Genomic DNA, 227735 nt, shown 5'->3' on the forward strand with positions numbered 1-227735 from the left:
GGTTGATAGGCCAGATGTGGAAGCCCAGTAATGGGCGAAGCTGACTGGTACTAATAGGCCGAGGGCTTGTCCTCAGTTGCTCGCGTCCACTGTGTAGTTCCCAGACAACGAACGGTTGTGCTGGCTGAACAGTTCCACTAATCAATTGAATAGTGTGCTTGTTCGCTGCCCGTTCAAGACCCCGCTTTGTTGTGGGGTGTCTGAAAGGGTTTCGGTGGTCATAGCATGAGGGAAACGCCCGGTTACATTCCGAACCCGGAAGCTAAGCCTTATAGCGCCGATGGTACTGCAGGGGGGACCCTGTGGGAGAGTAGGACGCCGCCGAACAAATCTTGAGGACCTCTGGTCCCAGCGACTCGCTGGGACCAGAGGTCCTTTTTTGTTTTTCCGAAGCGCGCCGGGTACCTGGCTGCGCGAGAATGACTTGCGGTACCGAAGACAGGAGTCACCATGTCCACCAACTCTCCCGATGAGCGACCGGAGCGCGACCAGCGAAGCCGGGACAGTGGTGACCGCGGCGGCTACCGCGGGGGCCCGCGCCGCGACAACGAGCGTCGTGACGACCGCGGTGGGGGGCAGGGCCGGCGCGACGACAGGAGCGGTGGTGACCGCGGTGGCCGCCCGCCGTTCCGGCGTGATGAGCGCCCCAGTGGTCCGCGCCGTGATGACCGCGGAAGTGGAACCGGTAGCGGTAGCGGTAGTAGTAGCGGCCGTGAGGGGGACCGTCCGGCGTTCCGTCGTGATGAGCGTCCCAGTGGTGGGCCGCGTCGTGATGACAACCGTGCTGGTGGCGGTTTCCGTCGTGATGACAATCGTGGCGGCGGGTTCCGGCGTGATGAGCGCCCTGCCAGTGGGCCGCGTCGTGACGACCGCCCTGCCAGTGGGCCCCGTCGTGACGATCGTCCTGTGAGTGGTCCGCGTCGTGATGACGACCGTGGTGGCAGTGGTTTCCGTCGGGATGATCGGCGTGACAGCGGTGACCGTGGTGGCAGTAGCTTCCGTCGGGATGACAGTCGTCGTGATGACAACCGCGGTGGCGGGTTCCGTCGTGACGAGCGTCCCAGCAGTGCACCGCGTCGCGACGACGACCGTGGTGGTGCCCGTCGTGACGACCGCAGGGACGACCGTCCGGCGTTCCGTCGTGACGAGCGTCCCAGCAGTGCACCGCGTCGTGATGACAACCGAGGCGGCGGGTTCCGTCGTGACGAGCGTCCCGCCAGTGGGCCGCGGCGTGACGACCGTCCTGCCAGTGGGCCGCGTCGTGACGACCGCCCTGCCAGTGGGCCCCGTCGTGACGATCGTCCTGTGAGTGGTCCGCGTCGTGATGACGACCGTGGTGGCAGTGGTTTCCGTCGGGATGATCGGCGTGACAGCGGTGACCGTGGTGGCAGTAGCTTCCGTCGGGATGACAGTCGTCGTGATGACAACCGCGGTGGCGGGTTCCGTCGTGACGAGCGTCCCAGCAGTGCACCGCGTCGCGACGACGACCGTGGCGGTGCCCGTCGTGACGACCGCAGGGACGACCGTCCGGCGTTCCGGCGTGATGAGCGTCCCAGCAGTGCACCGCGTCGTGATGACAACCGAGGCGGTGGATTCCGTGGGCGCGATGACCGGGGAGCCGGCCCGCGTCGCGACGACAGGGGCGGTCGCCCCGGTGGCTTCGGAGGCCGTGACGACCGGCGTGGCGACGACCGGCGCGGTGGTGGAAGTTTCCGTGACGACCGTGACCGGGACCGTGAGCCGATCAAGCGGCTGCCGATCCCCGAGGACGTCACAGGTGACGAGATCGACAAGGACGTACGGCAGGAACTGATGAGCCTCCCGAAGGGGCTTGCGGAGGATGTCGCCAAGAACCTGGTGATGGTCGCCCGGCTCATCGACGAGGACCCTGAGGGGGCGTACGGCTATTCGAAGGTCGCCCTGCGTCTGGCGTCGCGGGTCGCCGCCGTACGGGAGGCGGCCGGTTTCGCCGCGTACGCGAGCCAGAAGTACAGCGAGGCGCTTGCCGAGTTCCGGGCCGCTCGCCGTATGACCGGCGGCGTGGACCTCTGGCCTGTCATGGCGGACTGCGAGCGCGGTCTTGGCCGACCCGAGAAGGCGTTGGACATGGCCGGTGCGCCTGAGGTCCAGAAGCTGGACAAGGCCGGACAGGTCGAGATGCGCCTCGTGGCCGCCGGTGCGCGGCGGGACATCGGGCAGATCGATGCCGCCATCGTGACCCTCCAGGGCCCCGAACTCGCCTCCAACTCCGTGCAGTCCTGGACCGCGCGACTGCGTTACGCCTACGCCGACGCACTGCTCGCCGCCGGTCGGGAGGGTGAGGCGCGCGAGTGGTTCGCCAAGGCCATCGAGTCCGACAAGGACGGCAGCACGGACGCCTCCGACCGGCTCGCCGAGCTGGACGGCGTGGAGTTCCTCGACGCGCTCGTCGAGGATGAGGACGAGACGGAAGCGGACGCAGAGACGGAGACGGAGGCTGTGGCGGAGGTGCAGGCGGCGGCCGTGGTCGAGGTCGAGGTCGACGCAGCGCCTGAGGCCGAGGACGAAGTCGAGGTTCCGGACGGCGAGCAGACGTCCGACGAGGACGGCTCCAAGGGCGCGGCCCAAGGCTGACGCCATGCAAGCGACGTAGAACGAGCGCCGTAGAACGAGCGACGTAGAACAGGCAGCGTAGAAGCGGACGGGCGGGACTCCGGAAGGGGTTCCGCCCGTCCGTGCCTGTCAGCTCGCGAGTGTCCGCAGTACCAGGCCCGAAGCCGGTTTCGGGCCGAACGACGTCGACTTGCGGGGCATCGTGACGCCCTGGCGGGCCAGGTCGCGTACGACCTCCTCGCGGACCGGATGCATCAGGACGGCGGTGCCGCCGTCACGTTCGGCCTTGGCGATCGTGGCCGCCGTGTCGTGGATGTACGCGATGTGCTCGGGCGAGTCCTCCGGGATGCCCCAGACGTGTTCGAGGAGCGTGGCGTGCAGGACCGTGGCGTCCAGGGTGCGCCAGGCCTCGGGGTGGTCACCCGGGATCGTACGGGCGAGGAGGTCCGGGGACGGACGGTCGACGAGGTGGAAGGCGCCGTCGCCGGCAAGGAGGAAGGCGTTTCCGTCCGTGGCCGCGGTGGCCAGGGCTTCCATGGCCTTGGGAAGGGCGACGTCGAGGTGGCGTACGCGGAAGGAGTCCGTGAGAGGCGCCAGTGCTTCGGCGACCGGCAGGCGGTGCAGGAGGCGGTGGATCGCTCGGACGCGGAGCGGGTAGCGCGTGGTGTCGACCAGCAGGACCAGGCCGTAGTCCCAGGGGCTGGGGGAGGGGTGCTCCGCGCGTAGACGCAGATACGTCGCCCAGCGGTGGTGGCCGTCGGCGATGAGGGCCTGGTGGTGGCCGAGGTCTGTCCGGATCTCGGCCAGGTCGTCGGGATCGGTGACCGCCCAGAGGCGGTGGCTGGAGCCATCCTCGGTGGTGGTGGACAGGAGGGGCGGGTGCTGGGCGGTGCGTTCGATGACGGCGGCGGTGCCCACCCGGGAACCGTTGCTGCGGTACGTCAGCAGCAGGGGTTCGAGGTTGGCGGATGTGGCGCGCATCAGGGCCGCGCGGTCCGCGACGACATGTGGCATCACGTCCTCGTGGGGGAGGACGACGCCGTCCGACGGCTCCGACAGGCGCAGGGCGCCGATGATGCCGCGTTGCAGCATGGCCCCGTCGCGCTGTTCGTAGACGTACAGGCCCGGCTCGGCATCGGTGGTGAGGACGCCCTCGGACAGCCAGCGGTGCAGGGTTTCGGCCGCCTGCTCGTTGCGCGCGGTGGGGGTGGTGTCCTGCGGGAGGATCAGCCGGACGATGTTGTGCGGGTCGGCGGATTCCAGGTGGAGCAGACCGTCCGGCCGTACGACGACGTCGTACGGCGGCGAGGTCACGGCGGCCAGACTGCCGACCCGGTCGGGGTCGTAGCGCAGGCCCCGGAAGGGGTTCAGATCAAGGCCCATGCGTGCGGGTACGTGCGTGGGACCTGCATAGTTCATTCAGGCATCGTAAGTGTGTCAGTGGCATGCGCGATGATCGGGGCAAAGGGATCGAATGAGGAGCGATGCGGAATGAGCCAGACCGTCAGGACGCGGCCCGAGGGCAGTGCGCAGGCCCTGAGTGAGGCGTACGACACGGCTCTGCTCGATCTGGACGGAGTGGTGTACGCGGGCGGGAACGCCATCGCGCACGCCGTTGAGTCCCTCGGCACGGCCCACTCGGGCGGGATGCGTCTCGCGTACGTCACGAACAACGCGTTGCGTACGCCGGACGCGGTGGCCGAGCACCTCACGGAGCTGGGGATACCGACCGGAGCCTCCGACGTCATCACCTCGGCGCAGGCCGCGGCCCGGCTCATCAGCGAGCAGGTGCCCGCCGGCGCGCGCGTGCTGGTCATCGGCGGGGAGGGGCTGCGGGTCGCGCTGCGCGAGCGCGGGCTCGAACCGGTGGAGTCGGCGGACGACGATCCTGCGGCGGTCGTACAGGGCTTCGGCGGCCCTGATCTGCCCTGGGGGCGCTTCGCGGAGGCGTCCTACGCCATCGCGCGCGGGGTGCCGTGGTTCGCGTCCAACACCGATCTGACGATCCCCAGCGCACGCGGTATCGCCCCGGGGAACGGCGCGGCGGTGGAGGTCGTACGGATCGCCACGGGCGCCGAGCCGCAGGTGGCGGGCAAGCCGCTGCCCCCGATGCACCGGGAGACGATTCTGCGGACCGGCGCCAAGAGGCCGTTGGTCGTCGGTGACCGGCTGGACACGGACATCGAGGGTGCGTTCAACGGGGAGGTGGACTCGCTGCTGGTGCTGACCGGTGTCACGGACGGCGCGCAGCTGCTCGCCGCCCCTCCGCAGCACCGGCCGACGTATGTCGACGCCGATCTGCGTGGTCTGCTCACCGGGCAGCCGGAGGTCGGCGAGGCGGACGGCGGCTTCCGCTGCGGGGGCTGGACGGCCACGGCCGGGAACGAGCGGCTGGAGCTGGAAGGTGACGGCGAGGCCCTCGACGGACTGCGGGCGCTGTGCGCGGCGGCGTGGACGGCGGCCGGGGACGGGACCTGTGAGCTGGACGGGGGGAAGGCGCTGGCGCGGCTGGGGCTCTGAGCGCGGCCAAGCGCGCGGGGCAGGGGGCAGGGTGACAGGGGGAACAGGGCGCGGGGCACAGGGGGCACAGGGCACAGGGGCTCATCTGCGGTGACACGGGATCGAGCCAACATGGGAGGGTAGGCTAACCTAACCGGGTGTTGGTTGACAGTCCTCCCGAAGAGCGCGCGGAGACCGCCCCCGCGCCCCCAACCCGCCGGGCGATACGTACCTTTGGGCTTCTCGCGTCCGTGGCGCTGCTGGTGCTCGTCGCGCTGGCGAGTATCGCGATCGGCGCGAAGGCGCTGCCGCTGGATCAGGTCTGGCACGGCCTGTTCCACGATTCGGGGACGTACGCGGATGTCGTGGTCAGTGACCGGCTCTCGCGTACCGTCCTCGGGCTGCTGGTCGGCGCCGCGTTGGGGCTCGCGGGCGCCGTCCTCCAGGCTCTCACCCGTAACCCGCTGGCCGACCCCGGGCTGCTCGGGATCAACGCGGGCGCGTCCGCCGCGGTCGTCACCGCCATCACGTTCTTCGGCGTCACGAGTCTGAACGGCTACATCTGGTTCGCCTTCTTCGGGGCGGCCGCGGTGGGCGCCCTTGTCTGGTTCCTCGGCGGTAGCCGGGGGGCGACCCCGGTGCGACTCGCGCTCGCGGGTACGGCGATCAGCGCCGCGCTCTACGGCTATCTGCAAGCCGTGATGATCATGGACGACGCCGCGCTCGGCAAGATGCGGTTCTGGACGGTGGGGTCGCTGGCCTCGGCCACCGACACCACTATCAAGCAGGTGCTGCCGTTCCTGGCGGTCGGCACGATCCTCGCGCTGGCCCTCGCCCGCCCGCTGAACGCCGTGACCATGGGCGACGACACCGCCCGCGCGCTCGGCGCCAACCTGAACCGCACCCGCGCCCTGTCCATGGCCGCCGCGACCGTGCTGTGCGGCGCCGCTACCGCCGCCTGCGGGCCGATCGTGTTCGTCGGTCTGATGGTCCCGCACGTCGTCCGCTCCTTCACCGGGCCCGACCTGCGCTGGATCCTGCCGTACGCGACCGTGCTGTCGCCCGTGCTGTTGCTCGGCGCCGATGTCATCGGCCGGATGATCGTGCGGCCCGCTGAGTTGCAGGTCGGCATCGTCACCGCGGTCCTCGGCGGCCCGGTCTTCATCTATCTCGTACGACGGCGGAGGACGGCGCAGCTGTGACGACCACACGCAAACCGACCACACACGATCCGACCACACACGATCCGACCACACACGATCCGAGCACACACGATCCGGCCACACATGATCCGGCCACACACGATCCGGCGACACGCCATCCGGCTCCGCGCCCCCCGGCCCTCCGCGTCCGGGGCACCCGAGCCGTTCGGACGGGCCGCGGGCTGTCGGTCCGGATCGATGTCCGGGCGTTCACCGTCGTCGTGCTGCTGCTGGCCGCCGCGCTCACCGCGAGCGTCGTGCTGATCGGCACCGGCGACTTCCCGATCTCGGCCCCGGACGTCCTCAAGACGCTGTTCGGCGACGGGACCACGATCCAGGAGTACATCGTCAACGACCTGCGGCTGCCGCGGGTCATCGTCGGTCTGCTGGTGGGGGCCTCGCTCGGGCTCGGCGGGGCGATCTTCCAGTCCATCTCCCGCAATCCGCTGGGCAGTCCGGACGTACTCGGCCTCGGACAGGGCTCCACGGCCGGCGCGCTCATCATGATCGTGCTGTTCTCCGGGAGCGCGAACCAGGTCGCCCTCGGGGCGCTCGCCGGCGGACTCGTGACCGGGCTCGCCATCTATCTGCTCGCATGGAAACGAGGAGTGCACGGTTATCGACTGGTCCTGGTCGGTATCGGTGTCTCCGCGATCGTCACGGGGATCAACGGCTATCTGCTCACCAAGGCCGACATCGTCGACGCGGCCCGCGCCGTGGTCTGGATGACCGGCTCGCTCAACGGCCGTGACTGGACCCAGGTATGGCCGCTGCTCGTCATGTGCGTTGTCCTCGTACCTCTGGTCCTCGGCAACGCGCGCGGGCTGCGCATGATGGAGATGGGCGACGACGTCTCGTACGCGCTCGGAGTGCGGGTCGAGCGGACGCGGCTGCTGCTGATGCTCGCCGCCGTGCTGCTCACCGCGGGCGCCACCGCCGCCGCGGGCCCGGTCGGTTTCGTGGCGCTCACCTCGCCGCAGCTCGCCCGGCGGCTGACCCGCTCGCCGGGCCCGAACCTGGTGCCCTCCATGTGTATGGGCGCGGCCCTGCTGATCGTCGCGGACTGGGCCTCGCAGCGGGCCTTCGGCGCCGATCAGCTGCCCGTGGGCGTGGTGACCGGCGTCCTCGGAGGCGTCTACCTGCTGTGGCTCCTGGTCACCGAGCGGAAGGCGGGCCGGATATGAGCGCCGAGCGGAAGACGGGGCGGCCGCGAAAGGGCGCTGAGCGGAAGGCGGCCCAGCCGGAAATAGGCGCCACAGCCAACGAGAAGATCAAGAGGAGCACCAGCACCGTGAACCGCCTGTCCGCCGAGAACGTCACCCTCGCCTACGACCAGCGCGTCATCACGGAGAAGCTGTCGGTGGAGATACCCGACAACTCCTTCACTGTGATCGTCGGCCCGAACGCCTGCGGCAAGTCGACACTGTTGCGTGCCCTTTCCCGGATGCTCAAGCCCTCCCAGGGGCGGGTACTGCTCGACGGGCAGGTCATCCAGTCCATGCCCGCGAAGAAGGTGGCGAGGACGCTGGGGCTGCTGCCGCAGTCCTCGATCGCGCCGGACGGGATCACGGTCGGCGACCTGGTCGGCCGGGGCCGCTACCCGCACCAGGGGCTGCTGCGGCAGTGGTCCACGGAGGACGAGCGGGTCGTCCAGGAGTCGATGGCCTCGACCGGCGTCGCCGAGCTCGCCGATCGCTATGTCGACGAGTTGTCGGGCGGTCAGCGACAGCGCGTCTGGATCGCGATGGCCCTCGCACAGCAGACACCGCTGCTGCTCCTCGACGAGCCCACGACCTACCTCGACATCCAGCACCAGATCGACGTCCTCGACCTGTGCGCCGAACTCCACGAGGAACAGGGCCGCACCCTGGTCGCCGTGCTCCACGACCTCAACCACGCGGCCCGGTACGCCACCCACCTCATCGCGCTGCGCGAGGGCGAGGTCATCGCCGAGGGAGCGCCCGGCGACATCGTCACGGCCGACCTGGTCGAGGAGGTCTTCGGGCTGCGCTGCCAGGTCATCGAGGACCCGGAGACGGGGACGCCGCTGGTGGTGCCGGCGGCGCGCAAGGCACGTACGGCCGCCTCGGCCACGGCATCGGTCTCGGCCACGGCATCGGTCTCGGTTACAGAAGGGTCCTGAGCCGGAACAGATCGCGCAGGCCCGCCTCCAGTTTCACCCGGCCCGAGCCCCAGGCCTTCGCGAAGTTCAGCTCGCCGTTCACCATCGCGACCAGGTCGTCGCCGCTCATCGTGAGCCGGATCTGGGCCTTCTCGGCGGGCGGGCCCTGAAGTGTGTCCAGCACCTCGATCCGACCGCCCCTGAGACGGCCGACGAAGGTGATGTCCAGGTCGGTGATACGGCAGCTCAGTGAGCGGTCCAGGGCCGCCGCCTCGCGTACGTCCCCGTCGGCGCCCGCCATGTTGTCCGCAAGCTTCTCGAGCGCGCTGCGGCACTCCTCGATCGTCGCCATCGTGATCGACGGTACCGCAGCGCTTCGGGGTAGCGTCGGGGCATGAGCGACTCAGTGCCCCAGACCCCGTCTCCGCAGGGCGAGGTCCCGGAGCCGGAGGTTCCGGCCGATGCCGGCCCCGCGTACGACCTTGCCGCCCCGGCCCCGCTGAACGTGCCCCGCACCCCCACCGGCAACGCGGACGTCGACGACCGGCTCGACCGGCTGGCCGACGCCGACCACCTCGCCACCGAGGGACACGTCGAGGTGTACGAGGATGTACACCGGGGGCTGCGCGACGCGCTCACCGCGCTCGACGCCCGCCCGGGACCCCCGGCGCCCCCGACGCCGTACGACCGCAGGAGCTGAACCGAACGTGGCAGGAGTGGCACGCCGCCGCCTCGACGCCGAACTGGTCCGCCGCAAGCTCGCCCGCTCGCGCGAGCACGCCGGACAGCTGATCGCCGCGGGGAGGGTCAGCGTCGGCAAGACCCTCGCGGTCAAGGCCGCCACCCAGGTGGAGACGGCGGCCGCGATCGTGGTGACCCAGGACGACAGCGACCCCGACTACGTCTCGCGCGGCGGACACAAGCTCGCCGGCGCGCTGGAAGCCTTCGTACCGCAGGGGCTCGAGGTCGAGGGACGGCGGGCGCTGGACGCCGGCGCGTCCACCGGCGGCTTCACCGACGTACTGCTGCGCGCGGGAGCCGCCCATGTGCTCGCCGTCGACGTCGGCTACGGTCAACTTGCTTGGTCTCTGCAGAGCGATGAACGCGTCACCGTCAAGGACCGTACGAACGTACGCGAGTTGACGTTGGACGCGATCGATGGGGAGCCCGTGGATCTTGTTGTCGGGGATCTGTCCTTCATCCCGCTCGGCCTGGTGCTGCCCGCCCTCGCGCGGTGCACGGCGCCGGACGCCGATCTGGTGATGATGGTCAAACCACAGTTCGAAGTGGGGAAGGAACGGCTGGGCAGCGGCGGTGTCGTGCGCAGCCCGGAGTTGAGGGCCGAGGCAGTACGCGGTGTGGCCGCGCGTGCCTGGGGGCTGGGGCTCGGAGTGCAGGGGGTCACGGCCAGTCCGTTGCCCGGTCCTTCGGGCAATGTCGAGTACTTTCTGTGGCTGCGTGCCGGGGCACCCGAACTCGACCCGGCCGACGTTGACCGTGCAGTGGCGGAGGGGCCGCGTTGACACAGACCCGAGCTCGTACTGTTTTCCTGCTTGCCCACACCGGGCGGCCCGCTGCGATCCGCAGCGCCGAACTCGTCGTCCAGGGGCTGTTGCGCTCCGGGATCGGCGTACGGGTGCTGGAGGCGGAGGCGGCCGACCTGCCGCTGCCGTCGGCCGTGGAGCTGGTGAAGGAGGCCACACCGCAGTGCCTCGACGGGTGCGAACTGCTGATCGTGCTCGGCGGTGACGGGACGCTGCTGCGCGGCGCCGAGTTCGCCCGGGCGTCCGGGGTGCCGATGCTCGGCGTCAACCTCGGCCGCGTCGGCTTCCTCGCGGAGGCCGAGCGGGACGACCTCGACAAGGTCGTCGACCGGGTGGTGACCAAGGCGTACGAGGTCGAGGAGCGGATGACCGTCGACGTCGTCGTGCACCAGAACGGCGACATCGTGCACACCGACTGGGCGCTGAACGAGGCCGCCGTGCAGAAGGTGTCCGCCGAGAAACTCCTTGAGGTCGTGCTGGAGATCGACGGGCGGCCCGTGACCGGCTTCGGCTGCGACGGGATCGTCTGCGCCACGCCGACCGGCTCCACGGCGTACGCGTTCTCCGCGGGCGGACCCGTGGTGTGGCCGGAGGTCGAGGCACTGCTGATGGTGCCCATCAGTGCGCATGCGCTGTTCGCGAAGCCGCTGGTGACCTCGCCGGACTCGGTGCTCGCGGTGGAGGTGCTGCCGCACATTCCGCCGGGGGTGCTGTGGTGCGACGGGCGGCGGAAGCTGGAGTTGCCGCCGGGGGCGCGGGTGGAGGTCCGCCGGGGGGCTGTGCCGGTGCGGCTGGCCCGGCTGCATCACGCGTCGTTCACGGACCGGCTGGTGGCGAAGTTCGCTCTGCCGGTTTCCGGGTGGCGCGGGGCGCCGCACTAGTCGTACGACTGCTCGGATGGCCTGCACGGCCTGTACTGCTTTTGTACGGTGACCCACTCCCGCGGGTGACAACGGACCCTTTGTGGGTCCTTGTCACCTGCGCCTTCGCACCTGAGGGGTGGGGGCCGTCGCACATCCGGTCCCTGACCTCGTAAGGTCGGGGGCGTGTTGGAGGAGATGCGGATACGGTCGCTCGGAGTCATCGACGACGCGGTGGTCGAGCTGTCGCCAGGCTTCACCGCCGTGACCGGTGAGACCGGTGCGGGCAAGACGATGGTGGTCACCAGCCTCGGGCTGCTGCTGGGTGGGCGTGCCGACCCGGCCCTGGTACGGATCGGCGCCAAGAACGCGGTCGTGGAGGGGCGGATCACCGTGCCCCCGGGCGGGACCGCGGTGCTGCGGGCCGAGGAGGCCGGAGCCGAACTCGACGACGGGGCGCTGCTGATCAGCCGTACCGTTTCCGCCGAGGGGCGCTCGCGGGCTCACCTGGGCGGGCGTTCCGTGCCCGTGGGGGTGCTCGCCGAGCTCGCCGACGAGCTCGTCGCCGTGCACGGCCAGACCGACCAGCAGGGGCTGCTCAAGCTGTCCCGGCAGCGGCAGGCGCTCGACCGGTACGCGGGGGACGCGGTCGCCGTGCCGCTCGCCAAGTACGCCGGTGCCTACCGGCGGCTGCGCGCGATCTCGGCCGAGCTGGAAGCGATCACCACGCGTGCGCGTGAGCGGGCCCAGGAAGCCGACCTGCTGCGCTTCGGACTCGACGAGATCGCGGGGGTCGAGCCGCGGGAGGGCGAGGACGTGGAGCTGGCCGCCGAGGCCGAGCGGCTCGGCCACGCGGAGGCGCTGGCGTCGGCCGCCACGGTCGCGCACGCGGCGCTCGCGGGCAATCCCGAGGACCCGGAGAGCATCGACGCGGCGACACTCGTCGCGGGGGCGCATCGGGCCCTTGAGGCCGTACGGTCGCACGACTCCTCGCTCGGTGCGCTGTCCGGGCGGATCGGGGAGGTCAACATCCTGCTGCGGGATGTGGCCGGGGAACTGGCCGGGTACGCCGACGATCTCGACGCCGATCCGCTGCGGCTCGCGGCGGTCGAGGAGCGCCGGGCCGCACTGACCCAACTCACCCGGAAGTACGGCGAGGACATCAACGCCGTACTCTCCTGGGCCGAACAGGGCGCCGCGCGGCTCCTCGAACTCGACGGCGACGACGACCGGATCGACGAGCTGACCGCCGAGCGGGACACGTTGCGCGCCGAACTGGGCGGACTTGCCCAGGGGTTGACGGAGGCCCGTACGGAGGCCGCCGAGCGGTTCGCCGCCGCCGTGACCGCCGAGCTGGCCTCGCTCGCCATGCCGCACGCGCGCGTGTCGTTCGAGATCCGGCAGACCGACGACCCCGAAGGCGTCGAACTCGGCGGCCGTACGGTCGCGTACGGGCCCGCGGGCGTCGACGAGGTCGAGCTGCTGCTCGCCCCGCATCCGGGCGCGCCGCCCCGGCCCATCGCCAAGGGCGCGTCCGGCGGTGAGCTCTCGCGCGTGATGCTCGCGGTGGAGGTCGTCTTCGCGGGTACGGATCCGGTGCCGACGTATTTGTTCGACGAGGTCGACGCGGGTGTCGGCGGCAAGGCCGCGGTCGAGATCGGGCGGCGGCTCGCCCGCCTCGCGAAGACCGCGCAGGTCGTGGTCGTGACGCATCTCCCGCAGGTCGCCGCGTTCGCCGACCGGCAGTTGCTCGTCGAGAAGACCAACGACGGGTCCGTGACCCGGTCCGGGGTCAAGGTCCTGGAGGGCGAGGACCGTATCCGTGAGCTGTCCCGGATGCTCGCCGGGCAGGAGCACTCGGAGACCGCCCGAGCACATGCGGAGGAGCTCCTGGCCACCGCCCGAGCGGACGGGTAGCCGCCGGCGGGCGGGGGCGTCTCTCCGCGGCTCCGCGGCATGCCCTTGACCGCTCCGCGGCGTTGCCCTGACCCGCTCCGCGGTGTGGCTTTGGCCCGCTCCGCGGTCCGATCTCCGCCGACCCGCGGCGGTTTCCCCGCCGACCCGCCCCTTCGACCGCTCCGCGGCCCCCGTATCCGGACCGCTCCGCGGCCCTCACTCGTGTGAGTGACTCCAATCCCCAAGTTGGCCGGGGGCGTCGTGATCCGGTTCCGGCGGTGGTGTCTGAACGCTCGGGCGGACTGGCATCCTTGGCGTTGTGTGCGGAGCGCGACGTGCGGTACACGCCCGCTGTACGTTTCTCCGCACGATTCTTCTGTACGTTTCTTCGTGACCGTCCGACGCCGAACCAGGAGCCCCGGCCACGTGAGCCACGTGAGCAGCCACTCACCGCACGGCCAGTCGCCGCTGCGCACCGTGCAGGTGCTCGGCGGTGGGAGTGCGCGCAGTAGTGCGCATGTGCGGTCGCTGACCTCGGGTCTCGTCGCCCGGGGCGTGCGGGTCACCGTGTGCGCCCCCACAGATGCGGATCGCGCCTACGGGTTCACCGGCGTGGGCGCGCGGCATGTTCCCGTGCCGCGCAGCAACGACCCCGCCTCGGTGGCGGCGCTGCGGACGGCCTGCGCGGACGCCGATCTGGTGCACGCGCACGGGCTGCACGCCGCGCTGAGGGCGATGTTGGCGCTGAGCGGGCGGCGTGTCCCGCTCGTCGTCACCTGGCACACCCGTCCGCACGCCGAGGGTGCGCGAGCGCATCTGCTGCACATGCTCGAGCGACGGGTCGCCAGGGCGGCCGCGGTCGTTCTCGGCACGTCCTCCGATCTGGTGGACCGGGCCCGCAGCAGGGGCGCTCGTGACGCGCGGCTTGCCGCCGTCGCGTCCCCGGTGCCGCGCGGTGCCGTCGACAGCGGGGACCCCGACCGGCTGCGGCACAAGGCGCGGGCCGAACTGGGCGCCACCGACCGCCCGTTGCTCATGGCCGTCGGTTCCCTCGACCGGCACCGTGGGTACGGCATCCTGCTGGACGCCGCCCGCGCGTGGCGCGACCTCGATCCCCTGCCGCTGCTCGTGATCGCGGGGGAGGGGCCGCTCCGGACGGTGTTGCAGCGCCGAATCGAGGACGAAGGGCTGCCCGTGCGCCTGGTCGGGCGACGCGACGACATCACGGAGCTCCTTGCAGCGGCCGATCTCGCGCTGCTGCCGAGCAGTTGGGAATCCCGGTCCGTGCTGGCGCAGGAGGCTCTCCACGCGCGCGTGCCGCTCGTCACGACCGCCGTCGGCGGCATCCCCGATCTGGTCGGCGACGCCGCTGAACTCGTCCCGTACGGGGATGCGGAGGCGCTCGCCGGGGCCGTCGTACGCCTTCTTCAGGATCCCGCCCGCCGGGAGTTCCTGAAGGAGAAGGGCGTTCTCCAGGCGGCGACCTGGCCGACCGAGGACGAGACGGTTGCCCAGGTGCTCAGTGTCTACGACGAGTTGACCCAGCCGAGACCTCTTGGCTGAGGCGGCTGCCCGGTCAGGACACATGCCGCCGGGCCCGCAGCGCCAGGCTCAACGCCAGTACGCTCTGCGGGTCGTCCAGGTCGGTGCCGAGCAACTCCCCGATCCGGGCGAGGCGGTTGTAGAGCGTCTGGCGGTTGAGGTGCAGCTCGCGGGCCGTCTCCGCCTTGCGGCCCGCGTGGGCGAGGTACGTCTCCAGGGTCGGGAGAAGCGGCGGCTTGGAGCGGTCGTCGTGGTCGCGGAGGGGGCCGATGGCGCGGTCCACGAAGGCCGCCAGGTCCGGGTGGTCGCGCAGCCGCCACAGGAGCAGGTCGATGTCCAGACGGCGGGCGTCGTACCAGGGACGGTCGCTCAGGCCCTGCGCGGCCGTCGCCGTCTCCGCCGCGTGCCGCAGTCCCGCCGAGGCCGCCGCCCAGCCGCCCGCCACGCCGACGACCACCACCGGCGGCTGCGCGCCGGGCCGCTGCATGCCCGCGCGCTCCACACCCGCCCTGAGCGCCGCCGCGACCCGGTCGGCGACAGCCGGGCGTTCGGACTCCGAGCGCAGGCCCAGCAGGAGCGGGACACGGCCCTCGACAGGTCGTACGCCGAGCAGGACGGGCACTCCGACCGAGGCCAGCTCTTCCGCGACCGCGCGGGCCAGGACCGCCCAGCCGCCGCCGGGGGAGAGGCCGTCGGTGAGCCGCATCACGACCGGCAGGAGCGGGCTGTTGCCGGGCTTGAAGCCGAGCACCCGGGCCTGCGCCGGCGCGTCCTGCGCCTCGATACGGCCCTCGGCGAGGTCGGTGAGGAAGTCGCCGCGGCCGCGCGCCGCGAGCTCCTCCTCCTGGCGGGCCTGCATGAGGACGACGGCCAGGATCCCGGCGGCCCGCTCCGCCGCGAGCCGGTGCACCGGGGCGATCGGGGCGCTGACCGGCAGCATGACCAGCCGGGCCCGTACCGAGCCGGTGCCTGGACCGCCCCCGGGCACGTCCACGAGGGTCGTTCCGGCGGGCGGTTCCTCCTTGTGCTGGCCGCGCATCCCCTCCCACACCTGGAGCGGATCGGTGCCCGCGCCGCCCGACCCGGACCCGGCGGCGTACAGGAGCTGTCCCTCCGGCGTTTCCAGGAACACCGGATTGCCGCTGAAGTCCGCGAGGATCCCGAGGACCTGGGGTACGCCGCCCCCGCCGAGCAGCGCCTCGGTGCACCGTCGGTGCACCTCCTCGGCTCGCTGGAGCAAGGCGTAGTGGCCGTTGACGATCTCGGTGTGGATCTCCTCCGTGACGGCCACGAAGGGCACCTCGCGGTGCAGCTGGACGAGCGGGAGACCGGTGGATCGGGCCGTCTCCACGAGGGCCGCGGGCAGCCGGGTGAAGCGCGGGCCGAGCTCCACCACGAGGGCCGCGATGCCGCGCTCGGCCAGTGTGCGGACGAAGGCGCGCTGGTCGGCGGGGCGGGTGCCGAGGCCGTACCCCGTGGTCAGGAGTAGTTCGCCCCCCTTGAGGAGCGAGGCGATGTTCGGGACCTCGCCCGCGTGCACCCAGCGCACGGTGCGCTGCATCCGGTCGGCCCCCGCGAGGATCTCCGGGAGCCCACCGCGCAGCCCGGGCAGCTCCAGCGCCCGCTGCACGGTGATTCCGGCGCCCTGGGTGTCGTAACGGCTGTCCATGGTCCCGGACGCTACCCGCCGGCACGTTCCGGAACATCTCCGGCCCGTTGCGCGAGCGGGAGTGACCGCCGCGCTCAGCCGGGCACGGGGGCGATGTTGTGGTTGAAGCGGAAGACGTTGTCGGGGTCGTACTCCGCCTTCACCGCGGCCAGGCGGCGGGTGTTCTCGGCGCCGAGGCCGGCCACCACCCGGTCGTCGCCCTCGTCGCCGATGAAGTTGAGGTAGACCGCTCCGGTGCTCCACGGCTGGACCTCGGCGCGGACGCTCTTGACCCAGCGGACGCAGTTCTCGTCGTCGGCCGGATCCTCCCAGACGCCGAAGGGGTGCACGGCCCATGGCGCGTCCCGGTAGGGCACAGGGAACTCGGCGGGGCCCGTGGCGATCGCGCCGCCCAGCGGGAACAGGACGTGCTGGGTGCCCGTGGGTACGGGCATGGCGTTCCCGAGGGCGCAGAAGACGTCCACGAGTTCGTCGGGCAGGCCCGTCAGGTACTCGGCGGACCAGTGGTTCCGCATGCCGGGCGGGTCGTCGAGCATGCACTGGAAGTCGGCGTAGGGGAGGGCGGTGACGATCTCGGCCTCGTGCGGCAGGGCGAGGAGCGGCTGGGCGAGTTTGCGCAGGCCCTCCTCGCCGCCCGCGTACGTCAGGAGCGCGCCGCAGAGCCGCCTGCCGACCAGGTGCTCGGGGATGAACTCCTCGGGCGGGCCGGTCAGGTAGATGATGCCGCCGCTTGCCTCCGGCGGTCCCGTCGCGATGATCTCGCGATAGAGGCGGACCACCTCGGGGCCGCTCTCGGGCAGGTAGAACAGCATGGCGACGGAGAACTCGGGCAGCTCGTGCAGCTTGAGGGTCAGCGCGGTGGCGATACCGAAGTTCCCGCCGCCGCCGTGCAGGGCCCAGAACAGCTCCGGGTTCTCCTCGGCGCCGGCCCGGACCGTGCTGCCGTCCGCGGTCACCAGCTCGACGCCGAGCAGATTGTCGATCGCCAGGCCGAACCGCCGGTCCAGCCAGCCACTGCCACCGCCCAGCACAAAGCCGCCGACACCGGTCGTCGAGACCCGGCCGCCGGTGGTCGCCAGGCCGTACGGCTGGGTGGCACGGTCGAGATGGCTCATGAAGGCGCCGCCCTGGACCCGTACCGACCGGGAACGCGGATGGACCGTCACGTCGTGCATCGGGCGCAGGTCGACGACCAGACCACCGTCGTTCAGGGCCATGCCGGACACGCTGTGGCCGCCGCCGCGCACCGCGATCGGCAGGTCAAGCTCCCGCCCGAAGCGCACGGAACGGACGACATCGGCTTCGCTCGCGCACTGCGCGATCACCGCCGGGCGCCGGTCGATCATCCCGTTGTGGAGCGACCGGGCCTCGTCGTAACCCGGGTCGTCCGGGGCCAGCACCTCACCGGCCAGATCCGCGCGGAACGCGGCGAGAGCCGCGCCCGCTTTGGAGAGGGGAGCCATGGCAACCGCCCCTTTCAGCAGGGGACAGGACTGCCTCTCAGCCTAGGCGGGCACGGCGGATCGGGCGCGTTCAGATGTATTCCGATGTATTCAGATACATTCGGACGTATTCGGGCGTTTCCAGCGAGCGTTGATCGTGTTCAGCCGCCGTACGCTCCCGAAGCGGTCAGCCTGAGTGCCGTGTCGATCAGCGGAACGTGACTGAACGCCTGCGGGAAGTTCCCGACCTGGCGCTTGAGCCTGGGGTCCCACTCCTCGGCCAGCAGGCCCAGGTCGTTGCGGAGCGCGAGCAGCCTCTCGAAGAGCTTGCGGGCCTCGTCGACCCGCCCGATCATCGCTAGGTCGTCCGCCATCCAGAACGAGCAGGCGAGGAAGGCACCTTCGTCGCCCTCCAGGCCGTCCACGCCCGCGTCCTCGCCGCTGGTCGGGTAGCGCAGGATGAAACCGTCCGAGGTCGACAGCTCACGCTGGATGGCCTCGATGGTGCCGATCACCCGCTTGTCGTCCGGCGGAAGGAAGCCCATCTGTGGGATGAGGAGCAGCGAGGCGTCCAGCTCCTTGGAGCCGTACGACTGCGTGAACGTGTTGCGCTCCTTGTCGTAGCCCTTCTCGCACACGTCCCGGTGGATGTCGTCGCGCAGCTCGCGCCACTTCTCCAGCGGGCCGTCCGCGTCACCGGACTCGATGAGCTTGATGGTGCGGTCGACGGCGACCCAGGCCATCACCTTGGAGTGCACGAAGTGGCGGCGCGGGCCGCGGACTTCCCAGATGCCCTCGTCCGGCTGGTCCCAGTGGTCCTCCAGGTAGCGGATCAGCTTGAGCTGGAGGAGCGAGGCGTAGTCGTTGCGGGACAGGCCCGTCATATGGGCGAGGTGCAGGGCTTCGGTGACCTCGCCGTACACGTCGAGCTGGAGCTGACCCGCGGCGCCGTTGCCGACGCGGACGGGCGCCGAATTCTCGTACCCGGGAAGCCAGTGGAGCTCCGCCTCGCCCAACTCCCGTTCGCCTGCGATGCCGTACATGATCTGAAGGTTCTCGGGGTCGCCCGCGACCGCGCGCAGCAGCCATTCGCGCCAGGCGCGGGCCTCTTCGCGGTAGCCGGTGCGCAGCAGCGAGGACAGGGTGATGGCGGCGTCACGCAGCCAGGTGTAGCGGTAGTCCCAGTTGCGTACGCCACCGATCTCCTCCGGGAGCGAGGTCGTGGGCGCGGCGACGATGCCGCCCGTGGGCCCGTACGTCAGGGCCTTGAGCGTGATCAGGGAGCGTACGACGGCCTCGCGGTAGGGGCCGTGGTACGTGCACTGGTCGACCCAGTCGCGCCAGAACTCCTCGGTGGCCTCAAGGGACTCCTCCGGCTCGGGCAGCGCGGGGGGCGCCTTGTGCGAGGGCTCCCACGAGATGGTGAACGCGATCCGGTCACCGGGCGCCACCGTGAAGTCGGCGTACGTGGTCAGCGCCTTGCCGTAGGTCTCGCAGGCGGTGTCGAACCACACGGAGTCGGGACCGGCGACGGCCACCGTCCGTCCCTCGTGCTTGTGCACCCAGGGCACGACACGGCCGTAACTGAAACGCATCCGCAGCGCGGAGCGCATCGGGACCCGGCCCGTGATGCCCTCCACGATCCGGATCAGCTGCGGCGCGCCGTCGCGCGGGGGCATGAAATCGGTCACTCGGACCGTGCCGCGTGGGGTATCCCACTCGGATTCCAGGATCAGCGAGTCGCCGCGGTAGGTGCGCCGCGCCGCCATCGGCGGTTTGGCGTCGGCCGCGTGCGCCGGGCCGAGCCGCCAGAATCCGTGTTCCTCCGTGCCGAGCAGTCCTGCGAAGACGGCGTGGGAGTCGAAGCGGGGCAGGCACAGCCAGTCGACTGTGCCGTCCCTGCAGACCAGTGCGGCTGTCTGCATGTCTCCGATGAGTGCGTAGTCCTCGATGCGCCCGGCCACGTGCAACTCCAGTCGAACGGCTACCTCGCCCCCTGCGGGGCGGTCGCTCTTTGCGGTCAAGGGAACGTTGGTGATGCGTCGCTGCGAAACGTCAATGAGTTCGGTGCGATTGTCGTTGCGGAACGAACTGACGAGCTCTCGTGTTCCGGGATACGGACAGGGATGGTGCCGTGTGTCGGCCGGGCTCGGCAGCGAGTGTCCGAGCAGGATACGACGCACCTGGAAGATCCGCGTGCCGCTCCCGGTAACCCGGCTGGGCCGATCGAGTGAGTGACGTGTGGGGCGCGTGGCGACGTGTGTGCGGAGCGTGGCCGGAAGCGGCCTCTCCGCGTCGCTGATACCCTGGTAGCCCGTGGACCGGTGGGAGAAAAACCCCCGAACCGCAGCGACGGCACCTCCGGAGATCCCCGGACACCACGCCGGTACGCACCCCAGACCGCGACCACGGGAGCCCCCTCTTGGCCATGACGCCCGCTGCTTTTCGAAACAACGCAGCCACGACGACAAAGCACATCTTCGTCACCGGGGGTGTCGCCTCCTCCCTCGGCAAGGGCCTCACGGCCTCCAGTCTGGGTATGTTGCTCAAGGCGCGGGGACTGCGGGTCACGATGCAGAAGCTCGACCCATACCTGAACGTCGACCCGGGCACCATGAACCCGTTCCAGCACGGTGAGGTGTTCGTCACCAACGACGGCGCCGAGACCGACCTGGACATCGGCCACTACGAGCGCTTCCTCGACGTGGACCTGGACGGCTCGGCCAACGTCACCACGGGCCAGGTGTACTCCACGGTCATCGCCAAGGAGCGGCGCGGCGAGTACCTGGGCGACACCGTGCAGGTCATCCCGCACATCACCAACGAGATCAAGCACCGCATCCGCCGGATGGCCACCGACGACGTCGACGTGGTCATCACGGAGGTCGGCGGCACGGTCGGCGACATCGAGTCGCTGCCCTTCCTGGAGACGGTCCGTCAGGTCCGTCACGAGGTCGGCCGCGACAATGTGTTCGTCGTCCACATCTCGCTCCTCCCGTACATCGGCCCCTCCGGGGAGCTGAAGACGAAGCCGACCCAGCACTCGGTTGCGGCGCTGCGCAACATCGGTATCCAGCCGGACGCGATCGTGCTGCGCGCCGACCGCGAGGTGCCCACCGCCATCAAGCGCAAGATCTCGCTGATGTGCGACGTCGACGAGGCGGCCGTGGTCGCGTGCATCGACGCCAAGTCGATCTACGACATCCCGAAGGTCCTGCACACCGAGGGCCTGGACGCGTACGTCGTCCGCAAGCTGGACCTGGCCTTCCGTGACGTGGACTGGACGGCCTGGGACGACCTGCTCGACCGCGTCCACAGTCCGCTCCACGAGATCAAGCTCGGGCTGGTCGGCAAGTACATCGACCTCCCTGACGCCTACCTCTCGGTCACCGAGGCGCTGCGCGCCGGCGGTTTCGCGAACAAGGCCCGCGTGACGATCAAGTGGGTCACCTCGGACGACTGCAAGACCCCGGCGGGCGCCGCCAAGCAGCTCGGCGACGTCGACGCGATCTGTATCCCCGGCGGCTTCGGCGACCGCGGCGTGTCCGGCAAGGTCGGCGCCATCCAGTACGCCCGGGAGAACAGGATCCCGCTGCTCGGCCTCTGTCTCGGCCTCCAGTGCATCGTGATCGAGGCCGCGCGCAACCTGGCCGACATCGCCGACGCCAACTCCACCGAGTTCGACTCCGGCACCGCTCACCCCGTCATCTCCACCATGGCCGAGCAGCTCGACATCGTGGCGGGCGACGGCGACATGGGCGGCACCATGCGGCTGGGCATGTATCCGGCCAAGCTCGCCGAGGGTTCGATCGCGCGCGAGGTGTACGACGGCAAGGAGTACGTCGAGGAGCGCCACCGTCACCGCTACGAGGTGAACAACGCCTACCGCGCCGAACTGGAGAAGAAGGCCGGTCTGCAGTTCTCCGGAACCTCGCCGGACGGCAAGCTCGTCGAGTACGTCGAGTACCCGCGTGACATTCACCCGTACCTGGTCGCGACCCAGGCGCACCCCGAGCTGCGCTCCCGCCCGACCCGCCCGCATCCGCTCTTCGCGGGTCTGATCAAGGCCGCGGTGGGACGTAAGACAGGCAAGACAGCCAAGTAACACAAGGGTTGTACGGTGGCCGGGGTGTGTGCCTTTCGAGGGGTGCACCCCGTTTTCCGTCGCGGGTACCGGTAACGGTTTCCTGTGCGGGGCCGGTTTCTTTTTGCACGTGTGGGAGGACAGGGCATGACCATCAAGGACACCGCCGAGGAGTGGGAGATCAGGGCGAGCGAGATCCCCTTCGTCGGCAACAAGACCTCGGTCCGTACGGACGACGTGGTCATGCCCGACGGATCGGTCGCCCACCGCGACTACCAGGTCCATCCCGGCTCCGTGGCGATCCTCGCCCTCGACGATCAGGGCCGCGTCCTGGTGCTGCGCCAGTACCGCCACCCCGTGCGCCACAAGCTCTGGGAGATCCCGGCCGGACTCCTCGACATCCCCGGCGAGAACCCCCTGGACGCGGCCCAGCGCGAGCTCTACGAAGAGGCGCACATCAAGGCCGAGAACTGGCGTGTCCTCACCGACGTCTACCCCACGCCCGGTGGCTGCGACGAGGCCGTCCGCATCTTCCTGGCCCGCGACCTCTCCGAGGCCGAGGGAGACCGCTTCGAGGTCGAGGACGAAGAGGCCGACATGGAGCTGGCTCGGATCCCCGTCCAGGAGCTCGTACGGGGCGTGCTCGCCGGAGAACTGCACAACAACTGCCTCGCCGTCGGCGTGCTTTCGCTGGTCGCCGCGCAGCACGGCGACGGCCTCGACACACTGCGCCCGGCGGAGGCGCCGTGGCCGGCGCGCCCCTTCGAGGTCTGACGCCCGCCCCTCTGACGCCCTGACACCCGTCCGACGCCCACCCCTCTGGCGTCATGACGTCCGCCTGACACCCGTCTGACCCAGACAGTCCTACGATCGCCTGATCCGATCGGGGGATGTACCCGCCGCGCTCCGCACGGAACGTCGCAGAGCGTGAACTAGGCTCTGAAAACGCCCCGTCCGGAGTCCCGGCGGGTTTGCGCGCGCAGTGGGACGGGAGAGTGGCCCGTGACGGATCAGGCGGTGGACAACGACGGCACGAAAGTGTCGGCAGAGGGGCAGCGCCCGGCTGCCGAGTCCGCTCCTACGGAGAGTCAGTTCCTGGGTCGCACAAGAGAGTTGAAGGAACTCCGGGCCGACATCGAGCGCGCAGGCCTGGACACTCTCTCGGGCCGAAAGTCGCCACGCGCGCGCGTGCTGCTCATCGCCGGCAAGCCCGGCTCGGGCCGCACCGCCCTCGCCGAAGAGCTCGCGGAGCAGGTCGCCGAGAGTTACCCCGACGGCGTGCTGCGCGCCAAACTCACCGAACCGGACGGCACCCCGGTGCCCACCGAGCGCACCGCACGGGAGCTGCTCACCGCCCTGGAGCGGCCCACACCGCCCGGCGCGGACGCCGACGACCTCGGCGAGGCGCTGCGCGAGGCACTCGCCGTCCGCCGCGTCCTGCTCGTGCTGGACGACGCGGCCGACGCCGAACAGGTCGACGCCCTGCTGCCGGACACGCCGGATTGCCTGGTCGTCGCCGTGTCCGGCGGACCGCTGACCGGCATCGCGGATGTCCGCCCCTGCACCCTGGGCGGCCTGGACACCACGTCCGCACTCGAACTGCTCGGCCGCTTCACCGGCGCCGTGCGCATCACCGTCGACCCGTTCTCCGCCGAAAACCTGGTCGAGCTGTGCGCCGGCCAGCCCGCCGCCCTGGTGCTCGCCGGCGGCTGGCTCGCGTCCCGCCCCCAGTCGGCCGTCGCCGACCTCGCCAAACACCTGCGCACCGAGGGTGACGAGGGCTCGCCGCTGTCCCGCATGTTCCGGCTCACCTACGCCTCGCTGCCCAGCGCCGCCGCGCGGATACTGCGGCTGCTCTCGCTCGCCCCGGCCGGTCTGGTCGACCCGCACACCGCGTCCGCGCTCGCCGGCTGCTCGGTGAACGCCGCCCGCACCACCCTGGACGACTTCACCCGCCTCGGCCTCCTGCGGTCCGTACGGTCGCCGCTGCCGCAGTACGAGGTGCCCGGCTGCCTGCAACCGCTGCTGAGCGCCCTCACCGAGACCCACGACCGCCCCGCCGAGCTCCAGCTGGCCCGCGCCCGGATGCTGGAGCGGACCGTACGGCTGCTGGCGTCCTGCCGCGCCATCACCGAGACCGACAGCTCGCCCGCCCGCGAGAAGCTCGCCGGAATGCCCCGCGCCCTGCGCTTCCCGAACCCGCGGGCCGCCGCCGACTGGCTGCGCATCCGGCAGCCCGCACTGCTCGCCTCGGCCCGGCTCGCGGTCGCCGACGGCGAGCTGGACACCCTGGCCCGCCGCCTCATGGCCGCGCTGGTGCGGGCGATGGTCGCGCACATCGGTACGCAGGCCGCCGCTCCCGAGCTGTACGGCATCCACCGGCTCGTCCTGGATGTCGCCGAGCGCCGGAAACTGCCCCGCGAGATGGCCGCGGCCCTGCTGAACCTCGCGGATCTGGACGCGCAGACCGGCCGTACGCCCGAGGCGCTGGCCCGCTACCGGGCCGCGCTCAACGCCGGACGCGAGGCGAACGACCCGTATGCGACCGGTCGCGCGATGGAATCCGTAGGTGGCGCCCACCAGGAGCTCGGGGACTATGACCGGGCCGCCGACTGGTACGGGCGGGCGCTCGCCGAGCGGCTCGCGCGCGACGAGCGCGTGGACGCCGCCCGGCTGTACGGCCGTATCGCCACCGCGCACACCTACGCGGGCCGCTACGGCGAGGCGCTGCGCAACTGGCGGGCCGCCGTCACCGGACACCGCAAGAACGGCGATGTGGCCGCCCAGGCAAGGGCGTTGAGCGAGCTGGCGCGCGTCCAGGAGTACGCCGGGCGGCCCGAGGAGTCGCTGCGCACCTGCCAGGAGGCGGCCGAGTGGGCGCGCCGCGCAGACGACGTACGACTACAGGCCGCGTTGCAGCTCCGGCTGGCCGACACCCTTGACCGGCTCGGCGACCCGGCGGCCGCCCGGCTGCACCGGGGTGCGGCCGAGCGAATGCTGGGTGACGAGCTCCCGGAGAGCGCATCAACCAGGGAACAAGACGCTAACGCCTGCGAAATCCGTAGTACATCCGAAGAAGATTGATGCATTGAAAGGCTAGACAGAGGGAATCCCTTCATTAGACTGGCTCCGCCGCGTCCTTTCGTGGTGTCTCCCGGTGTGCTCCCGTACGTCGGGTATGACATGCAATGCCCCGGCTCGCACCGCCTCGGCATGCACAGCCCCAGAACCCTCTGAGCCAAGGACCGTGATCGACGTGTTGGTCGGCATCCCCCGCGAGGTCAAGAACAACGAGTTCCGGGTGGCCATCACCCCCGCCGGCGTGCACGAGCTGGTGCGCCACGGCCACCAGGTCCTCATCGAGCAGAACGCCGGTCTCGGCTCCTCGATCACGGACGACGAGTTCGTCGCCGCCGGTGCACGGATCCTCGCCACCGCCGACGAGGTCTGGGCCGCCGCCGACCTGCTGCTCAAGGTCAAGGAGCCCATCGCGGAGGAGTACCACCGCCTCCGCAAGGACCAGACGCTCTTCACCTACCTGCACCTGGCCGCCTCCAAGGCGTGCACGGACGCGCTCGTCGAGTCCGGTACCACGGCGATCGCCTACGAGACCGTCGAGCTGCCCGGTCGCGCGCTGCCGCTGCTCGCCCCGATGTCGGAGGTCGCGGGCCGGCTGGCCCCGCAGGTCGGCGCCTACCACCTGATGCGCTCGGTCGGCGGTCGTGGTGTGCTCCCCGGTGGCGTCCCCGGCACCCAGCCCGCGCGGGCCGTTGTCATCGGCGGCGGTGTCTCCGGCTGGAACGCCACGCAGATCGCCGTCGGCATGGGCTTCCACGTCACCCTGCTCGACCGCGACATCAACAAGCTGCGCGAGGCGGACAAGGTCTTCGGCACCAAGGTCCGGGCGATCATGTCCAACTCGTTCGAGCTGGAGAAGGCCGTCCTGGACGCCGATCTCGTCATCGGTGCCGTCCTCATCCCGGGCGCCAAGGCGCCGAAGCTCGTCACCAACGAACTTGTTTCGCGGATGAAGCCGGGAAGTGTTCTTGTCGACATCGCGATCGATCAGGGTGGCTGCTTCGAGGACTCGCGTCCGACCACCCACGCCGAGCCGACCTTCCCGGTCCACAACTCGGTCTTCTACTGCGTCGCCAACATGCCCGGCGCCGTGCCGAACACGTCGACGTACGCGCTCACCAACGCCACGCTTCCGTACATCGTGGAGCTCGCGAACCGCGGCTGGGTCGAGGCGCTGCGCCGTGACGCTGCGCTCGCCAAGGGTCTCAACACCCATGACGGCAAGGTGGTTTACCGCGAGGTCGCCGAGGCGCACGGCCTTGAGCACGTCGAGCTTGAGTCCTTGCTCGGCTAAGTCATCAACGGGTAAAAAGGCGATACGTCAACACGGCTCGTCAACACCGCACACCGGGCCGGACCTTGCCCGACAAGGTCCGGCCCGGTGTGTGTCGGGTCACTTTGTGACACTCGTTCAACTCGCCGCGAAGGTAACTCTTTAGCCGATTCGTACACCGGTGAAACCTGCTGTGCGACGGCCTTACGCCCTTGACAGAGGGGTGTTCGGTTGCCGACACATCGGGTCGGGTCCGGCGGATTGTGTTGCTGCGGACCGGTGACACGCCATAGAGTCGCCAACCGTCGGCATGGTGCCACGCTGACCTATCGAGAAGTTTCCTGGTCACCAAGGAGGTAAGACGACTTGTGAATGAGTCGACATTTACTCCCGGGGGTGGTCAACCAGGAATGCCGACGCGGGGCCAGGGCCCCACGGGGCTCGAGGCTGTCGGCTCCGTCGCTGTCCGCACCTTCGCAGCCCAGAAGAGTCCCCGGATGACTCAGACAGCACACCCGAGCATGGATGGCCATCACGTGAACGCCATGGCCGGCAACGGAAGTGGCGAGAACCGCACCCACTTCGCCGACTTCGACGAACTGCCCGAGGGGCACTTCTACGACCCCGACGCCGAGTACGAGCCCGATCCCGAGTACGCGGCCACGCTCGCGCCCGACGCGGCCCGTCAGCGCCGTGAGCGCGTGGGTCCGACCGGACGTCCGCTGCCGTACTTCCCGATCCCGGGCCCGCTGACCGATCACGGCCCCGCGACCATCGTCGCGATGTGCAACCAGAAGGGCGGCGTCGGCAAGACCACGTCGACCATCAACCTGGGTGCCGCGCTCGCGGAGTACGGACGCCGGGTCCTGCTCGTCGACTTCGACCCGCAGGGCGCGCTCTCGGTCGGTCTCGGCGTCAACCCGATGGAGCTCGACCTCACCGTCTACAACCTGCTCATGGAGCGGGGCATGGCGGCCGACGACGTACTCCTGAAGACAGCGGTCCCGAACATGGACCTGCTGCCCAGCAACATCGACCTGTCCGCCGCCGAGGTGCAGCTGGTGAGCGAGGTCGCACGTGAGTCCTCGCTCCAGCGCGCACTGAAGCCGCTGATGGCCGACTACGACTACATCTTGATCGACTGTCAGCCCTCGCTCGGACTGCTCACCGTCAACGCCCTGACGGCGGCCCACAAGGTGATCGTGCCCCTGGAGTGCGAGTTCTTCGCACTGCGCGGTGTCGCGCTGCTCACCGAGACCATCGAGAAGGTCCAGGAGCGGCTCAACCCCGAGCTGGAGCTCGACGGCATCCTCGCCACGATGTACGACTCCCGCACGGTGCACAGCCGTGAGGTGCTCGCACGCGTGGTCGAGGCGTTCGACGATCACGTCTACCACACGGTCATCGGGCGCACGGTGCGCTTCCCGGAGACCACCGTCGCCGGTGAGCCGATCACCACGTACGCCTCCAACTCCGTCGGTGCCGCCGCTTATCGTCAGCTCGCCAGGGAGGTGCTCGCCCGGTGTCACGCCGAGTGAGTCTGCCGGGGGCCGACGAACTGTTCCGTACCACCGGGGGAATGGCGCTCCAGTCGTCCTCGCCCTCACGCCGGACGAACGGCGAGGCCCGGGTGCCGGGTCCTGCGGGCGAGAGCGACTCGGCTGCCGCCGGGGAGGACGCGCCGCAGTCGGTGCCCGTCCAGGGCGGCGACGGCGAGGGCGACGAACACGTCGCCGCTGATTCCGGCGCGGGGGGCTCCCGCAGCCGGGGTGCCGCTCCGGAGCGCTCCGGGCCAGGTCAGGCGGCGCAGGAAGGTTCTGCCGCCGGGCAGTCGCGCAAGCGCCGGGGCCAGGGGCAGGGGCGTCGGCCCAGCGGGCGGGAGCGGCACGACGAGAAGATCACCGTGTACGTGTCCGCCGAGGAACTCATCGATCTTGAGCACGCCCGCCTCGTGCTCCGCGGTGAGCACGGTCTCGCCGTCGACCGCGGGCGGATCGTCCGCGAGGCGGTCGCCGTCGTGCTCGCCGATCTCGAATCCCGTGGGGACGCGAGCATTCTCGTACGACGGCTTCGTGGGCGCTAGGAGGTAGCCTGCGAGCGCTATGCCCTCGTATGACGCTTCCGTTCCCGCCTCCGGCCCCGGCGCCGGCCGTCGGCGTGTTCTGGGGCGGGGGCCCGGTGCGGCTCCGCCTCCGGGCGAGGAGCCGGGGGTGCCGGCGGCGGAGGTCGAGCCCGAGGCTCCCGTAGAGGCCGCAGTTCCCGCCGTATCCGAGGCTCATGCCGAGCCTGAGCCCGAAGTCTTTGTCGGGCCTGAGCCTGAAGCCCTTGTCGAGCCCGAGCCCGAGACTTCCGCCGGGCCCGAGCCCGAGACTTCCGCCGGGATTGAGGTCCTTGCCGCATCTGCGCCCGAGGCCGTCGCCGAGCCCGATGACGGTGTGTTCAAGGTGCGGCTCGTGAACTTCGAGGGGCCCTTCGACCTGCTGCTTCAGCTGATCTCGAAGCACAAGATGGACGTCACGGAAGTGGCGTTGTCGCGTGTCACCGACGAGTTCATGGCGCACATCAGGGCGATGGGGCCGGACTGGGATCTCGACCAGACGACCGAGTTCCTCGTCGTCGCGGCCACCCTGCTCGATCTCAAGGCGGCGCGGCTGCTGCCGTCGGCCGAGGTCGAGGACGAGGGGGATCTGGCGCTCCTGGAAGCCCGGGACCTGCTCTTCGCGCGGCTCCTTCAGTACCGCGCGTACAAGCAGATCGCTGACATCTTCAACGCCCGCCTGGAGGAGGAGGCCCGTCGCTATCCCCGTACCGTCGGGCTGGAGGACCACCACGCCGAGCTGCTGCCCGAGGTGGTCATCAGCATCGGGGCGGAGGGGTTCGCGAAGCTCGCCGTGAAGGCGATGCAGCCCAGACCCAAGCCGCAGGTGTACGTCGACCACATCCACGCGCCGCTGGTCAGCGTGCAGGAGCAGGCGGGGATCATAGTGGCGCGGCTGAAGGAGCTGGGGGCGGCCAGTTTCCGTGACCTGGTCGACGACACCGACGACACCCTGACCGTCGTGGCCCGCTTCCTCGCCCTGCTGGAGCTGTACCGCGAGAAGGCCGTGTCGCTGGACCAGGACGAGGCCCTCGAGGAGCTGGTCGTGCGCTGGACCGGTGGGGACAGTGACGAGCAGCCGAAGGTGACGGACGAGTTCGACCGGCCGCCCGAGGTGCCCAAGGAGGAGAAGAAGGCGTGAGCGAGGACACCACCGAGATCCCGGCCGGGCCGCGCACCGTCGCCGACCTCGATCTCAAGCCCGCCCTGGAGGCCGTACTCATGGTCGTGGACGAACCCGCGACCGTGGAGCACCTCTCGAAGATCCTGGAGCGGCCGAAGCGGCGGATCGCGGCCGCGCTACGTGAGCTGGCCGACGAGTACACCGTCCAGGGACGCGGCTTCGAGCTGCGGCTCATCGCGGGCGGATGGCGGTTCTACACCCGGCCCGAGTACGCGACAGCCGTCGAACGCTTCGTCCTGGACGGGCAGCAGGCCCGGCTCACCCAGGCCGCCCTGGAGACCCTGGCGGTCGTCGCGTACCGCCAGCCGGTCAGCCGATCCAGGGTCTCGGCGGTCCGCGGAGTGAACTGTGACGGCGTGATGCGCACCCTCCTGCAGCGCGGTCTGGTCGAGGAGGCGGGCACGGAACCCGAAACAGGTGCGATCCTGTACAGGACGACGAACTACTTCCTGGAGCGAATGGGCCTGCGCGGCCTGGACGAGCTCCCGGAGCTCGCGCCCTTCCTCCCAGAGGCGGACGCGATCGAAGCAGAGACGCTGGAAGGGGTCCCGTCGTTCGATCCGGACGCACCGGATGCAGATGCAGACGACACGACGACGACGGAACTTTGATGCGAAGCAGTGGCAGCGGTAGTGGCAGGAACAGCGGGCGCGGCACCCCCCGCGGGACCGGTGGGGGCAGTAACCCGCGCGGGTCCGGTGGAGGCGGCAGCTCCCGCGGGACCGGTGGAGGCGGCAGCTCCCGCGGGGCCAGTGGGGGTGGCAGTCCCCGCGGAGCCGGTGGGGGTGGCAGCTCTCGCGGGACCGGTGGGAGTGGCAGCGCCCGCGGCACCGGTGCGGGCGGCTCCCAGCCGAGGAGCGCGGGAGGGCGCGACGAGCAGCCGAAGCGCGCCGGCAAGCCCCGTCCCGAGGAGCGCCGCTACGACGTAGGCCCCGCCGCGTCCCACGAGGGACCGAAGTCCGGTCGCGGCAACGCGGCCCGCGGCGGCGCCAAGGGCGGTCCCAAGCAGGGCCAGCAGCGCGGCGGCCGTACGGAGCCCGCGCGTTCCCGCGAGTTCGAGACGCGGGCCGAGGAGCGCAACCGGGACCGGTACGCGGGCAAGCCGGAGATCAAGACGCCCAAGACGCACCCCGGGGCGGAGGAGGAGGGCGAGCGCCTGCAGAAGGTGCTCGCGCGCGCGGGCTACGGCTCGCGGCGTGCCTGTGAGGAGCTGGTCGAGCATTCCCGGGTCGAGGTCAACGGCGAGATCGTCGTCGAGCAGGGCATGCGCGTCGACCCGGAGAAGGACGAGATCAAGGTCGACGGGCTGACCGTGGCCACGCAGTCGTACCAGTTCTTCTCGCTGAACAAGCCCTCCGGTGTCGTCTCGACCATGGAGGACACCGAGGGCCGTCAGTGCCTCGGCGACTACGTGACGAACCGCGAGACGCGGCTCTTCCACGTCGGCCGGCTCGACACCGAGACCGAGGGCGTCATCCTGCTCACCAATCACGGTGAACTGGCGCACCGCCTGACCCACCCCAAGTACGGCGTGAAGAAGGTCTACCTCGCGCACATCGTGGGTCCGATCCCGCGCGACCTGGGCAAGCAGCTCAAGAACGGCATCCAGCTGGAGGACGGGTACGCGAAGGCGGACCACTTCCGTGTCGTCGAGCAGACCGGCAAGAACTACATGGTCGAGGTGACCCTGCACGAGGGCCGCAAGCACATCGTGCGCCGCATGCTCGCGGAGGCCGGCTTCCCGGTCGACAAGCTGGTGCGCGTCTCCTTCGGCCCGATCACCCTCGGCGACCAGAAGTCCGGCTGGCTGCGCCGCCTTTCGAACACCGAGGTCGGCATGCTCATGCAGGAGGTCGACCTCTAGGAGTGTCCTGGGGCGCCCGTAGGGGTGCCCGTCGTTTCGGCCGGTTCCGGGATTGCCCCGGGACCGGCCGATGCGTTTTCCGCTCGCCGGCGGTCTGTACCGGTGAGGGAAGGGGGCGCGCGATGGGCGCCACGAGGGAGACGTGTCCGCCGGCCCGGCGGTCGTACGAGGGGTACGCCGGGCCGGGCTGCTTGCACTTGAGTGTCACGCGTACGTGCCTGACGGCCCTGGAGGGCCGTGTGTGCCGTTCGCCGCACTCCGGGCCCGGTGGGCCGGGAGACGCGCCCGAGGAGCCTCTGAGGGCCTCTGAGACGGATGTGTCGACGTGAACTCCGCGGAGCTGCTGGAACGGTCGCTCGCGTACGCGCTGGGCAGCGTCGCCGTCGTGGCGCCGGGGAGCCTGGGGCGGCCCACGCCGTGCGCCCGGTGGGACCTGGGGGAGTTGCTCGGGCACCTCGACGACTCGGTGGACGCGCTCTACGAAGGGGTCGCCGCAGGGCGCGTCGGCCTGTGCCCCTCGCCGTGGGCCGCCGATCCCGTGTGCGCCTTCCGGAGGCGGGCGTGCGCGCTGCTCGGCGCCTGGGCGGTGATGTCCGGCGAGGTGCCGTCGGCCGAGCCTTCGGTGGGAGTGGGGGACCGGTTGCTGGATCTCGGGCTTCTGGCGTCCGTCGGCGCCGTCGAGATCGCCGTACACGGATGGGACGTCGCGCAGGCGTGCGGGCGGCCGCGGCCGATTCCGCCGGCGCTCGCGACCGAACTGCTTCCTGTGGCGCGGTGCTTGGTGGCGGACGGGGACCGGGGTGGGCGTTTCGCCGAAGCGGTGGGCGTGCCGTCGTCCTGGTCCCGGCCCGAGGACCGGTTGCTGGCCTTCCTGGGGCGGCGCCCGAGCCCGCCGCGATTCCTTGCCGGGCCGGGTCTCGCCTGCCTTCCCTGACCTCACCGGAGCAAGGGCGTGGGGCCCTTGTGGTGGGAGCGCCGGTGGCGGTGTCGTCACTGTCCCGACCTGCCGACAAACGCTCGAATCAGCCCACTTGAAGGGTTGTGTGAGCTCGCTCACCTCACTTATAGTCGTAGTGACTATTGGTCGTCCTGACCATAAACAGGGGGTGGGCGGACGTGCTCGCACGGGAAGGTCGAGCGCCTGGCGGCAACACACCCGAGGGCTACGACAAGTACGCGTTCGAGCCCTTCGCCGTCACCGTCGACCTGGCCGTCCTGACGGTCCGTGCGGGCGCCCTCCAGGTGCTGCTCGTCGAGCGCGGGCAGGAGCCCTACCTGGGCCGCTGGGCGCTGCCCGGCGGTTTCGTGCTGCCGCACGAGTCGGCGGAGACGGCGGCGCGGCGCGAACTCGCCGAGGAGACCGGCCTGTCGGACATCTCCGGGCTCCACCTCGAACAGCTGCGGACGTACAGCGAGCCTCGCCGCGACCCCAGGATGCGCGTCGTCTCCGTCGCCTTCGCCGCGCTGCTCGCGGACCCTCCCGAGCCGCACGGCGGCGGTGACGCGGCGCAGGCCCAGTGGCTGCGGTACAACGCGCTCGATCCGCTCGCCTTCGATCACGACCGGATCCTCGCCGACGCCCACGAACGTGTCGGCGCCAAGCTCGAGTACAGCTGTCTCGCCACGTCCTTCTGCCCGCCCGAGTTCACCCTCGGAGAGCTGCAGCAGGTGTACGAGACCGTGTGGGGAACCGTGCTCGACCGGCCCAACTTCCGGCGCAAGGTGCTCGCCACGCCGGGCTTCGTCGACCAGGTCCCGGGTGCCGCGCGCCTCACCGGGGGCCGCGGCAAACCCGCCGCGCTCTACCGCGCGGGCGGCGCCACCACCCTGCACCCGCCCCTGCTGCGTCCCACCCAGGAAGGACGACCCACATGACCACCACGACGCTCGCGAAACGTGCCGCCACCGGATCCCTGCTCGGTCTCGCCCTCGGCGACGCGATGGGGTTCCCGACCGAGTTCAACTCCGTGCCGGCGATCCTCGCCAAGTGCGGTCCCTGGCGCGAGATGGAGCTGCCCAGGCCCGCGATCGTCACGGACGACACCCAGATGACGCTGGCACTGGCGCGCGGCCTGCGGACGGCGATGGACCGCGGCCTGCTCGGCCCGTTGCGGATGGAACGGCCGGTGCGCGAGGAGTTCGTGGACTGGTACCAGTCGCCCGACAACAACCGCGCCCCCGGCCGCACCTGCCTCGTCGCCTGCAACCTCCTGAAGAACGAGAAGCGCCCCTGGCAGGAGGCCAGCCAGATCGGCTCCAAGGGGTGCGGCGCCAACATGCGGGTGGCGCCCGTCGGGCTGGTGCGCGGGCTGAGCGAGGAACAGCGCGCGGGCGCCGCCCAGTTGCAGGCCGCCCTCACCCACGGACACCCCACGGCGCTCGCCGCCGCCGACCTCACCGCGCACGCGATCTGGCTCCTCGCCAATGGAACCGAGCCGTTGGGGCTGGTCGGCCTGCTGCGCTCGTACGCGTACGAGAACCGCCACAACTACCACTCCCGCTGGCTCGGCGACCTGTGGACCCGCGGCCAGGACCCCACGGCGGAGCACTTCATCGGGCGCGGCTGGGACGAGTGCCTGGAGATCCTTGACCATCTCCGGCACGCACTGCGCACGGTCTCGCCCGAGGCCGACCCTTGCCTCGCCACCGGCGGGGGCTGGGTCGCCGAAGAGGCGCTCGCCACCGGCCTGTTGTGCTTCCTGATGTTCGTGGACGAACCCCTCACCGCCCTGCGCCGGGCCGCCTGCACCTCCGGCGACTCCGACTCCATCGCCTGCCTGACCGGTGCCTTCGCGGGGGCGTACCACGGTTCGGACGCGTGGCCGACCTCGTGGGCCGACCGTATCGAGTACCAGGGCGACCTCATGTCGCTGGGAGCGCTCTGGGACGCTTGAGGGATGACCGATCTTCTCGACATCGACCTGAAGGCAGTGGTGTCCGAACAGCCCGACCCGCTGCTGTTCGCCACCGTCTCCGGAGCGCACCTCTACGGATTTCCGTCGCGTGACTCGGACGTCGATCTGCGGGGCGTGCACCTCCTGCCGACGGCCGAACTGGTCGGGCTGCGCGACCCGGACGAGACCCGGTCCCGGATGTGGGAGCAGGACGGGACCGAGATGGACCTGGTTACCCACGACCTCCGCAAGTTCGTACGGCTGATGCTGCGCCGCAACGGCTATGTGCTGGAGCAGCTGCTCTCGCCGCTGGTCGTGCACACCACGGACGCCCACCGGGAACTGGCCGCCCTCGCCCCCGGCGTCCTCACCAGCCATCACGCCCACCACTACCGGGGGTTCGCGACCACGCAGTGGCGGCTCTTCGAGAAGACCGGCGAACTCAAGCCGCTGCTCTACACGTTCCGTGTGCTGCTCACCGGTATCCACCTGATGCGCAGTGGTGAGGTGCAGGCCGATCTGCGCACGCTCATCGGGGAGACCGAGGCCCCCGCCTACCTGCCGGACCTGATCGCCGCGAAGGCGGAGCGGGAGCACGGGACCGCGGACGTACGGCACGCGCGCGTGGAGGCCGATGTCGAGTGGCTGCACGGTCTGCTGGACGAGGCGCAGGGCGTGTCAGCGCTGCCGGACGCTCCGTCCGTGTACGACGCCCTGCACGCGTTCGTCGTGCGGGTCCGGCTGGAGGGCCTTCGGGGGCACGGCGAGGACTGAGGCGCGGCGGGTGCGGATCAGGAAGTCCTCGACGCGTGCCTGGTCGGGCTCGGCGGGGAGCGGGCTGCGGCCGGCCGCCTCGTCGGCCTCCGTCCCCAGCCGGGTCATCCAGGTCTCGAACCGCGGCCAGGAGACCTCGCCCCGCTTCACCGCGAGCAGCGGCTCGCGTTGGTCGCCGACGTCGATCGTCAGCTCGCCGGTGCGCAGCAGGTCACGGGAGCTCATCAGCAGGCGGAGGAGGTGCATGGCGTGCTTCCAGCGCGGGGCGCCGCGCCGGCGTACGTCCGCCTCCAGCTTCTTGCGCTGGCCGAGCGCGTAGCGGGTGAACGTCTCGTGGGCCCGCAGGGACAGGAACGCCTCGCGCAGGGCGAGGAGTTCGCGGCCGGTGTCGTCGGCGTGCTCCACGACTGGGGAGTGCAGGCACTCCAGGATGTTCGGGTTCGCGCGCAGGGCCAGCTCGCAGAAGCGCTCCAGCTCCCAGCTGAACTGCTCCTCCGCCGGGCCCTCGACGTGGGTCGGGGGCTTCTCGAAGCGCCAGAAGAGCGGGGTCGGGGCGAGGAACACGCCCCGGCGGTCCGTGTCGCTCGTGTCCGTGGCCAGGCCGAAGGCGCGCGAACCCATCACGCAGGAGTAGATCGTGTGGTCGCGCACCAGGGCCTCGGAGTCCATGTCCGGAGCGTACGTGCCGACCTCACGCCAGGGTGATCGAATTTCCCTCGACCTTGATCTGCTTCTCGGGCAGCGGCTTTGTCGCCGGGGAGTGGGCCACCGAGCCGTCCTGGATGCTGAACTTGCTGCCGTGGCAGGTGCAGTTGATGGTGCCGTCCGACACATTTGCCACCGGGCACAGCCGGTGGGTGCAGATGTTGGAGAAGGCCTTGAACTGGTCCTTCTCCGGCTGGGTCACCACGACCTGCGCGTCGTTGAAGATCTTGCCGCCGCCGACCGGGATGTCGGTCGTCTTCGCCAGTTCCTGTCCGGCGGAGGCGCCGGCGGACGCCGAGTCGCTGCTGCCGCCGTACTCGCTGCAGCCCGCGACGAGAGCTGCCGCGCCGCTCGTGAGGAGAATAGTGCGCCGCGTCGGTCGATGGGTCATGTTGTCACTCCGAAGGTGCGGAAGAACCAGAGGGCGGACGTCAGCCAGATGACGGTGAGGACGGTGAACACGAGTCCGCCGATGATCGGCAGCAGCCAGCCGGGCAGTCGCTCCGAACGGAGCAGCAGCATCTTGGCACTGAAGGCACCGAAGAAGAAGCAACCCAGGAGAGAGTGCCACAAAACGCGCGATTCGTACGTCTGGTAGCCGAGCGCGTACAGGCAGTGCACCGCGACCGGCACCGCCACCAGAAACGCGATCCGCCCCGACCAGCGGTGCAGCGCCGCCGACCAACCCGGCCCCGGCAGCTTCCCGTACACCATGAACGCCGAGACGACCTGGACGAGCGCGAAGGTGAACGCCACCGTCGCAAGCCAGGACTTCACGGCGCCCGTGCTGCTGAAGCCGGCGAGGTTGAAGGCGGTGCCCGCGGGGTCGTGGACCTTGCCGTAGACGCCGAGACCGACCGCCACCGCCGCGGCGACCAGGGCCGGGACGAGATAGCGGGCCGGGTGCGGACGGCCGTGGGCGGGTGGGGGAGCCGGGAAGCCCCGGGTGGCGGCGTTCGGATCCACGGTCATGAACGGCTCCCTGCGACAGCGGGGGTCGGATGATGGGGACGAGCGGGGGTCAGGGGGTGACGGGCCGGGCGGTGAGCTGCTCGCCGTCGATCGTCACGACGCCGGTCGACGGGTCGATCTCGGGCGCCGGTGAGGGCTTGTCGTCGCGCTTGAGGATGCCGACCTGATCGCCGCCGGGAAGCACGATCCAGCCGCCGTCGACCTTGGCGCCGCGCACGGTGGCCGTCGCCCGGTAGAGCCCGGACGGCTTGACCGCCTTGTCGGCGGTGAAGCCGTACCGCTGCCCGCCCAGGTCGACGGTGCCGCGGATCCGCCTGCCGTCCTGGAGCGTGCCGTTCAGCTCGGCGCCCTGCTTGCCGGTCAGCTTCATGGTGCCGTCGTCCTTGACGGCGCCCTTCAGCCACGACTCCTTGTCGTGGCCGTCGCAGAAGTACGCGATCGCCTTGCCGTCGCGCAGGGAGACCGCGATCGCCGAGGAGTTGTCGTCGGTACGGCCCGCGTAGTCGGCGTTGGGCTGCGCGGTCCTCGACGGTGTCGGCGACGGGGACGGCTTGCTCGCGCTGGGTGCCGGGCTGGGTGTCGCGCTCGGCGAGGCGGTCGCGGCTGGCGCCTCCTCCTGATAGGACGACGCGCTCTTCGTCCCCGTCGTCGCGTTGAGCGACAGCAGGAACAGGCCGAGCGCCAGTCCCGCGAGAAGGGTGACAAGGGGTCCTGGATGCTTCATTCGGGCCATGCGGGCCTCCCCCGAGGCGAGTCTCCCGGCCATGAGAGCGGATCCGCGCCCCGGCGTCCAGAGGCGCACAGGTACGTTCTCACTACAAGTGGCGGAATAGGGCAATTCGAGTGACATTGGCAGAGTTCGAGGCCGGGCGGTGACCTGCACCCGGTCGCATTCCTGAAAGGCGTGACCATGGCAGGTAACGATCTCGGCAGCCTGCTCGGCGGTCTCCTCGGGGGAGGCCAGGGCAGTACGTCCGGTGGTTCCGGCGCGGGCATCCTGGGGGCGCTGCTCCAGTCCCTGGCCGGCGGTTCGAGCACCGGTTCGAGCACCGGTTCGGGCGGCGGCAACCCGCTGGGCGGACTTCTGGAGATGCTCACCAGGTCCGGGCTCACCGCGCAGAAGGACTCCTGGGTCGGCACCGGCGAGAACCAGCCCGTGACCGGCGCGCAGATCCAGCAGGCGCTGCCCGACGAGACGCTCAAGCAGGTCGCCGAACAGGCCGGGGTCACCTCGGACCAGGCCGCGGGGGCGATCGCCCAGACCCTGCCCCGGGCGGTCGACAAGCTGAGTCCGGACGGCGTGCTGCCGGCCGCCTCCCTGGAGGACCTCATCAAGGCGCAGCAGGTCTGACACCTCGCGGTGCGTGCGCGGCCTCCGTCTCGTCAGCCGGGCGCCGCGCACCCGCGCGTTGCGGGCTGACTACGCTGGTGTGACAAGACGTATACGTACATCAGCAAGGAGCATCACCGTGGCGGTACGAGCGGTCCGGGGCGCCGTCCAACTGGAGCGGGACGAGGCCGGTCACATGGACGAGCAGGTCAGCGAGCTGCTCACCGCCGTCCTGGAACGGAACGGCCTCACCACCGATGACCTGATCAGCATCTGGTTCACCGCGACGCCCGATCTGCACAGCGACTTCCCGGCGGCCGCCGCGCGGGGGCTCGGCATCGTCGACGTGCCGCTGATCTGCGCGCAGGAACTGGAGATCGAGGGCGCGATGCCCCGAGTCGTACGAGTCCTCGCGCACATCGAGTCCGACAAGCCCCGCGCCGACATCGCGCACGTCTACCTCGGCGCCGCGGGCGCACTCCGCAAGGACATCGCCCAGTGAGAACCGCCCTCGTCATCGGCACCGGACTGATCGGTACGTCGGCCGCCCTGGCCCTGGTGGCTCGCGGCGTCGTGGTCCACCTCGCCGACCACGACCCGGAGCAGGCCCGTACGGCGGCCGCGCTCGGCGCCGGCACCGACGAGGCGCCGGACGGCCGCGTCGACCTCGCCATCGTGGCCGCGCCGCCCGCACATGTGGCCGTCACCCTCGCGGACGCCATGCGGCGCGGGGTGGCCCGCGGCTACCTCGACGTGGCGAGCGTCAAGGGCGGCCCGCGCCGGGAGCTGGAGGCGCTCGGCCTCGACCTTTCGTCGTACATCGGCTCGCACCCCATGTCGGGCCGTGAGAAGTCGGGGCCGCTGGCCGCCACCGGGGACCTCTTCGAAGGGCGCCCGTGGGTCCTGACGCCCACCCGGGACACGGATACCGAGGTGCTCAACCTCGCCCTCGAACTCGTGTCGTACTGCCGTGCCGTACCCGTCGTCATGGACGCGGACGCGCACGACCGGGCCGTCGCGCTCGTCTCGCACATGCCGCATCTGGTGTCCAGCATGGTCGCCGCGCGCCTGGAGCACGCCGAGGAGGCGGCCGTACGTCTCTGTGGCCAGGGCATCCGTGACGTGACCCGGATCGCCGCCTCCGACCCCGGGATGTGGATCGACATCCTGTCCGCGAACCCGGGCCCGGTCGCCGACCTCCTCGCGGACGTCTCCGCCGACCTCGACGAGACGGTCCAGGCGCTGCGCGCCCTCCAGTCCTCCGACGAGGAGAAGCGCCGCGAGGGCGCCGACGGGATCTCGGACGTCCTGCGGCGCGGGAACGCCGGCCAGGTCCGTGTTCCCGGCAAGCACGGCTCGGCGCCGCGTGCCTACGAGGTCGTGGCCGTCCTCATCGACGACCAGCCAGGACAGCTCGCCCGCATCTTCGCCGATGCCGGGATGGCGGGGGTCAACGTCGAGGACGTACGCATCGAGCATGCGACCGGGCAGCAGGCCGGCCTGGTGCAGCTGATGGTGGAGCCGAAGGCGGCGCCGGTGCTGAGTGCCGCGCTGCGGGAGCGGGGCTGGGCGCTGCGGCAGTAGTGGTTCGCCGCGAGGGCGCGGTGCGCGGGCTCTTCTGCGCCGGCCCAGGAAGGGCCAGTAATACGGGGTCCGTGGAGCCAGTAACCTTGTGCGGGGCGCGATCGCGTCCCGCACAGACCTCCGCCCCGCACCAGGAAGGTGTTCCCACCGTGGAAAACGGCGCCGCCCGGACCGTACCGGCTGTGATTGTCGCGATTGACGGCCCCTCCGGCACGGGCAAGTCGAGCACCTCGAAGGCGGTGGCCTCGCAGCTCGGGCTGAGCTACCTGGACACGGGCGCCCAGTACCGGGCGATCACCTGGTGGATGGTGAGCAACGGGATCGACGTCACCGACCCGAGCGCGATCGCGGCCGCCGCGGGCAAGCCGGAGATCATCTCCGGCACCGACCCGGCCGCTCCGGCCATCACCGTCGACGGGAGCGATGTCGCGGGCCCGATCCGCACGGACGAGGTCACCTCCAAGGTGAGCGCCGTCAGCGCGGTGCCCGAGGTGCGCGCGCGGATCACCGACCTGCAGCGTTCGATCGCGGCAGGCGCGGAGGGCGGGATCGTCGTCGAGGGGCGTGACATCGGGACGACCGTGCTGCCCGACGCCGACCTGAAGATCTTCCTCACCGCGTCCGCGGAGGCGCGTGCCGCCCGGCGCAGCGGTGAGCTGAAGGGCGCCGACATCAACGCCACCCGGGAGGCTCTGGTCAAGCGGGACGCGGCCGACTCCAGCCGTAAGACGTCCCCGCTCGCCAAGGCCGACGACGCGGTCGAGGTGGACACCTCCGACCTCACACTCCAGCAGGTCATCGAGTGCGTCGTCACCCTCGTCGAGGAGAAGCGGGCCGCGAAGTGACCGAAGCACCATCGGTACGGGGTGCCGAGGTCGGGCGCCGTATCGGCGTCGGACTGATGTACGGCCTGTGGAAGCCGCGGGTTCTCGGCGCCTGGAAGGTACCAGCGAGCGGCCCGGTGATCCTGGCCGTGAACCACGCGCACAACATCGACGGACCGATGGTCATGGGCGTGGCGCCCAGGCCCACCCACTTCCTGATCAAGAAGGAAGCGTTCATCGGGCCGCTCGACCCCTTCCTGCTCGCCATCGGCCAGCTGAAGGTGGACCGCTCGGTCGCCGACCGCACGGCGATCACCCAGGCGCTCGGCGTCCTCGACAACGGAGGGGTCCTCGGAATCTTCCCGGAGGGCAGCAGGGGCGAGGGCGACTTCGCCTCGCTGCGGGCCGGGCTCGCGTACTTCGCCGTACGCGGCGGGGCGCCCATCGTCCCGGTGGCGGTACTGGGAAGTTCCGAGCGGAGCAGCCGGCTGACCAAGGGGCTGCCCCCGCTGCGCAGCCGGGTCGACGTCGTCTTCGGCGACCCCTTCGAAGCGGGCGACGGCAGCGGACGGCGTACGCGCAAGGCCCTCGACGAGGCGACCCTGCGCATCCAGAAGCAGCTGACCGCGCACCTGGAGAACGCCAGGCGCCTGACCGGGCGCCGGGAAAATGCCGGGCGCCCCATCGGGCACTAGGCGACACTTGAGTAGTGGATCTCCCGATATACGGGGGGCCACCGATCACCACGATGAACTACGAGGTACGGACTTCATGAACGACCACATCCAGCCCGACGGCTCGGCAGGTTCTGCCGAGCACGAGCACGGGGCGCTTGGCGATGCCGAGTACGCGGAGTTCATGGAGCTCGCCGCGGAAGAGGGCTTCGATGTCGAGGACGTCGAGGGCGCGCTCGGGGAGGCGGGCCACGGTCCGCTGCCCGTGCTCGCCGTCGTCGGCCGTCCCAATGTCGGCAAGTCGACCCTGGTGAACCGGATCATCGGCCGCCGCGAGGCAGTCGTCGAGGACAAGCCCGGCGTCACCCGCGACCGCGTCACCTACGAGGCCGAGTGGGCGGGCCGCCGCTTCAAGCTCGTCGACACCGGCGGCTGGGAGCAGGACGTCCTCGGCATCGACGCCTCCGTGGCCGCGCAGGCCGAGTACGCGATCGACGCGGCCGACGCGGTCGTCTTCGTCGTCGACGCCAAGGTCGGCGCCACGGACACCGATGAGGCGGTCGTACGACTGCTGCGCAAGGCCGGCAAGCCGGTGGTCCTGTGCGCCAACAAGGTCGACGGACTGAGCGGCGAGGCCGACGCCTCGTACCTCTGGGCCCTGGGCCTCGGCGAGCCGCACCCCGTCTCCGCCCTGCACGGCCGTGGCACCGGCGACATGCTGGACGCCGTCCTGGAGGCGCTGCCGGACGCCCCGGCGCAGACCTTCGGCGTTGCGGTCGGCGGTCCCCGCCGCATCGCTCTCATCGGCCGCCCGAACGTCGGCAAGTCCTCGCTGCTGAACAAGGTGGCCAACGAGGACCGCGTGGTCGTCAACGAGGTGGCGGGCACCACCCGTGACCCGGTCGACGAGCTCATCGAACTCGGCGGTATCACCTGGAAGTTCATCGACACGGCGGGCATCCGCAAGCGGGTCCACCTCCAGCAGGGCGCCGACTACTACGCCTCGCTGCGGACGGCCGCGGCGGTGGAGAAGGCCGAAGTCGCCGTCATCCTGATCGACGCCTCCGAGACCATCTCCGTCCAGGACCAGCGCATCGTCACGATGGCCGTCGAGGCCGGGCGGGCGATCGTCCTCGCCTTCAACAAGTGGGACACCCTCGACGAGGAGCGCCGCTACTACCTGGAGCGCGAGATCGAGACCGAGCTCCTCCAGGTCGCGTGGGCGCCGCGGGTGAATGTCTCCGCGCGCACCGGGCGGCACATGGAGAAGCTCGTCCCGGCGATCGAGGCGGCCCTGGAAGGCTGGGAGACCCGCGTCCCGACCGGCCGTCTGAACGCCTTCCTCGGCGAGCTGGTCGCCGCCCACCCGCACCCGGTCCGCGGTGGCAAGCAGCCGCGCATCCTCTTCGGCACGCAGGCGGGCACCAAGCCCCCGCGGTTCGTGCTCTTCGCCTCCGGCTTCATCGAGCACGGCTACCGGCGCTTCATCGAGCGCCGGCTGCGCGAGGAGTTCAGCTTCGAGGGGACGCCGATCCATATCTCGGTGCGGGTGCGCGAGAAGCGCGGCGCCAAGAAGAAGTAGTCATGGAAAAGGGCGGCTCCTCTCTTTGAGGAGCCGCCCTCTTCGCTGTGGTCTCAGAGCCCCGTGTTCTCAGATCCCCCTGCGCGGCGCGGGCGGCAGCGCGGGCGGCAGCGCGGCCGGGACGTGGTGCATTGCGGTGCTGTGCTGTTGCTGCCGTCCGCTCGTGTGCTGCCGCGCGGAGTACGCCCCCGCGCTGTACGAGCTGTAGGCGTTGTGCGGGCTGTAGGAGCCGTACGAACTGAACGAGCTGAACGAGTTCGTGCTCTGCGGGAGGTTCCCGAAGGCCGCGAAGCCCAACTCCTCCTCGCCGTGGCGGTCGCCGGGCAGGGCCCTGAAGGATCTGACCCACTCGGCGTAGAGCGCGTCGTAGATCGGCGTGGCCGATGGGCCGCCCGGGGGGTCCTGGGCCGGTCGCGCGACGGGGACCGGCTGGTAGGGCTGGCGGCGGGGGACGTCGTAGGTGTGCACGTACGTGCCAACGACCCCGGCCCCGCTACGGATGCGGCCAACGCGTGGCTTTCGCAGGTCACCTGGAGGGTGCGGCGCCTGTCCGGGGCACCTGGAGGGGTGCGGCGTCGGTCCCGGTCGCTGGGAGGGTGCGGCTCCTGTCCGTGGTCGCCGGGAGGGTGCGGTGCCTGTCCAGGTCACCTCACCGGGACGGTGCGGCGCCCGTGGCTGGTCGTGCCCGTGCGACGGAGCCGCGTAGGTGTCGCGGCCCCGCGCGCCCCTGTTGGGCGCCGCAGTCTCCCGGCTCAACCCGGCGGCGCGCTCAGGTCCCGGCGAGCGGCAGCGCGCTGGCGACGAGCTTGCCGTTGGCGGCGGCCTTGTCCAGGGCGTCGCGCAGCAGGTCCTCGCGGGGCTGGCGGCCGATCGAGCCGACCGGAGCCGCGAACAGGAGCACCTGCTGGTGCTTGTTGGCGGCCGCGCGCCAGCTGTCGGCGACCTGGAGCGCCTGGTGTGCCTGCCACCAGGCGACGGGCGAGCCCCCGCCGGTGCCCGGCTGGAGCACGGCGTGCAACTGGCCGGCGGCGAGCAGCACGGACCAGCCGTGCAGCACGGGCGGCACCGAGTTCAGCCCGGTCACCGGCATGAAGCCCTGCTCGATGAGGAGGGGCAGGAAGTCGTCGCCGATGTCGGTCGAGCCGGGGCGGACGATGGGCCCGGTCGGTTCGACGACCAGCGCCGGATGCAAGTCACCGTTGATCAGGAGGAGTCCGCTGGTGACACCGAGCACGGCCTGCTCGGGCCCGGCGCCCACCGGCCCGCCCTCGGCGGCGATCGAGCGGACGGCGCCCTGGAGTTGTTCCTCGGTGACCTGGACGACCTGCGAGGGCAGGCAGGTCGCGTGGGCGAAGGCAAGGACGGCGGTCTCGTCGCCGATGAACAGGACGGTGCTGGTGCGCTCCTGTTGCGAATCGCCCTGGGTGCGGCAGGACGTGCAGTCGTAACTGCCCGGGGCGTTCTCTCCGGCGAGCAGCCGGTCGGCTTCTTCGTCGCCGATCTCGGCGCGTACGTCGTCGCTGACGTCGAGCATGCGCGGCACGCTGGCTCCTCGGGATGCGGTGCGTGGCGATGCCGGGTGGCCCCGGCACCTGAATCCGGGGGTCCCCGGCTCATGAAGATGACAACGGGCGATCTGTGGCCGGAGTCACGCCCGGGAGCGAACGGAATCGAACCATCCGAAGCGCAGCGTGAGGTCGCCCGCGGAATCCGTCACTCCGAGCCAACTTGTCGGGGTACTAGGGAAGTTGAGCCGGTGAGCTGGGTCACAGATCACCGGGCCGACAGGTCGACATATCAGGAAATCACCCTATGAAGTGGGTGGCTGAATTTCGCCGATACCATCGGTAACGGTGAACTGGCCTCGAATGACAAGGAGTTGGTTGATATCGGTCGGCCGGCTCCATAGATTCCTCCGCCGTGTGCAACGAGCACCGCTCGGGTACGTCCGCCGGTCGAACCAGCCGGCTCGCAGCACAGCCTCCGGCGGACGGGGCGGAGCGCGACAACCGGCGTCATACGCGCGGGGAATCGCGCCCTGTCCTGGGGGACCCCGGGTCCGTGGAGAGGGATTTGTATGTCCGCATGTGCCGAGAACAACAGCACTCATAAGGTTCGTACGACGCGTACGACCGCGGTCCTCGCAGGGGCGGCCCTGCTCGCCCCGCTCGGACTGCTCGCCACGAGCGGCAGCGCCGCGGCGGCCGACAGCGGAGTGTGGGACCGCATCGCCCAGTGCGAGAGCGGCGGCAACTGGCACATCAACACCGGAAACGGCTACTACGGAGGACTGCAGTTCTCCGCCGGTACCTGGCAGGCCTATGGTGGCGGCGCCTACGCGTCGACCGCCGACAAGGCGTCCAAGGGCGCCCAGATAGCCGTCGCGACCAAGGTCCAGCGTGCGCAGGGGTGGGGCGCTTGGCCCACCTGTTCGGCGCGGGCCGGAGCGTCCGGCAGCGCGCCCGCGTCCTCGGGCGCCGGGTCGTCCGGAGGATCGGCGACCACGAAGTCGGCACCCAAGGCCGCACCTAAGTCCGCACCTAAGTCCGCGCCCAAGGCCGCACCCAAGGCGGCCCCGTCGAAGGCGCCCGAGCGTCCGTCGGGCGATCACGCGAACCGGAGTTCGTCCCGCGGCGACTACACGGTCCGCAGCGGTGACACGCTGAGCGCCATTGCGGCGTCGCACGGGACCACCTGGCGGAAGGTCTACGCCGCCAACAAGGCCGTCATCGGCGGCGATCCCGATCTGATCCTGCCCGGGCAGCGGCTCGACCTCTGAGCCCCTCCCGACGCTCTCTCGTGAGCGCGGGGTCCTGAGCACGAGCTCTTGGGTGTGGGGCCCTGTCCGGCCGGTCCTCCGACCGGGTGGGGCCCCGGCCTGGTCGGGCGCGGCTGGACGGGCGGCCCGGCCGGGCTGCTTAGCGTGGGCCGATGCACCCCCAGTGGCACTCATCGACCATGCCGGGCAAGTCCGTTCGCTACGCGGTCGTGGTCGCCGCCGCGCTGGCCGTCCTGGCACCCTCCAGGGCTGCCGCCGCGCCGCCGCCCCCGCTTCCCGGCCCCCAGGCGGCACGAGTGTCCTACGACTGTGCCAAGGACCAGTGGCCCTGGGGCTGTCTCGCCGAGTGCGAGAGCAGTGGCCGCTGGGACGCGAACACCGGGAACGGCTTCTACGGGGGGCTGCAGTTCTGGCCGTCGACCTGGGAGGGGTTCGGTGGCCTGAAGTACGCCTCGCGCGCCGACCTGGCCAGCCGCGCGGAGCAGATCGAGATCGCCGAGGGGGTGTTGGCCGCCCAGGGGTGGGAGGCCTGGCCCGTCTGTTCCAAGAGGTACGCGCTCCAGGGCCGTATGCATGCGGTGAAGCGCGGCGACACGCTCTCGTCGATCGCCCGCAGGTATCAGGTCAAGGGTGGCTGGCAGGCGCTCTACCAGGCCAACAAGCAGATGGTCGGGCTCCATCCGGACCGGCTGAACGTGGGCACCCTTCTCGTCATCCCGAAGGGTTCGGGCGGCGGCGCCCGGGCCTCGGACCGTGCCCTGTTCGGGCCGTCCCTGGCACCCCTGCCGTTCCCGCCGGCCTCCCTGGTTCCCGTCTCGCCTCGGCCGCCTCTCCGCTGAACACGACCGTGCCGCGGCGTAGTTCATGGACGTACGTCGTCCTGCCCGGCCTCTCGCGCAGGACGGGCGGCAGCCGCTGTTCCGCGACCACCACGCACGCGTCGAGGCCGCCCAGGAGTTCGTACGTGCGTGCCGCGACCGTCGGTGACATGCCCTGCGCGGGCTCGTCGACGAGCACCACGCGCGCGCGTGCCAGCAGGGCGCGGGAGAGGGCGAGCATGCGCTGTTCGCCGCCGGAGAGGGTGCCTGCGCGACGGGGGAGGAGGGGGAGGAGTTGGGGGTAGGCGTCCAGGGCGGGGGCGAAACCGTCCTTGCGGGCGGCCAGTTCGAGGTTCTCGCGGACCGTGAGCGAGCCGAAGACGGCACGGCGCTCGGGGACGAAGCACAGCCCGCGGCGGGCGCGTTCGTAGGCCGGCAGCCGGGTGACGTCCGCGCCGTCCCAGACGACTGTGCCGCCGGACAGGGGTACGGCCCCGGCGAGGCCGCGCAGCGCGGTCGTGCGGCCGGAGCCGTTGCGGCCGAGCAGCACGGTGAGGCCGGGGCCCGGGGCGACGAGGGTCACGCCGTGCAGGGCCTCCAGGGGGCCGTAGCGCACGCGCGCCTGGTGCAGGGCGATGCTCATCCGCCGTACCCCGTATCGAGTACGAGGCCGGCCGGACCGGAGGTGACGATCCGCCCCGCCGCCATGACATGGACCGTGTGGGCCAGGTCGGCGACCAGATCGAGGTCGTGCTCCACGACGAGCAGGGCCATGCCGTCCGCGGCGAGGGCCCGCAACACGCGCGCGAGGGCGGTCACTTCACCGCTGTCGAGCCCGGCGGCCGGCTCGTCGAGCAGCAGCACCCGCGGGCCGCCCGCGAGCGCCCGCGCCAGTTCGACGCGCCTCAGGGTGCCGGTCGGCAGCCCCGCCGCGGGCAGCGCCCGCACCGGCCCTTCGAGCCCGAACAGTCGCAACGCCCGCTCCACGGAACCCGGATCGGCGCTCCGCCCCTGCTCGGCGCCCACCCGAACGTTTTCGGCCACGGTCAACGAGGGGAAAATTGCCAGCTGCTGAAAGGTCCGCGCGATCCCGAGCCGGGTGCGGGCGTGCGCAGCCAGCCGGGTGATGTCTCTCTCCCCGAGCAGCACCTTCCCGCCCGCAGGGCGCAACGTCCCGGCCAGACAGTGGAAGAGGGTGCTCTTCCCCGCGCCGTTGGGGCCCACCACCGCGGTGACCTGGCCGGGCCGGACATCGAGGTCGACTCCGTCGAGGGCGGTGAAACCCCCGTACGTGACGTGCAGTCGGCGGGCGCGGAGGGCTTGCGTGGCCGTGGGCTCCAGCGGGAGGCGCGAACGGCGGGGCACGGCTCGGTCTGCGCCGCGGTCTGCGCTCCGCGATGCCGCAGCCCTTCCCGAGCCCAGTCGGCTCCTGGGCCTGCCTGGATCCTGGGCGGAGGAATGGCTCCGCGATGGTGTGCCGTAGACCGGTCGGCTCGGGCGTTCCGCCGGCTCCGAGACGGCCGCGGCGCCCCGCGGCTGGGCGGTGCTTCCCGGGTGCTCGGCGTCCGGTGTCGTGGTGCTGACGGGGGGCGGTTCGACAGAGGGTGTGTCGGTGGGTGTCGGTGTGGTGTCGGGCGGGCGGCCGGGGTCGGCGGGGCTGTGTTGTGGCGGGTGGGCCGCGCCTCCTGAGTGCTCGGTGTTCGGCGCCTGCGCGCCGGTGCCACGCTGTCCGGTGGTGCCGGGCGGTGCGGTTCCGGCAGGCGTCGGTGTTGTGCGGGGTGGTTGGCCGGGGTTGGTCGGGGCGTGTTGGGGTGGGTGAGCCGGGCTTCGGGGGTGCTCGGCGTTGGGTGCCTTCTCGTCGGCGGCATGTCGTTCGGCGGTGCTGGGTGGCTCAGTTCCGGCAAGGGGTGTGGCGGCACGTCCCGGGGTTGTGTCGGGCGGGTGGCCGGGCTCCGGCAGGGTGTTTTGTCTGCCGTGTCGGTCGGGGGTTTCCGGGGGCCGCTGCTCTGTGTGTCTCGGTCCGGTGGTGAGGGAGCGGTCGGAGTCGGTCGGGCTGCTGCTGCGGCGGCGCTCGCCCACCGCGGGTACTGCCGGGAGCCGTCGGCCAGGTCGCGCCGCCGCCATGGGGGCGGCCCCGGCCGGTAGTGGCCCCCTGGTCATCCTCGGCCGCACCGGCCGCAGTTGGCGTCGTACCCGGGTGCCCAAGGGGGTGAGTGTCGCCCGGCGGCGCAGGTGCAGCCGGGAAGCGGCGGTGTGCAGGGCCTCGTACGGGCCGCCGGGGAAGCGGCCGACGAGGACGGCCAGTACGCCGATCAGGGCTGCCGCCACCCCGCCGCGCGCCCCGGCGTCGAGTCCCACGAGCAGGGCCGCGGCGGCGAGGGCGCCGAGCACGCTGTCGGCGCCGAGGACGACGACCGCAGCGAACCAGAGCAGGCCGCGGACGGGGTCGTACGCCGTCGCGTCGAAGGCGCGCAGGCCCATTCCGAGCATGCCGCCGCCGAGGGCGGCCAGGGCGGCGCCCGCCACGAAGGCGGTCAGTTTCAGGGCCGGGACGCGGACACCCGCCGCCGACGCGCCCGACTCGTGGTCGCGCATCGCTGCCAGGGCCCGGCCCGTGCGGCCCCGGCGCAGCGCGCCGGCCGCCACCAACGCGCAGCCCAGCAGGGCCAGTTCGAGCAGGTAGTACGCGCGATCGCCGTCGAAGCCCGCCGGGCGGCCGAGGGACAGGCCCGAGGTGGCGTACGGCTGGGCGAAGACGAAGCGGCTGACGCCGACGCCCACCGCGAAGGTGGCCAGGGCGAGGGCCAGGCCGTGGCGGCTGATGGCGGGCCAGCCGGTGAGGAGGCCGAGCGGGGCGACCAGGATGACCGCGACCGCCAGCGCGGCCAGTTCCGGCAGTTGGGGCAGGCCGGGGAAGCGGCCCGCCGCGAGCAGGGCCGTGAAGAGGGCGCCGAGACCCGCGTACGCCGCCTGCCCGAGCGAGATCTGGCCGCCGCGGCCCGTGACGACGACCAACGACAGCAGCACCACGCCCAGCGCCGGGACCTGCACCGACGTATGCAGGTCCGAGCCCGCGAAGCCCAGGGGCAGGAGGAAGAGGACGACCGCCACGATCCACGCCCCCGGCGGGGTCGCGACGCGGGCCGTCGCCGTGCGCGGGAGCGCGTCGCGGGTGCCGATGCCGGGGAGGACGAGGGCCGCGATCAGCAGCGCGACCACGAACAGGTTCGCGCCGACCGCCTGGAGCAGGGGTTCCTCCCAGCCGGACGGGTGCAGGCGGGTCAGCTGGCTCTGCGCGACGCCGATGCCGAGTGCCACCACGACCGCCACCGGAAGGCTGCGCATCCGGGCGACCACGGCGACCGCGAGCACCTCCATGACGAGCAGGGGCATGCCGTACGGGTCGAGGCGCACGTACGGGGCGAGGAGTACGCCGGTCAGGCCGGCCGTGAACGAGCCGAACGCCCAGCCCGCCGCGGCCACCCGGTCCGCGTCGATGCCGCCGAGCACGGCGAGGGAGCGGTCGTCGACGACGGCGCGCAGCTCCGTGCCGATACGCGTCCAGCGCGTGACGGCCCCGACGCCCACGGCCAGCGCGACCGCCACCGCCAACTGCCCCCACGGATCCGCCGACACCGGCGTCGGTGCGTCCGCGCGTGCCCCCGTGCCCCACACCAGGGCCGCCCCGCCGACGAGCAGCACGAAGACGCCGATGGACGCGACCAGCGTCTGCGCCGGGTCGCCGCCCAGGACGGACAGCGGGCGGAAGACGAAACGTTCCAGGGCCACGCCGATCGCCGGGGCCACCACCAGCAGCGTCACCGCGGAGGCGAGCCCGAGTGGCCAGCCCCACTCGACCGTGAACTGGCGCAGCAGATACGCGCACGCCATCGCGATGGCACCGTGCGCGAAGTTGAGGACACCGGTCGCCCGGTGGGTGACGATCAGCCCGACCCCGGTCAGGGCGGCGGCGCTGCCGACCGAGAGACCGGCGAGGGTGAGGTCGTACGTCAGTGACGCCATCAGTCGTCCGGATCGGCGGCGGACGGCTCGCAGATCGGGCAGGGCCCCAGTTCTCCGCTCGCCAGGAGCAGCGAGTCCACCGGTACGGCCTGTGCCTTCCCGGCGACCAGCGGGCAGTCGGCGCGGTGCCACAGCGTGCCGCCCGGCACCGTCAGGAGCTCACCGCTGGTGGCGACGGGAACGACGGCCGGCTGCCCGGACTCGTCCATGTCGGCGGGCTCCGCCGCGACCAGGAGGCCGTACAACTCCTCGACGCGCGCCGCCGCCAGCGCGTTCCTGCCGTGGGTGAGGAGCACCGCGCCCGCGATGATCAGTGCGGCGCCGGGCACCGTGCACGACGCCAGAAACGGCAGTTGCCGTTCCGCGTACCGCTCGCCCGAGATGCCGTACCAGCCGATCACGCACAACACCGCTCCCGCGGCGAGCGCGGCCCACCCCGCCCACAGGACGGGGTGCACAGTCCGCAGTCGAGCTGTCCGCATCCGGGGCTCCAACACGTCGTGTGTTTTGGTCCGTTGACTGTCCATGTCAGCCGATGGCTTGCACTATGCCTTCTGCAAGCTGACCCTGAAAGCACCGGGCGCACCTGGCCCGGTCCGACACCCGGTGGTGAGCCAGATGGTTCTCGGGAGCGACCTCAGGCGGGGGAACGGCCGGGGGGTGGCGGCAGCGGCGGTCCTGTTCCTCGCCGCGGCCCTGACGGCGTGCAGCGACGAGAGCGGCGGCGGTGACACCGACCCGCCCACCCCCTCGGTGGAGCGGTCCACCGGCGCGGAGCCCAGCCCCACGGCTCCGGCGGACGCCGCGGCGGCCGAGCAGGCGGTGAAGGAGAACTGGGAGAAGTTCTTCGACCCGGCCGTCGCCCAGAAGGACAAAACGGCCGTTCTGGAGAACGGCGACCAGATGACCCAGGTCCTGGAGGGCTTCAGCGGAGATCAGCGCGGCCAGCAGGTGGCGGCCGTCGTCGAGAAGGTCGAGTTCACCTCGCCGGCCGACGCGAACGTGACGTACTCGCTGACCCTGAAGGGCGCGACCGCGCTGCCGGGCGCCGCCGGAACAGCGGTCGAGCAGGACGGCACCTGGAAGGTGTCCGTGAAGACGCTCTGCGCGCTGGTGCAACTGAGCGGCAATGAGTCGCCGGGCCCGGGCTGCTGAGGCGCTCGCCGCGGGGCTGCTGCTTCTGCTGAGCGCGGCCTGCGGCAGCCGCCTCCCGGAGAGCGACTTCGAGAACCGGTCCACGCCCGCCCCGCAAGGAGGCACCGCACCGATCCGTGTCGGCATCATCACCAGCGCCACCAGTCCCGTCGGCGGCTCCGCCTTCACCGGACCGCGCGACGGGGCGAAGGCCTACTTCGACCGGCTCAACGCGCGCGGCGGCATCGGCGGGCGCCCTGTCGAGGTGCGGCTGTGCGACGACGGGGGCAGCGGGGTCGGCAACAACGAGTGCGTGCACCAACTCGTCGACGAGGACAGGGTCGTCGCCCTCGTCGCCACCACCGCCCTCGACTACGCGGGTGCCCCTCGGGTGTCCCACGCGCGCGTGCCCGACATCGGGGGGCAGCCCATCGGGCCGGCCTACGACACCTATCCCTACCTCTACGGGATCTACGGGAGCCTCGCGCCCCGTGGCGGCACACACGGCTGGGACGGCGAGTTGTACGGCGGGACCGAGGTCTACCGCTACTTCAAGCGTGAGCAAGGTGCCCGCACCGCCGCCGTCGTCTCCTACAACCAGTCCGCGTCGGCCTCCTACGCCGGGCTTGTCACCGCGGGGCTGAAGGCCGAGGGCTACAAGGTCGTCACCGAACAGGTCGACTTCGCGCTTCCCAACTTCCGGGCCGCCGCGGCCGATCTGAAGGAACAGGGCGCCGATCTCGTCTTCGACGCCCTCGACACGCACGGCAACGCGCAGCTGTGCGAGGCCATGGACGCCGTCGGGGCCTCGGTCATCGCCAAGGTCACCAACGTGCAGAACTGGACGTCCGCCGTCGCCTCCGACTACAAGGGCTCCCCGCGGTGTCGCAACGCGCTGTGGGTGACGGGGGCCAGCCGTAACTACGAGGACATTGGACAGGCGGCTGTACGGGAGTTTCGCGACGCTACGGAGGGGCTGGAGGTTCACTCCCAGTGGCAGTTGGAGGGGTGGGCTGCTGCGATGTGGTTCTCGGATGCGGCGGAGTTCTGTGCGTCCTCGGGGGTCACGCGGGCGTGTGTCGACCGGTTCATGAACCGAGGGGAGCCGTACAGCGCCGACGGGCTGTTGGTTCCGGTCGTCTACGAACGGCTGGCCGTGCCGCCCGAGACGCGGAGGACTTGTGTGTCGGTGGCGCGTTGGGAGGACGCACGGGGGTGGGTCTCCCAGGGGGAGATGGACAGCAACTGTTTTGAGGTGCGGCAGTTGGCTTATCGACCTTGAGGGGTGGCGGGGTGGCGGTCGCGGGTGGTGGGTTTTCGCCCCCTCCGCCCCTGCCCGTCCCGTTTCTGGAGGCTGCCGCCCCCAGACCCCCGCTGTCGGCCTGGACGGCCTCGTCCTCAAACGCCGGACAGGCTGAAACGGGGCCGAGGGAACAGTCCTTGCGGACAACAGCTGTCCGCAAGGACTGTCAGACTCAGCCCATGTTGGAGACCTCCGCACGGCTGCTGCGTCTGCTCTCGTTGCTTCAGGCTCATCGGGAATGGTCCGGGGCGGACCTGGCGGACCGGCTCGGTGTCACGCCTCGTACCGTGCGCCGCGACGTGGACCGACTGCGGGAGCTGGGCTATCCCGTCAACGCCAGCCCCGGCACGGGCGGCGGCTATCAGCTCGGCGCGGGGGCGGAGCTGCCGCCGCTGCTCCTCGACGACGAGGAGGCGGTGGCTGTGGCGGTGGGCCTGCGGACGGCCGCGGGGCAGGGCATCGAGGGCATCGGCGAGACCTCCGTACGCGCACTCGCGAAACTGGAGCAGGTGCTGCCGCACCGGCTGCGCCGCCGGGTGAGCGCCCTGAACGCGTTCACCGTACCGATGCTGCGCGGCCCGCAGCCGTCTGCCGTTGCCATCGACCCTGGCGTGCTCACGGAGTTGGCCAACCTCTGCCGGGACGCCGAGCGGCTGCGCTTCGAGTACCGCAGTCATGAGGGTGCCTCCAGCCGCCGTACCGTCGAACCGCACCGTCTGGTGTGCACCGAGCACCGCTGGTACCTGGTCGCCTGGGACGTCGACCGCGACGACTGGCGTACCTTCCGGGTGGACCGCATCACGCCCACGCCGCCGCACGGACCGCGTTTCACACCTCGTCCGCCACCGGCCGAGGATCTGGCGGCGTACGTCTCCAGAGGCGTCTCCACGCGCGTGTACGCCTCGCATGCCGTCGTCAGGCTGCTGGTGCCCATGGAGGAGGCCGCCGAGCGGATCTCGCTCTCCGCCGGGATGCTGGAGGCGGAAGGGAAGAACAGCTGCATCCTGCGGTCCGGGGCCGCGAGCCTCGATGTGATGGTGCTTCACGTGATGATGACGGGCTTCGATTTCGAGGTGCTCGAACCCGCCGAGCTCACCGGGGCGATCAGGACGGCGCGGGACCGGCTGTCCCGGGCCCTTGAGCGGTCCGAGGGGCCCGGGAAACCGCCGGGTACTCGGGATGGTGCAGGTCGAACGGCGGGGACTCGGGGCGAATCCGGGGCGGCGTCGTGAAGTGGTGACTCGGGGGCGGACACGAGGTGGCCCACTCCAGGGAGCGGCCGAAGCCCCGGGGGACGTCGACGTCGACGTTGGCGCCGTACTTGGCGGTCTTCCGGACGCCGTAGAAGAGGCTCGGCAGGAAGGCGCCGTTCGTCGAGAGGGTGTTGAGCGGCGTGTGGGCGAACCAGCCCAAGGCGGCGGGGCCGTCGGGCATCAGGAGCGAGCCGAGGACGATCAGGCCGCCTGCGCGGTGCCCGTCCCCGTCGCTCGCCCCTTCGCGGTCGCGTTCCGGGTCTGCATGAAGCTCATGCCGTGATGCCCGTGCCGCACCTTGATCCGACAGCGGGCGTGCGGGGATTGTGTGCTGGAACCGTGTATTTCCTATGCGGTGTCAGCTCCCTGAGCACTCCCCGGAATCGGAATGGAAAGGCGCCGGCGCACGGCTGATCCGTACATTCCACGGGGCTATTCGAGGCGGCGTCGGGGGAGTCCCGAATTGAGTTCGAAGGTGCGCGAAACGCGTACCGAACCCCTCGTCCGTGTGACGGAGTTCGGCCGAAACGCGTGCCGTGATCCTGTGACAGAAGTGTGACCGGAGAGGGATAAGCGCGGCATGGTGCGGTGCCGGGCTTCCCCGGTGCCGGAGGGCCGCCTAACGTGGCGTTCATGGCACCCATTCCCACCCCTCCCGCAGAGCCCCAGGACAGCACGGAACCCTATGTCGGGCTGGAGGCGAGAAGCGCCGAGCGTCGTGCCCGGGAGCACGGCTGGTCCACGGTGCGCTCGCTGCCGCCCGGCACGATCATCACCATGGAGTACCGCGTGGGGCGGCTCAACTTCGAGGTCAGCCACGGCAGGGTGACCCGCTGCTGGAAAGGCTGACGGGCGCCGTCGGCGGTATGCGCGAAGGCCCCCGGCTCGTCAGGAGCCGGGGGCCTTCGCGGTGCGGGGAGAGGCTTGTGCGTACCGGCCCCGCGGGTTCTGTGTGCTCAGGGCCCCGTCGCGGGGCGGGCCGAGGGGTTCGTGGGCGTGCGTGGCACCCGGTCCGGCTGTGGCGGGCGGCGGCTGCCGACCGGGGTGACCGGGGTGCGCTCGGAGCGTGTCGTGTGCGGGCCGGGTGCCAGGGTGACCGGAGTCCGCGGCGCTCGGGCGCCGGCCGTCTCGTGGGCCGGCATGTCCCCTTCCGCGCTGATGGGCTGCGTGACCATGACGGGTGCGCCCACCGGAGTGGGGGCGGGAGTGTCCGCGGGAACCGGCGCGGTACGGGCGCGACGGGCGCGCCAGCTGTCGCGCAGGGCGAAGATCCAGACCTCCGCGCGGGCAATCAGCGGCTCGAACCAGGGCAGCGCCAGCAGGATCAGCAGACCCGCCGCCCAGCCCAGGACCACATCGCTCAGCCAGTGAGTGCCCAGATAGACGGTGGTCAGACCGACGCCCAGGGAGACCACGGCGGAGACCGCGGACAGCCACCGTCTGGCCCGCGGGGTCGAGGCCAGGTAGGCCAGGATTCCCCAGGTCACGACGGCATTCGCGGTGTGACCCGACGGAAATATATCGCCGCCGAGACCCATCTCGTTCGAGCCGATCGTGGTCGCGTAGTGCGGACCGAGGCGGCCCATGCCGATCTTGGCGGCGCCGACCGTGATGTTCAGCAGCAGCAGTGAGGCGCCCAGCGTGAGCAGGGGGCGCAGGGTGTGCTGCCGCCAGGAGCGCCAGCCCAGCCAGGCGGTGACCATCACCGCTGTGGGGCCGCGCTGGCCGAGTACTACGTAGTAGTCGAGGAACGCATGGATCTCCGGCCATTGCTGATAGGGGCGGAAGAACATGACCTGCCAGTCGAGCCGGACCAGCCATGAGGTGATCACGACGGCCCACACGATGGCCCCGTAGAAGACCAGGGTCGCGGAGAAGAGCACGACCCTGTGCCGGTTCATGACCGGCACATCGATGTGGGCCGGTCGTTCCGGCTCACGGTCCAGCCGGGCGAAGACCCGGTCAAGACGAGTCAGCAATCGTTCGGTACGCACTCAATCGACGTTACAGCGAGTGAGGTGTGTTCCAGGTCGAATCACTCGCTTTGTGATGACGATGTGATGTGGGATTCCTCTCAGGATGATGTCAATTTCCAATGAATCGCTAATCCGCCATGGTCGAACCCTTCAATTCCATTGATCAGGTGTGAGTTCGATTTACTGCTCTTGCATTTCCGTTCACCTGAAGATTGGATGAAATTACCCGCCTGCTCACCCGGCGTCACCGTGTTGATCATGGCGACCCGCGCCGCTCGGCTGCCCGCAGGTCCGGTATATGGGGCAATGTCACGAACGCGACGGCCTGCCTGGATGCCGGGGAGCGTGGCGTACGCCACACCCGGGTGGCAGGAACGTGAGAGGTCCACCACGCGTCATCGGTGAGAACTCGCGTACGCTGACGGCTCACTCGCCTTTGTTGCGTGGGCCGGGATTCCGCTCTCCCAGGCCGCAACCGCAGGGAGTCCCCACCCCGCGGTCCCGCCGAACGCGAGGGAACATCTGGGAGGTAGTACATGTCCGGGACGACTACGGCCGCTGTGCGATGCCGTCGGGAGGCGGGGCCCGGTGCCAACCGCTGGGTCGTCCTGGTCGTCCTCTGTGTGAGCCTGCTTCTTGTCGCCCTCGACGCCACCGTGCTGCATGTCGCGGTGCCCGCCGTCACCGAGGACCTCAAGCCCGGCGGGATAGAGCTCCTCTGGATCGTGGACGTCTACCCGCTCGTCTGCGCCTCGCTCCTCATCCTCTTCGGCACGCTGGGCGACCGCGTCGGCCGCCGCCGGATCCTCCTCCTCGGGTACGCGCTCTTCGGCGTCGCCTCCGGACTCGCGGCCCTCGCCGACAGCGCGCAGGTGCTCATCGGTGCGCGCGCCCTGCTCGGTGTCGGCGGCGCGATGATCATGCCCGCGACGCTGTCCATCCTGCGGCAGGTCTTTCCCGACCGGCGGGAGCGGGCACTCGCGATCGGCATCTGGAGTGCCGTCGCGGCCGTCGGGGCCGCGATCGGGCCGCTCCTCGGCGGATTTCTGCTGGAGCACTTCTGGTGGGGTTCGGTCTTCCTCGTCAACATCCCGCTGATGCTGGTCAGCCTGCCCATCGGGCGACTGCTGCTGCCCGAGTCGAAGGGCGACGGCAGGGGGCCCTGGGATGTCGTCGGCGCGCTCATGGGCGCCGCCGCGCTCTTCGGGCTCGTCCTCGGTGTCAAGCAGCTCGGCGGGGGTGAGTTCACCCCGTTCACGCTGGTGACGCTGCTGGCGGGCGGGGCGCTGATGGTCGCCTTCGTACGACGGCAGCGGCGGCGTGAGCATCCGCTGGTCGATCTGCGGATGTTCTCGCGGCCCGCGTTCACCACGTCCGTCTGCTGCATCGTGCTCGCCATGCTCGCCCTGGTCGGCCTTGAGCTGATCGCCGCCCAGTATCTGCAACTCGTGCTCGGTCTTTCGCCGCTGGAGACCGGGCTGCGGCTGCTGCCGCTCACCGTCGCCGCGATGGCGGCCGGGCTCGGCGGGGCGAAGATCCTGCGGCGGTTCGGGCCGCGCACGATGGTCTGCTCCGGGTTCTGCATCACCGCCGCCGCGGTCATCATGCTCACGCCGATGGGCGGGCACGACAACACCGGGTTGCTGCTCAGCGGATTCATGTTGCTCGGCTTCGGGCTGGAGATGACACTCTTCGGCGCGTACGAGTCGATGCTGAGCGAGGCTCCTCCGGCGCAGGCCGGCGGGGCCGCGGCGATCGGCGAGACCTCGTACCAGCTGGGCGCCGGGATCGGGATCGCGCTCCTGGGGAGTGTGATGAACGCGGCGTACACGCCACGGCTGTCCTCGGTTCCGGGGGTTCCTGCGTCCGATTCCAAGGCGGCGGGGCACTCTCTGGGGGAGGCGTACGAGGTTGCTGCGCGGCTTGGCGGGCATCCTGGTGCGGCTCTGCGCCACGCGGCTCGGGACTCCTTTGTGCACGGGCTGCATGTGACCTTGCTGGTCAGTGCGGGGTTGCTGCTGCTCGGGGCCGCCATGGCGTTGCGGTTGCCGCGGGTCATGGAGTGCGAGGCGCCCGCGGCGGAGATCCCTGCGCCGAGGCAGGTCGCGGAGTCCCGCGTGTCTGTGTAGTTCTCCCGCCCGCGCACCGCCCGTTCAACTTGGTCGAGAGGTGACCGTCTCTCGTGGGGGCGGGTCGCCGTCGGCGGCTGCCGGCTCGCTTGCCACATGGGCACGGCCACATCTACCCGGGTCACCGTTCCCCGGGCCGCTGCCCCCTTGGCCACGGTTCCCCCGGGTCACCGTCCCCCTGGCCACCGTCCCCTGGCCACCGTTCCCCGGGCCGCCTCCCCCGGGTCAACGGACGTAGGCCGCCCGCAAGGGGTCGCCCTCCCCGTACCACTGGACGTGCGGGAGACTGCGTCGTAGCGTCGGGGTCGTATCCGTAACTAGCGGCGCTAGTTTCAGAGTTTCGGAGGCTGTGTCATGTCCGCGTCCTCGAAGTTGCCCCCCTTCGATCCCGCCGATCCCCTGGGTGTCGACGACCTTCTGGACGCGGAGGACCTGGCGATCCGCGACACCGTGCGGGCGTGGGCCGCGGAGCGGGTGCTGCCGTATGTCGCCGAGTGGTACGAGAAGGGGGAGCTGCCCGGGATCCGGGAGCTGGCGCGGGAGTTGGGCGGGATCGGGGCGCTCGGGATGTCGCTCCAGGGGTACGGGTGCGCGGGGGCGAGCGCGGTGCAGTACGGGCTCGCCTGTCTGGAGCTGGAGGCCGCGGACTCCGGGATCCGGTCGCTCGTGTCGGTGCAGGGGTCGCTCGCGATGTACGCCATCCATCGGTTCGGTTCCGAGGAGCAGAAGCAGCGGTGGCTGCCGTCCATGGCCTCCGGTGAGGTCATCGGATGCTTCGGGCTCACCGAGCCCGACCACGGGTCCGACCCGGGCTCCATGCGGACGTACGCCAAGCGCGACGGCGGGGACTGGGTCCTGGGCGGGCGGAAGATGTGGATCACCAACGGGTCCGTCGCCGGGGTCGCCGTGGTGTGGGCGCAGACCGATGAAGGGATCCGTGGCTTCCTCGTGCCCACCGACACGGCCGGGTTCTCCGCCCCCGAGATCAGGCACAAGTGGTCGTTGCGGGCCTCCGTCACCAGTGAGCTGATCCTGGACGACGTACGACTGCCCGCCGATGCCGTGCTGCCGGAGGTCACCGGGCTGAAGGGGCCGCTGGGCTGTCTGTCACACGCGCGGTACGGGATCGTGTGGGGGGCGATGGGCGCAGCGCGGGCCAGTTTCGAGGCGGCCGTCGAATACGCGAAGACGCGCGAGCAGTTCGGGCGGCCCATCGGCGGCTTCCAGCTCACCCAGGCCAAGCTCGCCGACATGGCGGTCGAACTGCACAAGGGAATTCTGCTCGCCCATCACCTGGGGCGGCGCATGGACGCGGGGCGGCTGCGCCCGGAGCAGGTCAGCTTCGGCAAGCTCAACAACGTGCGGGAGGCGATCGAGATCTGCCGGACCGCCCGCACCATTCTCGGGGCCAACGGCATCTCGCTCGAATACCCCGTGATGCGGCACGCCACGAACCTGGAGTCGGTGCTCACCTATGAGGGCACCGTGGAAATGCATCAACTCGTGCTGGGCAAGGCGCTCACCGGACTCGATGCCTTCCGGTAGGAACCCACGACCCCGGAAGAACCCGCAAGGACCCCGGCAAGGCAGGGCCGGTGAGCGGCCCTGCCTCAGCTCTGGTTGAAGAAACCGTCGGCAGGACGGCTCGCGGCCTCGCCGCTGACGATCTCCGTGTTGGCAGGGGTCAGCAGGAAGACGCGGGTGGCGACCCGCTCGATGGTGCCGCGCAGGCCGAAGGTAAGGCCGGCCGCGAAGTCCACCACGCGCTTGGCGTCGGCGGGCTCCATGGACGTGAGGTTGATGATGACCGGGACGCCGTCCCGGAAGAGTTCGCCGATTCCGCGTGCGTCCCGGAAGCTGTCCGGGGTGACCGTGCCGATCCGGCGGCCCTTCTCCTCCGCCGTCTCGGACGCGACCTTCACGCGAGGGTCGGTGACCCAGGCATTGCCGGTCTCCTGGCTCTCGGCGTAGTTGTCGTCGTCGTAGTAACGCTCGTCATCGTTGTCGTCTACGAGGCCAAGCCAGGCACTCGCCTTGCGCACCGATCCCATGGACGCCTCCTCTCACAGCGGTCTGTCTTGCTTTCCGCATCCCCATGGTCGTCCATGATGCGGATGTAGCGCCAAGGGGATAGACGCCGCGCGGGGGTTTCGTGACGGTACTGGTGCACAGCGAATACGTCGAGAGCCCGCGTATCCCAAGGGTCTTGCTGTGTACGGCTGCTGACTGAGAGTGAAATATGATTCTCGACGGCGTTTGGGTGACGGCTGGTGCGTACGGGTGAACGGGGTGGTCGATACGATGCCGCACCTCAACTTCGTACACATCACGGGGGAGTGTCGTGTTCGGGATAGTGCGGCCTTGCAGCCATCGCCTCGGTGAAGGACTCAAGGCCCAGTGGATGGCGCATTTGTGCGGACTGTGTCTCGCGCTGCGCGGGGACCACGGCCAGTTCGCCCGGGTGGTCACGAACTATGACGGGCTGCTGGTATCGGTTCTGACGGAGGCTCAGGCGGAGCGCGCCACAGGATGGCGGCGTACGGCGGGGCCCTGTCCCCTGCGCGGTATGCGGACGGCGTCCGTCGCGCAGGGCGAGGGCGCGCGGCTCGCCGCCGCCGTCTCGCTGGTGCTGGCGGCGGCCAAGGTGCGCGATCACGTGGCGGACGGGGACGGGCTGTTGGCGCGCAGGCCGGTGGCGCTCGCGGCGCGCCGGGTCGCCAGGAGCTGGGGGCGCGCGGGTGCGCGTACCGGCGCGGAGGTCGGATTCGACACCGCTGTGCTGGTCGACGCCGTGGACCGGCAGATCGATGTCGAGGCGCTGGCCGGGCTCGGGACGCCGCTTCTGACGGTCACCGAGCCGACCGAGACCGCGACCGCCGCGGCCTTCGCGCACACCGCCGTCCTCGCCGGGCGCCCGGGCAACGGCGTGCCGCTCGCGGAGGCCGGGCGGCTCTTCGGGCGGCTCGCCCATCTCCTGGATGCCGTGGAGGACAGGGAAACTGACGCCGCGTCGGGCGCCTGGAACCCGCTGACGGCGACCGGTACCTCGCTCGCGGAGGCGCGGCGGCTCGCCGATGACGCGCTGCACGGCATACGGCTGGCGCTGCGCGAGGTCGCTTGGGGGTCCGGGGGCCGCTCCCTCGAAGGGCACGGCACGGACGGCAGGCTGGCGCACATCCTGCTCGTGCACGAGCTGCGGAACTCCGTGGACCGCGCCTTCGGTACGAGCTCGTGCGGACACCGGGTGGACGTATACGGCCCGCCGGCCGGACCGTACGCGCCGCCCGGCGGCCCGGGCGGCTCGCCGCTTCCCCCGGAGCCGCCGCGCCGCGACCGGCGCGGGCTCATCGCAGGCTGTCTGGTGTGGGCGGGGCTGGCCTGTACGTGCCAGATGTGCTGTGGCGAGCACGAGGACCCGTGGAGCCGGGAGCGCAAACAAGGGTTCTGTAGTCAGTGCGACTGTGGCTGCGATGGGTGCGGCGACTGTTGTGAGTGCGGTGACTGCTGCGGCAATTGCTGCGACGGGTGCGACTGCGGGTGTGACTGCGGCTGCTGAGGGACGCCCTCCACCGCCGGAGCCGGCTGGGGGCGGGCGGCCTGTCACCGGCAACGGGTGTCTTCCCGCGCCCCCAACGGGTTCCGTGAAAGGCGACCGCGTCAGTCCTTGATCTCCGGCGGCGAGATCTGCGACTGCTCGATCTCCGAGCCGGTCGTGCCCCACTTCTTGAGGATCTTCTCGTACGTCCCGTCGGCGATGAGCTCGTTCACCGCGGCCTGGAAGGCGGGCGCCAGCTTCGTGCCCTTCTTGAAGGCGAAGCCGACATCGAGGCGGTGGTACTCGTTGAGGAACTTGACGCCCTCCTGGTGGGCGACCGCGTAGCGCAGGCCGTTGATGGTGCTCATCACGATGTCGCTGCGGCCCTGTTGCAGCGAGGACCAGATCGCACCCTGCTCGCTGTAGGTCTGCACCTTGTACGCGTCCTTGCCGGCGTCCGTGCAGACCTTCTTGTTGTCCTCCAGCGTCGCCTCGAAGGTCGTGCCCGCGGTGGTCGCGACGTTCAGGCCGCAGAGCTGCTTCAGGTCGGTGATCTTCGTCAGCTTGCTGTCGTCGCGGGTGGCGAAGCCCTGGCCGTCGTTGACGTAGGTGACGAAGTCGATGGTCCTGCGGCGCTCGTCGGTCACGCCGAAGTTGCCGACGCCGAGGTCGTACTTACCACTGTCGAGGGCCGGCAGGATCGCCTCGAAGCTCGCGGCCTCGTAGTCCAGTTCGATGCCGAGGGTCTTCGCGACCGCCTTCGCGAAGTCGACGTCCTGACCGGCGAGGGTCTTGCCGTCCTCCAGGTAGGAGGTGCCGGGCGGCTGGCCCGAGACGCTGACCGCGATGTTGAGACTGCCGACCCCCGAGGGGAGCAACTTCGCCGCCGCCGCGTCCTTCTTGACGGACGAGACCACGTCGGTCGTCGGGATCCCGTCGCTGTTGGCCGCGGCCTGGGCGTCACTTCCGCCGGAGCCCGTGCCTCCCGAGTCACCGGAGCCGCATGCCGTGAGCAGCAGCGTCGCGGAAGTTATCAGGGCAAAGGGGATGAAATGACGGCGACGCGGTCGCGAGGGCGTACTCATGGCGTGCGGGTCTCCTGAGCAGGCGGAAGGCAGGCAGCGGTGAGGAAAGTGAGCTGTGCGCGAGGGGGGCGCGGGATACGCGTGTGAAGGCGTGGGCAGCGGCGCTCGGACGGCGCCGGAAAACGCAGAAAGCGCCCGTCAGAAAGGGCGCAAGAGGTCAGCTCAACAGGAAGAGGACCACACTCGACCGAAGTCGATGTGGGAGCGCGTGACCAGCCACTGCTGCGAATGCATGGGGCAAGTGGAACAGGCATCCGTTTCCGCGTCAACTGACATGAGACGTACCGCTCACAGTGTGGACACCCTTGACAGGGACGGGAAACGCCCCCGTACTCTCGACGGACGGCCATGCTGAGGGGCTCGGCCGTGGGGCGTCCTAGTGACGCGCTGTGTGGCCTGTCCGGTCCCTGGGGCCGTACGGCCCCGTGTGAAGGCATCACCGTGTTCGACTCGACGCATCACGGAGCCTTCGCATGTCGTCCGACACCCTTACCAAGGTGGCCGCACCGGAAGACGCGGTGCCCTTGCGTATCGTCCCGCAGCGCCGTCTCGGCCAGTGGACCGCCGCCGTTGCCGTCCTGGTCCTGCTCGGACTCGCTCTCAACTCCGTAGTGCGCAACGACGCGTTCCAGTGGGACGTCGTCGGCGACTACTTCACGACCGCCTCGGTGCTGCGCGGACTCTGGCTCACCCTCTGGCTGACCGCGTTCGTCATGGTGCTCGGCTTCGCCCTCGGCACCCTGCTCGCCGCGTTCCGGCTCTCCACCAACCCCGTACTGCGGGCGGTGAGTTGGGGGTACGTCTGGCTGTTCCGGTCGATGCCGATCCTGGTGCAGCTGCTGTTCTGGTTCAACATCGGAGTGCTGTACCCGGAGATCCTCGGGATCAGGACGGTGAACCTGCTCGGCCCGGTCACCGTCGCCATCGTCGGCCTCACCCTGCACGAGGCCGCGTACGCCGCCGAGGTGGTGCGCGGCGGCATCCTCTCCGTCGACCGCGGCCAGATCGAGGCCGCGCAGGCGCTCGGCCTGAGCAGGTGGCGCCGCTGGTGGAAGATCGTGCTGCCGCAGGCGATGCGCTCCATCGTGCCGCCGACCGGGAACATGCTGATCGGCACCCTCAAGGGCACCTCCATCGTCAGCGTCATCGCCGTACAGGACCTGCTCTACTCGGTCCAGCTCGTCTACCACCGCACCTACCAGGTCATGCCCCTGCTGATGGTGGCCACCCTCTGGTACGTCATCGTCACCTCGGTACTCAGCGTCGGCCAGTACTACGTGGAGCGGCACTACGCCCGCGGTTCGGAGCGCACCCGATGAGCGCCGGGCGGCCCTCCCTGGTGATCGTCGGCGCCGGGCCCCGGGGGACCGGTGTCCTGGAGCGGATCGCGGCCAACCTGCCTGAGCTGTACGGGGATTCGGGCACCCGTGGAACGCAGGGCGCGCATGGCCCGGTGGGTTCCGCGGGGTTCGACATTCATCTCGTCGATCCCTATCCGCCGGGCGGCGGACGCATCTGGCGTGAGGAGCAGTCGCCGCTGCTGTGGATGAACTCGCAGGCCCAGGACGTCACGATGTTCACCGACGAGACGGTGGCCATGGACGGGCCGGTGCTCGAAGGCCCCACGCTGCACGAGTGGGCGGTCCTCGACGGGCGGGTCTTCGCGGACCGGCAGCGTCAGGGCACGTATCTGCGCTGGGTGTACGAACGGGCCGTGGCCGCACTGCCGTCGGGCGTCCGGGTCCACCATCACCCGCGCCGAGCCCTGCGTGTCGACGGGCCGCGCGGGGGCCGCCAGCAGGTCTGGCTGGAGGGTCTGACGCGGCCGCTCGACGCCGACCTGGTGGTCCTGGCGCTCGGTCACCTCGACGCCGAACTCGACGACGAGCAGCGGGAATTGGCGGTGTACGCCGAACGCCACGGGCTGGTGCACCTGCCGCCGGACTTCACCGCCGACAGCGACCTGTCCGCGCTGGCGGCGGGCGAACCGGTTCTGGTCCGCGGCTTCGGGCTCGCCTTCGTCGACCTGATGGTGCTGCTGACGGAGGGGCGCGGCGGACGCCACGAGGGCGAGACGTACATCCCGTCCGGACGCGAGCCGATCCTGTACGTCGGCTCCCGGCGCGGGGTTCCCTACCACTCCAAGATCGGTTACGACTGGACGGGTGAACGGCCGCCGCTGCCAAGGTTCTTGGGGCCCGCCGAGATCGACGGGCTGCTCGCACGGCCGGAGGGTTTCGACTTCCGGCGGGATGTCCAGCCGCTGGTCGAGAAGGAGCTGGGGTTCGCGCACTACCACCGGCTGTTCGCGGCGCACCCCGAGCGGACGCGGATGGCCTGGACGGACTTCGAGGAGAAGTACGCGGCCTCGGACGCCGTCGAGGTCCAGGCACTGGTGGCATCCGCGGTGCCCGATCCGGCCGACCGGCTCGACCTCACCGCCCTCGACCATCCGCTCGACGGGGTGCGACACACCTCGTACGAGGAACTCCAGACAGGCCTGCGTGCTTACATCGAAGGGGACTTGACGCGGCGTCACGACCCGTCGAACAGCCCTGACCTGGCCGTCTTCCTCGGACTGCTCTCCGTGTACGGCCAGTTGGTCCGGCTCGGTGACATCGGCCCGTGGTGGCACGGCTTCTTCAGCTATCTCGCGTCGGGGCCGCCCGGGCCCCGGCTGCGGCAGATGCTGGCGCTTTCGCGGGCCGGGATCCTGAGGTTCGTGGGCGCCGACATGACCGTCGTCGCCGAGGACGGCGTCTTCCGGGGCGGCAGTGCCACCGTGCCCGGCGCGACGGTCGAGGCCCGCGCGCTCGTCGAGGCGCGGCTGCCGCACCCCACGGTCGAGCGCACCAGCGACCTGCTGCTGCGCGAGCTGTACGCCGACGGGGCCGCCGCGACTCCCGAGGGACTGCTCGCCGTGGACCCCGCCGACGGCCGGGTCCTGGACCGCTCCGGCACCCCGCACCCCCGGCGCTTCGCACTCGGCCCGCACACCGACGCGCGCGGCTCGGGGGCGTTCACCCGGCCGCGTACCGGAGGGCCGGCCTTCCGGCAGAACGACGCGGCGGCGCGTGCCGTGCTGGCGTTCCTGCGCGCGCTCTCCTGTCGGGCCGCGGCCTGAAGCTCCGGCCCTGACGCGTTTTAGGGCTCTGCCGCTCCACCTGCCCGGCCTTCCGCTCACTTCCCCTCATGCCCCGAGGAACCCTCATGTCCCTGACCAGTGATCCACCCCGCACGAAAACGGCCCCCGAACCCGAGGATCTCGGCGCGCTCAAGGTCGTGCCCGTCCGGCACCCCTGGCGCTGGGTCGCCGTGGTCGCGACCGCCGTGCTGCTCGCGCAGTTCGCGCACGGACTCGCCACCAACGCCGGCTGGGAGTGGGATGTGTTCGCCGAGTACTTCGCGGCGGACGTGGTCCTCAAGGCGGTCTGGGTCACCCTCCAACTGACCTTCTACGGAACGGCGTTGGGCTTCGCGCTGGGGATCGTGCTCGCCTTCATGCGGCTGTCGGCCAGCCCGTTCCTGAAGGCCGTGGCCTTCGCGTACATCTGGGCGTTCCGCTCGATCCCGCTGATCGTGCAGCTGCTCTTCTGGTTCAACCTGGCCTACCTCTACCAGGAGTTGCAGTTCGGCATCCCGTTCGGGCCCGGCTTCTTCTCCTTCCCGACGATGGACCTGGTCGGGGCCATGAGTGCGGCCGTGCTCGGGCTGGCGCTGCACCAGGCGGCGTACGCGGCGGAGATCGTGCGCGGCGGTGTACTGGCCGTGGACAGCGGGCAGTTGGAGGCGGCGGCCGCGCTCGGCATCCCGAGGCTGCGGCAGATCCGGCGGATCGTGCTGCCGCAGGCGATGCGCTCGATCCTGCCGAACGCCGCCAACGAGGTGATCTCCCTCTTCAAGGGGACCTCGATCGTCTCCGTGATGGCGATCGGCGAGCTCTTCTACCAGGTCCAGGTGATCTACGGCCGCAACGGCCGGGTCGTCCCGCTCCTGATGGTCGCCACCGCCTGGTACATCCTCCTGACCACCGCACTCTCCATCCTCCAGTACTACGTCGAACGACACTTCTCGAAGGGGGCCACACGATGAGCGCCACGGTCACGCAGGACGAGGGCACGCAGGACGAGGGCAAGGAGGACGAGGGCAAGCAGGACCGCACGGCACCGATGGTGGACGTCAAGTCCGTGCACAAGAGCTTCGGTTCGCTGGAAGTGCTCAAGGGCGTCGACCTCGAAGTGCGGACCGGGGAGGTCACCGTCATCCTCGGCCCGTCCGGGTCGGGCAAGTCGACGCTGCTGCGCACCATCAACCACCTGGAGAAGGTCGACCAGGGCTGGATCAGCGTCGACGGCACCCTCGTCGGCTACCGGCGCTCCGGCGACAAACTGTACGAACTGCGCGAGCGGGAGATCCTCAAGCAGCGCACCCAGATCGGCTTCGTCTTCCAGAACTTCAACCTCTTCCCGCACCTCACCGTGCTGGACAACATCGTCGAGGCGCCGGTGTCCGCGCTGAAGCGGCCCCGCAGGGACGCCGTGGAGAACGCGCGGAAACTGCTCGACCGGGTGGGGCTCGCCGACAAGGCCGACGCCTACCCGAAGCAGCTGTCCGGCGGTCAGCAGCAGCGGGTCGCCATCGCCCGCGCGCTGGCCCTGGAACCGAAGTTGCTGCTCTTCGACGAGCCGACCTCCGCGCTCGACCCCGAGCTGGTCGGTGAGGTCCTCGACGTCATCAAGGACCTGGCCCACCAGGGCACGACGATGATCGTGGTCACGCACGAGATCGGCTTCGCCCGCGAGGTGGCCGACACCGTCGTCTTCATGGACGACGGCCGCGTCGTCGAGCAGGGCGCCCCCGGCGACGTACTCGACAATCCGCAGCACGAACGGACCCGGGCGTTTCTGTCCAAGGTCCTCTGAAGCCCCGTTTCTTCTGACCTTTCTGAAACGGCCCGTCACATCCCTTAATCCTCACAGGAGTTCGCCCATGCTGTCCCGACGTACCTTCGCAGCCTCCATCGCCGCCCTTGTCGCCGCACCGCTGCTCAGCGCCTGCGGTGGTGACAGTGACGCGGCCACCGGGACGGGCGGCTCGGACACCAAGAAGGTCGGCAACATCAACATCGGCCCCGACCAGAACCGCGTCCGCGGCAAGAAGGTCGACTCGATCGCCGCGCTCGTGCCGGCGGCCATCCGGGAGCGCGGCACGCTGAAGCTCGGCCAGAGTGCCGACGCCTCGCCGCCACTCGGGTTCTACGCGACCGACGACAAAACCAGAATCGGCTCGGAGATCGACATCGCCACGCTGGTCGCGGACACCCTCGGTCTCAAGCTCGACAACGAGGAGGTCTCCTGGGAGAACCTCTTCGTCGGGCTCGACAGCGCCAAGTTCGACGCCGTGTTCTCGAACGTCACCGTCACCGAGGAGCGCAAGGAGAAGTACGACTTCGCGACCTACCGACTCGACAACATCGCGTTCGAGGCGAAGAAGGGCGTCGACTGGACGGTCAAGGAGCCCAAGGACGTCGCGGGCAAGACCATCGCCGTGTCCTCCGGCACCAACCAGGAGAAGATCCTCGTCGACTGGAGCAAGCAGAACGAGGACGCCGGTCTCAAGCCCGTGGACATCAAGTACTACCAGAAGGACACGGACTACTACCTGGCGCTCCAGTCGGGACGCATCGACGCCTATCTCGGCCCGAGCCCGTCCGCCGCGTACCACGTCGCGTCCGCCGGCCAGACCGTGATCGTGGGCACGCTCTCGGGTGCCGGTGACAAGCTCCAGGGCAAGATCGCCGCCACCACGAAGAAGGACAGCGGCGTGGTGGACGCGTACGCCGCCGCCATCGACCACGTGATCGAGAACGGTCAGTACGCCGAGGTGCTCAAGCGCTGGGGGCTGACGAGCGAGGCCGTCGAGAAGTCCGAGATCAACCCTCCGGGTCTGCCGAAGACCGAGTCGTAGTCCACCCGCGGGCGGCGGGATCCGCACAGATCCCGCCGCTCTCCTGGGGGGTGTCGTTCGGATCACCTCGGGTCCGCGACGTCCGGCACGGCACCTCGCCGCGTTGTCGCATCACCCGAGTACGCCCAGTACGCGGGTCATGCGCCGCCTTGCGACGCACGCACCATGCACCGCGTCATGCACCGCGTCATGCACCGCGTCATGCGCCGCGGCCTGATCCGAGGTGATCCGAACGACACCCCCTGGCTCCCCGCTGAAAGGTCCCACTCCATGACCGCACCGAACGGCCGGGGGCTTCTGCACCTGGCCGCCGCCCTCGATCAGCAGGCGGCCTACGACGCCGCCTCCCATGTGGAGCTGGCGCAGCTCGCGGAGCGCGGGGCGCTCGACTTCGTGACGCTCGGCGACACCTTCGCGCGCCCGGGACCCGACGCGCTCGCCGTCCTCGCGCGGGTCGCGCCCGTCACCCGCAGAGTCGGGCTGGTGCCGACCGTGACCACCACACACACCGAGCCCTTCCATGTGCAGGCGGCCGTGGCGACCCTCGACTGGGTCAGCCGTGGCCGGGCCGGCTGGCAGATCGAGGTGTCGACGTCCGAGGGCGAGGCACGGCTGTTCGGCCGCCGGCACGCCGCGCCCGCCGACGCGCTGTGGCGGGAGGCCGGCGAAGTCGCCGACGTGGCCGCCCGGTTGTGGGACAGCTGGCAGGACGACGCCGAGATACGTGACGAGGCGACCGGCCGCTTCGTCGACCGGGACAAGCTGCACCACGTCGACTTCGCGGGCCCGACCTTCTCCGTGAAGGGCCCCTCGATCGTGCCGCGCCCTCCGCAGGGTCACCCGGTCAGGGTCGTCGACGCCACCGAGGGGCACGCCCGGCAGACCGCGGCCCGGTACGCCGACGTGGCGCTCGTCCGGGTCGCGGGCCCGGCGCAGGCCCGTACCGTACGGGCCGAACTGCGGGACGGAGCCGCGCGGTTCGGCCGCGACCCGGACGGCCTGCGCGTTCTCGCCGGGCTCACCGTCGACCTCGGTGACGGCGAGCACGCGGCCGTGCCGGGCCATGGCGGCGGGGGACCCCGGCAGACCGCGCAGGGCCCGCTGTACCGGGGCGGTCCGGTCGATCTCGCCGAGCTGATCACCTCTTGGCACCAGGCCGAGGCCGCCGACGGCTTCCACCTCACGCCCGTCGAACCCCTCCGTGACCTGGAGCGGTTCGTCAACGGCACGGTGGCGCTGCTCCAGCACCGCGGCCTGTTCCGCACCTTCTATCCGGGCAGCACGCTCCGGGAACACCTGGGGCTTGGCCGGCCCGCCAACCAGTACGCCGTGGCAGGGGGAACGTCATGACCGTACGCAAGCAGGTGCACCTCGCCGCCCACTTCCCGGGCGTCAACAACACCACCGTCTGGGCCGATCCCCGGTCGAGGTCCCAGATCGACTTCGCGTCCTTCGAGTACCTCGCACGCACCGCCGAGCGCGGTCTTTTCGACTTCTTCTTCCTCGCGGAGGGGCTGCGGCTGCGTGAGCACCGGGGACGTATCCATGATCTGGACGTGGTGGGACGGCCGGAGTCGATCACCGTACTCAACGCGCTCGCGGCCGTCACCGAGCGGCTCGGGCTCGCTGCCACGGTCAACGCGACCTTCAACGAGCCGTACGAACTCGCCCGCAGGTTCGCCACGTTGGACCACCTGAGCGGCGGCCGGGCCGCCTGGAACGTGGTGACCTCCTCGGACGCCTTCACCGGGGAGAACTTCCGACGCGGCGGCTACCTGAACCGGGCCGACCGCTATGCACGCGCCGCTGAATTCGTCGCCACCGCACGGGAGTTGTGGGACTCCTGGACCCCCGACGGACTGCCCCGTCCCTTTGCGCACCGGGGTCAACACTTCGACATCGCGGGCGAGTTCACCGTGCCGCGCTCCCCGCAGGGGTACCCGGTCGTCATCCAGGCCGGGGACTCGCCGGAGGGCCGCGAGTTCGCCGCGTCCACCGCCGACGTGATCTTCACGAGGCACGGGAGTCTGGAGGCGGGCCGGGAGTTCTACGCCGATGTGAAGGGGCGGCTCGCGAAGTACGGGCGGACGCCCGAGGATCTGAAGATCATGCCCGGGGTCACCGTCGTGCTCGGCGACAGCGCCGCCGAGGCTCAGGAGCGGGCCGCCGGGATCCGCCGCCTACAGGTCTCGCCGCAGAACGCGATCCTCGCGCTGGAGCAGATCTGGGGCGTCGACCTCTCCTCGTACGACCCCGACGGGCCCCTCCCCGACATCGACCCGGAGCCCGGATCGACCCTGGTCCAGGGGCGGGTGAAAGTCGCCGACCCCTTCGCGACCGCCGAGAAGTGGCGGGCCCTGTCGCGCGAGAAGGGGCTGTCCATCCGGCAGACCGTGATCGAGGCGAGCGGCCGGCAGTCCTTCGTCGGCACTCCGGAGGCCGTCGCCGCCGAGCTCGACGAGTTCGTCACGAAGGACGCCGCCGACGGCTTCATCCTCGTACCGCATCTGACACCCGGCGGCCTGGACGACTTCGTGGACCGGGTGGTGCCGCTGCTCCAGGAGCGCGGCGCGTTCCGTACGGAATACACAGGCACGACGCTGCGCTCACACCTCGGGTTGCGGGATCCGGTGTGGAAGGGTTGATCACATGACGACGGACGCATCCGAGGACTGGAAGCACTGGCACGAGCACCGCACCGAGAAGGTGTCCGCGCCCTACGGACCGCTCGCGCTCACGGGCACCCACTGGATCGAGGACTATCCGGAGGGGCAACTTCCGGGCATCCCGGGGCGCTGGGCCGCCGGTGGTGACGCGGTCGTACTGACGGCGACGGCCGAGGACGGTCTCACCCTCGGCGGGGAGCTCTTCACCGGCGAGGTCACACTCGGCGCCGACCTCGGTCCGGCGGACGGGGCCCGCGTCGGGCACGGCGAGCACCGGTTCGTGGTGCTCGTGCGGGAGGGGATCTGGGGCGTACGCGACTTCGACCCCGGCTCACCCGCGCGGGGGGCCTTCAAGGGCATCGAGGCGACCGACCACGACCCGCGCTGGTCGGTGCCGGGGCACTTCACGCCGTACGGCGAGAGTCGCACCGTGCGCGTGGAGAACGCGGACGGGCGAGCGCGCGGTCTGGGGCTCGGCGGGGTGCTCGCATTCACCCTCGACGGACAGGACCTCACGCTCCAGGTCTCGGTGGAGAGCGACGGCTCGCTGTGGGCCGTGTTCGCCGACTCCACAAGCGGGCAGGGCAGTTACCGCTTCCGGTTCCTGCGGCCCGCGGCGCCCGACGCCGAGGGGCGTACGACGGTGGACTTCAACCGGGCCGTGCTCCCGCCGTGCGCCTTCGCGGACCACTTCATCTGCCCGTTCCCGCCGCCCGGGAACACCCTGGATGCGGCGATCGCGGCGGGGGAACGGAACCTGCTCTGAGTTCTCCGGTCCCAGGCCTGCGCGCGCCGACGGTGGTCTTCGTCGGCGCGCGTTCCCGTGGCCGGACGTATCTCTCTGTGAGACGGCTGTGCGCATGGCAGGAACACGCCATTCTCGGCCAGTGGCCCGCTCGCCGGGTTGCCGCGGCCGCCGAGGGTGGCGCTCGCCGGTGGTCACTGCGGTGACATGGTCAATGCCTGTCAACACGCGTAGCTCGGGGGTGTCTTCGATGCAAGATCAACCTACTTGTGTCGTTGGTCAGTTGAACCCTGCATGACCGAAAGGTGCCCTTGCGGACATTGGTCGCGCGGTCGAATACTCCCCCTCAGCGCTTCCCAGGAGCACGGCTTGTCCGGAATCCGGGCAGGGGTGTCCCTGGCTGCGCCTCACGGGCCCCGACCCCACGCGGGCCCCCGACACCCCCCTCGGAGGGACGAACGTGAGGATCAAGCGCACCACCCCCCGCAGCGGTATAGCGAGACGGGTCCGGCTGATCGCCGTCACCACCGGACTCGTGGCCGCAGCTGCTGTCACCATCCCCACCTCCAGCGCGAGCGGCGCGGAGCCCTTCACCGCGTCCGAACTGAAGAGCGCCGGCGCCTCGGTGCTCAAGGCCGATGTTCCCGGCACCGCCTGGGCGGTCGACGCGAAGACCAACAAGGTCGTCGTCACCGTCGACAGCACCGTCTCCGCGACGGAGATCGCGGAGATCAGGGCGACCGCGGGCGACAACGCCGGCGCCCTGCAGATCAAGCACGTCCCCGGCAAGTTCAACAAGCTGATCCAGGGCGGCGACGCCATCTACGCGAGCAGCTGGCGCTGCTCCCTCGGCTTCAACGTCCGCAGCGGCACCACGTACTACTTCCTGACCGCCGGTCACTGCACCGACGGCGCGGGCACCTGGTGGTCGAACTCCACCCACACCACGACGCTCGGCACCACGGCGGGCTCCAGCTTCCCGACCAACGACTACGGCCTGGTGCGCTACACCAACACCACGGTCGCCAAGGCGGGCACCGCGGGTGGCGTGGACATCACCAGCGCGGGCACCCCGGCCGTTGGCGCCACGGTCTACCGCGACGGTTCGACCACCGGCACGCACAGCGGCCGGGTCTCCGCCCTCAACGCGACCGTCAACTACGGTGGCGGCGACGTCGTGTACGGCATGATCCAGACCAACGTCTGCGCCGAGCCCGGCGACTCCGGCGGCTCGCTCTACTCCAGCTCCGGTATCGCCTACGGTCTGACCTCCGGCGGTAGCGGCAACTGCACCTCCGGCGGCACGACGTTCTTCCAGCCCGTCGTGGAGGCCCTGAGCGCCTACGGCGTCAGCGTCTTCTAGGCCGGTACTCACCCCCCACCGGCTGTCGCGCGACCTGGCCTTGCAGCCAGCAGAAGGCGAGCCCCCGCACGTAACTGACGTGCGGGGGCTCGCCCTTGCTCGGGTGACGGAGTTACCGTCGACGTACATGCCTGATGCGCCCACTTCGGACCCTGGGGGCCGTAATGGTGGAGGAGCTGGTGGCGGCGGGAGTCTCCGTCGCGTCCGTGGGGCTGGTCTATGTGATGGCCGGGGCCCGTGTCGTCAAACAGTACGAACGGGGCGTCGTGCTGCGGCTCGGCAGACTGCGCTCGTCGGTGCGCACCCCGGGGTTCACGATGGTCGTGCCCTTCGTGGACAAGCTGCGTAAGGTCAACATGCAGATCGTGACGATGCCGGTGCCCGCGCAGGACGGCATCACGCGGGACAACGTCACGGTCCGGGTGGACGCTGTCATCTACTTCAAGGTGATCGACGCCGCCGACGCCGTCATCCAGGTCGAGGACTACCAGTTCGCGGTCTCGCAGATGGCGCAGACGTCGCTCCGCTCGATCATCGGCAAGAGTGATCTCGACGATCTGCTCTCCAACCGCGAAAAGCTGAACCAGGGCCTGGAGTTGATGATCGACAGCCCGGCGGTCGGCTGGGGTGTGCAGATCGACCGCGTCGAGATCAAGGACGTGTCCCTGCCGGAGACGATGAAGCGCTCGATGGCCCGGCAGGCGGAGGCCGACCGCGAACGCCGCGCCCGGATCATCAACGCCGACGCGGAACTCCAGGCGTCCAAGAAGCTGGCGGAGGCCGCCGAGGTGATGTCCGAACAGCCCGCCGCGCTCCAACTGCGCCTGCTGCAGACGGTGGTGGCCGTCGCCGCCGAGAAGAACTCCACGCTCGTACTGCCCTTCCCGGTGGAACTGCTGCGGTTCCTGGAACGGGCGCAGCCGGGTACGCCGAGTGCGCCACCCGCGGCGGCAGTGCCTCAGCAACCGGTGCAGGAGCAACTCCCGTCCGGCGAGGTCCCGGTGGAATCGGACCCCGAGGGGTCGAAAACCGGACAGGACTAGACCTCACAGACTGCGCAAGGGGTACGCGCACGCAGTGTTTGCACAGGGAACCCAGGTGGAGTGACCACGCACAGTCAAGACACAGGGGGCGTACGCCCCTTGGCGCACGCGAGTCCTGAAGTCGACCTTGTGTGCCCCCGGTAAGTCTCGGAATAGTGGGCATCGAACTATTGGCATGGACGCGGCTTTTTGCTGTACTGCGGCTTCATGTCCGTACACCTTCCGGCCGAAGAGGTCCCCACAACCTCCAGGCCGGTCCCCCACAGGAGGACGTAAGTTGAAGCACCGACGCATATCCAGGCGGCGTGCCGCCATCGCGGGCGCGGGAATCACCGCACTGATCGCCACGGGAGTAACCTTCCAGACTGCGAACGCCAGCGAGACCCCGACGCTGCGGACTTTCTCGATCGAGGCGGCCGGAAAGCTCGCCTCGACCCTCGGCAAGGACCTCGGCACCGACGCGGCGGGAACGTACTACGACGCGAAGACCCGGAGTCTCGTCGTGAACGTCCTCGACGAAAGCGCCGCGCAGACCGTCCAGGCGACCGGCGCCCAGGCGAGAATCGTCGAGAACTCCCTCGCCGAGCTGACGAGCGCCCATACGACGCTCCAGAAGGACGCGACCATCCCCGGCACCTCGTGGGCGACCGACCCGGAGACCAACAAGGTCGTCGTCACCGCGGACGGCACCGTCTCCAAGGCTGAGCTGGCCAAGCTGACCGAGGTCGTCGACGGGCTCGGCTCCACGGCCGAACTCCAGCGCACGAAGGGGGAGTTCAAGCCCTTCGTCGCGGGCGGCGACGCCATCAGCGGCAGTGGCGGACGCTGCTCGCTCGGCTTCAACGTGGTCAAGGACGGCGCGCCGTACTTCATCACGGCCGGCCACTGCACCGAGGCCATCTCCACCTGGTCGGACTCGTCCGGCAACGTGATCGGCCAGAACGCGGGATCCAGCTTCCCGGACAACGACTACGGCCTGGTCAAGTACACCTCCAGCGTCGCCCACCCGAGCGAGGTCGACCTCTACAACGGGTCCGCGCAGGCCATCACCCAGGCGGCCAACCCGACGGTCGGCCAGTCGGTGACCCGCAGTGGTTCGACGACCCAGGTGCACAGCGGCACGGTCACCGGCCTGAACGCCACCGTGAACTACGGCAACGGCGACATCGTCAACGGGCTCATCCAGACCAACGTCTGCGCCGAGCCCGGCGACAGCGGCGGCTCACTCTTCTCGGGCTCCAGCGCGATCGGACTCACCTCCGGCGGAAGCGGTGACTGCACCTCGGGTGGCACGACGTTCTTCCAGCCGGTCACCGAGGCGCTTTCGGCCTTCGGGGCGGCCATCGGCTGACGGCTGCGGTGTGTGTCGGAGCCCCGTTCCCGCTTTTGCGGGGGCGGGGCTCTCGTCCGTGCGGCGTCGCCTTTGTGGGGCGTGAGGGGTGGCGGTCTACGGGGTTGAGGGCGGCGGCCTACGGGGGTGGGGGGTGACGGCCTACGGGGGTGAGGGGTGGTGGCCTACGGGGTGGAGGGTGGCGGCGCCGCCAGCGCTCGGGTTGCCCGCGATCACGACCAGCAGGGTGGCCACGCCGATGCCGACGATCCCGAAGGCGCCCTGTGCGGCGCGCCCATGTGGGAGGTGATGAACAACAGCTGTAGGGCGGTCGCGCCGGGGGCGAGGAGGGTGGCCCGCGGGGTGACGGCGTCCCTCACCTCGGAGCGGAGGCCGGTGTGCTGTGTCAGGTCGCCACGGTCCGTGCGGGGAGCGGTTTCCGCAGGTGAGAGACGGCCGGATGGTAGTCGTACGCATGCGCTACGTAATTGTTACGTGTTCGAAACTTCAGACGGCTCACGCTGCTGTTGGGGTGCTGGTTACATTTGGGGCCCGCGGGGCAGCAACTTCCATGGCGATAGCGGAAGTTGACCTTCCATTAGTTCCCTTCGTCGAGTTCTCGACCAGTTCTCGTCGTCGGTCTCCGCGGGGGAGTCGTACAGCCGATCATCGGGGGAGTGCTGTGCAGAGAATCCAGCTGACCTATTGGTGGAACGGGCATGAGCCCGGTGACGTCGTCGAGTTGGACGACGCGACCGCGCGGGAAGTCCTCGGGGTGATCGCCCTGCCCGCGCCCGAGTCGGATGCCGAGCCGGATGCCGATCCGGCCGCTGCGTCGGATGCCGAGGCGGAGTCCCGGCGATGACCGAGCCGTACATCACCTTCCCGGACGTCGAACAGCTGGTCGTAGATCTCCTGAAGGACCGCAGTGAGCTGGCCGGTGTCCTGGTAGATGTCCAGCCGCCCTCCGGCTTCGACGGCTCGCAGCGCGCGGTACTGGTCTCCCGGGTCGGCGGAGCCTGGGCGGAGGATCCCCGGCTGGACAACCCGCTGGTCGACCTGGAGGTGTACGGCCCGTCCAAGGCCGCGGCGCACACCGTCTCCCTCGTCGCCCGCGCCCTGGTGCTCCAGCTCCGGGGAGCGGTGTACGGCGAGGCGACCGTCGTGGACGTCGTCGAGGAGGACGGCCCGCGCTGGCTGCCCGACTACCGGCACGCAACCGCCAACCGCTATGTCTCGACCACCCGGCTGGTGGTCCGCCCGGCCTGACCGCCGGCTCCGAACGCACTCCCGGCGCGGGGCGCCCGCTCCACCCGGCGCCGCGCGCATCGTCCGCACGCATCCGCAGCACGTCATGTCCCACTCCCACCAAGGAGCAGTGATGGCCGGAACGAACGCCAAGGAGATCAGGGTCGCGGGCAGCGGCCGGGTCCTCATCGCCCCACTCGCCACCGCACCGCCCGCCGACACCAGCGCGGCGTGGGGCGCGGCCTGGAAAGACCTCGGCTACACCAGCACCGACGGGGTCAAGATCACCAAGAAGGACAAGCTGGACCCCGTCGACACCTGGCAGAGCGTCAGCGCGGCGCGGTTCGTCTACTCCGACCGTGACCTCAGCTTCAAGTTCCAGCTCCTTCAACTCAACGAGGACACCATGCCGTTCTTCTTCGGCGGAGGGTCGGTGAAGGAGACGGCGACCGGGTCCGGGCTGTACAAGTACGAGCTGGAGGCCGAGCCGAAGTTCGACGAGCGCATGCTCGGGCTGGAGTTCGTCGACGGGACCGACGTGTCGTACCGCCTGATCGTCGCCCGCGGCCAGGTGACCGAGACGGAGGAGATCTCCCTCGTCCGTACGGCCCCCGTGAAGCTGGGCGTCACGTTCACGGCGCTGGCCACGGTGAACGGCGCCCCGCTCGCGACGTTCCTGATGAAGGACCCGAGCTTCAGCGCGGCCTGAGCGATCCCCCTGCCCGTTCCTTGTGAGGAGCTCTACCCGTCATGGCCCGTTTCAACGTCAACGCCGCTCGCGCCCAGCGCCTCGAAACCGTCGGGAAGGACTGGGAGTTCGAGGTGGACACGGATGTGTTCCGCCTGCCCACCGAGTTCCCGCGCAGCATCGCCAAGCAGATCGCCACGCTGGAGGACAACGACATCGACGGTCTGCTCGCGTTGCTGCTCGGGCCCGAGCAGTTCGAGCGGTTCGGCAAGTACGACGTCAGTGTCCAGGACGTGTCCGCGATCCTGGAGGCGTACGGCAGCGAGACGGGGATGACGCTGGGGGAAGGCTGAGCCTCGGCGCGCTGGTCGACGAGCACGCCGAGGCCCTGGAGGCGGACCTGCTCCGCCACTACGGCGTCGACCTCCTCGACTGGCACCGGGGCCGCCTCTCCTCGCGCCGCCTGCGCGTCCTGATCGAACACCTCCCGGCCGACTCGTCCTTCGCCCGAGCCGTCCACGGCGAACAGGCGGACTGGACGATCACCGACCACCTGCTGGCCTCGGTCGTCGACCAACTGGCGGTCGCCAACTGGATGTTCGCGACGGTCAACCGCGACGAGGACACGGAGCCGGCGCCTTATCCGGAGGCCCTGCCGCGACCGGGCAACGGCAGCAACGGGGGCCCTGAACAAGGGAGTCCGACTGCGGAGCACGGCGCGTCGGCGGCGGCGATCGTGGCCTTCCTGAGCTCGCCCGCATGAAAGGAGGAGAACTTTGCCCCCCTCGGAGCAGACCGGAACCATTCCCCTGTGGCTCTACGACTATGTGACGTCCAAATCCTTCAAGGACGCCGTACGAAAAGTCGTGGACGCCAAGTGGCTTGCCGACAACGTGCCGGTCACCGGTGCGAAGGCCGAAGTCTCCGGAGCGAAGGCCGAAGCCAACGCCGGCGCGCTCAACGTGTTCGGGGTCCAGGCCGAGTACGGCCTGGTCAAGCACGAAGCCGCGGCCATCGATCTGAACAAGATCTTTGAGCGTAAGGCTCAGGAGAGGGTGGACAACGAGCAGGACAGACGGCTTCACGGTCTCACCATGAGAGCCGTGGCCACCCAGGACCTGTTCGGCGCGGTGAAGCGGATCCTGGACACCGCCACGGCCGATATCCGCCGCCTCCAGGCCGACGAGCAGCGGCTGACCAAAAGGGGCACCGCCCTCCAGAACGCGATCGGTGACATCCGCCGAAAGCTGACCGCCGACGATCAACGTCTGCGTACCCAGCTCAGTGCCCTCAGCGCCAGGATCGGCAAGGTCAGCCAGGTCGCCAACGCCGCGGACCAGCGCAGCAAGTCCGTGCGGATCAGGACTCAGGAGGCCCTCAAGCAAGTTGGAGTCCTGGACCGCGCGGTCAGGAAGGGCCTGCAGAAAATCAGCGACTTGGACGAAGAGACCACAAGCACGCGCGGCTCCGTCCATCGCCTGGACAACGCGCTCAAATCCCTCGAACAAACCCTACGTCGATAGCGACCCGCACGACACCGACCCCAACGGCGACACCGACGGAGCCAACCCACCATGCAGACGTCACTCGTATCGGTCACCCGGGCGCTGAACCAGATGAGGTCCGCCGCCACCAACACCGGCGGTGCCGTCACGCGTATGCGTACCGCGGTCACCGGCGCCACCGGCTCGGTCGACCGGCTCAGGACCGCGGCGACTCAGTCGGGCACGGCCACCGGACGGCTGCGGACCTCGGCCACACAGGCGAGCGCCGGCCTCAACCAGATGCGGACCGCAGCGGTCCGGGCCTCCGGTGATGTCCAACGGGCGGGCCAGAGCGCGGCGTCGGGCGGCGGCCTCTTCAACCGGTTCAGTCAGGGACTGCGGACCGCGACCACCGCCCAACGCGGCCTGAACACCGCGATGAAGGCCAACATCATGGGCGCGATCCTCGCCCTCATCATGCCGCTCATCACCAAGCTCATCGACATGGCGATGCAGTCGAAGACCGTGCAGGCCGTCATGCAGGCGGCGTTCAAAATCATCGGCCAGGTGGTGGGCGTGGCCATGAAGGCGGCGTCGGTCGCGATCCGCTGGCTGATCGACTCGGGGAAGAGCGTCGTCAACTGGCTGAAGGCCAACTGGCCATTGCTCGTGGCCATTCTCACCGGCCCGGTGGGCATCGCCGTCATGGCGATCGTGAAGCACTGGGACCGGATCAAGGAGGCGGTCGGATCGGTCCGTAACTGGATCGTCGACAAATGGAACTCCGTTGTCGATTTTCTGCGGAGCGTACCCGGGAAGATCGTGAGCTTCTTCGCCGAACTGCCCGGCAAGCTCAGGAACATGGGCGGTGACATCGTCCAGGGCCTCATCAACGGCATCCGCGACAAGGCTTCCGCCGTCCTCTCCGCCGTCAAGAACTTCATCGTCGACAAGATTCCCGGCCCCATCCGCAGCGCGCTGGGCATCTCCTCGCCCTCGAAGGTGATGATGGGCTTCGGCGGGGACATCGGCGAAGGCCTCGCCCTGGGTATGGAAGGCGCCGGGAACCGGGTGGCGGGCGCCGCCGGGCGGCTCGCCACCGCCACCGCGCGCAGTGCGATCGGCCCCGGCTACAGCCTCGCCGGCACCGCCGCCCGGTCGGGGACCCGTACCGGCGCCGCCGCCGCGTCCGCGCCCGTCACCGTCAACGTCCACCCCCGCCCCGGACAGTCCGAGTACGAGATCGGCCGGATCACCGCCCGCGAACTCGCCTGGGCGGCCAAGCGATGACCGGACAGCAGCTCCAGCAGCCGGTGTTCGAGGTGGACGGCTGGGCCGGGAACACAGTCGACGACTCCGGCGTCGAATGGTGGGTCACCAGCGAGCAGGGCTGGGCGTCCACCCCGCCCGTCCGGCTCACCCTGATCGACCGCCCCGAACGGCACGGCGCGTTCGACGCGCCCTCGTATCGAGGCTCTCGTGTGATCACCCTGGAGGGCACCGCCGTCGCCCCCGAACGGATGGCACGGGAAGCGGCCAAGGACCGGCTGGCCGCCGTACTGGCCGACGGCAGCGCGCTGTTGCCGCTCGTCGTCACCGAACCGCACCGCACCCGCAGGGCGTTGGTCCGGCTCACCGCCGAGACGAAGATCGTCGATCGCAAGTCCGGCTCCTTCGAGTTCTCCCTGACCATGACCGCGCCTGACCCGCTGCGGTACTCGTACGGGCTCAACGCGAGTACCTGCCCGCTGCCCTCCTCCAGCGGCGGTGTCACCTTCCCGCTCTCCTTCCCCCTGAACTTCGGGCCCGGCTCCTCCGGTGGCCGGCTGCTGCTGGAGAACAAGGGCACCGCCCCCACCTGGCCCACCTGGCGGATTGCCGGGCCCTGCGTTCAGCCGGTGATCACCAACACCGCGACCGGCGATGAACTCGCCTTCGAACTCACCCTCCAAGAAGGCGAGTTCCTGCTTATCGACACCGACGCACGCTCGGTGCTGCTCCAGGGAACGGCCTCCCGTCGCTCCACCCTGCGGCCCGGCTCGGACTGGTTCCCTCTCCGACCGGGCGCCACGCCCGTCCTCTTCCGCGCCCGCGACTATGCCCCGGCCGCCCGGCTGACCGCCGAATGGCGCGACGCCTGGCTCTGAGACCGCCCCAGAAAACGGCTACGGAAGGAACGCCCCGCATGGCTGACTTCGAGCGTGACTCCGGATGGCTCTCCGGCAGTGTCGTGGACGCGGAGGACGCCCGCCTCGCCACCGGCGTGCTCGCCGCGGCGTCCGCGAACCCCGGCAACCCGATCGCCGCCCGCACGGGAATCAGACCCGGCCCCGGCAGCCCCGGCAATGTCGAGGCGACCTCGACTCCCTCGCGCAATGTGACGGTACGTCCCTTCCAAGGGGTCATCCAGGGCACTCGTACCACCGCCGCGGGCGCGTATCTGATCACGCTCGCCCAGCAGAAGACCCTCGACGTGCTCACCGCGGCCCCGGCCCACGCGTCCAACCCGCGCATCGCCCTCGTCGTGGCCCAGCAGACGGACCGGCAGTACGGCGACGAGAGCGACGGGATGCTCGTGCGGGTCGTGGCCGGGGAGCCCGCGGTGACGCCGGTGCCGCCCACCGTGACCGGTGACTGGATGCCGCTCGCCGAGATCACTGTCCGGGCGAACGCGGGGTCCGTCACCCCCGCGGACATCAAGGACCTGCGTGCGTACACCGTCGCCGCCGGCGGGGTGCTTCCCCTCCAGGTCCAGGAGTCGTTACCGGCCGACGGTTACTCCGGACAGCGCCTGTACGACCTGGAAACAGGGCTCGACATGGTCCGCAGAGGCACCTCCTGGCGTCCCGCGGCGACCGGTGCGATCGAGTTCTTCGGCCCGGCCGACGCGGGCTGGCCGCAGACCGGTGGCTCGGCGGGTGCCGGCTCGTACACCTTCAACCAGGTGACCGTGCCGACCGCGCCCTACCCCCGGATGCTGCTGATCACGGCGCAGGTGACCGTGCAGACCTCGGGCACCGACGAGCGGTGGGACCACGTGGCGCGCGGACTGGACGGGGTGGTCTCGGCCCTCGCCTGCTTCCACGGCGGCCCCACGAAGATCATCACCAGCGTCGCGAGCGGCCACCGGCTGCTCCTCGCGGCGACACCGCTGGTGGTGACGCAGTCCTTCGGCCGGGGCGGCGGCGTCACCACCGGCACCGCGTCCGTGTTCTCGGCCGCCGCGCACTACACCGGCCTGCGCGTCCTGGCGTTCCCCGTTCTGTGACCCTCCGACCGGAAGAGGCACTTCCATGAGTACGCCCACCCCAGAACGCGACTCCGGCTGGATCTCCGGCGGTGTCGTCGACGCGGAGGACGCCCGGCTCGCCACCGGCGTGCTCGCCGCGCCCGGGGCAAGCCCGGTCCAGGCCCGCAGCGGCATCCGGCCGGCCACCGCCGACCCCGGCAAGGTCCAGCCCACCGCCACCGTGTCCGGCAAGGTCACCGTCAGCCCCTTCCAGGGCGTGATCCAGGGGACCAGGGCCACCGCGACCGGCGCCTACCTCGTCACGCTCGACCAGCAGAAGACCCTCGACGCACTCGGCACGTACCCCGCCGACTCGGCCAACCCGCGCAACGACCTGATCATCGCCCGGCAGCGCGACACGCAGTACGGCGACACCACCACCGCGATGACCGTCGAACTCGTCAAGGGAACCGCCGCCGCCACTCCCACCGACCCCGCGGTGACCGGCGACTACATCCCGCTCGCCCGGCTCAGGATCGCGAAGAACGCCACCTCCGTCGCCGCCACCGACATCGACGACCTGCGTGTCTGGACCACGGCCGCCGGCGGCATCCTGCGGGTCTGGGGCGAGGGCGGCCGGCCCACGTACCCCTACAGCGGCATGTACATCCACCGCTTGGACACCAACCACCTGGAGTGGTACGACAGTTCGGCGAACTGGCGGGCGGTCAACGACGACACCGGCTGGACCACGCTCCCGCTGCTCCCCAACTGGACGGTCTACAACGGCGAGACACCGGCCGTACGGCGGATCGGATCCGTTGTCCACCTGCGCGGTGCCATCCGCACCTCCGTCGCCGTCTCGGTCAACGGCACCTCCATCCTCACCGGCCTCCCTGTCGGCGTCCGCCCGACGATGGGACACCACTGGTACGCCGTGCTGGGCGGGGTGACGCGGGGCCTCGAACTCATGTTCCGCATCGACGGCACCGTAGGAGTGTTCCCCCAGGACACGCCCCTCCCGGCCAACCAGCTGCTCTACCTCAACACCACCTGGCTGGTGGGCTAGTGGCCTCCCGCCCGACCCGCTACACCTACTACACCGCCGACCTCGCCACCGGCGCCATCACCGACGAACTCCCTTTGTACGACACCACGTTCAGCACGGAGCTCAACGAAGCCGGCGAATTCCGCGCCCGGTTGCCCCTCGGCGACCCCCGGGTGACCGTCCACCGCCCCCGCGAACTCACCGAACCCGGACGGGCCGCCCTCTACGTCGAGCGCGACGGCGTGCTCGTCTGGGGCGGGGTGATCTGGACCGCCAAGTACACCTCCGCAGACCAGCACCTGGAGATCGGGGCGGCCGGTTTCCTCTCCTACTTCGACCACCGCCGCGTCCTGCCCGCCGACTTCGATCCGAACGCCACCGACCTGGCCTCCGTCGACGTCTCCTTCACCAACGCCGACCAGTCCGACATCGCCCGCACCCTCGTCGCCGTCGCCCAGGCCCACCCGGGCGGCGACATCCAGGTACGCCCCGAGTCCACGGCCCCCTCCGGCATCACCCGCACCCTCGACTACCCCGGCACCGGCCTCAAGAGCACCGGCGAGGCACTGCGCGAACTGGCCAGCCTGGAGGACGGCCCGGACTTCCTCTTCGACATGGCGTACGGCACCGACGGCCGCCCCGTCCGCAGACTCCGCGTCGGCACACCCCACCTCGGCCAGCAGGGCACCCCGCATGTGTGGGAGTACGGGGCCAACCTCATCGGTTACGCCTGGCCGGTCGACGGCGCCTCCACCGCGAGCCGCGTCTTCGCCCTCGGCGAGCAGGGCGAGACCAGCCAGTTGGTCGCCGTCGCCGAGGACCGCACCACCGGACGCCCTCTCACCGAGACCGAGGTCTCCTACGTCAACCTCACCGACGTCAACCTCCTGCGCTCCCAGGCCCGTTCGGCCCTCGCCGCGGTCTCGGCCCCCGTCGTCCTGCCCGAACTGACCGTGCGCGCCGACCTGGAACCCGTACTCGGCTCCTATCAGGTCGGCGACGACGCCACGGTCGTCATCAAGGACGTGTTCTTCCCGGAGGGCACCCACTTCGACGTACGGATCATCGGGATCGAGGTCACCCCGGGCAGCGACGCGGGGGAGGAGCAGGTCCAGCTGACGGTGACACCCACCACGAACACCCCCTGACCCAGGAGTACACCGTGACCAGGATCAACCGCCCCGACACCCTCCTCACCGAACTCCGGGACATCAAGCGCCGCCTGCACGCCCTGGAGACCGCGCAGCGCACGACGACCACCGCGATCACAGCCCAGGCGATCGCCGCGGAACCGGAAGCCACCGAGACGGACACTCCCGAGCCCGAATAGACCCGAGTCGTCACGCAAAGTAATTTGATTACCGCAATCCGTCACTCACTTCCCAACTGCTCTGCCCCGCCAGGGAGATGGCGGGGCAGCCCTGTTTCGGCCGTTGCCCATCTCGCCAAGCAATCGCCAATGTGTTCGAATCGAGTCGCTGACCGGTGCTGATGAGGTTAGAGTAATCGAACGAACGTACGACGACGATATCGGGCTTCTGGCTGAAAAGGGGCGGAGTGATGGAGGTGCGGCATGGCGGGCTTCGCCCATGTGCACGTCGCGTCCGGTTACTCCGCCCGCTACGGCGCCTCGCACCCCGAGCAGCTCGTCCGACGGGCGGCCGACCGCGGCATGGCGTCCCTCGCACTCACCGACCGGGACACGGTCACCGGCGTCGTCCGCTTCGCGCGTGCCTGCGAGAAGGAGGGGGTCCGGCCGGTCTTCGGCATCGACCTCGCGGCCGAGGCCCTGGCGCCCCCGCCGCCGACCCGGCGCCGACGCACTCCGGCACGCGGCGGCGCGTATGTCGTCGAGCCGCCGCTGCGGTTCGTTCTCCTCGCACAGAACCGGGCGGGCTGGGCACGGCTGTGCCGCATCACCTCGGCCGCCCATGTCGGCGCCGTGTCCGGTACGGCGCCCGTGGTGCCGTGGGAGGCGCTGCGCGAGTACGGCGGCCCCGGTCTGATCGTGCTGCTCGGTCCTCTCTCGGAGCCGGTGCGGGCGCTGTCGGTGGGCCGGGAGGACGTCGCGATGAAGCTGCTGGAGCCGTGGCGGGAGGTCTTCGGGGACGGGGTCCGGTTGGAGATTGCCGCGCAGAAACGTTTCAGCACGGGGCCGGGATCACTCCGCCTGGCCGCCCGCACCCTGGCGCTGGCCGACCGCACCCGCACCACCGCGGTGCTCTCCAACGCCGTCCGCTACGCCGACCCCGACCAGCACCGCCTCGCCGATGTCCTGGACGCGGCGAGGCTGCTGCGGCCGGTCGACCGGCGCCGGCTGGACAGCGGACAGCGCTGGCTCAAGGACGAGCGAGGAATGGAGACCGTCGCGCGCATGATCGTCGAATGCGCCGGAGGGGACATCCCTCGGGCCCGCCGTCTGATGGCGGACACCGCCGCCACGGCGGCCGCCTGCACCCTCGACCCCCGAGCCGACCTCGGCCTCGGCACACCCCACCTCCCGGAACCGTCGCTCTTCGGCGTCGGGCCCGGAGCGGGCGGCACGGCCCGGCTGCTGCGCCGGAGATGCGAAGACGGCCTGGCCCGACGCGGCCTCGACCGCGACCGAGCGGCACTCGACCGGCTGGACGAGGAACTCGACGTGATCTCCCACTGGAACTACGACTCGTACTTCCTCACCGTCGGACAGGTCGTGACCGACATCCGGGCCAAGGGCATCCGGGTCGCGGCCCGCGGTTCGGGCGCCGGTTCGCTGGTCTGCCACGCGTTGGACATCGCCACCGCCAACCCGCTCGACCATCGCCTGCTGTTCGAACGCTTTCTGAGCAAGCGCCGCGAATCGCTGCCGGACATCGACATCGACGTGGAGTCCGCCCGCCGCCTGGAGTGCTACGACACGATCTTCGAGCGGTTCGGGAGGGAGCGAGTGGCGGTCACCGCGATGCCCGAGACCTACCGCGCCCGCCGGGCCCTGCGGGACACCGGCCTGGCCCTCGGCATCGCGCCCGCCGACGTCGACCGGATCGCCAAGAGCTTCCCGCACCTGCGGGCCTCCGACATCAGCAGTGCGCTCGCCGAACTGCCCGAACTGCGGCAGCTGGCGGCCGAAGCAGGCCGCTACGGGCCACTCTGGGAGCTCGCCGAAGGCCTCGACTCGCTGGTCCACGGCATGGCCATGCACCCCTGCGGCGTGGTCATCAGCGACGCGACACTCCTGGACCGGCTGCCGGTGCAGCCCACTCCGCAGGGCGACTACCCGATGGCGATGGCGGCGAAGGAGGAGATCGAGGCGCTGGGCAACATCAAACTCGACGTCCTGGGTGTACGGATGCAGTCCGCGATGGCCCACGCCGTCGCCGAGATCGAACGGACGACCGGCAACCACATCGATCTGGACGACCCCGAGCAGGTGCCGCTCGACGACGTCTTCGCGTTCAAGCTCATCCAGGAGAGCCAGACCCTGGGCCTGTTCCAGCTCGAGTCGCCCGGCCAGCAGGACCTGTTGTCCCGGCTACAGCCCCGCGACCCGCAGGACGTCATCGCCGACATCAGCCTCTTCCGCCCCGGGCCGGTCGCCGGCGGCATGCCCGAGCGGTACATCGCCGCCCGGCACGGCGGCACACCGGACTACGCCCACCAGGACCTCGAACCCGTGCTCGCCGACACCTACGGCGTGACCATCTGGCACGAGCAGATCATCGAGACGCTGCATGTGATGACCGGCTGCGACCGGGCCTTCGCGGAGATCACCCGACGAGCACTCGGTGACAAGGACCAACTGCCCAGGATCAAGGACTGGTTCCACCAGAAGGCACGCGTACGTGGCTACAGCGCGGCCGTCCGGGACGAGGTGTGGAAGACCGTCGAGGCCTTCGGGGCGTACGGCTTCTGCCGCGCCCACGCGGTCGCCTTCGCCGTACCGGCCCTGCAGAGCGCCTGGCTCAAGGCCCACCACCCGGCGTACCTGCTGGCAGGTCTTCTCGAACACGACCCCGGTATGTGGCCCAAGCGCGTCCTGGTCTCCGACGCCCGTCGGCGCGGGGTGCAGATCCTGCCCGTCGACATCAACCACTCCAAGGTGAAGCACACCGTGGAGAAGACCGACGGGGAGCAGTGGGGTGCACGGCTGGCGTTGTCCGCGGTGCACGGCATCAGCGAGGAGGAGTGCGCGCGGATCGAGGAGGGGCAGCCGTACGGATCACTGTCGGACTTCTGGCAGCGGGCCCACCCCAGCCGGCCGGTCGCCGAACGCCTCGCGGAGATCGGCGCGTTGAGCCCTCTCCATGACGGGCGTCTCACGCGCCGTGATCTGCTGCTTCAGATCGCCGAACTCCACCGGGCCTCCCGCACCCGGTCCGCGGGCAAGGGCCAACTGCCCATCGAAGCAGACGCAGTGGGGGGAGCGGAGCCGAGCGGTCTGCCGGAGATGACCGGACGTGACGCCCTGAGCGCAGAGTTGGGCACCCTCGGTATCGACGTCTCCAGGCATCTGATGGAGCATCACCACCGGCTGTTGCGCGAGATCGGCGCGACCGACGCGGCGCACCTGGCCGGGCTGCGCGCCCATCAGCAGGTCCTGGTCGCCGGTGTACGGGCCTCCACGCAGACCCCGCCGATCGCCAGCGGGAAGCGGATCATCTTCGTCACCCTGGAGGACGGTTCAGGGCTGGTCGACCTCGCCTTCTTCGAGGACTCCCACCCGGCCTGCGCGCACACCGTCTTCCACAGCGGTCTGCTCCTTGTCCGCGGCACGGTCCAGGTGCGCGGTACCCGCCGTACCGTCGTCGGCACCATGGCCTGGGACCTGGACGAGATCGCCGCCGCCCGCCGGGACGACGGCCCCGGGGCCGCCCTCGCCCTGCTCGGCGCCGACCGCCCGCACCCGACCCCCGCCCAACCGGCTCCGGGACAGCCGCCGCCCGCCGCCCCCGCCCAGCCGCGGCGCACCCTGCCCAACGGCACCACCGGCGCCCGCCTGCACCCGTACGCCGATCTCCAGCCCGCCGGTACCCGCTCGGCCGACCTGAAGAAGTTCGGCCATCGCAGCCCCGGGAGCGCGGGATGACCACACGTCAGCGGCATATCGCCCACCTTCATCTGCACACCGCGCTGATCGAGGATCAGTACGATGACATAATCGAACTGATGTCTGGTGTCACGCCCCATGTGCAGGCCATCCCGCCCAACGCCCTTCAGCTGGACCTGACTTCGGCGCTCAGATACTTCGACCTGTCCCCCTACGACATGGTCCAGACGGTGATGATGAGACTGCGGGCCCACTGCGGCATCGACAGCAGCGCAGGCCTCGCGAGCAACCGCATGCTGGCGGCCATGGCGGCCGACGCGTCCGCGCCCGGCGAGACCACCTGGGTCCCGGCCGAGCGGGCCGCCGACTGGCTCCACCCCCGCCCGCTCACCGCACTGCCCGGGATCGGCCGCGCCACGGCGACCACCCTCACCAGGTACGGCCTGCACACCATCGGCCAGATCACCGACATACCCGCGGCGACCCTGCAACGTCTCCTCGGCGTCGGCCAGGCACGGCTGTTGGCCGAACGGGCCCGTGGTCACGACCTCCGTCCGGTCGTCCCCGCGGAACCAGCGACTCATCTGGCCGCCGATCTCCTGCTCGACCGGGACTGCCTCGATCCGGCACAACAGCACCGAGCCGTCCTCGGCCTGGCCGAACAGATCGGCGCCCGCCTGCGCGGCGAGAACCAGGTCGCCGGCCGGCTCACCCTCACCGTCCGGTACGCCGACCGCAGCTCCACCACGCGCACGCGCCCGCTGCCGGAATCCACCGGCCACTCGCCCGCCCTCGCCGCGGCTGCCCTGGGACTGCTGGCCTCCCTCGGACTGCAACGGGCAAGGGTCCGTGCCTTCGTGATCCGTGCCGACGATCTGCGGCCGGCCGGCGACGCCCATCGCCAACTCACCCTGGACCCCGGTGAGGACCGTGCCCGCGCCGCCGAAGCAGCCGCGGACCGGGCCCGCCGCCGCTTCGGGCCGGGGGCCGTGCACCCCGCGGCGCTGGCTCACGCCCCACGTCATCGGGGCGATGACCGAGTGGCTCGGCTGCCCGGATGTAGGGGTCCGATTTAGTTCGGCAATCGGCGCCCCATCTCAGCAGCGAGCCAGCAGTGTTGAGTGGTTCAGCAGTCGGAAACCTCGATGGATCGCTGCCACTCAACTTGATGGACCGGGTCAAACCGTCGCCTGGATGCGGTCCCCGTGCCGCAGTTCTCCTTCCATGGAAGCTATTGGAGCTTCTGCGGCGAGGGGAAGTTGTGGGTGTCCAGACGATGGAGTCGGGGTCGGGCAGGGCTCCGGCGTGGAGGGTGTCGGCCTCATCCGGTGAGGTCGGGGATGCGCTGGTTTCGCTGCGGGCGTTGGACGGCAGCACTGTCGACAGGCTCATGGGGCAGCTTTGCTCGGCTCATGTGATGCGGGCGAAGCCGTGGCGTACGTCCCCGAGTCCGGCCGGCCGTTCGGGCTCCACCACGACGGGCGCCGCCACCTGCACGGTGTGGACTGGATCCGCGGCCGGCAGAGCATCGTCTCGATCGCCCGCGATGTCGCGAAGTTCCTGCGCATCCGGGGGTTCACCGGCTGACCGCCGCAGCGCGCACCAGCCAGTGCTCAGGGCTTGAGCGCCACTCCGCCGTACATCCCGATCCGGTCGTCCCCGGCGAGGACCTGCTCGTCCGGCCGCCACTGCGACAGCATCACCAGGCCGGGGTCGACCGGCTCCAGGCCGTCGAAGAACGCGGCGATCTCCTTGCCGCTTCGCACGGCGGTCTTCACCGACGATCGGGCGTAGGCCTTCGCCGTCGCGCGCATCCCTTCCGGGTCCAGGTCGGCGGTCACCTGCGACAGCACCAGCACACTGCCAGGGGCGACGGCGTCCATCAGGGTGCGCACCGCGCCGTAGGGGTCGTCCTCATCGATGACGAAGTGCATGACCGCGACCAGCAGCACCACGACGGGCCGGTCGAAGTCCAGGCGGCCGCGTACCTCGGGATTCTCCAGGATCTCCGCCGGGCGGCGGACGTCCCCCGCGACGATCGTCGCGGGGGACGGCGCGGGCTCCTCGCCGTGAGCGCGGGTGTGCGCCAGGACTATCGGATCGTTGTCGACGCCCACGATCCGCGCGTCGGGCCGCACCGACAGCGCGGTCTCGGCCGTGCCGCCGGGGGCGGGCAGACCGACGCCTATGTCCAGGAACTGATCCAGGCCGATCTCGGCCAGGTGCCGTACGGCGCGGGTCAGGAAAGCGCGGTTGACGCGGGCGAAGTCCCGGACCGGCATCGCCTCCAGGGCCTTCTCCGCGGCCGCGCGATCGGCCGGGAAGTGATCCTTGCCGCCGAGCAGATACGAGTAGATGCGCGCCGACGTGGCCACGGTCGGGTCGATCGTCGGCGGCGTCCACTGCGGGGCGATTTGGTCGCCGTTCAACGGCTCCGCGTCCGGCACGTCGTCCTCCACCCCGTCGACATTCCTCCGATGACCTGAGCGTAGCGCGGGGTCGTCAACGCCGCCGACTCGGGTTGGGAATCGCCGCAACGCTCAGAACGTGCTGAACTGGCTGGAGCCATCGGCAAGTTGACGTGCTCAACCACCCATGGATTACGGGCGGACGTGCTGGTCTGAATCGGTTCCCCACACCGGAACTGGACGGACTCGGATCGGCCGGTTCCCGGATCTGACGCGCTGCGATCCCGCCCGTCGGGTCAGTTGGCCCACGGCGGAGTGAGGACCGAGCCGTCGGCCAGCTCCGCGGTGAGGCCGATGGACGTGGTGACCCAGGAGATCGCGGTCTCCTGGGTGGGGTTCTCGACGCCGAACGTCGCGCCCGGGTTGATGATCACCGTGTCGCCCGCGGTGATCCGCTCGGTGCGGCCGTCGAGGGTGATCAGCAGTTCGCCGGAGAGGAGATGAAAGATCTCCTCACGGCTGACGGTGTGGACCGGGGCCCTGGTACCGGCCGGGATCTCGCCCCGCCAGGCGCACAGCTCCTTGCTGCCGCTGAGGGGAGTGGCGTGCGAGACGAAGCGGACGCCGTGTATCTCGTGGACGACGGCCTGGGACGGGTGGATGACGGGCACGGCGGATCTCCCTCTGGATGGTCAAGTAGGTTGACTATATGGTCAACCTACTTGACCAATACGTCAAGGGTGTTTCAATGCCTGCGTGCAGAAATCCGAGGCCATGGCCCTGACCGCCGTGCTGCTCGCCGCCGCCGGTGAGCTGACGCAACGTATCCACGAGGGTGTCGTCGCCCGGGGATTCGAGGGGGTGCGGCCCGCGCACGGCTTCGCGTTCGCGCGGCTCGCGCCGGGCGGGGCGACGGTCACCGACCTCGCCGCACATCTAGGGGTCACCAAGCAGGCCGCGAGTCAGCTCGTCGACGAGGTGGTGCGCAAGGGGTACGTCGAGCGGCGGCCGCACCCCGATGACGCGCGCGCCCGGCTGCTCGTACTGACCGAACGCGGCTGGGCCTGCACGCGTGCCGCGGAAGAAGCGGCGGCGGAGGCCGTTCGACCGTGGGTCGAACTGCTCGGTGAGGGTGAAGTTCGGGCGTTGCGCGACCGTTTGGAGCGGATTGCGCCCTACGGTCCCATCAAGCCCGCCTGGTGACGGTTCGTCGGTTGCCCTATCACGGCTTCTGACTACCGCTGGAAGTTTTTACTGACGCGTAACTTCACACTTGGACTACTCACTCGTAACTTGAAGAGTGAACAGCATCCTCGTGATCCGGATCACAGGGCGTACGTCGTCGCAACTCCCTTGAGCCGCAAGGAGATCACTCGATGCTGCCCTGGAAGCGCTTGCTCAGACCGCTGGCCGCAGTACTGCTCACCGCCACGGTCGTCATCGCCCCCGCTGCCACCGTCACCGCTGCTGAGGCCGCCGCGCCGAGCCGAGGCTGGAATGACTACTCCTGCAAGCCCTCCACCGCACACCCCCGCCCCGTCGTCCTCGTTCACGGCACCTTGGGGAACTCCGTCGACAACTGGCTGGCCCTCGCGCCCTACCTGGTGACCCGGGGCTACTGCGTCTACTCCCTCGACTACGGGCAACTGCCCGGCGTCCCGCTCTTCAACGGCCTCGGCCCGATCGACAAGTCGGCCGAGCAGCTCCAGGTCTACGTCGACAAAGTGCTCGCCGCGACAGGCTCCGCCAAGGCCGACCTCGTCGGCCATTCGCAGGGCGGCATGATGCCCCGCTACTACCTCAAGTTCCTCGGCGGAGCCGCCAAGGTGAACGCCCTCGTCGGCATCGCGCCCGACAACCACGGCACCGACCTCAACGGCCTCACCAACCTGCTGCCGTATTTCCCCGGTGCCCAGGATCTGCTGTCCACCGCGACCCCGGCACTCGCCGACCAGGTCGTCGGCTCCGCGTTCCTGGCCAAACTCAACGCCGGCGGCGACACCGTCGCGGGCGTCCACTACACGGTCATCGCCACCAGGTACGACGAGGTGGTCACGCCGTACCGCTCACAGTTCCTCACGGGTTCCGACGTCAACAATGTCCTGGTGCAGAACCTGTGCGCCCTGGACCTCTCCGAGCATGTGGCGATCGGCCTGCTCGACCGCATCGCCTTCCACGAGGTGGCGAACGCGCTCGATCCGGCGCACGCCACCCCGACCACCTGCGCGTCGGGGCTCGGCTGAGGCCGAGGCCGAGGCCGAGCACGTGGCGGGGGTCTGTCCGGCCTGAGCCGTCGGACAGACCCCGGAGTTCCTTCGTCCTAACGTCCTAACGTCCTAGCGGCCGTGGCGTCCGCCGCTCACCGCGCGGCGGCGGACCGAGGCGAACAGGGTCGCCGCACCGAGCGCCAGGGCGGCGGCGCCGCCGACAGCGAGGTACGAGGTGGTGCCGTCGCCGCCCGTCTCGGCGAGGTTCTCCGAGGTGCCGGCCGCCTGGACCTCGGTCTGGTTGGCCGGCGTGGTGGTTTCCGGGGCCTCGGCGCTCGGGTCGTCGGCTGCCGCGTCCGTGGTGGCCGTGGTGGGTTCCGCGGACGTACTGGCGTCGTTGTCGCCGTGGCCGTTGTGCTCGACGGTCGACTTGTCGGCACCGGCCTCGATCTGTTCCTCGGAGGGCGCGGAGGCGGTCGGGGCGGGAGCCGGGGAGGTGCCGGTGGTCGTACCGCTGCCGCTGTCGGCGGCGCCAGTGGTGGCGCCGTACGTGATGTCCGAGCAGGAGTAGAAGGCCTCCGGGCTGTCCGAGCGCTGCCAGATCGCATACAGCAACTGCTTGCCGGAGCGTTGCGGGAGGGTGCCGGAGAAGGTGTAGAAGCCGCCCGCCGCGGCCGGGTCGGTGGCCGTGGCGACCGGATTCTGGAGATCCAGATCGTCCCAGGCCAACGGCTGCGACGGGTCGTAACCTGCCTTGGTGACGTACACCTTGAAGGTGCCCTTGTGCGGCGCGGTCACCCGGTACTTGAAGGTGTACGAGCCGCTGCTCACGCTCGTGGCCGGCCAGTCCTCGCGGGCCAGGTCCAGGCCCTTGAACTCGTCGCTGTTCGCGCTGCACAGCTTGCCGTCCGGGATCAGCGCCTGGTGCTGCCCGTTCGCGTCACCGATGCGTATGCCGTTCCAGTCGTAGAGCGCCTGGGCGCCGCCCGCCGCTACGACCGCCTTGCAGGCGGCCGACTTGGGGCTCTCCGGACCCTCCGCGTAGCACTGGGAGATCCGGCTGACCGGGTCTCCCATCGTGCCGTGCGCGGCGGCCGGCCCGGCGGCGAGCGCGGTCAGGGCGAGCGGGGCGATGCCGACGACGGCGATCGCGGCGGCCTTGCGGCGCGGGGGCAGGGCGGCGGTCATGGGGAACTCCTCGAAACGGTCCCGGAAGCTTGGGCTGAACCCGTGGGGTGATCAGCAAGCTAGCCCGAAGAAACCGCGAAATCGCCTGCTGGAGGCAGGAGAAGGAGATCCTTATGGCGCCGTTAAGGGAGCGCTGAGACTGCGATCAGGTAGGCAGCGTTCGCTGCCATAGCAGAGCCCCAGAGAGAGACAGATGCTCCGACCATGTGTTCCTCGACAGCGTCGCCGTCCGTCCCGACGCCCATGGCAAGGGCGTGGGGCGGCGACTGCCGGCGTTCGTGGAGCGGCGCGTGGACGGGCCCGTACGACGGTATCCACTACCGCAAGCGGCTCGCCCGACACTGCTCACGGTTCTCATGGCCGGGGGGGCAGGCGCCGCTCACCCGTCCGGCCACCACGTGCGGTGGATGTCCTTTCGGACCTCCGGGCGCTCGGCCGGGCGCTGGTCGGCCTCGTCCCGCACGCGGCGGGAGTCCGACTTCCTCAGGGGCTTCTGCAGGGTTACGCGGCGCATGGCTGCCTCCTTGCGTCTACCTATGTCCATGGTGATACGGAGGTAGACCCTTTCGGGGAGAGTTCCTCATCGGTCGCGATCTGTCTGTGGTGCCAGTCACGATTCGACTGTCAGTGGTGACTGTCACCCTGGTGCGCATGGCGAGTAACAACGAGATGAATCCAGTGATTCCGGGGACTGACGTCGACTGGGACGCCGAGTCCGTCACCTTCGACGAGGAGCCGGACCACGGGCTGCGTGATCCCCTCGTACGGGAGGCGTGGGCCGCCCGGCTGCGGGCCTGGCTGCCGGAGCGGGCCGCGGACGTCCTAGACCTGGGCTGCGGCACCGGCAGCCTGTCACTCCTCGCGTCCGGATGGGGGCACCACGTCACCGGGGTCGACCTCTCTCCGGGCATGGTCGGCCTCGCCCGCGCCAAGCTCGCCGGGCGTGACGCGGTGTTCCTGGTCGGTGACGCGGCGGCACCGCCCGTCGGTGAGCAGCGGTTCGACGTTCTGCTCTGCCGCCATGTGCTGTGGACGCTGCCCGACCCCGGGCGCGTCCTGCGGCACTGGTGCGGCCTGCTCCGCCCCGGCGGGCGGCTCGTTCTGGTCGAGGGTGTGTGGGGGACGGTGAGCCCGGTCGGTATGTCCGCGGACCGGCTCACCGCCCTCCTCGAACCCCTCGCGGCCGACGTCAGGGTGGAGCGGCTTTCCGACGACTCGCGGTTGTGGGGGAGGGAGGTCGAGGACGAGCGGTACGCGGTGGTGGCCCTCATTTAGCCGAGCAGGTCCTCGAAGTCACCCTTCCGGGCGAGGAGTTCGAGTTCGTCCAGGGCGTTCTCGGCGGCGGCGGCGGACACCGGATCCGTCGTCGCCAGGCCGCTCGCCGCGAACTCGTCCTCGTCCAGGCGGAGTACGGCCGTGCCGTCGGCGGAGCGCCACAGGTCCAGGTCGAGATCCTCGACGAGCAGTTCGGTGCCGGCGACGACGGCCGGGCGGGTGATGTCGCAGTACCAGCCCTTCAGGGTGCCCTCGGCGTCGCGGACCTCCTTCACCGCGTACCAGCGGTCCCGCCAGTAGTACTCGGTGAAGACATCGCCCGGCTCGAAGCGGACGAAGCCGAAGTCGCGGACGCCGTCGCCCGCCCACGGGGCGCGGACGGTGACGCGGGTGCCGTCGTCGGCGAGCAGCTCGGCGGGGTAACGGATCTTCGTACGACCCGCCTTGACAAGGACGATCTCCCACTGCTGCTTCGCATCAGCCGAGTTCGCGGACATGGCGCACCTCCGTGGCACAGATCTCGTAGCCGAACCACTTGTTGATCGCGATCATCGGTTCGTTGCCGGCGTCGTTGCCCGTGAACGCCTGCGTCAAGCCGGCGGCGCGGGCCCGGTGCAGGGAGTCGTTCTTGGCGAGCTTGGCGAGGCCGCGGCCGCGGTGGGCTCGGGCGGTGCCCGTCATCACCGTGCCGTAGCGGGTGCCACCGTCCGTGCGGGCGGCGCTGAACGCCGCCGGGCGGCCGTCGACCACCGCGACCGAGGTCAGCTCCGGGCTGAAGAGGGGGTGCTGCCAGGTCTCCTGGAGCCAGGCCTCGTAGTCCGTGAACTCCTGGGCGACGTCGCTGGGTTCGTCCGCCATCGTCTCCGCGTCCAGGTCGAACAGGGGTCGCGGATCGGCGGCGTAGTCGGAGCCCTTGCGGAGTTCGACGTCCGGCGGGAGGGCCTGCCGGGGAGGCAGGGCGCCGTTCGCCAGGTCCAGGCGGAGGAAGTGCGCGGAGCGGCTCGCGCGGTAGCCGTGCTTCTCGGCGAAGGCTCGGTTGGCGGGGGAGTCCAGGACCCAGGCGAAGAGCTTCTTGGCGCCCAGGGCCGTCAGGTGCTCCTCGGCGGCCCGAACCAGGAGTGAGCCCGCGCCGCGCCGAGTGCGGTCCGGGGCGACGTACACGTTGAGATAGCCCTGCCCCGGCTCCGGGCTGTCGTGCACGATGCCGACCTGGGCCGTGCCGATCAGTTCGCCGTCCTGCTCGGCGAGCAGGGGCCGGTAGCGGGCGTCCGGGTGGGCGTGCGTGACGTCGTACCCGACGGAGTCGGGGGTGTGGAGCACGAAGGGAAGGGCGAGGGTGCGGACCCGGGCGAAGCCCTCGGCGTCCCGCCGGTCGCCGGGGCGGACATCGCGAACGATCACTGTCATGGAGTCTGACGCTACGTGGGGGCTGTGTGCGGGTGCCTCTCATTTTTCCGCCGGGTACGGGACAATCGGCCCGTGACGTTGAAGATCCACATCGATGAGGGGGCCGCGCCCTACGAGCAGGTGCGCGCCCAGATCTCCGAGCAGGCCCGGTCCGGGGCGCTGCCGGTCGGCTACCGGCTGCCCACCGTGCGGGGGCTGGCCGAGTCGCTCGGCCTCGCGCCCAACACGGTCGCCAAGGCGTACCGGGCCCTGGAGGCGGACGGGGTGATCGAGACGCGGGGCCGCAACGGAACGCTGGTGGCTGCCGCAGGTTCGGCCGCCGATCGCGAGGCCGCGGTCGCGGCGCAGGCCTACGCCGAGCGCGTACGCCGCCTCGGTCTCACGGAGTCCGCCGCACTGGACGCGGCACGCGATGCCCTGCGGGCGGCGTACGGGGAGTAGCGCCTGTCCGCGGGCGCGGCGGCGGGCGGCGTTACGGGAATGGGGTGCCCAGGGGCCACAGGGTCACAGGGGCCTCTGCCGGGTCCGGTGGCTGCCGCCCAGTCCGGGCCCGCTGACGCTGACGTCGACGCCGGCGCTGCCGCCGGTCGCCTTCGTGGCCGATCGCCGCCGCGACGGAGTGCAACTGGCCGTCGGTTTCGTGGGTTCGGGAGTGGCGCCGGCTGGCGGGATTCGAAGCGGACGCCGACCTCACGGCGTCCGAGACGGCCGAAGGCACCAAGAGACGCCGAAGGCACCTAGAGACGCCGAAGGCACCTAGAGACGCCGGATGCCCCTACAGATGCCCGGTCCCCTACAGATACAGCCCCGCGTCCGCTCCCTCCCGCGGATCCGGTACCTGCGTCGGAGACGTTCCCCGGCGCAGCGCGTACAGCTCTGCCAGAGTCGCGCCCTCGCGGGCGACGCCCTCCTCCGTGCCGAGCCAGTTCACGGCCTCGCGGCGGGTCAGGGGGCCGACCTCGATGCGGGCGAGGCAGCGGCCGGGGCGGACGACGGCGGGGTGGAGGCGCTCCAGGTCCTCGTTGGTGGTGACGCCGACCAGGACGTTGCGGCCCTGGCCGAGCAGGCCGTCGGTGAGGTTGAGCAGGCGCGAGAGGGCCTGCCCCGCCGTGTGCTTGGCCTCGCCGCGGATCAGCTCGTCGCAGTCCTCAAGGAGGAGGAGCCGCCAGCGGCCCTTGCCCGTGCCGTCCTCCTCGCCGATCGCGATGTCCATCAGATAGCCGACGTCGGAGAAGAGCCGCTCGGGGTCCAGGACGCAGTCCACCTGGCACCAGTCGCGCCAGGAACGGGCCAGGGTGCGCAGGGCCGAGGTCTTGCCCGTGCCCGGCGGCCCGTGCAGCAGGAGCAACCGGCCGGCGATGTCCTCCGGCGTCGTCTTCATCAGGGTGTCCATCGCGTCCGCGACCGGAGTGGTGTAGTTCGGCCGGACCTCGTCCCAGGTGCCGGCCGAGATCTGTCGTGTGGTGCGGTACGGGCCGCGGCGCGGGGACACGTACCAGAACCCCATCGTCACGTTCTCCGGCTGGGGTTCGGGCTCGTCGGCCGCGCCGGTCGTCGCCTGGTCGAGGATCTTCTCGGCCAGCTCGGTGCTGGTCGCGGTGACCGTGACGTCGGCGCCGCGGTTCCAGCGGGAGACGAGGAGGGTCCAGCCGTCGCCCTCGGCGAGGGTCGCGCTGCGGTCGTCGTCGCGGGCGGACCGCAGCACGCGGGCGCCCTTCGGGAGCAGCGTCGCCCCGGACCGTACGCGGTCGATGTTGACGGCGTGCGAGTGAGGCTGCTCGCCCGTCGCGAAGCGGCCGAGGAACAGCGCGTCGATGACGTCCGACGGCGAGTCGCTGTCATCGACGTTGAGCCGGATCGGCAGAGCGTCGTGTGGGTTGGCAGACATGCCGCCATGATCCGTCACCGGGGGAGCCTGTGCACGGGATTTCCGGTGCCCGGTCCGGGTGTCCTTCGCGAGGGGGCCCAGCTCAACCGGCTTTCGACCGGGTGTCCGAGAGACCGTCGCGCGCTCGCCGGTGTCAGGACCGCCGGAGAGAAGAGGCGGGGCCGCGGCCATCCGGAACCTGTTCCACCGCCTGTTCCCGCCATTACTGTTGCCCTTGATGGGACGGCATGGGTGGAATTCGGGGACTCGGCGGTGGCGGCTCACCGCGGTGCTCGGCGTGGGAGCGGTCGCTCTGGCCCTGCTGGTGACCCTCCTCAACACCCTGCCCGGGGACGGCGCGGGCACCGAGGGAACGACCCTTGACGGGGACAAGGTGCACGGCACCCCCGCCGCCCCCGCGAAGGCGGCGGAGCCGGCGGTCGGCTGGGGCTTCACGCACACCCAGTTCAGCGCCGACGAGGGCAGTACGGCGGCCACGGAGCGTGTGGAGGGACTGCTCGCCCAGCAGCCCCTGCCACAGATCCAGCACATCATGGGCTGGGGAGCCGGTAACCCCGAGCCGGTCAAGGGGCGTTACGACTTCGTCGAGATGGACCGCCGTATCGACTTCATGCGCGCCTCGGGCGGCACCCCGGTCGTCACCCTGTGCTGCTCCCCGGACTGGATGAAGGGCGGCAAGTCCGGTGACACCGACTGGAGCCAGGCCGCCCTGGAGACCGCCCCGGACCGCGCCCACTACGACGACTTCGCCGCGCTTGCCGCGACCGTCGCCAAGCGCTATCCGGACGTACGCCACTTCATCGTCTGGAACGAGTTCAAGGGTTTCTGGAACGACGAGAAGGCCCGTTGGGACTACGAGGGTTACACCGAGCTCTACAACCTGGTCTACAAGGCGTTGAAGAAGGTCAACCCGGACATCATGGTCGGCGGGCCGTATCTCGTCATGGACAGCCTCGACCCGCGCCAGACGCATGACGCGTCGCCGACGGTGAAGGGCACCTGGGGCACCATGGACCAGCGGGTCCTGGATGCCTTCGACTACTGGAACAAGAACAAGGTGGGCGCGGACTTCGTCGTCGTGGACGGCTCCAGCTACACCAAGGACGATGACCTGCTGCCGGACGAGTTCGCGGCCACCGACAAGTTCACGGCCGTCGGCGCATGGGTGCGGGAGCGGACGGATGATCTGCCGCTGTGGTGGGCGGAGTACTACGTCGAACCGGCCGACGGGAACGACGAGCGCAAGGGATGGTCCGAGACCCGCAGGGTCGCCGTCCAGGCCGCCGGGCTGATCGCGATGGCCCGCGGCGGTGCCACCTCCGGTTTCTACTGGAACCCGGAGCAGGAGAAGGGGCCCGACTGTGCGGGCTGCCTGTGGACGCCGACGAGCAGCGGTGACGGGGGCGAGGCGATGCCGATGTTCGGCCTCCTCTCCCGGTTCGGCGCGGAGTTCCCGCCGGGGACCGCGTACGAGACGGTGTCCGTCGCCGCCGCCGATGTGCCCCGGGTGCGCGTCCTCGCCACCGGCACGACGGTCCTCGTGGTCAACACGCAGGACCGGTCGATCAGCGTGAAGATCGACGGGCAGCAGGTCGAGTTGGGCGCGTACGAGGTGAAGTGGCTGGCACGCTGAGCCACTTCACGCTCGTACGCCTTCAAGGAACAACCTTCACGCTCGTACGCCTTCAAGGAACAACCTTCACCCTCGTACGCTTTCAAGGAACTACTTCATTGTCAGGAACCGCTGCACCAGTGAAGCCAGCAGTACCGCCAGCAGTGGCAGTGCGAACCAGAAACTGCTTTGCAGCCACCGGAGTTGCCGCACGCCGGGCCGTACGGCGACCCGTACGACTTCCCGCGTGCTCAGCATCAGGATGAGCGCGACGGCCGCGAGGCCGCCCACCACCGACCACGGCGTCCATGTCACCTGAGGCCCGATCGGCCCCGGATCGGCCTTCGGGATCTCGCCCGCGGGCTGCTCGCGCAGCGCGTAGACCGTCGCGTCGTCGTTGACGAAGACCTTCGTCAGTTCCGGGCGTTGGTCGAGGTTCTTGAGGAGCCGCGACTCCCAGTTCGGCGAGTAGCCGACGTCCAACTGGAGATAGACCACCTGACTGCGGTTGATCATCAGGTACGAGTTGGGACCCGCGTCCCTGAGCGCCTTCACCAGGCTTGAGACCAGGACCGGGTCGACGGGCGCCAGGGTGGGCAGGTACTCCACCTTCTCCATGTCCCGTGAGCCCCACGGGATCGAGGGCGTCACGTTCTCGACCGTGTCGTTGCTCATCCACAGCAGGCGTGCGGTCGGATCGTCGTGCGCGTACACGTAGTTCATGGCGGCGACCTCGCCCGGCCTGATCCGTTCGAAGGACTCGTTGCCCCAACGGGCCACCAGGAAACCGCCCATGAGGACCAGGCCCGCCATGAGAGCCGCCAGCGGCGCGAGGCTCACGCGGTCCCTGTCCCGTTCCTTCGCGGTGACGCCGGTGCGCGGGAACAGGGCGAGTGCGGCGAGCAGGGCCGCGCCCGGGAGGGCGAACATGAAGACGCGCAGGGCCATTTCGCCGCCGTACGACTGCATGCCGAAGCCCAGGAACGGGACGAAGGTGAGGACGAGCAGCGAGCGTTCGCGGTACTTGTTCTCACGGCGGCGCCACCAGCCGTAGCAGGCGAGGGTCAGCACGCCGCCGGCCAGCAGCACGCGCGCGTAGAGGACGAGTTTGTGGGTCGAACTGCCGCCCTCGATACGGCCGGAGACCGACGAGGACACATTGCCGCCGACTCCGCCGATCCCGCCGAACAGGTCGTCGAAGTGGCCCGACCAGTAAGGCTCGGCCATGAAGCCGACCCAGGCGGCGACCAGGACGGCGAACAGGATGGGCAGGCCGCGCAGTTCGGAGCGCCCGACCAGGACGAGGGCCGCGAGGACACCCAGCATCACGAACGGGGTGAGCTGGTGCGCCGGGACGGTCACCGCGAACAGGCCGATCAACACCATGAGCAGGACGGCCTGTTGGCGGCGGTCCGTCGGCTCGACCTCCGCCTCGCCCGGCCGCCGCTTCGTCCAGAGCACCCGTGGTGCCCGGAACCAGACGAGGAGGATCGCCACGAAGACGAGGTACAGCAGATAGGTGAAGCCCTGCGGGGAGAAGTAGTCCTGGCCCACCCAGCCGCTGAGCACGAAGATCCAGATGCCGGTCCACTTGGCGCGCCAGCTCGCCCGCATCGAGCGGACGAGCAGGAACATCGGTGCCAGGTAGAGGAGTTGCATGGTCAGCGGCCACCAGCGGATCACCTCGGTGAGGTCGGTGACCCCGCAGGCCTTCGTGACGAAGGCGGCCGCCGCGAAGAAGCCCGGCCAGCTCCAGCGGGCGTCCAGGTCGGGTACGGCGGATCCGGTGCGGTCGATGTAGTCCAGGAACCCGAGGTGCTGCCAGGCCGTCGCGAACCGTGGCTCGGTCTCGATCACCGCCGGAAGCGCGTGCAGCGAGACCACGGTGGCGAGCAGCGTGACGAGCAGCAGCCCCTTGTGCTCCCGGCCCATCCAGAGCAGCGAGGCGAACACGATGACCAGGAGGGCGGCGCCGACGAGGGTAGGCAGGGGCAGCACCGAGATGAGCCCGAGCCCACCCATTCGGTCGAGGGCGCCGTCGTTGAGAGTGAGTGCGGGGACCCAGTAGAGGAGCAGGGCGGCGATCAACAGACAGCCGAGGATCAACCCTGGTCTGGTCGGGGGCGTCAACCGCTTGTGCGGGGCATCCGTCTCGTCCGCCGGGACCGGGACCCCCGTGGCAGGCCGCGCCCACCCGCCCGAGTCGCCGGGTGCCTTGCCCTGGACCTCCGAAGGGGCGCTTTCCGCCTCCTCCGCCTCGAAGGGCGCGTCTATCTCCGGAACCTCGGCCGGGCCCAGCGACGCCTCCGAACCCGGCTCGCGTGCCTCGACGGGCAACCCGACCGCCGGCTTGCCCAGCGCCCACGTCGGGCGGTGGTCCGGCCGTACCTTCGGTGTCCCCGTGGGCGGCGTCCCCGGCCCGGGCCGCACGTCCGGCCGGCGCTCCAGGTGGTCGAAGTCGACATGGATGCCCAGCGCGAGGGTGTCCGAGTCCAGCGCCCACGCGGGCCCGCGCTTGGGCGTGGGGACCTCGCCCGCCCCCAGGTCGGCGAGGTCCCCGTCCGGTGCCGCGCCCGCGGGCACCTCGGCGGGTGCGGTCCGCAGAATCCTGTACAGCCGGGGCGCGGAGATCGCCACGATCACCGCGAGGCTGACGACCTCCGCGACACCCGCGCCGGTCAGACCCATGCGGGGAAGGAGGACCACCGTCAGACCGAGCACCAGGGCGCACAACAGGCCCTGGAGCCAGGCGAGTCCGGCCGTGCGGCTCTGCGCGCGCAGGACCGCGAAGTACGTCTCCATGACGACCCGCAGCAGTCCGCCGACCGCGAACCAGCGCAGCAGTGGCGTCGCCGCGTCCGCGTAACCCTGGCCGAAGACGCGCAGGATGAACGGCGCGCCGAGGAACAGCAGCGCGCCCACCGGCAGCATGATCCGCGCCATCCGCCTGAGCGCGGCCCGGGTGTTCGCGGCGAGGCGTGCCGGGGCGTGCGAGCCCTCGACGGTGAGGGAGGCGCCCATGTTGATGGCGAGCAGGTTGACCGTGCCGCCGATGGTCGCGGTGATGTAGAAGTACGCGTTGTCGGCGGAGCTGACCTGCGAGGCCACGATGACCGGGACGAGGTAGACCACGGCGAGCGAGAACAGCGAGCCGGTGTAGTCGCCCGCGAGGAAGCGCCCGATCTCCTTCACCGAGGGCGGTTTGGTGTCGTCCTTGGTCGCCTTCACATGGCGGGGGACCAGGCGCCGGAAGACCAGCCAGCCGAGCGGCACCGCGGACATGGCGATCGCCGCGACCCACGACACGAAGACCCCCGTCGCGGGGATCACGGAGGCCAGGACGACGAGCAGCACCAGCTTCACCGCGGAGAACACCGTGTTGCCCACCGGCACCCACAGCGCGCTGCGCAGGCCGGTCAGCACACCGTCCTGGAGCGTCAGCAGCGACCAGGCGACCACCGCGACGACGAAGCCGAGGCCGGCCAGTGATCCGTGCAGGAACCGGTACGAGGGTCCCCAGATGTTCAGCGTGAGCAGGAAGGCGCCGGCGGCCAGCGCGACGACCACCGAACTGCCCAGGTACGTACGGAAGATGAGGCGTCCCGTGGCCCGGCCGGCGACCGGGATGAAGCGGGCCAGGGCGCCCGTCAGCGTCACCGCGGTGAGCCCCGCGAGGAGCTTCATCGCGGCGATCGCCGCGGAGCCCTGGCCGACCGCGGTGTCGGTGTAGTAGCGGGCGGCGATCAGCCAGTAGCCGAGCCCGAGCACCGCGGAGATACCTGTGTTGAGCATCAGGGCGTAGGCGTTGCGGAACAGCTGGTTTCCTCCGCTTCCGCCCCCGCCCCTGCCTCGGCCGGGCAGGCGGAGGCGGCGGCCCGTGCGCTGTGCGGGCGCCTCGGTCGTGGGCGATGAAGCCTTGGCGGTGGTCGTCGTGTCAGACACGGGAACTGATGGCCTTCCGGCGGACCTGATCTGCTCTTCGGACCATGGCGTACCCCTTGGTGAGGGCGCGGTCCCTGGCGAAGTTGAGGGCGATCGCGCGGCCTTGGACCAGCCGCTCGAACTCCTCGATACCGGTGCTCCGGCGCACGGTGACGCGCCGCAGGGCGTACGGCCCCTGGCGGCGGCGGGCGAGGGCGTTGCCGACGGCGAGCGACTGGGCGAAGCCCGCCTCGCGCACCGCCTCGCGCACCCGGCGGCTGGAGTAGCCGTATGGGTACGCGAACGAGGCGGGGCGGGTGCCCAGTTCGCCGGTGATGATCTCCCGGCAGCGCCGTACCTCGAACCGGAGCGCGTCCTCGGAGAGCTGGTCCATCTGCGGGTGCGTATGACTGTGCCCGCCGATCTCCACCTGCTCCGCGGCGAGTTTGCGCACCTGGCCCCAGTCCAGCATGGTGTCGAGGCCGCCGCCGGTGTCGTACGCGCCGCTGATCCACCCCGTCGACACGAACAGCGTGGCCGCGAAGCCGTACCTGGCGAGTACGGGCAGGCCGTGCCGGTGTACGCCCTCGTAGCCGTCGTCGAAGGTGACCAGGACCGGCCGCTCCGGCAGCGGTCCGCCATCCCGCCAACTCGCCCCGAGCCGCGCCGTGTCGACCGGGGTGAACCCCTGCGCGTCGAGCAGCGCCATTTGCTGGGCGAAGGCATCCGGGGTGACGGACAGTTCGCGCGTCGCTGTGTTGGGCTGCGGCGCGATCGAGTGGTACATGAGGATCGGCACCGGCTCGTTCATGCCGCGGCCCCCTTGTCGTCGGCTGCCGGAGAGACCCCCTCGATCTCCACGACGGAGAAGGTGGCGCCGCCCCTGCGCGCCCGGATGCTCCCGAGTGCGTACCCGCCCGCCGCAGTCAGCACTCCGGTCACGATGGCGCCCGCGCGTCCGGCGCCACCCGGGCGGGCCAGCACCGCGTCCCGCAGCCCGCGGACGACCCCGGCCGGCAGCACACGGGTGGCGTAACGGCGCTCGGACTCAAGTCCCTTGTCCGCGCCGACACTTCGGGCGACGAGGGCTTTGGAGAGGCCCTCGGCGTACGCGCGGGTGCGGAAGTACGCGAAGTGCTCGCGCACCTTGGGCACCCGGTGGTGGATGACCGCACGGTCGTCGATCAGGAGAATCGCGTCCGGTCGGGCGCGGGTGAGACGGATGCACAGCTCCGTCTCCTCACAGCCCAGCGGGCGCTTGTCGCCGTCGCGGCCGATGCCGGTCGCGAAGCCGCCCGCCGCGTCGAAGGCCGTACGGCGGAACGAGGCGTTGCCGCCCAGGACGTTGCGGACCCGGACCCGGCCGGGGGGCAGCCCCCTGTACGTGCAGCCCACCACCCAGTCGAACTCCTCGGGGAACCACGTGGGCCGGCGACCCGACGCCCAGATCGGCATCGTACGGCCGCCGACGGCCATGACCCGCGGATCCTGGTACCCCGACGCGAAGTGGCGCAGCCAGTCCCGTTCGGCCACGGCGTCGTCGTCGAGGAACGCGATGATGGCGCCGCGCGCGACGGCGATCCCGGTGTTGCGGCCCGCGGACAGGCCGCGGGGGCCCGCGTTGGCGAGCACCCGCACCCCGTCGGTCTCCTTGTACTCCCTGGTCAGCCGCTCCAACAGCGCGGTGTTGTGATCCACGACGAGGAGTGTTTCCAGCGCGGGCAGGGACTGCGCCCGCACCGAGGAGACCGCCGCGAGGATGTCCTCCCAGCGGTCCTCGGTGTACACGCAGATCACCACGGAGAAGTCCTGCTCGCTCAAGACACCTCTCCCCGGCCCGAGTCGAGCTGGGAGGCGTGCGGTGTGCGGCGCAGCGCACGCCGGTTGGAGCGCTCCTTGAGGATCACCTTGAGCACCCGGATCCCGTCCCGCACGGCTCTCAGATTGCTCGAACCGTGGATGCGGAGGTACTCGTGGCTCGGAATCTCCTGCACCTTCAGACCTGCCTTGACGACCCGGATGTTCATCAGGGTCTCCACCTCGAAGCCGGTGCAGTCGAGGTCGATCTTGTCCAGGCAGTGCCGCCAGAACGCGTTGTAGCCGTAGCAGAGGTCGGTGTAGCGGGCCCCGAACTTGGCGTTGACGGCCGCGCACAGCACATGGTTGCCGAGCTTGCGGATCGGCGTCATGTCGGATGTGCCGCCGCCGTTGGCGAACCGCGAGCCCTTGGCGAAGTCGGCCCCCGACACCAGCGCGGACACATAGGACACGATCTCGCTGCCGTCGGCCGAACCGTCCGCGTCGACCATCACGATGATGTCGCCGGTGCACGCCTCGAAACCGGTGATCAGGGCATCCCCCTTGCCCTTTCCGTGCTGCTTGACGACCTTGACGTCCGGCCACAGTTCACGGGCCACTTCGACGGTGTTGTCGGTGGAATTTCCGTCGACGAGAACCACTTCGTGTATCCAGCTCGGAAGGGTCTTGAAGACGTACGGGAGATTCTCGGCCTCATTCATGGCCGGAATCACGACGCTCACCGGTGGCGCTATGGCCAGGTGAGAGGAGATCGGCCGGTACTTGCCGACTGCGGTCTGATCTTCGCCCGAAATCGCTGGGCGCAGGACTGAACTCATGAGTCTGGTCCCTCTCGTCCGGTGGACCGCCCGCCCCTGGGCGGTCCGGCTCTTTGTCCGGTTCGAAAGGGGGGTTCTCACTTACGGCATAACGAAATAGATCTCCGTGCGTGCCGGGTGAGCTGGCAAAGCTGCCGGCTTTCGGAAAACGCGAAAGCCGGTCGCGCGGACGACTCGGCACAACTGGTCACCGAGCACGGCACCCCCCTACCGCGCCCCGCGCCGGACCATCGTCGCGATCTTGAGCCCTCCCCTAGATCGCATATACCTTGATGAACCGATGCGGGTGAGATGTACGACGGTATTGATGAATGAGACCTTATGGCAAGGCCTGGAACGAGGCCTCACGTTTTTGTTGGTTTGACCGTTACCTAACGCCTCGACCGGATCTTTCCCATCCGCTTGAGGATCCTGTCGGCCGATTCGAACAGCTCCGGCCTGGCCAACACCGCATTACGCAGTGCCCGGACCGGGGCGCGGCGCGCCCTGTGCCCGATGGCGATCGGATGACGTCGTGTCACCCACCCTTCGGAAACGGCGAGTTCCCGTGTCTTCAGGGAGTCCTTGTATTCCTTCTGGCCCCGCCCAAGATCCAGATAGGCGATTCCGTCGGCGGCGGCCGCCTCGGCCATGCGCAAATGCAGGATCAGCCCCGGCGAGTATTTCGAGAACGCCGGATCGTATGCCGGGAACCAGCAGGCCAGCACCCGCTCGGAGCGCAGCCCGAAGTGCGCGGCGACCGGCTTGCCGTCCGCGTACAGCACCGACAGGATCCCCGCGAACGGCTCGGAGCGGGTGTGGAAGAGCTGCTCCACCAGATGGCTGATCCAGGGGTGCGCGAAGCGGTCGCTGCGCCCGGTCCTGCGGTACTGCGCGGACTTCCAGTCCATCAGCGTGTGCAGTGCCTCGGGGTCGCGTTCGTCGTGGACGTAGCGCATTCCGTCCGTGTCCCGGCCGAGCTTGCGCTCCTTGGCCAGCGTCGACTTGGTGAACTTCGGTGACCGCTCGCGCAGTTGGCGCAGGAACGTCTCGTAGCCCTGGTCGATGTCGATGACCGGGGAAGGGAAGGTCCCGGAGGCTGCCGCCTCGAACGGCGCCTGCCCTTCGACCAGATGATCGAACTCCCACACGGCGAGCCCGCAGGCCCGCAGCAGTTCGTGGGCGTCCCAGGTGAAGCCGGGCCGGTGCACGGCGCCCTGGCAGTCGGAGACCCCGAGGCCGACGGCCCGGCCGATGCCGGCTCCGGTGCGCTGGAACGGGAAGTACGCCGCGGGCTCGCCGTTCTCCCGTACGACCGCGATCCGCACGCCGCGTCGGCAGCGGCCCATCGCGAGCGTGAACTCGGGGGACAGGAAAGGGTTCGCCAGCCCCGGCGAGCCGTTCAGATGGGCCTTCACCTGGAAAGCCGTCCACGCCGCCCGGTCGGCGGCGGTCAGCTCGCCCGGGCGGTACACGCTGATGTCCACGTCAGGAGGCCCGCCTTCTCGCGGCACGGCCACGCAGGCGCCGTACCAGTACCAGCAGGAGCATGAAGGTGCTGATCGCGGTCACGGCCACGACCCCACCGGGCACCGACCACCGGTGCAGGGCCAGCATTCCCTGGGCCACCAGCATGTTGACGGCGACTCCTCCGGCGACAGACACCAGCAGCCGGCCGAACGGTTCCAGGCCGTGCAGCGCGGCCGCGACGGCGACCGACGGAGCGGCGAGCAGGAAGAACAGGGTGAACGGACCGCGCAGCGGCGAGTCCACGTCGGCGAGTGCGAGCACCGCGCCGACCAGCGCGACGACCGTCGCGGCACCGCCGAGCAGCGGCAGCAGGTCCCTCCCCGGATCCTGCCCCGTCGCCTCCGCGGTGCCTGATGAAGGTTCCTTGATGCGTCGTATGGTCTGCATTGGCGACTTTGCCCCCCGAAGCGCCGGATGCCGGGCTTCAATGTCGCGCAGCTACGGCGGGTCGTCAAGATGCGGAAGCCGTCCGTGCGACCCACTCCCGTTCGTGAACCGCCGTCCGCAAACAGCAGTTCCCCGGAGGCGCCGACGGCCTCCGGGGAACTGTGACTCGGCTCAGCCGAGTTGAAGCACTTACGGGACGATCTTGAGGAGCTTGTTCGGCGAGCCGGTACCCGGGCTGGTGACCAGGTTGGACGTGGCACCGTTCACGAGAGCCGTGGAGACCTGCGCCGGGGTGGCGGAGGTGTGGCTCGCGAGATAGATGGCGGCCGCGCCCGCGACGTGCGGCGTGGCCATCGACGTACCCGAGAGCGTGGCGGTGGCGGTGTCGCTGGTGTTGTAACCGGCGAGGATCGAGGAGCCGGGGGCGAAGATGTCCAGGGTCGAGCCGTAGTTGGAGTAGCTCGCCCTGGCGTCCGTGCTGGTGGTGGCGCCGACCGTGATCGCCGTGGCGACCCGGGCGGGGGAGTACGAGGAGGCGTTGGCGTTGCTGTTGCCCGCCGCGATCGCGTAGGTCACGCCGCTCGCGATGGAGTTGGAGACGGCCGTGTCCAGCGTGGTGGAGGCGCCGCCGCCCAGCGACATGTTGGCGACCGAGGGGCCACTGTGGTTGCTGGTCACCCAGTTGATGCCCGCGATGACGCCGGCGGTGGTGCCGGAGCCGGCGTTGTCGAGGACGCGGACCGCCACGATGTTCGCCTTCTTGGCGACACCGTAGGTGGAGCCCGCGATGGTGGTGGCCACGTGGGTGCCGTGCCCGTTGCCGTCCTGGGCGACGTTGTCACCCTCGACGGCGTCGTAGCCGTTCGTGGCGCGCCCGGCGATCTGGGTGTGCGTGATGCGTACGCCGGTGTCGATGACGTACGCGGTCACGCCGGCGCCCCCCGTGTCCGGGTAGGTGTACGTGGTGGAGAGCGGCAGCGACGTCTGGTCGATGCGGTCCAGGCCCCAGGGGGCGCTGGACTGCGTGGCGTCGACGTGGACCGTCTGGTTCTGCTCGACCGTGGCGACCGCCGGGTCGGCGGCGAGTCTCGCGGCCTCCTGGGCCGAGAGAGTGGCCGAGTAGCCGTTCAGCGCGGCGCCGAACGTCCTCTTCACCGTGCCGCCGTACTCGCTGATCAGACCCTTGCCCTCGCTCGAGGAGGCCTTGAAGCCGGCCGTCTTCTCGAGCGTGATGATGTAGCTGTCCTTGATGGCCGTGGGGGAACCGGCGGCGAGCACCGTGCCCGTGGCCGGGGCGGCCTGGGCAGGGAGCGCGGTGAATCCGCCTACAAGGGCGGCGGTCGCCACGGAGGTTATCGCGGCGATCCTGATCTTCTTGCTACGGAGTTGTGCCATGACGAGGGAGTCCTCCTCGGGCGGCGGGCGCCTGGGTGGGGCGCGCGCGGTGTGGGGGTGCACGTGATCGGGCGCACAGCTCGGAGTGTCGCGTTCCACCCCGGGCTGAGGTAAAGACTCGGTGATCTCCCCGCGCGACTCAAGGGAGTTGACCCCTTGTCACGACGCTGTCATGAACACGCAATCAAATTCATGGCGAACGCACAGGATGGGGCCCGAAAAGGGCCCGAAAGTCTTGGCATGGACACTTCCTGTCAACACGCGTAGCTGGTACGAAAGTTATGCAGAGATCCTGCTAAAGGGAGGTTCCATGAGACGTTCCCGAATTACGGCATACGTGACCTCGCTCCTCCTCGCCCTCGGCGTCGCCCTCACCGGGTCAGCGACGGCGCAGGCGTCCCCCGCCCTTGCGGCCACCGGCTATGTGGCCCTCGGCGACTCCTACTCCTCCGGTGTCGGCGCGGGCGGCTACATCGGTTCCAGCGGCAACTGCAAGCGCAGCACGAAGGCGTACCCCTACCTCTGGGCGGCCGCCCATTCACCCTCGTCGTTCAACTTCACGGCTTGCTCCGGCGCTCGTACGGGTGATGTCGTCGCCAACCAGTTGACCCCCCTCAACTCCTCCACCGGCCTCGTCTCGATCAGCGTCGGCGGCAACGACGCGGGCTTTGCCGACGTCATGACGACGTGTGTGCTCCAGTCGCAGAGCTCCTGCCTCGCGCGGATCGCCACCGCGAAGGCGTACGTCGACTCGACACTTCCCGGCAAGCTCGACACCGTCTACGCGGCGATCAACAGGAAGGCCCCGTCCGCCCATGTGGTCGTCCTGGGCTATCCCCGCTTCTACAAGCTCAACGGCAGCTGCCTGACCGGCCTCACCGAGGCCGAGCGAGCCGCGATCAACGGCGCCGCGGACTATCTGGACACCGCGATCGCCAAGCGCGCCGCCGACCACGGCTTCACCTTCGGCGACGTCAGGAGCAGGTTCACGGGTCACGAGATCTGCTCGGGCGGCGCCTGGCTGCACAGCCTGAACCTGCTGAACATCGGTGAGTCCTACCACCCGACCGCGCCGGGACAGTCCGGCGGATACCTGCCCGTGTTCAACAGCGCGGCGTGACCGCCCAGGACAAGTCCTAGGGAGACCATCTAGGGCCGGACTTAGGGAGACCACCTAGGACAGGCCTGAGGGAGGCCACCTCGGACAGGCCTCAGGGAGACTCGGAAGCGGAGGCCCCGTCCGTCGGGGTCTCCGTCACGCACGTCACCGAGAACGGCACCGAGTTGGACGTCGCGTGCACGGGACTGCGGATCTCCACGCCGATCGCGTTCTCGTAGGTCCCCGACTCGTCGTACGTCGTCACGATCACCGTCTTCTGCTGGGTCCTGTCACCGCTCGCGGGGAACGACAGGGTCTTCCAGCCCGGGTCCGACACCTCGCCGGTCTCCGTCACCCAGCGGTACTCGACCTCGGCCGGGACCCGCCCGACCGTGAACGTCGCCGTGAACGTGGGTGCTTGCGCGTCGGGCGGCGGGCAGGCGCCGGAGTACGCGGTGTGCGCACCCGCGACCGTGACCTGCGCGGTCTGGGCGGGCGGAGGTGTGGTCGTCCGGCTCTCGGTGGCCGGCGCGCTGGTGGAGGGGCTCCCGCCGCTCGCGCCCTGGCCGCTCCCGCTGTCGCTGGTCTCCGGGGTCGAACTCACGCCGCCCGAACCGCTGCTGACGGCGGCCCCGCCGCCGCCGTCGCCGTTGTCGCGGTTCAACAGGGCGTACGTCAGCCCTCCCAGCGCGAGGACGAGTGCCACCACCCCCGCGATCAGAACGACCGCCGCGCGGCGATTGCGGTCGGGCTCGGCCGTGGTGCCGGCCGAGGCAACAGTGGCGTCGGCCGGCCCGTACGGCATCGGCGGTGTTGATCCTGGGGAGGTCTGGGGGAACCCCGCGAGCGTCGGCGCCTCCGCGATCAGGGGCGGCGGACCGAAGCCGGGGCCGGCCAGGGTGCCGCCCGCCGCGACGATCCGCAGCACGTGCTCGGCCTGCTCGGCGCCCAGCCGCTCGGCCGGGTCCTTGGCCAGCAGCCCCTCGATGACGGGGGTGAGCGGACCCGCGCGCCGCGGCGGCGGCAGCGGCTCGTCGACGATCGCGCGCAGGGTGCTCAGTGGGGTGTTCTGACGGAACGGCGAGTTGCCCTCGACCGCCGCGTACAGCAGTACCCCGAGCGACCACAGATCCGACTCGGGCCCGGGAGTCCGGCCCAACGCCCGCTCCGGGGCGAGGAATTCGGGCGAGCCGATGACCTCGCCCGTCATGGTCAGCGCGGAGCTGCCCTCGACCATGGCGATGCCGAAGTCCGTCAGCACGATCCGTCCGTCGTTCGACATCAGGACGTTGCCCGGCTTCACATCGCGGTGCAGCACCCCGGCCTCGTGCGCGGCACGCAGCGCGGTGAGCACCTCGGCACCGATGTGCGCGGCGCGCGGCGGGTCGACCGGGCCCTCGGCGTCCAGGAGATCCGAGAGGGCGACGCCGCGGATCAGCTCCATCACGATCCAGGGGCGACCGTCGTCCGTTGCGACGTCGTACACCGTCACCACGTTGCGGTTCGAGATACGGGCCGCCGCCCACGCCTCGCGCTCCAGCCGCGCGTACATCCGCTCCGCGTCGTACGCCGGGATCCCCGTGGGCGCACGGACCTCCTTCACCGCGACCTCGCGCTGGAGCACCTCGTCACGGGCGCGCCACACCGTGCCCATGCCGCCCTCGCCCAAGGGCGACAGCAGCCGGTAGCGCCCGGCGATCACACGTTCACTGCCCGGATCTTCGGACACGGGTGTCCCCCCATTCGTATCCGTTGTGCATCCGCGTGATTTCTCCCCAAAAGTAGCTCAGCCGAGGACGGATGCCGCCCCCCTGAACACCAAGCCGGCCCCAAGCGCCACGACCACCAACGCCGATCCCAGCGGTGCGGTCCTGCGCAGCAGGGCCACGATCGGCCCGCCGGCCCACCGCGGGCGCCCGGCCAGTGCCCGGTTCACCCCGTCGCCCAACTTCACGACGGCGAATCCGGCCGCCGTGAGCGTCAGGGCGAGCCCGACGCCGTACGCGAGGACGAGGAGCAATCCGAACCACGCCTGTCCCAGCGCCGCGGCGCCCACCAGGACGACCACGGCGGAGGGGCTGGGCACGAGCCCGCCGGCGAAGCCGAGCAGGATCGTGCCGCGGAGGGTGGGGGCGGTGGGGTGGGTGTGTGTGAAGCCGCCGTGGGTGTGTTCGAGGGGGGCCCGCTTCTCCTGTGGGGCGGGGGCGTGCGGGTGACTGTGCCGGCGGACGGGGGGTTGGGGGTGGGGGCGGGCTTCCACGGACGCGGACGCGTGGGCGTGCGCGAGGACCAGGGGGCGTTCACGCTGCTCGGCGTGCGGGTGCTCGTGCGCACGCTCATGCTCGGCGTGCGGATGCTCCGAGTGGGCGTGGTCGTGGCTGTGCAGGTGGTTACGGTCCTGGTCCTGGTCCTGGTCGTGATGGTGGCGGTGCGCGTGGCCATGGTCCTGGTCGTGATCGTGGCGGTGCGCGTGGCCGTGGTCGTGCGTGCGGCCGTCTCCGTGGTCGTGTGTGTGCCCGCTCCCGTGGGAGTGCCCGTGTCCCCGGTTGCGCCAGGCCCGGCGTACGAGTGTCGCGCCCGCAAGCGTCACCAGGAGCCCGCTCGCGACGCCCAGCCAGGCGATTACGGAGGGCGCCGCGGCCGAACCGGCCGTGATCAGGAGGCCCAGGGCGACCACGCCCAGGGTGTGGGTGACCGTCACCGAGGCGGCCAGCGGCAGGACGTCGCGCAGGCCCGCCCGGCCGCCGCGAGCCGCTGCCGTCGCGGCCATCAGGGTCTTGCCATGACCGGGTGCGAGCGCGTGCAGGGCGCCGAGGCCCACCGCGATGAGCAGGGCGAGAGCGCCGAAGCCGATCGTCAGGTCGTGGTGGGCCACCAGGGAGTCGAGCGCCTGGGTCCAGCGGTCGGCGCCGCGCGGGAGGACCGAGTCGGCGGGCGCGTCGCGGCCACTCTCGACCAGCGCGGGGCCACCGGCCCGCACCCGCAGGGACGCGGAGGCGATGTCGGCCGGCGACGAGAGCAGTTCCTGCGGGTACTTGGTGAGCTGCCGTGACACCGACTCCGTGGGTACGTCCGAGGAGGCGAGCGTCATCCGGTCGCCGCGCGCGGTGATCTCCCGCCAGCCCGGCCCCCTGTCGGTTCCCGCGCCCCGGAACTCGACGTCCACGGTGTCCTGTTCGGGGAGCGCCGCCGTCAACCGGCATTCCACCCGGAGGGTGTTGAGCCCCGCCTGCCCCGGCCTTACGCGCGCGACGCTCGTGCCGACGGTGAGCGGGACCTCGCCGCCGCCGACGGTGACCGCACTGTCCTGTGCGGCCGTCTCGCACCGCTGACGTGCCCAGTCCGTCAGCCCGAGCTTCTCGATCTGCGGCTCGGCCTGGGTGGCCGGGATCTCCGCGAGGTCCTCGACATGGTCGACCCGCAGTTGCCCGGGGGCGGCGACCAGACCGTCGTACCGATTGACGGTGAAGTTGCCGAGCGGGTGGGCGCTCGCCTGTCCGGAGGGGACGAGGACGAGTGCGCAGGCAGCGGCGAGAACGGCCGTTGCGGAGCGGAACACGCGGCGGAGTCCAGGGGTCACTTGTCGGCCTCCAGTGCCTTGCGGGCCTCTGCGGCGCCCAGCGGTGAGAAGCCCGGGTTGAGGTCGAGGGCCGATTTCAGCGAGGCGTCGGCCTCCTTCTCATGGCCGGTGGCGCGCTCGATCATGCCCCGGTGGTAGAGGAAGGACGCGTTGCGGTAGCCGGTGGCCGTCGCCTCGTGGGCGTACGGCAGGGCCTCCTCGTCGCGGCCGTTGACGTGCAGTGCCCAGGCGAGGGCGTCCGCGGTGTGCACGGTGTGGCGGCGGGCCCACTCGGCCTGGGCCGCCTTCAGCGCGGCCTTCTTGTCGCCGTGGTCGGCGGCGGCCAGAGCGGTGTCGAGGTCGGCGTTGACGCCGTTGGCCCGGGCCAGCGAGACCCAGGCGTTCACCAGCGCGTACTGGTCGCGGGCCTTCCCGGCGTCGCCCTCCGCGCCGCGCGCCTCGTACAACTCCCCGAGTTCCACGAGTGGTTGGGGCAGCGGATACCGCTCCACCACCTGCTCCATGCCGCTGATCGCCGCCGCGCGGTCGCCCTGCGCGGCCTGCGTGCGGGCGCGGCCTTCGAGGGCCGGGAGATAGGTGTCGTCGGCCGCGAGCGCGCGGGCGTAGTACGTGAGGGCCGTCTTGTACTCGCCCTGGTTCCAGGCGAGTTGGCCGAGCGCGGTGGCCACGTACGTGACGTCGCCACGGGTCGTCGCCGAGTCGAGTGCCTGCTCCAGGACGCGGCGGGCGGTCTGCGCATCGCCGCGCAACTCGTTGACGTACGCGTACCGCGTGAAGACCGGGACGCCCGGGCGGCGCGAGTCGGCCGTGTCCGCGGCCTTGGACGCCTCGTCGTAGCGGCCGAGTTCGACCAGGGCGTCGATACGGGAGGCGAGGGCGCGCTCGCTGTACGGGTTCTGTTTGAGCGCCTGGTCCGCGTACTTGAGGGCGCCGGTGAAGTCGTGCCGGGCGGCGGCCAGGGCGGCACGGCCCGCGAGCGCGGGATCGTTGTCCGGACGCAGCTCGAGGGAACGGGCGAGCGCCTGCTGTGCCTGCGGGTACCGGGAGGGATCGCCCTTCGTGCGGGCCTGCTCGATGTAGGCGAGCCCGAGCGTCGACCAGCCGCCGAAGTCCTTGGGCTGAGACCGGAGATGAGCCTGCAACGAGGTGATGCTCGCGTCGAGATCCGCGCCGGCGAGCAACTGCGGCGAGACGCCGGCGGGCGCCGCCGCCAGGGTGGCCGCTCCACCGTCGTCCTGGAGGGCCCCGACCACTATGGCCCCGGCGGTGAGAGCGACGGCCAACGCGGATGCGCAGAAGGCGAGTTGGGCCGCACGCCAGCGGCGCCCGGAGGCGGACAGCCGCCGGACGGCGGCGACGCGCTCGTCGGGCGCTTCATTGGTGACCTCGGTGACCTCGGTGACCTCGTCGGTCAGGTCACCGGAGGCCGGACTCGGCGCCGCTGCCGCCTCGACATCCGCCGGATTCTCCTCGGGCATGGCCTCCGCGGCGCGGTCCACGGGCTCGGCGCCGCGTTCGCTCTCCGGCGCGCTGTCGTTCGCAGGCGGCAACATGCCCTCTCCTCGAAGTCCTTGGTTCCTTGGGGGAAACGCTCGTTGTGGGGGCTGGGCGGCGCGGCCCGCGCCGTGGGGGATGAGTACGCGCGGGCCGCGCCAGTCGGTGAGCCGGGCCGACAGGCCCGGTCGGGGGATCGTGCGGCCGGGTCAGTGGCCCGGCCGCGGATCCGTGAGCCGGGTCAGTAGGCCCGGTCGTTCACCCTCCGGCGCCACCACATCAGCCCGGTGCCGATCAACAGGAAGCCGGCCGCGCCCGCCGCCGCGGAGGCCGCGATCAGCATGGTGTCGGTCTCGCCGGAGGCACTCGTGGGCTGGAGCGCGTCACCGAGCTGGTTGCGCACGTCGGTCCCGCTGGTCGTGCCCTTGGCGAGGGTTCCGCGGGAACCCGCGGCCGGGTTGGCCAGGTAGGGGAAGGTGTGGCCGAACTTCTTGTCGTTCTTGTCGACCGCGTCGCCCAAGTCGTTCTTGGAGCCGACCAGTTCACCCTCGACGACCTGCAGTGCGATGTCGAGCACGTCGTCGGTGAGCCGGCGTCCGTTCGGGAAGCCCGCGGTGTCGCCGTCCAGCACACCGAGCCGCTTGGGCGAAGCCACCGGCTTGATCGAGGTGTTGAGCCGCAGCTCCTCCGCAGGGGTGACGTGGGGCGGCTGGTTGAGGCCCTCCACACCCTTCAGGAACACGTCGACGAGGTCGTTGCGCGGTTCCGTCGGCGCCGGGATCTTGTAGATCGCCTCGATGAGCTTGGGCAGCTCCGGGTTGGTCACGTTCGTCAGGAAGTCGCCGTCGTTCCAGGGCGAGGACGCGTTGAACTTGTCCTTGTCCTTGATCGGGTTGACGACCTCGTTCACCAGCGGCATGCCCAGCCGGGAGACCTGCGTCCAGTCACCGTGCGCGTCCTTGCGCTGGGTGGTGGACCAGATGCCGACGATGGGTTGCTCGGCCGACTCCTGGATCATGTTACTCGGCACCTGGAGGGCTATCGAGTTGACGTTGTAGCCCCTGAGGGTGTCCCGCCCGACCTCGGTCAGGTTGCCGCCGTACAGCAGGTCGAAGACCCGCAGGTCCAGGAAGAACGGGTCGTCCGCCTGTCCGGCGAACGTCGTTGAACCGCCCGCGAGTTCGTGCACTGCCTGGTCGCGCAGCTTGCCGTAGTCCGGCATCGACGCCTTGCCGACGTTCGACGGCGCCACCGGAACATCGTCCGCGACCTTCGTCTTCGACACCAGCTTCTGGTTCTTCAGCCGCAGCAGATCGATGTCGTACGTCTGCGTGATGTTGAGGTCGGGGTCGTCGAGGCTGTCGACCGCACCCGTGTTGTAGAGGAAGGTGTTGCCGTTCTTGACGTGTGTCTTGAAGGTGTAGCGGTAGAGCAACTCGCCCTGCGCGTCACCGTTGTTGTCGATGTGGATGTCGTACTGGGCGTCCTCGGCGAACGTGAAGAAGTTCGGTCCGCCGGCCGGTTCCTCGAAGGGGATCCAGTTCGCCACGATGGTCGTCGTATCGGGCTTGTCCGGGCTCACGAACGCATACACGTCCGTGTTGTCGTACTGCGGAGCCCCCGAGATCAACGGGGCCTCCCGGTGGCTGGAGGCGGAGGCCGCCCCCGGTACCAATAGCGTCACGCCGGCGGCTGCGAGCCCCCCGGCGGCCAGCGCACCACAGACGAGGGTCGCGAGACTCCTGCGCCCCGCGCCACTCCTGAAGATAGGTGTCATGCCGTCCGTCCTCACGTCCCAATTGCCTGACGCACGCCATTCGGAGCGGTCGCCGGGGTGGATTGGTCAAATCCCAAACGTTCTTACGGCGGCCTTCGCAGGTTGTTTCAGCGACGGGCTCAGTTTCTGTGGCCGGCCTGTCGCAGCCTGACTCCCCGACAGACCCGTTTCCCTGGCGGCGGACCCGCGTTTTCGGTTCGCTGATCCGTAACCCATCCGGGAGCGTGCTCGCTGCGAACACGTAAGTGACGGGACGGCCCTGCGGGCCGGAGAGGGGGAACGGGTGGAGGCGGACGAACTCCTGGTGCTCGTGGCCGGAGGCAACCAGAAGGCATTCGAGGAGCTGTACGGACTGGTGTCCGGGCCGGTGTTCGGACTGGTACGCCGGGTGGTGCGCGACCCCGCCCAGTCGGAGGAGGTGGCCCAGGAAGTGCTGCTCGAACTCTGGCGCTCCGCCGGGCGGTTCGACCCGCGGCGCGGCAGCGCCCTCTCCTGGGTGCTCACCCTCGCGCACCGCCGGGCCGTCGACCGGGTCCGCAGCGCCCGCGCCGCCACCGAGCGCGAGCAACGGGAGGGACAGCGCGCCCACCACCCCGCCTTCGACCAGGTCGCCGAAGAGGTCGAGGCCGGACTCGAACGCGAGTGGGTCCGCCGCTGCCTCGACCGGCTCACCGCTCTGCAACGCCAGTCCGTCACCCTCGCGTACTACGACGGCTACACCTACCGTGAAGTGGCCGAACGGCTCTCTCTGCCGCTCGGCACGGTCAAGACCCGTATGCGCGACGGACTGACGCGGCTGCGTGACTGTCTGGGAGGTGTCGCATGAGTGTCCCCGACCCCCTGCTCGACCGCCTGCCCGGCCCTGATTCCGATGTACGACCGCACGGAGGTCCGTGTGTACGAGAGGGAGATGCCGGATGAGCCTCCTCGACCGGTTGCTGCGGCGCGATCTGCACTCCCTGGCCGCGCCCTACGCGCTGGACGCCCTCGAACCCGACGAGCGCCGCCGCTTCGAACGCCACCTGCGCGACTGCCCGCTCTGCACCGCAGAGGTCCGGGCGCTCACCGAGGACGCGGTGCGCCTCGCCTGGTCCACCGCTGCGCCGGCGCCGGCCGCGCTGCGCGACCGTGTGCTGACCGCCGTACGGACCACGCCGCAGGAGCCGTCGCCCCAGCACGCGCCACGCGCGCGTGCCCCCCATCAGGCGGCGCATCCGACCGCACGCGGGCGTGCCCCCCGCTTCCGCCCGCTTCTCGCCCCGCTCGCCACCACCACGGCCGCGGCGGCCCTCGTCGTGGCCTCGCTCTTCGCCGTGCAGGCGACGCGGACCCAGGACCAACTGGACCAGGAGCGCGCCCAGGCACGTGAGATCGCCCACGTCCTCGCGGCCCCGGACGCCCGCGCGGCCGGCGACCGGGACGCCCAGGGACGCGGTATCGGTGTGGTCGCCTCCGCGTCGGAGCGGAGCGCCGTCGTGACACTGAGCGGGTACGGCACCCCCGCCGGGGGGCGCGTGCACCAGCTGTGGCTCATGCGCCCCGATGAGAATCCGCGCTCCCTGGGGCTCTTCGACGGCGACACGCCCCTGGTCGCCGACGGACTGAATACGACCGCGACGTCACTCGCTGTCACCGTCGAGCCCAAAGGTGGCTCGGTGCAGCCCACTACCGCCCCAGTTGTCCAACTCGCCCTGGAATCGGTTGGATTCGGAGAGTAATCGTCAACACCCTTATAGGGAAGGTGAATCCTGCGCCTGCGATACACGAGTGCCACGAGGGGGCGATAGGGTTAGCCTGCCCGGGCCGGGTGGACTCGTACGGGTGGGGAGTGACATGGAACAGATAACAGTGCGCAGCAGGGCACGCGTCCCTGCGATCACGTGCGGGAGCAGCGCGACCAGTTCGCGCCTCGACCGCCATCTCGCGGTGCTGGGCGGTCCTCCGATCCCGCAGCGTGAGACAGCCGAGGCGACCTCGCTGATGCGGGAGCTCACCTCGCGTGACACCGCGCACGAGAGCAGCAGCAGGGTTGCGCGAGTGAGGCGGGTCTCGCTCTTCGCGCCGCTGAAGCGGCTGAGCCGTTCACTGTTCGGCGGTCGCTGAGCAGGGCGGCGGCACCGGCGTTCCCGACCCGCGCTCCGGCGGTCCCACCGACCCGGCGCAGCGCCGCTTTTCCGCGTCCGTCACCCCCACGGCAGGCGGCGACGCTCGGTGTATCACCGGGCGCGGGTCCGGTCTTGCTCAAACCGGTCAACCTCAAACCGGTCAACATCCGCTTTCCCGCCGCCTCTCCGCCCGGCGGCAGCAGGACGCGCGGCTCCACCCGATGTGCGGGTCCGGCCCAGCTCGTCTGAGCCATCACCTCTCGGCAAGGGCCCGGCCCGCCCCCTTACCGAGCCACACCGTCCCGCAGCAACTCCGCGACGTCCTCCTTCGTCATCCCCAACTCCCGCAGCACCGCCCCGGTGTGCTCTCCCAGCTCGGGCACCCCTCCCATGCGCGCCTCCGCACCGCCCGGCAGCGTGATCGGCGGCAGCAGTGCGCGCAACGGCCCCACCGGTGAACCCACTTCCCGCCACCGGTCCCTGGCCGCCAGCTGCGGATGGTCCGCGACCTCCCGTACGTCTCGCAGGCGGGCGCACGCGATGCCCGCGCTCTCCAGCCGGGCCACCGCCTCATCGGCGGTGAGCGGGCTCAGCGCCTTCGCCACCAGCGCGTCCGTACGCTTCCGGTCGGCGACCCGCGCCGCGTTCGTCGCGTACGCCGGATCGTCCGCCAAGTCCGGCTGCCCAAGGACCTGTTGGGCAAGCCGCCGCCACTCGCGGTCGTTCTGCACCGACAGCAGTACCCGGCCGCCGTCCGCCGTCGGATACGCGTCGTACGGCGCGATGACGGCGTGCGCGAGACCTGTGCGCGCCGGGGGAGTTCCTCCGTGCATCACATGGTGCAGCGGATGCCCCATCCACTCCGTGAGCGCGTCCAGCATGGACACCTCCACCGGGCCCCCGCGCCCCGTCGTACCGCGCCGCACGAGCGCCGCGAGCACCCCGGAGAACGCGTACATGGCCGCCGCGATGTCGGCCACCGGAATCCCCGCCTTGACCGGCTGCTCCGGCGTCCCCGTCACCGACACGAGCCCCGCCTCGCACTGCACGAGCATGTCGTACGCGCGTTTGCCGGCGTACGGCCCGGACGCCCCGTACCCCGAGATGTCCACGGCGACCAGCCGCGGATGCGCGGCGCACAGGGTGGCCGCGTCCAGGCCGAGGCGCGCCGCCGCGCCCTGCGCGAGGTTCTGTACGAAGACGTCCGCGTCCGCGACGAGCCGGTGTACGACGTCGAGGCCGCGCGGATCCTTCAGGTCGAGGGCGACGGACTCCTTGCCCCGGTTGCACCACACGAAGTGCGAGGCGAGGCCGGCCGCCGCGGTGTCGTAGTCGCGGGCGAAGTCCCCGCCGTCGACCCGCTCCACCTTGATCACGCGGGCGCCGAGGTCGGCGAGCTGACGGGTCGCGAAGGGCGCCGAGACGGCCTGCTCGACGGCGACGACGGTGATGCCCTCAAGGGGGAGTGGCTGCATGCGGGGGATCATGTCTCCCGCGTAACACCTTTGTCATCCCGGGATGTTGACGGGGCAACCTCATGGGTCCAGGGTGGCTGATCGTTTACAGGATTCGTTTGGCCGATACACCCAACCTCACCCTCGGAGGATGCGCGTGTGTGACCTGCACGATCAACACGAACACGAGTCGCTGACCGCGAACGGCCAGGTGCTGAGCCGCCGTCGCATCATGCAGCTGCTCGGCGCCGCCGGTGTCACCACGGCCGTGATGACGGCCGAGGCGGACCCCGCGATGGCGGCATCGGCCGACTCCTCGGAAGCCGAGTACACGGCTCCGGAGGGCCTCGCCCAGGACAGCCCCGCCAAGACGGCGGCCCTGGACTGGATCACCTCCCACGCCGACTCCGTCACCGGTCTCAACTCCGAGATCTGGGACAACGCCGAACTCAGCCTGCGCGAGTGGAACTCCTCACTCGCCGAGGCCGGCTTCCTCGAGAAGGCCGGATTCCAGGTGAAGTTCGGCACCGCCGGCTTCCCGACCGCGTTCACCGCCACGTTCTCGTACGGCAGCGGCGGCCCGGTCCTCGGCTTCAGCGGCGAGTACGACGCTCTGCCCGGCCTCTCGCAGAACAAGGGCGTCGGCCACCACGACCCGCGCGAGTACATCCACGACCCGTTCGCGCCCAGCTACGGCCCGGGCCACGGCTGCGGACACAGCGCCCTGGGCACGGCGGCAGCGGCCGCCGCCGCTGCCGTCGCTCAGGCGGCCAACAAGCACAAGCTGCCGGTCACCGTGAAGTTCTTCGGCTCCACCGCCGAGGAGACCCTGATCGGCAAGACGTACGCGGTCACCCAGGGCGTGTACGACGGCCTCGACGCGTTCCTCGACTGGCACCCCTCGACCTCCAACGCCACCGGCTGGGGCACCACCACCGCGATGACCGCCGTGACCTTCACCTTCCTCGGCGTCGCGGGCCATGGCGGCACCCCGCTCGGCAACAAGAGCGCCCTGGACGCCGCCGTGATGATGGCGACGATGTCGGAGTTCCTGCGCGAGGAGAACCTGGCGCCGAGCGGCCGCCTGCACTGGGTGATCAACAACGGCGGCGACATCCCGAACGTGACCCCGGAGATCGCCGAGATCAGCTACTACGTACGGGAGGGCAGTCCCGCCCGGGTCCAGGTACTCCTCGACAAGGTGATCGCCGTCTCGGAGGCGGCGGCGAAGGCCTCGCAGACCTCGGTCCGGCACCGCGTCACCTCCGCCTGCTGGAACCAGCTGCCGTCCAAGTCCTTCGCCGAGCTGCTGCACGCGAACATGAAGCAGCTCGGGCCGCCCGAGTTCACCGACGAGGCCCATGCGTTGGCGAAGGAGCTTCAGGAGTCCCTCGGTCTGCCCCAGCAGGGCATGCACGCCGCGATCGCCGAACTCACCGCGCCCAACCCGGTGTTCCTGGGCGGCGGTTCCACGGACGTCGCCGACATCAGCTGGAACGTGCCGACCGTGTCGATGGGCGCAGCGCTCGCCCCGATCGGCACCAAGATGCACACCTGGTCCACCGCGTCCTGCGCGGCCGCCGCTCCCGGCCAGGCCGCCGTCATCGCCGCAGCCCGCTATCTCGCGGCGACAGCCGTCGACCTGCTCACCCAGCCCGAGCGCCTCAAGGCCGTCAAGGACGAGTTCAAGGAGCGCACCAAGGACGTCGAGTGGAAGACGGCGCTCCCCGACGGCTATGAGCCGCCGATGTACGAGCCGCCGGCCTGGTTCCTGAAGAAGACCGGCCAGAAGTGGCCTCCGGAGAACATCACCTGGCCCCCGAAACGGGTGGTGTCCCAGGAGAAGTTCTCGTCGCTGGGGCCCGAACTCGCGCCGCAGAAATAGCGTTCGCCGACCGGCCGTGGTTCACCGTCCGCCGTGTGTGTAGCGGCGGACGGCGAGCGGCAGGAACACCGCGATGAGCAGGGCGCACCAGGCCAGCGACCCCGCGACGGGATGGGCCACCGGCCAGGCGCCGTCCGTCGGCACCGGCGCGTTCCCGAAGAGGTCCCGCAGCGCCGTGGCCACCGCGCTGATCGGGTTCCATTCGGCGATCGTCCGCAACCAGCCCGGCAGATTGTCGGTGGGAATGTAGGCGTTCGACAGCAGCGGCAGCATGAACGTCGCGGCGCCGAGCTGCCCGGCCGCCTCCTCACTCCGCGAGGCGAGTCCGAGCAGGATGCCGACCCAGGTCATCGCGAACCGGAACAGCAGCAACAGGCCTACGGCACCGACCGTTTCGAGAGCGGACCCCTCGATCCGCCAGCCCACCGCGAGCCCGACCAGCATCAGCGGGAGCATGCCGACGGCCGTGACGACCAGGTCGGCGGCGGCCTGGCCCAGCGGTACCGCGGCCCGGCTCATCGGCAGGGTCCGGAAGCGGTCCATCACACCCCGGTGCGAGTCCTGGGCGGCCTGGAACATCCCGGTCATGATCCCGTTGGCGGCGGTCGCGACCAGCAGACCCGGCACCAGGAAGGCGCGGTAGGCCTGGCCGGGTGTCGCGAGTGCGCTGCCGAAGACATAGCCGAAGAACAGCAGCATGTTGATCGGCATGGTCTGGGTGAGGATGAGGAGCCCGGGACTGTGCTTCATCCGTTGCAGGTTCCGGCCCAGGATTGCGGTGCCGTCGTACGCCAACGTACTCATGTCACAAGCTCCTTGTAGTCGGTCATGCCGTCTGTCCTGTCGTGGGTCAGGCGCAGGAACACGTCGTCGAGCGTCGGCGGGCGAAGGCTCGCATCGAGCAACGGCACCCCGGCGGCGTCGAGTTCGCGGACCAGTCGGGGAAGCGTCAGCGTCGTGTCGGTGGTGACCGCGCCGACCGCGTGCCGGTCCTGGTCGAACGAAGGTGTGTTGCCGGTCAGTTGGTCCAGGACCGCCGCGGCTGCGGACATCGCCTCAGCGTGGGCGACGACCACTTCCGCGTAACTGCCGATGAGCGCCTTGAGTTCGGCGGGTGAGCCGGTGTGTGTGACCCTGCCCCGGTCCACGAGTGCGATGTCGTCGGCCAGTTGGTCGGCCTCCTCCAGGTACTGCGTGGTCAGCAGCACGGTGGTGCCCTCGTCCTTGAGCGCGCGCACGGCCGCCCAGATCTGGTTGCGGCTCGCGGGGTCGAGCCCGGCGGTGGGCTCGTCCAGGAAGAGCACCTCGGGGCGCCGGATCAGGCTCGCCGCCAGATCGAGGCGGCGGCGCATTCCGCCCGAGTACGTGGACGCGGGCCGGTCGGCGGCCTCGGTCAGCCCGAAGCGGTCGAGGAGTTCGGCCGCCCGCGCCGCCGTCCCGCGCACCCGGAGCAGCCGCGCGAACAGCCGAAGGTTCTCGCGCCCGGTGAGGTCACCGTCCACCGAGGCGTACTGCCCGGTGACCCCGATCGAGCGGCGCACGGCTCCCGGCTCCCGCACGAGATCGTGGCCGGCGACACGCGCGGACCCCGCGTCCGGGCGCAGCAGGGTGGTGAGCAGCCGTACGGCCGTGGTCTTGCCCGCTCCGTTCGGCCCCAGAATTCCGCAGACCGTGCCCTGGGCCACCGCGAGATCCAGCCCCCTGACGGCATGGACCTCCCCGAAACGCTTCTCCAGACCTTCACTAAGTACAGCGTACGTAGTTGTCATGGGTAGACCATAGTGCATTACGTACGGTGTACGTAACTACGATGGTTGCGAGGTGATCGACCGATGTCAGGGCGCAGTGCCGTACCCGAAGTGATCTGGGCTCGTCCCGAGCGTGCGGGCCGTGGTCCGCGGCCGGCCCACAGCCGCGCGGACATCGCGGCCGCAGCGGTGCGGATCGCGGACGCGGAGGGGCTCGACGGAGTCTCCATGCGGCACGTCGCGGCCGAACTGGGCTGCGGCACCATGTCGCTCTACAACTATGTCCCCCGCAAGGAGGACCTGTACGAGCTGATGGTTGACGCCATCGGCGGGGAACACGACCTCTGGGAACCCTCGGGCGACTGGCGTGCCGACCTGCTCCGGGTCGCCCATCAGACCCGCGCCCTCATGCACCGCCACCCCTGGCTGCCGCGCCTGATGTCCCCGGTCTACGGCTTCAGCCCCAACGCCCTGCGCTACCTGGAACACTGTCTGACCTGCCTCGACCCCCTCGACGCGCCCTACGGCACGAAGTTCGAGCTGATCGCGATGCTCAACGGTGTCGTGACGACGTACGTCGGCAACGAACTGGCCACCGCCGAACGGACCCGCTCGCTGCCCTGGTCCGAGGAGCAGGAGAACGCGGTCCGGATCGGCTATCTGGGCAGCCGGATCGCGACGGGTGGGTATCCGCGGATGGCGGCGGCGTTCATGGAGGACAACGGCCCGATCGACCTGGAGGCGGTGTGGGAGCGGGCGCTGGGGCGGGTCCTGGATGCGTTCGAGCCGAAGGGTCGGTAATGAAGGGCTAGATTAGCGCGAACTGGCCCTCCGGGCCTTCCTCGTGGTGGTCCAGTACCGACGCCGGCCGTCGGGCCGTGTCCGGCACCGGGAGTACCCCCGCCTTGTGCAGCTCGGCCGTCGTGATCGGGGCTTCCACCTTCAACTCGGCCTGCTGAGGCCGCAGTTCCGCCAGCAGTGCCAGCACGGTGACGATTTCGAGCAGCTCTGACGTCCAGGCCTGGGGCCAGGTGGCGGGCCGGATCGCCTCCAGGGTGCCCGGCTCGGGCGGCTGCGTCCGGGCCGCGAACCACTGCTCCAGTACGCGGACTCCGCCCACCTCGAAGTCCCAGGCCTCAGGCGGAACGGGGGAGATCCGGCCCTCGTCGAGCTGGAGGGCCTCCTCGGCGCGGTCGTACTGCACGTCGACCGGGAGGACCGGGAGCGGTGAGCGGACGTAGGGGCGACGGCCCCCGGGGAGCTTGGGCCGTTGGCCGTCCCGTCGCATCAGCCACAGCATCCGGCGGCCCAACTCGACGCCGTGCGACCAGAGTCCGGGGTCGGCGGTGAGGGGGACGGCCAGCCCGGCACGGCCCGCCCGGGTGACCGCCACCGTCCAGGCGAGGACGTCGACGGGATCGGGGGAGTGACCGAGGCGGCTACGGAGGTGCTCCAACAGGCCCGGTGCCAGGTTCGGTTCCACAGCGCCGGGGCGGCGGTAGAGGGGGCGGACGCGGCCTCCGCGGCCGGCGCTCAGCGGGAGGACGGAGGCGACCAGCAGTACCGGTCCCGACGACTGGGGAACCACCGTCTGCTCGACGGCGAACAACTGCCTTTCGTCGGCGACCCGCCACAACTCGGGCCGCGCCGCGTCGATCAGCCGGTGGTCCGGGATCAGCCACTGCTCGTCGAAGGGACCGCCCAGCACCCGGACCGGCTCCGCACAGGGCCCCGACTCACGCGCCAGCCGCCCGGTCCCGCTCGCCTGACCCGGCAACTGGGCCACCGCCGAATGCAGAGTGCGCGAGCGGGTGACGCCGAACAACGCCTCGCGCTCCGGCCCCTGGGCCTTCACCAGCGCGTCCCACCGAGCCTTCAGGGACGCGGCGTCGGGAGCCGTCGGCCACCCCCGGCCCAGCCTCGCCGGAGCGGCCGACCACGGCATGAGGTCCGCGAGCAGCGGAGCGTCGTCGTCCTGCGTCACGCTCGGCATCGTACGACGTGGTCCACGAGGTGGTCAGTGGGCGTCGAAGGTGACCGTGAAGGAGAAACGGTCGCCGCGGTAGTGGATACGGGCCACGTCCAGGGCGCGGCCGTCCTCCCCGTGGATGACACCCGTGTAGTGCAGGATCGGGCTGAGCAGCGGGACCTGGAGCAGTCGCGCCGTCTCCGGGTCCGCGAGTGTGGCCTCCACGGTGTCGGTGATCCGGCTGATCCGGATGCCCACCACATCGCGCAGCACCTTCGTCATGGGCCAGCGCACCAGGTCCTCCGGATCGATCAGCGCCGCGAGTTCGGGACGTACGAAGTTGCGCGCGTGGTTCGTCGGTTCGCCCGTCTTCTCGTCGCCGCGCAGCCGGTGGTACGAGGCGACCTCGGCCAGATCCGGGAAGTACTGGGCGAGTTCGGCGGACACGGGCACCGTGCCGTGGTCCAGCAGCTCCGTCGTCATCCCCGACTGCTGCGCCACGATCGTGTCGACCGAGCCGAGGAGCCGTACGGGCGCGCCGCGTTGAGCGCTCGGCTCGATGAAGGTGCCGCGCCGGCGGTGCCGCGTGATCAGCCCCTCGTCCTCCAACTCCTTGAGCGCCTGCCGCATGGTCAGCACGCTCACCCCGTAGTGCTCCGCCAACTGCTCCTCGGTGGGCAGGCGCAGCGGGTCCTGGGCGGTGCGGCCGAGTATCGAGGCGCGCAGGGACTGCGACACCTGATACCAGAGCGGCAGCTTGCGGTTCAGGACGATCGAGTCCGGGGCGAAGGAGGTCACGAGGGTTATCCGTACCGGTCGGGGGCGTTCAGTGCAACGTGCGAGAGGGATGAGCGCGACGGGCGACGGCGGGCAGTACGACGGGCGGCGGCGATCGGCGGAACGGGCGGGGGCGGTCAGCCGTTCTGGCGGAAGTTCCGCTGAAGGCCCTGCCACACGTCGTCGTACGCGTGTTGCAGGTGCTCCGCCTGTGCCGCCCGTGCCGTGGCGGTCACCGGCCAGCGGGTCTCGAACATGAAGGCAAGCCCGTCGTCGACCTTCTGCGGCCGGAGCTCGGCGGCGCTGGCCCGGTCGAAGGTGTCCCGGTCCGGGCCGTGCGCCGACATCATGTTGTGCAGCGAACCGCCACCCGGCACGAAGCCACCCTTTCCGGCTGTCTTGGCGTCGTACGCGCCCTCGATGAGCCCCATGTACTCGCTCATCACGTTCCGGTGGAAGTACGGCGGCCGGAAGGTGTTCTCGCCCACCAGCCAGCGCGGCGCGAAGACCACGAAGTCCACACCGGCCAGTCCCGGGGTGTCGGTCGGCGAGGTCAGCACCGTGAAGATCGACGGGTCCGGGTGGTCGTAGCTGATGGTGCCGATCACATTGAAACGGCGCAGGTCGTAGACGTACGGCAGATGGTTGCCGTGCCAGGCGACGACGTCCAGCGGTGAGTGGTCGTACGTCGCCCTCCAGAGGTTGCCGCAGAACTTGTTCACCACCTCGACCGGGCCCTCGACGTCCTCGTAAGCCGCGACGGGTGCGAGGAAGTCCCGGGCGTTGGCGAGCCCGTTGGCGCCGATCGGGCCCAGGTCGGGCAGCTGGAAGGGTGCCCCATAGTTCTCGCACACATACCCGCGGGCACTCTCGTCCAGCAACTCCACACGGAAGCGGACACCACGGGGGATGAGCGCGACGTGGCCGGGCTCCACATGGAGCAGCCCGAACTCGGTGCGCAGCAGCAGCCCGCCGTGCTCGGGCACGATCAGCAGCTCGCCGTCGGCGTCGCTGAACACCCGCTCCATCGAGGAGTTGGCGTAGTACAGGTGCACGGCCATGCCGGTGCGCCGGGTGGCGTCGCCGTTGCCGCCGAGAGTCCAGAGGCCGGTCACGAAATCGGTGCCGGCCGGGGGCTCGGGCAGCGGATCCCAGCGCAGCCGGTTGGGGTCGGGCACCGTCTCCGTGAAGGGAGCCGTGCGCAGCGCGCCGCTGTCCGTACGCGTGAACGGCGGGTGGGCGGCCGACGGGCGGATCCGGTAGAGCCACGAGCGCCGGTTGTGCGCCCTCGGCTCGGTGAACGCGGAACCGCTCAGTTGCTCCGCGTACAGCCCGAGCGGTGCTCGCTGCGGCGTGTTGCGGCCGATCGGCAGGGCGCCGGGGACCGCCTCCGAGCTGTGTTCGTTGCCGAATCCGGAGAGGTGGGCAAGCCCCTCGGCCGCCTTCCTCGCGTCCCCGCCCAGGATCGCCGCGTCCCCGCTCATGACCACTCCCTCGGACTCGATTCCTATGCTTCACCATAGGAATGGATTCCGGTGCGCGCAAGAGGCCGTACGACACGGGGTCGTCGGACCTGGAGAGCTGTACGACACAGGGTCGTCCGACTTGGAGAGCCATATGACAGGGGGTCGTCCGACTCGGAGAGCCGTCCGACTCGGGGCCGTGGGACCGGAGGGCCGTACGGCTCGGCGGGTCGTACAACTCAGGGCTTGGTCCGCGGCTCAGGAACCCGACCCCAGGGGGATCCGAGTGTCAGTGCGATGTTCTACGCTCCCCGGCATGTCGTGGAAGCGTGGACTGCTCGCCGCGCTCGCGGTCTGTGCCCTGCTCGGCGGACCGGCGGGCTGCGGGTCCGGCGCTGCGCACGAGCCGACGGACGGGGTGTCGGCCTCGCCGGTGGGTGAGCTGCTGGAGAAGACCGACGAGGCGGGACGGCACTACCGTGAGATCCAGGAGGAAGGCGCACCCGAGGTCGCGATCGAGGTCCAGCCGGAATCCGACAACGGCTGGGACGTGCGGCTGACCTTCAAGCGCTTCCGCTTCTCGCCCGCCGGCACGCGCTCGGTGGCCGTCGCGGGACGCGGGGTCGTCATCCTCTACCTCGACGGCCGCAGTATCGCCACGCTCCGCACGGCCGAGTACCACCTCCCCGGCGAACTCGTCCCGCGCGGCACGCACCAGGTCACCGCCCGCCTCTACGCGGACGATCAAACCCTGTGGGCCGTCAACGAAGAGCCGGTCGGGAGCACCGCGGACATCACGTCGTCGCAGGCCAGGCAGACGACGGACGCGACCGAGGCGCCGGAACCCCCGATGAGTACGAGCGGCAGTCAGGCCCGTACCGATACCGGAGGTTCACCGGACCCCGGCGGAGAGGCATCATGAAGCCTGTGCCCCATGCGACCTCGCTGCGCCGAGCGCCCGTGCAGCGCCGCAGCGCAGAACGACTGACCCGCATCCTCGACGCCTGCGCCGACCTTCTCGACGAGGTCGGCTACGACGCCCTGAGTACCCGGGCCGTGGCCCAGCGTGCCGGCGTACCCATCGGCTCCGTCTACCGCTTCTTCGGCAACAAGCGCGCGATGGCCGACGCGCTCGCCCAGCGCAATCTGGAGCGCTACGCCGAGCGCGTCACCCTCCGGCTTCAGGAGACCGACGGCGAGGGGCGGGTCGCGAGCGGCTGGCGTGCGGCCGTGGACGCCGTGCTCGACGAGTACATAGGCATGAAGCGCACCGCGCCCGGCTTCTCCCTCGTCGACTTCGGCAACCAGATCCCGGTCGGCTCCCGTGCCGAGCCCAACACCCGCGTCGCCGACCGCCTCACCGAGCTCCTCGCCGGCTATCTCGACCGCACCCCCGACGAGGATCTCCGCCGCGTCTTCCTGGTCGCGGTGGAGTCCGCCGACACCCTCGTCCACCTGGCCTTCCGGCTCGCCCCGGACGGCGACGAACGGATCATCGAGCAGACCCGTGTGCTGCTGCGGGCCTATCTGGAGCGAGTGCTGGACTGAGGGGCCGGAACTGAGCGAGTGCTCGGCTGAGGCACCGGCGCCGGAGGCCGGCCTGCGGTGATCCGCTCGCGAATATCCGACCTGACCCCCAGCGGACCCTCCCCTCCATGCATACCGGTCGGTATGCTCGGCCCCAGTCCGTGTGCCAACGCTGCCACCGCCCTCCGGGAGGACCCCGTGTCCCGCACCACCGGCACCACCCCCGATTCCCGCACCGCCCTGCGGATCTGCCCCCTCTGCGAAGCCACCTGCGGGCTGACGCTCACCATCGAGGGCACCCGGGTGACCGGCGCCCGGGGCGACCGCGACGATGTGTTCAGCAAGGGGTTCATCTGCCCGAAGGGCGCCTCCTTCGGGGTGGCCGACGGGGACCCGGACCGGCTGCGCACCCCTCTCGTACGCAAGGACGGCGAGCTGTGCGAAGCAAGCTGGGAGGAGGCCTTCGACGCGGTGGCCGCCGGGCTGCGGTCCGTCGTCGACCAGCACGGGCCGCACGCCGTCGGCGTCGTCCTCGGCAACCCGAACGTGCACACCATGGCCGGTGCCCTCTACCCGACCGTCCTGCTCACCGCCCTCGGCACCCACAGCATCTTCACCGCCTCCACGGTCGACCAGATGCCCAAACACGTGTCGAGCGGCCTGCTGTACGGCGACGCCAACGCGATCCCGGTGCCCGACCTGGACCACACCGACCACCTCCTGCTCATCGGCGCCAACCCGGTGGAATCCAACGGGAGCCTGTGCACCGCCCCCGACTTCCCCGGCAAACTCAAGGCGCTGCGGGCACGCGGCGGCACCCTGACCGTCATCGACCCGCGCCGGACCCGTACGGCCAAACTCGCCGACCGGCACGTGGCGATCCGGCCCGGAACCGACGGGCTGTTGCTCGCCGCCGTGGCGAACGTCCTCTTCGAGGAGAAGCTCGTCGAGCTCGGCGACCTCACCCCGCACGTCCAGGACATCGACGAACTCGCCCACGCCGTACGGGACTTCACCCCCGAGGCGGCAAGCGAGGCCTGCGATGTGCCCGCCGACACGATCAGGGCGCTCGCCCGCGAACTCGCTGCCGCACCCACCGCCGCCGTCTACGGCCGCATCGGCAGCTGCACGGTCCCGCACGGCACCCTGACCAGCTGGCTCGTCGACATCATCAACATCCTCACCGGCAACCTCGACCGGCCGGGCGGTGCCCTCTTCCCGCAGGCCGCCACCGACAGGACACCCCGGGCCGCCGGCCCCGGCCGCGGCTTCGCGCTCGGACGCTGGCACTCGCGGGTGAGCCGATACCCCGAGGCCAAGGGCGAGTTGCCGCTCGCCGCCCTCGCCGAAGAGATCGACACCGCCACCGAGCAGGGCGGGAGCACCATCGAGCAGGGCGGGAGCACCACAGAGCAGGGCGACACCGCCGTCGAGCAGGGTCGGACCGCCACCGAGCAGGGCGGAAGCACCACCGCACAGGGCGAACCGATCCGCGCGGTCATCGCCGTCGCCACCAACCCCGTACTCTCCGCACCCGACGGCGACCGCCTCGACAAGGCCCTCGGCTCGCTGGACTTCATGGTCAGCGTCGACCCGTACCTGAACGAGACCTCACGCCACGCACACGTCGTGCTCCCGCCGCCCCCGCCCTCGCAGAGCGCCCACCACGACTTCGCCTTCAACACCCTCGCCGTACGCAACCAGGTCCGCTACACCCGCGCCGCCGTCCCCCTCGAGCCGGGCCGCATGGCCGAGACCGAGATCCTCGCGCGGCTGACCCTGGCCGCGACCGGCATGCACGGCGCCGACCCGTCCGCCGTGGACGCGATGGTCATCGGCAGCACACTCGGCAAGTCGGTCACCGAGGCACACTCCCCGGTGCACGGCCGCGACCCACAGAAACTCGCCGCACAGCTCACCGGCGACAACGGCCCCGAGCGGCGGCTCGACATGATGCTGCGCCTTGGTCCCTACGGCGACGGTTTCGGCGTACGACCTGACGGGCTGAACCTGGAGAAACTGCTCGCGCAGCCGCACGGCATCGACCTCGGGCCCCTGCGGTCGCGACTGCCGGGGCCGCTCAAGACCCGCAGCGGAAAGATCGAGCTGCTGCCGACACCGATTGCACACGATCTTCCCCGGCTGCGGGAGGCCCTGCGTGAGCGCCCGTCCGCCCTCGTGCTCATCGGCCGCCGCCACCTGCGGTCCAACAACAGCTGGATGCACAACCTGCCGGCCCTCACCGGCGGCACCAATCGCTGCACCCTGCACATCCACCCCGAGGACGCCGCACACCTCGGGATCGGCGACGGCTCGGCGGTCCGCGTCAAGGGCGCCGGGGGAGAGGTGACCGCCCCCGCCGAAGTCACCGACGCCGTACGGCGCGGGGTGGTGAGCCTGCCGCACGGGTGGGGACACGACCGCCCCGGCACCCGGATGAGTCACGCCGCGCTCGACCCCGGAGTCAACGTCAACCAGCTCCTCGACGGCAGCCTCCTCGACCCCCTGTCGGGGACCGCCGTCCTCAACGGCGTACCCGTGGAGCTGACGCCTGTGAGCTGAGCAAAGCTGTGACCTGGAGTTTTGCGCTTATTGCTCACGTGTCAACATCTTGTTAAGACTTGCGCCCCCGACCTAACGTCACACGCACCGCCGTCCCAGGCGGGAGTTCAAGGGCGAACGTTAGGTATCCACCCATGCTGACCATCCTCGGCTTCACCATGATCGCGACCTTCCTGGTCCTGATCATGCTGAAAAAGATGTCGCCGATCGCGGCGCTCGTGCTGATCCCGGCGCTCTTCTGCGTGTTCGTCGGAAAGGGCGCCAAGCTCGGTGACTACGTCATCGACGGCGTCACCAGCCTCGCCCCCACCGCGGCGATGCTCATGTTCGCGATCGTCTACTTCGGAGTGATGATCGACGTCGGGCTCTTCGACCCGATCGTGCGCGGCATCCTGAAGTTCTGCAAGGCCGATCCGCTGCGCATAGTCGTCGGTACGGCCGTGCTCGCGGCGATCGTCTCCCTCGACGGTGACGGCTCGACGACCTTCATGATCACGGTCTCGGCGATGTACCCGCTGTACAAGCGCCTCAAGATGAGCCTCGTCGTGATGACCGGCGTCGCCGCCATGGCCAACGGCGTGATGAACACCCTCCCCTGGGGAGGCCCGACCGCCCGCGCCGCCACCGCCCTCAAGGTCGACGCCAGCGACATCTTCGTACCGATGATCCCGGCCCTCGCCGTCGGCCTCCTGGGCGTCTTCGTACTCTCGTACGTCCTCGGTCGCCGCGAGCGCACGCGGCTGGGCCTGCTGACGCTGGAGGAGATACTGGAGCCGCAGGAGGCCGAGACGGTTCTGGTCGGCGCGGGGTCCGGTGCCGGCGGCAGTGGCCCGGTCGACCTTGCGAAGAAGGCCGTGGGCACGGGCGGTTCGGGCTCCGGCACGGACGCGGACGCCGAGGGTCCCGAGGAGGACGACGGCTTCGCGGTCCTCGACCCCAACCGCGCCACCCTGCGCCCCAAGCTCTACTGGTTCAACGCCCTGCTCACGCTCACCCTGCTCACCGCCATGATCATGGAACTGCTGCCGATCCCGGTGCTGTTCCTGCTCGGCGCCGCCCTCGCGCTCACCGTCAACTTCCCCCACATGCCCGACCAGAAGGCCCGCCTGGGCGCCCACGCCGAGAACGTCCTCAACGTCTCCGGCATGGTCTTCGCCGCCGCCGTCTTCACCGGCGTCCTCCAGGGCACCGGCATGGTCGACCACATGGCCGAGTGGCTGGTCTCCAACATCCCCGACGGCATGGGCCCCCACATGGCCTTCGTCACCGGCGTCCTGAGTATTCCGCTCACGTACTTCATGTCGAACGACGGTTTCTACTTCGGCATCGTCCCGGTCCTCGCCGAGGCGGGCCAGGCCCACGGCGTCTCCACCCTGGAGATCGCCCGCGCCTCCCTCGTCGGCCAGCCGCTGCACATGTCGAGCCCGCTGGTTCCCGCCGTCTACGTCCTCGTCGGCATGGCGAAGGTCGAGTTCGGCGACCACACCAGGTTCGTGGTGAAGTGGGCGGCGCTCACTTCGCTGGTGGTGCTAGGGGCGGGGATCCTGTTCGGCATCATCTGACGTGTGTCGGACGTCGATGCCGCGCGGACGTCTGACAGACGCGCATGCATGAACGTCTGACTGACGCGCACGTACGGACTCCTGACTGATGCGCACCTACGGATCCCTGTCGCTCGTCACCGGATGGAGGATTGCAATGGCTGTGGGGCCCGGTGAAAACCGTGGCTGGTTGCTGCGCCTCGTCATCGCTTTCAGCTTCGCGCAGGGAGCGGTGTCGATGGCGCGGCCCGCCGTCTCCTATCGGGCCCTCGCCCTGGGCGCCGACGAGCGCGCGATCGGCGTCATCGCGGGCGTGTACGCCCTGTTGCCTCTCTTCGCCGCGGTGCCGCTGGGCCGCCGTACCGACCACGGCCGTTGCGCCCCGCTGTTGCCCGTCGGCGTGGTTCTCATCGCGGGCGGCTGCGCACTCAGCGGCAGGGCGGACTCGCTCACGACGATGGCCGCGTGGAGCGGAGTGATGGGCCTGGGCCACCTCTGCTTCGTCATCGGCGCCCAGTCGATCGTCGCCCGCCAGTCCGCGCCGCACGAACAGGACCGCAACTTCGGCCACTTCACCATCGGCGCCTCCCTCGGCCAACTGGTCGGACCGATCGCCGCGGGTGCTCTCATCGACGGCTCGGACATGGCGGGCACCAGCGCCCTGGCCCTGCTCGTCGCCGGCGGGGTCGCGGCGGTCTCGTTCACCTCGCTGTGGCGCATCGAGCACCGTACGGCGGCCAAGTCCCGTACGGCACAAGGCGACCGCGTCCCCGTGCGCCGCATACTGCGCACCCGGGGTGTCCCCGCGGGCATCTTCATCAGCCTTGCCGTGCTGTCCGCGACGGACATTCTCACGGCGTATCTGCCGGTCGTCGGTGAACACCGGGGTATCGCGCCGTCCGTGGTCGGCCTGTTGCTGAGCCTGCGCGCCGCGGCCACGATCGCCTGCCGACTGGTGATGACGCCGATGCTGCGACTGCTGGGCCGGACCGCGCTGCTCACCGTGACCTGTCTGGCGGCGGGGCTGCTGTGCGCGGGCATCGCGCTGCCGGTGCCGGTCTTGGCGCTGGCCGCGATGCTCCTGGCCCTCGGGTTCTGCCTCGGCGTCGGTCAGCCGCTCTCGATGACGACCGTGGTCCAGGCCGCCCCCGACAGTGCCCGCTCAACGGCCCTCGCCCTCCGCCTGACCGGTAACCGCCTCGGCCAGGTCGCCGCACCCGCCGCCGCGGGTCTGATCGCCGGAGTCGCGGGGGTGGCCGCACCGTTCGTGATGCTGGGTGCGCTGCTGCTGGTGTCCTCGGGCATAGCGCTGCGCTCACCCGCGAAGCCGGGCACCGCGGCCCCCGGCGAGCCCTCGCGCCGCCGGGTACCCGTGCGCCGCAAGAGCGACATCTGAGCGTCTCCCTACCCGCCCGGGGAAGGGCTTTTCAGCCCGTCCGGCGTTTGAGGACGAGCGCGTTCAACGCGATGCGGGAGTCAGGGGGGGCAGCCCCAGGTACGGGACGGGTAGGGGCGGAGGGGGCGAAAACCCGTCCCCACCTCAGCCACGTTCCGGCACACGCTCCGCCACCCCGGCCCTCGGCCGGGAACGCGACACCGCCACCCCGGCCAGGCACAACACCCCGCCGGCGAGCGTCAACAACCCCGGGACCTCGCCCAGGAACAGCCAGGACATCATCACCACGAGCGCGGGCACCGCATACGTCGTCGCCCCCATCCGACTCGCCGTCGTACGGGCCAGCGCGCACGCCCACGTCGTGAACGCGAGCGCGGTAGGAAACACCCCCAGATAAAGCATGTTGAGCGTCGCGGACACAGGCGCGTCTGCCGCATCATGGACGAGCTGTCCCGCAAACGGCAGACACGCCACCGCCCCGATCAGGCAGCCGAACGTCGTGGCCTGGAGCGGACTCGCCACACCGAGAACCGGCTTCTGAGCGACGACACCGGCCGCGTAGGTGACCGCCGCGAGCAGACACAGGGCGACCCCGAGGACCGAGGACGAACCTCCCTCGCCGGACATCGACAGCCCCACGGCCACCGCCCCCGCGAACGACACCGCCATCCCGGCGAGCAGCCTCGGCGGCATGGCGTCGCCGAGCAGCCGGGCCCCGAGCAGGGCGATGAGGATCGGTCCGATGTTCACGATCAGCGCCGCCGTACCCGCGTCCACCTGTTGCTCGCCCCAGTTGAGGGCGACCATGTAGACGCCGAACCAGAGCACCCCGGACACGGCGATGCCCCGCCAGGCCGCACGTGGTGGCCAACCCGCCCTGCGTATCAGGCAGATGACCCCCAGCGTGACGGCTCCCGCCAGCAGCCTCCCGAGGGCGAGCGCGCCCGGTGAGTACGCCGCCCCTGCACTCCGGATCGAGACGAACGCCGAGGCCCACAGCACGACGGTGACGGTTGCGGCGGCCGCGGCGCGCGGGTCGGTCCGCCGGGCGGGCGCGGGGGCGGGGTCGGGGTCGGGGTCGGGGGAATGGGTGGGGGAGTGGGCCGGGGTGGACATCATGCTCCTGAGGCTAGACGGGCGGTGGAGGCAAGGTCTGGCGGGTTTCGGACGCCGCGTCCAGGCTCTTGGGCAGTCAGGTTCATCTGGTGATTCGGCGGCTTCGCCCGGATCGATCGAGCTCAGTGCAGCACCGTGGCCTCGACACCGAGAAGGTCGGTGAAAGCGCGTTCGCCCTCGGAGGTGACCTTGACCGCCCGCTCCGAGCCGATCCGTACGCACCAGCGTGCGTCCAGCGCATGACGGCAGAGGGCCGCCCCGGCGGTGCCCGCGAGGTGGGGGCGGCGCTCGGTCCAGTCGAGGCAGGCACGGGCGAGCGGGCGCCGGCCGGTGCGGTCGAGGTCGATTCCCGCCGTGTCGAACCAGCGGAGTCCGGCGTCGGTGAGAGCGAAGCCGGTGTCCTGGCGGAGGAGCCCGCGGCTGGTCAGCGCGTCGGTGAGGGTGATGCCGAGGCGTCCGGCGAGGTGGTCGTAGCAGGTGCGGGCGCGGGCCATGGCGGATCCGGCGCCGGACTGCCGCAGGGTGCGGGGGCGCGCGGCGGTGGGTGCGACCTGGGCGGCGAGGTCCTCGACGAGTTGAGCGACGCCGGTGTCGGCCAGCCGTACGTATCGGTGCCGTCCTTGCCTCTCCTCGGTGAGCAGGCCGCCCGCGACGAGTTTGCCCAGGTGTTCGCTGGCGGTCGACGCGGCGACTCCGGCCTGCCGGGCCAGTTCACCGGCGGTCCACGCCCGCCCGTCGAGCAGCGCCAGCAGAAAGCCGGCCCGCGTCTCATCGGCGATCAGCCCCGCCAACGCCGCCAGCCCCGGTCCCACCGGGTCCTTCGCCTTCGTCATGCCGTCCAGCATGCCCCGGGAACACTTCGGCGCCCGCCGAAGGGTGGTGGGTGGTGATTTATTCGCCCTTCGCCCCTGCCCGTCCCATGTTCCTGGGGCTCCGCCGCAGGCCCCGCTTCTCAAACGCCGGAGGGGCTGGATCCTTCCCTGGCCGACGCTGGAGATCTTCAGCCCGTCCGGCGTTTGAGGACGAACGCGTTCAGCACGATGCGGGGGTCTCCGGGCGGCAGCCAGCCCCCAGGAACAAGGGACGGGCAGGGGCGGAGGGGGCGAAAAACCCCACCTCACTCCTCCCGCCCCAACCCCTCAAACCGCACCGCCAACCCGTCCAGCAACGCCCGCAACCCGGTCTCGAACGCCCGCTCGTCGACCTTCTCCTGCTGCTCCGCGAGGAGATGCGCCTGCCCGAGGTGGGGATAGTCCGCGGGATCGTACGCCGCCACGTCGTCCACGAATCCGCCGGCGAAGGAGCCGATGGCGGACCCCATGATGAAGTAGCGCATCAGCGCACCGATGGACGTGGCCTGGGACGCCGGCCACCCCGCCTCGACCATCGCACCGAAGACGGCGTCCGCGACCCGAAGCCCCGCGGGCCGCCGCCCAGGCCCCCGCGCCAGCACCGGCACGATGTTCGGATGGTCGCGCAACGCCGCCCGGTAGGACATGGCCCAGTCGTGCAGAGCCGTACGCCAGTCGCGGCCGTCCTCGAACATCGACAGGTCGACCTGCGCGCTGACCGAGTCGGCGACCGCCTCCAGGATCTGGTCCTTGGTCGGGAAGTGGTTGTAGAGGGACGGACCGCTCACCCCCAGCTCGGCCGCGAGCCGCCGCGTCGAGACGGCGGCCAGGCCCTCGGCGTCCACCAACGCCCGTGCCGCGTCGACGATGCGGTCTCTGCTGAGGAGGGGCTTGCGCGGTCGGGCCATGGCGCACATAGTAGGGCTGGACCTGAAAACTAGCAGTGCTAATTAAAGTGTAGTGGGTGACTCGTCATGAACCTGGAGCTCAGCGAGGAGCAGATCGCCGTCCAGCGGCTCGCGAAGGAATTCGTGGACCGCGAGATCGCCCCCCATGTCATCGAGTGGGACCGTGCGGAGGACATCGACCGGTCGCTGGTGAAGAAACTCGGCGAGGTCGGCTTCCTCGGGCTCACGATCGACGAGGAGTACGGCGGCAGTGGCGGCGACCACCTCGCGTACTGCCTGGTGACGGAGGAGCTGGGCCGCGGCGACTCCTCCGTGCGCGGGATCGTCTCCGTATCGCTGGGCCTCGTCGCCAAGACGATCGCGCACCGGGGGAGCGAGGAGCAGAAGCGGCGGTGGCTGCCGGGGCTGACCTCGGGTGAGTACGTCGGATGCTTCGGTCTCACCGAGCCCGGCACCGGCTCGGACGCGGGCAGCCTGTCGACGAAGGCCACGCGCGAGGGCGACCACTACGTCATCAACGGCACCAAGATGTTCATCACGAACGGCACTTGGGCCGATGTCGTACTCCTCTTCGCCCGGTCGACCGACGCCCCGGGGCACAAGGGCGTCTCCGCCTTCCTCGTACCGACCGACACGCCGGGTCTGTCCCGCCGCACCATCCACGGCAAGCTCGGACTACGCGGGCAGGCCACGGCGGAGCTGGTCCTGGAGGACGTACGCGTCCCCGCTTCGGCGATGCTCGCGCCGGAGGGCAAGGGCTTCGCCGTCGCCATGTCCGCGCTCGCCAAGGGGCGGATGTCGGTGGCCGCCGGCTGTGTCGGCATAGCCCAGGCGGCACTGGACGCGGCGGTGACGTACGCGACCGAGCGGGAGCAGTTCGGCAGGACCATCGCCCATCACCAGTTGGTACAGGAGTTGCTCAGCGATATTGCCCTGGACGTGGACGCGGCGCGCCTGTTGACCTGGAGGGTGGCCGATCTCGTGGACCGCGGGTTGCCGTTCGCCACCGAGTCCTCCAAGGCCAAGCTCTTCGCGTCCGAGGCCGCCGTGCGCGCCGCGAACAACGCCCTCCAGGTCTTCGGCGGCTACGGCTACATCGACGAGTACCCGGTGGGCAAGCTGCTGCGCGACGCCCGCGTGATGACCCTCTACGAAGGCACCAGCCAGATCCAGAAGCTGGTCATCGGACGGGCGCTGACCGGGGTCTCCGCTTTCTGAGCTTGTCCTTCCAGGCGTGGGTCTGAGCTGGTCCTTCGTTCTTCAACCTCGGGTAGTTGCGGTTGCGGAGTGCCTGCCGGTGGAAGAAATTGCGGTGCGTGCCGGCCGCACCCTGGTCAGACTCGCGTACATGACTGAGAAAATCACCCGCATCAACCCCGAGCAGTTGCATGAAACGCCTGGCTACCACCACGTCACCGTGGTGGAGACCGGCCGTACGGCCTATCTGGCGGGGCAGTGTCCGCTTGATCGAAACGGCGACCTCGTCGGTTCCGGTTCCCTTGAGACGCAGGTCGACCAGGTGGCCGCCAACGCGTTCACTGCCCTCACGGCCGTGAGGGCCCAGCCGCACCATGTGGTGCGGTCGGTGATCTACGTGCGGAGCGACGACAGGGACGCGCTCTCAGCCGCGTGGCGTCGGCTCACCGACTCTGCCATCGGCCCGGCGTTCACCACCGCCAGCACGCTCCTGGGGGTCGCCCAGTTGGGCTTTCCCGGACAACTCGTCGAGGTGGATCTCACCGTGGCTCTGCCTGAGTGAGTTTGCTCATCAACGGGCCTCGAGCAGCGTCTCGAACTGGGTAGCCCTGCTGGGTGTTCGCCGGACGCCAGGGCGGCCTTCGTCTGATCATGTGCTCCGACCAAGGGGCACGTGACCCGTCTACGGCCGGCCGAGGACGGCCTCACAGTTCATTCCCGGCCGGCCGTATTCCTTTGTCGCCGTACTGGAGATGGGCGCCACGTCCTGGACGCAGATCCTGGACGCGGTCCGCCTCGGTCCGGCCGACGCCGCTACCGCCATCGCCGTAGCGGAGACCTGGCCCGACCCGGCCGTCACCACCCGCACGGCAACATCGAAATACGGCAAGGCCGTCACACAGGCATGGGACCGGGTCACCCGAGGCTGCCCCACCACTCATCCTGGCTCGACCACAAAGGCGAACTTCCGCTGGTCGACGGCACGTTGATCCGGCCTGCGGGAACCGGAAGCGGCCGACCGAGCGCCGAAACTCCACGGCCCCGGACGACCACCCGGCACGAGAAATGGCACCGGCAACCGGTTACGACGTGGGCAAAACCGTCCGACGCGAGAAGACACCCATCGCCCTACAAGGGTTGAAAGCTTAAAGAACAAGCTGAGTACATGTCTGAGTATCCGGGCGGATACGGTTCCCCGGGCCACGGCCGATTCTGGACCCCATGAGTGAGTCACCGGTCAAGCAGCAGTCCACCGCCGCCTTCTACGGCCAGGCGGTCGCCTCTTTCGCCGTCGCCATCGTCGCGACCGCCATCGGCATCTTCAAGCTGGACGCCAACGCCTGGGTGCGCTCCTTCCTGGGCATCGCCGTCCTCTATCTGGTGACGTCGTCCTTCACGCTGGCGAAGGTGATCCGGGACAAGCAGGACGCGCAGTCGGCGAGTCGGCTCTACAGCCCCTTCGAGAAGCTCTGACGGGTTTCGTGCTGCGCTGAGCGGGCGGTCTAAGCGCTCGCTCAGGTTCGGGGGTATGGTGTCACCCTGCCAGTGGAAGGGGCGAACCAGCGATGAGTACGGCGGAGGGGACGGCCGGCACCGAGGTGCAGCCGTGGGCCGAGGTCACCCCGGACGCGGCCCGGCGGCTGCTCGTCGCCGCAGTGGAGGCCTTTGCCGAGCGCGGATACCACGCGACGACTACCCGGGACATCGCGGGCCGCGCCGGTATGAGCCCGGCCGCGCTGTACATCCACTACAAGACCAAGGAAGAGCTGCTCCACCGGATCAGCCGGATCGGGCACGACAGGGCGATCGACATTCTGCGGACCGCGGCGGAGCGTGACGGCAGCGCCGCCGAGCGGCTCGCGGATGCCGTGCGTTCCTTCGTACGGTGGCATGCCGCGCAGCACACCACCGCGCGCGTCGTGCAGTACGAGCTCGACGCGCTCGGTCCCGAGGCCCGCGCGGAGATCGTGGCCCTGCGCCGTCAGACCGACGCCGCCGTGCGCGGCATCATCCAGGACGGCGTCGCGGCGGGCGAGTTCGACGTCCCGGACGTGCCGGGCACCACACTCGCCGTGCTCTCGCTCTGCATCGACGTGGCGCGCTGGTTCAACGTCAACGGACCCAGGACCCCCGACGAGGTCGGCGCGCTCTATGCCGACCTCGTACTGCGGATGGTGGGAGCGAAGCCGTAGCCCGTGCGGGCCCCGGCCCCTGGGTCACCCCCTGGCCCACTGCACGCCCACGCCCCTGGGTCCCCGGGAATCGGCTCAGAAGTAGTAGCGCGACACCGACTGCGCCACACACACCGGCTTGTCGCCGCCCTCGCGCTCGATCGTCACCGAGGCCGTGACCTGGACGCCGCCGCCCGTCTCGGTGACCTCCGTGAGGACGGCGGTGGCGCGCAGCCGTGAGCCCACCGGGACGGGCGCGGGGAAACGGACCTTGTTGGTGCCGTAGTTGACGCCCATCTTCACGCCGTCGACGCGCATCACCTGCGGTACCAGCGCGGGGAGCAGTGAGAGCGTCAGATAGCCGTGCGCGATGGTCGTGCCGAAGGGGCCCGCGGCGGCCTTCTCGGGGTCCACGTGGATCCACTGGTGGTCACCCGTGGCGTCCGCGAACAGATCGATCCGCTTCTGGTCGATGTCCAGCCAGTCGCTGTGGCCCAACTGCTCGCCCACCGCGGCCTTCAGTTCGTCGGCGGACTCGAAGATCCTCGGCTCTGCCATGTCCCTGGCCTCCCGCGTCTCAATGTCTAAGCGACTGCTTAGCATGGTCGGGTGCGGGTCTGATGTCAATGACCTCACGTGTGGCGAGGTCGGTAGGGTTGGAGGGGTGCCCCAGATCCCCGAGAAGATCCACGAGCTGACCGTCGGCCAGCTCTCGGCGCGCAGTGGCGCCGCCGTCTCCGCCCTGCACTTCTACGAGTCCAAGGGCCTCATCAACAGCCGCCGCACCACCGGCAACCAACGCCGCTATCACCGGGACGCGCTGCGCCGCGTCGCCTTCGTGCGCGCCGCGCAACGCGTCGGCATCCCGCTTGCCACCATCCGTGAGGCGCTCGCCGAACTCCCCGAGGAGCGCACCCCGACGAAGGAGGACTGGGCCCGCCTCTCGGAGGCCTGGCGCTCCGAACTCGAGGAGCGCATCAAGCAGTTGGGCCGCCTGCGGGACCATCTGACGGACTGCATCAGCTGCGGCTGCCTGTCTCTGGAGACCTGTGTGCTCTCCAACCCGGACGACGTCTTCGGCGACCGACTGACAGGATCCCGCCTCATGGCGGAACGCGCCCGCCCGGCCGAGGGACCGGACAAGCGGGCCGACGCTCAGCGAAAGGAGCGGGAGGAGTGCGGCTGAGCCGCACTCCGAGCCCCGTATGTCGCAGATGCCCTTCCCGGCTCTACGACGTGCGCCGTTCCCGCCCGTACTGGTGCTGGTGCTGGTGCTGGACGAGTCCTTCCGCCACCAACTGGCCGTTGGATATGGCCCGTTCGCCGTCCGGCAGCAGCAATGTGTCCTCCAGGCCGATCCGGGTGGCGAGGCCCAGCCTCCCCGCGAGGCGCAGCACCGGCCAGGTGCCGCCCTCCATGCCGTGCAGCAGGATGGGGCGGCCGTGGGCCGTGCCCAGGTCGGACAGCAGGGCGTGGGCGGACTCCTCCGCCGTGTCGGCGGAGGTGTCCAGCACCTCGGCCAGTACGCGCAGCACCTGTGGACCCAGCGGCGACGCCGCGAACCGCTCCGCGCCGTCCGTGCCGGACCAGATGCCCGCCTCCACGCCGATTCCGCGGTCGAGGAGCGCCGCCGCCACCTCCTCGGCGCCCGGCTCATGCCAGTTGACCGAGGCGTGGTCGGGCAGCACCGTCCAGGAACGCACGCGCTCCACGCGGGCCGCGGGATCCGGCTCGGCCCACGCGCCGGTGGTCACGCCGACCGGGACGCCCACCCGTGCCCGTATCGCTTCGAGCGTCGGCGTAAGGGCCCTCGGTGACAACGTGTCGTGCCCACAGGGCGACTTGGGATGGACATGGATGTCCGATGCGCCGGCCGCGACAGCCTCCGCCGCGGACGCGGCCATCGAGCCGGGCGACAGCGGCACGACGGCACCGTCACCGGCGCCCCGGGTTCCGTTCACACAGACCTGCACCATGCCTCGATAGTGCCAGCCGGCACTGACAACACCGCTTCGCGCGCCGCGCCCGCCGGGAACGCGACATCGTGCGGAGGGACGCGGCATCGTGCGGCTGGGCGCCCAGCCGCAGCCGCTCCGCAGCGAACGGATCACCCTGCAGCCGTCCACCCTGCGGCGGACGGCTCACCGGCAGGCAACCCGCGTCGGACTGCTCACCCGCGGGAAATCCGCAGCGAACGGCTCACCCGCAGCCGCTCCTCGGCGAACGGCTCTCACGCAGCCGCTTCACGGCGAACAGCTCACACGCAGCCCTTCACGCCGAACAGCTCACCCGCAAGCAACCCGCGACGAACAGCTCACACGCAGCCCTTCACGCCGAACAGCTCACCCGCAAGCAACCCGCGCCGAACAGCTCACCCGCAGTTCCCGCACCCAGAGGTGCCCGCACGCACCCGGGATGCACGCACGCACCCAGCGGCGCACTCAGGAACCCAGTCGCGTACTCACGCCGATATAAGAAGCCGCCGCCCGCGCCTGGCCTCCGCCAGCGCCTCCGGGGTGAGAACAGGTCGCGGAACCACGATTCCGCAACGCGTGCAGACAGGACCGGACGAGGGTTCGTGAGCCAGGTCGTACTTCCAGTCGAGGCGCTCGCCCACGCACACCGGGCACACCGCGCCCGGTTCGCGCTCCAAGGCGGTGATCAGCCGGCGCAGCACCTCGGCCAGCGATTCATGAGGGTGGATCCGTGGGTCGTCGCACCAGGCGACCCCGAAGCCGCCCCAGGTCAGCCGGTGCCAGTCGTCGACGGTGCCCGGCCTGCGCAACCCGTCGTGCTTCTCCTTCTTGCGCCGTTCCGCGAACCCGACCTCGTAGGCGAGCCATACGGAACGGGCTTCCTCCAGCTCGTCCAGTGCGGCCACGAGCCGCGCCGGATCGGGGGAGCGGTCCTCGGGGCCGAACCCGGCCCGCGAGGACAGATGGTCCCAGGTCGCCCGATGTCCGTAAGGGGCGAACCTTTCAAGGCACTTGCGCAGTGAGTAGCGCCGCAGTGCCAGATCACTCCTCGGATCTCGCACCTGTCTCGCCAGACTCCGGAAACCGGCCATCGCCCTGCACCTCCGTCACACCTGCACCTGTACTTCGGTCACTTCGGCGTTGTCGCGCGGACTTCGCCGAATAGACGTATCGACAAGCGATTCGGCTCCATCCGATTTCCGATGACCTTCAGGAGGTCATCTGCCGAACCCCTTATGACCTACCTCCGAACGCTGTGAGCTGCCTGTTGTCCGCCCATCAGTTGCCTCGGCGGGGCAGCGCCGTGGCGCCGTCGCTCCCTGGGGAGTACCCGATCCCAAAAAGTGACGCATGTTCATCTTCAAACACGGGGATACCGGCGGTAACGTCCGGCCCACCCCCCATCGCGAGGAGCTGTCATGCCACGGCGCACCGCACGCACCATCCTGGACAGACTGAGAACTCCCCGCAGATTGCCCAAGTTCCTGAAGGCGACATCCGTATGCCTTCTCATTGCCGGCCTTTTGTCTCCCCTTACCCAAGCGTCGGCCGCGGGTACGGCGGTCACGGCGGCTGCGGCAAACGACTACTGCGGCAATCAGTGTTCCGACATCATGCCGCCCGGTGAGAACGGCAACGCCACCCTCGCTCAGGTCCTGCTCAACCAGGTCCTCGGTATCCAGCCGGCCCACGCCGAGGACCAGCTCGGCCCCTACGCGAACCTGGCCTCGGGCTACACCGGACTCACCGACACCAAGATCAACGACTTCTTCAACGACGCCTCGTTCGGTGTCGCCGCCGACCAGGTCGAGTCGACGACGAACCCCGGCGGGCGCACCGACGTCACGATCGTCCGTGACAAGAAGACCGGCGTTCCGCACATCACCGGCACCACCCGCTACGGCACCGAGTACGGCGCCGGATACGCCGCCGCGCAGGACCGGCTGTGGCTGATGGACGTCTTCCGGCACGTCGGACGCGGCACGCTGACCCCCTTCGCGGGCGGTGACCCCTCCAACCAGGGCCTTGAGCAGCAGTTCTGGCGTACAGCGCCCTACACCGAGGCCGAACTGCAGGCTCAGATCGACAGCGTCACCACCAACAACGGCGCCCGTGGCCAGCAGGCGCTCGCCGACGTCAACGCCTACCTCGCCGGCGTCAACGCCTACATAGACGCCTCCGACAGCGGCCGCTACTTCCCCGGCGAGTACGTCCTGACCGGACACAAGGACTCCATCACCAACGCCGGGACCATCGACCACTTCAAGCTCACCGACCTGGTCGCGCTGGCCTCCGTCATCGGCTCGCTGTTCGGCTCCGGAGGCGGCGGCGAGGTCAACAACGCCGTCTCCCTGCTCGCCGCCCAGTCCCAGTACGGCGTGGTGGAGGGCACCAAGATCTGGGAGTCCTTCCGTGAGCGCAACGACCCCGAGGCCGCCCTCACCCTCCACGACGGCCAGAGCTTCCCGTACGCGGCCAAGCCCGCCGTCGCGCAGGGTCAGGCACTGCCCGACGCCGGTACGTTGACCGAGGAGCCGCTGGTCTTCGACCGCACCGGCAGCGCGGCCAGCGCGACCGCGAGCAGCACCTCGGCCACGGCGGCCGCCACCGCCCTCTCCTCGGCCAAGAAGGGCATGTCCAACGCCCTGGTGGTGAGCGGCGATCACACGGCGAGCGGCCACCCGATCGCCGTCTTCGGTCCCCAGACCGGCTACTTCGCGCCACAGCTCCTGATGCTCCAGGAGATCCAGGGCCCGGGGCTCAGCGCCCGTGGCGCCTCGTTCGCGGGTCTGAGCTTCTACGTCGAACTCGGGCGCGGCCAGGACTACTCCTGGAGTGCCACGACCTCCGGCCAGGACATCATCGACACGTACGCCGTCGAGCTGTGCCAGGACGACTACCACTACCTCTACCACGGCACCTGCACGGCCATGGACAAGGTCGAGCACACCAACGCGTGGGTACCGACCACCGCCGACCCCACCGCCGCGGGCTCGTACCGCATGCAGGTCTACCGCACCAAGTACGGTCCGGTGACCCATCGGGCGACGGTCGGCGGCAAAAAGGTCGCGTACACCACCCTGCGCTCCTCCTACATGCACGAGGCCGACTCGATCATCGGCTTCCAGATGTTCAACGACCCGGACTACGTCAAGAGCCCGGAGACCTTCCAGTCCGCGGCACAGCACATCAACTACACCTTCAACTGGTTCTACGCGGACTCGACCCACACCGCGTACTACAACAGCGGCAACAACCCGGTGCGCGCCGCCGGCGTAGACGCCGAGTTCCCGGTGTGGGCGCAGACCGCGTACGAGTGGCAGGGCTGGAACGGGGCGACGAACACCGCCACCTACACCCCGGCGTCGGCGCATCCCAACGACATCGACCAGGACTACTACGTCTCCTGGAACAACAAGGTGGCCGCGGACTACGCGACAGCCCCCTGGGGCAACGGCTCCGTCCATCGAGGCAACCTCATCGACGACCGCGTGAAGAAACTCGTGACCGCGGGAGGCGTGACCAGATCCGCGCTCGTGAAGGCGATGGCGGACGCCTCGCTCGCGGATCTACGGGCGGAGGACGTGCTCCCGGACCTGCTGAAGGTCATCAACAGCCAGCCGGTCACCGACACCGCGGCCGCGGCGGCCGTCAGCCAGCTCTCCACCTGGGTGACAGCGGGGTCGAAACGCACGGAGACCGCGTTCAATTCGAAGACCTACGCCAATGCCGACGCCATCCGCATCCTGGACGCGTGGTGGCCACTGCTGGTGGAGGCCGAGTTCAAACCGGGCCTCGGCACCGGTCTGTACACCGCCATCACCAACAACCTTCCCATCGACGAGGCGCCCTCGGCCGGACACGGCCCGACCGGCTCGCACGCGGGAAGCTCCTTCCAGTACGGATGGTGGAGCTACGTCGACAAGGACATCCGAGCGGTGCTCGGTGAGTCGGTGCAGGGCGGTCTGGCGCAGAAGTACTGCGGCGGCGGCACCCTCACCGGCTGCCGGGACGTCCTGATCAACACCCTCAAGACGGCGGCCGGCAAGACCGCGGCTCAGGTCTACCCGGGCGACGCCAGTTGCGCCGCGGGCAACCAGTGGTGCGCCGACTCGGTCATCCACCGTCCGCTCGGCGGCATCAAGCACTACAGCATCAGCTGGCAGAACCGTCCGACCTTCCAGCAGGTGGTGGAGTACACCTCGCACCGGTGACGGTGCGATACCGGTACGGCTAGCGGTAGCGCTACCGCTACCCGTACCTACGGCTGTTGGCCAACGAGTGTTCCCCCACGCTCGTTGGCCAACGGTCATTGGCCAACAGTCGTTGACGAGTGGTTCCTTGATCAGCCGATCCTTGACCAGCGGCTCGTTTGTCAACAGTCGTTTGCTAACAGTCGTTTGCCAATAATCGGTGGCCAACAGTCGGTGGCCAACAGTCGTTGACCCCCAGGCGCTGCACACCTCACCGATACACCAGGTACTCCTTGCGTACGCGTCGGAACGCCGCCAGCTCGTCCTGCCAGGCGGCCACGACCTCGTCGGCCGACGCCCCCGCGTCGATCATCGTGCGGACGCTCGTGGACCCGGTCAGCTTGTCGATCCAGTTGTCGGCGCGCCAAGTGAAGCCGCTCCAGACCTTCTTGGCGGTCACCAGGAGCGCGACACCGGTGCGCACGGGGTCGTACGCGCCCCGGTCGTGCACGTGGACCTGCACCCCGCCGATGGTCCGGCCCTGGAACTTGGAGAAGGTGGGCGCGAAGTACGCCTCCCTGAAGTGCACGCCGTCCAGCCCGAGTTGTCCGACCGCCTCGGCCCAGCTCCGGTCGATGCCCTCCGCGCCGAGCAGCTCGAACGGGCGGGTCGTGCCCCGCCCCTCCGACAGGTTCGTCCCCTCGAAGAGGCAGGTACCCGAGTACACCAGCGCGGTGTCGGCCGTCGGCATGTTGGGGCTGGGCGGCACCCAGGGGAGACCCGAGGCGTCATAGAAATCCGAGCGCCGCCACCCCGACATCAGTACGGTCTCCAGCGGCACCGGCGTCGCCAGGAACTCCCCGTTGAACAGCCGTGCCAGCTCCGCGACCGTCATCCCGTGCGCCTGCGCGATGGGTTCTCGTCCGACGAAGGTCGCGAACTCCTTGTGCAGGACGGGACCTTGGGCCGCCCGGCCGGTCACCGGGTTCGGCCGGTCGAGCACCACGAAGCGCTTGCCCGCCAGCCGGGCCGCGTCCATGCAGTCGTACAGCGTCCAGATGTACGTGTAGAAACGCGCGCCCACGTCCTGGATGTCGAAGACGATCGTGTCCACGCCGGAAGCGGTGAAGATGTCGGCGAGCGGCTGACCGCTCTTCAGATACGTGTCGTAGACGGGCAGCCCGGTCGCCGGGTCGTCGTAACGGCCCTCCGAGCCGCCCGCCTGCGCGGTGCCGCGGAAGCCGTGCTCGGGGCCGAAGACGGCGATCAGGTTCACCCGGTCGTCGGCGTGCATGACGTCGACGATGTGGCGCACGTCGCGGGTGATGCCGGTGGGGTTGGTGACGACGCCGACGCGCTGTCCGTCGAGGGGGGCGTAGCCGCCCGCGGCCAGGCGTTCGAAGCCGGTACGCAGCTGTCTCTCTCCCGCTGCGGCAGCCGGAGGGGCGGTCAGGCCCACCGCGCCCGTGCCGGCGGCGAGCAGGGTTCGTCGGGACAGGCGCATGATGGGGGACCTCCGTGATCGCGGAAGGTTGGCACAGGCACGCTAAGCGCTTCCGCCGGAAGTTCGTAGCCCGCAGGCAGCCCTGGCTGGTCGCGTCCGCGCGGCGGAGCCGCAGACGTCACGGCCCGCGCCCCGAAGCGGCCCTTTCCTCACGACATACCGACTGGTTAGTCTGGTGCGGAGACAGACCGATTCTCGTCGCCTCGAAGGAGACCGATGGTGGAAGCCGTGCAGGATGCCGGAGTGATCGTCACTGGAGCGGGGGGCGGAATCGGAGCCGCGCTGGCCCGCCGCTTCGCCGCCGCGGGGGCCAGGGTCGTCGTCAACGACCTGGACGCCGCCAAGGCGAAGACAGTGGCCGACGAGATCGGCGGCATCGCGGTGCCGGGCGACGCGTCCGCGATCGTGGCGGAGGCCAGGGACGCCCTCGGCGGCACGGTCGATGTGTACTGCGCCAACGCGGGCGTCGGCTCGGGCGGGACGGAGGCGGCCGCCGAACAGGTCTGGGCGCTCGCCTGGGACGTCAACGTCATGGCGCACGTACGCGCGGCCCACGAGCTGCTCCCGGCCTGGCTGGAGCGCGGCAGCGGCCGTTTCGTCTCCACGGTCTCGGCGGCCGGACTGCTCACCATGATCGGCGCCGCGCCGTACGCCGTCACCAAGCACGGTGCGTACGCCTTCGCCGAGTGGCTGTCGCTGACGTACCGCCACCGCGGTCTGAAGGTCCACGCGATCTGTCCGCAGGGCGTGCGCACGGACATGCTCGCCGCCACCGGCAGCGCGGGCGCCCTGGTGCTCCAGCCCAGCGCCATCGAGCCCGAGGACGTCGCCGACGCACTCTTCGCCGGGATGGAGGAGGACCGCTTCCTGATCCTGCCGCACCCCGAGGTCGCCGAGTACTACCAGGTGCGGGCCGCGAACCCCGACCGCTGGCTGACGAACATGAACCACATCCAGCAGAAGTGGGAGGCCGGTCAGTGACCGACGCCCGGCTGTACGTGGTCAGCGGTCGGCCGGGCGTGGTCGACCGCGGGGACGGGCGCCCGGCCGCTCACGGTTTTCCGCGGCGGGTGGAGATCCTGCCCGACCCGCCGAAGACGGCGAGTGGCAAGATCCTGCATCGGGAGCTGCGTTCCCGATCGCACAAGAGCCCGTAGGACAGCCACAACATCAAGGAAGGCAGGTGGCGGCAGTGCCCAGAACGACGGACGGTGACAGTACGCCCGTGCCGCAGCGGCTGCTGGCCGCCGCCACCAGGCTCTTCGCCGAGCAGGGCTACGACCGGACCTCCGTGCAGGAGATCGTCGAGGCGGCGGGCGTCACCAAGGGGGCGCTCTACCACTACTTCGGCTCCAAGGACGACCTCCTGCACGAGGTCTACGCGCGCGTGCTGCGCCTTCAGCAGGAGCGACTGGACGCCTTTGCGGGCGCCGACGCGCCCGTCGAGGAGCGGCTGCGGGGCGCTGCGGCCGACGTGGTCGTCACGACCATCGACAACCTCGACGACGCGTCGATCTTCTTCCGCTCCATGCACCACCTCAGCCCGGAGAAGCACAAGCAGGTACGCGCCGAGCGCCGCCGGTACCACGAGCGCTTCCGCGCGCTCGTCGAGGAGGGCCAGAAGAAGGGCGTCTTCTCCACGGCCACCCCCGCCGACCTCGTCGTCGACTACCACTTCGGTTCCGTGCACCACCTGTCTACGTGGTACCGGCCCGACGGCCCGCTCACCCCGCAGCAGGTCGCCGACCAGTTGGCCGACCTGCTGCTGCGCGCGCTGCGGCCCTGAGGCGCCCTGAGGCCCCGCGGGGTCACGGATCCACGGCCGGCCCGAGTCCCGCGTCGCGGGCCCAGGCCACCGCCTCCGTGCGGTCCGCCACGCCCAGCTTCGCGAGCACGGCGGACATGTGGTTGCTGACCGTCTTCGGGGACAGCCCGAGCCGGGCCGCCACGGTCGCGTTGGGTGTCCCCGCGGCGATCAGCGTGAGGACGTCCCGTTCGCGCGGGGTGAGCGCCGGGCACGGGTCGGGCTGTGGCAGCGGACGGCTCAGCTGGCCGAGCACGCGCCGTGCCACGCCCGGCCCGAAGATCGCCTCTCCGGCGGCCACCGCTCTGATCGCCCGGACGATCTCGTCCTGCCCCGCGCCCTTGAGCACGTAGCCGCGGGCCCCGGCGCGCATCGCCGCGAACACCGAGTCGTCCTCCTCGACCATGGTGAGCATCAGCACCGCCACCGCGGGCGCCACCCGGCCGATCTCCCGCGTCGCCTCGATGCCGTTCATGTCCGGCATCCGGATGTCCATCACGACCACATGCGGGCGCAGCGTCACGGCGGCCCGCACCGCCTCCCGCCCACCGGAGGCGACCCCCACGACGGACACCCGCGGCGTCCCGTCCCGCACGGACTCCAACAACGCTGCCAGCCCCGTACGCACGACGGGGTGATCGTCAGCGAGCACGACCCTGAGCACACCCTCCGCCTCACCACCACCCCGGACGGGCCGCGAGTTGTCCTCCGTCCCGCCGCCGCGGCCCCGGACCGGCTGCGCGCTGTCCCTCGTCCTGCCGTCATCGCCCCGTCCGGGTTGTGGGTCGTCTTCCGTCTGGCCACGGTTGTTCTGGCCTGCCTGTAGGTCGTCTTCCGTCTGGCCACCGCCGTTCTGCCCGGGCTGCGGGCCTCCCTCCGTCTCACCACCGCCGTCCCGGACCGGCTGCGCGCCGCCTTCCGTCTCGCCACCCCTCGCTCGCACCGGCTGCGGGCCGTCCTCGCGTGTGGGCCCCGCGCGCTCCGACTCCGATTCCGACTCCATGCCCCGCCTCCGCAACTCTTCAGGCTCTCCCGGGCTTCCCGGGCCGCCGTGCCGTTCGTGCCCCGTCACGGCGGGTCCCCGAGCGGCAGGGTCGCCACCACGCGGCCCCGGCCCGCCACGCAGCTGCCGCCGAGCTCCGCGGCGCGCTCCTGCATCGACGTGATGCCCACGCCGGGGCGCCACGCGGTCTCCTCGTCGACGGGGGAGCCGTCGTCGCACACCTCCAGGCGCAGCCCGTCGCCGATCTCGATGCGAAGGTCGACGCAGGAGGCCCGGGCGTGCCGGGCCGCGTTGGTGAGCGCCTCGGTCGCGATGCGGTAGGCCGCGACCTCCACGGCGGCGGGCAGCGGCGGCAGCAGCTCAGGAGCCTGCATCCGTACGACGACGGGTGTGCCGTCCGCTCTCCAGGACAGCCGTGCCGAGCGTTCGCGCAGGGCGCCGAGGAGCCCCAGCTGGTCGAGGTCCGGCGGCCGCAGCCCGTCCACCAGGCGACGGATCTCCCCGACCGCCCCGCCGATCTCGGCCCGCAGCTCGACGAGCAGTCCTGCCGCCCGCTCCGGATCGAAGGCGAGCAGATTGCGTACGGCGTCGGCCTGGAAGGCGGCCCCGGCGAGCGTAGGTCCGAGCCCGTCGTGCAGATCCCGGCGGATCCGGCGGCGCTCCTCCTCCCGCGCGGCCACGATCCGCTCCCGGGAGAGCTGGAGCTGGCGGGAGAGGTCGGTGGCGTGCAGGGCGGCGGCCAGCGGCACCGCGAGCAGTTCGAGCACCGCCAGATCGGCCGGTGCGGGCTGCTGCTCGCCGGGGCGCAGCCCGATCACCAGCTCACCGACCGCGCGGCCGTCGTACTCCAACGGCACGGCATGCGTGAGTTTCCCCGGTGTTCCCCAACTGCCACCCGCCACGCCGGACTTCGCGGCCAGCCGCACATACGGCAGACGCAGCCCCTCACCCACCGCCTCGGGCACTGCACCGACACCACCCCCGGCGAGCCGCTCACCGATCCGGGAGACCGCCCGGACGGGGTCGTGCCGGTCCCCGTAGAGGGCTCGGTCCACTGTGCGCTGCAATCGGCGCCGGGCCGGTTCGAAGGTGACGGCGAGGACGACGGTGATGAAGGCGGGCCCCAGCAGCCCGGGTTGGGGGTCGATGAGCGTCTGGAAGAAGGTGACGAGGCCGACATAGGCGGCGACCACTCCGACGGTGAGCGCCCCGTACAGCAGGCCCCTGGAGACGACGAGCCGAATGTCGAGCAGTTCGTGGCGGATCACGGCGATCACGATGGCGACCGGCAGCAACAGGGTGCCGTACGACGTGTAGACGGGAGGGAAGCCGAAGGCCTGCAGCATGACGCTCAGCACCAGCGGCAGTACCCCGGCGAACAGCCACAGCAGCTGACGGCGGTCCTGTTCACCGCCGCGCCGGTATCGCAGCCACATGACGGCGATGATGGTGGCCAGCACGAGACAGGCCTTGGCTGTCACCACACGCTCGATGACGGACAACCAGCCGGGTGGCACCGGGAGGTACGAGGGCTGGGCCGCGGTCCCTTGGAACAGCCCCCAGTCGTATCGGGCCCAGACCGCGAAGTCCATTGGCGATGTCACCAGTTGGACGACCAGCGCCCACCGCCAGCGGTGGCCGGGCAGCCGTCCGTCGGGAAACAGGAAGAACACGAACACGAACGCGGTCGAACTCGCGACGATCCAGGTGTGACGGCCGATCGTGGTGAGCGCGTGCAGCGCCTCCGGTGACCAGCCCGCGCGCAGTCCCACGACCGCGAGGCCGATGGACAGCCCGGTGAACGCGTGGCCCAGCCCGTAGACGATCAGCAGCCATCCGATGGGGTTGCGCGGGCGGTGCAGCGCGATCACCGTGCCGCAGACGGGATAGGCGAGACCGTTCGCCATGTCGATGACCATGTCGTAGCGGACCAGGTCCGCCACGGAAACCCCGGCGACCGCCAACGCCCCCGCCCCCACGGCCACTTGCGTCAGCGCCAGGACCAGCAGGACATACGCGATGACCGTGCGCCGCCGGGTCCGCCCGTACTGGTCGTCCATGTGAGCCATCGTCCTGGTCGGCCGCCCGGGTGTCATGGGAACGGTTCCCGGTCCACCCGGGAGAACTCCCGGCGACCGCCCGGCCGCACCCTCTCAACTCCCGGGCCCCCGTGGCCCGATGCTCGTTGCAGCGGGCCGGTGGAAGAGCCGCCGGCCCGGCTGACGGGGGAGAACAGTGATGCTTTCAGTGAACCGGCGTCTGACGGGCCTCGCGGTGGGCTCGGCACTCGCGCTCGGCGGCACGGCGGCGGTGCCCGCCGCCACGGCCGCTCCCGCAGGGCCGCCGACGGCGTGCGGACACCAGCTCAGCAACAGTTACATCTACGAGCGTTGGAGCGATCTGGGCGGTGTGAACGGCATGCTCGGCTGCCCGCGGAGCGAGGTGCTGATCGTCAAGTCGACGAACGGGACGAAGCTCGGCAAGCGCCAGTACTTCGACAGCGGGAACGTGACCCTGTCGCCCCGCCAGGGCCCGGAGATGGTGGTCGCCGCCTGGGAGCGCAACGGCTACGCGTACTTCAACTGGGGCCCCACGGACCCGTACCACTACGGCGTCTTCCTGGTCCGCTACACCAGCGCCGCCGACGCGGGCGGCACGCAGGTCACCCTGCGCGGCGGCACCTCCGGCGGAATGTGGGTCCGCAAGCACACCACCGGGACCTACAGCTTCAAGGTCGAGGGCTGCGACAAGGGCACGTTCGGCCTGAAGTGCCGACAGGGCTGGACGCTCAGCGCGACCACCCGAAACTGACCAACACCGCTCGGGGGACAGGGCCGGTGAGGGCACACGCGCCCTCACCGGCCCTCCCGTCATGCACCTTCACCGGCCCCGGTGCCGTGATCGCCCTTCACCGGCCTCGCCCGCCTCACAGGTGCTTCTTGATCTCCTGCCGCGCCAGCGACCGCTGGTGCACCTCGTCGGGACCGTCGGCGAGCTGCAACGTCCGCGCGCTCGCCCACAGTTCGGCCAGCGGGAAGTCCTGGCTCACGCCACCCGCGCCGTGCAGCTGGACCGCCTTGTCGAGAATGTCGACGACCGTACGGGGAGTGGCGATCTTGATGGCCTGGATCTCGGTGTGGGCGCCCTTGTTGCCGACCGTGTCCATCATCCAGGCGGTCTTCAGGACCAGCAGGCGCAGCTGCTCGACGGCCACCCGGGCGTCGGCGATCCAGTTCTGGACCACGCCCTGCTGGGCCAGCGGCTTGCCGAAGGCCGTACGGGACACGGCCCGGCGGCACATCAGCTCGATCGCCCGCTCGGCCATCCCGATCAGCCGCATGCAGTGGTGGATCCGACCGGGGCCGAGCCGCGCCTGCGCGATGGCGAAGCCGCTTCCCTCCTCGCCTACCAAGTTGCCCACGGGGACCCGGACTTGATGGAAGGAGACCTCTGCGTGCCCGCCGTGGGAGTGGTCCTCGTAGCCGTACACCTGCATGGCGCGCCGGATCTCGACACCGGGAGTGTCGCGCGGCACGAGCACCATGGACTGCTGACGGCGGAGGTCGGACCCCTCCGGGTCCGTCTTGCCCATCACGATGAAGATCTTGCAGTCCGGATTCATGGCCCCGGAGATGTACCACTTGCGGCCCGTGATGACGTACTCGGCGGAGCCGTCGGAGGACCGCTCGATGCGGGTGGTGATGTTCGTGGCGTCGGACGAGGCCACCTCGGGCTCGGTCATCGCGAACGCCGAACGGATCTCACCGGCGAGCAGCGGCTCCAGCCACTGTTTCCTCTGCTGCTCGTCGCCGAACTGCGTGAGCACCTCCATGTTGCCCGTGTCGGGCGCGGCGCAGTTCAGCGCGGTGGGCGCCAAGTGCGGGCTGCGGCCGGTGATTTCGGCGAGCGGCGCGTACTGGAGGTTGGTGAGTCCGGCACCGTACCGGGAGTCCGGCAGGAAGAGGTTCCACAGCCCCTGGCTGCGGGCCTCGGCCTTCAACTCCTCGACCACGGCCGGGGTGTCCCACGGCGACGCCAGCTGAGCGCGCTGCTCCTCCGCCACGGTCTCCGCCGGATAGACGTACTCGTCCATGAAGGCGAGCAGCTGATGGCGCAGCTCCTCGGTGCGCGCGTCGAATGCGAAGTCCATGGCGGATCAGCCTTCCTGAAGGGTGGTCAGGCCGTGCTCGATGAAGACGGGGGTCAGTTCGCCCATGCGGTCGAATCCCGCGCCGACCGTCTGGCCCTGCGTGTAGCGGTAGTGGATGCCCTCCAGGATCACGGCGAGCTTGAACCACGCGAACGCCGTGTACCAGGAGATGGCGGACACGTCGCGCCCCGAGCGCGCGGCGTATCGCTCGACGAGCTCGGCCGGATCCGGGTGCCCGAGGGCGGAAGCCGTCGTGCTGATGGGGGAGTCGCCCGTTTTGAGAGGGATGCTGTACATGACCAGCAGCCCCAGATCCGTCAGCGGATCGCCGAGCGTGGACATCTCCCAGTCCAGGATCGCGTTGATCCGGTCGTCGGCGCCGATCAGTACGTTGTCGAGCCGGTAGTCGCCGTGCACGACGGTCGGTGCGGGGGAGTCGGGGAGCGCGCGCCCCAGGGCCGCGTGCAGTTCGTCGATCCCGGCCAGCTCGCGGTTCCGGGACGCTTCCAACTGCTTGCCCCAGCGCCGCAGTTGGCGTTCGAGGAAACCCTCCGGACGCCCGAAGTCCGTGAGTCCCACCTCGGCCGGATCCACTGCGTGCAGCTCGACCAGCGTGTTCACCAGCCCGAGCACCGCGTCGCGGGTGCGCTGCGGTCCGAGCGGGGCGAGCTGCTCCGCGGTGCGGTACGGCGTGCCCTCCACGAACTCCATGACGTAGAACGGTGATCCCAGCACCGACTCGTCCTCGCACAGCAGCACAGGCCGCGGCACCGGGACCGCCGTCGGGTACAGCGCGCTGATCACCCGGTGCTCACGCTTCATGTCGTGCGCGGTGGCCAGCACGTGCCCGAGCGGAGGCCGCCGGACGACCCACTTCGCCCCGCCGTCCGTGACCGTGTACGTGAGGTTCGACCGTCCGCCTTCGATCAGCCGGCCGGTCAGCGGGCCGTTCACCAGCCCGGGCCGCTCGCGGTCGAGCAGGCCGCGCAGCCGGTCGAGGTCGAGACCTCGCGGATGGTCTGGGGACATCGTCGCTCCTACGCGCGGGGAAACAGGACATGACCATGATGCCGACCAGTCGGTATGTCGTCCAGCGCGGAAACAAAACGTGATCGGCGTCTCCCCCGCAACCAAGGAAACCAGGGAGCCAAGGGAGCCAAGGAAGCGGGGGAGCGGGGGAGCCAGGGAAACCAAGGAAGCGGGGGAGACGCTCAGTGGACCGGACGGTCCCAGTTACCGAACCGTCCTAGTGGTCGTCCCAGTGCCCCTGGTGCTCGGCGTGCCGGTGTCCGTCGTGCACGTAGTCGACGTGGTCGCCGTGCTCGACCGCCGGGTGCCCGCAGCCGTCGCCGTGCTGATGGCCGTGCTCGGCGTGCGCGGTGTGGCCGCTCGGCTCGCACTCGTCCCAGTGTCCGGAGTGCTCGCGGTGCAGATGCCCGTCGTGCGCGTAGTCGACGTGGTCGCCGTGCGGCACCGCGGTGTGACCGCAGGTGGGGCCATGGGCGTGCTCGTGTGCGGAGTGCTCCGCGTGGAGGGTGGTCATGGTGCTCGCCTTCGGAGGTGGTGGGGTGGGGGCCGTGGGGAACAACGGCTCAGGCTAGCGGCAAAAAGCCGCTCAAATCATCCCATTCCGGCTTGCGTGGCGCCTGCATACCTCGGAGGGTCGATGGCATGAAGGCCATCAGCTACAGCCGGTACGGCGGGCCGGACGTCCTGGAGTACGGGGAGGTACGCGAACCCAAGGTCGGTCCCGACGCGGTCCTGGTGAAGGTGCGCGCGGCGTCCGTGAACCCGGTCGACGGGAAGTGCCGCGAGGGGCACCTCGACGGGATCCTGGACGCGGTCTTCCCGGTGATCCCCGGCTGGGACGTCTCCGGTGTGGTGGTCCAGCCCGGCGCCTCCGTCACGGAGTTCGAGGTCGGCGACGAGGTCATCGGGTACGCCCGCGAGGACTTCCTCTCCCGCGGCACCTTCGCCGAGTACGTGGCGGCCCCCGTGCGCACCCTCGCCCGCAAACCGCTGAACCTCTCCTTCGAGGAGGCGGCGGGCCTGCCCCTGGTGGGGCTCACCGCGTACCAGGTGATGATCAAGGTCCTCGATGTGCAGGCCGGCGAGACCGTACTCGTCCACGCGGCGGCGGGCGGCGTCGGCTCGATCGCGGTCCAGCTCGCCCGGCACCTCGGCGCCCGCGTGATCGGCACGGCGAGCGAGCTCCACCACGAGTTCGTGCGCTCCCTGGGCGGCGAGCCGGTCACCTACGGCGAGGGTCTCGCCGAGCGCGTACGGGCCCTCGCACCGGAAGGTGTCGACGCGGCCCTCGACACGATCGGCGGCGACACGATGAAGCTCTCGGCGGCCCTGCTCGCTCCGGAGGGCCGCCTGGTGTCCCTCGCCGACCCGGACGTCGTCGGTTTCGGCGGCCGCTACTACTTCGTCCGCCCGGACGCGGACGACCTCCAGCACCTGTCCGACCTTGCCGAGCAGGGCGTCATCTCGGTCCATGTCTCCCGGACGTTCCCCCTGGAACGGGCGGCCGAAGCCCAACGTCTGAGCGCGGAGGGCCGTACGCGGGGGAAGATCGTGGTCACCGTCGACTGGACGGATTGAGACCTCTCGGACCCGGATTGAGACCTCTCGGACCCGGATCGAGACCTCTCGGACCCGGACGGCGACCGCCCGGACGCGGATGGCGACCTCTCGGACCCGGACGGCGACCGCCCGGACGCGGATGGAGGCCGCCCGGACGCGGAGCGGGACCTCTCAGACACGGGACGATCTCGCTGAGGCGCGGACGTGACCTCTCGGACTCAGTGGGCGGTTCTCAGAGCACCAGCGCCGCGGCGCACACCGCCAGTGCCACCGTGCACAGCGTCGCCGCTGTCGCGTGGCGGGGCGCCAGTGCGGGCGGCCGGTCCGAGCCGGACACCGCCGCGAGCACCTGGATCCGGCGGTGGGCGATGGCCAGAAAACCCAGCCAGAGCGCGCAGCACAGGGCACAGACCACGACCCCGGTGACCGACCCGCCGCCGTGCAGTGTCGTCTTCACCGCCAGCACGGTGGCCACCGTGCTGGACAGGGTCGTACGCCGCCACGCGAGGCGCGTGCGCTCCGGTTGCAGGCCCGGGTCACGCCCCTGTTCCCCCTCCCGGGCGGGCATGGCCATCATTCCCGGCCGAGGAGTACGACGACGACCATGGCCACGGCGACGATCGCGACCGCGATGCTCAGCACGGCCGGAAAGCGTGACACAGGCAGGTCCTCGCCCTTCCGCATCGCCGTCTCGCACCGCACCCAGTGGTTGACGGCCCGCAGCGAGCAGAGCACGCCCGCCGCCAGGAGGGCCAGTGCGAGGCCGACGCGCCAGCCCCGCCCCAGGTCCGGCAGGAACTGATCCACCGCGAAGCCGCCGCCGATCAGCGCCAGCGCGGTGCGCAGCCACGCCAGAAAGGTCCGCTCGTTCGCCAGGGAGAAGCGGTAGTCGGGCGTGCTGCCCTCCGCTTCGGCGTCCGGGGGCGTGAACCACAGCTGGACGTTCCGTACGATTTGGATCACGCCCTGGACCCTACCGGGAGCGTTGTCAGTGCCGCTCGCTACCGTTCGGCGCATGGACGTTCCCATGTCACTGGCCCGGTACGCCGTGCCCGGCCACGGCATCGCCCCCGCCGAGGAGCTGCTCGGGCTGGCCGGATTCTGGCCCGCCTACTTCCTCCCGGCCTGGGACGAGTTCATGGAGGAGCCCGCGCTCTTCGGCGCCGACGAGGCGGACGTCGACGCGGCGACCGAGGCGCTGTACAGCGCACCCGAGGCCTGGCCGGCCTACCGAATACCGCTGACCGGCGGGCACCTGCTCTGGGTCGTCCACCGCAACTTCCCGGACGACCCCGGCACGGACTACCTGCTCACACACCCGGACTGGGACCGGGACGCGCCCCTGGCCTCGCTGGAGGGTCACTTCAGCGGCCCGGGGCTGTCCTGGCCCGAGTTGGTGGCCGTCGCCGACTCCGCCCCGGCGCGGGACGAGGGCGTACGCGACCCCGCGCTGCGGCTCCTCCTCCTGCTGCCCGTGTTCGGTGACGCGGACGTGCCGGTGGCCGAGGCGATCTCCCGGATATCCGGCGCGCTCACCACCGTGGGGGTGGCGGCGGGGGCGGCACCAGGCGTGGCCGAGCGGCTCCTCGACCACCCGTTCTGGGACGGCCCGACGTGGACGACGCAGAGCGAGAGCCCGCTGAGCGGTGGCGCGGTCGGGCCGAGCCCTCTCGGGGTGTGCGACGGGCAGTACAGCCCGCGCACCCTGCCCCTCGACCTGGGCGGCACCCCGGCCCACGCGCGGGCGCTCGCCGACGCGCTCACCGGCAGCGGGTCGGTAGCGGGTGCTGGTGTGGGTGCGTCGGGAGTGGGTCAGGCCTGCGCGCGGTAGCCCTTGAGCCGCCTGAGGCCCTTGAGCCGCTCGTACGCCTCCAGGCCGTCCGGGACCCAGTTCCAGTCGGCGAGATGCCGCTCCACCTCGTCCTCGGGAAGGAAGTCGTGCCAGGCGACCTCCTCGACCTGCGGGTCGACCGGCAGCTCGCAGCGGACCTCGTAGACGGAGGACCACCAGGTCTGGCCGGCGCCGTTGTCGTACAGGAACTTGAAGAGGGGAACGGGACGCGGGAGCCCGGAGACGCCGAGTTCCTCCTCGGCCTCCCGCAGGGCCGCGTCCTCGTAGGTCTCGCCCGCGCCGACGACTCCGCCGACGAACATGTCGTACAGCGAGGGGAACACGAGCTTCGTGGGTGTCCGGCGGTGGACGAAGATCCGGCCCTCGGCGTCCCGGGCCTGGACGAACACGGCCCGGTGGCGCAGGCCGAGCGCGTATACCTCCCCGCGCGGAGACTGCCCGATGACCTCGTCGTTCTCGTCCACGATGTCGAGGATTTCGTCAGCGGCACTCATACCCCCATCCAAGCAGGACCGAGCCACGCCGACGGGCCGCCCCAGATCAGCTCGCCGTCGATCAGAATGAGGCGTGAACCCGGACGAGGCGTGCATCCGGATGAGGCGTGATTCTGGATGAGGCGTGAATCCGGCTGCGCAGGGAATCCGGCTGCCATGAATGCCGAGGCATCCATGCGGAGGCCTCAATGCGGAGGCTTCAACGCGGCTGAAGATCCAGCGTCGGCTTCGCCTTGGACGTCCCGCGCGGCATCGCCGGATGCAGCCCGAGCAGCACGATCCCCACCACGACGGCCGCGAGCCCCGCCGCCTCCCAGGCGAGTGCCCCGGCATCCGTACGCAGTCGGTCCCCCAGGAACCCGACACCGCAGAGGATCCCGGCCAGCGGCTGGGCCGCCGTGAGGGCCGGCAATGACATGCGCAGGGGCGCGGTCTCGAAGGCGCTCTGCACCAGCACAAGGCCCGTCACACCGAGGACGAGAACCCCGTACGGCTGCCAGCCGGTGATCAGTTCGGACCAGCCGCCCTCGCCGAAGCGCTGCCCGCTGATCCGGGTGAGCGCGTCCTGGACTCCGTACAGCAGGCCCGCGGCCAGGGAGAGCAGCACGGGCGTGGAGCTGCGCAGGGACCGCTTCGCGTAGGTGGTGAGCAGGAGCGCGAGGCCCACCATGATCCCGATGATCAGCCAGTGCCGCACGGGATCGCTGACGGCGTTTCCGCCCTCCGGCTGCCCGGCCACGATGAACGCGCTGACCCCGCCCGCGAGCAGCAGGAGCCCGGCCCAGCCCTGCCGGCCCAGCGGCTGCTTGGTCTGATGGCGGGAGAGGGCGAGCGCGAAGAGCAGGTTCGTCGCGAGGAGGGGTTCCACCAGGGAGATCTCGCCCTTGCCCAGGGCGACCGCGCCGAGGATCATGCCGCACGCCATGAGCCCGATGCCGCCCAGCCACCGGGGCACCCGGATGAGGTCGAGCAGCAGGCGGGGGGAGAGGAAGTCGCTCAGGGGGGCGTGCGAGGCGGCGTTCTGCTGGAGCACGAACCCGAAGCCCAGGCAACAGGCCGCGCTCACAGAGAGGACCAGAACGAGAACCGACACGCTGTGTACCTCGATACATCGGGAGTCAGTGCGGGCCACGGGTGCGTATCGCGCCGACTTTAGTGCCACGGGCCGGGGCCTGCCCCGACAGTACCCGGATCCGGGCAGTTGACTCGGTCACTCTTCTTGCCGAAGGATCTGACCGGTCAGTAACAACGAGTGGTCGAGCACCATCGGCGACCACCGCATTCCGTACTACCAATGTCTCATCAACCCGCGACGAAGCCGATCGGTTCGTGACGAACTTCATGACCAGCCTCATGGGGAACCGCATGCCGCCACCGGTCCGACCCGTCGGAATGCCGAGAGGACGGGCCCCATGGCCTACGACGCAGATGTGATCGTGATCGGAGCGGGTCTCGCGGGGCTCGCCGCGACCGCGGAGCTCGTCGACGCGGGCCGCAAGGTGATCCTCCTCGACCAGGAGCCGGAGCAGTCCATAGGCGGCCAGGCACACTGGTCCTTCGGCGGGCTCTTCTTCGTGAACTCGCCCGAGCAGCGCCGTCTGCGGATCAAGGACAGCCACGCGCTGGCCCTCCAGGACTGGATGGGAACGGCCGGTTTCGACCGTACGGAGGACCACTGGCCGCGTAAGTGGGCCGAGGCGTATGTCGACTTCGCGGCCGGCGAGAAGCGTTCCTGGCTGCACGGGCAGGGCGTCCGCTTCTTCCCGGTGGTCGGCTGGGCCGAGCGCGGCGGCTATGACGCCAACGGGCACGGGAACTCGGTGCCCCGCTTCCACATCACCTGGGGGACGGGACCCGGCCTGGTCGCCCCCTTCGAGCGGCGCGTGCGGGCCGGCGTCGCCCGTGGTCTCGTACAGCTGAAGTTCCGCCACCGCGTCACCGGTCTGTCCCGCAGCACGGGCGCCGTCGACACGGTCACCGGCGAGATTCTGGAGCCGTCCGGCATCGAGCGCGGGCAGCCGAGCAGCCGTACTGTCAGCGGCGCCTTCGAGCTCAAGGCCCAGGCGGTGATCGTCACCTCCGGCGGCATCGGCGGCGACCACGACCTCGTACGCGCCAACTGGCCGGAGCGGCTGGGCAGTCCGCCGGAGCGGATGATCGCCGGGGTACCCGCGCACGTCGACGGCAAGATGCTCGCCATCGCCGAGGAGACGGGCGCCCACCTCATCAACCGCGACCGCATGTGGCACTACACCGAGGGCATCCAGAACTGGAACCCGATCTGGGAGAACCACGGCATCCGCATCCTGCCCGGCCCGTCCTCGCTCTGGTTCGACGCCCGTGGCAAACGGCTGCCGGTCCCGCTCTTCCCCGGCTTCGACACCCTCGGCACCCTCGAACACATCATGAAGACCGGGTACGACTACACCTGGTTCGTGCTCGACCAGAAGATCATCGGCAAGGAGTTCGCGCTCTCGGGCTCGGAACAGAACCCCGACCTCACCGGCAAGTCCGTCAAGGGTGTCTTCCAAAGGGCACGCGCCGATGTGCCCGGTCCGGTCAGGGCGTTCATGGACAACGGCGTGGACTTCGTCGTCGAGAAGGACCTGGGCGCGCTCGTACGCGGCATGAACGCGCTCACCAAGGAGCCGCTCATCGACGAGGCCGCGCTGCGCAACGAGATCGTCGCGCGCGACCGGGAGATCGCGAACCCGTTCACCAAGGACCTCCAGGTGATGTCGATCCGCGGCGCGCGCACCTACCTCGGCGACAAGCTGATCCGTACGGCGGCCCCGCATCGCATCCTCGACCCCAAGGCCGGCCCGCTGATCGCCGTCCGCCTCAACATCCTCACCCGCAAGACCCTCGGCGGCCTGGAGACCGACCTCTCTTCCCGCGTGCTGACCGAGGGCGGGGAGCCGCTGGAGGGTGTGTACGCGGCGGGTGAGGTCGCCGGGTTCGGCGGCGGCGGAGTCCATGGCTACCGCTCCCTCGAAGGCACGTTCCTCGGCGGCTGTCTGTTCTCCGGGCGTACGGCGGGCCGGGCGGCGGCCAAGGCGGTGAACTGACCGGCGGCGGCCCGTGCGTCGCGAGCACTGCGTGTGCTCGACGGCGCGTTTGCTCAACCGTGCGTAATAAGTGGTTACCGATTTCTGACGAGCACCCGTTGCCCCTGGCCCTTTGGGGGTCGCGGGTGCTCGAATCGATAGGTGAACTCTGAACATCCCGAAGCGCGGGAGCCGGAACGGCCGCGGGCACGGGAACCGGAACATCCTGAAGCTCGGGGACCGGAACGGCCGCAGCCGCGGGAACGGGAACATCCCGAAGCGCGGGAACCGGAACGCCCCGAGGAGCGCGGCGTGGCGGTCGGCCGCCGGGTGTTCCTCGGCACGCTCGGACTCGGCGCGCTGGGCGTGCTCGCCGCACCCACACTGCAGCGCGGCCTCGAATCCGTCCTCGCCGGCGCGTCCGACAAGGACCCCACCGGCCTGACGGGTCTCCTCCCCAACGGCGGCGGCTTCCGCTACTACTCGGTGGCGTCGTCCGTCCCGAACAAGGACGCCGCCGACTACCGCCTCACCGTCGACGGCCTGGTCGATCACCCGACCTCGTACACCCTCGCCGATCTGAAGGCCCTGCCCCAGACCCGGCTCGTGCACGACGTCCAGTGCGTCACCGGCTGGCGGGTGCCGGGCACGCCCTTCGAGGGGGTCCGCCTGTCCGCCCTCCTGGACGCCGCGGGAGTGCGCTCCACGGCCGGGGCGATCCGCTTCACCTGCTTCGACGGCATGTACACGGAGAGCCTCACCCTGGAACAGGCCCGGCGCTCCGACGTCCTGGTCGCCCACCGCATGCAGGACAAGGCCCTCGGCCACAGCCACGGCGGCCCGGTCCGCCTCTACGTCGCCCCCATGTACTTCTACAAGTCCGCCAAGTGGCTCTCCGGCATCACAGTCACCGAGGACGTCCGTCCCGGGTACTGGGAGGACCGGGGCTACGACGTGGACGCCTGGGTCGGCCGCTCGAACGGACGCGACGATGCACCTACGAGTTGACGAAACCCCGGCCCTGGCCTCCCGCGTCCGGCGCTTCAGCCGCGCGGAGCGGTGGGTGCACCGGGTGACGGCCCTGCTCATGGGCGTGTGCGTGGTGACGGCGGCGTGCTTGTACGTGCCTCAGTTCGCCGAGCTGGTCGGCCGCCGCGAGCTGGTGGTCCGTATCCACGAGTGGGCGGGCCTGCTGCTCCCGGTGCCGGTCCTGGCGGGCCTCGCCTCCCGCGCCTTCCGCAGGGACCTGGGCCGCCTCAATCGCTGGGGGCCGCACGACCGTACGTGGCTCCGCGCGGTCCTGCGCCGCGATGCCCGCCCCTCGTCCCGTCCCGCCGCCAAGTTCAACGCCGGTCAGAAGACCTACGCCGCCTGGATCGCCGGTGCGAGCCTCGTCATGCTCGGCACGGGGTTGTTGATGTGGTTCACCCACCTCACCCCGCTGATGTGGCGCACCAGTGCGACCTTCGTCCACGACTGGCTCGCCCTCACAATCGGCATCGTCCTCGCGGGCCACATCGGCATGGCCCTCGGCGACCCCGAAGCCCGCCGCGGCCTGCGCACCGGCTCCGTCAGCCGCGAGTGGGCGGAACGGGAACACCGCCTTTGGCGGCCCTGACGCCGGCCCGTCCCGCCCGGCCCTCGCTCCGGCGCGAGCCCGGCGCCGCGACTGGACCCGGTGGCCAGTGCCGTACGGCCGCTGATGTCGAACAGAGGACGACTGATACACGTATCCCTGAGTGACGAGCTGAATGCCCCGCCGTATGCGCCGCTAGATCACGAGTGACAGAAGCAGGACGAGGCCGCCCGCAACCACCGAGATGATCGTCTCCATGACCGACCACGTCTTGATGGTCTGGCCGACGTTCAGCCCGAAGTACTCCTTGACCAGCCAGAATCCCGCGTCGTTGACATGGCTGAAGAAGAGCGAGCCCGCGCCGATCGCCAGCACCAGGAGGGAGACGTGCGCGGTGGACATGTCGGCCGCGAGGGGCGCGACGAGGCCGGCCGCCGAGATGGTGGCGACGGTCGCCGAACCGGTCGCGAGCCGGATCGCCACGGCGATCAGCCAGGCCAGCAACAGCGCGGGGATCGACCAGTCCTTGGAGATGTCCAGGATCATCTGGCCGACACCGGAGTCGATCAGCGTCTGCTTGAAGCCGCCGCCTGCGCCGACGATCAGCAGGATGCCCGCGATCGGGGCGAGCGACTTCTCGACGGTCGTCGACAGCCGTTCCTTGGTGAAACCGGCCGCGCGGCCCAGCGTGAACATGCCGACGATCACGGCCGCGAGCAGCGCGATCAGCGGCGAGCCGATGACGTCGAAGACCCGCTGCACCCTGTGCGTGGGGTCGTCCACGACGATGTCCACCAGTGCCTTGGCCAGCATCAGCACGACCGGGAGCAGCATGGTGGCGATGGTGGCGCCGAAGCCGGGGCGCTTCTCCAGCTCCTCGGAGGCGCGGGCGGGGATCATGCGGTCGGGAGCCGGGACGTCCACCCAGCGGGCGGCGTACTTCGAGAAGACCGGACCCGCGATGATCACCGTCGGGATGGCGACCAGGATGCCGAGAGCCAGGGTGAGGCCGAGGTTGGCGCCCACCGCGTCGATCGCGACCAGCGGGCCGGGGTGCGGCGGGATCAGGCCGTGCATCACGGACAGGCCCGCCAGCGCCGGGATGCCGATGCGCATCAGGGAGTAGTTGCCGCGCTTGGCGACCATCAGCACGACCGGGATCAGCAGCACGATGCCGACCTCGAAGAACAGCGGCAGGCCGATCACCGAGGCGATCAGAACCATCGCCCACGGCATCGCACGGCCGCCGGCCTTGGCGAGGATCGTGTCGACGATCTGGTCGGCGCCGCCGGAGTCGGCGAGCAGCTTGCCGAGGATCGCGCCGAGGGCGATCAGGACGCCCACACCGGCGACGGTGGTGCCGAGTCCGGTCGTGAAGCTGACGATGGCCTTGTCGAGCGGTGCTCCGGCGAACGCGCCGAGCGCGAGCGAGCCGATGGTCAGGGCCAGGAAGGCGTGCAGCTTGAACTGGGTGATGAGCAGGACGATGACGGCGATGCCCGCCAGCACGGCGATGCCCAGCTGAGCATGGCCCGCCGAGGTGATCGGCTCGACGGTGTCCGCTGCCAGCGACTCGACGCTGAGTCTGGTCACGGTGGTTCCCTTACGTGAGAAAGATAGAAAAAAGAGGGGTCAGAGGCAGGGCTGAGGCAGGGCGCGGAGCGCGGCCACGGCCCGCTCGGTGATCTCCCCGGGGCCACCGGAGACATCCACGGCGACGCCCGCCTCGTCCGCCTGGAGCGGCTGGAGGGTGGCGAACTGGGAGTCGAGGAGCGCCGCCGGCATGAAGTGGCCCTGGCGCTGCGACATCCGGTCCTCGATGAGCGCACGGTCTCCGGTGAGGTGCACGAACACCACCTCCGGGGCGGCCGCCCGCAGCCGGTCCCGGTAGCCGCGCTTCAGCGCCGAACTGCTGACCACCCCGCCGAGCCCCGCCCGCTCCTGGGCCCAGCGCCCGATGGCGTCGAGCCACGGCCACCGGTCCTCGTCGGTCAGCGGGGTTCCGGCCGTCATCCTGGCGATGTTGGCCGGCGGGTGGAAGTCGTCGCCCTCGGCGTACGGAACGCCGAGCCGGGCCGCCAGCAGGGGACCGATGGTGGTCTTCCCGGTGCCTGCCACGCCCATGACCACGACGACATGGGGGGTACGCGTCAGCTCCATCGTGCTCTCGCTGTCCTCATCGTCTTCGTCGATACCTGAGACATCTGAACCTGAGACATCTGAACCTGAGGCGAACCTGAGGCATCCGATGCCGACGACACTGAAACCCATTAGGTAGGACAAATTCAAGGGTCTGTGACATATAAGTCTGACTTTTTGTTCCGAGCGCCGGACTCGTACGCTGGCCCCATGAGCACACGGGGCCGGGGCCTGCACGAACACGTACTGGGAACCCTCGGGCCGGCGATCACCGCGGGCGAGTACCCGCCCGGGAGCGTCCTGCGCACGGACGAACTCGCGCAGCGCTTCGAGGTCTCGCGTTCCGTGATGCGCGAGGCGGTGCGCGTCCTGGAGTCCATGCACCTGGTCGAGTCCCGCCGCCGCGTCGGCGTGACGGTCCTCCCCAAGGTCGAGTGGAACGTGTACGACCCTCAGGTCATCCGCTGGCGGCTGGCCGGCGCCGACCGCCCCCACCAGCTGCGTTCGCTCACCGTCCTGCGCTCCGCCGTCGAACCGATCGCCGCCGGCCTCGCCGCCAGGCACGCCACCGCCGCACAGTGCGCCGAGCTCACCGAGTGCGCCCTTGGCATGGTCGCCAACTCACGCGGCCACCGACTGGAGGGCTATCTCGTCCACGACGTCGCCTTCCACCGGGTGATCCTCAACGCCTCGGGCAACGAGATGTTCGCCCGGCTCGGCGACGTCGTCGCCGAGGTCCTGACGGGCCGTACCCACCACGAAGTCATGTTCGAGGACCCCGACCCCTCGGCCGTCACCCTGCACGTGCGGGTCGCCGAGGCCGTCCGCGAGGGCGACGCCGCCCGCGCCGAGGCGCTCACCCGCGAGATCACGGTCGGCGCGCTCCAGGAGCTGGACGTACTCGCGCCGTAACCACCCTCGACTACCCGACGAAGTCGCCGTCCACGTACACCCACGCCCCCTCGACCCGCTCGAAACGGCTGCGCTCATGCAGCGAGCCGCCTCGGTAGGAGGCCCGGAAGGTCACGGTCCCCACCGAGTGGAAAGCGGACCCGTCACCCGTCTCCAGGATCTCAAGCCCGGTCCACCGCATCCCGGGATCGAAGTCGACGGAAGAGGGCCGTGTGCGCGGGTGCCAGGTCCGCAGCAAGTACTTCTCGTCCCGCCGTACGAAGGCGGCGTACCGCGACCGCATCAGCGCCTCGGCGCTCGGCGCGGCCGCGGCACCGGAGTGATAGCGCCCGCAGCACCCCTCGTACGCCTGGGGCAGCCCGCACGGGCAGGAACGACTGGGCGTGGCTTTCATGGCTGTCATGATTCCGCGAAACTCTCTGGGGCTACGCCGAGTCGGCGTTGGTCGGCGGATACGTGGGCCGCGCCGGAAGCCGGGTCTCCGGTGTGGGCAACGGAGGGAGCGCCGTCTTGTACAGCCACGCCGTGAACAGGTCGTCCAGGGGGTCGGCCGCGAAGCGGGTGACATGCGCGGTGAAGACCGCCGTCGTGACGGCGCCGCCCCGGTGCTGGCTGGCCCAGCCGCGCAGCATCCGGAAGAAGGCGTCGTCGCCCAGCGCGCAGCGCAGTGCGTGCAGGACGAGCCCACCGCGCTCGTAGAGCCGGTCGTCGAACATCAGCTTGCGGCCCGGGTCGGACAGACACAGATCCTGCGGAAGCGAGGACAGCTTCCGGTGCGCGGCGGCGGCGAGTTGATGCGCCCCGCGGCCCCCGGAACGCTCCGACCACAGCCACTCCGCGTACTTGGCGAACCCCTCGTTCAGCCAGATGTGCCGCCAGTCCGCGATGGACACGCTGTTGCCGAACCACTGGTGCGCCAGCTCGTGCGCGACCAGCCGCTCCGAACCCCGCTTCCCGTCCACGTGGTTGGCGCCGAACAGCGACAACCCCTGTGCCTCTACGGGGACATCGAGCTCCTCCTCCGTCACCACCACGGCGTACTCGCCGAACGGATACGGCCCGAAGAGGGTCTCGAACAGCTCCATCATCGCGGGCTGCCGCGCGAAGTCCCGGGAGAACTCGGGGAGCAGGTCCGCGGGCAGATGACCGGTCTGCGGCACGCCGCCGAGGCCGGGGTCGCCGAGCAGCACCGTCTGGTACTTCCCGATCGACAGGCCGACCAGATAGCTGGACGTCGGCGCCGACTGCTCGTAGACCCAGGTGGTCGTCGAAGCCCTCGTCGTACGGGTCAGCAGCCGGCCGCCGGCCACCACGGAGTACGAGGACGGCGTGGTGACCGAGATCTGGTACGAGGCCTTGTCGGCCGGGCGGTCGTTGCACGGGTACCAGGAGGGTGAGCCGATCGGTTGGCTCGCCACCAGCGCCCCGTCCTCCAGCTCCTCCCAACCGATCCCGCCCCAGGGGCTGTTCACCGGCTTGGGATTGCCGGCCCAGTGCACCTCGACGGTGAAGGCGGCGCCGGCCCGGACGGGCTTCGGGGGACGGATGCGCAGTCTGCCGCCGCGGTGCGTGTAGTGCGCCGCCTTGCCGTCGACCCGGACCCGGCCGATCCGGAAGTCGGCCAGGTTCAGCTGGAACTCGGTGAGCGGGGAGCGGCCCGCTATGGCGTTGAGCCGCGCGGTGCCGGAGAGCCGGTTCGGGCCGGGGCGGTAGTCCAGCGCGAGTTCGTACCGGTGCACCCGGTAGCGGGGATCACCGTTGGCCGGGAAGTACGGGTCCGATCCCACTGTCTGCTGAACGCTCACTGCTGCGTCTGCTCCCTGCCCTGTGCTCGTACGACATGCCGGTACACCGCCCTTCGTATCCGATCCGGCCATCTCTTCTATGAACGCCATGACTCAATCGGGTTGCCCAGCCAGCGGGTGTCGTCGGGTACGGACTCCGCCGCCATCACCAGCGACGCGGGACCCAGTGTGGAGCGGGCCCCGACAGTGCTGCCGGGCAGGACGATTCCGCCCGGGCCCAGGGTGGCGCCCTCACGGAGGACAACAGTATCCGTCCGCAAGATCCGGTCGTGGAAGAGGTGAGTCTGCAGGACGCAGCCCCGATTCACCGTAGAGGCGTCGCCGAGCGTCACCAGGTCCGTCTCGGGCAGCCAGTAGCTCTCCACCCAGGCGCCCTTGCCGATCCGGGCACCGAGCCCGCGCAGCCACGCCGTCATCAGTGGCGTACCCGGCACGGAACCGGCCAGCCACGGCACGGCCACCACCTCGACGAAGGTGTCCGCCAGCTCGTTGCGCCACACGAAGCTGCTCCACAGCGGGTGCTCGCCCGCCCGGTGCCGCCCCACCAGAACCCACTTGGCCACGATGGACAGCACGCAGGCGAGCACACCCACGCCGAGCAGGACCGCCCCGGCGAACGCCCAGGCCCAGGCGCCCAGCGCACTCAGCGCGGCCACGGTCAGCACGGCGAGGGCCGCCGAGCAGAACACCGGCACGATCCGGCACAGCTCCACCAGACCGCGCGCCCACAGCAGATGCGCGGGCGGGTCGTACGTACGGCTCTGATCGCCGCCCTGCGCGGCACGCGGCAGCTTCATCGGCGGCAGCCCCAGGTAGGAGCTGCCCTTCTTCGCCTTCTTCGGCGTCGCCGACAGCACCCCGACCAGTCCGCCGTCCGGCACGCTGCGGCCCGGCGCGGTCATCCCGGAGTTGCCGAGGAACGCCCGGCGCCCGATCTCGGCCCGCCCGATCTTCACCCAGCCACCACCGAGCTCGTAGGGCGCGGTGAGCGTGTCGTCGGCGAGGAAGGCGCCCTCACCGACAGTGGTGAGACTCGGCAGCGCCAGCACGGTGGACACCTCGGCGCCCCGCCCGATCTTCATGCCGAGCAGCCGCAGCCACACGGGCGTGATCAGCCCGGCGTACAGCGGGAACAGCGTGTCCCGCGAGCGGTCCATCAGCTGCGTGACCGTCCAGGCCTGCCAGCCGATCCGGCTGTGCGTCGGATACGTGCCCGCGCGCAGCCCCAGACTGAGCAGCCGTACGGCGATCAGGAGCAGCAGCGCGAACGCGAGCCCGAAGGCGAGTGTCGCCGGTACCAGGGCCACCGCGGCACCGCGCAGCGCCTCGCCGAGCCCGGCGTCCGCGCTCACGAACACCTGGGCCACCAGCAGCGCGGCAAGGCCCGCGACCAACGGCAGCGCGGACAGCGCGAAGCCCGTGACGCCGTACATCACGCGCCAGTACGTGCCACGCGCCGGCCGCTCCTTGGGCCAGGCCCGCTTCGCCCTGCCGAGCTTGACGGCGGGCGCTCCGGCCCAGCGCTGCCCGGTCGGCACGTGCCCCGCCACGGCGGAACCGGGGGCCACCTCGGCCCGCTTGCCCACCCGCGCACCGGGGAAGAGCAGGCTGCGCGTGCCGACCACGGCGTGCGCGCCCACCTTGACCGGGCCGATCTCCAGCCGGTCACCGTCCAGCCAGTGCCCCGACAGGTCCACCTCGGACTCGACGGCGGCACCCCGGCCCAGCTTGAGCATCCCGGTCACCGGCGGCAGCGAGTGCAGATCCACGTCGGGGCCGATCCTGGCGCCCAGGGCGCGCGCGTACCGCTCCAGCCAGGACCCGGTCAGCGAGGTCGCGCCACTGAACTCGACCAGCCGCTCGGCCGTCCACAGCCGCAGATGCACACTGCCACCGCGCGGATGACGGCCCGCCTTCACACCCCGCAGCAGCAGCCGCGCACCGCCCGCGGCGATCGCGAGCCGCCCCGGCGGGCTGAAGAGGACAAGGGCCCCGGCGCCGACGAGCCACCACGACGCGGTCGGTGCCCACGGGTACGGCCCGAACCAGCGAGTGACGTTCCCGAGCGCGGCCAGCGCCACCGTCCAGCGCAGGCCCATCAGGGTGAACAGCGGGATCAGCAGGAGGAGTTGGGCCGCCTTGGTCCGCAGCGGCACGGGCGCGATGACCCGCTCGGCGCCGTCGCCCTGCGCGGACTCCTCCAGGTGGCGGGCCAGCTTGCGCAGGGTGGGCTGCTGGTAGATGTCGAGAACGGCGGCGCTGGCGTAGCGGGTACGCAGTCTCGTGGTGAGCTGGGCGGCGGCGAGGCTGCCGCCGCCGATCGCGAAGAAGTCGTCGGACGCGGTGGCGACCGGGATGCCGAGGACCTCGCTCCACTGCTCGGCGAGCCAGGCCTCGGTGCCGTACAGCTGCTCCTTCGCGCCGCCGGTCGTCAGGTTCTCCAGCGGCCAGGGCAGCGCGTTGCGGTCGACCTTGCCGGACGTCCGGGTCGGCAGGTCGTCCACCGGTGCGAGCAGCGGGACCAGGGCGGCGGGCAGCTCGGCGCGCAGCTTCTCGACGGCCGCGGCTTGGTCCCAGCCGTCCTGGGTGACCACATAGCCGACGAGCAGCTGGTTGCCGCTGCGCGCGGTCCGTACGGCGGCCGCGGCGCCCGCGACTCCGGGCAGGGCCTGCAGAGCGGCGTCCACCTCACCGAGCTCGATCCGGCGTCCGCCGAGCTTGATCTGCTCGTCGGCCCGGCCGAGGAAGATCAGCCCCTCGGGCTCCGCCTTGACCAGGTCACCACTGCGATACGCCCGCTTCCAGCCGAGCGACTCCAGCGGCGCGTACTTCTCGGCGTCCTTCTCGGGATCGAGGTAGCGGGCGAGTCCCACTCCGCCGATGACGAGCTGTCCGCTGTCGCCCATCGCCACCGGCTCCCCGGCCTCGTCGACGACGGCCAGCTCCCAGCCGTTCAGCGGCAGCCCGATCCGGATCGGCTCCTTACCGGTCATGAGAGAGGCGCAGGCCACGACGGTCGCCTCGGTGGGCCCGTACGTGTTCCACACCTCGCGTCCCTCGGTCACCAGCCGCTGGACCAGTTCGGGCGGGCAGGCCTCGCCGCCGAAGATCAGCAGCCGGACCTCGTTGAGGGCTTCCGGCTCCCAGAGCGAGGCCAGCGTCGGCACGGTCGAGACGACGGTGATCTCCTGCTCGACCAGCCAGGGCCCCAGGTCGGCGCCGCTGCGCACCTGGGAACGCGGTACGGGCACCAGGCAGGCGCCGTACCGCCAGGCCAGCCACATCTCCTCGCAGGAGGCGTCGAAGGCGACGGAGAGGCCCGCCATCACCCGGTCACCGGGCCCGATCGGGTCGTCGGTGAGAAAGAGGTCCGCCTCGGCGTCGACGAAGGCGGCGGCACTGCGGTGACTGACGGCCACGCCCTTGGGCCTGCCGGTGGAGCCGGAGGTGAAGATGATCCAGGCGTCGTGCTCGGTGCCGGGCCGTGCGGCGGGCGTTTCGCTCCTGCCGGTGACGGTCAGCTCGTGCCCGGCCCCCACGACCGCACGCACCTGAGCCTCACCGAAGACCAGCTCGGCCCGCTCGTCCGGGTCCTCGGCGTCCACCGGCACATAGGCGGCACCGGCGGCCAGTACGGCGAGGATGGCGACGTACAGATCATTGGTACCGGAGGGAACCCGGACGCCGACCCGGTCGCCCCGCCCGACACCTGCGTCCGCGAGGCCGCGCCGGAGGGTCTCCACCTCGACGGCCAGCGCGCGGTAGGTGAGGGAGTGCACGCCGTCGTCCAGGGCGGGCTCGTCGGGGTACGCCCTGACAGAGGCATCGAGAATGTCCACAAGGGTGCGCGGGGAGGCGGCGGCGGAGGCGGAGAAACGCGCCTGGTCACCGAACTCCGCGCGCACCTCCTCGTCGAACAGAGCGAGCGCAGGGCCTTGCTCTAGGGCTGCCATCGGGTCCTCACGTGGTGTTCCCGGAGCGTCCGGGGCGCTGGTGGGCCCGCAGGTACGCCTGGGGATGTTCCGGTCCAGCTCCAAACAAGCGTGAAATTTTAGTACGACGCTAGTCGCGTCGCTGCACGTCAGCCAGGTGAGGAGGCGTCGGGAGGGCCCCGGAACCGCCAATTCCGGGTTGCCGTCGCTGCCCTGACGTGGGGGTATGTCATCCTGACGAGATCTGCCCCACATCTTGCCGTAACACGTCGTACGGCAAGGGAATGGGTGTGGTTCCGCTCGGAGTTGGTGACGTCCGCTCCGCCGTCCCTCGCACGTCAACGGGGTTCGAGGGCCCCGCAGGGGAGTACGGTTGAGGTACCGAGCGCATCCCGCACGCCGTCATCCGTCACAGCGTCGCCCTCGGGGAACGGCAAGGCCGGAGGCAGTCACGCCCCGGCGGAAATGAGCCGCCCCATGACTGCTCGCTCGCACTGTCGCGCCGAGTTCCGCATCCCGTCCCGCGCCCCGAGTTAGCGGACTTCCTGGTTCACAAGGTGCTCCGAACGACAACAACTCAATGACGAGGAAGCGTATGAGCCGCAAGAGTCCCACGAGCCTGCTGAGTCTGGGCGTACTCGCCTCGTCCCGCAAGGAGAACGAGCTCCGACTGCCGTTGCACCCGGGCCACCTCGGCCGGATCGCCCCGGACATACGGGAGAACATCTTCCTTGAACAGGGCTACGGCGAGCGGTTCGGCGTCGGTGACGACGCCCTGCGACCGCTCGTCGCCGGCCTGCGCTCCCGCGAGCAGCTCATCGCCGAGTGCGATGTCGTGATGCTGCCCAAACCGATGCACGACGATGTCGCCGAGCTGCGCCAGGGCCAGGTGCTGTGGGGATGGCCGCACTGTGTGCAGGACGACAAGATGACCCAGCTCGCCATCGATCGGAAGCTGACCCTCATCGCCTGGGAGGCCATGAACCACTGGACCTCCACGGGCGCCTTCAGCGTCCATGTGTTCCACAAGAACAACGAACTCGCCGGCTACTCCTCGGTGTTGCACGCTCTCCAGCTCGGCGGACTGACCGGCAGCTACGGGCGCCGCCTGCGCGCGGTGGTCATCAGCTTCGGCGCCACGGCGCGTGGAGCCGTCACGGGCCTGGGCGCCATGGGCGTCTCCGACGTCACGGTGCTCACCCAGCGCGCCGCGGCGGCGGTGGCCTCGCCGATGCCGTCGGTCGTGATGGGGCACTTCGAGGAGCAGGAGGACGATCCCTCGCGGCTACGGGCGATCACCGCGGCCGGGTCCGCGCCGCTGGCGGAGTACCTGGCCGGGTTCGACATCATCGTCAACTGTGTCCTTCAGGACACCGACGCCCCGCTGATGTTCGTCACCGACGAGGAGCTCGCCCTGTTCCGGCCGGGCACCTTCTTCATCGACGTCGCCTGCGACGACGGCATGGGCTTCGAATGGGCCCGCCCGACCACCTTCGGCGAGCCCATGCCCACGGTCGGACAGGGCTGCCACTACTACGGGGTGGACCACAGTCCGTCCCACCTGTGGAACTCGGCCACCTGGGAGATCAGCGAGGCGCTCCTGCCGTACCTCCGCAAGGTCATGAGCGGTCCCGCTGCCTGGGAGGCCGACACCACGGTCAGAAAGGCCATCGAGATCCGCGACGGAGTCGTCCGGAACCCGAAGATCCTCTCCTTCCAGCACCGGACAGCCGCCTACCCGCACGCCCGCGAGGTTCCGGCCACGGCATCGGCTCCGGCGCTCTCCAGCTGATGCCCGCGCGGAGTTGACGTACGACGGGGAAACGCGAAGGGTGCCGACCAGAACTTGTCGGCACCCTTCGCGTGGAACAACTTGTGTCCGAGGGGGGACTTGAACCCCCACGCCCGTTAAAGGGCACTAGCACCTCAAGCTAGCGCGTCTGCCATTCCGCCACCCGGACAAGGTGTCTGTCGCACGGGGCTGCCCCCGCGGCGACAGAGAAAACATTACCAGGCCTCCGAGGGTGTCCGATCACGCCCCGTTCCCGCGTGAACGGCGTGTGACGGGCCGGGTCCGGCCTTGGTCGCGGCGTGGGTCGGAGGGAGGATGGAGGGGGACCACCAGCAGTGACAGTGGGAGGAAGCAGCGTGAGCGAGTCGAACACGGCCAGGGGCGTCTCTGGCGAGGACGAGGTCGTGGACCTCTGTCGCGACCTGATCCGGATCGACACCAGCAACTACGGCGACCACTCCGGGCCGGGCGAGCGCAAGGCCGCCGAGTACGTCGCGGAGAAGCTCGCCGAGGTGGGACTCGAACCGCAGATCTTCGAGTCGCACCAGGGGCGCGCCTCCACGGTCGCCCGGATCGAGGGCGAGGACCCCTCGCGCCCCGCGCTGCTCATCCACGGTCACACCGACGTCGTACCGGCCAACGCCCAGGACTGGACGCACCACCCCTTCTCCGGCGAGATCGCGGACGGCTGCGTGTGGGGCCGGGGCGCCGTCGACATGAAGGACATGGACGCCATGACGCTGGCGGTCGTACGGGACCGGCTGCGCAGCGGGCGCAAGCCGCCCCGTGACATCGTCCTGGCCTTTCTCGCGGACGAGGAGGCGGGCGGTACGTGGGGTGCGCGGCACCTCGTCGACAAGCATCCGGACCTCTTCGAGGGCGTCACGGAGGCGATCGGTGAGGTCGGGGGGTTCTCCTTCACGGTCAACGAGAACCTGCGGCTGTATCTCATCGAGACCGCCCAGAAGGGCATGCACTGGATGAAGCTGACCGTGGACGGCACCGCCGGGCACGGTTCGATGATCCATCGCGACAACGCCATCACCGAGCTGTCCGAGGCTGTCGGGCGGCTCGGGCGCCACAAGTTCCCGGTCCGGGTGACCAAGACGCTGCGGCACTTCCTCGACGAACTCGGCGACGCACTCGGTACGGAGCTCGACCCGGAGAACATGGACGCGACGCTCGCCAAGCTCGGCGGCATCGCCAAACTCATCGGCGCCTCACTCCAGAACACCGCCAATCCGACCCAGCTGGGCGCGGGTTACAAGGTCAACGTGATTCCGGGGCAGGCGACCGCGCACATCGACGCGCGTTATCTGCCGGGCTACGAGGACGAATTCCTCGCCGACCTCGACCGGATTCTCGGCCCGAAGGTGAAGCGCGAGGACGTGCACGCCGACAAGGCGCTGGAGACCACCTTCGACGGCGCTCTCGTCGACGCCATGCAGACCGCGCTGTCCGCCGAGGACCCGATCGCGCGCGCCGTCCCGTACATGCTGTCGGCCGGCACCGACGCCAAGTCCTTCGCCGACCTCGGCGTCCGCTGCTTCGGCTTCGCGCCGCTGAAGCTGCCGCCGGAGCTGGACTTCGCGGGCATGTTCCACGGCGTCGACGAGCGGGTGCCGGTCGATGCGCTGAAGTTCGGTGTGCGCGTACTGGACCGCTTCATCGACGCCTCCTGAACGGGCCCGGTGATGTGGCGAATTGGCCCACTGAAACGAAACTTCACTATTCGCCAGCCTGTGCGGAATTGACTGAGAAGAGTGAATGAGACGATAAGCTCGTAGCCCCATTACTTCCTCCTCGTTACAGCTGATGCGATCCGAAGCTGGGATCGCATTTGCCAACAAGGAGGAATAATGATCAAGAAGATCGTCGCCGCTGCGGCTGCCACCGGTGGTCTGGTTCTCGCCGGTGCGGGCCTGGCCGTCGCCGACTCGGGTGCCCAGGGTGCCGCTGTGGGCTCCCCCGGCGTCGTCTCCGGCAACGTCATCCAGGTGCCGGTTCACGTCCCGGTGAACGTCTGCGGCAACACGATCTCGGTGATCGGGCTGCTGAACCCCGCCTTCGGCAACACCTGCATCAACAAGTGACGTTGTGCCTCATCCCATGAGGACCTGTCCCCACCGGGGGCTGTGCTCATGAGGATCTGACTCCATGAGGCTCTGAAGTCCGTCGGCTCCGGAGCGCGCGCCATGCGCTCCGGGGCCGACCGGCTTTCCGCGCACGCGTCGGACGGGTGCGTGCGCGTTCCGGATGGTCCAAGCCAAGGGCGAAGGCAGGGATATAGCTATGCGACAGGTCACCCGCAAGGGCCTGATGACCGTGGCGGCGGCGAGTGGCGTACTCGCCGCCGCCGGCGGCCACGCACATGCCGACTCGGGTGCGAACGGCGCCAGTTCGGACTCGCCCGGTGTGCTGTCGGGCAACACGGTGCAGGCGCCGGTGCACGCGCCGGTCAACGTCTGCGGCAACACCGTGAGCGTCGTCGGGCTGCTCAACCCGGCGATGGGCAACAAGTGCGCCAACCAGGGCGGTGGCCGCGGTTCGTCCGGGGGCGGCTACGGCGACGAGGGCTCCCACTCCGGCGGTGGCTCGGGGGCCGGCGGGCACGCGAGTGACTCACCGGGGGTCGGCTCGGGCAACCACGTACAGGTGCCGGTCGAGGTGCCGGTCAACATCTGCGGCAACAGCGTGAACGTGGTCGGCATCGGCAACCCCGTGACGGGCAACGAGTGCGGGAACGGGACGGGCGGCGGCCACTCCACCACCCCGCCCGGCGGCGGACCCGAGTCGCCGACCCCGGGCAAGCCGTGGCAGCCGGGACACCCGGGCGAGCCCGGCACTCCTGGTACACCGGGCACGCCTGGTCACCCGGGCACCCCGGCGGGGCCGGCCGACTGGAGCGACCAGAACCTGGGCGGCTCCGCGGCGCATGCGGACCACCTGGGCGCGCGGTCCGTCACCCAGCCGCAGGGGGTCGGACAGCTCGCCCACACCGGCGGTGACCTGCCGCTGGGCGCGATCATCCCGGCGGGTGTCGGCGCACTGCTCGGCGGCGCCGTGCTGTACCGCAGGGCGCGCTCGGCGGCGTAACGGCACAAGTGTGAACACGACGCCACGAAGCTCTCCGTGGTGAGCGGAACGGAGCGGGCTCCGCGTCGGCGGGGCCCGCTCCGTTTCAGCCTCTTTCGCTCACCATGTCGCGCGCACCTGGCGGATGATCCGCCGACGCAACCGCACCTTGCGGCTGCCGTCGCGCAGCAGGCTCAGACGGTCCAACTCCCAATGTCCGTACTCCGCGTGGTCTGTCAGCAGGCGTGTGGCGTCCTTGCGGGAAACCCCGCGCGGTACGTACACGTCGACAAATTCGTATTCCGGCATCGCATCTATTGTGCGGGCAGAGGCCCTGTACGGATAGCGTCTGCACTATGTCTGATGCTGTGCAGCCCACCGCTGCCGAGGTACGCGCCGCCGCCGAGGCGATCAAGACCGCGCTCGACCGTCACCTGGCCGCGGTCGAGCGCAGGACGGGCGATGACGATCCGGCCGTCTACGAGGCGTTCAACGAGCTGGCTTCCGCAGCCGAGGAGTACGACGAGCTTCTCTACGAACGTTATGACGAGGTCACACCCTTTGAGATCCCCGGTTCGGAGGACACGCTTCCGCCGTACACGGGCCCGGAGGAGCCGAACGCGCTGAGCGTCCTGATCCGCCGGGACTACGCGGTGGTGGAGCCACAGAGACTGCTGGCGCAGGCCCAGCGGGTGGAGGCCGTCGAGGAGGACGGGGCCAGTGTCAGCGCGGCCTTCGACGCGGCGGCCGGCACGGTGCACGGGGCGCTCGGTGTCCTGTTCGGCGAGTTCGAACCGGACGAGATCGCCTCCCGGCACAAGGAGTTCGGTCTGGAGGAGGGCGACTCCACGCTCTGGGTGACAGCCGCCGACGAGGCCGCCGACCCCGGCGAATGGCTTGAGGCCCCCTTCGATTCGATCGACCCGCAGCGAGTCGTCTGCCGTTTCGACGTCAGTGCCGTCTTCGACGACGACTCGGACGACGAGGACCTTGAGGACGACCTCGGCGCCGACGGGGATCTGGAGCCGCTGGACGCGGATCGCTGAGCCTGTCCTACGAGGTGGCGGTCACCGGGCGCCGGTGACCGCCACCTCTGTGCGTACGGGGCTCAGCCGGCCGCTGCCGGCACCGGCACCTGCGCCGTGAGCAGGGCGGACAGACGGGTCGTGCGCGGCTTCTGCGGGACCTCCGCCACCGCATGCGCCAACGCCTGGTCCACTCCGTGGACCACGGACAGGTGCCGCTCGGCGCGGCCGAAGGCCGTGTAGATCCACGGCCTGGTCAGGGACTGCGCGGCGTCACCGGGAAGCACCACGACCGCGGCGGGCAGGCGCAGACCCACCGCCTGGTGTGCCGTGAGCGCCCAGCCGAGCCGCACGGACTGCTCCACCCGCTCCTTGGGTACGACGACGGGGGCGCCCGCGCACTCCAGGTGCAGCCCGTCCGCGTCGGCCTTCACCACCTGCCCCGGCACCGTACGGCCCGGCGCGGGGGAGTACGCGATCCGGTCGCCCGGGTCGAAGCCGCCGAAGCGGCCGGGACCGGGGTTGAGCCGCTCCTTGAGCGCGATGTTCAGCGCGCGGGTGCCGGCCGCTCCACCGTGTCCCGGAGTGATCACCTGCGTCTGCTCGGCCGGGATGCCGATCGCGCGGGGCACCGAGTCCGCGACCAGCTGCACGGTGCGGTGCACCGCCTCACCGGCGTCACGCACCGGGACGATCACGACCTCCTTGCCGGGCGCCTCGACCTGGTTCAGCTCGCCGATCCCGATGCCGGACACCAGCTCGCCGATGGGCCCGGGGTCCGGTGTCCGCGAGGCCACCTGTGGGCAGACCCGGGCGGCGAGCAGGTCCGCGAAGACCCGCCCGGGGCCCGCCGACCACAGCACCCCGGGGTCCCCGCTCAGTACCAGCCGCGCCCCGTCCGGCAGCGACTCGGCCAGCATCGCCGCCGTCTCGATGTCGAGCTGCGGCGCGTCCAGGACGACGAGCAGGTCGAGGGCGAGGGCGCCTTCGGGGTCCCGCCCGGGGCCTTCGGCTCCGGAGAGCAGACCGGCGACGGTGACCTCGGGCCGGCCGGGGTCGTCGGTGTCCTGAGGTGCTGCCGTGTTGTCCGTCGTCCCGAGCAGTGCGGCGAAACGGCGGCGGCCGTCCGGCGTGTGCGTGGCGGCGTACGCACGCAGGCCGAGCTCCCGCGCTGCGGCGACCAGCGCCGCCGGTTCCGCGCGGGACGCCTCGCCGCCGGTGTGCAGGACGACACCGTGACCGGCGACCGCGCTGATCAGCTCGGCGGTGGAACCGGACGCCGAACCGGCAGCGGACGCCCAGTCGGTCGCGTCCTCCTTCGGCAGCGCGTTGACCACGCGGGCGAGGCCGTCGGCGAGGCTCTCCTCGGCCAGCGCGTACCGCTCCAGGGCGACGAGGACGCGGACCGGGCGCTCCTCGGTCTCCTCGTCCTCCGCCGCCACCGGCGCGGCGGTGTCGAGCGCGTCATGGAAGACCAGCGCCTCCCCCTCCGCCAGGGTGCTCTGTACAGCCGCGTCCGGGTCCGGCACCGAGCGCTGGGCGAGCGCGGCGGTGAGCGCCTCGGAGTCCAGGGCGGTGTGTCCGGCAAGGGCCGCCTGCTCGAGGAGCCAGACGGTGACCGCCCGGCCCCGCCGCTCGTCGTCCGGGCCGCACTCCGCGCCGAGCAGCGCCCGGGCGAACCCGTCGGCCTGCTCGAGCCGCACCCCGGAGACCCGCAGCAACTGCCAGGGGTCCTCGCGCAGTTGCTCGTCCGCGCCCTCGCCCAGGGCGGTGACGACCTGCGGTACGAGCGTGTCGGGGGCGCCGCCCTCGGTGAGGACCGCGCGTACCGTCTCGACGGCCTCCGGTGCGACGGCGGAGGGTGCGCCGGTCGGGGCCGTGGCGGGCTGGGTCGGGCGCACGGGCTCCGGCGCGGCTGCTCGGGGGGTCGGCGACGGCTCACGGAACGCCCTGGCCACCGGCTTCTCGCCGCTCTCCACGGCCCGAACCGCGGCCAGCAGATCGGCGGCCGTCCCGCTGAGCTTGCGGCCGGCCTCGACCGGCCCCTGCTTCTCGGCCTTCCGCCGTGCGATCCGCTCGCGCTCCAGTCGTTGGGCGGCCAACTCGGCCGCGGCCTCGGACAGTTGCTTGGCGGCGCTCTCCGCGCCCTCGACGGTCGCGACAGAGCCGTCGTCCGAACCCGCGTCCGAGCTGTCGTCCGAACCCGCGCCCGTGCCGGCGTCCGTGTCCTCGCCCTCGGGGGCGTCCGCACCAGGCGCCCCCGGCTCCGCGTCCTCCGTGGTCTCGGGCTCCGTGCTCACAGCGTGCTCCAGTCGTGATCGGGATAGTGGTGCACCGGTGCCGACACGTCGTCGAGCGCCCGGCAGATCTCGTCAGGAAGACTAAGGGTCTCCACTGACAACGCGGCCGTGAGCTGCTGCGCGTTGCGCGCGCCGATGATCGGGGCGGCGACACCGGGCCGGTCGCGGACCCAGGCGAGAGCCACCTGTAGCGGTGTCACCGCGAGGCCGTCCGCCGCGGTCTTCACGGCGTCCACGATGCCGCTCGCCGTCTCGTCCAGGTACGGCGCGACAAAGGGTGCCAGGTGTTCGGAGCCGCCCCGCGAGTCGGCGGGCGTCCCGTTGCGGTACTTGCCCGTGAGCACGCCCCGCCCGAGCGGCGAGGAGGGGAGCAGGCCGACGCCCAGGTCGAGGGCGGCCGGCAGCACCTCCCGCTCGACGCCGCGCTGGAGCAGGGAGTACTCCATCTGCGTACTGGCCAGCCGGGTCCGTACCCCGGGCGCCGCGAGCTGCCAGGTCGCCGCCTTGGCGAGCTGCCAGCCGCAGAAGTTGGACACTCCCGCGTACCGCGCGCGCCCGCTGCTGACGGCCAGGTCGAGCGCCTGGAGGGTCTCGTCCAGCGGTGTTCCCGGGTCGAAGGCGTGGACGTGCCACAGATCCACATAGTCGGTGCCGAGGCGGGTGAGGGAGGCGTCCAGGGCCGACAGCAGATGCCCGCGCGAGCCGTCGAAGCGGCGATCCGGGTCGGGTACGCTCCCCGCCTTCGTCGAGATGACCAGATCCCGGCGCGGCACGAGCCCTTCTATGAGCTGTCCGAGCAGATACTCGGCCTCCCCGTCCCCGTACACGTCCGCGGTGTCGACGAGGGTCCCGCCCGCCTCCCAGAACGCCTTCAACAGGTGCGCGGCGTCATGCTCGTCGGTGTCCCGGCCCCATGTAAGGGTGCCGAGTCCGATCCGGGACACACGCAGGCCTGTACGGCCGAGATGCCTCTGCTCCATGGACGCCGAGATTACTGGCCATGACTCCCTGCGTGGGGGGCCTGTGGACAACCAGAATCACCCGAGGCCGAACCCGTCCCTGCCACGGCGCCCACCAGCGCGCTAGTGTCTCGGACACAAGGGACGTTACTGATCGGTAAGGGGAATCGGCCATGCAGCTCGGGATCAACCTCGGCTACTGGGGCGGCGGAATGGACGCGGACAATCTCGCCGTCGCCCAGGAGGCCGACCGGCTCGGATACGCGGTCTGCTGGGCCGCCGAGGCCTACGGCTCGGACGCGGCCACCGTGCTTAGCTGGGTCGCCGCCAAGACCGAGCGCATCGACGTCGGCTCGGCCATCTTCCAGATCCCGGCCCGCCAGCCCACGATGACCGCGATGACGGCCGCCACCCTGGACTCGCTCTCCGGCGGCCGCTTCCGCCTCGGCCTCGGTGTCTCCGGCCCGCAGGTCTCCGAGGGCTGGTACGGCGTCAAGTTCGACAAGCCGCTGGCCCGCACCCGCGAGTACGTGGAGATCGTCCGGAAGGCCATGACACGCGAGCGGCTCTCGTACGAGGGCACGCACTGGACGCTGCCACTGCCGGGCGGCCCCGGCAAGCCGCTCAAGCTGACCGTGCACCCGGAGCGCGAGCACATCCCGCTCTACATCGCCGCGATCGGCCCCAAGAACCTGGAGCAGACCGGCGAGATCGCCGACGGCGCGCTGCTGATCTTCCCCTCGGCCGACCACCTGGAGGACACCGCGATCACGCACCTGCGCGCGGGCCGCGAGAAGGCCGGCAAGACGCTGGAGGGCTTCGACATCTGCCCGACGCTGCCGCTCGCGCTCGGTGACGACAAGGACGTGACCGCGCTGGCCGACATGTTCCGGCCGTACACGGCGCTCTACGTCGGTGGCATGGGCAGCCGCAAGCAGAACTTCTACAACCAGCTCGCCCAGCGCATGGGGTACGAGAAGGAGGCCGCCGAGATCCAGGACAAGTACCTGTCCGGCGACAAGGAGGGCGCGGCCGCGGCCGTTCCGCACTCGCTGATCGACCAGACCACGCTGCTCGGCTCCGTCGACCGCATCGCCGACCGGATGAAGGCGTACGCCGCAGCCGGGGTCACCACGCTCACGCTGGCGCCCGCGGGCTTCTCGCTGGAGGACCGGATCGCCTCGCTCCGGGCCGGTACCGATGCCCTGGAGCGCGCCGGTCTGGCGTAACGCGGCGAAAGCCCTCTGAAATAGGTTTCTGCGGCCGTGGTGGGGGCTCGGGGGTCTCCCCGCCACGGCCGTCACCGGGAACAACGCGCCAGAGCCCCTTCGGGTTACGCCCCTGAGTGTCCCTCTCCGTCCTTCGTTTGGCGGAGTTGTCCGACATATCGGTTGCCGCGCTCCTGCCAACCCATTTGACTCGGTTTCTGCGGAAACCCTGTATGGAGGTGGCAGCGATGCTTTCGGCCAAGAGTCTGTTCAAGGAAATCCTCGACCACGACGAGTCGTTCAGGCTCTTCTGCTCCATCGCTGCCAGCGGGGAGTCGCAGGGGGGCTGGGAGAACGCGCGGATCGCCGCGCTCGTCCCGCAGAGCGAACGGGAGCTCGCCCCCAGGATCACCCGGCACGGCGCCGACGAGGACAAGCACGGGCGGATCTTCAACGCCCTCATGAAGAAGCGCGGCCTGACACCCGTCGAGGTCCCGTCCGACACCGACTACACCATGCTCCTGGAGCGGCACGGGATCGGTCTCGCGCACGACAAGCTCAAGAGCGACGAGCCGCTGAGCGTGCAGGACATCGTCACGTATCTCGCCCACAGCAGGGTCACCGAACAGCGCGCCTCCGAGGAGATGGAGCTGCTGTGCAGGTACTTCGCCGACCATCCCGATATCGGCCGCGCGGTGAGGATGATCTCGAACGACGAGGACAACCACCTCGCGTACTGCCACGAGGAACTGCTGCGCTTCGCGAGCGCCGGGCACGGCCGTGCCATCCAGCGGACGCTGCGGGAGTGCGCGCACGCCGAGATCCGCGTCTACCGGGACGTCAGCCTCGCCGTGATGGCCCACATGGGGCGCATTCTCGGCTGGTCCGGGGCCAGGTCCGCGACACTCGTCGCGGCGATCCACGCCGTCTACGCCTACGAGCGGGCCCTGGGCTGGCGCCGAATGGTCTCTCTCCGCATGCCCGAGCGGCGCGACGCGCTGGGCGGGCCCGCGGCCGCGGCACCCGAGTTCGCGTAGCCCACCGCCACGCGCGCGTGGAGCCCGGTTTTCAACAATCCCGTCCCTGAAGGGCCCTAGTCTCCGGCGATCCCGCCCCTGAAGGGCCCGCCTACAGCCAGCCCCGCCGCTTGAAGAGCCGGTACAGGACGATCTCCAGGACCACCATCAGCAGGATCACCGCCGGATACGACCACAGCCAGTGCAGCTCGGGCATGTGGTCGAAGTTCATGCCGTAGACGCCTGCGATCATCGTGGGCACCGCGGCCATGGCCGCGAACGCGGAGATCTTCCGCATGTCGTCGTTCTGGCGCACGCTCATCTGCGCCAGATGGGCCGAGAGGATGTCCGAGACCAGTCGGTCCAGGCTCTCCACGGACTCGTTCACGCGCATCAGATGGTCGTTGACGTCGCGGAAGAAGGGCTGTGCCTTCTCGTGCACGAAGGGCACGGCCGTCCCGTAGGGGCCCGTGCCCGCGAGCCTGGTCAGCGGGACCGACAGCGGGACCGTGGCCCTGCGGAACTCCAGGATCTGCCGCTTGAAGGTGTAGATCCGTGCGGCGGTCGTCCGTGAGCCGCCGACATTCGGCGAGAAGACCTCCGCCTCCAGCTCCTCCAGGTCGGTCCCCAGCTCGGTCGCCACCTCCAGATAGTGATCGACGGTGGCGTCGGCGATCGAATAAAGCACTGTGGTGGGGCCGAGCCGGAGCCGTTCGGGATCCGCCTCCAGGTGGTGCCGTACCGCCGCGAGAGGCGATTCCTCGCCGTGCCGGACGGTCACCACGAAGCAGTCGCCGATGAAGACCATGACCTCGCCGGTGGTGACGGTGTCGCCGTCCGGCTCGTACACGACCGGCTTGAGGACCATGAACAGCGAATCGTCGTACACCTCCAGCTTGGGCCGCTGGTGCGCCTTCAGGGCGTCCTCGACCGCCAGCGGGTGCAGCCCGAACTCCTCGGTGACGAGGTCGAACTCCCGCTCCGTCGGGTCGTGCAGCCCGATCCAGAGGAACGCGTTGCCTGCCGCACGGGCCTCGGCCAGGGCGTCGGAGAGGTCGTCGGGACCCTCCGTGCGGTGCCCGTCGCGGTAGATGGCGCTGTCGACGATCACGGAGCGTATTCTTCCGCCGAAGAGGTCGGGGCGCACTCCGGCCACCTCCTCCCGCGGTCCGGACCTGGTCCCCGGGGCGCCCGTTTACGCTGGGCCGCATGCCCACCCTGATCCTTGTCCGGCACGGACGTTCCACCGCCAACACCTCCGGACTGCTCGCCGGCTGGACGCCCGGCGTCGCCCTGGACGAGCGCGGCACCCAGCAGGCCTCGGCCCTCCCTGGTCGGCTCGCCGCGCTGCCGATCTCCGAGGTCGTCACGAGCCCCCTGCAACGCTGCCAGGAGACCGTCCAGCCGCTCCTCGACGCGCGGCCGGAGCTGCGGGCGCACACCGAGGAGCGCATCGGGGAGGCCCACTACGGCGACTGGACCGGCCGCAAGCTCGCCGAGCTGATGGACGAGCCGCTGATGGAGGTCGTCCAGACCCATCCGTCGGCCGTGGCGTTTCCCGGCGGCGAGTCGATGCGGGCCATGCAGACACGGGCCGCCGAGGCCGTACGCGAGTGGAACGCGCGCGTGGAGCGCGATCACGGCAGTGACGCCGTGTATCTCATGTGCTCGCACGGCGACATCATCAAATCCCTTGTGGCGGAAGCACTCGGACTTCATCTCGACCTCTTCCAACGGATCTCTGTCGAACCGTGTTCCATCACCGCGATCCGCTACACACGAATGCGGCCGTTTCTCGTGCGCCTCGGAGACACCGGTGATTTCGCGTCCCTGGCGCCGCGCGAGGAACCCCCGAGCGGTGACGCCACGGTCGGGGGCGGTGCGGGCGCACCGTGATCGTCGGCCGCAGTAGGGTGAAGCGGTCCAAGCAGCGCAGTAGTTGTCATCCGTAAGTGCATCCGTAGTTGCCAGCAGACTTGTCAGCAGCCGATGCGGGCCGACGCTCGTCAGCCGGTCCTCATGCCGAATCAATGGAGACAGGACGTGTCCCGTCAGGTGTTCCTCTACGACCCCCCGGACCGTTTCGTCGCCGGTACGGTCGGGTTGCCCGGGCGCCGTACCTTCTTCCTACAGGCCACCTCGGGCCCCCGGGTGACCAGCGTGGCTCTGGAGAAGACCCAGGTGGCCGCACTCGCCGAACGCATGGACGAGCTCCTCGACGAGGTCGTACGGCGTACGGGCGGCAGTGCGCCGGTGCCGGCCGTGGCCCCTTCCGAGGTGTCCGACACCGCCCCGCTCGACGCCCCCGTCGAGGAGGAGTTCCGGGTCGGCACCATGGCGCTGGCCTGGGACGGTGACGAGCAGCGCATGATCGTCGAGGCGCAGGCCCTTGTGGAGCTCGACGCCGACTCGGACGAGGACCTCGCCGAGGCCGAGGAGCGGCTGCTCCAGGACGACGAGAACGGTCCGCCGATGCTCCGGGTCCGGCTCACCGGCGCGCAGGCCCGTGCCTTCGCCAAACGCGCCCTCGACGTCGTCAACGCGGGCCGGCCGCCCTGCCCGCTCTGTAGCCTCCCGCTCGACCCGGAAGGACACGTATGTCCGCGCCAGAACGGATACCGCCGCGGAGCGTGACCACGGCCGAGCTGCTCGCCAAGGGAGAGCTGAAGGTACGCGGACGCATCCGCGAGGCCTCGAACGCGGTGCTGTACTGCTCCGTCTCCTACGAGGGCCGGGACGCGTTCTGCGTCTACAAGCCGGTCGCCGGGGAGCGGCCCCTGTGGGACTTCCCCGACGGGAACCTGGCGCAGCGCGAGGTCGCCGCGTACGAGGTGTCCGAGGCGACCGGGTGGGGGCTCGTGCCGACCACCGTGCTGCGGGACGGGCCGTACGGCGAGGGCATGTGCCAGCTCTGGATCGAGGCGGCGCCCGAAGCGGAGCTACTGGCCCTGGTGGACGGCGAGGAGCCGTCCGAGGGCTGGAAGGCGATCGGATTCGCCGAGGTCGCCGAGGGGAAGACGGCGCTGCTCGTGCACGCCGACGACGCGCGGCTGCGCAGGCTCGCCGTGCTCGACGCCGTGATCAACAACGCCGACCGTAAGGGCGGCCATCTGCTGCCCGCCGGTGAGGGGCGGCTGTACGGCATCGACCACGGCGTCACCTTCAACGCCGAGAACAAACTGCGGACGTTGCTGTGGGGGTGGGCGGGGGAGTCGCTGCCCGCCGAGGCGGTCTCGGTGCTCTCCGCCCTGCGGGACGGACTGGCGCCCGGCGCACCGCTCGCCACCCGGCTGGCCGAACTCGTCACCGCCGCGGAGGTGGACGCCACACGCGCGCGTGTCGAGGCGATGCTGGCGTCGGGGAAGCATCCCGAGCCCAGCGGGGAGTGGCCGGCCATTCCCTGGCCACCGGTGTGACGGCGTCCACGGAGCTTCGGCGATCCCCGGAACGCCGTAGACGCATAGCGCCGCGCTTCACGCAAGACCGCCTTCCCGGCCATCAGGAGTGGTCCGGTTCGTATACGTAACTTCCGGCCGGTTACGCTCATTGCATGTATGCCTGGCCCGCTTCTGACGTCCCCGCCCTGCCTGGTGAGGGCCGCGACCTCCGGATCCACGACACCGCGACCGGTGGTCTCGTCCGTCTTGACCCCGGTCCCGTCGCCCGTATCTACGTGTGCGGCATCACGCCGTACGACGCGACCCATCTGGGGCACGCGGCGACCTACAACGCGTTCGACCTCGTTCAGCGCGTGTGGCTCGACACCAAGCGGCAGGTTCACTACGTCCAGAACGTGACCGATGTCGACGATCCGCTGCTGGAGCGCGCGGAGCGGGACGGCATCGACTGGGTGGCGCTCGCCGAGAAGGAGACCGCCCTCTTCCGCGAGGACATGACCGCTCTGCGGATGCTGCCCCCGAAGCACTACATCGGCGCCGTCGAGGCGATACCGGGGATCGTTCCGCTCGTCGAGCGGCTACGGGACGCGGGAGCGGCGTACGAGCTCGAAGGCGACGTCTACTTCTCCGTCGAGTCGGATCCGCACTTCGGCAAGGTGTCCCACCTGGACGCCGCCGCCATGCGCCTGCTGTCCGCCGAGCGCGGTGGCGACCCGGACCGCCCGGGCAAGAAGAACCCCCTCGACCCGATGCTCTGGATGGCCGCCCGCGAGGGCGAGCCCAGCTGGGACGGCGGCTCGCTGGGGCTCGGCCGCCCCGGCTGGCACATCGAGTGCGTCGCCATCGCCCTCGACCACCTGGGGATGGGCTTCGACGTCCAGGGCGGCGGCTCCGACCTCACCTTCCCGCACCACGAGATGGGCGCCTCGCACGCCCAGGTGCTGACCGGCGAGTTCCCCATGGCCAAGGCGTACGTCCACGCGGGCATGGTCGCGCTGCACGGCGAGAAGATGTCGAAGTCCAAGGGCAACCTCGTCTTCGTGTCCACGCTCCGGCACGACGGGGTCGACCCGGCCGCCATCCGGCTCGCACTGCTCGCGCACCACTACCGGGCCGACTGGGAGTGGACGGATTCGGTCCTCGACGAGGCCCTCGCGCGGCTGGAGAGCTGGCGGGCCGCGGTGTCGCGCCCGGACGGACCGTCCGCCGACGCGCTTGTCGAGGAGATCCGCGAGGCCCTCGCGGGCGACCTGGACGCGCCGACGGCGCTCGCCGCGGTCGACCGCTGGGCCGCGCTCCAGCACGAGCAGGGCGGTACCGACGAGGGCGCCCCCGGCGTCGTGTCGCGCGCCGTGGACGCCCTCCTCGGAGTGGCTCTCTAGCAACGAGTGGCTCTCTAGCAACAGACGGGCGCCGGGCGGGATTTCACCCGCCCGGCGCCCGCTGTGTTGCGTGAGCCGTCCGCCGTTACTTGTTCCCGTTGTTCTCCTTGTTCTCCTTGCTCTACTTGTTCACGATGACGGCCTGGATGGCGTTGCTGCTCGACTCGTAGATCCCGATGACCTGCTGCCCGAAGGCGAAGGCTTCCTGGACCTCGTCATGCGTCACCTGGTTCGGGTTCACCAGAGGGCGCCACGCCTGGTTGACGTACAGGTAGAGAATCGACGGCTGGCCGGGCAACGGGGTCACGACGTCCCAGAAGTGCTCGGCCACACCGCTCACCAGCGCCTGCGCCTCGACGGCGCTGCGCACGACCAGCGGCTGAGCTTGCTGCTGCGCGCCGAACTGCTGCCCGCCAAGCTGTTGAAGCAGCTGCTGGAACGGCGGCTGCTGCCCGAGCTGCTGCAACTGTTGCTGCAGATGCTGCGGGATCTGCTGCTGCTGGCCGATGCCGCCCTGTTGACCGACGCCCTGCTGCCCGTACGGCTGCTGCATCTGCTGTCCGAACGGTTGCTGCTGTCCGAACGGCTGCTGTTGACCGAAGCCCTGCTGCTGCCCGTACGCCTGCGGGGGCGCCGTGCTGGGGCCCTGCTGGCCCTGTCCTTGCTGCCCCTGCTGTCCTTGCTGTCCTTGCTGCTGTCCCAGTTGGCTCATCTGCGGGGTGGTGCTCATGCGGGTGCCACCTTCCCTCATTGGTTGAGCATTGATCGGTCTCGTCAGCCCGTGACCACCAGGCCGACGATCTCGTCGTCCGAGAACCAGACACGTACGTCGGGCCGTCCCCCCGCGAAGGAGGAGTGCACCGCCTGGCGGATCTCGGGGGACGGGTTGTTGAGGTTGCGCCAGTCGCCGGCCACGAACAGCCGGAGCCTGGGCGGGAGTTCACGCGGGTACGGCACCAGTTCGTCCCAGTACCGCTCGGCCTGGCCCGAGCCGACCGCGTCCGGCAGCAGATGGGTGACCGCCGCCTTGATGTCGGGCCGGTTGCCGATCCGCTGGGAGGCGGGCCGGCCGGGCGCGTCCTGCTGGGGGGACCCCGTGGCCCGCAGCAACGCGCGGGCACTCTCAGGGGAGATCGGCTCCTGCGCGGCCGCCCTGAGCATGCCCTGTAGCGCGGCCAGGGCGCCCACCACCACCGGGGAGGCGGAGGAGGTCCCGGAGAACGTGTCCGTGTACCAGCCGATCTCCTCGGCCCCGCCCTGGAGGTCACCGGGCCGGTCCCAGGTACCGCCGGTGGTCGTGACCTCACGTCCCCAGCCCTGCGCGTCCACGCGTGCCCCGTAGTTGGAGAACGCGAGCCGCGAGCGGTCCGGGCCGTGGTCGCGGCCGTGTGTGCCGGGCGGTGGTGCGCCCGCGCCGACCAGGATCGCGCCGGAGGACTGGTTGGAGGGGTTGAACGGGTTCCGCCACCACTCCGGGAACTCGGCGGGGCGGCGCTCGTACACGCCGTCGTCGAGCGACTCGGCGCCGTTGCCCGCGGCCGCCACCACGATCACGCCCTTGGCGGTCGCGTACCGGACGGCCGCGAAGGTGTCCGGCCACCACTCGATCGGAATGTAACCCTGCTGGTCGTCGCGCGTCTCGAAGTCGAACCGTGGGCCTGGGGCGTGCAGTTCGATCAGGATGATGTCGCCGGGGCCGAGGCGGTCGGCCGCCGAGTGGATCGCAGGCGCGGTGCCGATGCCCTGGAAGGACGCGGCCGCGGTCACCGTGTCCGGCACGATGCCGGTGATCCCCTGCTCGTTGCGGTCGCCGCCGATCACGCCGATGACGGCCGTGCCGTGGTTGCGCCAGGCGAGGTCGGCCAGCGGGGTGCCGACGACGACACCCGCGAGCTTCGCTGCCAGGTCCTGGTGGCCGAGTTGCCAGGCCCCCTCCACGTCGATCACCGTCACGCCCTGGCCCGTACCGCCCGGCCGCTGCCAGGCCCAGTACGCGTCGATCCCCCCGGGCGCCGGGCGCAGATATCCCTGGCGGCTGGTGAAGTCCGGGGTGACGGGCGCCCCTTCCTTCACACGCCGGCTGTCGTCGGCGCTCTCCGCCGCCCGCCCCACCGACCCCACGGACGCCGGTACGGCGCCGGGCTTCACGTACGCCGTGTCGATCTCCGGCAGTGCCGCGATCCGTGAGCGCAGTTCCTGGGCGCGGCTCTCGATGCCGCGCACCCGGTAGAAGAGCGCGAGGTCGGGGCCGCTCTGGGTGGCAGCCGCCGTGGACTGCCGCAGACGTTCCTCGCTGCCGAACAGCGGCTCCAGGGAGAGCTGTTCGTCGCTGAGGAACATGTTGAGGGCCGACACATCGGCGCCCGCCGCCGAACGAACGCCCTCGGCCCGGGCGCGAAGCCTGGCCTCGGGACGTGCGACGACGATCAGCTCCTGCTCGGCTCCTCGGTAGGTGAATCCCGCTCCGTCGGGCCCCGGCCCGGACGTTCCCGGGCCCTGCGCCGGCTGTACCTGGTCGGTCATCGCGTACCGCTCCCTTCGGTCCATGCGGGTGCTCTTGGCTCGGTCCATACGGGTGCTCTGTCGCGGGATGACGCGGTGCCATGTCCCGTCCCCGGGCCGCGCCTTCGAGGCACACCCTGCTACGCGGAGGGCGACTCGTCCACCCCTGTCCGCATCAACTTGGTTTGAAAACAAGTTGAATTGGGAACCCTGTGCAATCCGTCCTGAAACAGATGTCACGAGGCAATCCGGCCAAATGCTGAGGAGACGGATGTCAAGTTCTGGGGCGGCAGGGCCCGTTGACCGCTCGGACGGACTCCTGAGCAGGAGGGCATGACGACTGAGGGGCGGTACGCGTACTGCGTACCACCCCTCAGCCGTCGAGCCGTCGTTCAGTCCTCCGAGGAATCAGAGGGATCCGAGGGCTCCCTGGACTCCTTCGAATCCTTCGAATCCTTGGAATCCGTGGGCTCTTTGGAGTCCGTGGGCGTGTCGTCGGGACCCTCGTCCTCCGTCCCGGTCTCGTCCGACCCGGTTCCGGCCTCCGCCCCCGGCAGCTGCGGCTTCGGTGGCCGAGGGCGGCCGCCGGGGCCGTCCCGGAGGAAGGAGGCGGCTGTGTCGCCGGTCTCGGTCGCGTGGCCCCCGGCCTGCGCGGCAGGTCCGCCGCCGTCCCGTCTGCGCAGATAGCGCTCGAACTCCCGGGCGATCGCCTCGCCGGACGCCTCCGGCAGGTCGGCGGTGTCCCGGGCCTCCTCCAGCGACTGCACGTACTCGGCGACCTCGCTGTCCTCGGCGGCCAGCTGGTCGACGCCCAGCTGCCAGGCCCGCGCGTCCTCGGGCAGCTCGCCCAGCGGAATGCGCAGGTCGATCAGGTCCTCCAGGCGGTTGAGGAGGGCCAGCGTGGCCTTCGGGTTCGGCGGCTGCGACACGTAGTGCGGTACGGCCGCCCACAGCGACACGGCCGGTACGCCCGCGTGCGTGCACGCCTCCTGGAGGATGCCGACGATGCCCGTGGGGCCCTCGTACTTGGTCTCCTCCAGGTCCATCGTGCGGGCCAGATCCGCGTCCGACGTCACCCCGCTGACCGGTACAGGACGTGTGTGCGGGGTGTCGCCGAGCAACGCGCCCAGGATCACCACCAGCTCCACGCCGAGCTCGTGCGCGAAGCCGAGCAGCTCGTTGCAGAACGAGCGCCATCGCATCGACGGCTCGATACCTCTGACCAGTACCAGGTCACGCGGCTTCTCACCGCCGACCCGGACCACCGACAACCGTGTCGTCGGCCATGTGATCTTGCGGACACCGCCGTCCAGCCACACGGTGGGGCGGTTCACCTGGAAGTCGTAGTAGTCCTCGGCGTCCAGCGCCGCGAACACCTCGCCCTTCCATTCCTTGTCCAGATGTGCGACCGCGGTGGAAGCGGCGTCGCCGGCGTCGTTCCAGCCTTCGAACGCGGCCACCATGACCGGGTCGATCAGCTCGGGAACCCCCTCGAGCTCGATCACCCAGTGCCTCCTTCCGACGTGCCCTCACGTACGCCTCAACCTTACGGCGTACGAAGGGGGCCTCCGCAGCCCCCTTGCACGGGGGAGTGAACGGATCACTGCCCCACCGGGGGGCCGGAAACACGCGTGACCGCCACCCGGCCTCGTCGGGCTGCCGAGGGACCTGGTGGATGCCCGGGGCGCTTCACAGGGTCGAGCGCAGCCACTGTTCCACGCTCGCGATATGCACCGTCGCCCATGAGCGGGCCGCCTCCGCGTCACGGTCGCGCAGGGCCGTGAGGATCGCACGGTGCTCGTGCAGGGTGCGGCTGACCGCGTCCTCCTGGGTGAGTCCCCGCCAGATGCGGGCTCTGGTGGTGGGCCCGGAGAGGCCGTCGAGGAGCGAGCAGAGCACCGAGTTCCCCGAGCTCTGCACGATGCCACGATGGAACTCCAGGTCGCCGGCGACGAGTTCCTCCACCGAGGGTGTCTCGCCGAGCGCGTCCAACTGGGCAGCCAGTGCCTTCAGTTGCTGCTCGCTGATGCGCGAGGCGGCCATCGCCGTGGCGGCCGGCTCCAGAATGCGGCGGACCGCGAGGAATTCCAGCACCGTGTCGTCGCGGTGGAAGTCGACGACGAAGCTCACCGCCTCCAGGAGGAGTTGGGGGTCCAGGCTGGTGACGTACGTGCCGTCGCCCTGCCGGACGTCCAGGATGCGGATGAGCGACAGGGCGCGTACCGCCTCGCGCAGGGAGTTGCGGGACAGCCCGAGTTCGGCGGCGAGTTCGCTCTCCTTGGGAAGCCGGTCGCCGGGGCGCAGCGAGCCGGAGACGATCATTTCCTTGATCTTCTCGATCGCCTCGTCGGTGACTGCCATGGCGGGTCTCCCTGTCGTTCAGCATGCCGTTCGGGATGTCGCCAAGGCATCCGCTCAGACATCCGATGTCTCAGCTCATTATGCGGGTCGGCGGACTCACCAGGACACGGAATCCGACGTCGGCGCAGCCGAGGGCCGACGGGCCGGCCTCGTCGAGGGGCCCTCTGTTACCGGAAGCGCGTGTGAGGGGCGGCTCCCGTCGCAGCCGCCCCTCACACACACCGCAGGGTCTACTTCTTGTCGAGCAGATCCTGCACCTTGCCCCGCACCTCGTCCGTGGCAAGCCCACGGATCGTCAGCGTCGTACGACGGCGCAGCACGTCGTCCGCCGTCTCGGCCCACTCGTTGTCCCGGGCGTAGACGACCTGCGCCCAGATCTCCGGCGCATCGGGGTGGACGCGCTCGGCGAGCTCCGTGTTGTCGTTGGCGAGGCGCGCGATGTCGAAGGCCAGCGAACCGTAGTGGGTCGCCAGGTGCCTGGCGGTGTCGGCCGCCATCCGCGGGCCCGGCGCCGGGCCGTCGGCGAGCAGACGGTGCGCGACCGCACGCGGGTTGGCGACACCGGGCAGCGGCATCTTCTTCGGCAGCGAGGAGATCGGCTCGAAGTCGTCGCCCAGCGGGTGCCCGGGCAGCGACTCCAGCTTCTTCATGACCGTACGGCCGATGTGGCGGAAGGTGGTCCACTTGCCGCCCGCGACGGACAACATCCCGCCGCGGCCCTCGGTGACGACCGTCTCGCGCTTGGCCTTCGAGGTGTCGCCGGGCCCGCCGGGCAGGACACGAAGCCCCGCGAAGGAGTACGTGATCAGGTCACGGGAGAGCTGCTGGTCGCGGATGGAGAACGCGGCCTCGTCCAGGATCTGGGATATGTCCTTCTCGTTGACCGCGACATCCGCCGGGTCACCCTCGTACTCCTCGTCGGTGGTGCCGAGCAGCAGCATGTCCTCCCAGGGGAGGGCGAAGGTGATGCGGTACTTGTCGATGGGGGTGGCGAGCGCGGCCTTCCAAGGGGCGGTGCGCTTGAGGACCAGGTGCGCGCCCTTCGAAAGGCGGATGGAGGGAGCCGAGTCGGGGTCCTCCAGCTTGCGCAGGTGGTCGACCCAGGGGCCGGTGGCGTTCAGCACCAGGCGCGCCGACACCCCGAACTCGTCACCGGAGAGCCGGTCCCTGAGCTCCGCGCCGGTCACCCGACCCTTGGTGAAGCGCAGCCCGGTGACCTCGGCGTGGTTGAGGACGACGGCACCGGACTCGACGGCCGCGCGGACCGTCATCAGGGCCATCCGGGAGTCGTTCATCTGGTCGTCGCCGTACACGGCCACGGCCTTGAGGTTGTCGGTGCGCAGCTCGGGCACGTCCTGCGCGGCCTTCGAGGGGCTCAGCAGGTGCCCGACGCCGTCGCCGAAGGCGGACAGCGCCGAGTACGCGAACACCCCGGCACCGAGCTTCGCGGCGCCGTGCGGGCCGCCCTTGTACACGGGGAGGTAGAAGGTCAGCGGGTTCGCCAGGTGGGGGGCCACCTGGCGGGAGACCGCACGGCGCTCGAAGTGGTTCTCCGCCACCAGCTTCACCGCGCCGGTCTGCAGGTAGCGCAGACCGCCGTGGAGAAGCTTGGAGGAGGCCGAAGAGGTGGCGCCGGCGAAGTCGCCCGCGTCCACCAGGGCCACCCGCAGCCCGGACTGCGCCGCATGCCAGGCGGTGGAGATGCCCAGGATGCCGCCGCCGATCACGAGAAGGTCGTACGAGGCCTTGGAAAGCTGCTCCCGGGTTTCGGCGCGACTGGGGTTCGAGCCGGGGGCCGGGCGCGTACCGAGGGCAGGTACGGACTGCAGGGTGGACTGGGTAGTCATGCGGGTTCTTACTCCTCGCCAGTGTTGTCGTCGAGCCAGCCCATGGACCGCTCGACGGCCTTGAGCCAGCTCTTGTACTCACGGTCACGCGTCTCCGCGGCCATGTTGGGGGTCCATTCCGCGGCCCGGCGCCAGTTGGCGCGCAGGTCCTCGGTGTTGGTCCAGAAGCCGACGGCGAGACCGGCGGCGTAGGCGGCGCCGAGGCAGGTGGTCTCGGCGACCATCGGGCGCACCACGGGGGCGTCCAGGACATCGGCCAGGGTCTGCATCAGCAGGTTGTTGGAGGTCATGCCGCCGTCGACCTTGAGGGCCGTGAGCTCGACGCCCGAGTCCTTGGTCATGGCGTCGCTGACGTCACGGGTCTGCCAGGCGGTGGCCTCCAGGACGGCGCGTGCGATGTGCGCCTTGGTGACGTAGCGGGTCAGCCCGGTGATCACGCCGCGGGCGTCCGGACGCCAGTACGGGGCGAACAGGCCGGAGAAGGCCGGTACGAAGTAGGCGCCTCCGTTGTCCTCGACCGAGGACGCGAGCGTCTCGATCTCGGCGGCGGACTTGATCAGGCCCATCTGGTCGCGCATCCACTGCACCAGCGAACCGGTGACGGCGATGGAGCCCTCAAGGGCGTAGACCGGCTTCTGGTCGCCGATCTGGTAGCCCACGGTGGTCAGCAGCCCGCTGTAGGAATTGATGATCTTTTCGCCGGTGTTCATCAGCATGAAGGTGCCGGTGCCGTACGTGGACTTGGCCTCGCCCTCGGAGAAACAGGTCTGGCCGAACAGGGCCGCCTGCTGGTCGCCGAGCGCGGAGGCGACGGGGATGCCGCCGAGCAGCTCGCCGAGCCTGCCGCCGGTGATCTCGCCGTACACCTCGGCGGAGGAGCGGATCTCGGGCAGCATGTTCAGCGGAACGCCGATGGACTCGGCGATCTTCGGGTCCCACTTCATGGTGTGCAGGTTCATCAGCATGGTGCGAGAGGCGTTGGTGACGTCGGTGACGTGCCTGCCGCCGTTGACACCGCCCGTCAGGTTCCAGATGACCCAGCTGTCCATGGTGCCGAAGAGGATGTCGCCGGCCTCGGCGCGCTCACGCAGGCCCTCGACGTTGTCGAGCAGCCAGCGGGCCTTGGGCCCCGCGAAGTACGAGGCGAGCGGCAGGCCCGTCTCGCGGCGGAAGCGGTCCTGGCCGACATTGCGGCCGAGCTCCTTGCAGAGCGCGTCGGTGCGGGTGTCCTGCCAGACGAGGGCGTTGTATACGGGCTCACCGGTGTTCTTGTCCCACAGCAGCGTGGTCTCACGCTGGTTGGTGATGCCGATGGCCTTGATGTCGTCGCGAGTGATGCCGGCCTTCTCGATGGCCGAGGCGACGACCTCCTGGACGTTGGTCCAGATCTCGGTGGCGTCGTGCTCGACCCAACCCGGCTTCGGGAAGATCTGCTCGTGCTCCTTCTGGTCGACGGAGACGATACGGCCGTCCCGGTCGAAGACGATGCAGCGGCTGGACGTGGTGCCCTGGTCGATCGCCGCGATGAACGGCCCTGTGCCGTGCGAGGAAGTGCCTGTGGTCTGTGCTTCGGTCACGGTGTGCTCCTGAAGATTCCGTGTGAAGGGGCTGTATCTACGGCGCTGTGCTCTGCGGCGGTGCTGTGTGAAGCGGTGCAGTGAAGCGTGCGGCTCTCGGGCGGTGCTCACAAACGGTGCTCACAAACGGTGCTCTAAGCAAAGGCGACGTTGTAGATGCCCGCAGCGATCGCGCCGCCGATCAGTGGACCGACGACCGGGATCCAGGCGTAGCTCCAGTCGGAACCGCCCTTGTTGGGCAGCGGGAGCAGGGCGTGCACGATGCGCGGGCCGAGGTCACGGGCCGGGTTGATCGCGTAGCCGGTCGGGCCACCGAGGGAGAGGCCGATGCTCACCACGACGAGCGCGGTGATCAGGGCGCCCAGGGTGCCGAGGCCGTCGCCGTTGCCGTTCAGGCCCTGCGTGAGGATCGCCAGGATGAGCACGAAGGTGCCGATGATCTCGGTGGCGAGGTTCTGCCACGCCTTCCGGACCTCCGGGCCGGTGGAGAAGATGCCGAGCACGGGGCCCGCGCCCTTCTCCTCGGCCTCGACGGCCTTGGTCTTGACGACCTTCTCGCCCGGCTCGCCGACGACCTCGGGGTCGGTGAGGTGCGCGTGGAACTGGCCGTAGTACGCGACCCAGACCAGGGTGGCACCGATCATGGCGCCGAGCAGCTGACCGCCCCAGTAGATGGGGACGTTGTCCCATCCGCCATCCTTGATGGCGAGCGCGAGAGTCACGGCCGGGTTGAGGTGAGCGCCGGAAAGGGGCGCCGAGATGTAGACCGCGGTCAGTACCGCGAAGCCCCACCCGAAGGCGATGGCCAGCCATCCGGCGTTGCGTGCCTTGGAGGCCTTCAGCGTGACGGCGGCGCACACGCCACCGCCCAGCAGGATGAGAACGGCGGTACCGATGGTCTCGCCGATGAAGATGTCGGAGCTGGACACCCGCGACTCCTTTGTCGTTCGTCCAGGGGAAGCCGAACCCCGGGTCCCTCCGGTGGTTCGTGCTCTCAGGGAGAGAGAGCGATGCGGCCCTTGGCGTTGTCACACTCTAACGCGTATGGCCGTTAAGTGTTCGACAATGCCGACCGATGGACGGGAGTCTTGCTCTCGTGTTACCGGCACGTCAAGAGCACTGTTGTCGAAAACACGATCGTTATTGATTGCTGTGAGCCATCGATCTTGCGAGCGAACGACGAGGGCCGGGACGCCCTTGGCATCCCGGCCTTCTCCTGTACGAACGTAAGAAATCTGTGGGTTTCAGAAGCGCCCGGCGCCGAGGTCCCGCGACACCGCGCGGGCGCAGTCCCGTACCGCCGCGATCAGCTCGGGGCGCAGCTCCCCGTCCGTGCAGACCCGCTCAACGGCCCCGGTGATGCCGACCGCGCCGACCGGCATCCGCCGCCGGTTGTGGATGGGGGCGGCGACCGAGGCGACGCCTGTCCAGGTCTCCTCGACGTCGTCCGCGTACCCGCGCGCGCGGGTCAGGTCGAGCACGCCCTCGAACTGCTCCAGCTCACTCACGGTGCGCGCCGTAAACGGCTTGCGCTCGGCCTCCAGGACCTCGCTGTGCGCCACCGGGTCGTACGCGGACAGGACTTTGCCCAGCGCCGTGGAGTGCAGTGGCTGCATGGCCCCGACCTCCAGGACCTGGCGGCTGTCGTCCGGCCGGAACACGTGGTGCACGATCAGTACGCCCTGCTGGTGCAGCACGCCCAGGTAGACGCTCTCACCGCTGGAGCGGGCCAGATCGTCCGTCCAGACCAGCGCGCGCGCCCGCAGCTCGTGCACGTCGAGATAGGTGGTGCCGAGCCGGAGCAGCTCGGCGCCCAGCTGATAGCGCCCGGAGAGACCGTCCTGTTCGACGAAGCCCTCCTGCTGAAGGGTGCGCAGGATGCCGTGGGCCGTACCCTTCGCCAGGCCGAGCGAGGAGGCGATGTCGGACAGGCCGAGCTGTCGCTCGCCGCCCGCGAGGAGCCGCAGCATCGCTGCCGCCCGTTCGAGCGACTGGATGTTCCGTGCCATCGCCGTGCTGCCTCCGTCCCCTTCGACCGTCGGCGGTCGATTCACTGCCGTCGTTCGGCAATGTCGAACACTACCGTTCCCTGTCGACCTCTCGCTAATGGATGGTCGCCACATATTTCGTCCGTCCGGGCACCGCAGCCGCATCCGCCACGCCCGTCCGTCTCCTGGACGCCCCGACCCTATGGCCGTGCTCCGGGCTACCCTGACCGGGTGCGCGTTCCATGGGAAGCGCAAAGCCGACAGCCGTCGCACTCCAGGGAGCATCTTCATGGCCTCGTTGCCGAACCCGTCCCTTTCGTCCGCGCTTGCTGAGAGCCGGGCGCGTGCCGGAGCACTCCGCCAGGCCCTCGCCACCCGCGTCGTGGTGGCCGACGGAGCGATGGGCACGATGCTCCAGGCACAGGACCCGACGCTGGAGGACTTCCAGCAGCTCGAGGGCTGCAACGAAATCCTGAACCTCACCCGCCCCGACATCGTCCGGTCCGTCCACGAGGAGTACTTCTCCGTGGGCGTCGACTGCGTGGAGACCAACACCTTCGGCGCCAACCACTCGGCGGCGACCGAGTACGAGATCGCCGACCGCATCTTCGAACTGTCCGAGTCGGGCGCCCGGATCGCCCGCGAGGTCGCCGACGAGTTCGGCGCCAAGGACGGCCGTCAGCGCTGGGTCCTCGGCTCGATCGGACCGGGCACCAAGCTGCCGTCGCTCGGCCACATCGCGTACGACGTCCTGCGCGACGGCTACCAGAAGAACGCCGAGGGCCTGCTCGCCGGCGGCGCGGACGCCCTGATCGTGGAGACCACGCAGGACCTGCTCCAGACCAAGTCCAGCCTGGTCGGCGCGCGCCGCGCGATGGAGGCCCTCGGCCTGGAAGTGCCGCTGATCTGCTCGCTCGCCTTCGAGACCACGGGCGTCATGCTGCTCGGCTCGGAGATCGGCGCGGCGCTCACCGCGCTCGAGCCGCTCGGCATCGACCTGATCGGGCTGAACTGCTCCACCGGTCCGGCCGAGATGAGCGAGCACCTGCGCTATCTGGCCCGCCACTCGCGTACGCCGCTGATGTGCATGCCGAACGCCGGTCTGCCCGTACTGACCAAGGACGGCGCCTACTTCCCGCTGACCGCGCCCGAGATGGCCGACGCGCAGGAGACCTTCGTACGCGACTACGGCCTCCAACTGGTCGGCGGCTGCTGCGGTTCGACGCCCGAGCACCTGCGCCAGGTCGTCGAGCGCGTGCGCGACATGGCGCCGGGGGCCCGCGACCCGCGCCCGGAGCCGGGTGCCGCCTCCCTCTACCAGACGGTGCCGTTCCGTCAGGACACCGCCTACATGGCGATCGGCGAGCGGACGAACGCCAACGGGTCGAAGAAGTTCCGTGAGGCCATGCTGGAGGCCCGCTGGGACGACTGTGTGGAGATGGTCCGCGACCAGATCCGTGAGGGCGCGCACATGCTCGACCTCTGCGTCGACTATGTCGGGCGTGACGGTGTCGCCGACATGAAGGAGCTGGCCGGCCGCTTCGCCACCGCCTCCACGTTGCCGATCGTGCTGGACTCCACCGAGGTCGACGTGCTCCGCGCGGGCCTGGAGAAGCTGGGCGGCCGGGCGGTCATCAACTCGGTCAACTACGAGGACGGCGACGGCCCTGAGTCCCGCTTCGCGAAGGTCACCCGGCTGGCCCGCGAGCACGGCGCCGCGCTGATCGCGCTGACCATCGACGAGGAGGGCCAGGCCCGCACCGTCGAGCACAAGGTCGCCATCGCCCAGCGGCTGATCGAGGACCTGACGACGAACTGGGGCGTCCACGAGTCGGACATCCTCATCGACACCCTGACCTTCACCATCTGCACCGGCCAGGAGGAGTCCCGCAAGGACGGCATCGCCACCATCGAGGCCATCCGCGAACTCAAGCGCCGCCACCCGGACGTACAGACCACCCTGGGCCTGTCCAACATCTCCTTCGGCCTCAACCCGGCCGCCCGCGTCCTGCTGAACTCGGTCTTCCTCGACGAGTGCGTCAAGGCGGGCCTGGACTCGGCGATCGTCCACGCGTCGAAGATCCTGCCGATCGCGCGCTTCGACGACGAGCAGGTCCAGACGGCCATGGACCTGATCTACGACCGTCGCGCCGAGGGTTATGACCCGCTGCAGAAGCTGATGGCGCTGTTCGAGGGCGCCACCACCAAGTCGCTGAAGGCGGGCAGGGCCGAGGAACTGGCCGCGCTGCCGCTGAACGAGCGACTCAAGCGGCGCATCATCGACGGCGAGAAGAACGGCCTCGAACAGGATCTGGCCGACGCCCTGGAGCTCCGCCCCGCCCTCGACATCGTCAACGAGACGCTCCTGGACGGCATGAAGACCGTCGGCGAGCTGTTCGGCTCCGGCCAGATGCAGCTTCCGTTCGTGCTCCAGTCCGCCGAGGTCATGAAGACCGCGGTGGCCTACCTGGAGCCGCACATGGAGAAGTCGGACGCGGAGGGCAAGGGCACCATCGTGCTGGCCACGGTCCGCGGCGACGTCCACGACATCGGCAAGAACCTCGTCGACATCATCCTGTCCAACAACGGCTACAACGTCGTCAACCTGGGCATCAAGCAGCCGGTCTCGGCGATCCTGGACGCCGCCCAGGAGCACCGGGCCGACGTCATCGGCATGTCAGGACTGCTGGTCAAGTCCACGGTGATCATGAAGGAGAACCTTCAGGAGCTCAACCAGCGTGGAATGTCCGCCGACTACCCGGTGATCCTTGGCGGCGCAGCACTGACCAGGGCGTACGTCGAGCAGGACCTGTACGAGATCTACCAGGGCGAGGTTCGCTACGCCCGCGACGCCTTCGAGGGCCTGCGCCTGATGGACGCGCTGATCGGGGTGAAGCGGGGGGTGCCGGGAGCGGTGCTGCCCGAGCTGAAGCAGCGCCGGGTGCGGCCCGCGGCCGTCGCCACCGAGGTCGAGGAGCGCCCCGAGGAGGGGCACGTACGCTCCGACGTCGCCATCGACAACCGCGTGCCCACCCCGCCCTTCGCGGGCACCCGCGTCATCAAGGGCATCCAGCTCAAGGAGTACGCCTCCTGGCTCGACGAGGGCGCGCTGTTCAAGGGCCAGTGGGGCCTGAAGCAGGCACGCGCGGGCGACGGGCCGACGTACGAGGAACTGGTCGAGACCGAGGGCAGGCCTCGGTTGCGCGGCCTGCTGGACAAGCTACAGACCGACAACCTGCTGGAAGCGGCCGTCGTCTACGGCTACTTCCCGTGCGTCTCCAAGGACGACGACCTGATCATCCTGGACGAACAGGGCAACGAGCGCACTCGCTTCACCTTCCCGCGCCAGCGCCGCGGCCGCCGACTGTGCCTGGCCGACTTCTTCCGCCCGGAGGAGTCCGGCGAGACCGACATCGTCGGCCTCCAGGTCGTCACCATGGGCTCGCGGATCGGCGAGGAGACCGCCAAGCTCTTCGAGGCCAACTCCTACCGGGACTACCTCGAACTGCACGGCCTGTCGGTCCAGTTGGCCGAGGCCCTCGCCGAGTACTGGCACGCCCGGGTGCGCTCCGAACTCGGCTTCTCCGGAGAGGACCCGGACGCGATGGAGGACATGTTCGCCCTGAAGTACCGGGGCGCCCGCTTCTCCCTCGGCTACGGGGCCTGCCCCAATCTGGAGGACCGCGCCAAGATCGCCCAGCTGCTTGAGCCGGAGCGCATCGGCGTCGTGCTCTCCGAGGAGTTCCAGCTCCACCCGGAGCAGTCCACGGACGCGATCATGATCCACCACCCGGAGGCGAAGTACTTTAACGCGCGCTGATCGGACAGGCCGTACACTGGTCGGTCCACTGCAGGCCGGTTGCCCCCTTGGTAAAAAAGGGCGACCGGCCTGGTTGTCCCTCAAGGAGGTGCGCCAGGATGACCAGTACGGTCCCCGCGCTCGGTACCCGTACGGCCGAAGGCTCTGCCCTGGAGGCTGTGCTCCTCGACATGGACGGCACTCTGGTGGACACCGAGGGCTTCTGGTGGGACGTCGAAGCAGAGGTCTTCGCATCCCTCGGCCATGTGCTCGACGACTCCTGGCGGCATGTGGTGATCGGAGGTCCGATGACCCGCAGCGGCGGGTTCCTCATCGAGGCCACCGGAGCCGACATCACCCTCGCCGAGCTCACGGTGCTGCTGAACGACGGGTTCGAGGCCCGGATCGGCCACTCGCTGCCGCTGATGCCGGGGGCGGCCAGACTGCTCGCCGAGCTGGCGGCGCACGAGATTCCCACCGCCCTGGTCTCCGCCTCGCACCGGCGGATCATTGACCGCATCCTGGCCTCCATCGGCCCCCAGTACTTCGCGCTCACCGTGGCGGGCGACGAGGTGGAGCGGACCAAGCCGTTCCCCGACCCGTATCTGCTGGCGGCCGCGGGACTGGGCGCGACACCGGCCCGGTGCGCTGTCATCGAGGACACCGCGACGGGGGTCGCCGCCGCCGAGGCGGCCGGCTGCCGGGTGGTCGCGGTTCCCTCGCTGGCCCCCATCGCGCCGGCCGCCCGACGCACGGTCGTGACCTCTCTGGAAGAGGTCGACCTGCCTTTTCTCCGGGGCCTGATGACGGAAATGCGCTAGGCATTCACCCTGCGTGCGGAACTGAATACGCGATCGGGTCCGACTGGCCCTCGGTGGATCCGCGGCGAGGATCCGTGGCGAATCCTCCCGAGGAAATTGGACACGGGCCGGATGGCCGAATTCCAGTACGCCTTACCTGAGTTACCTGTGTGACGTTCGCCACTCGACCGGGGGTCGACATCAGGTCTGGCATATGCCGCCAACTCCCTTTCGGAGATGGGTGACGTGCCCTTGTGTCCCGATTGGTGAATCGCTGCACGAATCCTTCCGCTGTCGGGTTGTCGGTGTGTCCACACCCGGTATCACAGCGTGAGGGGAACTCAACTCCAGTCCCTGGGGGCCGGGGTGGCGGTGCGGACTAATGTCGTCGCGAGAACATCGCCGTATCCCCGCGACCCGCAGCACCACCCCTGCATGCCGGGCTCGCGGGATCTACAGCTCTGGAGAAACTCGAGCATGAACCGCAAGACTTTGGTGCTGCCGGCCGTGATCGGCCTGCTCGCCCCGGTGCTCGCCGCGTGTGGGGGGTCCGACGGCGGGAGCGGCAGTGGCGACCCGATCGTTGTCGGCACCACCGACCGGTTCATCGCATCGAAGGATGCCCCCGCCCCCGTCGACCCGGCGTACGCGTACGACGTCGGCACCTGGAACATTCTCCGCCAGACCGTGCAGACGCTGATGATCATTCCGCGCGGTGACGGCGAACCAGAGCCCGAGGCCGCCGAGGAATGCGGCTTCACCGACACGGGCAACGAGCGTTACGCCTGCAAGCTGCGCAAAGATCTGAAGTTCGCGAACGGCGATCCCGTCACCGCGAATGACGTCAAGTTCTCGATCGACCGGGCCCTGTCGATCCAGGCCGACAGTGGTGTGTTCGCGCTGCTGTCCACCATCGACACCGTCGAGACCCAGGGCGACCGCGATGTGATCTTCCACCTCAAGACCGCGGACGCCACCTTCCCCTTCAAGCTGTCGACCCCGGTCGCCGGCATCGTCAACCCCGACGACTACGACAAGGGCAAGCTGCGCGACGGCTTCAGCATCGACGGCTCCGGCCCGTACACGTTCAAGGCCGAGGTGAAGGACGACGAGCTCGTCAACGCCGTCTTCACCAAGAACCCCAACTACAAGGGTGTTCTGTCGATCAAGAACAGCCAGGTCGAGATGCGTTCCTTCGCGGACGCCGACACGATGGGCGACTCGCTGAACAAGGGCGACATCGACCTGATGACCCGCTCGATGACGCCGGAGCAGATCAAGAAGCTCGGCGGCGCCACTGACAGCAACATCGACCTGATCGAGACGCCCGGCCTTGAGATCCGCTACCTGGCCTTCAACACGGACGACCCCTCGGTGAAGTCCGCGGCGGTCCGCCAGGCCATGGCCCAGGTCATCAACCGCGGCGAGCTCGTCTCCAAGGTCTACGGCACCTCGGCCGACCCGCTCTACTCGCTGGTCCCGGCCACCATCACCGGCCACTCCAACTCGTTCTTCAACAAGTACGGCGAGCCGAGCGTGAGCAAGGCCAAGACGCTGCTGGAGCAGGCCGACATCACCACGCCGGTGAAGCTCACCCTGAACTACACGACCGACCACTACGGCTCGGTCACCGCCGACGAGTTCGAGCAGCTGAAGCAGCAGCTCAACGCCAGCGGCCTGTTCGACGTCGACATCAAGGGCGCGCCCTGGGAGACGTTCCGCCCGGCTGAGCAGAAGGGCGAGTACCAGGTCTACGGCATGGGCTGGTTCCCGGACTTCCCGGACGCCGACAACTACCTGGCGCCGTTCCTCGACAAGGACAACTTCCTCGGCTCGCCCTACGCGAACACCGAGATCCGCAGCACCCTGATCCCGGAGTCCCGCCGCGAGGCCGACCGTCTCACCGCTTCGAAGAGCATCACCGAGATCCAGGACATCGTGGCCGACGACGTACCCATGCTGCCGCTGTGGCAGGGCAAGCAGTACATCGCCGCGCGAGACGACATCACCGGTGCCGAATGGGCGCTCAACTCCTCCTCGACCCTGCAGCTGTGGGAGCTCGGTCGTGGAGTGAGCGGCTGACGGACCTGCCCTCGCCGGGGCTGACGTCGGGTCCGACACCGGCGAGTTCCGGCCACCCCCTGAGGACCAACGACAAGGCGCAGCACGTGAACCTCCGCAATCAGTGGCCAGTCCTGTCCGTCACGACAGGGCTGGCAGTCGGCCTGCTCACCGGCTGCGGTTCGCAGTCCGGCGGCTCGGGGGGCACCGGCTCCTCCATCGTGATGGGGATGTCCGACGACGTCCTGGCCACCGACCCGGCGTCTGGCTACGACCCGGGCTCATGGCTGTTGTTCAACAACGTCTTCCAGTCGTTGCTGAGCTTCCCCAAGGGCGGTACGGAGCCTGAGCCGGAGGCCGCCAAGGAGTGCTCGTTCATAGACGTCACCACGACGGTCTACTCGTGCACTTTGCAGAGCGGGCTGAAGTTCAGCAACGGTGACGCGCTCACCTCTGAGGACGTCAAGTTCTCCTTCGACCGCATGCTGAAGATCAACGACGACGCCGGTCCCGCGATCATGTTCCCCATGCTCGACCAGGTGGAGACACCGGACGCCAAGACCGTCGTCTTCAAGCTCAAGTACGCCGACGCCACCTTCCCCAGCAAGATCGCCTCCGGCGCCGGCTCGATCGTGGACCACCAGCAGTACGCCGACAACGGACTGCGTACCGACAACAAGGCGGTCGGCTCGGGCCCGTACAAGCTGGACTCGTATCGCAAGGACGAGGCCGTCTTCTCCGTCAACACGAGCTACCGGGGCACCGCCAAGGTCAAGAACTCCGGTGTGACACTGAAGTTCTTCCACGGCGACCGGACCGCGCTGAAGAAAGCCCTGGAGAGCAACGAGATCGACATCGCCTACCGGGGCCTCGCCGCCGACGACATCGCGGACATCGAGAACGACACCTCCACCGGCACGGGCGTCAACGTCGTCGAGGGCACCAGCGCCGAGGTGCAGCACCTGGTCTTCAACATGAACGACCCGGTGGCGGGCAAGCTCTCGGTACGCAAGGCCATCGCCTATCTGCTCGACCGCCAGGCCCTGGTCGACGAGGTCTACAAGGACACGGCGACACCGCTCTACTCGATCATCCCGGCCGGCATCGTGGGCCACAACACGGCCTTCTTCGACACCTACGGCGCCAGCCCCTCCCGGTCCAAGGCCGAGGCCGAGCTGCGCGCCGACGGCATCGCCGACAAGGTGAAGCTGACCCTCTGGTCGACGCCGTCGCGCTACGGACCCTCCACCGACCAGGAGTTCAAGGCGATAGCCGAGCAGCTCAACGCCAGCGGCCTCTTCGACGCGACCGTCAAGTCCGTCGCCTTCGACCAGTACGAGAAGGACATCGCCAACGGCAAGTACGGCGTGTACGTGAAGGGCTGGGTGCCCGACTACCCGGACCCGGACAACTTCACGGCCCCCTTCTTCGGCGAGGGCAACGTGCTGAGCAACAACTACACCGACAGCACGATCACCGGACAGCTCATCCCGGAGACCGCCGCCGAGAGCAACCGCGGCTCGACCGAAGCCGACTACGGCAAGCTCCAGGACATCGTGGCCGACGAACTGCCGCTCATCCCGCTCTGGCAGGCCAAGCAGTACGCGGTCGTCCGCGACAACGTCTACGGCCTGGAGTACTGCCTCGACGCCTCGACCGTCTTCCGCTTCTGGGAGATCAGCAAGGACTGACCCCGGCCCGGCGTACACAGACCGGCGTACACGGCCCGGCGTACACAGAGGGCGGCCCCTTCCTCCAGGAGGAAGGGGCCGCCCTCTGTGCCGTGCGTGCGGTCTACTGTGCGCCGGGGCGCACCAGCCCGCTCTCGTACGCGTACACCGCGGCCTGCACCCGGTCGCGCAGCCTCAGCTTGGTCAGGACGTGCCCCACATGCGTCTTGACCGTGGTCTCGCTGACGAACAGGTCGGCAGCGATCTCGGCGTTGGACAGTCCGCGGGCCACCAGCTTCAGCACCTCGACCTCGCGCTCGGTCAGCGTGTGCAGTGTGTCCGGCACAGGGTCGTCGCCGGACGGCAGATGGCTCGCGTACTTGTCGAGCAGGCGGCGCGTGATGCTCGGCGCGAGCAGCGCCTCGCCCGAGGCGACCACCCGGATCGCCTGCACCAGCTCGTTGGCCGGCGCGTCCTTGAGCAGAAAGCCGCTGGCGCCCGCGCGCAGCGCCTCCACCACGTACTCGTCAAGGTCGAAGGTCGTCAGCACCAGCACCTTCGCCGGACCGTCCCGGCCGGGGCCGGTGATCTGCCGGGTCGCCTCGACGCCGTCCATCCTCGGCATACGGATGTCCATCAGAACCACATCGGGCTGCAGGGCACGGACCTGGTCGAGTGCCTGGAGACCGTCACCGGCCTCGCCGACGACCGCAAGATCCTGCTCCGCTTCCAGGATCATCCGGAAGCCGGTGCGCAGCAGCGGCTGGTCGTCGACGAGTAGGACGCGGATGGCCACGTGAGTCTCCTTCGCTAGTCCGGCCCCATTCTGCCCTGCTGGGCGCCCTCGGACTCCGGCGCCCTGACCGGCAGGGGGTACGGCGGGGGAGTACCACCGAATTCCGGACATACCGGCTGGTGGTCGCACCAGCCGCAGAGCTTGGTGGGCCGGGGCCGCCAGTCACCCGACTCGGTGGCCTCCCGGATCGCCTCCCACAGCGCGTGCAGCTTGCGCTCGACGCGCTCCAGGTCCGCGATCACCGGGTCGTACGTCACTACGTCGCCGCTGCCGAGATAGACGAGCTGGAGCCGGCGCGGGACCACCTGCTTCAGCCGCCACACCACCAGGGCGTAGAACTTCATCTGGAACAGGGCACCCTCGGCGTACTCCGGCCTGGGGGCCTTGCCCGTCTTGTAGTCGACGATCCGCACCTCGCCCGTCGGTGCCACGTCGACGCGGTCGATGATGCCGCGCAGCTTGAGCCCGGAGTCGAGTTGCGCCTCGACGAACAGCTCCCGTTCGGCGGGCTCCAGCCGGGTCGGGTCCTCCAACGTGAACCAGCGCTCCACCAGCTGCTCGGCCTCGGTGAGCCAGCGCGCCAGCCGCTCGCCCTCGGGGTCGTCGGCGAACAGCTCCACGACCTCCGGCCGGGTCTCGCGCAGTCTGTCCCACTGGCCGGGGATCAAGGACTTCGCGCGCGGCGCCGTACGCTCCGTCGCCGGTGCGTCGAAGAGCCGCTCGAGCACCGCGTGCACCAGCGTGCCGCGGGTGGCCGCCTCGCTCGGCTTCTCGGGGAGCTTGTCGATCACCCGGAACCGGTAGAGCAGCGGACACTGCATGAAGTCGCTGGCGCGCGACGGCGACAGGGACGCGGGCGGCAGGGCCGCCACCGTCGCCACGGCCTCGGCGGGTGCGTCCGCGGCGTCGGTCCCGGCCGCGCCCTCGGTGCTGGTTTCCATGACGACAGACCTTACGGCTCGCCACTGACAGTGATACGGCAGCGGCTCCTGCAGCACCGCGGAAAACAGAGGGGGTGCCGGGGCGGAACGTGCCGCGACGGCCGCATACCATCGACCACAGACCCTGCTCTGCATGATCGGGAGCGGAGGACGCTTCGAACGAGGGGACATCGTGGACGAGAGCGGCGAGAGCGGGAAGCCGCGCTCCGGTACCGACGAAGCGACCGAGCGCCACGAGGGGCCCCAGGCCTCCGGGGGCCCGGCCGCGGACGCCACGCGCCCAGAACGGGAACGGTCGGAGGACTCCACCGGGCCCACCCCCACGGAGCCGGGCGCCGACGCCGAGACTCCCCGGCCCGCGTCCGAAAGCGAGCCCGCCTCGGCCGCCTCGGGTGAGCCTGCGTCCACCTCCGGTCCTTCGGGTGAGCCTGCGTCCACCTCCGGTCCTTCGGATGAGCCTGCGTCCATCTCGCGTCCTTCGGGTGAGCCTGCGGACACCTCCCCACCCGTGGCGGGGACCGAGCCCACCACCGCCACCTCGGACGAGTCCGCGTCCAGCCCCCGTCCTTCGGACGAGTCCGCGTCCAGCCCCCGTCCCTTGGACAAGCCCGCGTCCAGCCCCCGTCCCGCCGACGAGCCCCAAGTCGGCCGAGCCCCCACTGACGACGCCCGTCCGGACGCCGCTGCTGCACGTGAAGCCGGGGCCGAGGACGCTGTCAGGACGCGTGCCGAGTCCGGTTCCGGCAAGGGGCGGTCGCCGCGCCGCGAGAAGGGGCCCGGCGGTGGACTGCTCATGGGCCGCCCGTTCGGGGTGCCCGTGTACGTCGCGCCCAGTTGGTTTCTCGTCGCCGCCCTGATCACCTGGGTGTTCGGCGGCCAGCTCGACCGGGTGCTGCCCGAACTCGGCGCCCTGCGCTACCTCGTCTCCCTCTTCTTCGCGGTCGCCTTCTACGCCTCCGTACTCGTCCACGAGTTGGCCCATACGGTCGCCGCCCTGCGCTTCGGGCTGCCGGTGCGCCGGATCCAGTTGCAGTTCTTCGGCGGGGTATCGGAGATCGAGAAGGAGTCCGAGACCCCGGGCCGGGAGTTCGTCCTGGCCTTCGTCGGGCCGCTGCTCTCCCTCGTCCTCTCGGGCGTCTTCTACCTCGCCATGCAGACCGTCGACCCGGGAACCGTGCCGGGTGTCCTGCTGGGCGGCCTGATGATTTCCAACCTCATCGTGGCCGCCTTCAACCTGCTGCCCGGACTGCCCCTCGACGGCGGCCGGATGCTCCGCGCGGTGGTCTGGAAGATCACCGGCAGGCCGATGAGCGGCACGATCGCCGCCGCCTGGGTGGGCCGCGCCCTCGCCGTCGCCGTACTCATCGGACTGCCCCTGCTCACCCAGTCCGGCGCGATCGGCGGGGCCCCCGCCGACATCGGCGGCATGGACACCGTCACGGACGCCCTGCTCGCCGCCATCCTCGCCGCGATCATCTGGACCGGCGCCGGCAACAGCCTCCGGATGGCCCGCCTGCGCGAACACCTCCCGGACTTGCGTGCCCGCGCGCTCACCCGGCGCGCGGTCCCCGTCGAGACCAGCACCCCGCTCTCGGAAGCGCTGCGCCGCGCCAACGACGCCGGCGCCCGCGCCCTGGTCGTGGTCGACGCCGACGGCCAGCCGCTCTCCCTGGTGCGCGAGACCGCCATCGTCGGCGTACCCGAACACCGCCGTCCCTGGGTCGCGGTCAGTGGCCTCGCCCAGGACCTCACGGACGGCATGCGGGTCTCCGCCGAGCTCGCCGGCGAGGATCTCCTGGACGCCCTGCGCGCCAACCCCGCCACCGAGTACCTGGTCGTCGAGGACTCCGGCGAGATCTACGGCGTCCTGTCCGCCGCCGACGTGGAGCGCGCCTTCGTGAAAGCCATGGCCCGGCCCGCCTAGGTCCTGCCGGTGCTCCGGGCGATGGTCGGGTGGTCCTTGCCGGACCGGTAGGCTGGTCACATGTCCGAACCGACCGGTGCCGCCCGCAGGCGCGGGCCCTTCAAGGTCGGGGACCAGGTTCAGCTGACCGACCCCAAGGGCCGCCACTACACGTTCACGCTCGAAGCCGGAAAGAACTTTCACACCCACAAGGGTTCTTTCCCGCACGACGAGCTGATCGGTGCTCCCGAGGGCAGCGTTGTCCGCACCACGGGGAACGTCGCCTATCTCGCGCTGCGCCCCCTGCTCCCCGACTACGTCCTGTCCATGCCCCGCGGCGCCGCCGTGGTCTACCCCAAGGACGCGGGGCAGATCCTGGCCTTCGCCGACATCTTCCCCGGCGCCCGCGTCGTGGAGGCGGGCGTAGGCTCCGGCTCACTCAGTGCCTTCCTGCTGCGCGCCATCGGCGACCAGGGAATGCTGCACTCCTACGAGCGCCGCGAGGACTTCGCCGAGATCGCCCAGCAGAACGTGGAGCGCTACTTCGGCGACAAGCACCCCGCCTGGCAGCTCACCATCGGCGACCTCCAGGACAACCTGTCGGACGCCGACGTGGACCGCGTCATCCTCGACATGCTGGCCCCCTGGGAGTGCCTGGAGGCCGTCTCCAAGGCGCTCGTCCCCGGCGGCATCCTCTGCTGCTACGTCGCCACCACCACCCAGCTCGCGCGGACCGTCGAGTCCATCCGCGAGATCGGTTCCTTCAACGAACCGACCGCCTGGGAGTCGATGGTCCGCAACTGGCACGTCGAGGGCCTGGCCGTCCGCCCCGACCACCGGATGATCGGCCACACCGGCTTCCTGCTCACCGCCCGCCGCCTCGCGGACGGTGTCGAACCGCCCATGCGCCGCCGCCGCCCCTCCAAGGGCGCCTACGGCGACGACTACACCGGTCCGAACGCCGACGGCGGCATGGGCCGCTGACGTAACCAACGCACCACAACTGTGGCCGAGTTCCCGGGACAGCCGGGGAACTCGGCCACAGTGCTCTCCTGTTGGCGCGCCGCCAAAAGTCCGCCAAATGTCCGTCAGAAGTGCGGACCCCGCCGTTCCGCCGCACTGTGACGTGTGGCACCATGCGGGGCACCCCCACCGGCACAGCCCTCACGGGAGACACTCCTAGTGCAGCAATCCGCCGTCCCGGAATTGGCACACACGCACACCAGCCCCATCCAGTGGGTCGCCACGGCCACCGCCGTCGCCGGAGTCGTCGCGTTCTCCTCCCTGCTGCAGCCCGACCCGGCCACGGCGGCTCAGGCCGGCTCCGATGCGAAGCCGGCCCAGGCCGCCGTCGCGGCCCCTGATCCGTCCGCCGTCGACTTCCCGCTCGAGTGCGGGCCCACGAAAGTCCTCGTCCAGAAGAAGGCCTCCGGAGACCTCGACGGCGATGGACGCCCCGAGACCGTGGCCGTGGTCCGCTGCGACGCGGGCTCAGGCACCCCGCCCAACGGTGTCTACGTCCTCACCCAGGCCAGGGACGAGCCCAAGCCCCGCATCGTGGCCACCCTGGTCGACCCCAAGGACCGCCTGAGCGTCACCGACTTCGCGCTGAGTGACGGCGTCGTGACCGCCACCCTTCTCGGGTACTCCTCGTCCGACGTGCCGAGTTGCTGCCCGGACGTGAAGGATCTCGCCAAGTGGCAGTGGAAGAACGGTGCGTTCGTCCGCTCGACACCCTCCGGAGCCCAGAGCGTGTGAACGCCCCCCGCAGCTCCGGACATATGAAAACACCCTCCGCGCGGCGAAGGGTGTGAGCAAGCAGACACTGGTGACGCAGGGCGCCCATGGCGTCACTCCGCGTCAGGCCCGTAAACCTCGACCCTGTCCGAAACCCGACGTACGTGGATACAGTCGCCCGGGCACTCCTTCGCCGAGTCCGTCACATCGCGCAGAAGCGGCAGCGGTACGGGCGTTGTGGCGCCCGGGTTCTGCAGCAGTTCGTCGCCGGAGCCCTTCACGTACGCCAGGCCGTCGATGTCCAGCTCAAAGACCTCGGGCGCGTACTGGACGCAGATTCCGTCTCCGGTACAGAGATCCTGGTCGATCCAGACCTCAAGCGCCTCGCCGTCGACTCCGGCCTCCTGCTGCACGGTCTTTCTCCTGCCGTTTCCTGTGCCGAGTGACCCGATATCCCTGCAAGTCGGGCCAGCCCTGACGGGTGTTGAACACTTCGACCCTACCTCCGTCCGCTTCCCAACCATGTTGGGTGGGTATTCCACTGGCGTGAGGGAGAGCGCAAGGGTGAAGATCGGACACACCCCGACAGTCTTTATGATCTAGGGGTTTCAATCGACACCCACCCAGGTAGGGTCTGGAAGCGTCCAGCTCCCCTTGGAGGAGGTGAGGACCGTGGCAGCCCACGACGACGACATGAACCGCGGCATCCGCCCGGGAAGAGGGTCCGATGACCCCGCCGGGCAGGTTGCCTACCTTGAGCAGGAGATCGCCGTCCTGCGACGCAAGCTCGCCGACTCTCCGCGACACACGAGGATTCTCGAAGAGCGGATCGTCGAGTTGCAGACGAACCTGGCCGGCGTGTCCGCACAGAACGAGCGGCTCGCCAACACGCTCCGTGAGGCCCGCGACCAGATCGTGGCCCTCAAGGAAGAGGTCGACCGGCTCGCACAGCCGCCGGCAGGCTTCGGTGTCTTCCTCGTGGCCAACGAGGACGGCACGGCGGACATCTTCACCGGGGGCCGCAAGCTCCGGGTGAACGTCAGCCCCAGCGTGGAGCTCGAAGAGCTCAGGCGCGGCCAGGAAGTGATGCTCAACGAAGCCCTCAACGTGGTCGAGGCCATGGAGTACGAGAGCGTCGGCGAGATCGTCACCCTCAAGGAGATCCTTGAGGACGGCGAACGTGCCCTTGTGCAGGGGCACACCGACGAGGAACGGGTGGTACGGCTCGCCGAGCCGCTCCTGGACATCGTCATCCGCTCTGGCGACGCCCTGCTTCTCGAACCCCGTTCCGGCTATGTCTATGAAGTCGTTCCGAAGAGTGAGGTCGAGGAACTCGTCCTCGAAGAGGTCCCGGACATCGGCTACGAGCAGATCGGCGGCCTGGGCAACCAGATCGAGGCGATCCGCGACGCGGTCGAGCTCCCGTACCTCCACCCCGACCTCTTCAAGGAGCACGAACTGCGGCCGCCCAAGGGCGTCCTGCTGTACGGGCCTCCTGGATGCGGCAAGACGCTCATTGCCAAGGCTGTCGCCAATTCGCTGGCCAAGAAGGTCGCCGAGGTGACCGGACAGGCCACGGGCAAGAGCTTCTTCCTCAACATCAAGGGCCCCGAGCTCCTGAACAAGTACGTCGGCGAGACCGAGCGGCAGATCCGCCTGGTCTTCCAGCGTGCACGTGAGAAGGCCAGCGAGGGCACCCCCGTCATCGTCTTCTTCGACGAGATGGAGTCCCTGTTCCGGACCCGTGGATCAGGCGTCAGCTCGGACGTGGAGAACACCATCGTCCCCCAGCTGCTCGCCGAGATCGACGGCGTCGAGGGCCTGGAGAACGTGGTTGTGATCGGCGCCTCGAACCGCGAGGACATGATCGACCCCGCGATCCTGCGCCCCGGACGACTCGATGTGAAGATCAAGATCGAGCGCCCGGACGCCGAGGCGGCGAAGGACATCTTCGCGAAGTACCTCACAGAGCGCCTTCCGCTGCACTCCGACGACCTCGGTGAGCACGGCGGCGACCGTGCGGCCACGGTCAACAACATGATCCAGACCGCCGTGGAGCACATGTACGACGAGTCCGAGGAGAACCGCTTCCTCGAGGTCACCTACGCCAACGGTGACAAGGAAGTCCTGTACTTCAAGGACTTCAACTCCGGCGCCATGATCGAGAACATCGTCGGCCGTGCCAAGAAGGCGGCCATCAAGGCCTTCCTCGACCAGAACCAGAAGGGCATTCGGGTCTCCCACCTCCTCCAGGCTTGCGTGGACGAGTTCAAGGAGAACGAAGACCTGCCGAACACCACCAACCCGGACGACTGGGCCCGAATCTCCGGCAAGAAGGGCGAACGGATCGTGTACATCCGTACGCTGGTCACCGGAAAGCAGGGCGCGGACACCGGACGCTCCATCGACACGGTGGCCAACACCGGTCAGTACCTGTAAAAGACAGGGCGGCTGCGGGTGCCCTCCGTGGGTACCCGCAGCCGACTGTTTTCCGGGTCACGGCTGGAGCGAGGCAATGACGCAAATGATCTCCCCACCAGTGCAAAGGCGTTCTAGGCTCTTTCGTACCGCCGAGTCGCGCAGTGCGGGGACGGGCACCGCACACGCGCCGGAGCACCAGCGGTACTTGAGCAGCGCCCCCGACCGAGGGCACTGCCGGGCAAGGAGGGCCGCATGACCGTACGGCGAGTAATGGGCATCGAGACGGAGTACGGGATCTCCGTCCCCGGCCACCCGAACGCCAATGCCATGCTCACCTCGTCCCAGATCGTCAACGCGTACGCGGCGGCGATGCACCGGGCGCGCCGCGCCCGCTGGGACTTCGAGGAGGAGAATCCGCTGCGGGACGCACGGGGCTTCGACCTCGCCCGCGAGGCCGCCGACTCCAGCCAGCTCACCGACGAGGACATCGGCCTGGCCAATGTGATCCTCACCAACGGCGCGCGGCTGTACGTGGACCACGCACATCCGGAGTACAGCTCGCCGGAGGTCACCAACCCGCTGGACGCCGTCCTGTGGGACAAGGCCGGCGAGCGCATCATGGCCGAGGCCGCGGAGCGCGCGGCCCAGCTTCCGGGTGCCCAGCCGATCCACCTCTACAAGAACAACACCGACAACAAGGGCGCCTCGTACGGCACGCACGAGAACTACCTGATGAAGCGGGAGACCCCCTTCTCGGACATCGTGCGCCACCTCACGCCGTTCTTCGTCTCACGTCAGGTCGTCACCGGAGCGGGCCGCGTCGGTATCGGGCAGGACGGGCACGAGCACGGCTTCCAGCTCAGCCAGCGCTCCGACTACTTCGAGGTCGAGGTGGGCCTGGAGACCACCCTGAAGCGCCCGATCATCAACACGCGCGACGAGCCGCACGCGGACGCCGAGAAGTACCGCAGGCTGCACGTGATCATCGGCGACGCGAACCTCTCCGAGATCTCGACCTATCTGAAACTGGGCACGACGGCCCTGGTCCTCTCGATGATCGAGGACGGCTTCATCGCCGTGGACCTGGCGGTCGACCAGCCCGTACGCACCCTGCACCAGGTCTCGCACGACCCGACGCTCAAGCGTCTGGTCACGCTCCGCAGCGGCCGGACACTCACCGCTGTGCAGCTCCAGATGGAGTACTTCGAGCTGGCCCGCAAGTACGTGGAGGAACGGTTCGGGTCGGACGCCGACGACCAGACCGTGGATGTCCTGCTCCGCTGGGAGGACACCCTGAACCGCCTGGAGAACGACCCGATGAGCCTCTCCGGAGAGCTCGACTGGGTCGCCAAGCGGGAGGTCATGGAGGGCTACCAGCGCCGTGACGGTCTCGACTGGGACGCCGCCAGGCTGCACCTGGTCGACCTCCAGTACGCCGACGTACGGGCCGAGAAGGGCATCTACAACCGCCTGGCGGCGCGCGGCAAGATGAAGCGCCTCCTGGACGAGCAGGACGTCGAGCGGGCCCGTACGAAGCCGCCCGAGGACACACGCGCGTACTTCCGCGGGCGCTGCCTGGAGCAGTACGCGGACGACGTCGCGGCGGCCTCCTGGGACTCGGTGATCTTCGATCTGCCGGGCAGGGACTCGCTCCAGCGCGTCCCAACCCTGGAGCCGCTTCGCGGAACGCGTAATCACGTCAAGGAGCTCCTCGACCGCTGCCGTACGGCTGAAGACCTGGTCAAGGTCCTGTCGGGCGGCTGAGCGGTCACGGCGGGGCCCGCACGGCCCAAGGGGCCGGAGCGGCGGATCGGGGTGGAAAGAAGCCGTGTCCGGGAATCATCGAGGTGGCTCCCGGACGTTGTAGCAACTGCGGGGCCGATGTCGGACCCTGCTTGTAGGGTCTGATCAAGAACGTCGAACCGAGCGGGGTGAGGGTTTATGGCGACCAAGGACACCGACGGCGGACAGCAGAAGGCCACGCGTTCCACCGAGGAGGCCGAGGAGCAGGCGCAGGACGCGCAGGGTTCCGAGGACCTCAAGGAGCGCCAGGAGAAGCTGAGCGACGACGTGGACTCCGTCCTCGACGAAATCGATGACGTGCTCGAAGAGAACGCTGAGGACTTCGTGAGGTCCTTCGTTCAAAAGGGCGGAGAATAACGCCAGTTGTCCGCCCCGGAGTCGGCCTGATCCAGCGGGTCGGCGCCGGGACGGATGATCGGCGTTCGCGCGGGTATGGTCCGTGCACAGATTTGATGATCGGCTCGGCCGTCCACGGCGGGCCGCAGCCTACGTGGAAGGAATCGCGTGGAAGCCAACCCTCGTAGCACCGGGCGTCTGCCGGCTGCCTTCCTGACGCCCGGGTCGGCGTCCTTCATGGACTTCCTCTCCGACCACCAGCCGGACATGCTCCCGGGCAGGCGGCAGCTGCCGCCCACGCAGGGCGTGCTCGAGGCCCCGCACGGGACGACCATCGTGGCCGTCACGTTCCCCGGCGGTGTGGTTCTCGCCGGTGACCGGCGGGCGACCATGGGAAACGTCATCGCGCAGCGTGACATCGAGAAGGTCTTTCCGGCCGATGAGTACTCGGCGGTGGGCATCGCCGGTACGGCGGGTCTGGCCGTCGAGATGGTGAAGCTGTTCCAGCTGGAGCTGGAGCACTTCGAGAAGGTGGAGGGCGCCACGCTCTCCTTGGAGGGCAAGGCCAACCGCCTGTCCACGATGATCCGTTCGAACCTCGGCATGGCCATGCAGGGCCTCGCCGTGGTCCCCCTCTTCGCGGGCTACGACGTGGACCGTCAGAGGGGTCGGATCTTCTCGTACGACGTCACCGGCGGCCGCTCCGAGGAGCACGGCTTCGCCGGCACCGGCTCCGGCTCGGTCTTCGCGCGCGGTGCCATGAAGAAGCTCTACCGCAAGGACCTTTCCGAAGCGGAGGCCACGACCCTCGTCGTCCAGGCCCTGTACGACGCGGCCGACGACGACTCGGCGACCGGTGGTCCTGACGTCGCCCGCCGGATCTACCCGATCGTCACCGTGATCACCGAGGACGGATTCCGCCGTCTGGGCGACGAGGAGTCCTCCGAGATCGCCCGCTCGATCCTGGAGCGGCGTCTTGAGCAGCCCGACGGTCCGCGGGCGGCGCTGCTCTGACAGTGGCTGCCTGGTAGTGACTGCTTGGTGGTTGCTGCCCCGTGGTCGCTCTGACAGCGACTTCTTGGAAGGTGATCCAGTGACTTCGACAGAAAGGGACGGATAGCCGGTGTCGACGCCGTTCTATGTCTCACCCCAGCAGGCGATGGCCGACCGGGCGGAATACGCCCGCAAGGGCATTGCCCGTGGCCGCAGCCTTGTTGTGCTGCAGTATGCCGACGGCATCGTGTTCGTCGGCGAGAACCCGTCCCGTGCGCTGCACAAGTTCAGCGAGATCTATGACCGGATCGGCTTTGCCGCCGCCGGCAAATACAACGAGTACGAGAATCTGCGGATCGGCGGTGTGCGTTATGCCGATCTGCGGGGTTACACCTACGACCGTGACGATGTGACCGCCCGCGGTCTTGCCAACGTTTATGCCCAGACGCTGGGCACGATCTTCTCCAGTGCGGCCGAGAAGCCGTACGAGGTGGAACTCGTGGTCGCCGAGGTGGGGGACACCCCCGAGGGTGACCAGATCTACCGGCTGCCGCACGACGGGTCGATCGTGGATGAGCACGGGTCGGTCGCGGTGGGTGGTAATGCCGAGCAGATCAGTACGTATCTGGATCAGCGCCATGAAGACGGCATGTCGCTTGCCGAGGCGTTGAAGCTGGCCGTGCAGTCCCTGTCGCGTGAGGCGAACGGGGGGGAGCGGGAGATTCCGGCGGAGCGGCTCGAGGTGGCGATTTTGGATCGGACGCGGCCGCAGCAGCGGAAGTTCAAGCGGATTGTTGGGCGGCAGTTGGCTCGGCTGCTTGAGGCGGATGGGGCGTCCACGGCTACCGAGGCGGAGGATCCTGAGGACGACGAGTGATCTCGTCTTTGACCTTGCTCATCGCGTGCCCCGGTCCGTAGTGGCCGGGGCGCGCGGCGTTTGGGGCGTCTGCGGGTCGGGCGTCTGCGGTTCGGTGGGGGGTCGGGGCCGGGGGCCGGTACATCCGCCCGTCGCCGATGGGCACTGTGGTTTGTTGTAGGGCTGGGGGCGGTGTGACCACGTTGGCGACGGGCATTTGATGTACCGGCCCCCGGCCCCTTCCGCCGGTGGGCGGGTGCCGGTCTCTCGGCCACCCGGTTCCTGCCGCCGGTGGGTGTGTGGGTGTGTGGGTGGCAGGTCCACCGGGCCTCCGGCTCCTGTCGCCGTGTGTGGGGGGTGGGTGGGTGGTGGGTCTCTCGGGTTGTGGCTGCCGGGCTCTCGACTTGCTGATGGGGTGGCGGGGCCTGGATTTAGGGCTCTGGGGGGCGTGGTGGGGCTGTGGAGCCTCGTACGACCAGGTGTACTGGGATGTCGCCTTGGAGGGGGGTGTGGCCCTCCAGGACGGCCAGGAGGGCCTGCATGCCGCGTTCGCCGAAGAGTTCGGCGTTCAGGTGGACTGTGGTCAGTTCGGGGTCGATGGCCCTGGAGAGGGCCAGGTCGTCCAGGCCGGTGATGGAGAGGTCGTCGGGGATGTGGAGACGTAGGCGGCGGGCCGCCTTGTAGGCGCCGGCCGCCAGGTTGTCGTCGTCGCAGACGAGGGCGGTGGGGCGGGGACCGGGGGCTGCCAGGGCGGTTTCGGCGGCCTTCAGGGCACCCTCGATGGAGAGCGGGGCGCGTGCGGTGCGGAGGTGGGTGCCGGGGACCTCGGCCAGGCGTGTGGTGAGTTCCTGGGCGCGTACCTCGAAGGTCCAGGAGGGGATGTCGGCCGCCAGGTGCAGGAAGTGGCGGTGGCCCAGGGCGAGGAGGTGCTCGGCGACCTGGCGTACGCCGTCCTTGATGTCGAGGTTGACGGTTGCGGCGCCCAGGCTGCCCTCGGGGTTGCTGTCGAGCATGACCAGGGGGAGTTGGTCGCCGCGGATGGCGGTGAGGGCGTCGGCGGCCATGGAGGAGGCGATCACGCCGTCCAGGGCGGCGCGTGCCGAGCCGAAGGGGTCGCGGGCGGGGCCGATGCCCTCGGGGGAGGGGTAGAGGACCACGCCGAAGCCGTGTTCGGCAGCCACCCGGGCGGCGCCCGTGTAGACGCCCGCGAAGAACTCGGTGGTCAGGGCGGGGACCACGAGGAGGACGGTGCGGGTGCGGCCCAGACGTAGGTTGCGGGCGGCCAGGTTCGGGCGGTAGCCGAGCTCCTGGGCGGCTTCCCGGACCCGTTCGGCCGTCGCTTCGGAGACCCGGCCGCGCCATTTGTCTCCGAGCACCAGCGAGACGGCGGCCTGGGAGACCCCGGCGGCCTGGGCGACGTCCCGGCTCGTGGGGCGCGTGCTACCTCGTGCCACCGTCGACCTGCTCCCTCGTCTGGACTCGCGGACTGCGCACATGGTACGTATGGGAGAGGAAGTTATACGTAAAACTTCGGACGCCACGGGATTACGAGAAGGGCGCCTCATGGCCGCGGGATATGTGGAGATCCTCCGGGCGCGGCATGCGGCCCGGCTGCTCACCGGGACGCTCATAGGGCGGCTGCCGAACGCGACCGCCGCCATCGCCGTCGTGCTCTTCATCCGCGCGGAGGGCGGCACGTACAGCCTGGCGGGTGCGCTGGCCGCCGCGTACGGGGTGTCCAACGCCGTGGGGCAGCCGCTGCTCGGGCGGCTCGTGGACGTGTACGGGCAGCCGCGGGTCCAGTTGCCCGCCGCGCTCGTCTCGGCCCTCGGGATGGCTCTCTTCGCGTTCTCGGGTACGGACCCGCTGCCGCTCGCGTATGTCGCCATGGTGATAGCCGGGCTCTTCACGCCGCCCCTGGAGGGCGGTCTGCGGGCGCTGTGGCCCTCGATCCTCCGCAAGGAGGAGCAGGTGCACACCGCGTACGCGATGGACGCCGTGGCGCAGGAAATCATGTTCACCGTCGGGCCGTTGCTCGTGACGCTGTGCGTGGCGCTCTGGTCCGCCCAGGCCGCGCTGCTCGTCCTGAACGTCATAGGCGTCCTGGGTGCCCTTTCTGTGGTCGTGTCGCCCCCCTCGCGCGCGTGGCGCTCGGCTCCGCGCGAGGCGCACTGGCTCGGCGCGCTGCGTTCGGCCGGGCTGGTGGCCCTGCTCGGCGCCTTCCTGTTCGTCGGGATCGCGCTCGGCTCGATCACGGTCGCCTCCGTCTCGTACGCGGACGGACACGGCGGGGACGCGGTGTACGGGTGGCTGATGGCGGGGATCGGCTTCGGTGCGCTCGTCGGTGGCACCGTGTACGGCGCGCGGCAGTGGACCGGTGCGCCGGAGCGGCGGCTGCGGCTGCTCGTGGCGCTCCTGGCGGTGTGTTACGTGCCACTGCTGCTGGTGCCGGGTCCGGTCGCCATGACGGCCCTCACCACCCTCGCCGGGGTGTTCCTGGCGCCCTGTATCGCCTGCGCTTTCGTGCTCGTCGACCGGCATGCTCCCAAGGGCACGGTCACCGAGGCGTTCTCCTGGCTCGTGACCACGTTCACCGTGGGAGCGTCCGTCGGAACGGGCCTGGCGGGCCCCGTCGTCGAGTCGGGCGGGGCGGTGTGGGGCTACGCCGTACCGGGGGCCGCCGGCGCCGCCGCGCTGGTGGTTCTGCTGTCCACGGGACGGGTCCTCGCAGCTACCGGGAACACGGAGGTGGTTGCGGTCTCATCGGAAAATGATCCAAACCGTGCCGTCGAACCCCGTTTGCGGTCAGTGGATCGGGCGTAATGTTCAGTCATGGACCGCCGCATTTTCGGGCTGGAGAACGAGTACGGCGTCACGTGTACGTTCAGGGGACAGCGCCGCCTGTCTCCCGACGAGGTGGCGCGGTACCTCTTCCGCCGTGTCGTGTCATGGGGCCGCAGCAGCAATGTCTTTCTGCGGAACGGTGCCCGCCTGTATCTCGACGTGGGATCACATCCGGAATACGCCACACCCGAATGTGACAACCTGATCGAACTGGTCACCCACGACAAGGCCGGCGAGCGCATTCTCGAAGGACTCCTGGTAGACGCCGAACGACGCCTGCACGAGGAAGGAATCGCGGGCGACGTCTACCTGTTCAAGAACAACACCGACTCGGCAGGAAACTCCTACGGGTGCCATGAGAACTATCTGGTGGCCCGGCACGGGGAGTTCTCCCGGCTCGCAGACATCCTCATTCCGTTCCTCGTGACGAGGCAGCTCCTCTGCGGTGCCGGCAAGGTGCTGCAGACCCCGCGGGGCGCCGTGTACTGCGTCAGTCAGCGCGCCGAGCACATCTGGGAGGGTGTCAGCTCCGCGACGACCCGCTCCCGGCCGATCATCAACACACGCGACGAACCGCACGCGGACGCCGAGCGCTACCGCAGGCTGCACGTCATCGTCGGCGACTCGAACATGTCCGAGACGACCATGCTCCTCAAGGTCGGTGCCACCGACCTGGTGCTGCGCATGATCGAGGCGGGCACGGTGATGCGCGACCTGACCCTGGAGAACCCGATCCGGGCGATCCGCGAGGTCAGCCACGACATCACGGGCCGGCGCAAGGTGCGCCTGGCCAGCGGCCGGGAGGCCTCCGCCCTCGACGTGCAGCGTGAGTACTACGAGAAGGCCGTGGACTTCGTGGAGCGCCGCGGCATCCGCACCGGAGTGGTCGAGCAGGTCCTCGAACTGTGGGGCCGCACGCTCGACTCGATCGAGTCCGGGGACCTCGACCGGATCGGTACCGAGATCGACTGGGTCATGAAGTACCAGCTCATCGAGCGGTACCGGGCGAAGCACAACATGACCATGTCCAACCCGCGCGTCGCGCAGATAGACCTCGCCTACCACGACATCCACCGTCGGCGAGGTCTTTACTACCTCCTGGAGAGGAAGGGACAAGCCGCCCGTATCTGCAACGACTTGAAGATCTTCGAGGGCAAGTCCGTGCCCCCGCAGACCACTAGGGCGCGGTTGCGTGGCGACTTCATCCGGCGTGCTCAGGAACAGCGCCGGGACTTCACGGTCGACTGGGTGCATCTCAAGCTCAATGACCAGGCGCAGCGCACCGTGTTGTGCAAGGACCCGTTCCGCAGCGTCGACGACCGGGTGGAGAAGTTGATCGCGGGAATGTGAGCGGAGCGTTCCGGCCTTGATCGCGGAACGCAACGTGGGGCGTCGTACGTTTTACGTACGGCGCCCTTCTCATGTGGACAGTGCTGCCCCGGGTGACAACCCCCGGAGCCCCGACCGGAATCCGGGGCGGGCCGGAACCCCGGGCGGCGCCTAAACGTCAGTAAGGTAGCGCGCACGCCATCAACCAAGATCGACCGAACGAGGGCCCCCACCGTGCGCCGACGCTCACTTCTTCTAGCCGTACCCGCTGGACTTGTCACACTCGCCGGTTGCGGTGACGACAAGTCGGACACGGCTGAGTCCAGCAGCAGCCCGTCGGCTTCGGCCTCCGCCTCGGCACCCCCGCCGCCGAAGATCGTCGACGGTCCGCTCCCGGCCGTCACGGCCGGTGCGAAGTTCGGTGAGAAGCCGACCGTCGCCAAGGGCAGCGGCGATCCGTCGAAGGACCTGGCGGTCAAGACGGTCATCGCGGGCAGCGGCAAGACGGTCGCGGAGAACGACTACATCGAGGCCCACTACCTCGGCCAGGTCTGGGCGACCGCGAAGGTCTTCGACAACTCCTACGACCGCAAGACGCCGCTGCTCATCCAGCTCGCACAGGGCAGCATCATCGACGGCTGGCGCTACGGCCTGGTGGGCAAGAAGGTCGGCAGCCGCGTCGAGCTGTCCGTGCCGCCGACCTGGGGCTACGGCACGGAGGGGAACACGCAGGCGGGCATCAAGGGCACCGACACCCTGGTGTTCGTCGTCGACGTGCAGAACACGTTCAACTCCAAGAGCTCCGCTCAGGGCAAGACGGTCGCGCAGGACAACATCGACCTCCCGAAGGTCGGCACCAACACCGACGGCAAGGCCCCCTCCATCGACGTACCGAAGTCGGACGCCCCGACGAAGCTCGTGGCGAACTACGTCATCGAAGGCGACGGCGCGGAGGTCGCGGCCGACAGCACCGTCCTGGTGCAGTACAAGGGCGTGCTCTGGGCGGACGGCAAGGACTTCGACTCGACTTACAGCCGGGACTCGCTGACGTCGTTCTCGCTCACGCAGGTCGTCAAGGGCTGGGCCCAGGGTCTGACCGGCAAGAAGGTCGGCAGCCGCGTCCTGATCGTCGTACCGCCGAGCCTTGGCTACGGCGACAGCCCGCCGGAGGGCAGCGGCATCCAGAAGGACTCCACACTGGTGTTCTCGGTCGACATCCTGGCGAAGATGTAACGCATGCGGGGATGTGAGACTGTCGGAGTTGCTTAAAGGCCTTTACGCGAACAAGCAGGAGCAAGAGACGTGAGCATCGACAAGCCCGAGATCGACTTCCCGGGCGGCGAGCCCCCGGCGGACCTCGAGATCAAGGACATCTGGGAGGGCGACGGGGCGGTGGCCAAGGCCGGCGACTTCGTCAAGGTCCACTAC

At 70.1% G+C, this 227735-nt stretch carries 202 protein-coding genes, 1 tRNA gene, 1 rRNA gene and 5 pseudogenes (1 of these 209 running past the window's edge); 127 read left to right on the forward strand and 82 right to left on the reverse strand.

Annotated elements, in window-relative coordinates; translation table 11 throughout:
* Positions 1 to 210: 210 nt before the first annotated feature.
* From rrf to ACIPC1_RS25180, 5 genes are all read left to right on the forward strand, one after another.
* Positions 211 to 327: ribosomal RNA gene (gene rrf, locus ACIPC1_RS25160) — 5S ribosomal RNA — on the forward strand.
* 142 nt (positions 328 to 469) lie between these two features.
* Complete coding sequence (locus ACIPC1_RS25165) at positions 470 to 910, forward strand: hypothetical protein (protein WP_402520612.1); 441 nt, start codon at positions 470 to 472, stop codon at positions 908 to 910.
* Positions 911 to 1309 (forward strand): hypothetical protein, encoded by a 399-nt coding sequence (locus ACIPC1_RS25170; protein WP_402520614.1) that lies wholly within the window; start codon positions 911 to 913, stop codon positions 1307 to 1309.
* Positions 1310 to 1813: a hypothetical protein gene (locus ACIPC1_RS25175; RefSeq protein ID WP_402520616.1), complete on the forward strand. Its 504-nt coding sequence runs from the start codon at positions 1310 to 1312 to the stop codon at positions 1811 to 1813.
* Complete coding sequence (locus ACIPC1_RS25180; protein WP_402520618.1) at positions 1813 to 2613, forward strand: hypothetical protein; 801 nt, start codon at positions 1813 to 1815, stop codon at positions 2611 to 2613. The genes ACIPC1_RS25175 and ACIPC1_RS25180 overlap by 1 nt, the downstream gene beginning before the upstream one ends.
* A 108-nt stretch (positions 2614 to 2721) precedes the next feature.
* Here the strand turns inward: ACIPC1_RS25180 and ACIPC1_RS25185 are convergent, their stop codons facing one another.
* Positions 2722 to 4011, reverse strand: a complete 1290-nt coding sequence (locus ACIPC1_RS25185; RefSeq protein WP_402520620.1) for a DUF1015 domain-containing protein — start codon at positions 4009 to 4011, stop codon at positions 2722 to 2724.
* A 72-nt stretch (positions 4012 to 4083) separates the two neighbouring features.
* Here ACIPC1_RS25185 and ACIPC1_RS25190 point away from each other — a divergent pair, with 72 nt between their 5' ends.
* From ACIPC1_RS25190 to ACIPC1_RS25205, 4 genes are all read left to right on the forward strand, one after another.
* Positions 4084 to 5112: an HAD hydrolase-like protein gene (locus ACIPC1_RS25190; protein ID WP_402520622.1), complete on the forward strand. Its 1029-nt coding sequence runs from the start codon at positions 4084 to 4086 to the stop codon at positions 5110 to 5112.
* A gap of 137 nt (positions 5113 to 5249) precedes the next feature.
* On the forward strand, positions 5250 to 6293 hold the full coding sequence (locus ACIPC1_RS25195; protein ID WP_402520624.1) for a FecCD family ABC transporter permease: 1044 nt from the start codon (positions 5250 to 5252) through the stop codon (positions 6291 to 6293).
* Between the two features lie 182 nt (positions 6294 to 6475).
* Complete coding sequence (locus tag ACIPC1_RS25200) at positions 6476 to 7477, forward strand: FecCD family ABC transporter permease (protein ID WP_402521402.1); 1002 nt, start codon at positions 6476 to 6478, stop codon at positions 7475 to 7477.
* Positions 7474 to 8436, forward strand: a complete 963-nt coding sequence (locus tag ACIPC1_RS25205; RefSeq protein WP_402520626.1) for an ABC transporter ATP-binding protein — start codon at positions 7474 to 7476, stop codon at positions 8434 to 8436. The genes ACIPC1_RS25200 and ACIPC1_RS25205 overlap by 4 nt, the downstream gene beginning before the upstream one ends.
* Here ACIPC1_RS25205 and ACIPC1_RS25210 read toward each other — a convergent pair.
* Entirely contained in the window at positions 8420 to 8767 is a 348-nt protein-coding gene (locus ACIPC1_RS25210; RefSeq protein WP_402520628.1) for an SCP2 sterol-binding domain-containing protein, read from the reverse strand. The genes ACIPC1_RS25205 and ACIPC1_RS25210 overlap by 17 nt on opposite strands.
* A gap of 42 nt (positions 8768 to 8809) precedes the next feature.
* Between ACIPC1_RS25210 and ACIPC1_RS25215 the strand changes: the two genes are divergently transcribed.
* From ACIPC1_RS25215 to ACIPC1_RS25235, 5 genes are all read left to right on the forward strand, one after another.
* Positions 8810 to 9115, forward strand: coding sequence for a hypothetical protein (locus ACIPC1_RS25215; RefSeq protein WP_402520630.1), 306 nt, complete (start codon positions 8810 to 8812; stop codon positions 9113 to 9115).
* A gap of 7 nt (positions 9116 to 9122) precedes the next feature.
* Entirely contained in the window at positions 9123 to 9938 is an 816-nt protein-coding gene (locus ACIPC1_RS25220; protein ID WP_402520632.1) for a TlyA family RNA methyltransferase, read from the forward strand.
* Complete coding sequence (locus ACIPC1_RS25225) at positions 9935 to 10840, forward strand: NAD kinase (protein WP_384383174.1); 906 nt, start codon at positions 9935 to 9937, stop codon at positions 10838 to 10840. Before ACIPC1_RS25220 ends, ACIPC1_RS25225 begins: the two co-directional genes overlap by 4 nt.
* Before the next feature lie 165 nt (positions 10841 to 11005).
* Entirely contained in the window at positions 11006 to 12736 is a 1731-nt protein-coding gene (gene recN / locus ACIPC1_RS25230; RefSeq protein ID WP_402520634.1) for a DNA repair protein RecN, read from the forward strand.
* Between the two features lie 405 nt (positions 12737 to 13141).
* A complete protein-coding gene (locus ACIPC1_RS25235) occupies positions 13142 to 14278 on the forward strand; it encodes a glycosyltransferase family 4 protein (RefSeq protein ID WP_402520636.1) in 1137 nt (378 codons plus the stop codon).
* Positions 14279 to 14291: 13 nt separating this feature from the next.
* Here the strand turns inward: ACIPC1_RS25235 and ACIPC1_RS25240 are convergent, their stop codons facing one another.
* From ACIPC1_RS25240 to ACIPC1_RS25250, 3 genes are all read right to left on the reverse strand, one after another.
* Positions 14292 to 15926: a PucR family transcriptional regulator gene (locus ACIPC1_RS25240; RefSeq protein WP_402520638.1), complete on the reverse strand. Its 1635-nt coding sequence runs from the start codon at positions 15924 to 15926 to the stop codon at positions 14292 to 14294.
* 74 nt (positions 15927 to 16000) lie between these two features.
* Complete coding sequence (locus tag ACIPC1_RS25245; RefSeq protein WP_402520640.1) at positions 16001 to 17389, reverse strand: FAD-binding oxidoreductase; 1389 nt, start codon at positions 17387 to 17389, stop codon at positions 16001 to 16003.
* Between the two features lie 140 nt (positions 17390 to 17529).
* A complete protein-coding gene (locus ACIPC1_RS25250; protein WP_402520642.1) occupies positions 17530 to 19332 on the reverse strand; it encodes a glycoside hydrolase family 15 protein in 1803 nt (600 codons plus the stop codon).
* 464 nt (positions 19333 to 19796) lie between these two features.
* Between ACIPC1_RS25250 and ACIPC1_RS25255 the strand changes: the two genes are divergently transcribed.
* The 13 genes from ACIPC1_RS25255 to ACIPC1_RS25315 all read left to right on the forward strand — a co-directional run bounded on the left by ACIPC1_RS25255 (position 19797) and on the right by ACIPC1_RS25315 (position 34616).
* Positions 19797 to 21473: a CTP synthase gene (locus ACIPC1_RS25255; RefSeq protein ID WP_402521405.1), complete on the forward strand. Its 1677-nt coding sequence runs from the start codon at positions 19797 to 19799 to the stop codon at positions 21471 to 21473.
* 126 nt (positions 21474 to 21599) lie between these two features.
* Positions 21600 to 22226: an NUDIX domain-containing protein gene (locus ACIPC1_RS25260; RefSeq protein ID WP_402520644.1), complete on the forward strand. Its 627-nt coding sequence runs from the start codon at positions 21600 to 21602 to the stop codon at positions 22224 to 22226.
* Between the two features lie 228 nt (positions 22227 to 22454).
* The gene (locus ACIPC1_RS25265; protein ID WP_402520645.1) at positions 22455 to 24536 is read left to right on the forward strand and encodes a tetratricopeptide repeat protein; all 2082 of its coding nucleotides are present in this window, start codon (positions 22455 to 22457) and stop codon (positions 24534 to 24536) included.
* Between the two features lie 172 nt (positions 24537 to 24708).
* A complete protein-coding gene (ald, locus tag ACIPC1_RS25270; RefSeq protein WP_402521408.1) occupies positions 24709 to 25824 on the forward strand; it encodes an alanine dehydrogenase in 1116 nt (371 codons plus the stop codon).
* Positions 25825 to 26213: 389 nt separating this feature from the next.
* The gene (locus ACIPC1_RS25275) at positions 26214 to 27341 is read left to right on the forward strand and encodes a ParA family protein (RefSeq protein WP_384383158.1); all 1128 of its coding nucleotides are present in this window, start codon (positions 26214 to 26216) and stop codon (positions 27339 to 27341) included.
* The gene (locus ACIPC1_RS25280) at positions 27326 to 27886 is read left to right on the forward strand and encodes a hypothetical protein (protein WP_402520648.1); all 561 of its coding nucleotides are present in this window, start codon (positions 27326 to 27328) and stop codon (positions 27884 to 27886) included. The genes ACIPC1_RS25275 and ACIPC1_RS25280 overlap by 16 nt, the downstream gene beginning before the upstream one ends.
* A 19-nt stretch (positions 27887 to 27905) precedes the next feature.
* Positions 27906 to 29042 (forward strand): segregation/condensation protein A, encoded by a 1137-nt coding sequence (locus ACIPC1_RS25285; RefSeq protein WP_402520650.1) that lies wholly within the window; start codon positions 27906 to 27908, stop codon positions 29040 to 29042.
* Positions 29039 to 29695, forward strand: coding sequence for an SMC-Scp complex subunit ScpB (gene scpB, locus ACIPC1_RS25290; protein ID WP_402520652.1), 657 nt, complete (start codon positions 29039 to 29041; stop codon positions 29693 to 29695). The genes ACIPC1_RS25285 and scpB overlap by 4 nt, the downstream gene beginning before the upstream one ends.
* Complete coding sequence (locus ACIPC1_RS25295; RefSeq protein ID WP_402520654.1) at positions 29695 to 30948, forward strand: pseudouridine synthase; 1254 nt, start codon at positions 29695 to 29697, stop codon at positions 30946 to 30948. Before scpB ends, ACIPC1_RS25295 begins: the two co-directional genes overlap by 1 nt.
* A 325-nt stretch (positions 30949 to 31273) precedes the next feature.
* Positions 31274 to 31882: a TIGR03086 family metal-binding protein gene (locus ACIPC1_RS25300; protein ID WP_402520656.1), complete on the forward strand. Its 609-nt coding sequence runs from the start codon at positions 31274 to 31276 to the stop codon at positions 31880 to 31882.
* Between the two features lie 182 nt (positions 31883 to 32064).
* On the forward strand, positions 32065 to 32823 hold the full coding sequence (locus tag ACIPC1_RS25305; RefSeq protein ID WP_402520658.1) for an NUDIX hydrolase: 759 nt from the start codon (positions 32065 to 32067) through the stop codon (positions 32821 to 32823).
* Positions 32820 to 33842, forward strand: coding sequence for an ADP-ribosylglycohydrolase family protein (locus ACIPC1_RS25310; RefSeq protein WP_402520660.1), 1023 nt, complete (start codon positions 32820 to 32822; stop codon positions 33840 to 33842). The genes ACIPC1_RS25305 and ACIPC1_RS25310 overlap by 4 nt, the downstream gene beginning before the upstream one ends.
* Before the next feature lie 3 nt (positions 33843 to 33845).
* Positions 33846 to 34616 carry a DNA polymerase beta superfamily protein gene (locus ACIPC1_RS25315; protein ID WP_402520662.1) on the forward strand — a complete coding sequence of 257 codons (771 nt, stop codon included), beginning with the start codon at positions 33846 to 33848 and terminating at the stop codon, positions 34614 to 34616.
* Here the strand turns inward: ACIPC1_RS25315 and ACIPC1_RS25320 are convergent.
* The 4 genes from ACIPC1_RS25320 to ACIPC1_RS25335 are packed head-to-tail and all read right to left on the reverse strand — an operon-like array spanning position 34521 to position 37017.
* Positions 34521 to 35285: a DNA polymerase beta superfamily protein gene (locus tag ACIPC1_RS25320; protein WP_402520664.1), complete on the reverse strand. Its 765-nt coding sequence runs from the start codon at positions 35283 to 35285 to the stop codon at positions 34521 to 34523. The genes ACIPC1_RS25315 and ACIPC1_RS25320 overlap by 96 nt on opposite strands.
* 22 nt (positions 35286 to 35307) lie before the next feature.
* Entirely contained in the window at positions 35308 to 35712 is a 405-nt protein-coding gene (locus tag ACIPC1_RS25325) for a Rieske (2Fe-2S) protein (protein ID WP_402520666.1), read from the reverse strand.
* Positions 35709 to 36293 (reverse strand): DUF6529 family protein, encoded by a 585-nt coding sequence (locus ACIPC1_RS25330; protein WP_402520668.1) that lies wholly within the window; start codon positions 36291 to 36293, stop codon positions 35709 to 35711. Before ACIPC1_RS25330 ends, ACIPC1_RS25325 begins: the two co-directional genes overlap by 4 nt.
* 49 nt (positions 36294 to 36342) lie before the next feature.
* Complete coding sequence (locus ACIPC1_RS25335) at positions 36343 to 37017, reverse strand: hypothetical protein (RefSeq protein ID WP_402521411.1); 675 nt, start codon at positions 37015 to 37017, stop codon at positions 36343 to 36345.
* A gap of 186 nt (positions 37018 to 37203) precedes the next feature.
* On the opposite strand from ACIPC1_RS25335, the gene ACIPC1_RS25340 reads away from it, so the two are divergent.
* The 6 genes from ACIPC1_RS25340 (at position 37204) to der (ending at position 42287) form a co-directional block, all read left to right on the forward strand.
* Positions 37204 to 37644: a YidB family protein gene (locus tag ACIPC1_RS25340; protein ID WP_402520670.1), complete on the forward strand. Its 441-nt coding sequence runs from the start codon at positions 37204 to 37206 to the stop codon at positions 37642 to 37644.
* A 118-nt stretch (positions 37645 to 37762) separates the two neighbouring features.
* Positions 37763 to 38125, forward strand: a complete 363-nt coding sequence (gene aroH / locus ACIPC1_RS25345) for a chorismate mutase (protein WP_384383146.1) — start codon at positions 37763 to 37765, stop codon at positions 38123 to 38125.
* Entirely contained in the window at positions 38122 to 39207 is a 1086-nt protein-coding gene (locus ACIPC1_RS25350; RefSeq protein WP_402520672.1) for a prephenate dehydrogenase, read from the forward strand. Before aroH ends, ACIPC1_RS25350 begins: the two co-directional genes overlap by 4 nt.
* Positions 39208 to 39356: 149 nt before the next feature.
* Positions 39357 to 40052, forward strand: coding sequence for a (d)CMP kinase (gene cmk / locus ACIPC1_RS25355; protein ID WP_402520674.1), 696 nt, complete (start codon positions 39357 to 39359; stop codon positions 40050 to 40052).
* A complete protein-coding gene (locus tag ACIPC1_RS25360) occupies positions 40049 to 40726 on the forward strand; it encodes a lysophospholipid acyltransferase family protein (RefSeq protein WP_402520676.1) in 678 nt (225 codons plus the stop codon). The genes cmk and ACIPC1_RS25360 overlap by 4 nt, the downstream gene beginning before the upstream one ends.
* A gap of 76 nt (positions 40727 to 40802) precedes the next feature.
* Positions 40803 to 42287 (forward strand): ribosome biogenesis GTPase Der, encoded by a 1485-nt coding sequence (der, locus tag ACIPC1_RS25365; RefSeq protein WP_384383142.1) that lies wholly within the window; start codon positions 40803 to 40805, stop codon positions 42285 to 42287.
* 69 nt (positions 42288 to 42356) lie between these two features.
* On the opposite strand, the gene ACIPC1_RS25370 is transcribed toward der, so the two are convergent.
* Together ACIPC1_RS25370 and ACIPC1_RS25375 are read right to left on the reverse strand one after the other, a co-directional pair.
* Positions 42357 to 42755, reverse strand: a complete 399-nt coding sequence (locus tag ACIPC1_RS25370; protein ID WP_402520679.1) for a hypothetical protein — start codon at positions 42753 to 42755, stop codon at positions 42357 to 42359.
* Between the two features lie 301 nt (positions 42756 to 43056).
* Complete coding sequence (locus ACIPC1_RS25375; RefSeq protein WP_402520681.1) at positions 43057 to 43830, reverse strand: hypothetical protein; 774 nt, start codon at positions 43828 to 43830, stop codon at positions 43057 to 43059.
* Positions 43831 to 44364: 534 nt separating this feature from the next.
* Between ACIPC1_RS25375 and ACIPC1_RS25380 the strand changes: the two genes are divergently transcribed.
* Both ACIPC1_RS25380 and ACIPC1_RS25385 read left to right on the forward strand, forming a co-directional pair.
* The gene (locus tag ACIPC1_RS25380) at positions 44365 to 45066 is read left to right on the forward strand and encodes a transglycosylase family protein (RefSeq protein WP_402520683.1); all 702 of its coding nucleotides are present in this window, start codon (positions 44365 to 44367) and stop codon (positions 45064 to 45066) included.
* Between the two features lie 179 nt (positions 45067 to 45245).
* Positions 45246 to 45725: pseudogene (locus tag ACIPC1_RS25385) on the forward strand (transglycosylase family protein); the annotation flags it as partial.
* Positions 45726 to 45777: 52 nt separating this feature from the next.
* On the opposite strand, the gene ACIPC1_RS25390 reads toward ACIPC1_RS25385, so the two are convergent.
* Genes ACIPC1_RS25390 through ACIPC1_RS25400 form a run of 3 tightly spaced genes read right to left on the reverse strand, consistent with a single transcriptional unit; the run spans position 45778 to position 50389 of the window.
* Positions 45778 to 46527, reverse strand: coding sequence for an ATP-binding cassette domain-containing protein (locus tag ACIPC1_RS25390; protein WP_402520685.1), 750 nt, complete (start codon positions 46525 to 46527; stop codon positions 45778 to 45780).
* Positions 46524 to 49907: an ATP-binding cassette domain-containing protein gene (locus tag ACIPC1_RS25395; RefSeq protein WP_402520687.1), complete on the reverse strand. Its 3384-nt coding sequence runs from the start codon at positions 49905 to 49907 to the stop codon at positions 46524 to 46526. The genes ACIPC1_RS25390 and ACIPC1_RS25395 overlap by 4 nt, the downstream gene beginning before the upstream one ends.
* Positions 49907 to 50389 (reverse strand): hypothetical protein, encoded by a 483-nt coding sequence (locus ACIPC1_RS25400; protein ID WP_402520689.1) that lies wholly within the window; start codon positions 50387 to 50389, stop codon positions 49907 to 49909. Before ACIPC1_RS25400 ends, ACIPC1_RS25395 begins: the two co-directional genes overlap by 1 nt.
* A gap of 136 nt (positions 50390 to 50525) precedes the next feature.
* Between ACIPC1_RS25400 and ACIPC1_RS25405 the strand changes: the two genes are divergently transcribed.
* The 4 genes from ACIPC1_RS25405 (at position 50526) to ACIPC1_RS25420 (ending at position 54446) form a co-directional block, all read left to right on the forward strand.
* Positions 50526 to 51062 carry a hypothetical protein gene (locus tag ACIPC1_RS25405; protein ID WP_402520691.1) on the forward strand — a complete coding sequence of 179 codons (537 nt, stop codon included), beginning with the start codon at positions 50526 to 50528 and terminating at the stop codon, positions 51060 to 51062.
* Positions 51037 to 52323: an ABC transporter substrate-binding protein gene (locus ACIPC1_RS25410; RefSeq protein WP_402520693.1), complete on the forward strand. Its 1287-nt coding sequence runs from the start codon at positions 51037 to 51039 to the stop codon at positions 52321 to 52323. Before ACIPC1_RS25405 ends, ACIPC1_RS25410 begins: the two co-directional genes overlap by 26 nt.
* A 200-nt stretch (positions 52324 to 52523) precedes the next feature.
* On the forward strand, positions 52524 to 53576 hold the full coding sequence (locus tag ACIPC1_RS25415) for a helix-turn-helix transcriptional regulator (RefSeq protein WP_402520695.1): 1053 nt from the start codon (positions 52524 to 52526) through the stop codon (positions 53574 to 53576).
* Between the two features lie 654 nt (positions 53577 to 54230).
* Positions 54231 to 54446, forward strand: coding sequence for an I78 family peptidase inhibitor (locus ACIPC1_RS25420; protein ID WP_402520697.1), 216 nt, complete (start codon positions 54231 to 54233; stop codon positions 54444 to 54446).
* Between the two features lie 107 nt (positions 54447 to 54553).
* On the opposite strand, the gene ACIPC1_RS25425 is transcribed toward ACIPC1_RS25420, so the two are convergent.
* Together ACIPC1_RS25425 and ACIPC1_RS25430 are read right to left on the reverse strand one after the other, a co-directional pair.
* Positions 54554 to 55591, reverse strand: coding sequence for a phosphatase PAP2 family protein (locus ACIPC1_RS25425; RefSeq protein ID WP_402520699.1), 1038 nt, complete (start codon positions 55589 to 55591; stop codon positions 54554 to 54556).
* An 80-nt stretch (positions 55592 to 55671) separates the two neighbouring features.
* Positions 55672 to 55932, reverse strand: coding sequence for a hypothetical protein (locus ACIPC1_RS25430; protein WP_402520701.1), 261 nt, complete (start codon positions 55930 to 55932; stop codon positions 55672 to 55674).
* Between the two features lie 177 nt (positions 55933 to 56109).
* On the opposite strand from ACIPC1_RS25430, the gene ACIPC1_RS25435 reads away from it, so the two are divergent.
* Complete coding sequence (locus ACIPC1_RS25435; RefSeq protein WP_402520703.1) at positions 56110 to 57702, forward strand: MFS transporter; 1593 nt, start codon at positions 56110 to 56112, stop codon at positions 57700 to 57702.
* Positions 57703 to 58056: 354 nt separating this feature from the next.
* The gene (locus tag ACIPC1_RS25440) at positions 58057 to 59247 is read left to right on the forward strand and encodes an acyl-CoA dehydrogenase family protein (protein ID WP_402520705.1); all 1191 of its coding nucleotides are present in this window, start codon (positions 58057 to 58059) and stop codon (positions 59245 to 59247) included.
* Positions 59248 to 59312: 65 nt separating this feature from the next.
* Here the strand turns inward: ACIPC1_RS25440 and ACIPC1_RS25445 are convergent, their stop codons facing one another.
* Positions 59313 to 59753, reverse strand: coding sequence for a cell division protein SepF (locus ACIPC1_RS25445; RefSeq protein ID WP_365435121.1), 441 nt, complete (start codon positions 59751 to 59753; stop codon positions 59313 to 59315).
* Between the two features lie 290 nt (positions 59754 to 60043).
* Here ACIPC1_RS25445 and ACIPC1_RS25450 point away from each other — a divergent pair, with 290 nt between their 5' ends.
* The gene (locus ACIPC1_RS25450) at positions 60044 to 61258 is read left to right on the forward strand and encodes a DUF5685 family protein (RefSeq protein ID WP_402520707.1); all 1215 of its coding nucleotides are present in this window, start codon (positions 60044 to 60046) and stop codon (positions 61256 to 61258) included.
* A 101-nt stretch (positions 61259 to 61359) separates the two neighbouring features.
* Here the strand turns inward: ACIPC1_RS25450 and ACIPC1_RS25455 are convergent, their stop codons facing one another.
* On the reverse strand, positions 61360 to 62322 hold the full coding sequence (locus tag ACIPC1_RS25455) for an ABC transporter substrate-binding protein (RefSeq protein ID WP_402520709.1): 963 nt from the start codon (positions 62320 to 62322) through the stop codon (positions 61360 to 61362).
* Between the two features lie 473 nt (positions 62323 to 62795).
* On the opposite strand from ACIPC1_RS25455, the gene ACIPC1_RS25460 reads away from it, so the two are divergent.
* The 11 genes from ACIPC1_RS25460 (at position 62796) to ACIPC1_RS25510 (ending at position 75457) form a co-directional block, all read left to right on the forward strand.
* Positions 62796 to 63641 carry an amino acid ABC transporter permease gene (locus ACIPC1_RS25460; RefSeq protein ID WP_402520711.1) on the forward strand — a complete coding sequence of 282 codons (846 nt, stop codon included), beginning with the start codon at positions 62796 to 62798 and terminating at the stop codon, positions 63639 to 63641.
* The gene (locus ACIPC1_RS25465; RefSeq protein ID WP_402520713.1) at positions 63638 to 65446 is read left to right on the forward strand and encodes an FAD/NAD(P)-binding protein; all 1809 of its coding nucleotides are present in this window, start codon (positions 63638 to 63640) and stop codon (positions 65444 to 65446) included. Before ACIPC1_RS25460 ends, ACIPC1_RS25465 begins: the two co-directional genes overlap by 4 nt.
* Positions 65447 to 65532: 86 nt before the next feature.
* Positions 65533 to 66414, forward strand: coding sequence for an amino acid ABC transporter permease (locus ACIPC1_RS25470; RefSeq protein ID WP_402520715.1), 882 nt, complete (start codon positions 65533 to 65535; stop codon positions 66412 to 66414).
* A gap of 77 nt (positions 66415 to 66491) precedes the next feature.
* Complete coding sequence (locus tag ACIPC1_RS25475) at positions 66492 to 67244, forward strand: amino acid ABC transporter ATP-binding protein (protein ID WP_402521413.1); 753 nt, start codon at positions 66492 to 66494, stop codon at positions 67242 to 67244.
* 67 nt (positions 67245 to 67311) lie between these two features.
* Positions 67312 to 68289 carry an ABC transporter substrate-binding protein gene (locus ACIPC1_RS25480; protein WP_402520717.1) on the forward strand — a complete coding sequence of 326 codons (978 nt, stop codon included), beginning with the start codon at positions 67312 to 67314 and terminating at the stop codon, positions 68287 to 68289.
* Positions 68290 to 68559: 270 nt separating this feature from the next.
* Positions 68560 to 69639, forward strand: coding sequence for an LLM class flavin-dependent oxidoreductase (locus tag ACIPC1_RS25485; protein ID WP_402520719.1), 1080 nt, complete (start codon positions 68560 to 68562; stop codon positions 69637 to 69639).
* Positions 69636 to 70934 (forward strand): NtaA/DmoA family FMN-dependent monooxygenase, encoded by a 1299-nt coding sequence (locus tag ACIPC1_RS25490; RefSeq protein ID WP_402520721.1) that lies wholly within the window; start codon positions 69636 to 69638, stop codon positions 70932 to 70934. The genes ACIPC1_RS25485 and ACIPC1_RS25490 overlap by 4 nt, the downstream gene beginning before the upstream one ends.
* Before the next feature lie 4 nt (positions 70935 to 70938).
* Positions 70939 to 71721, forward strand: a complete 783-nt coding sequence (locus ACIPC1_RS25495) for a DUF1684 domain-containing protein (RefSeq protein ID WP_402520723.1) — start codon at positions 70939 to 70941, stop codon at positions 71719 to 71721.
* A gap of 439 nt (positions 71722 to 72160) precedes the next feature.
* A complete protein-coding gene (locus tag ACIPC1_RS25500; RefSeq protein WP_402520725.1) occupies positions 72161 to 73063 on the forward strand; it encodes a S1 family peptidase in 903 nt (300 codons plus the stop codon).
* Positions 73064 to 73227: 164 nt separating this feature from the next.
* A complete protein-coding gene (locus ACIPC1_RS25505) occupies positions 73228 to 74106 on the forward strand; it encodes a slipin family protein (protein ID WP_402520727.1) in 879 nt (292 codons plus the stop codon).
* Positions 74107 to 74383: 277 nt separating this feature from the next.
* The gene (locus ACIPC1_RS25510; protein ID WP_402520729.1) at positions 74384 to 75457 is read left to right on the forward strand and encodes a S1 family peptidase; all 1074 of its coding nucleotides are present in this window, start codon (positions 74384 to 74386) and stop codon (positions 75455 to 75457) included.
* 124 nt (positions 75458 to 75581) lie between these two features.
* Here ACIPC1_RS25510 and ACIPC1_RS25515 read toward each other — a convergent pair.
* A pseudogene (locus tag ACIPC1_RS25515) lies at positions 75582 to 75727 on the reverse strand (DUF3533 domain-containing protein); the annotation flags it as partial.
* Between the two features lie 391 nt (positions 75728 to 76118).
* Between ACIPC1_RS25515 and ACIPC1_RS25520 the strand changes: the two are divergent.
* The 14 genes from ACIPC1_RS25520 to ACIPC1_RS25585 all read left to right on the forward strand — a co-directional run bounded on the left by ACIPC1_RS25520 (position 76119) and on the right by ACIPC1_RS25585 (position 89746).
* Entirely contained in the window at positions 76119 to 76301 is a 183-nt protein-coding gene (locus tag ACIPC1_RS25520; RefSeq protein ID WP_402520731.1) for a hypothetical protein, read from the forward strand.
* Positions 76298 to 76705, forward strand: a complete 408-nt coding sequence (locus ACIPC1_RS25525) for a hypothetical protein (protein WP_384383115.1) — start codon at positions 76298 to 76300, stop codon at positions 76703 to 76705. Before ACIPC1_RS25520 ends, ACIPC1_RS25525 begins: the two co-directional genes overlap by 4 nt.
* Positions 76706 to 76817: 112 nt before the next feature.
* Positions 76818 to 77393: a phage tail protein gene (locus tag ACIPC1_RS25530; protein WP_384383114.1), complete on the forward strand. Its 576-nt coding sequence runs from the start codon at positions 76818 to 76820 to the stop codon at positions 77391 to 77393.
* Positions 77394 to 77434: 41 nt separating this feature from the next.
* Positions 77435 to 77725, forward strand: coding sequence for a hypothetical protein (locus ACIPC1_RS25535; protein ID WP_384383113.1), 291 nt, complete (start codon positions 77435 to 77437; stop codon positions 77723 to 77725).
* 513 nt (positions 77726 to 78238) lie between these two features.
* A complete protein-coding gene (locus ACIPC1_RS25540; RefSeq protein WP_402520734.1) occupies positions 78239 to 78895 on the forward strand; it encodes a hypothetical protein in 657 nt (218 codons plus the stop codon).
* Positions 78896 to 78946: 51 nt separating this feature from the next.
* Positions 78947 to 80146: a hypothetical protein gene (locus ACIPC1_RS25545; protein WP_402520736.1), complete on the forward strand. Its 1200-nt coding sequence runs from the start codon at positions 78947 to 78949 to the stop codon at positions 80144 to 80146.
* The gene (locus ACIPC1_RS25550; RefSeq protein WP_402520738.1) at positions 80143 to 81003 is read left to right on the forward strand and encodes a phage distal tail protein; all 861 of its coding nucleotides are present in this window, start codon (positions 80143 to 80145) and stop codon (positions 81001 to 81003) included. Before ACIPC1_RS25545 ends, ACIPC1_RS25550 begins: the two co-directional genes overlap by 4 nt.
* A gap of 38 nt (positions 81004 to 81041) precedes the next feature.
* Positions 81042 to 82124: a hypothetical protein gene (locus ACIPC1_RS25555; protein WP_402520740.1), complete on the forward strand. Its 1083-nt coding sequence runs from the start codon at positions 81042 to 81044 to the stop codon at positions 82122 to 82124.
* Between the two features lie 25 nt (positions 82125 to 82149).
* Positions 82150 to 83154: a hypothetical protein gene (locus tag ACIPC1_RS25560; protein ID WP_402520742.1), complete on the forward strand. Its 1005-nt coding sequence runs from the start codon at positions 82150 to 82152 to the stop codon at positions 83152 to 83154.
* Complete coding sequence (locus tag ACIPC1_RS25565) at positions 83154 to 84281, forward strand: hypothetical protein (RefSeq protein WP_402520744.1); 1128 nt, start codon at positions 83154 to 83156, stop codon at positions 84279 to 84281. The genes ACIPC1_RS25560 and ACIPC1_RS25565 overlap by 1 nt, the downstream gene beginning before the upstream one ends.
* Positions 84282 to 84295: 14 nt before the next feature.
* Complete coding sequence (locus ACIPC1_RS25570) at positions 84296 to 84463, forward strand: hypothetical protein (RefSeq protein WP_402520746.1); 168 nt, start codon at positions 84296 to 84298, stop codon at positions 84461 to 84463.
* Between the two features lie 243 nt (positions 84464 to 84706).
* Positions 84707 to 88198, forward strand: coding sequence for a DNA polymerase III subunit alpha (locus ACIPC1_RS25575; protein WP_402520748.1), 3492 nt, complete (start codon positions 84707 to 84709; stop codon positions 88196 to 88198).
* On the forward strand, positions 88195 to 89235 hold the full coding sequence (locus tag ACIPC1_RS25580; RefSeq protein WP_402520750.1) for a DNA polymerase thumb domain-containing protein: 1041 nt from the start codon (positions 88195 to 88197) through the stop codon (positions 89233 to 89235). The genes ACIPC1_RS25575 and ACIPC1_RS25580 overlap by 4 nt, the downstream gene beginning before the upstream one ends.
* Before the next feature lie 355 nt (positions 89236 to 89590).
* Positions 89591 to 89746, forward strand: coding sequence for a hypothetical protein (locus tag ACIPC1_RS25585; protein WP_402520752.1), 156 nt, complete (start codon positions 89591 to 89593; stop codon positions 89744 to 89746).
* A gap of 26 nt (positions 89747 to 89772) precedes the next feature.
* On the opposite strand, the gene ACIPC1_RS25590 is transcribed toward ACIPC1_RS25585, so the two are convergent.
* Together ACIPC1_RS25590 and ACIPC1_RS25595 are read right to left on the reverse strand one after the other, a co-directional pair.
* Positions 89773 to 90618, reverse strand: a complete 846-nt coding sequence (locus ACIPC1_RS25590; RefSeq protein ID WP_402520754.1) for an SAM-dependent methyltransferase — start codon at positions 90616 to 90618, stop codon at positions 89773 to 89775.
* A 245-nt stretch (positions 90619 to 90863) separates the two neighbouring features.
* Positions 90864 to 91238 (reverse strand): cupin domain-containing protein, encoded by a 375-nt coding sequence (locus ACIPC1_RS25595; RefSeq protein ID WP_402520756.1) that lies wholly within the window; start codon positions 91236 to 91238, stop codon positions 90864 to 90866.
* An 85-nt stretch (positions 91239 to 91323) separates the two neighbouring features.
* On the opposite strand from ACIPC1_RS25595, the gene ACIPC1_RS25600 reads away from it, so the two are divergent.
* Together ACIPC1_RS25600 and ACIPC1_RS25605 are read left to right on the forward strand one after the other, a co-directional pair.
* Positions 91324 to 91770, forward strand: a complete 447-nt coding sequence (locus tag ACIPC1_RS25600; RefSeq protein WP_402520758.1) for a MarR family winged helix-turn-helix transcriptional regulator — start codon at positions 91324 to 91326, stop codon at positions 91768 to 91770.
* A 173-nt stretch (positions 91771 to 91943) separates the two neighbouring features.
* Positions 91944 to 92810 carry an esterase/lipase family protein gene (locus ACIPC1_RS25605; protein WP_402520760.1) on the forward strand — a complete coding sequence of 289 codons (867 nt, stop codon included), beginning with the start codon at positions 91944 to 91946 and terminating at the stop codon, positions 92808 to 92810.
* Between the two features lie 93 nt (positions 92811 to 92903).
* Here ACIPC1_RS25605 and ACIPC1_RS25610 read toward each other — a convergent pair whose 3' ends face one another.
* On the reverse strand, positions 92904 to 93962 hold the full coding sequence (locus ACIPC1_RS25610; RefSeq protein ID WP_402520762.1) for a lytic polysaccharide monooxygenase: 1059 nt from the start codon (positions 93960 to 93962) through the stop codon (positions 92904 to 92906).
* 197 nt (positions 93963 to 94159) lie between these two features.
* Between ACIPC1_RS25610 and ACIPC1_RS25615 the strand changes: the two are divergent.
* Positions 94160 to 94295, forward strand: a pseudogene (locus ACIPC1_RS25615) (GNAT family N-acetyltransferase); the annotation flags it as partial.
* Between the two features lie 46 nt (positions 94296 to 94341).
* Here ACIPC1_RS25615 and ACIPC1_RS25620 read toward each other — a convergent pair.
* Positions 94342 to 94476: a hypothetical protein gene (locus ACIPC1_RS25620; RefSeq protein ID WP_402520764.1), complete on the reverse strand. Its 135-nt coding sequence runs from the start codon at positions 94474 to 94476 to the stop codon at positions 94342 to 94344.
* A gap of 137 nt (positions 94477 to 94613) precedes the next feature.
* Between ACIPC1_RS25620 and ACIPC1_RS25625 the strand changes: the two genes are divergently transcribed.
* Positions 94614 to 95237 carry a class I SAM-dependent methyltransferase gene (locus ACIPC1_RS25625; RefSeq protein WP_402520766.1) on the forward strand — a complete coding sequence of 208 codons (624 nt, stop codon included), beginning with the start codon at positions 94614 to 94616 and terminating at the stop codon, positions 95235 to 95237.
* Here the strand turns inward: ACIPC1_RS25625 and ACIPC1_RS25630 are convergent.
* Positions 95234 to 95734, reverse strand: a complete 501-nt coding sequence (locus ACIPC1_RS25630) for a DUF402 domain-containing protein (protein WP_402520768.1) — start codon at positions 95732 to 95734, stop codon at positions 95234 to 95236. The genes ACIPC1_RS25625 and ACIPC1_RS25630 overlap by 4 nt on opposite strands.
* A complete protein-coding gene (locus ACIPC1_RS25635; protein WP_402520770.1) occupies positions 95715 to 96644 on the reverse strand; it encodes a GNAT family N-acetyltransferase in 930 nt (309 codons plus the stop codon). Before ACIPC1_RS25635 ends, ACIPC1_RS25630 begins: the two co-directional genes overlap by 20 nt.
* 72 nt (positions 96645 to 96716) lie before the next feature.
* On the opposite strand from ACIPC1_RS25635, the gene ACIPC1_RS25640 reads away from it, so the two are divergent.
* A complete protein-coding gene (locus tag ACIPC1_RS25640; RefSeq protein WP_402520772.1) occupies positions 96717 to 97085 on the forward strand; it encodes a GntR family transcriptional regulator in 369 nt (122 codons plus the stop codon).
* Positions 97086 to 97437: 352 nt separating this feature from the next.
* Here the strand turns inward: ACIPC1_RS25640 and ACIPC1_RS25645 are convergent, their stop codons facing one another.
* On the reverse strand, positions 97438 to 98532 hold the full coding sequence (locus ACIPC1_RS25645) for a DUF5925 domain-containing protein (protein ID WP_384383093.1): 1095 nt from the start codon (positions 98530 to 98532) through the stop codon (positions 97438 to 97440).
* A gap of 217 nt (positions 98533 to 98749) precedes the next feature.
* Between ACIPC1_RS25645 and ACIPC1_RS25650 the strand changes: the two genes are divergently transcribed.
* Positions 98750 to 100165, forward strand: a complete 1416-nt coding sequence (locus ACIPC1_RS25650; protein WP_402520774.1) for a xylan 1,4-beta-xylosidase — start codon at positions 98750 to 98752, stop codon at positions 100163 to 100165.
* Positions 100166 to 100255: 90 nt separating this feature from the next.
* Here the strand turns inward: ACIPC1_RS25650 and ACIPC1_RS25655 are convergent, their stop codons facing one another.
* The 7 genes from ACIPC1_RS25655 to ACIPC1_RS25685 form a co-directional block, all read right to left on the reverse strand.
* Positions 100256 to 104086 carry a lipopolysaccharide biosynthesis protein gene (locus ACIPC1_RS25655; protein ID WP_402520776.1) on the reverse strand — a complete coding sequence of 1277 codons (3831 nt, stop codon included), beginning with the start codon at positions 104084 to 104086 and terminating at the stop codon, positions 100256 to 100258.
* On the reverse strand, positions 104079 to 104876 hold the full coding sequence (locus ACIPC1_RS25660; protein WP_402520778.1) for a polysaccharide deacetylase family protein: 798 nt from the start codon (positions 104874 to 104876) through the stop codon (positions 104079 to 104081). Before ACIPC1_RS25660 ends, ACIPC1_RS25655 begins: the two co-directional genes overlap by 8 nt.
* On the reverse strand, positions 104873 to 105886 hold the full coding sequence (locus ACIPC1_RS25665) for a glycosyltransferase family 2 protein (protein WP_402520781.1): 1014 nt from the start codon (positions 105884 to 105886) through the stop codon (positions 104873 to 104875). The genes ACIPC1_RS25660 and ACIPC1_RS25665 overlap by 4 nt, the downstream gene beginning before the upstream one ends.
* Positions 105883 to 106701, reverse strand: a complete 819-nt coding sequence (locus ACIPC1_RS25670) for a glycosyltransferase family 2 protein (protein ID WP_402520783.1) — start codon at positions 106699 to 106701, stop codon at positions 105883 to 105885. Before ACIPC1_RS25670 ends, ACIPC1_RS25665 begins: the two co-directional genes overlap by 4 nt.
* Positions 106702 to 107072: 371 nt before the next feature.
* Positions 107073 to 108167 carry a GNAT family N-acetyltransferase gene (locus ACIPC1_RS25675; protein WP_402520785.1) on the reverse strand — a complete coding sequence of 365 codons (1095 nt, stop codon included), beginning with the start codon at positions 108165 to 108167 and terminating at the stop codon, positions 107073 to 107075.
* A 1-nt stretch (position 108168) separates the two neighbouring features.
* Entirely contained in the window at positions 108169 to 108597 is a 429-nt protein-coding gene (locus tag ACIPC1_RS25680; RefSeq protein WP_402520787.1) for a hypothetical protein, read from the reverse strand.
* Positions 108598 to 108786: 189 nt separating this feature from the next.
* The gene (locus ACIPC1_RS25685) at positions 108787 to 109992 is read right to left on the reverse strand and encodes a S8 family peptidase (protein WP_402520790.1); all 1206 of its coding nucleotides are present in this window, start codon (positions 109990 to 109992) and stop codon (positions 108787 to 108789) included.
* Positions 109993 to 110302: 310 nt separating this feature from the next.
* On the opposite strand from ACIPC1_RS25685, the gene ACIPC1_RS25690 reads away from it, so the two are divergent.
* Entirely contained in the window at positions 110303 to 111112 is an 810-nt protein-coding gene (locus tag ACIPC1_RS25690; RefSeq protein ID WP_402520792.1) for an SGNH/GDSL hydrolase family protein, read from the forward strand.
* Positions 111113 to 111203: 91 nt separating this feature from the next.
* Here ACIPC1_RS25690 and ACIPC1_RS25695 read toward each other — a convergent pair whose 3' ends face one another.
* The 4 genes from ACIPC1_RS25695 to ACIPC1_RS25710 form a co-directional block, all read right to left on the reverse strand.
* On the reverse strand, positions 111204 to 112820 hold the full coding sequence (locus ACIPC1_RS25695) for a serine/threonine-protein kinase (protein WP_402520794.1): 1617 nt from the start codon (positions 112818 to 112820) through the stop codon (positions 111204 to 111206).
* 57 nt (positions 112821 to 112877) lie between these two features.
* Positions 112878 to 114671, reverse strand: coding sequence for a nickel transporter (locus ACIPC1_RS25700; RefSeq protein WP_402520796.1), 1794 nt, complete (start codon positions 114669 to 114671; stop codon positions 112878 to 112880).
* Positions 114668 to 116224: a tetratricopeptide repeat protein gene (locus ACIPC1_RS25705; RefSeq protein ID WP_402520798.1), complete on the reverse strand. Its 1557-nt coding sequence runs from the start codon at positions 116222 to 116224 to the stop codon at positions 114668 to 114670. Before ACIPC1_RS25705 ends, ACIPC1_RS25700 begins: the two co-directional genes overlap by 4 nt.
* A gap of 182 nt (positions 116225 to 116406) precedes the next feature.
* Positions 116407 to 117942, reverse strand: coding sequence for a DUF4331 domain-containing protein (locus ACIPC1_RS25710; protein WP_402520800.1), 1536 nt, complete (start codon positions 117940 to 117942; stop codon positions 116407 to 116409).
* A gap of 283 nt (positions 117943 to 118225) precedes the next feature.
* On the opposite strand from ACIPC1_RS25710, the gene ACIPC1_RS25715 reads away from it, so the two are divergent.
* The 3 genes from ACIPC1_RS25715 (at position 118226) to ACIPC1_RS25725 (ending at position 120045) form a co-directional block, all read left to right on the forward strand.
* Positions 118226 to 118768: a sigma-70 family RNA polymerase sigma factor gene (locus tag ACIPC1_RS25715; protein WP_385736602.1), complete on the forward strand. Its 543-nt coding sequence runs from the start codon at positions 118226 to 118228 to the stop codon at positions 118766 to 118768.
* Between the two features lie 91 nt (positions 118769 to 118859).
* On the forward strand, positions 118860 to 119660 hold the full coding sequence (locus tag ACIPC1_RS25720; protein WP_402520802.1) for an anti-sigma factor domain-containing protein: 801 nt from the start codon (positions 118860 to 118862) through the stop codon (positions 119658 to 119660).
* A 115-nt stretch (positions 119661 to 119775) separates the two neighbouring features.
* Positions 119776 to 120045 (forward strand): hypothetical protein, encoded by a 270-nt coding sequence (locus ACIPC1_RS25725; RefSeq protein ID WP_384387264.1) that lies wholly within the window; start codon positions 119776 to 119778, stop codon positions 120043 to 120045.
* 286 nt (positions 120046 to 120331) lie between these two features.
* Here the strand turns inward: ACIPC1_RS25725 and ACIPC1_RS25730 are convergent, their stop codons facing one another.
* Positions 120332 to 121534, reverse strand: coding sequence for a CaiB/BaiF CoA transferase family protein (locus tag ACIPC1_RS25730; protein WP_402520804.1), 1203 nt, complete (start codon positions 121532 to 121534; stop codon positions 120332 to 120334).
* Between the two features lie 118 nt (positions 121535 to 121652).
* On the opposite strand from ACIPC1_RS25730, the gene ACIPC1_RS25735 reads away from it, so the two are divergent.
* Positions 121653 to 123386, forward strand: a complete 1734-nt coding sequence (locus tag ACIPC1_RS25735) for an amidohydrolase (RefSeq protein WP_402520806.1) — start codon at positions 121653 to 121655, stop codon at positions 123384 to 123386.
* 21 nt (positions 123387 to 123407) lie between these two features.
* Here the strand turns inward: ACIPC1_RS25735 and ACIPC1_RS25740 are convergent, their stop codons facing one another.
* On the reverse strand, positions 123408 to 124190 hold the full coding sequence (locus ACIPC1_RS25740; RefSeq protein ID WP_402520808.1) for an ABC transporter permease: 783 nt from the start codon (positions 124188 to 124190) through the stop codon (positions 123408 to 123410).
* Positions 124187 to 125155, reverse strand: a complete 969-nt coding sequence (locus tag ACIPC1_RS25745; RefSeq protein WP_402520810.1) for an ATP-binding cassette domain-containing protein — start codon at positions 125153 to 125155, stop codon at positions 124187 to 124189. The genes ACIPC1_RS25740 and ACIPC1_RS25745 overlap by 4 nt, the downstream gene beginning before the upstream one ends.
* 63 nt (positions 125156 to 125218) lie before the next feature.
* On the opposite strand from ACIPC1_RS25745, the gene ACIPC1_RS25750 reads away from it, so the two are divergent.
* Positions 125219 to 125935, forward strand: a complete 717-nt coding sequence (locus tag ACIPC1_RS25750; protein WP_402520812.1) for a TetR/AcrR family transcriptional regulator — start codon at positions 125219 to 125221, stop codon at positions 125933 to 125935.
* Positions 125936 to 125942: 7 nt separating this feature from the next.
* On the opposite strand, the gene ACIPC1_RS25755 is transcribed toward ACIPC1_RS25750, so the two are convergent.
* The 3 genes from ACIPC1_RS25755 to hmgA all read right to left on the reverse strand — a co-directional run bounded on the left by ACIPC1_RS25755 (position 125943) and on the right by hmgA (position 129364).
* Complete coding sequence (locus tag ACIPC1_RS25755; protein WP_402520814.1) at positions 125943 to 127127, reverse strand: type ISP restriction/modification enzyme; 1185 nt, start codon at positions 127125 to 127127, stop codon at positions 125943 to 125945.
* A 24-nt stretch (positions 127128 to 127151) separates the two neighbouring features.
* Entirely contained in the window at positions 127152 to 127901 is a 750-nt protein-coding gene (locus tag ACIPC1_RS25760) for a GntR family transcriptional regulator (protein WP_402520816.1), read from the reverse strand.
* Positions 127902 to 128017: 116 nt separating this feature from the next.
* Entirely contained in the window at positions 128018 to 129364 is a 1347-nt protein-coding gene (gene hmgA, locus ACIPC1_RS25765) for a homogentisate 1,2-dioxygenase (protein ID WP_402520818.1), read from the reverse strand.
* A gap of 295 nt (positions 129365 to 129659) precedes the next feature.
* Between hmgA and ACIPC1_RS25770 the strand changes: the two genes are divergently transcribed.
* From ACIPC1_RS25770 to ACIPC1_RS25790, 5 genes are all read left to right on the forward strand, one after another.
* Positions 129660 to 130265: a hypothetical protein gene (locus ACIPC1_RS25770; RefSeq protein ID WP_402520820.1), complete on the forward strand. Its 606-nt coding sequence runs from the start codon at positions 129660 to 129662 to the stop codon at positions 130263 to 130265.
* Positions 130262 to 130891, forward strand: coding sequence for a TetR family transcriptional regulator (locus ACIPC1_RS25775; RefSeq protein ID WP_384387288.1), 630 nt, complete (start codon positions 130262 to 130264; stop codon positions 130889 to 130891). The genes ACIPC1_RS25770 and ACIPC1_RS25775 overlap by 4 nt, the downstream gene beginning before the upstream one ends.
* Positions 130892 to 131068: 177 nt before the next feature.
* A complete protein-coding gene (locus tag ACIPC1_RS25780; RefSeq protein WP_402520822.1) occupies positions 131069 to 133432 on the forward strand; it encodes a molybdopterin oxidoreductase family protein in 2364 nt (787 codons plus the stop codon).
* 134 nt (positions 133433 to 133566) lie between these two features.
* Positions 133567 to 134994 (forward strand): CitMHS family transporter, encoded by a 1428-nt coding sequence (locus tag ACIPC1_RS25785; protein WP_402520824.1) that lies wholly within the window; start codon positions 133567 to 133569, stop codon positions 134992 to 134994.
* Positions 134995 to 135136: 142 nt separating this feature from the next.
* Positions 135137 to 136369 (forward strand): MFS transporter, encoded by a 1233-nt coding sequence (locus ACIPC1_RS25790; protein WP_402521415.1) that lies wholly within the window; start codon positions 135137 to 135139, stop codon positions 136367 to 136369.
* 144 nt (positions 136370 to 136513) lie between these two features.
* Here ACIPC1_RS25790 and ACIPC1_RS25795 read toward each other — a convergent pair whose 3' ends face one another.
* The 3 genes from ACIPC1_RS25795 to ACIPC1_RS25805 form a co-directional block, all read right to left on the reverse strand.
* Positions 136514 to 137488 (reverse strand): DMT family transporter, encoded by a 975-nt coding sequence (locus ACIPC1_RS25795; protein ID WP_402520826.1) that lies wholly within the window; start codon positions 137486 to 137488, stop codon positions 136514 to 136516.
* Positions 137489 to 137607: 119 nt separating this feature from the next.
* Positions 137608 to 138330, reverse strand: coding sequence for an ArsR/SmtB family transcription factor (locus tag ACIPC1_RS25800; protein WP_402520828.1), 723 nt, complete (start codon positions 138328 to 138330; stop codon positions 137608 to 137610).
* Between the two features lie 272 nt (positions 138331 to 138602).
* Positions 138603 to 139244: a TetR/AcrR family transcriptional regulator gene (locus ACIPC1_RS25805; protein ID WP_402520830.1), complete on the reverse strand. Its 642-nt coding sequence runs from the start codon at positions 139242 to 139244 to the stop codon at positions 138603 to 138605.
* A gap of 66 nt (positions 139245 to 139310) precedes the next feature.
* Between ACIPC1_RS25805 and ACIPC1_RS25810 the strand changes: the two genes are divergently transcribed.
* From ACIPC1_RS25810 to ACIPC1_RS25830, 5 genes and pseudogenes are all read left to right on the forward strand, one after another.
* Positions 139311 to 140462 carry an acyl-CoA dehydrogenase family protein gene (locus ACIPC1_RS25810; RefSeq protein ID WP_402520832.1) on the forward strand — a complete coding sequence of 384 codons (1152 nt, stop codon included), beginning with the start codon at positions 139311 to 139313 and terminating at the stop codon, positions 140460 to 140462.
* 130 nt (positions 140463 to 140592) lie between these two features.
* Positions 140593 to 141003 (forward strand): RidA family protein, encoded by a 411-nt coding sequence (locus ACIPC1_RS25815; protein ID WP_402520834.1) that lies wholly within the window; start codon positions 140593 to 140595, stop codon positions 141001 to 141003.
* Between the two features lie 118 nt (positions 141004 to 141121).
* Positions 141122 to 141435: pseudogene (locus ACIPC1_RS25820) on the forward strand (transposase); the annotation flags it as partial.
* Between the two features lie 227 nt (positions 141436 to 141662).
* Positions 141663 to 141914: a YiaA/YiaB family inner membrane protein gene (locus ACIPC1_RS25825; protein WP_384387311.1), complete on the forward strand. Its 252-nt coding sequence runs from the start codon at positions 141663 to 141665 to the stop codon at positions 141912 to 141914.
* Between the two features lie 92 nt (positions 141915 to 142006).
* Positions 142007 to 142633, forward strand: a complete 627-nt coding sequence (locus ACIPC1_RS25830; protein WP_384387314.1) for a TetR/AcrR family transcriptional regulator — start codon at positions 142007 to 142009, stop codon at positions 142631 to 142633.
* Between the two features lie 75 nt (positions 142634 to 142708).
* On the opposite strand, the gene ACIPC1_RS25835 is transcribed toward ACIPC1_RS25830, so the two are convergent.
* Positions 142709 to 143170 (reverse strand): MaoC family dehydratase, encoded by a 462-nt coding sequence (locus ACIPC1_RS25835; RefSeq protein ID WP_402520837.1) that lies wholly within the window; start codon positions 143168 to 143170, stop codon positions 142709 to 142711.
* Between the two features lie 106 nt (positions 143171 to 143276).
* Between ACIPC1_RS25835 and soxR the strand changes: the two genes are divergently transcribed.
* The gene (gene soxR / locus ACIPC1_RS25840; protein ID WP_402520839.1) at positions 143277 to 143798 is read left to right on the forward strand and encodes a redox-sensitive transcriptional activator SoxR; all 522 of its coding nucleotides are present in this window, start codon (positions 143277 to 143279) and stop codon (positions 143796 to 143798) included.
* A gap of 43 nt (positions 143799 to 143841) precedes the next feature.
* Here the strand turns inward: soxR and ACIPC1_RS25845 are convergent, their stop codons facing one another.
* Positions 143842 to 144588: a 3-keto-5-aminohexanoate cleavage protein gene (locus tag ACIPC1_RS25845; protein WP_402520841.1), complete on the reverse strand. Its 747-nt coding sequence runs from the start codon at positions 144586 to 144588 to the stop codon at positions 143842 to 143844.
* 485 nt (positions 144589 to 145073) lie between these two features.
* A complete protein-coding gene (locus ACIPC1_RS25850) occupies positions 145074 to 145679 on the reverse strand; it encodes a hypothetical protein (protein WP_402520843.1) in 606 nt (201 codons plus the stop codon).
* A 327-nt stretch (positions 145680 to 146006) separates the two neighbouring features.
* Between ACIPC1_RS25850 and ACIPC1_RS25855 the strand changes: the two genes are divergently transcribed.
* Complete coding sequence (locus ACIPC1_RS25855; protein ID WP_402520845.1) at positions 146007 to 148802, forward strand: penicillin acylase family protein; 2796 nt, start codon at positions 146007 to 146009, stop codon at positions 148800 to 148802.
* Positions 148803 to 149052: 250 nt separating this feature from the next.
* Here ACIPC1_RS25855 and ACIPC1_RS25860 read toward each other — a convergent pair whose 3' ends face one another.
* Positions 149053 to 150285, reverse strand: a complete 1233-nt coding sequence (locus ACIPC1_RS25860; RefSeq protein WP_402520847.1) for an exo-beta-N-acetylmuramidase NamZ domain-containing protein — start codon at positions 150283 to 150285, stop codon at positions 149053 to 149055.
* 216 nt (positions 150286 to 150501) lie between these two features.
* Here ACIPC1_RS25860 and ACIPC1_RS25865 point away from each other — a divergent pair, with 216 nt between their 5' ends.
* A complete protein-coding gene (locus tag ACIPC1_RS25865; RefSeq protein ID WP_402520849.1) occupies positions 150502 to 151266 on the forward strand; it encodes an SDR family oxidoreductase in 765 nt (254 codons plus the stop codon).
* A gap of 211 nt (positions 151267 to 151477) precedes the next feature.
* Positions 151478 to 152071, forward strand: a complete 594-nt coding sequence (locus ACIPC1_RS25870; RefSeq protein ID WP_365434901.1) for a TetR/AcrR family transcriptional regulator — start codon at positions 151478 to 151480, stop codon at positions 152069 to 152071.
* Between the two features lie 22 nt (positions 152072 to 152093).
* On the opposite strand, the gene ACIPC1_RS25875 is transcribed toward ACIPC1_RS25870, so the two are convergent.
* Together ACIPC1_RS25875 and ACIPC1_RS25880 are read right to left on the reverse strand one after the other, a co-directional pair.
* Complete coding sequence (locus ACIPC1_RS25875; protein WP_402520851.1) at positions 152094 to 153092, reverse strand: response regulator; 999 nt, start codon at positions 153090 to 153092, stop codon at positions 152094 to 152096.
* A 65-nt stretch (positions 153093 to 153157) separates the two neighbouring features.
* The gene (locus ACIPC1_RS25880) at positions 153158 to 155152 is read right to left on the reverse strand and encodes a histidine kinase (RefSeq protein WP_402520853.1); all 1995 of its coding nucleotides are present in this window, start codon (positions 155150 to 155152) and stop codon (positions 153158 to 153160) included.
* A 178-nt stretch (positions 155153 to 155330) separates the two neighbouring features.
* Here ACIPC1_RS25880 and ACIPC1_RS25885 point away from each other — a divergent pair, with 178 nt between their 5' ends.
* Positions 155331 to 155903 carry a hypothetical protein gene (locus ACIPC1_RS25885; protein WP_402520855.1) on the forward strand — a complete coding sequence of 191 codons (573 nt, stop codon included), beginning with the start codon at positions 155331 to 155333 and terminating at the stop codon, positions 155901 to 155903.
* A 115-nt stretch (positions 155904 to 156018) separates the two neighbouring features.
* Here the strand turns inward: ACIPC1_RS25885 and ACIPC1_RS25890 are convergent, their stop codons facing one another.
* The 3 genes from ACIPC1_RS25890 to ACIPC1_RS25900 all read right to left on the reverse strand — a co-directional run bounded on the left by ACIPC1_RS25890 (position 156019) and on the right by ACIPC1_RS25900 (position 158785).
* Positions 156019 to 157242, reverse strand: coding sequence for an acyl-CoA dehydrogenase family protein (locus ACIPC1_RS25890; RefSeq protein WP_402520857.1), 1224 nt, complete (start codon positions 157240 to 157242; stop codon positions 156019 to 156021).
* Positions 157243 to 157248: 6 nt separating this feature from the next.
* Positions 157249 to 158271, reverse strand: coding sequence for a phosphotransferase family protein (locus tag ACIPC1_RS25895; RefSeq protein ID WP_402520859.1), 1023 nt, complete (start codon positions 158269 to 158271; stop codon positions 157249 to 157251).
* 217 nt (positions 158272 to 158488) lie between these two features.
* A complete protein-coding gene (locus ACIPC1_RS25900; RefSeq protein WP_384387355.1) occupies positions 158489 to 158785 on the reverse strand; it encodes a hypothetical protein in 297 nt (98 codons plus the stop codon).
* A gap of 128 nt (positions 158786 to 158913) precedes the next feature.
* Between ACIPC1_RS25900 and ACIPC1_RS25905 the strand changes: the two genes are divergently transcribed.
* Positions 158914 to 159849 carry an NADP-dependent oxidoreductase gene (locus ACIPC1_RS25905; RefSeq protein WP_402520862.1) on the forward strand — a complete coding sequence of 312 codons (936 nt, stop codon included), beginning with the start codon at positions 158914 to 158916 and terminating at the stop codon, positions 159847 to 159849.
* A gap of 214 nt (positions 159850 to 160063) precedes the next feature.
* On the opposite strand, the gene ACIPC1_RS25910 is transcribed toward ACIPC1_RS25905, so the two are convergent.
* Complete coding sequence (locus ACIPC1_RS25910) at positions 160064 to 160399, reverse strand: DUF202 domain-containing protein (protein ID WP_402520864.1); 336 nt, start codon at positions 160397 to 160399, stop codon at positions 160064 to 160066.
* A 5-nt stretch (positions 160400 to 160404) separates the two neighbouring features.
* Positions 160405 to 160794, reverse strand: coding sequence for a YidH family protein (locus tag ACIPC1_RS25915; protein ID WP_402520866.1), 390 nt, complete (start codon positions 160792 to 160794; stop codon positions 160405 to 160407).
* 52 nt (positions 160795 to 160846) lie between these two features.
* Between ACIPC1_RS25915 and ACIPC1_RS25920 the strand changes: the two genes are divergently transcribed.
* Positions 160847 to 161662: a hypothetical protein gene (locus ACIPC1_RS25920; protein ID WP_402520868.1), complete on the forward strand. Its 816-nt coding sequence runs from the start codon at positions 160847 to 160849 to the stop codon at positions 161660 to 161662.
* Here ACIPC1_RS25920 and ACIPC1_RS25925 read toward each other — a convergent pair.
* Positions 161644 to 162177, reverse strand: coding sequence for an NUDIX hydrolase (locus ACIPC1_RS25925; RefSeq protein WP_402520870.1), 534 nt, complete (start codon positions 162175 to 162177; stop codon positions 161644 to 161646). The genes ACIPC1_RS25920 and ACIPC1_RS25925 overlap by 19 nt on opposite strands.
* Positions 162178 to 162376: 199 nt before the next feature.
* Positions 162377 to 163270 carry a DMT family transporter gene (locus ACIPC1_RS25930; RefSeq protein WP_402520872.1) on the reverse strand — a complete coding sequence of 298 codons (894 nt, stop codon included), beginning with the start codon at positions 163268 to 163270 and terminating at the stop codon, positions 162377 to 162379.
* 319 nt (positions 163271 to 163589) lie between these two features.
* Between ACIPC1_RS25930 and ACIPC1_RS25935 the strand changes: the two genes are divergently transcribed.
* The 3 genes from ACIPC1_RS25935 (at position 163590) to ACIPC1_RS25945 (ending at position 166842) form a co-directional block, all read left to right on the forward strand.
* On the forward strand, positions 163590 to 165245 hold the full coding sequence (locus tag ACIPC1_RS25935; RefSeq protein ID WP_402520874.1) for an FAD-binding dehydrogenase: 1656 nt from the start codon (positions 163590 to 163592) through the stop codon (positions 165243 to 165245).
* A gap of 291 nt (positions 165246 to 165536) precedes the next feature.
* On the forward strand, positions 165537 to 166232 hold the full coding sequence (locus ACIPC1_RS25940; RefSeq protein ID WP_402520876.1) for a molybdopterin-dependent oxidoreductase: 696 nt from the start codon (positions 165537 to 165539) through the stop codon (positions 166230 to 166232).
* On the forward strand, positions 166216 to 166842 hold the full coding sequence (locus ACIPC1_RS25945; RefSeq protein ID WP_402520878.1) for a cytochrome b/b6 domain-containing protein: 627 nt from the start codon (positions 166216 to 166218) through the stop codon (positions 166840 to 166842). Before ACIPC1_RS25940 ends, ACIPC1_RS25945 begins: the two co-directional genes overlap by 17 nt.
* Before the next feature lie 20 nt (positions 166843 to 166862).
* Here the strand turns inward: ACIPC1_RS25945 and ACIPC1_RS25950 are convergent.
* From ACIPC1_RS25950 to ACIPC1_RS25960, 3 genes and pseudogenes are all read right to left on the reverse strand, one after another.
* Positions 166863 to 166949 (reverse strand): annotated as a pseudogene (locus ACIPC1_RS25950) (gluconate 5-dehydrogenase); the annotation flags it as partial.
* Between the two features lie 46 nt (positions 166950 to 166995).
* Positions 166996 to 168393, reverse strand: a complete 1398-nt coding sequence (locus tag ACIPC1_RS25955; protein WP_402520880.1) for a gluconate:H+ symporter — start codon at positions 168391 to 168393, stop codon at positions 166996 to 166998.
* Positions 168394 to 168432: 39 nt separating this feature from the next.
* Positions 168433 to 168960 carry a gluconokinase gene (locus ACIPC1_RS25960; protein WP_402520882.1) on the reverse strand — a complete coding sequence of 176 codons (528 nt, stop codon included), beginning with the start codon at positions 168958 to 168960 and terminating at the stop codon, positions 168433 to 168435.
* Between the two features lie 189 nt (positions 168961 to 169149).
* Here ACIPC1_RS25960 and ACIPC1_RS25965 point away from each other — a divergent pair, with 189 nt between their 5' ends.
* Positions 169150 to 169851: a FadR/GntR family transcriptional regulator gene (locus tag ACIPC1_RS25965; protein ID WP_402520884.1), complete on the forward strand. Its 702-nt coding sequence runs from the start codon at positions 169150 to 169152 to the stop codon at positions 169849 to 169851.
* A gap of 10 nt (positions 169852 to 169861) precedes the next feature.
* Here the strand turns inward: ACIPC1_RS25965 and ACIPC1_RS25970 are convergent, their stop codons facing one another.
* The 3 genes from ACIPC1_RS25970 to ACIPC1_RS25980 all read right to left on the reverse strand — a co-directional run bounded on the left by ACIPC1_RS25970 (position 169862) and on the right by ACIPC1_RS25980 (position 175609).
* Positions 169862 to 170245 (reverse strand): YchJ family protein, encoded by a 384-nt coding sequence (locus tag ACIPC1_RS25970; RefSeq protein ID WP_402520886.1) that lies wholly within the window; start codon positions 170243 to 170245, stop codon positions 169862 to 169864.
* A 31-nt stretch (positions 170246 to 170276) separates the two neighbouring features.
* Positions 170277 to 171656: a M1 family metallopeptidase gene (locus ACIPC1_RS25975; RefSeq protein ID WP_402520888.1), complete on the reverse strand. Its 1380-nt coding sequence runs from the start codon at positions 171654 to 171656 to the stop codon at positions 170277 to 170279.
* Positions 171657 to 171733: 77 nt separating this feature from the next.
* Complete coding sequence (locus ACIPC1_RS25980; RefSeq protein WP_402520890.1) at positions 171734 to 175609, reverse strand: Pls/PosA family non-ribosomal peptide synthetase; 3876 nt, start codon at positions 175607 to 175609, stop codon at positions 171734 to 171736.
* Between the two features lie 574 nt (positions 175610 to 176183).
* Between ACIPC1_RS25980 and ACIPC1_RS25985 the strand changes: the two genes are divergently transcribed.
* Positions 176184 to 177380 carry a N(5)-(carboxyethyl)ornithine synthase gene (locus ACIPC1_RS25985; protein WP_402520892.1) on the forward strand — a complete coding sequence of 399 codons (1197 nt, stop codon included), beginning with the start codon at positions 176184 to 176186 and terminating at the stop codon, positions 177378 to 177380.
* Positions 177381 to 177464: 84 nt separating this feature from the next.
* On the opposite strand, the gene ACIPC1_RS25990 is transcribed toward ACIPC1_RS25985, so the two are convergent.
* Positions 177465 to 177549, reverse strand: a tRNA-Leu gene (locus ACIPC1_RS25990).
* Between the two features lie 187 nt (positions 177550 to 177736).
* On the opposite strand from ACIPC1_RS25990, the gene ACIPC1_RS25995 reads away from it, so the two are divergent.
* The 3 genes from ACIPC1_RS25995 (at position 177737) to ACIPC1_RS26005 (ending at position 180476) form a co-directional block, all read left to right on the forward strand.
* Positions 177737 to 179062 (forward strand): M20/M25/M40 family metallo-hydrolase, encoded by a 1326-nt coding sequence (locus ACIPC1_RS25995; protein WP_402520894.1) that lies wholly within the window; start codon positions 177737 to 177739, stop codon positions 179060 to 179062.
* A 177-nt stretch (positions 179063 to 179239) separates the two neighbouring features.
* The gene (chpH, locus tag ACIPC1_RS26000) at positions 179240 to 179473 is read left to right on the forward strand and encodes a chaplin ChpH (RefSeq protein WP_189699468.1); all 234 of its coding nucleotides are present in this window, start codon (positions 179240 to 179242) and stop codon (positions 179471 to 179473) included.
* 199 nt (positions 179474 to 179672) lie between these two features.
* Positions 179673 to 180476, forward strand: a complete 804-nt coding sequence (locus tag ACIPC1_RS26005; RefSeq protein ID WP_402520897.1) for a chaplin — start codon at positions 179673 to 179675, stop codon at positions 180474 to 180476.
* A 99-nt stretch (positions 180477 to 180575) separates the two neighbouring features.
* Here the strand turns inward: ACIPC1_RS26005 and ACIPC1_RS26010 are convergent, their stop codons facing one another.
* Positions 180576 to 180764 (reverse strand): DUF5703 family protein, encoded by a 189-nt coding sequence (locus tag ACIPC1_RS26010; RefSeq protein WP_030053310.1) that lies wholly within the window; start codon positions 180762 to 180764, stop codon positions 180576 to 180578.
* A gap of 47 nt (positions 180765 to 180811) precedes the next feature.
* Here ACIPC1_RS26010 and ACIPC1_RS26015 point away from each other — a divergent pair, with 47 nt between their 5' ends.
* Positions 180812 to 181501, forward strand: coding sequence for a hypothetical protein (locus ACIPC1_RS26015; protein ID WP_402520899.1), 690 nt, complete (start codon positions 180812 to 180814; stop codon positions 181499 to 181501).
* 62 nt (positions 181502 to 181563) lie between these two features.
* On the opposite strand, the gene ACIPC1_RS26020 is transcribed toward ACIPC1_RS26015, so the two are convergent.
* Complete coding sequence (locus ACIPC1_RS26020; RefSeq protein WP_402520901.1) at positions 181564 to 183780, reverse strand: helix-hairpin-helix domain-containing protein; 2217 nt, start codon at positions 183778 to 183780, stop codon at positions 181564 to 181566.
* Positions 183777 to 184760, reverse strand: a complete 984-nt coding sequence (locus ACIPC1_RS26025) for an aldo/keto reductase (protein WP_402520903.1) — start codon at positions 184758 to 184760, stop codon at positions 183777 to 183779. Before ACIPC1_RS26025 ends, ACIPC1_RS26020 begins: the two co-directional genes overlap by 4 nt.
* 152 nt (positions 184761 to 184912) lie before the next feature.
* Here ACIPC1_RS26025 and ACIPC1_RS26030 point away from each other — a divergent pair, with 152 nt between their 5' ends.
* Together ACIPC1_RS26030 and ACIPC1_RS26035 are read left to right on the forward strand one after the other, a co-directional pair.
* Positions 184913 to 185968 carry an LLM class F420-dependent oxidoreductase gene (locus ACIPC1_RS26030; RefSeq protein ID WP_402520905.1) on the forward strand — a complete coding sequence of 352 codons (1056 nt, stop codon included), beginning with the start codon at positions 184913 to 184915 and terminating at the stop codon, positions 185966 to 185968.
* Between the two features lie 227 nt (positions 185969 to 186195).
* The gene (locus tag ACIPC1_RS26035; protein ID WP_402520907.1) at positions 186196 to 186984 is read left to right on the forward strand and encodes a ferritin-like domain-containing protein; all 789 of its coding nucleotides are present in this window, start codon (positions 186196 to 186198) and stop codon (positions 186982 to 186984) included.
* 91 nt (positions 186985 to 187075) lie between these two features.
* Here ACIPC1_RS26035 and corA read toward each other — a convergent pair whose 3' ends face one another.
* Complete coding sequence (corA, locus tag ACIPC1_RS26040) at positions 187076 to 188074, reverse strand: magnesium/cobalt transporter CorA (RefSeq protein ID WP_384387420.1); 999 nt, start codon at positions 188072 to 188074, stop codon at positions 187076 to 187078.
* Between the two features lie 98 nt (positions 188075 to 188172).
* On the opposite strand from corA, the gene ACIPC1_RS26045 reads away from it, so the two are divergent.
* From ACIPC1_RS26045 to mshC, 4 genes are all read left to right on the forward strand, one after another.
* Complete coding sequence (locus ACIPC1_RS26045; protein ID WP_384387424.1) at positions 188173 to 188859, forward strand: histidine phosphatase family protein; 687 nt, start codon at positions 188173 to 188175, stop codon at positions 188857 to 188859.
* A 147-nt stretch (positions 188860 to 189006) separates the two neighbouring features.
* Entirely contained in the window at positions 189007 to 189597 is a 591-nt protein-coding gene (locus ACIPC1_RS26050) for a DUF3090 domain-containing protein (RefSeq protein WP_402520910.1), read from the forward strand.
* Complete coding sequence (locus tag ACIPC1_RS26055; RefSeq protein ID WP_402520912.1) at positions 189561 to 190379, forward strand: SCO1664 family protein; 819 nt, start codon at positions 189561 to 189563, stop codon at positions 190377 to 190379. The genes ACIPC1_RS26050 and ACIPC1_RS26055 overlap by 37 nt, the downstream gene beginning before the upstream one ends.
* 134 nt (positions 190380 to 190513) lie before the next feature.
* Positions 190514 to 191743, forward strand: coding sequence for a cysteine--1-D-myo-inosityl 2-amino-2-deoxy-alpha-D-glucopyranoside ligase (mshC, locus tag ACIPC1_RS26060; protein ID WP_402520914.1), 1230 nt, complete (start codon positions 190514 to 190516; stop codon positions 191741 to 191743).
* A 121-nt stretch (positions 191744 to 191864) separates the two neighbouring features.
* Here mshC and ACIPC1_RS26065 read toward each other — a convergent pair whose 3' ends face one another.
* The 8 genes from ACIPC1_RS26065 to ACIPC1_RS26100 form a co-directional block, all read right to left on the reverse strand.
* Positions 191865 to 192473 (reverse strand): hypothetical protein, encoded by a 609-nt coding sequence (locus ACIPC1_RS26065; protein ID WP_402520916.1) that lies wholly within the window; start codon positions 192471 to 192473, stop codon positions 191865 to 191867.
* A gap of 44 nt (positions 192474 to 192517) precedes the next feature.
* Positions 192518 to 194266 (reverse strand): S8 family peptidase, encoded by a 1749-nt coding sequence (locus ACIPC1_RS26070; RefSeq protein WP_402521417.1) that lies wholly within the window; start codon positions 194264 to 194266, stop codon positions 192518 to 192520.
* Positions 194267 to 194637: 371 nt separating this feature from the next.
* Positions 194638 to 195750, reverse strand: coding sequence for a PAC2 family protein (locus ACIPC1_RS26075; RefSeq protein WP_402520918.1), 1113 nt, complete (start codon positions 195748 to 195750; stop codon positions 194638 to 194640).
* Positions 195751 to 195934: 184 nt separating this feature from the next.
* The gene (locus ACIPC1_RS26080) at positions 195935 to 196606 is read right to left on the reverse strand and encodes a FadR/GntR family transcriptional regulator (RefSeq protein ID WP_402520920.1); all 672 of its coding nucleotides are present in this window, start codon (positions 196604 to 196606) and stop codon (positions 195935 to 195937) included.
* 230 nt (positions 196607 to 196836) lie between these two features.
* Positions 196837 to 198453, reverse strand: a complete 1617-nt coding sequence (locus tag ACIPC1_RS26085) for an FAD-dependent oxidoreductase (protein WP_402520922.1) — start codon at positions 198451 to 198453, stop codon at positions 196837 to 196839.
* Between the two features lie 8 nt (positions 198454 to 198461).
* Positions 198462 to 200030, reverse strand: a complete 1569-nt coding sequence (gene glpK, locus ACIPC1_RS26090; protein ID WP_384379895.1) for a glycerol kinase GlpK — start codon at positions 200028 to 200030, stop codon at positions 198462 to 198464.
* A gap of 134 nt (positions 200031 to 200164) precedes the next feature.
* Positions 200165 to 200959: an MIP/aquaporin family protein gene (locus ACIPC1_RS26095; RefSeq protein ID WP_402520925.1), complete on the reverse strand. Its 795-nt coding sequence runs from the start codon at positions 200957 to 200959 to the stop codon at positions 200165 to 200167.
* A 315-nt stretch (positions 200960 to 201274) separates the two neighbouring features.
* Entirely contained in the window at positions 201275 to 202039 is a 765-nt protein-coding gene (locus tag ACIPC1_RS26100) for an IclR family transcriptional regulator (RefSeq protein ID WP_402520927.1), read from the reverse strand.
* 268 nt (positions 202040 to 202307) lie between these two features.
* On the opposite strand from ACIPC1_RS26100, the gene metH reads away from it, so the two are divergent.
* The 4 genes from metH (at position 202308) to ACIPC1_RS26120 (ending at position 210369) form a co-directional block, all read left to right on the forward strand.
* Complete coding sequence (metH, locus tag ACIPC1_RS26105) at positions 202308 to 205838, forward strand: methionine synthase (protein WP_402520929.1); 3531 nt, start codon at positions 202308 to 202310, stop codon at positions 205836 to 205838.
* Between the two features lie 98 nt (positions 205839 to 205936).
* Positions 205937 to 206638 (forward strand): HAD family hydrolase, encoded by a 702-nt coding sequence (locus ACIPC1_RS26110; RefSeq protein WP_402520931.1) that lies wholly within the window; start codon positions 205937 to 205939, stop codon positions 206636 to 206638.
* A gap of 456 nt (positions 206639 to 207094) precedes the next feature.
* The gene (locus tag ACIPC1_RS26115) at positions 207095 to 208699 is read left to right on the forward strand and encodes an ABC transporter substrate-binding protein (RefSeq protein WP_402520933.1); all 1605 of its coding nucleotides are present in this window, start codon (positions 207095 to 207097) and stop codon (positions 208697 to 208699) included.
* Between the two features lie 86 nt (positions 208700 to 208785).
* Positions 208786 to 210369: an ABC transporter substrate-binding protein gene (locus tag ACIPC1_RS26120; RefSeq protein ID WP_402520935.1), complete on the forward strand. Its 1584-nt coding sequence runs from the start codon at positions 208786 to 208788 to the stop codon at positions 210367 to 210369.
* A gap of 103 nt (positions 210370 to 210472) precedes the next feature.
* Here the strand turns inward: ACIPC1_RS26120 and ACIPC1_RS26125 are convergent, their stop codons facing one another.
* Both ACIPC1_RS26125 and ACIPC1_RS26130 read right to left on the reverse strand, forming a co-directional pair.
* Complete coding sequence (locus tag ACIPC1_RS26125) at positions 210473 to 211144, reverse strand: response regulator (RefSeq protein ID WP_402520937.1); 672 nt, start codon at positions 211142 to 211144, stop codon at positions 210473 to 210475.
* Between the two features lie 14 nt (positions 211145 to 211158).
* The gene (locus ACIPC1_RS26130; RefSeq protein WP_402520939.1) at positions 211159 to 212085 is read right to left on the reverse strand and encodes a RecB family exonuclease; all 927 of its coding nucleotides are present in this window, start codon (positions 212083 to 212085) and stop codon (positions 211159 to 211161) included.
* 133 nt (positions 212086 to 212218) lie between these two features.
* Between ACIPC1_RS26130 and ACIPC1_RS26135 the strand changes: the two genes are divergently transcribed.
* The 3 genes from ACIPC1_RS26135 (at position 212219) to ACIPC1_RS26145 (ending at position 215746) form a co-directional block, all read left to right on the forward strand.
* A complete protein-coding gene (locus tag ACIPC1_RS26135) occupies positions 212219 to 214009 on the forward strand; it encodes a site-2 protease family protein (protein WP_402520941.1) in 1791 nt (596 codons plus the stop codon).
* Positions 214010 to 214069: 60 nt separating this feature from the next.
* Positions 214070 to 214972 carry a tRNA (adenine-N1)-methyltransferase gene (locus tag ACIPC1_RS26140; protein WP_402520943.1) on the forward strand — a complete coding sequence of 301 codons (903 nt, stop codon included), beginning with the start codon at positions 214070 to 214072 and terminating at the stop codon, positions 214970 to 214972.
* A 198-nt stretch (positions 214973 to 215170) separates the two neighbouring features.
* A complete protein-coding gene (locus ACIPC1_RS26145) occupies positions 215171 to 215746 on the forward strand; it encodes a hypothetical protein (protein WP_402520945.1) in 576 nt (191 codons plus the stop codon).
* 92 nt (positions 215747 to 215838) lie between these two features.
* On the opposite strand, the gene ACIPC1_RS26150 is transcribed toward ACIPC1_RS26145, so the two are convergent.
* Complete coding sequence (locus ACIPC1_RS26150) at positions 215839 to 216138, reverse strand: ferredoxin (protein ID WP_402520947.1); 300 nt, start codon at positions 216136 to 216138, stop codon at positions 215839 to 215841.
* A gap of 259 nt (positions 216139 to 216397) precedes the next feature.
* Here ACIPC1_RS26150 and arc point away from each other — a divergent pair, with 259 nt between their 5' ends.
* From arc to prcA, 5 genes are all read left to right on the forward strand, one after another.
* Positions 216398 to 218164, forward strand: coding sequence for a proteasome ATPase (gene arc, locus ACIPC1_RS26155; RefSeq protein WP_365434739.1), 1767 nt, complete (start codon positions 216398 to 216400; stop codon positions 218162 to 218164).
* A gap of 234 nt (positions 218165 to 218398) precedes the next feature.
* Positions 218399 to 219910: a depupylase/deamidase Dop gene (gene dop / locus ACIPC1_RS26160; RefSeq protein ID WP_384379933.1), complete on the forward strand. Its 1512-nt coding sequence runs from the start codon at positions 218399 to 218401 to the stop codon at positions 219908 to 219910.
* Between the two features lie 177 nt (positions 219911 to 220087).
* Complete coding sequence (locus ACIPC1_RS26165; RefSeq protein ID WP_365434733.1) at positions 220088 to 220306, forward strand: ubiquitin-like protein Pup; 219 nt, start codon at positions 220088 to 220090, stop codon at positions 220304 to 220306.
* A gap of 147 nt (positions 220307 to 220453) precedes the next feature.
* Complete coding sequence (prcB, locus tag ACIPC1_RS26170) at positions 220454 to 221299, forward strand: proteasome subunit beta (RefSeq protein ID WP_402520950.1); 846 nt, start codon at positions 220454 to 220456, stop codon at positions 221297 to 221299.
* Between the two features lie 109 nt (positions 221300 to 221408).
* Positions 221409 to 222155: a proteasome subunit alpha gene (prcA, locus tag ACIPC1_RS26175; protein WP_384379938.1), complete on the forward strand. Its 747-nt coding sequence runs from the start codon at positions 221409 to 221411 to the stop codon at positions 222153 to 222155.
* A gap of 410 nt (positions 222156 to 222565) precedes the next feature.
* On the opposite strand, the gene ACIPC1_RS26180 is transcribed toward prcA, so the two are convergent.
* On the reverse strand, positions 222566 to 223588 hold the full coding sequence (locus tag ACIPC1_RS26180; protein ID WP_402520953.1) for a LacI family DNA-binding transcriptional regulator: 1023 nt from the start codon (positions 223586 to 223588) through the stop codon (positions 222566 to 222568).
* 109 nt (positions 223589 to 223697) lie between these two features.
* On the opposite strand from ACIPC1_RS26180, the gene ACIPC1_RS26185 reads away from it, so the two are divergent.
* The 4 genes from ACIPC1_RS26185 to ACIPC1_RS26200 form a co-directional block, all read left to right on the forward strand.
* The gene (locus ACIPC1_RS26185; RefSeq protein WP_402520955.1) at positions 223698 to 224957 is read left to right on the forward strand and encodes an MFS transporter; all 1260 of its coding nucleotides are present in this window, start codon (positions 223698 to 223700) and stop codon (positions 224955 to 224957) included.
* A 9-nt stretch (positions 224958 to 224966) separates the two neighbouring features.
* On the forward strand, positions 224967 to 226328 hold the full coding sequence (gene pafA / locus ACIPC1_RS26190) for a Pup--protein ligase (protein WP_384379947.1): 1362 nt from the start codon (positions 224967 to 224969) through the stop codon (positions 226326 to 226328).
* A gap of 213 nt (positions 226329 to 226541) precedes the next feature.
* Positions 226542 to 227540, forward strand: coding sequence for an FKBP-type peptidyl-prolyl cis-trans isomerase (locus tag ACIPC1_RS26195; protein ID WP_402520957.1), 999 nt, complete (start codon positions 226542 to 226544; stop codon positions 227538 to 227540).
* Between the two features lie 69 nt (positions 227541 to 227609).
* On the forward strand, positions 227610 to 227735 hold the start of the coding sequence (locus ACIPC1_RS26200; protein WP_385736092.1) for an FKBP-type peptidyl-prolyl cis-trans isomerase. It continues 246 nt past the right edge of the window; only the first 126 of its 372 coding nucleotides appear in the window; its start codon is at positions 227610 to 227612; the stop codon falls past the right edge of the window.

Source organism: Streptomyces sp. NPDC087263 (assembly GCF_044744645.1).
In the GTDB taxonomy this organism is placed as follows: domain Bacteria; phylum Actinomycetota; class Actinomycetes; order Streptomycetales; family Streptomycetaceae; genus Streptomyces.

Bases quoted from the DNA above. Each gene is read 5' to 3' on its own strand.
- ACIPC1_RS25800 (WP_402520828.1), bottom strand. From the start codon at position 138,330: ATGCTGGACGGCATGACGAAGGCGAAGGACCCGGTGGGACCGGGGCTG.
- ACIPC1_RS26100 (WP_402520927.1), bottom strand. From the start codon at position 202,039: ATGGCACGGAACATCCAGTCGCTCGAACGGGCGGCAGCGATGCTGCGG.
- ACIPC1_RS25855 (WP_402520845.1), top strand. From the start codon at position 146,007: ATGCCACGGCGCACCGCACGCACCATCCTGGACAGACTGAGAACTCCC.
- ACIPC1_RS25325 (WP_402520666.1), bottom strand. From the start codon at position 35,712: ATGACCCATCGACCGACGCGGCGCACTATTCTCCTCACGAGCGGCGCG.
- ACIPC1_RS25710 (WP_402520800.1), bottom strand. From the start codon at position 117,942: ATGACACCTATCTTCAGGAGTGGCGCGGGGCGCAGGAGTCTCGCGACC.
- ACIPC1_RS25480 (WP_402520717.1), top strand. From the start codon at position 67,312: ATGCTGTCCCGACGTACCTTCGCAGCCTCCATCGCCGCCCTTGTCGCC.
- ACIPC1_RS25485 (WP_402520719.1), top strand. From the start codon at position 68,560: ATGACCGCACCGAACGGCCGGGGGCTTCTGCACCTGGCCGCCGCCCTC.
- ACIPC1_RS25980 (WP_402520890.1), bottom strand. From the start codon at position 175,609: ATGGCAGCCCTAGAGCAAGGCCCTGCGCTCGCTCTGTTCGACGAGGAG.
- ACIPC1_RS25825 (WP_384387311.1), top strand. From the start codon at position 141,663: ATGAGTGAGTCACCGGTCAAGCAGCAGTCCACCGCCGCCTTCTACGGC.
- ACIPC1_RS25775 (WP_384387288.1), top strand. From the start codon at position 130,262: ATGAAGCCTGTGCCCCATGCGACCTCGCTGCGCCGAGCGCCCGTGCAG.
- ACIPC1_RS25815 (WP_402520834.1), top strand. From the start codon at position 140,593: ATGACTGAGAAAATCACCCGCATCAACCCCGAGCAGTTGCATGAAACG.
- ACIPC1_RS26130 (WP_402520939.1), bottom strand. From the start codon at position 212,085: ATGGAAACCAGCACCGAGGGCGCGGCCGGGACCGACGCCGCGGACGCA.
- ACIPC1_RS25875 (WP_402520851.1), bottom strand. From the start codon at position 153,092: ATGGAGTCGGAATCGGAGTCGGAGCGCGCGGGGCCCACACGCGAGGAC.
- ACIPC1_RS25190 (WP_402520622.1), top strand. From the start codon at position 4,084: ATGAGCCAGACCGTCAGGACGCGGCCCGAGGGCAGTGCGCAGGCCCTG.
- ACIPC1_RS26070 (WP_402521417.1), bottom strand. From the start codon at position 194,266: ATGACCGACCAGGTACAGCCGGCGCAGGGCCCGGGAACGTCCGGGCCG.
- ACIPC1_RS26135 (WP_402520941.1), top strand. From the start codon at position 212,219: ATGATCGGGAGCGGAGGACGCTTCGAACGAGGGGACATCGTGGACGAG.
- ACIPC1_RS25965 (WP_402520884.1), top strand. From the start codon at position 169,150: ATGAGCACACGGGGCCGGGGCCTGCACGAACACGTACTGGGAACCCTC.
- ACIPC1_RS25805 (WP_402520830.1), bottom strand. From the start codon at position 139,244: ATGGCCCGACCGCGCAAGCCCCTCCTCAGCAGAGACCGCATCGTCGAC.
- ACIPC1_RS25255 (WP_402521405.1), top strand. From the start codon at position 19,797: ATGACGCCCGCTGCTTTTCGAAACAACGCAGCCACGACGACAAAGCAC.
- ACIPC1_RS25970 (WP_402520886.1), bottom strand. From the start codon at position 170,245: ATGAAAGCCACGCCCAGTCGTTCCTGCCCGTGCGGGCTGCCCCAGGCG.
- ACIPC1_RS25645 (WP_384383093.1), bottom strand. From the start codon at position 98,532: ATGTCTGCCAACCCACACGACGCTCTGCCGATCCGGCTCAACGTCGAT.
- ACIPC1_RS25770 (WP_402520820.1), top strand. From the start codon at position 129,660: ATGTCGTGGAAGCGTGGACTGCTCGCCGCGCTCGCGGTCTGTGCCCTG.
- ACIPC1_RS25455 (WP_402520709.1), bottom strand. From the start codon at position 62,322: ATGAGTACGCCCTCGCGACCGCGTCGCCGTCATTTCATCCCCTTTGCC.
- ACIPC1_RS25885 (WP_402520855.1), top strand. From the start codon at position 155,331: ATGCTTTCAGTGAACCGGCGTCTGACGGGCCTCGCGGTGGGCTCGGCA.
- ACIPC1_RS25440 (WP_402520705.1), top strand. From the start codon at position 58,057: ATGTCCGCGTCCTCGAAGTTGCCCCCCTTCGATCCCGCCGATCCCCTG.
- ACIPC1_RS25705 (WP_402520798.1), bottom strand. From the start codon at position 116,224: ATGTTGCCGCCTGCGAACGACAGCGCGCCGGAGAGCGAACGCGGCGCC.
- ACIPC1_RS25320 (WP_402520664.1), bottom strand. From the start codon at position 35,285: ATGGACTCCGAGGCCCTGGTGCGCGACCACACGATCTACTCCTGCGTG.
- ACIPC1_RS25460 (WP_402520711.1), top strand. From the start codon at position 62,796: ATGTCGTCCGACACCCTTACCAAGGTGGCCGCACCGGAAGACGCGGTG.
- ACIPC1_RS26185 (WP_402520955.1), top strand. From the start codon at position 223,698: ATGGCCGCGGGATATGTGGAGATCCTCCGGGCGCGGCATGCGGCCCGG.
- ACIPC1_RS25920 (WP_402520868.1), top strand. From the start codon at position 160,847: ATGGACGTTCCCATGTCACTGGCCCGGTACGCCGTGCCCGGCCACGGC.
- ACIPC1_RS25380 (WP_402520683.1), top strand. From the start codon at position 44,365: ATGTCCGCATGTGCCGAGAACAACAGCACTCATAAGGTTCGTACGACG.
- ACIPC1_RS25550 (WP_402520738.1), top strand. From the start codon at position 80,143: ATGACCGGACAGCAGCTCCAGCAGCCGGTGTTCGAGGTGGACGGCTGG.
- ACIPC1_RS25650 (WP_402520774.1), top strand. From the start codon at position 98,750: ATGGGACGGCATGGGTGGAATTCGGGGACTCGGCGGTGGCGGCTCACC.
- ACIPC1_RS25755 (WP_402520814.1), bottom strand. From the start codon at position 127,127: ATGCCGAGCGTGACGCAGGACGACGACGCTCCGCTGCTCGCGGACCTC.
- ACIPC1_RS25240 (WP_402520638.1), bottom strand. From the start codon at position 15,926: ATGGACAGCCGTTACGACACCCAGGGCGCCGGAATCACCGTGCAGCGG.
- ACIPC1_RS25580 (WP_402520750.1), top strand. From the start codon at position 88,195: ATGACCACACGTCAGCGGCATATCGCCCACCTTCATCTGCACACCGCG.
- ACIPC1_RS25730 (WP_402520804.1), bottom strand. From the start codon at position 121,534: ATGATCCCCCGCATGCAGCCACTCCCCCTTGAGGGCATCACCGTCGTC.
- ACIPC1_RS25785 (WP_402520824.1), top strand. From the start codon at position 133,567: ATGCTGACCATCCTCGGCTTCACCATGATCGCGACCTTCCTGGTCCTG.
- ACIPC1_RS25810 (WP_402520832.1), top strand. From the start codon at position 139,311: ATGAACCTGGAGCTCAGCGAGGAGCAGATCGCCGTCCAGCGGCTCGCG.
- ACIPC1_RS25405 (WP_402520691.1), top strand. From the start codon at position 50,526: ATGGTTCTCGGGAGCGACCTCAGGCGGGGGAACGGCCGGGGGGTGGCG.
- ACIPC1_RS25295 (WP_402520654.1), top strand. From the start codon at position 29,695: ATGCGAAGCAGTGGCAGCGGTAGTGGCAGGAACAGCGGGCGCGGCACC.
- ACIPC1_RS26055 (WP_402520912.1), top strand. From the start codon at position 189,561: ATGTCCGCGCCAGAACGGATACCGCCGCGGAGCGTGACCACGGCCGAG.
- ACIPC1_RS25945 (WP_402520878.1), top strand. From the start codon at position 166,216: ATGCACCTACGAGTTGACGAAACCCCGGCCCTGGCCTCCCGCGTCCGG.
- ACIPC1_RS25610 (WP_402520762.1), bottom strand. From the start codon at position 93,962: ATGACCGCCGCCCTGCCCCCGCGCCGCAAGGCCGCCGCGATCGCCGTC.
- ACIPC1_RS25745 (WP_402520810.1), bottom strand. From the start codon at position 125,155: ATGACAACTACGTACGCTGTACTTAGTGAAGGTCTGGAGAAGCGTTTC.
- ACIPC1_RS25905 (WP_402520862.1), top strand. From the start codon at position 158,914: ATGAAGGCCATCAGCTACAGCCGGTACGGCGGGCCGGACGTCCTGGAG.
- ACIPC1_RS26025 (WP_402520903.1), bottom strand. From the start codon at position 184,760: ATGGAGCAGAGGCATCTCGGCCGTACAGGCCTGCGTGTGTCCCGGATC.
- ACIPC1_RS25895 (WP_402520859.1), bottom strand. From the start codon at position 158,271: ATGTCCCCAGACCATCCGCGAGGTCTCGACCTCGACCGGCTGCGCGGC.
- ACIPC1_RS25445 (WP_365435121.1), bottom strand. From the start codon at position 59,753: ATGGGATCGGTGCGCAAGGCGAGTGCCTGGCTTGGCCTCGTAGACGAC.
- ACIPC1_RS25620 (WP_402520764.1), bottom strand. From the start codon at position 94,476: ATGCGCCGCGTAACCCTGCAGAAGCCCCTGAGGAAGTCGGACTCCCGC.
- ACIPC1_RS25910 (WP_402520864.1), bottom strand. From the start codon at position 160,399: ATGCCCGCCCGGGAGGGGGAACAGGGGCGTGACCCGGGCCTGCAACCG.
- ACIPC1_RS25285 (WP_402520650.1), top strand. From the start codon at position 27,906: ATGCCCTCGTATGACGCTTCCGTTCCCGCCTCCGGCCCCGGCGCCGGC.
- ACIPC1_RS25680 (WP_402520787.1), bottom strand. From the start codon at position 108,597: ATGCAGACCATACGACGCATCAAGGAACCTTCATCAGGCACCGCGGAG.
- ACIPC1_RS25960 (WP_402520882.1), bottom strand. From the start codon at position 168,960: ATGGAGCTGACGCGTACCCCCCATGTCGTCGTGGTCATGGGCGTGGCA.
- ACIPC1_RS25410 (WP_402520693.1), top strand. From the start codon at position 51,037: ATGAGTCGCCGGGCCCGGGCTGCTGAGGCGCTCGCCGCGGGGCTGCTG.
- ACIPC1_RS25545 (WP_402520736.1), top strand. From the start codon at position 78,947: ATGCAGACGTCACTCGTATCGGTCACCCGGGCGCTGAACCAGATGAGG.
- ACIPC1_RS25560 (WP_402520742.1), top strand. From the start codon at position 82,150: ATGAGTACGCCCACCCCAGAACGCGACTCCGGCTGGATCTCCGGCGGT.
- pafA (WP_384379947.1), top strand. From the start codon at position 224,967: ATGGACCGCCGCATTTTCGGGCTGGAGAACGAGTACGGCGTCACGTGT.
- ACIPC1_RS26065 (WP_402520916.1), bottom strand. From the start codon at position 192,473: ATGAGCACCACCCCGCAGATGAGCCAACTGGGACAGCAGCAAGGACAG.
- ACIPC1_RS26165 (WP_365434733.1), top strand. From the start codon at position 220,088: ATGGCGACCAAGGACACCGACGGCGGACAGCAGAAGGCCACGCGTTCC.
- ACIPC1_RS25330 (WP_402520668.1), bottom strand. From the start codon at position 36,293: ATGACCGTGGATCCGAACGCCGCCACCCGGGGCTTCCCGGCTCCCCCA.
- ACIPC1_RS25535 (WP_384383113.1), top strand. From the start codon at position 77,435: ATGGCCCGTTTCAACGTCAACGCCGCTCGCGCCCAGCGCCTCGAAACC.
- ACIPC1_RS25750 (WP_402520812.1), top strand. From the start codon at position 125,219: ATGTCAGGGCGCAGTGCCGTACCCGAAGTGATCTGGGCTCGTCCCGAG.
- ACIPC1_RS25900 (WP_384387355.1), bottom strand. From the start codon at position 158,785: ATGACCACCCTCCACGCGGAGCACTCCGCACACGAGCACGCCCATGGC.
- ACIPC1_RS25185 (WP_402520620.1), bottom strand. From the start codon at position 4,011: ATGAACTATGCAGGTCCCACGCACGTACCCGCACGCATGGGCCTTGAT.
- ACIPC1_RS26015 (WP_402520899.1), top strand. From the start codon at position 180,812: ATGTCTGATGCTGTGCAGCCCACCGCTGCCGAGGTACGCGCCGCCGCC.
- ACIPC1_RS26080 (WP_402520920.1), bottom strand. From the start codon at position 196,606: ATGGCAGTCACCGACGAGGCGATCGAGAAGATCAAGGAAATGATCGTC.
- ACIPC1_RS25400 (WP_402520689.1), bottom strand. From the start codon at position 50,389: ATGCGGACAGCTCGACTGCGGACTGTGCACCCCGTCCTGTGGGCGGGG.
- ACIPC1_RS25690 (WP_402520792.1), top strand. From the start codon at position 110,303: ATGAGACGTTCCCGAATTACGGCATACGTGACCTCGCTCCTCCTCGCC.
- ACIPC1_RS25475 (WP_402521413.1), top strand. From the start codon at position 66,492: ATGGTGGACGTCAAGTCCGTGCACAAGAGCTTCGGTTCGCTGGAAGTG.
- ACIPC1_RS25525 (WP_384383115.1), top strand. From the start codon at position 76,298: ATGACCGAGCCGTACATCACCTTCCCGGACGTCGAACAGCTGGTCGTA.
- ACIPC1_RS25495 (WP_402520723.1), top strand. From the start codon at position 70,939: ATGACGACGGACGCATCCGAGGACTGGAAGCACTGGCACGAGCACCGC.
- ACIPC1_RS25985 (WP_402520892.1), top strand. From the start codon at position 176,184: ATGAGCCGCAAGAGTCCCACGAGCCTGCTGAGTCTGGGCGTACTCGCC.
- ACIPC1_RS25555 (WP_402520740.1), top strand. From the start codon at position 81,042: ATGGCTGACTTCGAGCGTGACTCCGGATGGCTCTCCGGCAGTGTCGTG.
- ACIPC1_RS26085 (WP_402520922.1), bottom strand. From the start codon at position 198,453: ATGACTACCCAGTCCACCCTGCAGTCCGTACCTGCCCTCGGTACGCGC.
- ACIPC1_RS26005 (WP_402520897.1), top strand. From the start codon at position 179,673: ATGCGACAGGTCACCCGCAAGGGCCTGATGACCGTGGCGGCGGCGAGT.
- ACIPC1_RS25310 (WP_402520660.1), top strand. From the start codon at position 32,820: ATGACCACCACGACGCTCGCGAAACGTGCCGCCACCGGATCCCTGCTC.
- ACIPC1_RS26115 (WP_402520933.1), top strand. From the start codon at position 207,095: ATGAACCGCAAGACTTTGGTGCTGCCGGCCGTGATCGGCCTGCTCGCC.
- ACIPC1_RS25260 (WP_402520644.1), top strand. From the start codon at position 21,600: ATGACCATCAAGGACACCGCCGAGGAGTGGGAGATCAGGGCGAGCGAG.
- ACIPC1_RS25165 (WP_402520612.1), top strand. From the start codon at position 470: ATGAGCGACCGGAGCGCGACCAGCGAAGCCGGGACAGTGGTGACCGCG.
- ACIPC1_RS25210 (WP_402520628.1), bottom strand. From the start codon at position 8,767: ATGGCGACGATCGAGGAGTGCCGCAGCGCGCTCGAGAAGCTTGCGGAC.
- ACIPC1_RS25625 (WP_402520766.1), top strand. From the start codon at position 94,614: ATGGCGAGTAACAACGAGATGAATCCAGTGATTCCGGGGACTGACGTC.
- ACIPC1_RS25735 (WP_402520806.1), top strand. From the start codon at position 121,653: ATGCGCGTGTGTGACCTGCACGATCAACACGAACACGAGTCGCTGACC.
- ACIPC1_RS25935 (WP_402520874.1), top strand. From the start codon at position 163,590: ATGGCCTACGACGCAGATGTGATCGTGATCGGAGCGGGTCTCGCGGGG.
- ACIPC1_RS25215 (WP_402520630.1), top strand. From the start codon at position 8,810: ATGAGCGACTCAGTGCCCCAGACCCCGTCTCCGCAGGGCGAGGTCCCG.
- der (WP_384383142.1), top strand. From the start codon at position 40,803: ATGAACGACCACATCCAGCCCGACGGCTCGGCAGGTTCTGCCGAGCAC.
- ACIPC1_RS25740 (WP_402520808.1), bottom strand. From the start codon at position 124,190: ATGAGTACGTTGGCGTACGACGGCACCGCAATCCTGGGCCGGAACCTG.
- ACIPC1_RS25505 (WP_402520727.1), top strand. From the start codon at position 73,228: ATGGTGGAGGAGCTGGTGGCGGCGGGAGTCTCCGTCGCGTCCGTGGGG.
- ACIPC1_RS25205 (WP_402520626.1), top strand. From the start codon at position 7,474: ATGAGCGCCGAGCGGAAGACGGGGCGGCCGCGAAAGGGCGCTGAGCGG.
- ACIPC1_RS25415 (WP_402520695.1), top strand. From the start codon at position 52,524: ATGTTGGAGACCTCCGCACGGCTGCTGCGTCTGCTCTCGTTGCTTCAG.
- ACIPC1_RS25420 (WP_402520697.1), top strand. From the start codon at position 54,231: ATGGCACCCATTCCCACCCCTCCCGCAGAGCCCCAGGACAGCACGGAA.
- ACIPC1_RS25245 (WP_402520640.1), bottom strand. From the start codon at position 17,389: ATGGCTCCCCTCTCCAAAGCGGGCGCGGCTCTCGCCGCGTTCCGCGCG.
- ACIPC1_RS25470 (WP_402520715.1), top strand. From the start codon at position 65,533: ATGTCCCTGACCAGTGATCCACCCCGCACGAAAACGGCCCCCGAACCC.
- mshC (WP_402520914.1), top strand. From the start codon at position 190,514: ATGTATGCCTGGCCCGCTTCTGACGTCCCCGCCCTGCCTGGTGAGGGC.
- metH (WP_402520929.1), top strand. From the start codon at position 202,308: ATGGCCTCGTTGCCGAACCCGTCCCTTTCGTCCGCGCTTGCTGAGAGC.
- ACIPC1_RS25865 (WP_402520849.1), top strand. From the start codon at position 150,502: ATGGTGGAAGCCGTGCAGGATGCCGGAGTGATCGTCACTGGAGCGGGG.
- ACIPC1_RS25925 (WP_402520870.1), bottom strand. From the start codon at position 162,177: ATGAGTGCCGCTGACGAAATCCTCGACATCGTGGACGAGAACGACGAG.
- ACIPC1_RS25725 (WP_384387264.1), top strand. From the start codon at position 119,776: ATGGAACAGATAACAGTGCGCAGCAGGGCACGCGTCCCTGCGATCACG.
- ACIPC1_RS25670 (WP_402520783.1), bottom strand. From the start codon at position 106,701: ATGAGTTCAGTCCTGCGCCCAGCGATTTCGGGCGAAGATCAGACCGCA.
- ACIPC1_RS25830 (WP_384387314.1), top strand. From the start codon at position 142,007: ATGAGTACGGCGGAGGGGACGGCCGGCACCGAGGTGCAGCCGTGGGCC.
- ACIPC1_RS25835 (WP_402520837.1), bottom strand. From the start codon at position 143,170: ATGGCAGAGCCGAGGATCTTCGAGTCCGCCGACGAACTGAAGGCCGCG.
- ACIPC1_RS26030 (WP_402520905.1), top strand. From the start codon at position 184,913: ATGCAGCTCGGGATCAACCTCGGCTACTGGGGCGGCGGAATGGACGCG.
- dop (WP_384379933.1), top strand. From the start codon at position 218,399: ATGACCGTACGGCGAGTAATGGGCATCGAGACGGAGTACGGGATCTCC.
- ACIPC1_RS25630 (WP_402520768.1), bottom strand. From the start codon at position 95,734: ATGTCCGCGAACTCGGCTGATGCGAAGCAGCAGTGGGAGATCGTCCTT.
- ACIPC1_RS25180 (WP_402520618.1), top strand. From the start codon at position 1,813: ATGAGCCTCCCGAAGGGGCTTGCGGAGGATGTCGCCAAGAACCTGGTG.
- hmgA (WP_402520818.1), bottom strand. From the start codon at position 129,364: ATGAGCGGGGACGCGGCGATCCTGGGCGGGGACGCGAGGAAGGCGGCC.
- ACIPC1_RS26035 (WP_402520907.1), top strand. From the start codon at position 186,196: ATGCTTTCGGCCAAGAGTCTGTTCAAGGAAATCCTCGACCACGACGAG.
- ACIPC1_RS26045 (WP_384387424.1), top strand. From the start codon at position 188,173: ATGCCCACCCTGATCCTTGTCCGGCACGGACGTTCCACCGCCAACACC.
- ACIPC1_RS25395 (WP_402520687.1), bottom strand. From the start codon at position 49,907: ATGGCGTCACTGACGTACGACCTCACCCTCGCCGGTCTCTCGGTCGGC.
- ACIPC1_RS26110 (WP_402520931.1), top strand. From the start codon at position 205,937: ATGACCAGTACGGTCCCCGCGCTCGGTACCCGTACGGCCGAAGGCTCT.
- ACIPC1_RS25315 (WP_402520662.1), top strand. From the start codon at position 33,846: ATGACCGATCTTCTCGACATCGACCTGAAGGCAGTGGTGTCCGAACAG.
- ACIPC1_RS25465 (WP_402520713.1), top strand. From the start codon at position 63,638: ATGAGCGCCGGGCGGCCCTCCCTGGTGATCGTCGGCGCCGGGCCCCGG.
- ACIPC1_RS25685 (WP_402520790.1), bottom strand. From the start codon at position 109,992: ATGGCACAACTCCGTAGCAAGAAGATCAGGATCGCCGCGATAACCTCC.
- ACIPC1_RS25795 (WP_402520826.1), bottom strand. From the start codon at position 137,488: ATGATGTCCACCCCGGCCCACTCCCCCACCCATTCCCCCGACCCCGAC.
- ACIPC1_RS25660 (WP_402520778.1), bottom strand. From the start codon at position 104,876: ATGAACGAGCCGGTGCCGATCCTCATGTACCACTCGATCGCGCCGCAG.
- ACIPC1_RS25340 (WP_402520670.1), top strand. From the start codon at position 37,204: ATGGCAGGTAACGATCTCGGCAGCCTGCTCGGCGGTCTCCTCGGGGGA.
- ACIPC1_RS25490 (WP_402520721.1), top strand. From the start codon at position 69,636: ATGACCGTACGCAAGCAGGTGCACCTCGCCGCCCACTTCCCGGGCGTC.
- ACIPC1_RS25335 (WP_402521411.1), bottom strand. From the start codon at position 37,017: ATGAAGCATCCAGGACCCCTTGTCACCCTTCTCGCGGGACTGGCGCTC.
- chpH (WP_189699468.1), top strand. From the start codon at position 179,240: ATGATCAAGAAGATCGTCGCCGCTGCGGCTGCCACCGGTGGTCTGGTT.
- ACIPC1_RS25575 (WP_402520748.1), top strand. From the start codon at position 84,707: ATGGCGGGCTTCGCCCATGTGCACGTCGCGTCCGGTTACTCCGCCCGC.
- ACIPC1_RS25845 (WP_402520841.1), bottom strand. From the start codon at position 144,588: ATGGTGCAGGTCTGTGTGAACGGAACCCGGGGCGCCGGTGACGGTGCC.
- ACIPC1_RS25390 (WP_402520685.1), bottom strand. From the start codon at position 46,527: ATGAGCATCGCCCTGCACCAGGCGCGCGTGCGCTACGGCCCCCTGGAG.
- ACIPC1_RS26010 (WP_030053310.1), bottom strand. From the start codon at position 180,764: ATGCCGGAATACGAATTTGTCGACGTGTACGTACCGCGCGGGGTTTCC.
- ACIPC1_RS25890 (WP_402520857.1), bottom strand. From the start codon at position 157,242: ATGGACTTCGCATTCGACGCGCGCACCGAGGAGCTGCGCCATCAGCTG.
- ACIPC1_RS25435 (WP_402520703.1), top strand. From the start codon at position 56,110: ATGTCCGGGACGACTACGGCCGCTGTGCGATGCCGTCGGGAGGCGGGG.
- ACIPC1_RS25860 (WP_402520847.1), bottom strand. From the start codon at position 150,285: ATGCGCCTGTCCCGACGAACCCTGCTCGCCGCCGGCACGGGCGCGGTG.
- ACIPC1_RS25880 (WP_402520853.1), bottom strand. From the start codon at position 155,152: ATGGACGACCAGTACGGGCGGACCCGGCGGCGCACGGTCATCGCGTAT.
- ACIPC1_RS25635 (WP_402520770.1), bottom strand. From the start codon at position 96,644: ATGACAGTGATCGTTCGCGATGTCCGCCCCGGCGACCGGCGGGACGCC.
- ACIPC1_RS25850 (WP_402520843.1), bottom strand. From the start codon at position 145,679: ATGGCCGGTTTCCGGAGTCTGGCGAGACAGGTGCGAGATCCGAGGAGT.
- ACIPC1_RS25720 (WP_402520802.1), top strand. From the start codon at position 118,860: ATGAGCCTCCTCGACCGGTTGCTGCGGCGCGATCTGCACTCCCTGGCC.
- ACIPC1_RS25275 (WP_384383158.1), top strand. From the start codon at position 26,214: ATGCCGACGCGGGGCCAGGGCCCCACGGGGCTCGAGGCTGTCGGCTCC.
- ACIPC1_RS26140 (WP_402520943.1), top strand. From the start codon at position 214,070: ATGTCCGAACCGACCGGTGCCGCCCGCAGGCGCGGGCCCTTCAAGGTC.
- ACIPC1_RS25605 (WP_402520760.1), top strand. From the start codon at position 91,944: ATGCTGCCCTGGAAGCGCTTGCTCAGACCGCTGGCCGCAGTACTGCTC.
- ACIPC1_RS25530 (WP_384383114.1), top strand. From the start codon at position 76,818: ATGGCCGGAACGAACGCCAAGGAGATCAGGGTCGCGGGCAGCGGCCGG.